Genomic DNA, 189120 nt, shown 5'->3' with positions numbered 1-189120 from the left:
GGCTTTGTTGCACAAATCGGTTGAGGGATTCACTGTGTGAATCCAGCGTGATAGCTGTGCGTCATGAGCAGTTGGGCCCCCACGAAATACAAGACCAGGAATTGGTCATCTTACAATGAGGCGTTGAGACGGCGCGGGTCGCTGTCGATTTGGTTTGACCCTGATATGGTCTGGGTTCCGCCACCGAGCGGCAAGCGCGGTCGGCGACACAGCTTTAGTGATGCTGCGATCCAAACCTGCCTGACGATCAAGGTGCTGTTTGGCCTTCCGCTCCGACAGACGACAGGCTTTGTGGAAAGCTTGTTGCAGTTGGTCGGGCTGGACTGGGCAGTTCCCGATTTCAGCACGCTGTGCCGCCGCCAGAGGACGCTGAACGTGGACCTGTCGTATCGTGGCAGTACCGGCCCGCTGAACCTTCTGGTTGATAGCACAGGCATCAAAGCTGAAGGTGAAGGCGAATGGAACGCACGCAAGCATGGCGGTCCCAAACGACGCATTTGGCGCAAGATACACATAGGGATCGACGAGGAAACGTTGGAGGTTCGAGCGGTCGAGGTTACCAGCAGCAACATCGGTGACGCGCCCATGTTGCCTGAGTTGCTGAACCAGATCCCCAACGACCAGGACATCGGATCAGTAACCGGCGACGGGGCCTATGATACGCGCAAATGCCATGACGCGATTGCCGCCCGGAATGCCCACGCTGTCATTCCGCCGCGTAAGAACGCCAAGCCGTGGAAACCCAGCAGCGCCGGAGCCATCGCCCGGAACGAAGCGGTTAACGCCTCACGATACTTGGGCCGCGCCATTTGGCGACAATGGAGCGGATACCACCGAAGAAGCCGTGTCGAGACCAAGATGCACTGTGTGAAGCTGATGGGGCAAAGTCTCATGGCGAGAGACTTTGATCGGCAGGTCGCAGAGATCCAAATCCGTGTCGCAGTCCTCAACCGCTATACCGCTCTTGGCATTCCCGTCACAGAAGCCGTAGGCTAAATCCGTCCGGGGAAAGGGGAAGTCCCATCCTCACAGGATTTGTGCAACAAAGCCCCTCAAAACCGAAACTGGCCTCCACCTCCCAACCATCTATCAACTCAGGGAACCTTTTGCGCCCGTAAATCCGGTTCGAGTTGTAGACGATCTTGTCCAACCCGATGGGAACCGCAAGATACATACGACCACCAGGCTTGATCAGATTTCGCCAACGCCTCATCGCGTTCAGATCGGCATCTGCGGACAACGGATCTCCGTATCGTCCAAGACCATCGTGTTCGAAAGATGAAATTGAGAACGCCGCATCAAATTTTTCATCCAATTCATTGACCTGTTCCGCGTGAACAAAGGTGAAACGCGTATCATTGAAATCAATCGGATTATACTCCACGGTAATCGGCTGCGCACCTAATTGAATGCAAATGCATTCGTACCATGGCCCGAAACCCTGATCCGCCGAGCCAATTACAGCCACACGCATTCCATTGATCGGGAACTGCTCCAGAGCCTCGTATAGCCACTTGTCTATACCTCCATAGACACCACATTCGCGGCGCTGAACCATCTGAAGCGGCTGCTCTATCCGCTCAGATGTGTATACTGTTTGTTCGCTTTTGGTCAGATCGAGATATGCACGGAAAAACGGACTTTCCCCGGCCCATCGTGTAACCTTCTCGAAGATCAGGAGATATCCAATACGGAGGAATTCGTTTAATACCCAGAAATCCCAACGAGTTGTCCACGAAGAATTTTGGATACTCGAACATGAACTTAGCTATTCGAAAGGCTCTCAGAATCGAATTCTTCATCACAAATCCAAACTACTTTTTTCGGCGCTTCAACCTCAAAGCGCCAACTTAATCAAAACAACTTCGCACGGTAGGTTGAGGTCTCAGTGAATGCAAGCTGTGCAATGAACACGCAAGAGTAATCAACCGCCGGTTTTGCAGGCCGCAGTTCGTCTTCACTCAGCTTGACCCCGATGAAAAAGTAGCGGTTATTTGTCGAGTTGGTGTTTCGGTCCGGACTATCCTGTTCGGGTATTAGCAGATCTGGAGTGTTACGATGGGTATTTTCGATTTCCTGACAGGTGAGTTTATTGATGTCATTCACTGGGTGGACGACACGCGCGATACGATGGTCTGGCGGTTCGAACGCGAGGGGCACGAGATCAAGTATGGGGCGAAACTGACAGTGCGCGAAGGTCAGGCAGCGGTCTTTGTCCATGAGGGGCAACTGGCGGATGTATTCACGCCGGGGCTCTACATGCTGGAAACCAACAACATGCCGATCATGACGACACTCCAGCATTGGGATCATGGGTTCAAGTCGCCGTTCAAGTCCGAGATCTATTTCGTCAATACGACGCGTTTCAACGACCTCAAATGGGGGACGAAGAACCCGATCATGCTGCGTGATCCCGAATTCGGACCAACCCGGATCCGAGCCTATGGCACCTACACGATACGGGTCAGCGATCCGGCCCGCTTTCTCGTGGAAATCGTCGGAACCGATGGCGAGTTCACGATGGACGAAATCTCGTTCCAGATCCGCAACATCATCGTGCAGGAATTCTCTCGCGTGATTGCCGGGTCCGGTATCCCGGTGCTGGACATGGCCGCGAACACCGCTGATCTGGGTAAACTGATTGCGGCGGAGGTCTCGCCGGTTCTTGATGGATACGGCCTTGAAATGCCCGAATTCTACATTGAAAACATCTCCTTGCCGCCGGCAGTTGAAGCCGCGCTGGACAAACGGACGTCCATGGGACTGGCCGGAGATCTGGGCAAGTTCACGCAATACTCTGCAGCCGAAGCGATGACGGCAGCCGCCACAAACCCCGCCGGCGGAGGCATGGCGGCAGGGCTTGGCGCTGGCATGGGAATGGCGATGGCGCAACAGATGGGCACTATGGCAGCGGGTCAGCACCCGGGGCCTTGGGGGCGTCCCGCGCCCGCTGCCCCGCAACCGTCGGCGCCCCCCGCACCGCCGCCGCCGGTGGAGCATGTCTGGCATGTCGCAGAAAACGGCCAGACCAAAGGTCCGTTCTCCAAGGCCCGGTTGGGCCGCATGGCCGCCGAGGGAGATCTGACCCGCGACAGCTTCGTCTGGACCGCCGGACAGGACGGCTGGAAGAAAGCCGAAGACGTTCAGGAACTGGCTCAACTTTTTACCATCCTGCCCCCACCGCCGCCCGGAGGTTGACGACGTGGCCCAGGCGGAGCACCGGTTTCCCTGCGAGCAATGTGGAGCCGACTACCGGTTCAATCCCGGTGACGGCACGCTGACATGCGATCATTGCGGACATTCCGAGCCCATAACGGCAGGTCCTTGGCAGGGCGGAAAACTGCGAGAGCTGGATTTCCGCTCGGCTGTGACCGAGAGCTTGCCCGAATCCGAAATGGAGGAAACACGGGTTCTAAGCTGCCCCAACTGTGCGGCGCAGGTTGAGTTCGACCCGGCCACGCATGCTGCAGAATGCCCGTTCTGCGCCACGCCCGTCGTGACCGACACCGGCACCCACCGTCACATCAAGCCCAAGGGCGTTCTGCCATTTGCCATGTCGGAAAGGCAGGCGCACAAGGCCATGAGCGACTGGCTGGGCCGGCTTTGGTTTGCGCCGAACGGACTGAAGGACTATGCCCGCAAGGGTCGCAAGATGCAGGGGATCTATGTCCCCTACTGGACGTTCGACGCCGACACCCAATCCCGCTATGCGGGCGAGCGCGGAATTGTCTATTACGAGACCCGAACCGTGATGCGGGACGGCAAGCGCGTTCAGGAACAGGTCGCCAAAGTTCGCTGGACACCGGTGCGCGGCCGGGTTGCGCGGTTTTTCGACGACGTTCTGGTGCTGGCATCGCGCAGCTTGCCGAAAGCCTATACCGACGCGCTGGAACCCTGGGATCTGCCGGCGCTGGAACCCTACCAGCCGCAATATCTCGCCGGTTTCCGGGCCGAAGGCTATACCGTCGATCTGGACGAAGGGTTTGCCGAGGCGCGTGGCTACATGGCCCGCGTAATCGAACGGGATGTGAGGTTCGACATCGGCGGAGACCGACAGCGCATACATGACATCGATACCGACGTGTCAGCAGTGACATTCAAGCATGTTCTGCTGCCGGTCTGGCTTGCAGCCTACAAGTATCGCGGCCAGACATTCCGCTTTGTAGTGAACGGGCGCACCGGGAAAGTTCAGGGCGAACGCCCGTGGTCAGCGATCAAAATCACGGTTGCGGTTGTTCTAGGACTTTTGGTGGCGGCCGGTCTTGGCTACATGGTGGCAACGAACCAATAGTCTCGTCGCAAGCACAAGTCGGGTCACCGGCCGCCATTCCCGCTGGGGCGATTCATGGGGGAATCAGGTGCGGGAAATCTTGATCTTCTTGGCTGCCTCGGGCTCTGCCAGCGCCTTGCGCGGCACGGTCACATGAAGGACACCATCCTTCATCCGCGCGCTGGCTTTTTCGCCATCCGCGTCTTCCGGCAATCGGAAAGAGCGGCGGAAGGCGCCATACTGACGTTCCGAGAAATACCAGGTGTCACCCTTTTTTTCTTCGTGGGTTTTCTTTTCCCCACGGACAGTTACGACACCCTCCTCAACTGTCAGATCGATATCTTCGTCTGACACACCCGGCAGCTCCATTGAAATGTCATAAGCGGCATCATTGCCAGATGCCTCGGTTGCCGGGCTCAACCAGTCAGACAACTTGTTGCCCAAGTTGCGGAACGGGTCGTAAAGCGAAGGCCAAAGGCTGCCGTGTTCAGATTTTTCAACCATTTCGGATCCTCCTTCATTGCTCCAAGTTTATTCTGTTTGGCTGGATATTGCCTTGATCCGCCGCAAGTTTCGCCCCCTTGCGCCTGTTGGCCCTCGCCGCCATTCTGCAACCCGAAACAACAAAGTGCCAAAACAGAATCGGCAAAGGGGAGATCCACAATGTCTGCTTCACTGGATCAACTCGATGCGTTGATGTCTGCGCGTCATTCCTGCCGGGCTTTTCACCCCGACCAAGTTCCGCAAGACGTAATCGAGAGGATCGTGACGACTGCTGGACGGGTGCCGTCTTGGTGCAACGCACAACCGTGGGCAGTGACCATCACAAGCGGCGCGGAAACCGATCGCTTTCGCACCGCCCTGCAGGACGAGGCGAGCACGGGCCGCCCGGAACCTGACTTGCCCTTTCCCACGGGTTACTCCGGGGAATATCAGCAACGCCGTCGAAGCTGCGGATGGGCGCTTTATCAGGCGGTTGGAGTGGAAAAAGGCGACCGTGCCGGATCAGCCAGGCAGATGGCGGAAAACTTCTCGCTATTCGGCGCACCTCATTGCGCAATTCTCCATAGCCCGGTCGAGCTTGGACCCTACGGCGCTTTGGATTGCGGCGGTTTTGTTACTGCGTTCTGTCTCGCGGCACAGGCGCTTGGTGTCGGGACAATCCCGCAGGCGGCCGTGGCGGCTTTTAGCCCGTTTCTGCATCGCTACTTTGAGATTGGCGACGACAGGCAAATCCTCTGCGCCATCTCCTTCGGTTACAGCGACTCCGACCACCCGGCCAACAGCTTTCGCACCGAACGGGCCGCGTTGAATGACATCGTGAGCTGGAGAACGTGACAACGCCGGTGATCCTGTGTTGCGGCGAAGCGGTTCTGGATCTGGTGCCGGCACCGCTTGCCGATGGAAGCAATGGGCTGAGCCCGGTTCCGGGCGGCGCAGCTGTTAACACATCCGTAGCGCTGGCGCGCCAGAACGTGCCCAGTGGATTTCTCGGGGCGCTCTCTCGCGACACGGCCGGTGACCTCATGGCCGGGTACATGCGGCAAGAAGGTGTCGACCTGACATTGACCCCACGATTGACAGAACCATCAACGATTTCGTTTGCCCGCCCCATTCCCGGTGGAACGCACTTCGATCTGCATGACTTCGGGTCCGCAGGTCAGGCCTTGCGGCGCTCGCATCTTCCGGAACTGTCCGATACCACCCGAACGCTGGTTCTGGGCGGCATCAGCCTGATCCCGGACTTGTCCGGCGCAGCATTCGAAACACTGGCAGCGCAGGCCGGTCCGCGGCTGGTCTGGCTGGATCTGAACATCCGCCCCGGTCTGGTGACAGACCCCGACAGCTACCGCGCCCGCCTGAACCGGATGATGTCATGGGCTGACGTGATCAAGGTATCGGACGAGGATCTCGACTGGCTGGGCTGTTCGAGCGAAACTCTGAGAGATCACCATCCGAACGCAATGCTGCTGCACAGCAGGGGGGCCGACGGAGCCGAAATCTGGAGCGGCGAGATGCATGCCGCCCTGCCCTGCCGCACTGTGCCTGTCGTGGACACTGTGGGTGCCGGCGATATCCTGAATGCCGGCATGCTTGCCTGGCTCTATCATGCCGGATTGTTGCACCGCCCACTGACACCGGATCACCGCCAACTCACCGAAGCCCTTGCCGCCGGGATCGAGGCGGCGACCTTTTCGGTTTCGCGCCCCGGCAGCTGTTCTCCTAACCGCGAGGAAGTCTCATGCGCGCCCTGATCCAACGTGTTTCCAAAGCCAAGGTGTCGGTTGATGGAGAGCTGATTGGCGAGATCGGCTCCGGACTGCTGATCCTGATCTGCGCTATGCAGGGCGATGGCGAGCCACAGGCCGACCAGCTGGCCGCCAAAATCTCAAAACTGCGCATTTTTAAGGATGAGGCAGGCAAGATGAACCGGTCCCTTCTGGACACCGGCGGGGCCACGTTGATCGTCAGCCAGTTCACGCTTGCAGCCGACACCAAGCGCGGCAACCGACCGGGCTTTTCCGAGGCGGCTCCTCCGGCCGAGGGCGAGCGTTTGTACGAGTACTTCGCCGAACAGGTTGCAGCACTGGGCATCGAGGTGGCAACGGGCCGTTTCGGGGCGGATATGCAGGTGGAGCTGACCAATGACGGACCGGTGACGATCTGGATGGAGACTTAATGCAACTGTTGAAAGAACTGTGGCAGGCCGGTGTCGATGCGGTCGGCGGTTATCGGGCGACGCAAACAGCGCTCAGGGGAATAGACCGCCCTGACAGGGTCCTCGCAGTCGGCAAGGCGGCGGCCGCAATGGCCCGCGCTGCCAGCGAACAATTTGACGGTGTCCCGACGCTTGTTGTTACCAAAGATGGCCACGGTGATGAATTGGGTAAGGTTCTGCCCGACCAATTGCATCTGATCGAGGCCTCTCACCCGGTTCCGGATGCGCGATCTCTGGCCGCCGGAAAGGCGCTCAGACAGGCTGTATCTGAGATGCCGGGCGGGTCGGATCTGTTGTTGCTGGTCTCTGGCGGCGCCTCCTCGCTGGCCGAAGATCTTGTCGACGGGTTTGACCTACCCGATCTTGCAGCGCTCAACCGGCGTCTTCTCTCACAAGGGCTAGACATCGCGGCGATGAATGCCGAACGACGCCGTATCTCCCATATCAAGGGCGGAGGATTGCTGGCGGCGTTTCACGGGCGCCGGGTTCGGGTTTTGGCCATTTCTGACGTTCCCGGAGATGACATCGGGGTCATAGGATCGGGGATCGGACTATGTCCGCCCGAGGCCAGGTTCGAATGCAAGTCATCTGTCATCGCCAGCAACGAAATCGCGCGCGCTGCGGTTGCCAAGGCGGCCCGAGCCCACGGTCTTGCCGTGTTGGACAACGAAGAATCCCTCCATGCGTCGCTGCCGGATCTGACCAGATCGCTGGGCTCCCGCCTGCGCGATATGCCCAGGGGCGTGATGATCCTGGGCGGAGAGCCAACCGTGACCCTGCCTGCCAATCCCGGGCGTGGCGGTCGAAATCAGGCGCTTGCCCTTGCGCTGGCCGGCGAGATCGCCGGGCGACCGGATCTGCACCTTATTGTTGGCGGTACGGACGGCACGGATGGCCCGACGGACGCGGCCGGCGGTGTTGTGGATGGCACCACGTGGGGACCCGGCGCCCGCGAAGCGTTGCAGCGTGCAGACAGCGGAACCTACCTTGCGCAAGGCGGCGCGCTGCTTGAAACAGGCCCGACAGGAACCAACGTCATGGATCTCGCGATCGCCCTGCGGCGATAGCCCCGATCTGACCCCGCTCTGGGGTGCATTGATTCACTCCAACAGAAAGAACCGGAGGAAATCCCTTGATCCTGCACGCAATCCGGAGCGCTGGTTCGCCAGCGGACCAAAAAAATTTGCCAAGTTACTTCAGAACAAGCCCTGCCTCGCCAGCGGTGGAAAAGCCAGAATCCGACAGTCTCTTGGGAGTTCGCGACATTGCGCAGGCATTTATGCGAACAAGCCTTCGCAACGGCAACTTGCTGCCGCAAAGGATAATGCTTGCCCGACAAAAGGAAATGCGCAAACCTTGACCCGCCAATCAACAAAAATACCGTGCCAAAGGCGCGAACAACCAACCGGGAGAAATTCATGAAAGATCAAATTGACTATATGGCCGGCCGTGTGACGGCAGGCAAAATGACACGACGCGAGTTCATGGGCAAAGCGGCTGCATTGGGGATTTCAGCCGTTGTCGCATCGAACCTGTATGCCACAGCGGCCAAAGCCGCAGGCCCGGTCAAGGGTGGCACCATCCGGATGGGGATCCAGGGCGGCGAATCCACCAACTCACTTGATCCGGCCCTTGCAGCCTCGACCGTACCGACCGTGAACCTGCGGAACTATGGTGAAACGCTTGTCAACGTCGGGCCGGACGGAAGCATCGAAAACCGGATTGCCGAAGAAGTCGAAGCGTCAGCCGACGCCAAGACCTGGTCGTTTAAGATCCGCAAGGGTATCGAATTCCACAACGGCAAGACGGTTACAGCGCAGGACGTGCTGCGCACGCTGGAACGCCACTCGAACGAAGACGCCACATCGGGTGCGCTGGGTATCGTTCAGGGCATTGAAAGCATGAAGGCCGATGGCGACAATTTCGTGGTTACGCTGGCCAGCCCGAGCGCCGACCTTCCCTATCTGTTGGCGGACTATCACCTGGTGATCCAGCCCGACGGCGGCTTTGACAATCCCGGCGCCGGGATCGGCTCGGGCCCGTACACGGTCGCGGTTGACGAGCCGGGCGTTCGTCACGGTTTCAAGAAATTCGCGAACTACTGGGACGACTCGATCGGCCATGCCGACGAGATTGAGGTCATCGCGCTGAACGACGCCACCGCCCGTACCGCCGCGCTGCAGTCAGGCCAGGTGCACATGATCGACAGGGTTGAGCCCAAGATCGCACAACTTCTGAGCCGCGCGCCCAACATCGACGTGAAAACCGTGTCCGGCCCCGGCCATTATGTCTTTATTATGCATTGCGACACGGCACCGTTCGACAACAACGAGCTGCGAATGGCGCTGAAGCTTGCGATCAACCGCGAAGAAATGGTGGACAAGATCCTGCGCGGATACGGCACGGCGGGCAATGATTTTCCGATCAACAAGGCCTATCCCCTGTTCGACGACAGCATTCCTCAGCGCGCGTATGACGCGGCCAAGGCGGCAGAGCATTACAAGGCTTCAGGCCATGACGGTTCGCCGATCATCCTGCGCGTGGCCGATGGTGCCTTCCCCGGGGCTGTGGACGCTGCGGCGCTGTTCCAGCAGTCGGCACAGGCCGCAGGAATCCCGCTCGAGATTCAGCGCGAGCCCAATGACGGATACTGGTCGGAAGTCTGGAACAAGCAGCCTTTCTGCGCATCCTACTGGTCGGGTCGCCCGGTGCAGGATCAGATGTACACAACCGCGTATCTGTCCACCGCAGACTGGAACGACACCCGCTTCAAGAACGCTCAGTTCGACGAAATGCTGATCTCAGCCCGTAGCGAACTGGATGATGCAAAGCGCAAGGACATCTATTCCAAGATGGCCACTCTGCTGCGTGACGAAGGTGGTCTGATCTGTCCGATGTTCAACGATCAGGTCGAAGGTGTATCCACCGATATTGGCGGCTGGGTCGAAGATCCCAACCTGTCGATGATGAACTGTATGGCCGGTATCAAATGTTGGCTGAACGCCTAAAGGCGAGAGGCTGATATGCACCCCGTACTGAAACTTTTTGTCCAGCGCCTTGCGCTGGGCATTCTCCTGCTTTTTGCCTCGTCAGCTCTGATTTTCGGCCTGACCGAAATCCTTCCGGGAGACGCCGCTCAGGCGGTGCTTGGGCAAACAGCTACACCTGAAAACCTCGCCAACCTCCGCAAAGAGATGGGGCTCGACCGGCCTGCCACGACCCGATACTTCGAATGGTTGGGTGGCATTATGACCGGCGATATGGGCACGGCCCTTACAAACAAGCTGGACATTGCAACGTCGATCAAGAGCCGATTGGGCAACACCTTGTTCCTTGCCTTCTGGGCCGCTCTCATCTCTGTCCCGCTGGCAATCATTCTGGGGCTGATCGCTGTGCGCTATCAGAACCGTTGGCCGGACAAGGTGATCTCGGGGGTCACTCTGGCTTCGATCTCTCTGCCGGAGTTCATGATCGCCTATATCCTGATCTACTATTTTGCCGTGAAATTGTTCTGGGCGCCCTCGTTCGCCAACCTGTCTCCGTCGATGACGCTGGGGGAACAATTGCACGCCATTTCGCTGCCGGTAGCCGTGCTGACGCTTGTGGTTCTGGCTCATATGATGCGTATGACCCGCGCCGCGATCCTGAATGTCATGCAATCGGCCTATATCGAAACGGCAGAACTGAAGGGTTTGACCGGCTTTCAGGTCATTTATCGTCACGCCTTTCCAAACGCGATTGCCCCGATCGTCAACGTGGTGATGATCAACCTCGCCTACCTTGTCGTAGGCGTGGTCGTGGTCGAAGTGGTCTTTGCCTATCCGGGTATGGGACAGTATCTGGTGGATGCGGTGGTAAAACGTGACGTTCCCGTCGTTCTCGCCTGCGGTGTGATCTTTGCGGCGGTCTACATCATTCTGAACATGGTTGCCGATCTCGTATCGATCCTGGCCAACCCGCGCCTGAGGCATCCGAAATGAAGAACATACCCATTTCCGCGCTGATCGGGCTGTTCCTGACGTCCCTGTACTTTCTTGCGGCGCTGTTTGCCCCGATGATCGCTCCCTACGGTATGGCCGAAGTTGTGGGAGATGTCTGGGAACCCCGGTCAAGTGAGTTTCTTCTCGGCACCGACCAGATTGGACGCGATCTGCTGAGCCGTATGATCTATGGCGGCCGCACGACGATTTTCATCGCTACGGCGGCAACAATTCTCAGCTTTACCACCGGATCGGTGCTGGGCTTTTTCGCCGCCGTGATGGGGGGCTGGGTCGATCAGGTTCTTTCGCGCTTTGTCGACCTGATGATGTCTATCCCGTCCCTGATCCTTGCGCTGGTGATCCTGTCCTCTATCGAGGCAACGGTCGGCACATTGATCGTTCTGATGGGACTCCTGGATTCCACCCGGGTCTATCGTCTTGCTCGGGCCGTCGCCGTAGACATCTCAGTGATGGACTATGTGGAATCCGCGCGCCTTCGCGGTGAGAAGCTGGGCTGGATCATCTTCCGGGAAATCCTGCCGAATGCGCTGTCTCCACTGGTTGCCGAAATGGGGTTGCGCTTCATCTTTATGGTGCTGTTCATCTCGACCCTCAGCTTCCTTGGCATCGGTGTTCAACCGCCGCTGGCCGATTGGGGCGGGATCGTGAAAGAGAACAAGGAGGGCATCAACTTTGGCATCGGTGCGGCCCTGTGGCCTGCTGTCGCCATCGCCACGCTGGCGATCTCGGTGAACCTTGTTGCGGACTGGATCCTCAACCGAACCACCTCGCTGAAAGGAGGCCGGGGATGAGCGAAGACACATTGCTGAAAGTCCGCGACCTGAAGATCGGCGCCACGGTCTACCCGCCCGGCGAAAAACCTCACGACATCGAGATCGTGCACGGGGTCAGCTTTGACCTCGAGCGCGGCAAGGTGCTTGGCCTGATCGGGGAATCCGGCGCCGGCAAATCCACGATCGGGTTAGCTTCGATGGCTTATGGCCGCGGCGGTGTCAAAATCACCGGCGGCGAGGTTTGGGTAAATGGGCGGGACATTCTGAAAACCTCGATCAAGGATGTTCGCAACCTGCGCGGCGGCGAAGTGACATATGTTTCGCAATCTGCGGCTGCGTCGTTCAATCCGGCAAAGAAAATCATGGACCAGGTGATCGAGGCCGCAGTTGAACAGAAAAAGTTCTCGCGTAAGGAAGCAGAAGAGCGCGCCCGCGTTCTGTTTGCAAAACTGGGCCTTCCGGATCCGGACAATATCGGCGAACGCTATCCGCATCAGGTATCGGGCGGCCAGTTGCAACGCTGTATGACCGCGCTTGCCCTTTGCCCCGAACCCGATCTGGTGGTGTTCGACGAACCCACCACGGCGCTTGACGTGACCACCCAGATCGATGTGCTGATGGCCATCAAGGAAGCAATCCGCGACACTGGGGTAGCCGCATTATATATCACCCACGATCTGGCCGTGGTCGCGCAGGTCAGCGATGACATCATGGTGCTTCGGATGGGGGACACGGTGGAATATGGATCCACCGATCAGATCATCAACGCACCAAAGGAAGACTATACAAAGGCACTGGTCTCGGTCCGCTCTATCGAACATGAAGAGAAGTCACCGACGCCGGAACCAGTTCTGCGCGTTGAAAATGTCACCGCACGATACAAGGGCACCCCAATCGACGTCCTGCATGACGTGACTGTGGATCTTCATCCCGGGCAGACCCTTGCCGTCGTCGGAGAGTCTGGATCCGGGAAATCCACGCTGGCGCGGGTTATCACCGGGCTGCTGCCTCCGCGCTCCGGATCCATACAGTTTGCCGGGCGCTCACTTTCGTCGGACCTTGCCGGACGAAGCCGGGAGGATCTGCGCGAACTTCAGATGATCTACCAGATGGCTGATGTCGCCATGAATCCCCGCCAGACGGTCGGGACCATCATCGGACGGCCGCTGGAGTTCTACTTTGGCCTGAAGGGTTCCGAAAAACGCAAACGCGTGGTGGAACTGCTGGACGAAATCGAGATGGGCGAGTCGTTCATCGACAGGTATCCTGCGGAACTGTCGGGCGGTCAGAAGCAGCGTGTGTGCATTGCACGCTCGCTTGCAGCCAAGCCCAAGATGATCATTTGCGACGAAGTCACCAGTGCCCTTGATCCATTGGTTGCAGACGGGATCCTCAAGTTGCTTCTTGACCTTCAGAAGATCGAGGACGTGGCCTATTTGTTCATCACGCACGACCTCGCGACGGTCAAGGCGATCTCGGACACCATTGCCGTCATGTATCAGGGCAAGGTGCAGCGATACGGATCCAAGACCGATGTTCTGACACCGCCATTCGATGACTACACCGACCTGCTTCTGAGTTCGGTGCCCGAGATGCGTCTGGGATGGCTGGAAGAAGTCGTCGAGCACCGCAAGATGGAGAGCGCAGGGAACTGACGCGAAACTGATGAAATTGCCTGATCCCGGCGCGATCTACGTGTCGGGATCTTTTCATTTTCGGCGCAGCCAGACATTCCGAAAGCGCCATGGAGGCTAGGCTCGACGAAAACCCGGGACGCAACAGGGGATGCCCCATGACTCAGAAACTTCTTCTCATCATTCTTGACGGAGTTCCCTACCGAAACTTTCGCCGTCTGTTCGGCAATCTCGAAGGGTGGGTCGAAAGCGGAGAGGCCCGTGTCTGGAAGCACAGGGCCGTGCTGCCATCCATCTCAGCCAGTTGCTATGCGTCGATCCATACCGGTGTCAGCCCGCAGGTGCATGGTTGTACCGGCAACGACAACGTGTTCCGGCTTTCCCAACCCGATATTTTCTCGCAGCTGCGAAACGCGGGCGGCGTGACTGGCGCCGTTGGCCACAGTTTCTGGTCGGAGTTCTTCCACCGCCACCCTTTTGATCCGTTGCAGGATCTCGAGTTCGACGACCCTGACAGCAAAACCATCAACCACGGCAGATTCCACACCATGACCGGCTATGGGCGGGACAATCAGATGACCCCTTCGGATGTGGATCTGTTTGCCACTCTGACCAGCCTGTGCCTGCGGAATGAACTGAACTATGGACTTTTGCACACCTGCACGCTGGACAGCATGGGGCACCGGTTCTTCCATGACTGCATCGAGATGGACCATGCCTGTGCGGTGATGGACGAGATGCTGGCCCCGTTCATCCCAAAATGGTTGCAGATGGGGTACGAAGTGATCGTGACAGCCGACCACGGGCAGGATGAGCGTGGACACCACGGCGGGCGCAGCGCGTTGCAGCAGGACACGGCTCTTTATTACTTTGGAGCGGCCGAGGGGCCCGACGCAGATACCTGTATTGAACAGCTTCAGATTGCGCCGACCATCTTGAAGCGCTTGGGGGCGGAAATCCCTGAAACGATGCAGGCCGACCCTTTCCTGCGCTAACGGTCTATGGCACTTTGGCTGAAAAGCAGACCCCGAATAGCAGGCCAATCCATGATCAGACAGCTTCAGACAGCAGCGCTTTCGGCGCTGATTCTACTTCCTTTTACTGGCGAGCCTGCGGTCGCCACAGATGCCTGCGAAGACCTGTGGTATACCCGCAACCTGATCATGCACAGGGCCGGCTACTGCTTTGGCAGCAAGTTGGGGCAAGCCATGTTCGACACTTCGGATTGCAGCGAAAGCTCAATCGCTCTGGGGCGGCTTGAACAGCTTCAGGTGGAAGAAATTCGGGATACGGAGCGTGAGCTGGGCTGCGAGAAGAACACGAACAGGGATTGGCTGAACATTCAGGACCGGCTGACCCGTCAGTTGCTGGAGGTTCTGCCCATCAACCAGGGATACGGCAGCACATGTATTGGTTGGGCCGGCGAGGAAGTGCCGCTGCGAAGCGCCCCGGACAACCGCTCCCCAAAGCTCGGCGTGATCCGCCCCGGTGATGACGTCGGATATGAACATGTTTCGATGGGCGACTGGAGCTTTGTCTCAACCTACTCAGAGGGTTGGAACCTGACCGGTGGGGGGTGGTATGACACTGCCCAATACGAGGAAGTCTGCCAGCGATATACTGACTGAACCCGCAGCTCAGTCATCATAGGGCCAAATGCCCTGCCCCAGCGCCTCGATCGCCACCACGATCCGCTCGAAACTGGCGCGGGCACGCTCCACTGTGGTTCTGGCGCGCAGGTAACCGTGCACGAGGCCCGGCTCATTGATCCAGTGCGCCTTTCCACCGGCTTCGAGGATGCGGTCGCGATAGGCCGGGCTGTCATCGCGCAACGGATCGCAATCGGCGGTCACCAGAACAGTCGGCGGCAAATCGGAAAAATCGGTGTCTTTCAAAGGTTCTATTGTGGGGTCCGCTTCTGGCGGTTCACCTTCGTGCCGCGCAGCCTTATAGAACTTCATGTCATCCCGGCTCAGCAGAGGTGCCTGTGCGTGTTCCAGATAGGATCCGGCGTCATCCTCCCCCCCGAGGCTGGGATAGACCAGAACCTGCCCCAGAATCATATCCAGCCGACCCCGCGCGTAGTGCGACACGGCTGCCGCGAGATTTCCGCCAGCACTGTCCCCGGCCAGAACCAAAGGGTCTTCAAAAGTCTCGGCCGCCCAGAGGGCGGCCGTCCAGGCGTCTGCGAACTGTGCCGGGTGCTTGTGCTCGGGCGCGAGCCGGTAGTCGACCGACACGACGCGATATCCGGTTTCCAAGCAAATCTCGGCACATAAATCGTCATGGCTCTCCAGCCCGCCCAGGACAAACCCGCCACCGTGGAAGTAAACCACCGTTCGGGTCGGATGCCCGGCCGAGTAAACGCGGACTGGCACGCCCGCTGCCGACCGGTCGGCAACCTCGACGCCATCAGGGTATCCCTGATGGAATGCGTGGCACATCTCATCGTAGACCCTGCGCTGATCTTCGATGCTGAGCGCCACCGCATCTTCGGGGTAGCTCTCACCCGTCTTGCGGATGAAAGCCCAGGTTTCAGCGTCGATCAGGCGCTCATAGTCCATTACACGGCCCATTCCCACGGACGGGTGAAGCTTCCCAATACCTTCGCCACTTCCGCTTCATCGGCCCCTGCCCGGCTGAGTTGAGCGACCAGACCCCGTTTTTTGTCGTCGATTACCGTGTCTACCCGTGCTGGAGATCCGGCCGCCTCGAGCGCTTCGTTATAGATGCGTGTAATCGCGTTCTTGCGAAGATCCGGCTTGAACACCTTGCCCACGGCGGTCTTGGGAAGCTCGTCCAAAATAGTCATGTGCTTGGGTTGAGCGGCCCGCTCGTGCACGTGAACCTTGCAGTATTCCATGAGCTCATCGGGCGTGACCGACGCCCCTTCGACCAGTTCCACAAAGGCACAGGGCACCTCTCCGGCATGTGCGTCAGGCTGGCCAATGGCGCCGGCAAAAGCGACGGCTTCATGTCCCAGTAATGCCTCTTCGATCTCAGCCGGATCGATGTTGTGGCCACCGCGAATGATCAGATCCTTGGCCCGGCCGGTGATCCAGAGGTATCCGTCCTCGTCGATCCGACCCAGATCCCCCGTGCGCAAGTGTGTTCCGTAATGATAAAGGTCGGCGTTCTTGTCAGCCTCGGTATAGGTGTTGCCCGCAAAGACCCCCGGGTTCGAGATGCAAATCTCGCCAATCTCGTCAACACCGCAATCCGCCGGACCGTCCGTAGTGTCCCGCAAGATCTTGACGTCGGTGTAGGGGAACGGAATTCCGACAGAACCGACTTTCTTTTCCCCGTCGGTCGGGTTGCAGGAAACAAGGCAGGTTGCCTCGGTCAGGCCATAGCCCTCGACGATCGTGACGCCGGTGGCCTCTTCGAACCGGCGGAACAGTTCCAGCGGCAGGGGCGCCGAACCGGAAAACGCTGTTTTGACCGAGGAGATATCGGCATTCACCGGGCGCTGCATTTTTGCGGAAATCGCCGTAGGAACGGTGATGATGAACGTGATTTTCCAGCGTTCGATCAACTTCCAGAAGTTGTCGAACACACCGTCACCACGATACCCGGCTGGCGTCGGAAAGACGACGTGCGATCCGGAGCGGATCGCCGCCATCATGATCACATGCACGGCAAAGACATGGAACAGCGGCAACGGGCACATGATGTTGTCTTCTTCGGAGAACAGCAATGTGCTGCCCAGCCACGCGTTATAGGCCATGCCGGAATATTTATGCTGTGCCACCTTGGGCATGCCCGTCGTACCGCCGGTGTGGAAATAGAAGGCAACGCGGTCTCCGGTGCTGTCGGCAAATGTCAGTTCGGTTGGTTGCGCGGCCAGTGCCTTGTTGAAGTTCTTGTAGTCGGCATGAGCCCTGTGCTGCTTATTTTCGTGCTTCGGACGAACAAGCGGGATGAGCCAGGACTTTGGTGGGGTCAGATAACGACCGAGGTCGATCTCCAGAACGGTATCGACACCCGGCGCGTGACGCACGGCCTCTGCAACCTTCTGCGCAACATCCGTCTTGGGAAAAGACTTGAGCGTCACAACCACCTTTGCGTTGGTTTCCCGCAGAATCGACGCAATCTGTTCGGGCTCAAGCAACGGGTTGATCGGGTTGACGATGCCGGCAACGGCCCCGCCAAGCAGGGTCAACAAGGTCTCGTTGCAGTTGGGCAGTACCATCGCCACAACGTCGTTTTCACCGACACCTAGAGACCGGAACAGGTTTGCCGCTTGATTAACCTTGGCCAGAAGCTGAGACCATGTAAGCGATTCTGCCTTGTCGGTCGCGCCGGACAGCAACTGGTAGCTTGCGGCCTTATGGTTCGGGAACTTCGACGCCGTCTGTGACAGCATCTGATGCAGCGTCACCGGAACGTCCCGCTGCTCCCACGACATTTCATTTTCAATTGCTGCACGATCTTCATAACCAACGAAGCCCATGTCAGGTCTCCTCCCCAAAGCACATTGATACCGTCGCTCCCCCGGCGACAGCTTTGCATCGAACATGCGGAGAAACAGGCCCATTATCAAGCATGACAGCAACGTCACCCTAACCGTTACAGGTGGCGTGACGTTGCGCCATTTGGTGATTGGCGCCAGTTTGGAGCTATTCGGCCGCCATCCCGTCGGTGAATTGCAGGCGGGCAAGGCGTGCATACAGCCCCCCCCCGGCCACCAATTGGTCATGGGTGCCGGTATCCACGATCCGTCCCTGATCCATAACCACGATACGATCTGCCTTTTTCACCGTGGCCAGACGATGAGCAACGATCAGTGTCGTGCGATCCCGGCTGAGCGTATCCACGGCGTCCTGAACCGCCCGCTCGCTTTCGGCATCCAGCGCAGATGTTGCCTCGTCCAGCAGAAGCACGGGGGCATCGCGCAGGATCGCCCGGGCGATTGCGATACGCTGCTTCTGACCGCCAGACAGCATCACCCCCCGTTCGCCGACAAAACTGCCGTAGCCCTCTGGCAGAGCCGAGATGAATTGGTCGGCCGCAGCAGCGCGAGCGGCGGCCCTGACCTCTTCGTCGGTGGCATCGGGACGGCCAAAGCGGATGTTTTCCATTGCTGAGGCTGCAAAGATGACCGGTTCCTGCGGGACAAGCGCGATATGCCGGCGGAACGCATCGCGGTCCATTTGTGTCAGGGCGACGCCATCCAGCGTAACACGCCCTTCGTCGGGGTCATAAAACCGCTGGATCATCTGGATCACAGTCGTCTTGCCGGCACCAGAGGGGCCGACGAACGCCACTGTTTCGCCCGGCTGTACGGTTAGATCGAAACCATCCAGTGCCAGTTGGTCGGGCCGCGACGGGTAGCGGAAGGTGACATCTTCGAAAGAGATCGCACCCTGCGCCGGCTCCGGCAACGCGACCGGGCGGTCGGGGTCCTGAACCGGATCCTGCGCGTTCAGCAACTCAACCAACCGTTCGGTGGCTCCTGCTGCGCGCTGCAATTCGCTCCAGATTTCAGAAAGCGCGGCGACCGACCCAGCCATGATGACCGAATAAATGACGAATTGGATCAGCGTGCCCTCGGTCATCAGGCCGGCGCGAACATCGTTTGCCCCCATCCACAACACGCCCACTATACCAGTGAACACAAGGAAAATCACGATGACCGTCAGCAGCGCTCTTGTACGGATACGACGGCGCGAAACGACATAAGACATCTCGGTCATTTCGGCGAATTGGGCCCGGCTAGCAGATTCGTGCGTATATGACTGCACTGTCTGAACGGCGCTCAGGGCCTCGCCGGCGTTTCCGGACGAGGCAGCAATCCAGTCCTGATTTTCGCGGCTGATGACCCGTAGTCTGCGCCCGAGAACAAGAATCGGGACCACGACAAGCGGAACGATCAGCAAAACCATTCCAGTCAGCTTGGCCGACGTCAGCAACATCAAGACCAGCCCGCCAATGAACATCAGGAGGTTGCGCAGCGCGATTGATACGGACGAGCCCAAAACGGACTGGATCAACGTAGTGTCAGTGGTGATCCGGCTCAGCACTTCGCCAGTCATGATCTTTTCATAGAACTCTGGGCTCATCCCGATCACGCGATCGAAAACCGCCATTCGGATATCGGCCACGACGCGTTCGCCGAGCCGGGTGACCAGCGCATAGCGAATTCCTGTCCCGACCGCGAGAACTGCAGCGATGCCCAACGCGGCAAGGAAGTATCGGTCCAGCAGAGCGCCATCTTCGATCCGAAAATGGTCCACCACCCGGCGCACGGCCAGCGGCAGGGTCAGAGACATTGATGCGGTCAGCACCAAGGCCACCGTTGCCCCGAACATCAACAGTTTATATGGAACCATGAACGGCCAGAGCGAGGACAGGATCCCGAGTTTGCGGGACCCTGCCCGCTCCTCGCTTGCGCCCGGAGCCTGCGGCTGTGCCGATGCCTGAGAAGCGGAAGTCTGCGATCTTGCCATTTTGGGCCTTTGCGAATTACTCGTGAGGATAGTCCAGCCAGCCGGATTGCCGGCGTCTCCGATCCATCCCGCTTCTTGGCCTCGCTTGACCGATTGGTCAAGCGATCAGCGCATTCGAAAAGGCCGGCACGGGCGGATATGACGCATTTTCGTTGCTTCATCGATCCGTTGAGCCTTTTTCCAAAGCAACCAATCAAACAGGATCCCGGGACGGCGGGAATCGAACCCGCGTCATCAGCTTAGAAGAGCTACTGCCTGAGTCTGATAAACATATTAAAAACAGAAACTTAGAGAATTTTGAATTCAAGTTTTGCAGGAAATCTTCGGGAGGAAAATATCTTGGAGCGGGTAGCGGGAATCGAACCCGCACCTTAAGCTTGGAAGGCTCTTATGATACCATTTCACCATACCCGCTCGAAGTTTGGGTTAGGTAATTCAGCAGGGAAATAAGGTCAACAGCTTACTTAGAAAAGTGGCCGGGAAATTGGAACAAATGCACCGCATCAGACACAGATGATCATGTCCTCTGAACATTTGGAGCATTTCCTCGCACACACCAAAGTCGTTCAAAGCCGCCGGCATTCCAAGAAAATCGGACCAGAGGTTACATCGCTTCACTCTCCGAAATTCGGATTGGAAACTTCCTAACGCAGGCTCGAATGGTCTGCCGGGCGGCTTCCGCGCAGAGGGCCAATTCCAACATCGCAGGGAGGAATACATGCGATAGTAGTACCTGACTACTAATTCCGCGGCCGCGCTGAAATCGGCTGGTGTGGCGCAGGCTGAGCCGCTGAAAGTAGGTTGCCTAGCCACGCTTGAGGGCACTTATTCTGTACTGGGCGAAGATGGCCTGCGCGGCTTAAAAGTTGCTCTGGATGAACTCAACAACATGGTGGGGGCCGGGAAACCGAAGTGATGATCGCGGCAACCGACGCCAGCCCGGAAGAGCGCTAGATCACGAAGTTTGCCCGCGCGTTCAAGCCGCGCACGTATTGCCCATACTTGCTTTGGCAGCAGCGGACGTTTCTGGCCGCTCAGGCAACCCTTGTTCGAGGCATTGCGCCTAGGCTTCTGGCTTCTGGGCATATCTGTATCTCTATCCGTCCCTCCGGTCCCAGACATAAACACCGCGACGACCATTGATTGTAAGGCCAAGCGTCAACATCCGGTTTCGGGGTCGGGTTATGGGCAACCGATGGCGCACCGCCATATGGCGGCTACGAGCCCATACCACTGGTTGATGAATCGCGCAGCATCCGTCGTGAAAGGCAGATAGCGGCCAAAGGCTCAGGCCGAGTTCAACGACCGAATTTCATTGTCTACAAGAAGATTTTTCCGGTCCGCTCGATTACCCAAAACATTGAGATTGCGCCGATACTGTAGACGATGGCGAGGCGCAGAAGGTTCGACCGCTTGCCCTGTAAAACGGCGCGAGAGATCACCCAGCCTACAGCCAGCGCCGCAGCCACGAATAGCAACTGTCCGATTTCCACACCGACGTTGAAGAAAAGCAGGGCAACAGGGATCTCCGCCGGTGGCAGGCCGATTTCGGACAGCGCCCCGGCAAAGCCCAACCCGTGTAAAAGGCCGAAAGCGAAAGCCACGACCCAGGGAGCCTCAAAGGTCAGAGATGTGCGACCGCGCGATTTCCAAACGATTTCCGAGGCCAGAAAGACGATCGACAAGGCGATGGCGGCCTCCACCGGGGCCGTGGGCAGGGATACGTATCCCAGCGTCGCCAATCCCAGCGTGATTGAATGGGCGACGGTAAAGGCGGTAACGGTTTTAACGAGCTTCCAGCGGCCGTTGACAACAAAGAGCAGTGCCAACACAAAGAGCAGGTGGTCGATCCCTGCTAGGATATGTTCGATCCCCAGCACGGTGTAACGCTTGGCTGCACGCAGGGTCGACCCCGACCCGGCCATCCATTCCGCCAGATCCGCCGTTATAGCCTCTCCTTCGCGCTTGGCCAGTCTCGAGACCGGTTCCTGTCCCGCCCAGCGAACGGTGAGCAGGCTCCCTTCGCGCTTCCACGGCAGGGTGAGCCGGTCTTCGGCGGTCAGGCCCGGGTCACAGTTGAACTGGAAGGTTACGGAATAGCCCCCGCGATTGCCGGTTGGATTACCGGTGAAGTGGCAACGCTCAGGCAAAATCGGAGTCAGGATTGCCGGTTGAATCCGGCGTGGAACCTTGGCAGTCAAGCGATAGGCTCCGGGTTCGATCTCGACCATTTCGGCACGGTCGACACCAAGGGAATGCGCCAAGGCGCCACCTGTTTGCATGACCAGACCAACAAGGATCGCCAACAGAGCACAGCAGATCCGGTCAAGCACCGCCCTTGTCTCCCTGCAGAGGTTCTATTTCGATCCGGTAATCAGGCTCCAAAGACCGTAACTCCCGATCCATCAAAGCTCGCGAGGTATCGGCCATCCAATGCGTCGATATCCAGTCTTTCGCAACCTCGAAATCGGGCAGTCTTGGCTCGTTTTTTCCGATCACCTTCAGAAAGTGGACCGAACCCGTGGGAGTGGTGAATGGCCCATGCCAGCCATCACCCTCGTTCAGTTTCTCAAACACTTGTTGGGCCGTTTCACTGCCAAAAGACTGTACAAGCCGGGTTTGGTCCATGAAACGCAGCGTTTTCCCGTAATTTAAGGCGCTATCGCCCAGGATTGCGGGATCGGTGCCGGAGTTCAGTTGCTCCAGCACGTCCAGCGGAACCTCGCTGTCCGCATCATACATCACGTGTTTCAGGTCGAGGCTGGGCGGGCTTCGGAAGGTTTCGGGATTGGCCTCGAAATAGGCGCGCAAGTCCTTGTCCGAGGGTTCGGGCAGATCCCCGGCGATGAAGAAGCGCATATTCTGCAGCAAGAGCGCTCGGATGCGGGAACTGTCGGAAAACCCGCGCTTGACCGCCTCTCGGACAAGGATTTCTTCTTCGACGAAACTTTGGATGATGTTCTGCTTGTCGTCATCAGTCAGTTGGCGCAAAAGCAGTTCTTCCTCACGGTTGAAAAGAAATTCCTGCGTCGCGGCATCGACCACGATCAGATCCCGACTGTCACGGGCGAACAAAGCCTGAATGGCAAAGAGTAGCCCGGCGAGAACGAGAAAATGAACAACGGGTTCGCGGATCAGGCGACCAAGGAGACCACGGACGCCTGCGGTATTGGGGGCGGGATCGCTTGCGGACATGGTTTTCCCAAACTGATCAGAGGAAATGGCGCCCCGATGAAAGGCGCCTTTTTAGGGGAAAGCAAGGGGCTGTGAGACGGCTTTACTTGCTGTTGTCCTTTAGCATGGCCGGATGCACATAGTCGGGATCGGTAATGCCCTCTTTGCGGGCCGCCATTGCTGCCAGAACGTGGCGCTGCAACCGGTTGATTACATTCGCCGTTGAGCGGCGGCGATCATCGAGAAGCGGCGAGTATTCAACCCAGTCGATCAGCAGAACCTCGTTCTGAAGCACCAGCTTGCGCAGGATTTGCTGCAATTCCAGGGTGGTCATGCCGCCGATCTCAGGGTTCGACACTCCCGGTGCAAGCGATCCGTCGAGCACGTCCATGTCGATCGAGATATAGATCCGTCGGCCTTTCAGTTCGGCGACCAGTTCATCGGTGGTCTCATCGAACCCGTTCCGCTCGAAACGCGGCATGAAATAGTAGTTGGTTTCGTTGTTCCACATCCAGTCCATGCGCTCGACGCTCTCATAAACGCCGCGCAGCCCGACATGAAAGATCTGGTCGCCTTTGATCCAGCCGTTCTCGTGCGCAAAGCGCAGCGACCGCCCGCCATGGTGAAAAAGTCCAAGTGCGCCATCGGGTGGGGCAAGGTCGGTATGGGCATCGAAATGCACGACCGTGAAGGTCTGCGGTCCATAGTGATCCACCAGCGCCATCATCGATGCAACCTGGGTTCCGTGTTCGCCGCCAATCACCATCGGGATGGCGTCAGCCGCCAAAATCTCTTTGATGACCAGCGCTTGGTCGGCGAAGTTTTGAACCATCAGCGACGGATGTGCATTGGTGTTGCCGTAGTCCACCGCGTTCAGGATGTCGAAGGGTTGGTTGTTGAACCACATATCATGGCTGGTCTGGGCAAAGTCATAGTTGTGGTTGATCCGCATGTAGTTTGCCGCCCATCCGGTCCCGGCGGCCGGGTTGAAGCTGGACGGTGCGCCCAGAAAAGCCACGTCGACGTCGCCGGCGATCAGATCCTCGGTGGTCATCGCGTAGGGCAGACCGAAATAGGTGGGCATGGCATGCTTGGTCGGCAGCACCTTGTAACGCTGCAGGTCGATCGGCCCCGGCTCACGCTTCGGGTTGTCTCCGACCATGTCCTTGCGCAAGAAATACTTGTTCCAGCCGGGATCGAGGATCTGCACATTTGGATTGTCCGGGTCGCGCCATGGCAGCATACCGGCAGGCAGGCCGTCAATCCGCTCGTCATTTGTGAAATCCGGAGGTGGCAGATCTTCGGCTATCGCCGATCCTGCGATCAATGACGTCACAGTAGCGGCGGACGTCAAAAGGGATATCCAGCGTTGCATGGTGATCTAACCCTCTCAAGATAAAGAAAATGCTCCGATCACAGGAAGTCTAACAACGCGCAGGTTGACGTGATATGCAATTAGTGCAAGCTGGATACTTGTTTGAAGCTGCACGAACACTATGGCTGTCAGCAGGTTGCGGCGGTGCACTGTCAGGCTGGCTCCGAAACAAGTGAGCATGCAAGAGAATGTCCAATTTCAACCAGTACGTGATTGATCTGGCTGATGCCGACACGCTCGAGAGCTTTTATTTGTCTCAAACCAGCACCGAAACAGGTTTTGTCCAATTGTCGGCCGGACCGGCAGTGCTGAGTGCGCGCAGCCTCGACCTTGGGCCGTTACGGGTACTGCAGGTGTCCGGAGATGGTCGCCATCTCTGGATTGACAACATGGTCGGCGAGGAATGGCGTTTTGCACTAATGGTGTCGGCTGAGGGGCCGTCAAAAATTGGGCATTCCGCCATTGAAAAGACAACAGGTCATCTGCTGCGGCCGGGTGAAACGGCGGAACTGAGCACGCACGGTCGCTATACCACTCTTGAATTTTCGTTTGATGAAACTGTTCCGATGCAACTTGGCTGGAACTGCGCTGCGGGGCAAACAGCTCGAATTGAACACAACGTTGCAACGGCATTGAGACAGAGCGCTGGCACGGCGTTCTCGCAAGCCGTGCGGGATGCCGACGAAACCGGTGTTATGAATTCGAAGGCGCATTGGTTGGAGATCTTCCTCGATCTGATCGAAAGGGCGCTTGAACCGTGGCTTGCCCCCGATGGCGTAGCCGACCCCGAACACTCGCCCAGCGGCAGCGCAATTGTCGTGCGCAAGGCGCATACACTTCTGATTGATCCGGATTATGCCATCAACGCAAATGCGGACTTGCTTGCCAGCAAGGTTGGGGTTTCACGACGCAGCCTGTTTTTGGCCTTCCAAAAGGAATACGGCATCGGCCCAAGGAAATTCCGGGAACTCGTACGGTTGAATGCTCTGCGTGCCGGTCTTTTCCGGTCCACGCCCGATGTCACCTCTGTCACGGTGCTGGCCCATGAGCACGGCTTTTCCGAGCTTGGCCGCATGGCGGCACGCTACCAGAATCTGTTCGGTGAACTGCCCAGCGAAACCCTGAAGCGGAAACCGCGCCAAAGGGCGACTTAACTCCTCAGAGTCGCACTGGGGTATTCTCCGAATTGTGCACGGTACTTACCGGCCATCCGGCCGAGGTCGCCAAATCCCAGATCGGTTGCCAGTTGGGTAACCGAGCTGGTGTCGGCGCTGGCGGCTTTCAGTTTGCACCGCAATTCGTTCAGGCGCAGGACTTCGAAGTATCGCCGCGGCGTTAGGCCAAGCGATTGCCGGAGGGCGTAAAAAAGCGTTCGGCGCCCCACGCCAAGCTCACTACAAAGCGTCTCGATCCCGAAAACTCCGCCCTGCCCCCCCTTCATGTAACGATCCACGTCCCGCAAGACCCTGTGGCTGCGTGGGATCTCAGTCACCAATGCCGCGGAACTGTTGTTGTGTGGCAACCACGGGGCAAGTGCATGTTCAAGAGCATCGAGGACCCTCAATCGCAATTCAGTCAAATGCGCCGGTGGTGCGTTGTAGTTCCTGCCAGCAACAACCCGTGCCGCGTCTTTGCAGACTTGCGCCAAATGTCGCAGAACCGGTTCCGGCAACCTGGCAAGGGGGGAACCGGTGAAGGACCATCCGAGCGCTTCGACAATGTCACTGGACACAGCGATCTCAAGCGTCAGGACGGGTCCCAGAAAGACGTAATCCATGTCCTGCCCGGGAAGAAACAGCATCGCTTCGCTCGGGCTCAGGTCGTGACCCATCGACAGCGCGCCGCGTTCGGCTTCGAGTGCAAAACCGAAATGTACCCGGCCATCATCCGACATCTGGTCCTGCCACCGGCAATGCGCCCGGCCCCGGGCCCAGAGCAGGCTGACACCCTCCAGGTCCACCACGTCGTATTCCAGGTCCGCGTTTCCGGCGGAAAACTGGGTATAGCCGGGTATCATTCCCGTCGCATCCAACAGGAACTCTGATATGTCCTCGGCGTCTCTAAGGCGTATCTGTTGTAAGTTCATGCCATTAGACTGCACGTACCATGCCCTGCCAGCAAGCCCGGGTAGACAAACATGCAATTGGTTTGCACAAATTACGTAGCAAAGACAAAGCGTCTGCGTCAGACTTGAAGACAACAACAATGGGCGCCAAACCCAAGACTGAATCGGAAGGACCGTCTGATGAAACCCCGGACTGCGATCGCTACTGCTGCGTTGCTCTCATCTTTCTCGCTGATCTCCGCTTCGGCCGAAGCCCAGATGCTAAAGAATATCGTCGAAGCAGCGCCGCAAGAAGAACGCGCCCCGATGCCGCATATCGATCAGGACAACCCCGGCAAGATGAACATCAAGCAGGACAAGTCCACGAATATCTGGCGCGATCTGCGCGACGGGACCGGCGGGCGTGAACCCGGACCAATCGACATCCAACGCTACAATTTGCAAATGGAACCGGTAGGCATTCAAACCTTTTTCAAGCTGCCTGTGGCGCTGAGACCAGAAGATCTGGTGGCCGGTGAAGTCGACGTGGCTATTTTCGGGGCCCCAACCGGCGCATTGCCACATTCTGCGGGCAACATGTGGGCACCTGCCGAAGTGCGCACGACAAGGGATTATGGTGGATACGGCGACCCGAAATTTCCACTCAGCTGGGTGGAATATGAAACCCTGATACCGCCCTTTACGATCCTTAATGCGGTCGATTACGGCGACGCCGGAATGAATGCATACAACCAGTCACATACTTTAGAAGAAATCCGACGGATGACACGGGAAGTAGCCTCGGTTGGGGCCATTCCCTTCATTGTCGGGGGCGACCACTCGGTTCCAAACGGCACCTTCCGGGGAATCGTCGATGTTTACGGGCGCAACAACGTGGCCTTTGTCCATTTCGATGTGCATCTAGATCGCGGTCAGGGAAAGTTCGGCGCCTACTACCACTCGGGCAGCTTTATGACGATGGCCGTCGAAGAGGGGCTGGTCGATGGCAGCAACGTTATCCAGTACGGAATGGCTACACCCGTTTTCGGTGAAAGTGATTGGGATCAGGTTCTTGCTGAAGGCGGCAAGGTCTATCATATTCATGAAATTCGACGGGATGGCGTTGAAGCGACGTTCGAGAAGATCTACAGGGATCTGGAAGGTATCGACCTCGTATACGTGTCCTTTGACATCGACACGTTTGACATGAGCTACGCTCCCGGCACCGGGTCATCCTCGCCCATCGGTTCGCACCCTGAGGATCTGTTTCCGATGCTCCGCGAATTTGCCGCCACCAAGACCATCGTCGGCATCGATTTCGTCGAGTTCAACCCCTTCTACGACAACAAGGGCCAGCAGACAGCGCGCTTAGTGCGGCGCACCATGTTCCAGTTCCTAACCGGAATTGCGATGAAAAAAGACGGAATCGCACCTGACTACATCCATCCCCGAATCTCAGGCGAGCCATAGGCCAGCGAGTAGGTAGAGGATCTGCAATAAATTCCAATTGCAGAGCTCGATGCCAATGAATGGTTGCGCGGCACTGGAACCGGAAATGCAATTCGTACCGGCACGAGGGTTGGATTGGATCAGTCAGAGTGACCATCCTACAAAAACTCGTTTTGTGCCTGATGAATAACCTCAAACGGATTTCCTCGCTGGTTCGCATAGCAGACCCGCACACGATCGAACCCATGAGGCCGGTTTGGGTCGAAAGCACCAGTTGGCATGCATCGAGTATACGTCTGAACAGTCCGCGCCCCCGTCTTTGCCGATCTTCGCATCGCTGCATTCTGCGTGAACGTCTGCATTTCTTTCTTTCATGTAGAGGCTGGTTTTCGACGGCGCAGCACGCCGCCCCACTGCGAACGAGCGCAGAGAAAATTCGTCACTTCTGAATCGGGCTCAACACTTTCGTCTGAACATCTTTTCGAACGACCGCTACGTTGCGTTTACCGGTCGCTTTGGAACCGACGAAACCGCGGAAAAATCCGCCTTCGGGCTTGAAAGATCGCTTCAGCCAGAAGCGGGAAAGGGGGCGAGGCAGGGCCTGTGACTGAGTTGCGGACGAAGTTGCCTGTTGCAGATGCAGGGACACCCACGTCGGCTACGCAACCGTGACACGAAATGACACGCGTCAGAGAAGCACGATTTCCCGCAAGCAGGCATTCAAAGTACTCTAGATGACGAATAGAACTGTTCCGCTCCGCGTCTGGGGTCCGAGCGGATCAAAACCTGAATACGGGACCAGAGCCGCTATCGACGGGTTCCCAAAAAACTGGCATGGGATGTAGCTGATCGCAGAGACAATATGCCGAGCAGACCGGAGCAGATCGACTCGAGTTTGTTGACGTTTCGGCGAAGGGCGCAATCCTGGGATCGGATCTGGCCCAGAGTGGCGCGCGCGCACGATTTCATGTGCGGCTGGCGGTTGGCCGACTGGAGTCGAGAGCACTGGCTCTTGCCACCATCCGGGATGCTTTGCCGGGATGGCGATGGGTAGAGCGGCTGTCACGCATGCCCGGCGTGACCACTTTGCTAGCGGTCACCAACCGGGTGTTGCTCCCGATCCGACCTTTCGTGTCAATTGTCGCGCATTGGAAGCCGCCCCGATCGCCTCGAGCATCAATCACTGATAACCCGCGCGACCAGAGCGAGAATTGGGCGCTAGACTGCCCATTTGCTTCACCGGCAGTTGAACCGTCGTCAGACGCGGATGCCTCTTTCAGCAGCTGCATGTCAGACGACGGATGTCAAACCTTGACAGGCGCTCAAACCAGTGCCCGGATTGCGTGACGACGGATGCGTAAACTGAATGAAGAAGAGGAAGCGGGCGTGCCTGATCTTTATGTCGGAGATTTCGATCAGCGTATTCCGCGTGAAACTCTCGAGGCACGCGCGGCAAAAGGCGCCGGTGCCCTCGCCGCAATCGGGGCCGGAGAGGACGTTCCTGTCGCTATCATCATGCGCAACGATCTGACACAGCTTGAGATCATGAGCGCAGCAGCGCGGACCGGGACTGTCCTAGTGGCTTTGAACTGGCACGGCACGGCGGAGGAAGTCGGCGCGATTTGCGATGACAGTGATGCGCAGACGGTTATCATACATCGCGATCTGATCGACAAACTGCGTCCTGCGCTACACGGGCGGCAAGTAATCGGTGTTACTCCAGGCCCGGCGCTCAGGGGTGCCTACGGTATATCGGAAAGTGCAGCGCAGAGCGCGCCTGACTTACCTGAGTGGAAAACACTTATCGAAGCCGCTTTACCGCTTCCGACCCGCGCCATGATGCGGCCCCTGATGCGATACACGTCCGGCTCGACCGGCAGGCCAAAGGGCATTCGAAAAACGAGTTCCGGTCCACGCAAGGATTTCACTGAGGTTCTGCACCGGGTTGGGGCTGAAATGATGCGGTTCAAACCGGGATCGCGCTTTTTCACGGCTGCTCCCATCTACCATTCTGCCCCCTCGACCCTGACCGCCGCAGCACTGGCGACTGACGGTGTCTCAACTCTTGTCGCACCCAAGTTCGAACCCGAGGCATTCCTGGCTGCCATAGAGGCTGATAGAATTTCGCATATCTATCTTGTGCCGACGATGATGAACCGATTGCTCAAGCTGCCGCAGGCCGTAAAGGATTGCTACGATCTGTCCTCGGTCGAATTGTGCATCTCTACCGGCTCACCCTGGCCGCATGACCTGAAGGCGGCGATGATCGATTGGTGGGGGCCGGTCTTCTGGGAAAGCTATGGCGCTTCGGAAATCGGATTTATGACAATGGTATCCTCGCAAGAGGCTTTGGCCCGGCCGGGAACCGCCGGACGGATGCAAATGGGCGGAACCGTTCTAATCCTCGACGCCGATGGCAACAAACTTCCAACTGGTGAGGTAGGAGAAATCCATGCCCGAATGGAGGCGTTCGGAGATTTCGACTATTCCAACGATCCCGAGGGCCGGAGAACTGCGGAGAAGCATGGGCACATTTCGGTCGGCGATCTGGGTTGGATGGACGAAGACGGGTTTCTCTACATTACGGACCGCAAGAAGGACATGATCATTTCCGGTGGCGCGAATATCTTTCCGGCAGAGATCGAGGCAGTTCTGCTCCGCGCCCCGTTCATCCGCGACGTGGCCGTGTTTGGCGCACCTGATCCAGAATTTGGTGAAAGGATTGTGGCCGCGATTGAACCCGCCGAGAACTGGACGCCGAATGCCGAAGAGGTCGGGCAGTACCTCGACGGTAAACTTGCCCGGTTCAAACACCCCCGCGTCATCGATTTTCACGAAGCCCTGCCCCGCGAGGATAGCGGAAAAATCTTCAAACCCCGGCTTCGGGCACCCTATTGGAAAGAAGCCGGGCGCAAAGTTTAAGCGGACGTTCACAACCAATCTCCTGGCCGTCACTTGAGAAGGGCTGCCCAAAACGCACAGTTGTTACCCGACCAAAAATCCAAGGTGACGGCTAGGAATTCAAACGACCCATCGATAAATCCCGCGGCATCCTTTGCAAGCGGCAGCGCCACCGACATTCGCGACACATTGGATTGGTGACGCCTATACCGAACCAAACTGCCGTTTGGTCGCTAAACCATACGGACCTCAATAACGGAACCGCAATCCGAGACCGAAACCGGTGTCGAAGGGTCTGTCTGAGCCAATACCAACAAGAAGATCCCCGTAAAGGGCTGTGCCCTCATTGATGTTGTAGCCGATCTGTAGCTCTGCCGTAGCGGGCCACTTGCCTGCATTCCAATCATAGGGGAGTTTCAGGTCAAGTTTCGCCCAGTAATCTGTTGCAAAAGGTTGTAGCGCAATGAGCCGCGCCGCCGTTTGGCTCACATCCGTCTGGCCAGAGTAGGACGCAAAATGCTGAATTAGGGGGATCAAGCTCAACCCCGTTTTTGAGTTGGAAAGGGCAACGCCGGCAAACGGTCCCAACTGGTCTGCGCCAACTCCGATCCCATTATCGAAATTGTCGAACTCGACGATCCAATCGAGCCCGACGGCCAGACGGAAAGCCCAAGTCTCGTTAAGCCTACCTTCGCTGGGGAAATAGATTCCCTTCAGGATTGCCTTTTCAAAGCCACTTCCCGAGTTCCTGACGGATGATACGTCGTTGTAATGCAACTCGTATTTGATCTTCAGGTTATCAAGGGCCATAAACGCGCCCTCAAGGAAGTAGTCGGTTTTGTCGCCGCCTTCACCGCTGATCGACTGAATCCTCAGATCTGTGTTGCGACCCTTCGAAAGGGGATTTGACGCATTCTCTTGCTCGTTTGCCATGGCACTTCCCGCCAAAAGCAGAGCGCTCACGATCTGAAGAACCCTATTTCGAAGCATGCGTTTCGATCCAATTTCTGGTGCTCAGTTTTCTCAATACACACCCCCGGGAAAATGCAAAGGCCGCCCTTTCGACGCCCTTCGCATTTTTTTGTGTCTTGCCGCGATGGGTCCGCGTCACCGCAGGCCAAGACACATCACTCACCCCAGTCGAAGTCGTGCAATTCGAAGCTGGGTTGGCGCCGGACGATCCCCTGAACCGAAACCGGCAGGCCTTGCAGGTTCCGCTCAAGACGTTCGGCAATGGCCAATGTTTCGCGACGCGCATTTGACAGGCCAGTCAAAGGTACTCCCCGTGCATTCGGTTTGTCTGGATATTGCTCCTTGAGAAGCTCATGTCTCTTCCGCATGATATTGAATTGGCCCGAAATATGGATCAGCGGAACGAGGTGAGGGTTTTCCTCGTGTGGGTCCTGATAGAGATCATAGAACGAAGCCCCGATGCCGGACGCTGCTCCCGGATCTGAAGAAATCCAGTGCTGCTTGTAGCGGCCTTTAACCGTCGCAGCGAGCGTATGACCCTGATAGATGTGAACATAGTCGCGATGCGAGTGGGTATCCCCGTTTAGCAGAAGCGAGGATTGGTTGTTTCCATCAATGATGCGGTCCCGTGGAATGTGATCCGTCGCCCCCGCAAGTGTGACAAAGGTCGTGAACAGATCTGTCACATGCACAATGTCGCTGACAAGCTGCCCACCGCCGAACCTTCCCGGCCACCAGGCAAAGGCGGGCACCCGGACTCCGCCTTCGGTGATGTCACCTTTGCCGCCGGAGAACATGATCTGCGTCATTCCCCAACCCGGGGGCAGGTTGTGGACCATCGGGCCATTGTCCGCCATGGCAGCAAAGATCGTGTTTTTAGCGATACCGAGGCTCTCAAGCTCGTCCATGACCAGCCCGACAAAAGTGTCGAGACGATGATAGGCCTCCGCGACTTTACCGCCATTCAGCTTGTTTCTTTCTATGTCGGGCGCAAGGAAATCCAGCCAGTTCGGCCAATACTGAACATAGAATGGTTTTTCGGCTTCAGCGTTTTTACGGATGAACTTCATCATCCGGTCTTCGCTTTCCGGATCGACCTTGGCGTACCACTCATTGTTGGGTACACTCCACTCTTTTCCGGGTTCACCCTTGCGACCTTCGATCGTTTACACCCATCCCGCCGGAAGGAGACCGGGATCATCCAGCTTACAGGGGTCTTCAGGTCCAATGTCCGGCAATCCAAGGACCGCATTCGCTGCCGATCCCTGCGTGTCGTAGATCAACGTGATCAGGTTCATTGGCGTAAAGAGCGCCTTGTCGAATCCCTGATCGTGCAGATAGCTTTCTTCGATGTCGCCAAGATGACCCTTGCCATAATGGGCCGAGGCGTAGCCGGCTTCGGACAGGACCTCTGCCAGAGTGACTTCGTCTTCGCGAAGACCCGCATATTCGTGCGGCATGCCGACCACTCCCATGTCATGTCGAACCGGGATCCGTCCAGTCAGATAGGCCGCACGCGTGGGCGTGCACGATGGCTCAGTGTACATACGGGTGAAATTGATGCCTTCGTCGGCCATCTGGTTCAAATTGGGAGTTTCAAATCCCAGGGTTTGCTGGATCCCTGAGAACCCTACGATCCCACACGGCTGATCGTCCCAAAGAATGTAAATGATGTTGGGCGGTCTGCCATGCTCGGCGCGAAGTTACTCAAGCCGTTGCTGGATCTCGGCATCTTCAGTCGCCCACCTGTCACCATGCTGGGCATTGAGTACAAAGAACTCGGCATCGTGTATTATCGGCCCGCTGTTCTGTGCTGACGCCGCAGTCGACACCAGAACCGCGGCAGCCGCGAGTAGCTTAGTTTTCATTTTCCACCTTCCCCTTACCTTTTTCGTCCAATGGATCTTACTTGGTATCCGCGCGCTGAAGCCCTTTCAGAATGAGATCGCGGCACGTCGTCGATATCGATTGTTCCTGACGCGCCGACAGATTCAGCAGGCGCGCATGTTCTTCGGTGGTGACCATAACGACCACGCGCTCGCGACGGCGGCTGTCTGTTGGGAGGCAATGGCGTCCAATTTGCGAAGTACTCGGTGTGTCGGTCATGGCTCGGCCTGCAATCGGCTTGGCTGGCAAACCTCGTCCAAAATACCGGTTAGCCACGTCAAGAGATTGTTCAATCTTCGGAATTTCATGACGGCAAACGGAACACTATCAACCGAACTCTCCGACCCGAACGAGATTGGACGACCTACGTCCTGGGATCTAGATTTCCGCCAGATTTCTTGTGGTTCTGGATCCACAAAGGTTCATCTTCGCAGTGCGCAATTGATTTCGACTCTCCGACTTGAGATGCCTTGCCGCGTCCATCAATCCGGCGCGGCGCCCGGCGGTGTCATTACCTTCGGTCTGCCGAAACCTCGAACGATTTCAAAATGGTTGCGGTCCGAGTCACCGGATATGCCGCTTATCTGCCTTGGCAGCGGTCATGAATTCGACTGCGTGAGTGAGGCCGGGTTCGACGACTTGACAATCAGTGTCGCGAGAACCGACGCCGAGGCTAAGGCCCAGAATTTCGGATTGGAGTTGCCCAGCGGCGCCTCTGCACCCACGGTTATCGATCTCTCGCTTGGCGGTATGACCGCCGAACTGTTTGCACGAAAATCGGTGGCGTTTTCCGACAATGAGGCTGACACCGTCTCCCTTGAATACGAGGAAGAACTCCTCCTTGCACTCATGCTTGCCATTTCAAACGCGAAGCACCGATTGGATGACAACACAGACGGCAATCGGGATCGGGTTTATCGGCGGGCTCTCGAACTGATCGAGGCTCAGGCGGACGACCCGCCAAATACCCGGGACCTTTGTGTTATATGCGGAACATCATGGCCGACCCTGCATCGCGCTTTTGTCGATCGCGTCGGAATCTCTCCAAAACCGTATCTGACTGCTCTGCGCCTCAACAAAGCCCGTCAGGACTTGCTGTCTGGCAAAGTCCGCCGGGTGGCCGATGCAGCGAATGCCTGGGGTTTTTGGCACATGGCCAGTTTACCAAAGAAAACCAAGAATTTTTCGGGCGCCTGCCCTCTGAGGACTTTAGGCACTAGGAGCCCAGGCCATTCGGGTGCTTTCGCCGATCAGTGTGATTGTGGGAAAGCCAAAGTGCATCGTCCCTTTGGGCTGCCTTCCAAAATAACCCGGACGCTGTGTAGCGACGGGCGCCAAGAATGCAACTCGCCGCTCGTTTGTTAACGGCCGGTTCTGGTTCAATCGCGCTTGATAAGGGCGATCGACCGAATGGAGGTTTTGGCCCAGCCTATCCAGTAGTGAAATCTGAACAGTTGAGCGCTCTTCTCGCTTACTTGCGACCTCACTGGCAACGGACCGCATCTGGCCTGCATCCGACTTTGAGACCAATGGGCCCAGCCGAGACATCAGGCCGTTATGCTGCTGGCGGCCGCCGAACTGGCCATAGTTTTTGATTGCCTGACTTGGGAATCCGAAGCGCACTTTGAGTGCCTTGCAAGTTGTCTGCATCAGGCTCTGAGCTTTCGGTTAGCCCAAGCCTTTCGAGCGACGGCCTACGTGAACCGAATACCTTTTCACGCAGTTAGACCTCAACAAAATGATTCATGTTTGGGCAGTGGTGGCTTTCGGGATGCATCGCAGGCGCGACCCGTTGCATTACTGCAAGTCAGACCTGAGGCGAATAGCTGCCGTCTGGGCCGTGCACTTCACTGCCTGTCAGCGGCGGGTTAAACACGCAGACCAGCCGCAAATCGCCATCAATTGCCCGAACCTCATGGCGATCATTCTGATCAAGCGCATATAGTGTGAAAGGTTCCAGTGGGTGCCATTCCACGCCCATTACGCTCTTGATTTCCCCAGAGCCTTCAATGCAATAGCACGCTTCCAGATGGTGTTTGTATTCCAGTTCCAAGGTCGCGCCGCGCCGAATGATCGTATCCGTCATTGAAAATCCCATACCATCGGAAGCCAGCAACAACCGTCGGCTTTGCCAACCGGGGCCGGAAATGTCCCGTTCGGTTCCGACTATGTCTTTCAAGGCCGTTACGATCATTTCCTCTCTCCCCCTCGTTCAGCGCACTGCCCGGTTCATCCCGCCATCAGACAATATGCTTTGTCCGTTGATGTAGCGAGCACCGTCTGACGCGAGAAACACGCAAGCCTGCCCGATTTCCTCGAAGGTCGCCAGTCGCTGAGCCGGTATGGATTTGCGGGCGAAATCTGACAGGTTCACATTCTCGCAAAAGCCCGGCAGCAAGTTGTTCATGCGGATGTTGTGGCGGGCATAGCGGTCGCCATACAGCTTGGAAAAGCTGTGCAACGCGCCGCGCAGCATGCTCATCGGATAGGGCGCACGAGGTTCGATTGTATTCATTGACGAGATGTTCACGAATACACCGCCGCCCTGTTCGATCAGGATCGGGGTGACAATGCGGGCGATCTTGACAACATTCAGAACGTACATGTCCAGGCTTTCGTGCCAAAGCTCGTCACTCAGTTCGAGCAAGGGACCATCAAAATCAGGATCAAACCCAACGGTCTTGATCTCCTCCGGTACGGTTCCACCATGCCCCATATTGCTGACAATCGCGTCAATCCGACCATATCGGCTCATCGTGTCGTCAATCATGGACTGAAGATCATCCACATCCAGAACCGAACCACGCCTGCCTATTCCACCCAGTTCTTCGGCAAGTTCGACAGAACGATTGGAAGGCGACATGAGCGAAACCTTATAGCCAGCCTTGGCCATCTCGATGGCACATCCCCGGCCAATTCCCTGACCGGTACCGGTCATCAACGCGACTTTCACTTCGGGCACAATCGACTCCTTTGGCAGCTCTTGCCCACAGCGCATGAGCACTTCTCAGATTTCTTGGCGTGTGCTCAAGATAGTCCTGCCCATGATCAGAAACCTATCGAGTTTATCGAAGCTCAATGTTAGGTTTTCTCACATCATGGAAAACCTCAGACACCTTCGCGCCCTGCAAGCCTTTGATGAAACGGCAACTCAATCCAGCCTGAGCAAGGCCGCAGATGTATTGAATGTCACGCACGGTGCCGTGAGCCGCCAAATCAAACAACTGGAGCTGCATCTGGGGGTAACCCTGTTTCATCGCCGCCCGAACGGCGTCGAATTGACCAAGGCGGGTGAGCGGCTGCATCAATCTACTAGGCAAGCCTTTTCTGCACTGCAACTGGGAGTGATGGACGTAAAACGAGTGCATCACCGACAGTCGATCACGGTTTCTCTGTCGACCTCTCTGGCCCTCAAATGGTTGGTGCCCCGCCTGCCTTCGTTTCATCACGACCATCCCGGGATAAGTTTGCTTTTGGACACCAATGACGGATTTGCGGACTTTGACAGTTCCGAAGTCGATGTCGCTCTTCGATTTGGGGAGCCAGGCTGGGCTGGCTTGCACCATGAGCAAATTGCACAGGAAGAACTAATTGTCGTGGCTGCCCCTGCGCTTGTCGAAGACACGCCATTGCCGATGACGGCAGAAGCCATTTGCGGGCTGCCCTTGCTGCACGACGCTTTCAATGTTGGCTGGAACAATTGGGCTGAACAAGTTGGGCTGAACGCCGACCAGTTACAGTCGCAACAAACAAAGTACGTTGACAGCGCAGTCTTGATAGAAGCTGCTTTGGACCGTCAAGGCGTAGCGCTTACCCGGCATCTTCTGGCGGCCAGAGACCTAGAGCTTGGCCGGCTGGTTCGGCTGGACGAAAGCAGAGTAGCGCTGGATCGCGGGTTGTATTTTGTTTGCCGTCCCGGAGATCAAAACCGCGTCACAATCAGAATATTCAAGAAATGGCTGCAGTCCATTTGAATGCAACTCAGTGATCGACAGTAGGGTGTGGCCGAGATTTCGGCAAAAAAAAGCCCCCACTAGAACACCTGCCTCCAAACCCGCTCATTTAGGTGTCGCTGACTGCATGTACCGCAGCCAGAACCGCCGCTTCTGTCTCTTCCAGATCTGCATCCGAGAGCGCGAGCGAAGGGTAGAGTTTGCCGGGCGACTTGAAGACCCCCTGGCGTCGCAGTTCATCATTATAGATCACATTTCGGTTTGGGTCGTCATGGCGGGCAGAGCGATAATCACGGCAATCAGAATTTGCAAAATACACGTCGAACAGGGTCTCATCTCCGCAGATCCGGTGCGCGATACCGGCCTTGGAAAGCGCCTCAGACTGCATGTTCTGAAGCGATCGTCCCACGGCCCTTAGCCGATCATAGCTGCCTTCGCGGCGCAGGATTTCCATTGTCTTGAGGCCCGCCGTAGCGGCAATCGGATTGCCGGACAATGTCCCCAGCTGCATGAGCCATTTGTCGGGTGGAACAAGTGACCTGTCAAAGTGACCCATAATCTCGGCACTCGCCCCGACAGCTGCCAGCGGGAACCCACCCCCGATGATCTTTCCCAGCGTACAGATATCCGGGGTTACACCATAACGTTCCTGCGCACCGCCGTAAGCCAAACGAAACCCCGTTACGATTTCGTCAAAGATCAGCAAGACGTGATGAGCGTCGCAGAGGCTGCGCAACCCTTCCAGATACCCAGGTTCAGCCGGAATGATCCGCTGCAACGGTTCGACGATTATGGCGGCTATATCACGGTTTTCGTTCAACAGAGCCTCCACGGCCGCAAGATCATTGAAGGGGGCGATCAGCATCTGGTCGGCGACACATTGTGGAATCCCCCCACTATCCGGCACCGCTTGCGGAAAATTCACCCGAGTGGCCGGGGCAAGGCTCATCTGGGCTTCTGCGCTCATACCGTGATAACCGCCCTCGAATTTCAGAATTCGGTCGCGCCCGGTATAGGCGCGGGCAAGCCGGATGGCGTACATATCAGCCTCGCCGCCCGAAGCCACAAACCTGACCTGTTCGCAACAGGGAACGGCATCCACGATGGCCTCGGCCAGTTCGATTCCTTTGCTGTTGTTGGCGAAGAAGGTCATGCCCAATGGCAGTTGCTCCAGAACCGCGTCCAGCACTTCGGGGTGACCGTGCCCCAATAGCATGGGCCCCGATCCGATAAGGTAGTCGATATACTCCTTACCATCCTCATCCCAGACACGACTGCCCTGCCCCTTGGAGATCACGATATTCGGGTCAAAATTTCCAAATCCTCCGGCAGGCAGCACATTGCGGGCTCGGGAGATCCATTCGGACTGGGTCGATAGCTTATGCATTGTTCAGTTAAGCTCCAAAATCGGAGTTCCAAGCATGTCGGGGTTCGGTGAGACACCCAGACCCGGACCTTCGGGAGGCGCGATTCGACCGTTTGTGCGAACGGGTGCGTCCGGGCAAAGGCGCGGCGCCACATAGGATGACAGGTCGCATGTATTCAGCAGCATTCGGGGTGGTGTGGAAGCGGCAAAATGCAGGGCGGCAGCTGTTACGATGTCCGATCCCCACGTGCATTCGGCGCAGATCTCGGCCCCGAAATGAAGCGTCAGATCCCGCGCTCTGCGCATGGTCGAGATCCCGCCAAACTTGGATAGTTTCAGTGCGACTGCATCAAGACAACCAAGGTCGCGCGCACGCAGCAGTGACGCCAGATCAAATGCGCCTTCGTCGATTTTCATCGGCAGACCCGTAGCCTGCCGGACAGCGGCGCAGTCTTCCAGCGTGCTGCAAGGTTGCTCCAGCATAACATCCAGATGCGCAACCGTGCGCGCCGTTCGGGTGGCCTGCAGTTTAGTCGCGCCGCAATTCCAGTCGCCGTAAACAATCGGGCCACTTCCGACGGCCTCACGAACCTTTGTCAATCGCTCGGCGTCGGCCTGCCAATCTGCATCAACGCCCAACTTGACCTGAAACTGCCGGATACCTGTTGCATATGCCTCGGCGGCGATACGAGCCATGTCGTCGGGCTCGGTGCAGGTGATCGAATGATACAGCGGCATGTCCGCCTGCGTGCGCCCTCCCAACAGGGTAAAGAGCGGCTGCCCGGTTGCCTGGCCGAACAAATCCCACAAGGCCATGTCGACAATCGACTTGGCATAAGAATGTCCCTGCAGAACGTCATCGAGCCGGCGCATAATGGCATCGACACCGATTGGCGAAGCCCCCAGAAGCGCCGGGGCCATTTCGGTCACCGCACTCGGCACCCCATCTGCAAATGCCGGCAGATAGTGCGGAATGGGGCACACCTCGCCCCAACCCTTCATCCCGTTGTCGGTTTCCAGACACAGAACCTGCGATTTGACCGTATCGCAGGTTTTTCCACCGGCCATGTAGTAGGTGGCGTGGCTTGTCAGTTCTACAGACCACAGGATGAGTCCGCTGACCTTCATGGATACACCGCAACCGGATCGCCCAGCGCCTTCTCGTCAGGTTGCACACCCAGCCCCGGTGCCTCGGGGAGGTGCAGATAGCCATTGTCGTTGCGTGGACCTCTGCCCCCGGCAATATCCAATGTGAGCATATCCTGACAGGCCCAGACCGCATGGCAATTGGCATCGGGAATCGTTGCCGCAAGATGTAACGCCTCGGTATCCGCCAGCACCGAACCGCCTGTGGCCATAACAAACATGTCGATACCGTGCGCCAGAGCAACATCACGCATCCGGGCCGCCTTTGTAAGCCCTCCGACCCGGTTCAGCTTGATCCCGAATACTTCTGCAAGTCCGTCCCTTGCGACGCGGGATGCGTCCTGAAGGGTTACCAGAGATTCATCCACCGATACCGGGGCAGCGTGCTTTCCTGTCAGCGCAGCGATGTCATCAAGCGTTTCGCAGGGCTGTTCGAACATCACGTTAAGATCTTCGGTAGCCGACATCACCCGCAAGGCCTGCTGCCGCGTCCAGCCGCGGTTGACATCATAGAGTACAACCTCGTTCTCGCGCCGGATGCTCTCGACGTCCCGGATGCGCGCGATATCCCGTGCCACATCACCGCCAATCTTGACAGAATGTGCTACATACCCGCGACTGCGATAGCGATCGATGACAGCGCGGGTTTCCTCGATGGTCTTGGCCCCGACCGAAGACGCAATCGCGCGCGGAGTTCGGGATCCGCCTCCCATGAGATCCGCAATAGGCAGACCAGCAGCCTGACCGGCAATATCCCAGCAGGCCATATCAATTGGGCTCTTGGCATAGAGATGGCCGGGCAGCGCAAGATCCATGGCCCGCTCCACGGCCAAGACCCGGCGCGGATCCAGCCCGAGGATAAATGGGGCCATTGTCTCAATTCCGGCCCGTATCCCCGGGCCGTGGGCGGGCACATATGTATGCCCCCAAGGCGTGCCTTCCCCCCAGCCGATCAGCCCGGTGTCGGTTTCGATCTTGACCAAAGTAGCATCCAGAACCTCGAACCTAAGACGCCCACCGGACAGCCAGTAGGGGTGCTCCAACGGCAGGTCGATCTGATAGAGTGAAATCCGGGTGATCTTCATTCCAGCTTCTCCGCAGGTGTCAGCACGGGCGCGATTTCAAACTGATTGCGCCAGACCACATATGCGAGGAACGGCGACCCGGTGGTTTCGGTTGCGTGGGGCTGGTCGGACATATGAGTGCTGAGGGTGCCCTCGATCATGGTTTGATCTGGATGTCCCCGGACCAGGAAACGGGCGGTGCCCGCAAGCGTCAGATACATCTCTTCGGCGGGGTGGTGATGCCACGGATACCATAGTCGGGCCGGCATGTAGACGACCCAAGCCCGCATCCTGTCGCTATGGAACGGAGCGTTCGGCCCGATGATCCCATAGCAGCCAAAACGGTTCAAAAAGTCCTCGCCAATATCGGTGCCTTTGTACGTTTCCCGCCAATGCGCCTGGTCAGCGCAGTCGATCAGGGCCTGGCAACACGCCCGATAGCGCGTGCTTTCAAGCGCGGGATCCGCCTGCATCAGATCCGATGACGGAATGTGATGCGGCAAAACCTGCTGCTGCCGGATATCATCGGGAAACGGGCAGAAAGTCTGCAAGGCGGTCGTATTTTCATGAACGCTGCGAATTTCGGTCAGCAATCTGTCCCAACTCATCCTGTTCATGGGATCACCACGATGTTTCCGACGTGCTCTTTGGCGATAAAGGCTGCCTGCGCCTCTCGAAGCTGTTCCAACGGAAATGTTGCAGCAAGCGCCGGTTTGATTTCATCGTTTTCGATGTATCGGATCAGGTTTGACATGACCGCAGGGGGGATCACTGTCGAACCCGTGAATGTCAGGTCACGCAGGTAGAATGTCCGCAGATCGAAAGAGACAATTGGGCCGGCAATCGCTCCGGAGCATGTATAGCGGCCGCCTCGTACCAGAGCATCGATGAGTTTCGGCCAGTATGGCCCACCGACGACGTCGGCAACCACCGAGATCTTCTCTTGCCCCAACGCTGCACGCAGATCATCCGGTGTTCGGCGCAGGATCATGTCCGGGCCAAGCGCTGCAACCTGCGGGTGCTTGTCCTCGGAGGCCATTGCAACAACCCGCGCACCGCGCCGCTTCGACAATTGCACCAGCGCGCCACCAACCCCGCCAGAGGCGCCGGGAACCAGCACCGTGTCAGACGCCGAAACACCGGCGCGTGTCAGCATGCCTTCGGCCGTGGAATAGGAACAGGAAAACGTCGCGAGTTCGGCATCCGTCAACTGGGACCGTATGTTCAAGGCGTTTCGGGACGGAGTGGTGGTAAACTCGGCAAACCCGCCATCCCGTTCCGATCCGAAATAACCGGTCTTGTCCATGCTTTCGGGGTCATCTGTATCCCTCAACCAGCCATCGGTTATGACCCGCTCACCGATCCGGGCGGGATCGACTCCCTCGCCCACGGCGACGATCTTTCCACAGACATCGGCCCCCTGAATGCGCGGGAACTGAATTGGCGCACCGCCCCAGGTCGGATCATCTTCGCTCACCTCGGCAAAGGCATTACCGGTCGTGGCGTCGGTCACGGACTTTGAATACCAACCCGATCGCGTATTCACGTCCGTATTGTTCAATCCGCATGCCCCGACCTTTATGAGGACTTCACCGGCCGCTGGATCAGGGCGCGGCCAATTCTCGTGAAACACCATCTGATCAAGCCCGCCATGACCAATCGTCACCATCGCAGACATGGTTCTTGGCAGATTCATGCGATTTCCCTCGCCTCCGTGCGGGGGCGAATGCTGGCCGGGTCAAACGCCGGCTCACCCAGAACCTTTGCGGCGCGTCGAACCCCGTGAATGACGACCTCAAGAGCGGTCTCAGGCCTTGCGGCTGATGGCTGGAGATAAGCAAAGGCGAGGATCTTTCCGACGGTGGGGCTGTAGGCAACTGACGACGTCGAGCCGACAACACTGTCATCCAGAAGAACAGCCTCGCCGCCATGCCCGTCGGCCTTACCATCCGGTTCGATTTCCAGATAAGCGCAAACCCACCGCAGATCAGGGTTCAGGGTCTCGTCCCGCCCGAGATACGATTTGTCGGTGCGAGCCAACCGCAATACGTCCGCTTCGGCCAGCGTGACCTCGTTTGTCAATTCACTGGCGCCCTTGAATCCCTTTTCCATGCGCAACACGTTCATTGCAAAGGAACCATAGTCGATTATCCCGAACGCTTCACCGGCTGCCCAAAGCGCTTTGTAGACATCCAAGCAGGCTGCATTTGGCATGTGGAGTTCCCATCCCAATTCCCCAGCATAGGACATCCGCAAGGCCCAGACGCGGTGACCTGCGACAGAGATCTGCTGCCCGGAAAGCCAGCGAAAGTTTTCATTTCCTAGTTCGGCATCCGAACACCTCGCCAGAACGTCCCGCGAATGCGGCCCGTTAAGCGACAGGGCCGACCATTGGGACGAAACCGCAGTGATCGTCACCAATTCATCCGCGCGGTTCTGGTTCAGATGATCGAGCAAACGCTGTTCAAAAAACGCGGCACAAACAAGGTAAAACCGACCCTCTTCCATTCGCATGATCGTGGTTTCCAGCTCGATCCGCCCGGCCCGGTTCAACATGTGCGTGAGCGTAATCGCACCCACCTTTTGCGGCATCCGGTTCGCGGTCAGGCGATCCAGCAGGGCATAGGCGTCGGGCCCCTCAACCAGCACTTTTGTAAAGGCCGTCACATCCATGATCCCGACGGCATTGCGCACGGCGTTCACTTCCAGCGCAACCATGTCGTCTGCGACAGTGCGATTGAAGGAATAATGGTCTTCCTGCGCGACACCATTCCGGGAAAACCAACGGGGCCGCTCGAACCCGTAAACCTCTTCATGGACAGCCCCTTTGGACTTGAGGAGATCGTACAACGGGGACGGTTTGACCGGCCGCCCTGCCAAACGATTGAAATGCGGAAAGGGAACCTCGTGCCGAAGGCAATAGTCTTCCTCGGCCTTCACCACCTGCCACTCTTTTCGGGCATAGGAACCAAAGCGGCGCGGATCGAATTCCCGCATCGAGATATCCGCGGCGCCATGCACCATCCAGCGAGCCAGTTCGCGCGTCAGACCTGGCCCCCAGCCGATCCCGATCTGCGTTCCGCAACAGCACCAGTAGTTGTGCGCACCCGGCGCCGGGCCAATCAGCGGGTTGCCATCCGGCGGATGGCTGATCGCCCCGTGAACCTCGCGCTGAATGCCAAGTTGCGCAAAAATCGGCATGCGGTTCAGGCTTTCCTCAAGATACGGCATGACGCGGTCATAGTCGGCATCAAATAGCCAGTTTTCATAATCCCAGGGACAGTGATCATGCCAGACGGAGTTCGGATTTTCCTTCTCGTAGATCCCGATCAGCCCCCGCTTCTGCTCCATCCTGATGTAGCCCGACACCTTCTTGTCGTCGCGAATGACAGGAAGTTCATATTCGAGGGTCTCAAACTCGGGGACCGGCTCGGTCACAAAGTAATGATGGGTCATCGAGGTCATTGGCAATTGAAGACCGGACCACTCTCCCATTTGCCGGGCATAGGTTCCGCCGGCATTGACGACATGTTCGCAGATGATCGTGCCCATCTCGGTTTCGACGGCCCACTCTCCCGTGGCGGCCCTGGTGATGTTGGTAGCCCGACATTGCCGAATGATCCTGACCCCGTTTCTGCGCGCTCCCGCAGCCATTGCCATCGTCACATTTGTGGGATCCACATGGCCGTCGTCCGGTGTGTGCAGCCCCCCCAGAACCCCGTCGAGGTTATAGAAAGGATGCTTGTCTGCGATCCTGTCGACCTCAACAAGTTCGATGTTGAACCCCAGCGATTGCCCGACCGATAGCGTGTGGCGGAGCCAGTCCATCTCATCCTCGGTGTAGGCCAGACGAAATGATCCGCAGCCGTGCCAGGTTACGGGCTGGCCGGTTTCAGCCTCCAAATCCCCTGAATAAAGATCGATGTTGTAGCCGACACATTTGCCCAAGCCAAAACTGGAGGTCGAATGTGTGATCTGCCCGGCCGCATGCCATGTGCTCCCCGAGGTCAATTCCGCCTTTTCCAACAACAGGGTGTCCTGCCCCCAACCCTCGTGTCCGAGGTGATAGGCAAGACCCACCCCCATGATGCCCCCGCCCACGATTACGACCCGCGCGTGGCTCGGAAATGTGTTGGACACAGCTTGCACCTCTGTTTGGTTGGCTTTTCCTGTCGACACCGTAAGCAAACAAATCTACCATCGTCAATTATGATTGGGACAAATGTATCAAACTTGATTCTGGATCGGCTGGCTGGCGAGCTGTCAGACCTGACCCCCGAGGCACGCAAGGCTGCCACCTATGTGCTTGAAAACCCGCGCGACGTAGGTGTTTCAACCGTGAGAGAGATCGCCGAAGCGGCCAATGTGAAACCGAACACAGTGGTTCGGATGGCCCGGCAGGTCGGGTTCGAAGGCTACGAAGACTTTCGGGCCCCGTTCCGCGAAGCGATCCGGCGGGGGGCGGCAGATTTCCCCGATCGCGCCCGCTGGTTGCAGGACATACGCAAGTCTGGCGATCTAGGCGGGCTCTATGCGGATATGGTGCGCGACGTGTTGGCAAATGTCGAAGAGACTTTTGCCGGAATTTCCACGGACGAGTTAAAGTCCGCAGCCGAGGCTATCTGGAACGCCCGGCGCGTTTTCACTTTGGGCGTCGGGGTAAACAACTCGGTTGCGCGAAATTTCACATACCTGGCCTCGACCGGCATGACCGAGTTTCATGCCATACCGCGCCCCGGCTCGACGCCAGTGGATGATCTTGCGTGGGCAGACAAGCGGGATGTTCTGATTGCGGTGACTTGCAAACCCTTCAGAACAGAAGTTGTCGAGGCTGTCGAAATCGCACGAGAGCAGGGAATGACGATCATCGCATTGTCCGATAGCCGTGCCAGCCCGATTGTTCGCGTTTCCGATCACGGATTTGTGGTGTCAGTGGACACGCCGCAGTTCTTTCCCTCCTCCGTGAGTATCATCGCCCTGCTCGAGACTCTGCTTTCCTTCGTGATTGCTGTTGCAAGCGACGAAATCGTTGAGCGGGTCGAAACTTTTCACAAACGACGGCATCAACTTGGCCTCTATCACGAGGGGACGAAATGAACGAACCGGTGCGGTCGCTCGACGCCAGATACTACATCGACCCGCAAGTGTTCAGGCTCGAGATCGAAGGCTTATTGGCACGAACTTGGCAATTCGGATGCCATTCGTCCGACCTGCCGAAGCCGGGTGACTACCAGACCTTCGAGATTGCCGGAGAAAGCCTGTTTGCGATAAGGGGGCGGGACGACGAAATCCGCGTTTTCTACAATGTCTGTCAGCACCGAGCGCATCAGCTTGTCAGTGGTTCCGGCTCGGCCCGCGTGGTGGTTTGCCCCTACCATGCGTGGACATACGAGTTGACCGGTGAGCTCAGGGCCGGGCCGAACATCGGCGCGGTCGAGGGATTCGACAAGTCAGGCATCTGCCTTACCGAGGTTCGGGCCGAGGAGTTTCTGGGTTTCCTGTTCGTCAATCTGGATCCGGCTGCGCCACCGATGGAAGACTGGTTCCCGAACTGTCGAAAGGAACTGCAGGAATGGGTGCCAAACTGGGCTGAACTCAGGCCATTGGAGTGGGTCGAAATCCACGAAAAGTGCAATTGGAAGGTTTCCGTCGAAAACTACTCGGAATGCTACCACTGCTCACTTAACCACCCGACCTTTTCCAATGGTGTAGTCCGGCCGGAAACTTATGACATTCAACCGCAAGGCATGTGTCTGCGTCATACCACCGAATGCCAGAGCCTTGATGACATGAGCTATGACATTCATTCGGGGTTTGATCACCATGACCAGTATTCCAGCTGGTTCCTTTGGCCCATGTTCTCGTTTCAGGTGTACCCCGGCAATTTACTGAACACATACCATTGGCGCGCGGTTGACGCCGAGAACGTGATTGTCTGGCGCGGTTGGTACTCTGTTGGCGGCGCGGAGGACGAAAAAGTCAGGCAGCTGGCCCTTCAGGACCGCCACACGACGGTCGAGGAGGATATTCACTTGGTGGAGTCCGTCCAGCGCGGGCTCGGGTCGCGCGGTTACCGCCCTGGCCCCTTGGTGATTGATCCCTGCGGCGGCGTGAACTCCGAACATCCCGTCATGTACCTGCAACGCTGGATGCGGCAGGCCATCGACGCAGGTTAATCGAAAGCCCGCCTTTCAGGTTGCGGGGGTATCTCCTCTGGCCAGCCGCCAAACGGCAAGCCCACGATCTCAGGAGCATCGACCCAGAAATGTCAGCAAAGGCGCTTCGCTATCAGCCCGGCCCGTGGATTCCCGTTCAAGAAATTCGATGGCCGCCACTTCATGTTCAGTCAAGAGTTTCAACCGAGGTAGATCTTCCGGCGGGGCCATGGCCTCGAGCTTGAGGAATTCGTCAATGTATTCAGGAAACGTCGCAAGCATTTCATTCATCAGATCCTGCCATTGCTCAGGAGTTTCATCGGCCTGATCCCGCCCCGAAAGCAGCAATTCCTCACGGCTGCGGGTCGATATTCCATATTTGTCGATCAATGGACGGACAGCCTCTGCGGTAAAGATCTCAATTTCGGCAAGGCGCGTCATTTTGCGCCGCTCGTCAGGTGATGCCCTGCGGCAGCCAATGGCTTCGAAATAGGCTTCGCCTTCGACCTCTTCTTCGTAGTAGTTGCGCAGGGTGTCGAGATACTCCTTCGAAGGTTCAGCCTTGGTTGGTGCATCAGATGTTTCCCCGACATCGACACGGTCATGGCGCATCTGCTCAACATCGTATGGGTTTCCAAGCTCACGCGCATAGCGATGCCCGGCATAGGTGGCAGCCGCAATGATGGCAGGTGCATCGCAGTCACCGATTTTCTCTAAAGAAAAGGGCAAGCGATCCTTGTTGCCGTCTACCGCAACCAACAAATCCCGATACAGGCCATCATTCGGGGTGCGCTGCGTCACCATGACCAACGATGCCGCCGGAACCTCCCGTGAACTGCCGCTGTACTCGCATATCAGTTTTGCCGAAGAGCCGTCGAACCACTCCAACCCGTGAGACAGTTCGATACCAATTCCGAGTTTCATCAGATGCGTGCGGATCCGCCAGCGCTCCGACGTCTCCTCGGCCCAGGCTGAAACCGTGTCTGCAGGAGTGACAAGTACAACCTCTAGCCCGGATTTCTTGAGAGTTTCCGCAACAACGCCTCCCATGTAGTAGCCGTCTTCGTCATAAACGAGCACCGGCCCCTCGGTCGGCAAATTGCCATCCATGATATCATCGGGCGTAAATAGCTTCGCATCGCTGTCTTCGGTTGCAACAGACCGGTAACAGCTCCAGTCGAAGCGGGTGCGGTTCCATTTTGCGCCGGTGGCAATGACCACATGGTCGGCCTCCACCGCCATCACATCCTCCACACCAAGCGGGCTTTCACGAAACACTTGGACATTTGCCATCTCGAACATGCTCTGCTCGCGATAGTTCCGGACGCGTGCGTATTCGCCCATTCCCGGAAGGGCACTTTCGCGAGTGATCCGCCCTCCCAATTCCCGACCTGCTTCGGCCAGCATCACTTCATAGCCGCGCTGCCCCAACGCCCGGGCAGCCTCCAGGCCGGCCGGACCTGCGCCGACCACCAGCACCTTCTCCTCGGCGTGTTTGGGCGGGATCTTCTCGGGATGCCAGCCCTTGCGCCACTCCTCTCCCATGGTGGGGTTTTGGGTGCACCTGATCGGCGCGGCCAAACTGTCGCCAGCATAGCAGATATTGCAGCCAATGCATTCTCGGATCGAGTCGACCTCACCCTTCTGGATCTTGCGCGGCAGAAACGGGTCGGCGATCGACGGGCGCGCGGCGCCAACGAAGTCGGTAATGCCTCGTTTGATCTGGCTGGCCATGGCGTCCGGCGACGTGAAGCGGCCGACGGTCACCACGGGTTTGCTCGTGACCGATTTTACCCAGTTCATATAGGGCTCCAGTGCGGCCTCTTTCACATAGCGTGAAACGCCCATCTCAAGCGAATAGTCGGCGATATTAATGTCCCACAGGTCCGGCAAATCGGAAAGCAGTTCGAACATCTCTCGGCGGTCACCAAAGATCGGGTTGCCATCTTCGCCGATTTCCTCATCGGCAGAAAAGCGAACAGCCACGGCGCACCGATCACCAACGGCCTCCTTGGTTTCTTCGATCAATTCGCGCACAAAGCGGACGCGGTTTTCTAGCGAGCCGCCATATTCATCCCCGCGAGTATTGAGGCCGGGATTGAGAAAGTTCGAAATCATGTAGCCATGGGTGGCATAGACGTAAACGATGTCGAACTCGGCCTCCCGCGCACGCAGCGCGGCTTTGCGGTGCCAGTTCCGAAACATGCGGATATCGGACTTGTCCATCGCGCGGGTCTGGAACGGATGACCAACCGAGTTGGGAAAGCTCGCAAGGTCAATCGGCACTTCGCGCGTCGTGAGGTTCGTGGTGCGGATCCCGCCGTACCACAGCTCTGCCCCGGCCAGACTGCCATGTGCATGCACCTTGTCGGTCATCAGCCGATGCGCACGAATATCGCTGTCATTCCAAAGCGACGCACAGGGATGCGGCGTATCATCCGAGCTAGGGTGGATCGAGCAGTATTCGGTGTTGACGACGCCCCAGCCGCCTTCGGCCTTTACCGCGCGCATTTCAGCCAGTGTTCTCGGCCGCAACCATCCCATCCCGGTGCAGTGCGGCACCTGATAGAAGCGGTTCGGAGCAACAACCGGCCCGATCTTCATTGGCTGGAACAAGACATCATAGCGCGGGTCGCGGGTCATTGGGATCTCCGGTCTAGAGCTGTTTGTTCGTCACTTGAACGGGCGATCACGGCCAATTGACATTTCGCCAACATCTGACAGGAAGAGGTGAAATTCCAACGTGAACACCGCCAAAACTTGTTGAATAATCATTCAATGGGTGGGCTGATTTCCAGAATTAGTCAATAGCCATTTTGGTCAAAAACCGGCCGTCCCTCCGCCTCCCTCGCCAAACACATGTAGGCCCCCTCATGCCGAAAATGAGGGCGCGTTCTAATTGGTTCGGACTCGGAACGAAGTGTTAAAAAGCCCTGTCAGGCCTCAGGCAACAGATGAAATGATGTCTCAACGGCGTGCAGGAATGAACGCGCCGAAGACCCGGCCGCGATCAACCGAAATTCCGTTTCTGACACTCGATGTATCGTGGCGCCCATATGCTCCATGATCGTTCGGGCATTGGCGCCGACAGGAAAGGCGTTGTCGTGCAGATCCACCGGGCATAGCCGTTCCAGTGCCGCGCGGGTCAGCGGCCCGTCCAGATCAAGCACCATCAGGGCATCGCTCTGGTCGGTCGTGTACCCAGCCCCGCCGAGTTTTGACTTTACAAATCCTTCTGCGCTGAGGTCGGTTGCCGAGAAAACAAGCAGGATCTGATCCGGCGTCATCCGCAACGCAAACATGTCGTCGGATTGCGTGGATCCGGTTGCATCAGGCACATCCAGTCCGAAACCGGACTTAAGAGCCGCAGCCAGCTCGGTCTCGCTGCCGCGTGGCGTCGCGACCGAGACCATTGCCAGATCCGGGCGCGGCGTGATCCTATTGGCACCAATCTCGATCGGATCTGTGCCCAATACAGGTGTTGCGATCAGACTACCCACGTTGACGCTCTCCTTCAGGATCGATGTGATGGGCCGAAACGACAGTAACCAGCGTGTCCTTGCCACGGACGGGATCAAACGCGCGCACCACATCGCCCATGCGTTTCTTGCCTCGCTTCAGAAAGCCCAGACCAACGGAATGCCCAAGCTCCGGCGACCATGCGACAGAAGTCATCCAGCCTTGATCATGGGCCATGTCCTCGGGGTCGGCGCGGTTCAGGAAATGCGCGCCGGCGTTCAGCTGCACCGACCTGTCGACCGGATGAAAACCCACCAGACGCAGATCGTCTGCAGTGTTCATCCCCTCTCGCTCGGACAGCTTGGAGCCGATGGCATCCTTTTTCTTGGACACCATCATTCCCAACCCCAGCTGCGCCGCTGTGGTCTGGCCGTTCAGTTCGTTGCCTGCCGCATGACCCTTTTCAATCCGCATTACGCCAAGAGCTTCGGTCCCATATGGGGTAGCATCAAACTCTTCTCCGGCCTCCATCAAAGCGCGCACCAGCGCATCGCCATATCGGGTCGGAACCGCGATCTCATAGGCCAGCTCACCCGAAAACGAGATCCGGAACAGCCGCGCAGGCGTCCCGCCGCAGACGGTGATCTCGGCGCAGGCCATGAAGGGGAACGCATCATTGGAAAGGTCTGTATCGTCTATCACCTTCTGCAGCAGCGCACGCGAATTTGGCCCCGCCACCGCGAATTGCGCCCAGCCATCTGTGGTCGAAATCAGGTGCACGTCCAGGTCCGGCCACAAGCACTGACGTGCGAACTCCATGTTGCGGAACACCGTCACCGCATTGGCCGTTGTGGTCGTCATCACGAAATGCGTTTCCGAGAACCGCGCGGTCGTGCCGTCGTCATAACAGACGCCATCCTCACGCAGCATCAATCCATAACGGACCTTGCCCACTGGAAGCTTGGCAAAAGCGTTAGCGTAGATGCGGTTGAGGAACTCGGCCGCGTCGCGGCCCTGAATGTCGATCTTGCCCAGCGTGGTCACATCACAAATACCCACAGAATTGCGGGTCATCGTAACCTCGCGATCCACACTGTCCCGCCATCCCTTCTCGCCGGGACGTGCATACCATTGCGCCCGCAACCACATGCCGGTCTCAACGAAAGCGGCGCCATTCTCCTCGGCCCAACGATGCGACGGAGTCAGCCGATACGGGCGGAAGTCCTTGCCTCGCGCTCGACCTGCAAGGGCGCCCATCGGCACCGGAGAATAAGGCGGCCGGAAGATTGTGGTGCCGGTTTCGGGAATGGTCTTGCCGCTGGCTTCTGCCAAAATGGCCAGCCCCAGCACATTCGCAGTTTTCCCCTGATCCGTTGCCATGCCCAAGGTGGTGTAACGTTTCAGGTGTTCGACTGAGCGGAATCCTTCGGTATGTGACTGCTTCACGTCCTTGGTGGTCACATCATTTTGCAGGTCAACCCAAGCGCGGCGCCTGGAGGCCCCCACATGCCAGAACGGAGTGATGTCACTTGCCTCATCGCTCGCGCCCGGAGCCTCGGCCTTGGACGGGGTCGCGCCCAGTTCGGCTGCAATTTTTGCTGCGCTGTCATGTCCATCGCGCAAGGCCGCCCCAAGGGTCAGCGTTCCATTGGCCGCTCCCGCCACTGACATGCCCGGAGGCAGGTCTCCGCCGGGCACGAAGCCGACGATGTCATCTCGCCAAACCGGACGGCCGCGCTGGTGGCAAGTCAGGTGTACATTGGGCGACCAACCACCCGAAACAGCAAGACAATCGGCTTCGACCACTGTGCCATCGTCAAGAATTAGGGCGCCGATTTTGCTGCGACCGCGTGTGTCAACGATCTGCCTGCCGCGCAGGCTCCGCACCCCGTCCAGTGCAGGACAGGACTCCCGTGTGTCGATAACCCCGGCTATTTCGACCCCTGCGGCCTTCAGGTCATGCGCCGTTCGCCAACCGTCATCATTGTTGGTGAACACGGCCACACGGCGCCCCGGAGCTACACCCCAGCGGTTCACATAAGCGCGGACCGCACCCGCCAGCATCACCCCGGGGCGATCGTTGTTGCCAAATGCGATCGACCGTTCGGTTGCGCCGGCCGTTACCAAAGCGCGGCGGGTATAGATACGCCAGAGCACCTGCCGCGGTTTGCCATCCGAAACCGGCAGATGGTCTGTCATCCGTTCAAGCGCGCCATAGATGCCATGATCAAACGCGCCGTAAACCGTGGTGCGGGTCATAAGCCGAACATTGCCCATCGCCGCGAGTTCAGCAGCCGCCTGTTCTGCCCAGATATGTCCGGGCTGATCCGCTACTGCGTGCGTTTCGGCATTGAGTCGCCCGCCGGGCAGAAAATCCTCATCTGCGAGGATCACTCTCAGCCCCGCCCTGCCCGCTTCCAATGCCGCCGCCAACCCGGCAGGGCCAGCTCCGATCACAAGAAGATCGCAATGCAGGAAGCCATGATCGTAGACATCCGGGTCCGGCTCCATCGACAATCGGCCAAGTCCGGCAGACGCACGGATTACCGGCTCGTACAGCTTCTCCCAGAACGCTTTGGGCCACATGAAGGTTTTGTAATAAAAACCGGCTGACAGAAACGGTGACAGCCAGTCGTTAACAGCCAACAGATCGCGCTCCAGAGAGCCTCGATGGTTCTGACTGGTCGCCTCGAGCCCGTCGAACAATTCGGCAACCGTGGCGCGGGTGTTGGGCTCCTGAGATGCCCCGCGCCGCAACTGAACCAATGCCGAAGGCTCCTCGGATCCTGCGGAAAAGACACCGCGCGGCCGGTGATACTTGAAGGAACGGGCCACGAACCGCTCGCCATTTGCAAGCAGCGCCGAGGCGAGGGTATCGCCGGGATGCCCCTGCATGGGCTTTCCGTTCCAGGTGAACCCCAAGATCTTGCTGCGGTCGACCCGGGCTTCGGCGATCCGATTTGTCTGGGTCATCGCGACCTCCCCCGGCTGCGCGCGACGTCCCGCGCAAGCTCTACGTTGGTGATGTCATGGGTCAGGGTGTTCCGCGTGACCACGAGCCAGGACCGATCGCCTTGCTCGTGATACCAGAGTTCACGATGCTCACCTGCCGGGTTGTCCCTCAGGTAGAGATAGTCGTGAAACCTGTCGAGATCGTCTGTCATACCATCAGGCCGGTCGATCAGGCTGGCATCGCCCTTGTAGACGAATTCGGCTGCGTCCCTTGGACCAAGAAGGGGGTGGTTGATGATCATGTCGAACTCCCTTCAGTGCAGATTGGGTTGGGCACCCTGGCCCTTTTCGTCGATCGGAACGCCGCGCCGGAACCGGTCCAACCGGTATTCGGTTGCGGTCTCGTGCGGACGGTCGGTGGCCAGCAGATGGGCATAGCAATAGCCGCTGGCCGGTGTTGCCTTGAACCCGCCGTAGCACCAGCCACCATTGAAATAGAGCCCGCCGATATCGGTCTTGTCGATAAACGGGGATCCATCCATCGACATGTCCATCACCCCACCCCACATCCGCAAAAGCCGCGCCCGCCCGATCATGGGCATGATTGCCATGCCGCCTTCGCAGACATCCTCGACCACCGGGAGGTTCCCGCGCTGCGCGTAAGTGTTGTAGCCGTCGATATCACCGCCAAAGACCAGCCCGCCCTTGTCGGACTGGCTGACATAGAAATGGCCGGCCCCAAAGGTTATCACCCCCGGAATGACCGGCTTGAGCCCTTCGGAGACGAAAGCCTGAAGAACGTGACTTTCGATCGGCAGCCGCATCCCTGCCTGCGCCATCACCCTCGACGACGAACCCGCCACGCAGACAGCGATCTTTTTGGCGCGGATTGCACCACGGGAAGTCTCCACTCCCTTGCAGATGCCATTTTCCATTTCGAAACCGCTGACTTCGCAATTCTGAATAATGTCGACACCGCGACTGTCGGCGCCACGCGCATACCCCCAAGCCACCGCATCATGTCGGACCGTTCCCCCACGAGGCTGCCAGAGCGCACCCTGTATCGGAAAGCGGGCATTTTCATAGTCCAGAAACGGGCACATCTTGCGGATACCGTCGAGGTCCAGAAGCTCTGCGTCCGCCCCTGACAATCGCATTGCATTGGCGCGCCGGGCAAAGGCATCACGTTGCGGATCGTTGTGGATCAGGTTCAGGATCCCGCGCTGGCTCACCATTGCGTTGTAGTTGAAGTCCTGCTCCAGCCCCTCCCACAATTTCAGACTCAGTTCGTAGAACGGCTGATTGCCCTCCAGCAGGTAATTCGACCTGATGATCGTCGTATTGCGCCCCACATTGCCTGACCCTATCCAGCCCTTTTCCAGAACCGCAACGTTGGTGACGCCGAATTCCTTGGCGAGATAGTAGGCCGTGGCCAGCCCATGCCCGCCGCCACCCACGATGACGACGTCGTATTCCCGTTTCGGTTCGGGTTCCCGCCAAACCGGTTTCCACCCACGGTTTCCTGTCAGGCCCTGAGTCAGAACTTTTAGAGCTGAGTAACGCATCCGCTTTTCCACAGAGTTCGATGGCGCTTAGGATTTCAACCTTTTGCACGCTTGACTTCCCGTTTTTGGACTGTAGCGTTCCAAAAATGGACAAAATTGGTTCAGTTGCAAACAGCTTTCGGATCGGAATTGTCCCAGTTCCCGGCTTTGCTCTACTGTCTTATTCATGCACGGTAGAGCCATTCCGGGCCGCGAATCTGTTGGGACGCGGCGACCTCTATAAGGTCAGCCACTTCTCTCACGCCGGTACTGTTCAAAGTTCGGGCGCCGCCGAAATCTCGAAGGATATGCAGATCGGAGAAGAGCCTGATCTGGATCTGCTTCTGGTCATTGCCGGCGGCGATCCGATGTCGTTGCGCGACCCCGCGCTGTTTCGATGGCTGGGCCGGATGGCCCGGCGAGGCGTAACACTGGGGGGTGTGTCAGGCGGTCCAGCCATATTGGCTCGGGCCGGGCTGATGCAGGACCGCCGTATGACCGTACACTGGGAACATGCACCTGCGTTGACTGAGGTGGATCCGAACCTGATGATAGAACGCCGACTCTATGTCATCGACCGGGATCGGGTGACCTGTGGCGGCGGCACTGCCCCACTGGACCTCGCCCATGCACTGATAACCAAGCATCACGGGGCGTTGTTTGCCCGTCTGGTCAGCGATTGGTTCTTGCATACCGACGTGCGGCCAGCAGCAGACCCGCAGCGCGGCGGGCTGGTGGAACGGGTGGGTACAACGGCCCCTCCTGTTCTCAACGCAGTTGCCGCGATGGAGGACCATATCGCGGACCCGCTTTCGCTGGATGAGCTGGCTGATCTGGCCGGCGTCACGCCACGACAGCTCAATCGCGTTTTTCGAGAGAAAACCGGTGAAAGCACCATGCGTTACTATCGCCAACTCAGGCTGGAAACCGGTCACAACCTGCTTCGAAATTCGTCTTTGTCACTAACCAACATCGCGTTCGCAACTGGCTTTGCCAGTTCATCGAACTTCACACGTGCCTTTGCGGATCTCTACGGTGCACCGCCGTCCCGCTTCCGCAGATAGGTATTTCAAACGTCGGGGAGACTAATAATGAAAATTCTGGTCCTGCAGCATGCCGAAGTCGAACATCCCGGTATTTTTCGGGAATTTCTTGTCGAAGACGGTCATGAATGGGATGCTGTCGAACTGGACAAGGGACAGACACTTCCGTCGCTTGATGGCTACGAGGCGCTGTGGGTTATGGGCGGGCCAATGGATGTCTGGCAGGAGGCAGATCACCCTTGGCTGGCAAACGAAAAAGCATTTATCCGCAAAGCAGTAGAGGAGCAGGGCCTGCCGTTTCTGGGTCTTTGCCTGGGACACCAGCTCTTGGCTGAAGCACTTGGCGGAACCGTTGCCCCGTCGCAGCAACCCGAGATCGGCGTCATGGATGTTCAACTGACAGAAGCCGGCGCGACGGGTGTGTTCTTTGACGGGCTGCCCGAAGTGTTCCCCTGCCTGCAGTGGCACTCGGCAGAAGTGACCCGAATGCCAGCCGGGGCCCAATGTCTTGCGACCTCACCTGCTTGCGCTGTTCAGGCGATGAAATGGGGCACGCGGGCCTACTCGGCACAGTTTCATGTCGAAGTCGAGCCGGACACGGTCGCGAATTGGGCTGAGATTGAAGAATACCGGGCCGCCCTTGTAAATCAGCTCGGCACCGATGGCGTTGCTACCATGGAGGCAGCTGTCGCCGAACAATTAAGTGAATTCAACACTATGGCGGAACGGATCTACATCAACTGGCTACAAACCGCCGCGCAAGCATAACGTCAGCAAGCTGCTGCTCGCCCGCCCTCTTTTGCATTGCCACTCAGGTTTCGGCCGCTCGCGTCAGAGATAGCCGGGCAGTCTCAAGATGTTCCTTCATCATGTTTGCTGCGCGCTCGGGCTCTCTTAACCGGATCGCATTCAGGATCTGGCGGTGCTGAGCGTTGTATTTCGCGATGATCGCCTCATCGAGCGTCAAGCGCCGCATACGCGTCCATTCATCCAGTGACCGCACCTGATTGATCTGGTCGATCACCCAGATCAGCAGGCTGTTTCCCGTTGTTGCGGCCAGCGCCTTGTGAAAATTTGTGTCCGCTTCCGCAAATGCCACCGCATCATTCGCGGCGCGGTCCATCTGATCGCAAAGCGCCTCCAGTCGATCGAAATCCTGACGACTTCCGTGCAAAACACACAGACGACAAATGTGAGGCTCTAGGGCGAATCGCGCATCGATGAGCTCCAGCGGATTGGCTGATTCTAGTGGCGCAATGTCAGATTGATCTTCGTTGTAAGTTATGTAAGTTCCGCTGCCCGGGCGCGTTTCAAGATAACCTTCGGCTTCCAACTGAGCCAAAGCATCCCGCAACGTATTGCGTGCAACTCCATACCCGTCTGCAAGATTGCGCGAGGCAGGCAGCTTGTCGTGTAACCTATAGACACCTTTAGATATTTCGCGCCTCAGCTGCGCCGCAATGTCGGCCGAACCCATTCTCTTGCCGCTCATAAAAACCTCCGACCCATTAATCCAAAACTAAACCAAAACAAATCCATTTTCAAGATCTCACCAAATTGGTTCAGAAATAGGTTGATTTTTGGATCTCGGACGGCATGCTTTTGCATGCGAACAGAAGTAGCCGGTCCAAAACTGGCTCACGACAGGGAGTAGAAACGAATGGCCTTCCCCAATCACGTCGATTTCCTGATCATCGGCGCAGGCATCCATGGCATATCGACAGCTTGGAAACTGGCGGAGCAGCTGAGCGCGCGCGGCGAAGAGGTCGAAGGACGTATCGCGATCCTCGACAAGACAGGTATCGCCGCCGGCGCCTCGGGCATTGCCTGCGGCGTGGTTCGAAACAACTACTTTCAACCTGCTATGCGTCGATTGATGGCTCATTCTGTGGACGTCTGGGAAAGTGATCCGGAAGGGCTTTCCTATCATCCTGTTGGCTACATGCAAATTAGCTGCGAGGCGATGCGCGACGACGTGGCGCAGATCTTTAGCGAACAGCGCGAAATTGGCTATGAAAGCGTGTTCATCGAAGGCGCCAACGCATCCGCAAAGTACATGCGAGGGATTTTCGACGACTGGCAGGCCCAAAACATTACCAGCGTGCTGCACGAAAAGCGTGGCGGTTTTTCGAACCAGACAAAAACCATGTATGCGCTGGCCGACAAGATCGAGAAATTGGGGGTCCGCATCCTCACAGGCGTGACCGTGCAGGAGCTGGTGAGCGAAAACGGATCGAAATCCATTCAGGCCGTTGAAACCGACAAGGGACGGATCACCTGCGAACGGCTGATCATCGGCGCCGGCCCTTGGGTCCGCGATTTCTGGGACATGCTGGGTCTGCCCTCGCACATCACGGTCAAGGATCTGGCTGGCGACGTTCACGAAGACGTCGATATGTGGCGTTACTGGCAGCTTGAGGAAGGCGTTCTGCTTCTTGACCCGGAAATGGGCAAGGCAGACGACGGTTCCCTGCCTCCGGTCATTCATGTGGATACGGACGCCCCTTTGATGTCCACCGTGGACGGCAGTCTTGTGACTGATGAGATGTGGGGCATCTACTATAAACCCGACTGGCATTTCGGCGGTATTCAGGGGGGCGCATCGCCCTACAAAGTCGATACGCCGTTCGACAAGGTGCAAATTGACCCTTATGGCCCGTCGAGCCCCGAATTCGTGGCCTCTGACGAGTTCGCGCATATGTGGGTCTCGGCGCTGGCACATTGCCAGAAGCGCTATGAGGGCACCATGCCCAAATATCATCGCGAAGCTTCAGGCGGCATCGGTTGCTTTACCGCCGACAGCTTCCCGATCTTCGATCATTTCCACGACAACGCGACAGTGATTGCCGACAGCAATCATGGCTGGAAGATGCTTGGCGTTGGACACCTGATTGCCGACGAGGTTCTTGGCGAGCCTCAAGAGCTACTGGAACCGTTCCGCTTTGACCGCTTTGCAAAAGGCGAGCTGCATCCGGTTTCCAACAGCCCCTATCCGTGGAGCTGACAACCGCACGCCGAGGACGGGAAAACCCGCCGGGCATCTGAACAACTTGGGAGGACTAAGCGTGGCCGAAATGGACCTTGAAAGATTTGTGGAAGCGCCAGGGCGAGACGAGAAAATCCGCGAAGTTCGCGCGATGATCGACGAACTGGGTATTGAGTATCTCTACCTTCAGTTTGTCTCTGTCACCGGCAAAATCATGGGTAAGGGCATTCCGGCCGACCACTGGGAAAGCGTCGCCAAGAAGGGGTTTCAGCTAGTTTACGGCGCCACGGTCAACCTGTTCACCGATCGGGCCGGCAACTATCTGGGGTACGGCCCCGAGGCTGCCGAGCTTGTCGGCATTCCGGAACCCGAGACATTCATGCAACTGCCCTGGGCCCCTCAGATCGGCCGCTTTTTCTGCACGTTGTTTAGAAACCGTGAAGAAAAGGTGGATCCCGGCGCATATCTGACTGCCGATTGCCGCGGCAACCTGCGTCGCATGCATGAGGCCTTTGAGAAAAAGCATGGCCGCAAGTTACGGATCGGCACCGAACCGGAAATGATGTGGCTAAAGTTCGACGAGAACGGCAAACCGCGCGACGGGTTCTCCAAGCCCTATTGCTATCACATCGACCAGTTCGAAAGCCTGCGCCCGGTATCTATGCAGGTGATCCGATATGCCCGCAAAATGGGCCTCGACATGATCCAGGGCGATCACGAGGATGCACCGGGCCAACTCGAACTGAACTGGATGTTTGACGATGTTCTGCGCAACGCAGACCGGCTGACCACCTACCGTCAGATCTGTGCTCAGGTGGCACGCGAGCATGGTATCTTTGCCTGCTTCATGACCAAGCCATTCATGGGTGTGTCGGCCTCGGGCTGTCACCACAACATGAGCCTCTGGCGTGGCGGCGAGGACGAATTTGTTCGCACCGGAAACGATCCGGACAACCTGCCCGGCATGGCCGAGAACTACATGTACGTAAAGGGCGGCGAGAACACCTTCATGCCCGACGACGACGACCCGCAAATGCCCGGCAAAGAAGGGCTCGAAGCCATCGGCGGCGTGGTCCATCACCTGCAGGCGCTGACCGCGGTGGGATGCTCGACCGTGAACTCCTATCGCCGACTCTGGGACACGGGTTTCTGGGCGCCGGTCTTTGCCGACTGGGGTTTCCAGAACCGCACCACCGGCCTTCGAGTGTCGGCCCCCGGCCGGTTCGAATACCGCTCGGTCGACTCAATGGTGAACCCATATCTGATGGGCACCACTCTGCTGGCGGCCATGGATGACGGCATCGACAACAGCCTCGATCCCGGCGAACCGGAAGAGCGCAACATCTACGAGGCGATCGAAGCCGGTAAGGAAGTCAAGAAACTTCCGATGTCGCTTGGCGAGGCGCTGGATCACCTGGCGGGCAGCGAAGTTGTCAAGCGCGGGATGCCCGGCGAGATGTATCGGTTGTTCGATGAGTACAAGCGCGACGAGTTCGCGCGGTTCATGTCGACCGTCACCGAGTGGGACAACGACACCTACATGGAATGCCTGCCCTAACAGGCAGCGTGGCGGACAATCCCCGCCCAGTCAGAGATGCGCCGGGCGGGGCCTGCCCCCGCCCCGGCCAAACCAGAGGAGACATACCGCAATGTGCGGAATTGCAGGACTGATCCACAAGGGCAAGAGCAGCAATGTTGGCGGTGAAATGACTGCCATGCTGCAGGCGCTCAAGCATCGCGGGCCGGACAGCACCGGTTACGCGGTTTACGGCGAAGGTTCCGAAGGCGACTATATCATGCGTCTGAAGGTGGCGGAGGCCGAAGACATGAATTCGGGCAGCCGCATCCACGGCATCATCGAAGACCGTGTCGCGACCGTCGAAGGCATTCTGGCCGAGCACGGGGCTCAGGTGAAGGCCAAGCTGGCCCCGACTGAATACTCGCTGCGCTATGTCATCAGCCATGACGGCGACACCGCCAAGATGGCCAACCATATCGAGGAAACCGAGGGCGTCGAGATTCTCTCGATGGGCAATGGTCTGGAGCTGATCAAGGATCTGGGCGACGCCTCGGATGTGGCCGGTCTATATGGGCTGGATGATTTCACCGGCACCCATGGGATCGGCCACACCAGAATGGCCACGGAATCTGATGTCGATATCCGGTCTGCCCACCCCTATTGGGCGTTTCCTTACAACGATATCTCGGTGGTGCATAACGGCCAGATCACGAACTACTGGATCATGCGCCGCGAGATGGAGCGCAAGGGCCACCGCTTCATGTCGAATTGCGACAGCGAGCTTCTGGCTGTCTACACCGCACACAATCTGGCCAACGGCGTAAGCCTCGAGGAAAGCCTGCGCCGCTCGATCAGCGAAATCGACGGTGTGTTCACCTATTTGGTCGCCACCAAAGATCAACTGGGTATGGCCAAGGACACGATGGCGGCCAAACCATTGGTTCTCTACGAAAGCGACGACCTGATCGCGATGGCCTCGGAAGAGGTGGCGATCCGGGCGATCCTCCCCGAAGAGATCGACACTTACGACCCGTATGATGAGGAGGTCCGCGTATGGCAGGCGTGAGCGATGCCGAACTCAAGGCCATGACCCAGGAAGACCGGGTCAAGGCACTTGGCATGACAACCGAACAGTTGACCGGCAAGACGATGTATATCGAATTTGACCCGGACGCGACAGAACGGTTCGAGTATCCATGGGCCCCGTCGGTTGATTTCAACAAGCGTACCGAGATCAACTGCGATGACATGACCACAACCGAGGTCAACAGCCGCGTGCGCGAGCTGATGGACGAAGGTTACGGGACCATCGTTTTGCAGAACCCACGTGGTATGCATTCTCTGGGCGTGGGTATTCTCAGCAAGTTGAACCTGATCATCGACGGATCGACGGGGTACTTCTCGACCGGTCTGATCGACGGGCCGAACGTGCGTATCACCGGGCGTGTTGGCTGGTCCTGCGGCGAAAACATGATGGCCGGGACCGTGGTGGTCGAAAAAAACGCAGGCTCCACCTTCGGAGCAGCCATTCGCGGCGGCGATCTTGTGTGCCGCGGCTCGGTCGGCTCGCGCACCGGTATCGACATGAAAGGGGGCACAATCCTCGTCGGTGGTGATACCGGGGCGCTCTCGGGCTTCATGATGCAACGCGGCCGGATGGTGGTCTGCGGCAATGCCGGCAAGAACCTCGGAGACTCGATGTATGACGGGACAATTTTTGTCGGCGGTGAAATCCAGTCTCTGGGTGTTGATGCTGTCGAGGCGGAACTGACCGATCTCGACAAGGCTTGGCTGACCCGCAAACTCACCCAATACGGTCTGATGCCCGACAATGGCGTCGACCATTTCACCAAGATCGTCGCCGGCAAGCAGCTGTGGAACTACGACAATCTCGAGCCAAACGAAAAGAAACTGATCCTGTGACCTCGGGGAAACCCCTCATGCCACACCTCTCTGCGGCATGAGGGCCACCCGACACTGGATTGAAAAGGAATAGAAAATGCCTGACGGAAGCCCGACTAAAAAACCCGCGCTGCCCCGGGATGTGAACCGGATCGGCGACAGCTTCATCTTTCCACCCCAAGTCATGGATGACATCCACATCAAGTCCGAACTCGGACGCTACCGGATGCGGGGTTTTTCACTGTTCAAGAAGATTCCTCACTGGGATGATCTGACCTTCCTTCCCGGAACGCTGACCCGTTTCGTGATCGAAGGCTATCGCGAAAAATGCGAGACCAAGACGGTGATTGGCCCGCGAGCCGGTAGACCTTTGGAACTCGACATTCCAGTCTACATCACAGGAATGAGCTTTGGCGCTCTGTCATACGAGGCAAAAACGGCGCTGGCACGCGGAGCAACCATGGCCGGAACCGCCACATGCTCCGGCGAAGGCGGAATGATCCCGGATGAACGCCGGTATTCATCCAAGTGGTTCTATCAGTGCATTCAATCCCGTTATGGCTTTAACCCGAACCATCTTGTTCTGGCGGATGGGTGCGAGTTCTTTATCGGTCAGGGCTGCAAGGTTGGCCTCGGCGGTCACCTGATGGGCCAGAAGGTTACCGACCAGGTTGCCGAGATGCGCTCGCTGCCTGCCGGTATCGACCAGCGCTCCCCTGCCCGTCACCCCGACTGGCTGGGCCCGGATGACCTCGCACTCAAAATCCTCGAGATCCGCGAAGCGACCGGCGGTATGATTCCGATCCAGCTGAAGCTTGGCGCGTCGCGTGTCTATGACGATGTTCGGATGGCGGTAAAGTGCAACCCCGACTCGATCTACATCGACGGCATGGAAGGTGGAACGGGCGCTGGCCCGCATCTGGCAACCGAAGACACAGGCGTGCCCGGCATCGCCGCGATCCGTCAGGCCCGCAAGGCCATTGACGATTTGGGCAAGCGCGGCGAGATCACCCTGATCTATGCCGGCGGTATCCGCAACGGTGCCGACGTGGCCAAGGCCATCGCGCTGGGTGCAGACGCCATTGCAATCGGCCATTCGGCGATGATGGCGCTGAACTGTAACAAGGATATCCCCGAGGCCAACTATCCCGAGGAAATCGGGGCCGAGCCGGGCTACTGTTACCACTGCCACACAGGCCGCTGCCCGGTTGGTGTGGCGACGCAGGACCCGGTTCTGCGGCAGCGCCTTGATCCGGATGAGGCGGCGGAACGTGTCTACAACTTCCTGCATACGCTTACGATCGAAGCGCAGCTGTTTGCCCGCGCCTGCGGCAAGACACACTTGCATTCGCTGGAACCGGAAGATCTGGCCGCACTGACGATGGAAGCCAGTGCAATGGCAGGCGTTCCCCTCGCCGGCACCAACCATACGGTTGGCGTCGAAGACTATCACCACCTGTAAGGAGGACTGCACATGGCTGGAACACAGTATCGCGGGTCCGAAATCAAGGACGTCGACCAGTTTCTCAGAGACTCCGACGGGCTCGAATCCGAGCGAGAAAAGGAAATCGGCCAGCATATCGGTTATCGGTATGACGTGAATCTGGTGCCGGACTACGGCCGGCTCACCCCCTTTCTTAAAAAGTATATGGAAGTCATGGGATGGGACGACCTGAACTGGCTGGAAGACATCCATATGGGTTACGAAGAAGGTATGCCCGCCGTGTTTGACCGTAACATCAACGGTTGGGTGCGCATTCCCGACACGATTGACCTTCCGGACAACCAGCAGGACCGTGACATGATTGCGCGTGAACTCCTGCTGAAATTCCAGATGTCCGACCGGCATCCGCTGGTCTCGCTCAGGAAAGCCTACATGAAGTTCTGAAACGATGCCCCGCCCGCTTGACATCGCATGCCTACAAACCCGTCCGATGCCCTGTTTCGCTTCGGCTTTGGACGAGGTGATCCCCTTGGCGGAGGCTGCAGTTCAGGCGGGCGCGGACATGCTTTTCCTGCCTGAGTATTGCGGCGGGTTGAAATCGGACGGTCACAAGCTGAGACCACCCGCAGCGCCCGAAGAGGAACATCCGTTTCTGCAGGAAATATGTGAGTTCGCGCAGGCTCGCAAAATCTGGATCAATGTCGGATCAATTGCCGTCACCGGCCCCGATGGGCGTATCCTGAACCGTGGGCTGATGATCGACGATCAGGGGCGCATTCGTGGTCGCTACGACAAAATCCACCTTTTCGATGTAGCGCTGTCCGACTACGAAGTATATCGCGAGAGCGAGACAGTGGCGCCGGGCAATGCTGCTGTCGTTCACGATACGCCGTTTGCAGCGATCGGTCACACGATTTGCTACGACCTGAGATTTCCACAGTTGTTTCGGGATCTTGCCTGTGCCGGTGCGCAGATCATTACCTGCCCTGCGGCTTTCACCAAACGAACAGGTGAAGCACACTGGCACATCCTTAACCGTGCCCGCGCCATCGAAAACACCTGCTTTGTCGTTTCCTCCTGCGCGATCGGCCCGATCCCGGGCGGCGGCGAGAGTTATGGTCATTCCCTTGTGGTCAACCCTTGGGGCGAAGTGCTTGCCGACGGCGGCCATCTGCCAGGCGTTGTTAAAGCCCGGATCGACCTTGAACAGGTCACCAGAACTTCGGCCCGAATTCCCAGCCTCACCCACGGGCGATCATTTCACAGTGCAACCAAAAAAACGGACAGGAGCGTCGCATGAACGCTGTCGCAGCCAGCCTCGGTCAGAGTTATTCGGATCACCCACTCCGGCTTACTTTCCTAAAGTGGCAATGCCGGGTGCGCCAGATGGCAATGCGGGATGCAAGCGGAAGGCCCGACGACGCAATCACCCCTGCCGTGATCCCGTCAGGAGAAACCGAACCCGCAGGCCACATCATAACGGTTCTCAACAAGGCGCCCGGCTATTCGTTGACACCGGAACTTGAACATATGTCGGCCAGCACCAACGATCCGGCACAGCGCCGCGACAAGGCTATTCAGTTCCTGTCGTCGAGCTATTACCAGAAAGCGTCAGAATTCTCCGACCTTTTGACAGCCACCTTCCCCCCTGGATCGCCCGGGGCGGAAAAGCTCAAGGAGGCGGGTCGTGTAACCCTCGTGTTCGAAGCCTACTCCCAACGGTTTGAGCTCGACTGCAAAGTCTGGAGACTTTCTGCTCATAACCCGCTGAACCGCGCAACAATGGCGCACAACCGGTTGTTCAACCCGGACTTGCCGGGCGACAGTGTTGTTCTGGGATTTGAACCGGCTTGGGCCAAATCGAAATCGGGAACGCAGTGACATGGCCTTCGGTTACGTCATTGCTCAGATAAACGTGACCGATGCGGTGACATACCCCGATTATGTGAAAATGGTTCAGCCGATCGTCAAAAAGTTCGGTGGCGAGTTTCTTGTTCGTGGTGGGAAATCCGAGAGCTATGAAGGCACACCACCCGGAGACCGCACCGTAGTGATCCGGTTTCCAAACTATCAGCGGGCTCTGGATTGGTACCATTCGGATGACTATGCGCCTACCCGCGCGATGCGCATGTCCGCTTCGACCAGTGTTCAGACAATTGTGGAGGGAATTGAATGACCAAACGTATTTGCATTATCGGGGCCGGGCCTTCGGGGCTCGCCCAGCTTCGGGCCTTCCAATCCGCGGCGGACAAGGGTGCCGACGTGCCCGAGATCGTCTGCTATGAAAAACAACCGGATTGGGGCGGGCTCTGGCGCTATACATGGCGCACCGGTGTCGACGAACATGGCAACCCGTGCCACGGCTCGATGTATCGCTACCTGTGGTCAAACGGCCCAAAGGAGGGGCTGGAGTTTGCCGACTATACTTTTGATGAACATTTCGGAAAACCCATCGCGAGCTACCCTCCGCGCGCGGTGCTCTTTGACTATATCGAGGGCCGGGTGAAAAAAGCCGGGGTGCGCGACAAGATCCAGTTCAACACCATTGCCCGCGACGTTCGCGCCGTACCCGGCGGCTTCGAGGTAACCGCCCGCAACGAAGAAACCGACAGCGAAACATGCGAGAACTTTGATCATGTCATCGTCGCCTCGGGCCATTTCTCGGTGCCAAATGTCCCCCACTACCCGGGGTTCGAGAGCTTCAATGGCCGCATCCTGCATGCCCATGATTTCCGGGATGCCCGTGAGTTCACCGGAAAAGACATCCTCATTCTCGGCACCTCTTATTCGGCCGAGGACATCGGCTCGCAATGCTGGAAATACGGCTGCAATTCGGTGACCGTGTCGCACCGCACCGCTCCGATGGGCTTTGACTGGCCGGACAACTGGCAGGAAGTGCCCAAGCTCGATCGGGTGGAAGGCCGGACCGCGCATTTCATCGACGGAACCTCGAAAGAGGCGGATGCGATCATCTTGTGCACGGGATACAAGCACCATTTCCCATTCCTGCCCGATGATCTGCGTCTCAAGACTGCAAACCGTCTGGCGGCAAACGATCTCTACAAGGGCGTGGTTTACACCGGCAATCCGGACCTGTTCTATCTCGGCATGCAGGATCAGTGGTTCACATTCAACATGTTCGACGCTCAGGCCTGGTGGGTCCGCGACGCGATCATGGGTAAGATCGCCTTGCCAGACGCCGCCACGATGCAGGCCGACTGGCAAAGGCGGCAGGCAGACGAAGACGCCCTGCCCGACGATTATGCCTGCATTGCCTATCAAGGCGCCTATACTCAAGAGCTAATCGACGAAACCGACTATCCGAGCTTTGACATCGAAGCGGCCAATCAGGCGTTCTATGAATGGAAGAAGCATAAAAAGAAGGGCATCATGACATTCCGCGATCACGGCTATGTCAGCCCGATGACCGGCACCAAGGCACCGCCGCATCACACGGTTTGGAAAGACGCACTGGACGATAGCCTCGAAAGCTATCTTCAGACGTGACCCTCATTCGGCGCGTGGGGGTGTGAACCGCCTGCGCGCCTCGCTGGTCCGGATCAGCCAATCCTCGACAATTTCCTGCTCGGCAAATGTCTTCTTATGGCGGTTCCTAAGCAGGAAATACCCGCTTTCGGTACGCGCATAACTCTCCTGGACCGGGCGCACCAGCTCTCCGCTTTCGAGCAGATGATCGACAAGATGCCCCCACCCCAAAGCAACACCCAACCCGTCCACCGCTGCCTGTATCAACAACGGATAGGTGTTGAAAAACGCCGATCGCTCGGGCGTCACATCCTCTATTCCCTGATGTCCCAGCCATGTCCGCCAGTCCATCCATTCAGTGTGGCTGCTCGATACCTCGATCAGGTCCATTTCCGGAAGATTCCGAAGTTTTGAACATCCCGGATTTCGCTTCAGATAGCCCGGCGAACAGACCGGAAAGACCGTTTCACCGAACAAGAGCTGAGCATCAAATCCAGGCCAGTCCCCATCGCCGCGCAGGATTGATAGATCCATCTCGTCGCTCAGGCATTCTTCATCACTATCGCTGGCCATCAGCATAATCTTGACCCGCGTGTTGCTCCGCTGGAAGGTTCGCAATCGTGGCATCAGCCAGAGCGCGGCCACCGAATTCGTGGCGGCAAGAGTTACAGCGTTGTTCTTGTGCCGGGCAAATATCCCCTCTGATGCATTTCGCAGAATATCAAGAGATTGGTTCACCGAATTCAGCAGAGCAACGCCATGCGATGTGAGCGTTATCGACCGATGCCCGCGTACGAACAACGGCAGATCATAGTGCTGTTCAAGCAACCGAACTTTTCGGCTGATCGCAGTTTCAGAAATATTCAGCTGCTCGGAAGCACGCGCAAAACTGCCCAATTGGGCCGCTGCCTCGAATGCGAGCAGGTAGTCAAGCGGTGGCAAGAGCTTCCGCTTCTTCAACATTGGTGCGCTTCCTCTCCGCGCTGCCTTAAACTTGATTCGGCAACATTCTGATTTAACCATGAATTTCGGCATTTGGCTCTAAAAGATGCAGCCTGAGGCCATCAAATTTCTGTTCTGAGCGCACCGCGGAATTTGGCAAACTAATTGCGGGCGGGATCACCAGAATCCCGTTTTGGCGCAAGCCGCCAAACAGACAGGGAGCCACCATGAAACTGAAAACCACTCTACTTGCAGGTGCCATCACCTTGGCATCAGGAACGGCGTCGCTGGCCGCTGACAGCAGCGATCCGATTGTCATCCCGATTCACAACTGGTCCAGCCAGATCGTAATGAGTCACGTCGTCGGCCAAATCTTTGAATCTATGGGAAATAGCGTCGAGTTCGTGACCACCGACAGCCAAGCCGTCTATGAATCGGTTCGTCTTGGCGATGTGACCCTGGAACTTGAAGTCTGGGAAGGTGCATTCGGCGCATCCTTCCGCGCCGCCTTGGAAAAGGGCGGACTGCATGATGCAGGCGACCACGACGCGGTCACCCGTGAAGACTGGTGGTATCCGATGTGGACAAAGGATGCCTGCCCCGGACTTCCGGACTGGAAAGCACTTAACGAATGCGCACATCTCTTCGCGACGGCTGAAACCGGAGACAAGGGTCGTTACCTTGACGGTCCGGTGGACTGGCTCAAGCACGGCAAGGAACGGGTCGAAGCGCTCGACATGAACTTTACCGTTATCAACGCCGGATCGGCCGCAGCCCTCTGGGCCGAGATTGGCTCTGCCGAGAAGGACAAGCGCCCGGTTGTTGTCTTCAACTGGACACCGAACTTTGCCGAGGCCGTGTGGCCAGGTGAATTCGTCGAGTTTCCCGAATGGGTCGATGGCTGCGACAAGGATCCGGCAGTCGGGCCAAACCCGAACGCGCTGTATGACTGCGGCAACCCGGCCCAGGGTTACCTGAAGAAAGCCGCTTGGGACGGCATGCCCGACAAATGGCCGGGTGCTTATGACGTTCTGAAGAAGATTTCCTTCACCAACCCGCAAATCGCGGAAATGGCCAAGTTCGTCGACACTGACGAGATGGAGCCGGAAGAAGCCGCAGAGCGCTGGCTGGAGGAAAATGAAAGCGTCTGGAAAGTCTGGGTCGACGGCGGCACCTGATCTCTGTTTCCACAGACTGCAACGACGCCGATGCCACCCCCACCTCTCCGGTTGGGTGGCATCATCCATCAAGGGGAGTACCGTTTTGAATAGTCAGCCACCCGTCATTTCCTGCCGCAATGTCTGGAAGCTCTTCGGTGCCAATCCCGAACGCTATCTGGCGTCGATGGACGGCGAAAAAAGCTATGACGAGATACGGGCTGACGGCTACATCGCCGGGGTCAAGAATGTCTCGATCGAGGTCGCCCGCGGCGAGATGCTGGTGATAATGGGCCTCTCGGGGTCAGGAAAATCCACGCTGGTACGCTGCTTTTCCCGCCTTCATGAGATCACCGGCGGCACGATTGAAGTCGAAGGCCAGGATATCATGGCCTTGTCCGAAAGCGAATTGATCGACCTTCGCCGAAACAAGATGGGCATGGTTTTTCAGTCCTTTGGATTGTTGCCGCATCGAACCGTACTTGAAAACATCGCCTTTCCGCTGGAAATGCGCGGGCAGGATCGGCACGAACGACGCGACCGCGCACTGGAAGTTATCAAACTTGTGGGCTTGGAAGGGCGCGAGGAGTATTTCCCGCGCGAATTGTCCGGCGGCCAGCAGCAGCGCGTGGGCATTGCACGTTCGCTGGCCATCGAACCAGACATCTGGTTTCTGGACGAGCCCTTTTCTGCGCTCGATCCGCTCATCCGTCGCGAGATGCAGGACGAGTTTTTGCGCCTTCAAGCGATGCTGGGCAAGACGATTGTGTTCATCACCCATGACTTCGACGAAGCGCTGCGTCTGGCGGATCGCATCGCAATCATGAAGAACGGAGCGGTCGAACAATGCGACACGCCCGACAAAATCGTAATGAATCCAGCGACCGAGTATGTCGCCAAATTCACCGAAGAGATCGACAAGGCCCGCGTCGTGCATGCCGGCGTTCTGGCTCGGCCCATCAACGACCATGTACCCGCGGGTGATCCTGTATCTGCCGGCGCAACGATCCATGATCTTGCGCGAAGGCTGGTATCTGACAGTTCCGATGAGCTTGCCGTCGCTGACGAAGTTGGCGCGATTGTCGGAATTCTGGACCGAAAGGCCGCGCTCGATGTGCTGATGGGCGAAAGGTAATGGCCTCTGTGACGGACGATAGCGCCATCCGGGAAACCCGCAGCGGAGGCGGACACGTAACAGTATTGCGAGCGATCCTCGGAACTGCAGTGCTGCTAGTTGTGCTCAAGATCCTGGGGGTGCTTCCGGCGTGGTTGAACCGTGTTCCGGAAGCGATGATCCCGCCATATGCGCAGTGGATGGATGCCTTTTTCGAGTTCATCAAGGGCGATATGGAGTCAGGCCGGCCCGGCATCATCTATGTTACCCGATGGTTTGCCGAAGGCCCGCTGGAGTTCCTGTTGAACTCCACGGCCAACCTGCTGGAAGGCAAACGCAGATGGCCTAACCTGGGGCCGATTTCCTGGTCCGCGATTGCAGCTGTGGGAACCGTGATCGGATACTATCTGGGCGGCTGGCGATTGGCTGCGCTCGCAGGTGGGACGTTCATCTGGACCGCACTCATCGGCCAGTGGAAGCTGGCCATGCAAACCCTTTCCGTGATCAGTGTTGCAGCGCCCCTGGCCTTCATTTTTGGCCTGACACTCGGCATAATCGCTTGGAAATACAATTGGTTCGACAAGGCCATGCGGCCCGTGCTGTCGGTGCTGCAAACACTACCGTTCTTTACCTATCTCTTGCCGGCCGTGATTTTCTTCAAGGTGGGGCCAACAGCCGGCGCAGTCGCAACAATCGTCTACGCCATGCCGCCTATGATCCTGATGACAACGCTAGGATTGCAAAAGGTCAGCCCCGAAGTTGTCGAAGCCGGCAAGATGTCGGGCTGTTCGCGCTGGCAGATGCTGCGGCATGTTTACCTGCCCGCTGCGCGCACTGAAATCCTTGTTGGCGTCAATCAGGTCATCATGCTGTGCCTTGCGATGGTGGTTCTTACCGCCTTTATCGGGATGCCGGGCCTGGGCGCAAAACTGCTGGCCATGATGAATTCGTTCAAGCTGGGGCGGAGCTTCGAAATCGGTGTAACCATCGTGCTGTTGGCGGTGACGCTGGACCGTTTGTCCAAGGCCTGGGTGGTCAAGCAGCCGGAACATTTCGAAAAGGGAACACCCTGGTGGAAGCGAAACTTCTACCTGGTTCTCGGCTGCGCGTTGTTTGTGGGCTTTCTCTGCCTGTCCTACTTTGCCAACCGAGTGCCGAACTACACATTGACCGAGGGCGCCAATCAGGGGAACCTGCTGCAATACCTGTTTAGCGTTATCGGAGAAGTGCACCGGACACAGGATCTGTCGCAGGGCAAACAGGTCGATGCCGCGATCAAGCATTTCCTAGATATCGACGGCGTACAGGCAACCACCGAATGGTTGCGATGGTTTCTCAACGTCAAGGTCCTGATCCCGTTCCGCAACGCGCTTCTGTGGATCCCGACACCGGCCTTTATCCTTGTTATTGTTGGGTTTGCCTATTGGATGGCAGGACGGCGTGAAGCGATCATTGCCGGGCTGTTCTTTTCCATCGTTGCGTCAACGGGATGGTGGGACCGGTCGGTAATCACGCTTTATACGGTGGTCTCGGCAGTTGTGCTGGCCACGCTCATTGGACTGCCTCTGGCAATCTGGACAGCACGCGGTGCCGCGCAGCCACTAACATGGAGAAACGGACCAAAAGATTTCCTGATCGGGTTCGTCGCGCTCATCTTCAAGCGAATTCCGATCATTCTGGGTGCAATGCTGGTCGCTGGTTTCTACCATTTCTTTTCCGCGACCGAGACTTCGGCCGCGTTTCTTTCGCCGGCCTCTCCCTCGCTCTACATCTTTGCCGCCACGTTCTTCGTGCTTTGGCTGGCAGTCCGCGATTGGCCTCGTGACAAGGTCATGCTTACCATCGTGGACACCGCGCAAACCTTTCCGTCATTCATCTATCTGATCCCTGCAATCATGCTGTTTGGCGTGAACGACGTGGCCGTTGTCTTCTCGATCCTGATTTTCACATTGGTACCGCTGACCCGCTACACCGTCGAAGGGCTGCGCGAAGTCCCCCCCGAGATGACCGAAGCTGCGGACATGTCCGGTGCCTCGCGGATGCAGAAACTGAAATCGGTGCAGCTACCGCTTGCACTTCCGACCATGGCGGTCGGTTTCAATCAGGCAATCATGTTCGCCTTTTTCATGGTCATCATTGCTGCCTTCATCGGAACCCAGGATCTGGGTCAGGAATTGCAACGCACACTTGCCGGCACGGATCTGGGCAAGAATTTCGTACTGGGGATCTGCGTTTCGCTCATGGCTCTGACATTTGACATGGTGATCAACAAATGGGCCCGCGATCGCAAATCCGCCCTGGGGCTTGAGTGACATGCCCTCGTATCCGGAGACAGCATCATGAACGTCCAGCCGCTTTTCGAGGTGCCGTTCGAACGCCACGGGATAACAACACCCGGCCTGCCTATCCTGCCGCATGGCACAGAACGGCACCCTGTCCCCGGTGGCGGTAGTCGTTCTGTCAGGATCGACAAGGGGGATGAAATCCTCGTGCTCAACCCAGATGGCCTGCAACGGGGCGAGATGGTGTTTTTTACTCCGGACGGAAAGTCGGACGCCGGCATGTTGGGCGCGCAAGGCCACGGTCGCCCCGAGGGTGTGATCGACACGCTTGCCCTCGGCGCCCCATCCGGGCGGAAGGTGCTCAAGGCGCTCAGCGCTGCCGGGTTCCGGATTGGCGACGGAGACGCAATCATGTTGTTCCCGGAGACCGCCAGACCGGGAGACATGGAAACCTACGTCGCCCATTCCGATGGCCTGCTGATCCTCGCCGCACCCGGTGGGCCTATGGATCCCGCAAAGCATGATGCGCCTTCGGATCTGATCCTGTATGTTCGGCGAAATATCCCCGGCACGGCAAAGGGGGAGATTGGCCCTCCGGACCCGCTGGCCGATCCTCTGCAGGATTTTAACATCCTGCCGGGCAATGCCACGTCCTACGAGGTAAAGAAGGGTGAATTCATCCAGATCGTCGACGTAAAGGGCCGGGAATGTTCGGACTTTCAGGCCTTTTCTCTGCGCGCGCTCGACCGAGGCTTGGAACGCGAGATTGATCCCACCACGACGCGCAGCCTCATGGGCAGCCTATACCCTTCCCCCGGCATCTTTTCGAAATACTGGTCTGTCGATCAGGAACCGCTGGTGGAAATTGTTCAGGACACCTGCGGGCGCCACGATACGTTCGGGCTGGCTTGCACGGCGCGCTATTACGAGGATCTTGGATATCCCGGTCACATAAACTGCTCGGACAACATGAACACGGATCTGGCCAAGTTCGGCATCCGGCCGCGAGGCGGTTGGCCAGCCATCAACTTCTTTTTTAACACCATGCTGGACGAAACCAACGCGATCGGCATGGATGACCCGTGGTCGCGCCCGGGCGACTTCGTCCTGCTCAGGGCGCTCAGCGATCTGGTTTGCGTTAGCACCGCCTGCCCCTGTGACGTGGACCCGGCCAATGGGTGGAACCCGACGGACATTCAGGTCCGCACCTACAGACCGACCGAAGAATTCAGCCGCTCTGTCGGCTATCGCAAATCAGCGGAGGCCGATGTGGAAGAAACCAAGAAAACCGCGTTTCACGACTGTTTTGCCCGGCATACACAGGATTTCGTCGAATACAACGGCTACTGGTTGCCAAACACCTTCCCCAACATCGGCACGATTGCGGAGTATTGGGCCGTTCGTGAAAAAGCGGCGATCATGGATCTCAGCCCACTGCGCAAATACGAAGTCACCGGCCCCGACGCAGAGGAACTGATGCAGCTCTGCGTGACCCGCAACATGAAAAAGCTGAGCGTGGGCCAGGTGGTTTATACCGCCATGTGCTACGAACATGGCGGCATGATTGACGATGGCACCGTCTACCGCCTTGGTGATACCAATTTCCGCTGGATCGGCGGCAATGACACCTCCGGTTTGTGGCTCAAGGAACAGGCCCAGAAACGCGGGCTGAATGCATGGGTGCGCAATTCAACGGATCAGTTGCACAACATCGCCGTGCAGGGGCGGCATTCGCGTAACATCATGACAAAGGTGTTCTGGACGCCGCCGACCCAGCCTGCGATCCAAGAGCTGCCGTGGTTCCGACTGGCAATTGCACGGATCGGTGACGTGACCGGTACATCCGTGGTGATCTCCCGGACCGGCTATTCCGGTGAGCTTGGATACGAAATATTTTGTCACCCGAAGGACGCAACCGAAGTGTTCGATGCGGTCTGGGAAGCCGGACAGGATTATGGGTTAACCCCATTGGGACTGGCGGCGCTGGACCTGATGCGGATCGAGGCCGGTCTGATCTTTGCCGGGTCCGAATTCGACGACAGCACCGACCCATGGGAGGCCGGGATCGGCTTTACCGTTCCTCTCAAATCCAAGACCGACGACTTCATTGGCCGCGCGGCACTGGAAGAACGCAAGGCTCATCCCCACCGCAGGCTGGTCGGCTTCGAGATCGAGGGCGGAACGGTTCCCAGCCCCGGAGACTGCGTTCGCATCGGCAAAGCACAGGTGGGCGAGATCACTTCGGCGATGAAGTCCCCCTACCTCGGCAAGGTTATTGCCCTCGGGCGGGTCGCTGTCACCCATGCGGCCCCCGGCACAGAGATCGAAATCGGTCAGCTGGACGGCCAGCAGAAACGACTACGTGCCCAAGTGACGACCTTTCCGCACTTCGATCCAACCAAGGGACGGGTCAAGGGCGACTACTCAGGCGCCAGCTGATCCCATTCGACACTCAATGGTAGCCGGACAGGGCTGGTGTTGCCGCTGTCCGGCAGGAATTCCGGGCTTCCCGACCAGCTGAAATGCTGCCAGCGCCTCAGCATGACTGTCAAGGCTGCCGCCATGTCAGTCCGCGCCACAAACTGGCCGAGGCAATGATGTGCGCCACCACCAAAGCCGAAATGAACCCTGCGCCGCCTGCCAATGTCAAATTGCCGTTCACCCTGTCCCGCTTCGGGATCAAATGCCGTGGCATGAACAAGGATGTGCAGGGTTTCTCCCTTGCGAATGTTAACGCCACCAAAGGAAAAATTCTGTATGGCTTCTCGGGTGCTCCAGGTGGTCGTGGGACGCGTGCGGATGACTTCTTCTATGGCCTGATGCACGAGCTCAGGATGATTTCGCAGCTTTTGCCACTGACCGGGATGCTCAACAAAAAGTGCGATCGCAAAACCGAGTTGCGCCCTTGTGGTATCGACCCCGCCAAATATGGATATGACGATCAAATCCAACAGCGTCCGAAGATCCTCGCCCCCGTCCCTGTCAAAACCCGCAACAAGCCGCGCGATATAGCTTGAGCGATCCTGTCCCGCCCTCACCTGATCAACCAGATGACCGGCAAGCGCGTACAAGCGATCAAAGGCCCGATTGATCTTGGCCTCATGTGCGCTGGCACCGATCCCCATCGCGAGCCCCAAAGTGCTGGCATCCCGCGCCATCGCGGCGGCCTGTCCGGCATCCATTCCCAACAAATGGGCGATGGCCAGCCCGGCAAATGGTTCGCTGAACCGTGCCATGAACTCAAACTCGGAAGTGTCTGAAAGACCGTCCAAAAGGGATCTGGCTATCTTTTGGAATTCTGGTGCCAGATCTGCGACGAAGTCATCGGACAATGCGGCTCGCCCCAAGAGCTTGAGCTTTCGATGTCGGTCACCTTCTTGCGAGATGATACTGCGTCGCCAAAACTCGGCGAAACCGCCTGCCAAACCCACTGTTTCGGGCCAGGCGTGGCTGCCTTGTCGCAAACGCCGGTCGCGTAGCAACTGACCTGCCTCTTTATAGCGAAGAACGGCCAGTCCATAATTGGTACGGGCGCACCAATTCAGTTTCTGGACGCGGTGAATTTCGCCGCCCCGGGTCGAGAAATCGGGTGCGCTAAAATCGAGTTGTGGCAGATCTTGGTCCATCAACAACTTTTCCTCATGGGAGGAAAATCAATCGGGCCGCTCCGGGCGGCCCGATACATTCTTTTGATTCTAAGTCTTAGTGATACTCGGAATAGAGACTGTGCTCTTTCCTGTTTCCGGCCCAAAGCGCCCAGACACACGCGACAATTGACACCCACGTAAAGATAGAAGGCATGGATGACCCTGCCCCCATATACATGGCACCGGTCACGACATCCCATGTCGGTTCGCTAAATGGAAATCCCATGATTTGTTCCTTTCCTTGTCACGATTAGATGGCGGGAGGCGCTGAGATCGGGATGCCCTCGGGATAGGCGGACGAAGCCACCTTGACCGGATCCAACCCATGTTCTTCGGCATTTGCGGGTACACGCAACAGGCCCAGCACCTTCAGGATGAAGGAGCAGACATAGCCCGGGACGAAGCCCAACAGGAAGAAGACCACCGCCCCGACGATCTGCCCCATCAGCGAAATAGTCGGCGCTTCGCCTGCAGCACCCTGTAGCGAGGGGTAACCCGCTGCAAAAACGCCAAGTGCGATCAGGCCATACAAGCCAATGGTGCCATGCACTGTCACGGCCCCTACTGCATCATCGATGCCCATGCGTTCCAACATGTTGGCAGCAGGTGCCAGCAACAGCCCGGCCCCCATGGCAATCAGGAACGTCAGGCCCGGCCAATAGATATCGAGCCCGGACGCCACCGAGATGATCCCGGCAAGCATTCCTGACATCATCCAGAACGGATCGCGCGTCAGGATCCAGGCGCCGATGGTACCGCCAGCCATACCCATCAGGATGTTGAAGGCCAGGGACGACAGCGTGATCGGTGTCCCGTAGATCGTGGCCAGCTTGTCTCCGAACCAGGACCATCCCTCGCCTGGTATGATGACGCACGCCATGAGGAAACCCCAGAAACCCGCGATAATCAGCATCAGCCCCACACAGGTAAGCGGCATGTTGTGACCGGCAATATGGTTCGATGTCCCGTCACTGTTGAACTTGCCGATGCGCGGCCCGAGATTGATCAGAACGCCAAGTGCAAAGAACCCGGCAACGGCATGTACAAGGCCAGCAGCCCCAAAGTCATGCAGGCCCCAATTCTGGACCAGCCATCCGTCCGCGTGCCATCCCCAGGCCGCAGCTACAACCCAGGCAAAGGAACCAAGGACGATGGCAAGCAGAACGAAACCTACGGTCTGGATCCGCTCGATCACGGCACCCGACATGATCGACGCCGTGGTGGCAGCAAACATGGCAAAAGCCCCCCAGAACACACCTGACGCGTTGTCGGCGATGTTCGGCCCCATGTACTCCACCCATGGCAGGGCGATGGAATTTGCATACTCCACCCCGGAAATTCCGTTGGGTCCGGGTGCGCCCGGCAGTCCTGTCGGGAAACCCCAATAGACCCACCAGCCAAAATACCAGAATGTCGGTAGCATAAAGGCGAAAGCCAGAATGTTCTTAACCCCTGATGAAAGCACGTTTTTTGTACGCGAAGCCCCCATCTCGTAGGCCAGAAAGCCTGCGTGGATTAGTATCATCAAGGGGATCGTCAGATAGTAGTAAGCCTCGGCAAAGATCCTGTTGGTTACCGAGGCAGCGGTTTTCAGCTCCTCGAGCTGCGTCGTTAGCGCGGCCAGTTGCTCTTCCACTATTCCTCCTTAGCTTGCTGCACAAGCTTTTTGGTTCAGTTTTGGTCTGGCTCAGGTATAGTAGGATAATCCAGTTACAATCCAAAACGAAATCTTGCACCGGACAGTCATCTATTGAAATTCGTCAGATCAAGGATGTCCCGGCCCCGAAAGAAACCTGCACCGGTTAGATCGGCCAGCCTTGCCCCTACGACACATGGGGCGAAGACGAATTGCCCACCGGTGCCAATTGGGCACAGCTGAAACCTACCGCGTCAAACGAACCCAATTATGTTTGGGCAGAGATAGGCATTGGTGCAGGTTTTGAGCAAAGACCCACAACGACCATTGAGCATCAGAACCCAGTGATGGAGATCCAGATGAATGAACGTCGGCTTGCCAGGCTACTGGGCAACGCACCCTACAAGTTGAGCGTCTACCATGTGCTACGCGAACGCTCGATCATCGACTCTGCCGAGTATGCACAGGAAAATCTTGGAACGGCGATGATCTTCGAGACAGGCAAATCGCTCTGGAACTATGCTGCAGCCTCGGCAAATCTCGAAAACGGGTTGTTTCTTGAGTTTGGTGTTTTCAAAGGCAAGTCTATCAATCACTTCTCCAAGCTGTTCCCTGATCAAGAGCTGCACGGTTTCGACAGTTTCGAAGGGCTGGCGGAAGATTGGACGGGGTATCATCTGCCCAAAGGCGCATTTGATTTGGGTGGGCAAATGCCGAAAGTCAGTGAGAACGTGACCCTTCACAAAGGTTGGTTCGACAAGACTCTCCCACCGTTCCTCAAGAAGCACAGCGGTGACATTCGCCTTTGCCATGTTGATTGCGACACGTACGAAAGCGCGTTGTTCGTTCTTCAGAACATTGCGCCAAGACTGGTTTCCGGAAGCGTCGTGGTTTTCGATGAGTATTACGGATATCCGAACTGGAAAAACGGCGAGTATAAAGCCTGGCAGGAAGTCTGCAAGAAACACAAGATCACCTACAAATACATCGCCTTCTCAAATATGCAGGTCGCGGTCGAGATCCTGTAGATCGCCAAATAGCCGCAAATTGATAATGCCCGCCCCGTATCCGGAGCGGGCAATGTGATTGATCGAAAGCCGGAGCAACTCCGAATGGTCGGATCACCCCTGGGGCGTATACCAGATCGGAGAGGAATATGCGCGTTCCTGATGGATGAGTTGCGCTTCCGACGGAAGCTCAATCCCAAAGCGGACCTTGTCATAAACCACCCAGCGCGGGGTCGGGATTTCCAGAACACGAACATAGTAGAACGCCCGTTCAGCCGGGTCGAAATCCGGGTCGGTCCAAACCGCTGTCAGCTCTGAGGACCCGATCGTGTTCGACCAGCTGGCAGTTTCGAGATCGACCGTGTTTCCTACCTCGGGCACCTTGCCATTGGCATCCTGTTCGCGACCGTCCGACCATGCAACGTCGTAAACCTTCTCCTCCAGCAGACCGTCGGCTGTCATCCAGCCCTTCACGATCTGCATCCGATCCAGATTTGCGCCTATCGGGTCCCGCAGGGCGAACAACAGGAATGAGGGTGCCGCCTCCCCTTCGCGCGGGCGCATATCCCCGCCCATAGGGACACCCTTTTCATAGCCGGCAACCGCAGGCGACCGGGTGCGGAGGTCGTCATCGGTAAAGTTCCAGCCGCCAAAGAAGCGCAAACCGATGCGCGGTCCGGTGGTTGCATAAGTCTCGCGCCGTTTGAACGCGTCAAAGATCGCTGCACGAGTGTTTTCCGTTGCCCACACCGCGGTGTACCCCGATGCGACCAGCTTATGTCCGTCGATCTTGCCGAGCTTGCTTTCAATGAACGGATGCTCAATGCGTGTCGGCGATGGCTCTACACTGACGGACTTCGAAAAGAAGTTTTCTTCCTCCGCCGTGGTAAGGCCTGTATGGCTGTCGGTCGCCCCGCCGAGCCCGAACTTGTAAGGGTTCACGCCCAGCTTTGCCTCAAGCGCCAGCCCTTGTTTCAGAGCCTCGCGGGCATACTCCCCTGCCAGCATTTCGTCGGTCTTGAGTTCAGTCAGATCGAGATTGCCCACGTCCCAATTTTCGTAATCCGCGAACTCGTCGTTCGGACTCAACTTTGGATGGGCTTCGCCATCGCCCTTGATTTGGGTGATCTCGTAATGCGGCTCCCATTTCGCACGCAGGGTCACGTAATTCTCGTCAACCTGTCCGCCGTGGTAGGTTCCTTCGGTGGGAAACATCCAGCCGTTGGACATGTTGCCGTTATGCGAGAATGCGACGGCACGTCCCCCGGTTTTTTCCTGATAGTCCTCAAGCCACTTGTACAGCGTCAGCGGGTTGGTGTCCCCCAATGGCGGCTGGGTTACTGGCGGAACAACTTGCAAGGCCCGCATTGGGCCGTCGCGCAAAACGACATTTCTATGAAGATTGAACCCCTTTGGAACTGACGTCCACTCAAAGCCGATAAAGGCCGTAAAGGTGCCGGGATCATTGTGGCGTTCGGCGGCAAGAACGATTTCTTCCCAGACATAGGAAAACGCGTCCGCGCCCGGGCTATATGCATCCACGATCGCAGGCGGAAGCGTCATTTGCGCAAAATTCGTGATCAGGTCAAAGGCCGATTTTCCTGCGGCTTCACCACCGGCCGTGTATCCCTCATACCATTCCCGACCCTTCGGATCCGCGAGGATTTCCGGCTTACCTGCCTGAAGATCCGGGGCAAACCCCATGAGGTCGGTATGGTCAGTCAGAACCATCCAGTCGAGCGGTCGGCTCAGTTTCACCGGCTGACCTGTCGAAGAGGTGATCTGCTCACCCTTGGCAAATCGCCACGCGTCATCCGGCCGAAGGATATTGCCGAATGCTCCTGCATCCAGAGACAACCCGGTGTGCAGATGCGTTTCTCCCCAAAGAGGGCGCTCCGGGAACGTCCGGTTCGCATAGGGCGAAAACGGTTTATCCTTGAACGTGCCCTCGGCCGCTGCGGCACTGGGCGCGCCGTCAGCCGCGGCGAATTGAGCGGAAGCCAGAAGTATTGTTGTCGACAAGAGCAGGCGAAGCATCGAAACCTCCCAGAGCGATGAGCAGGAATTTGCTTTCATTCGAAAACATTTAGCGAGCAGTGGCACAACTTTTGCGGACTTTCGAGAAAAAATCCAATCTTTTCTGAGACAGCACCCCGGTGACAGCATGTTCCGACAACGATCGTGTCTAGGCCGCAGGTTCCCCGACAGCCTTCGGGCTGCAAATCAACCTTTGTCACTCGCGTTGCCGGATACCTGTCGTTCGTAATCCACCGCATCAAACCATCCGAGCGAGTTGGTGATCATGCAGTTTTCGTCCAATTCCCACTCTTCCCAGCCGCTTGCCCGGACCAGGTTGCCTGTTTCCGAATGATGGCCCTCGAGCGTCCAGCCAAAAATCGCACGGTCCCCCGCCAGTCTTATGAAATCTCTGTAAAGCTTCAGATCCGGAAACGACGCCATGAAGCCCCCGGCCATGTTGATCATTGCCGCGCGACCAAATTGGTTCTCACCACGGTTGATCGTGATCCCCTTTCCGGCCGCGTAGTGGTTTGCCACCGCCTCAGGGTTTCCCGAATTCCACGCTGCCGTATACGCTTCGGTCATCTTGTCGAACGTCGCTGCATCCAAACTCATCAAATGTTCCCTCTTCAACGAACCCGCCAACCTAGGGGGCAAAGTAGCGATCTGTCCACCCAAGGCCGCTTTCAACTGCTCCTGCTCTAATTGTCAGATTCCAATTACCGGGGAAATTCATTGCCCTATGGCGCGCGATCGGGAACACTGTGCGGGTTGGCCATAGGAAAGGACCCCGTCTCCTGATGTCCGATTTAGGTAAATGGCTGTCGCAACAGGGCCTCGGGAAACTCGAGGAACTGCTTACAGAAAATGACATTGATCTGGATGTCATCTTTGACCTGACCGACGAGGACATGCGCGAAATCGGCCTTTCGCTGGGGGCTCGCAAGCGGTTGCGTGCTGCCATCGAAGATAAGCAGCCTTCCGCGCCAACATCCGACGCGTCCGAAGCAGACAACACTGCGCGCGAGGCGGAACGTCGTCACATGACAACTCTGTTCGTCGATCTTGTCGGGTCGACTGCCATGTCCGCGCGGCTCGACCCCGAAGACATGAGCGACGTAATCAAACGATACCAGAACATAGTGGCTGGTATCGTGACCCGCTACGAAGGTCATGTTGCCAAATACATGGGCGACGGAGTTCTGTGTTACTTTGGCTGGCCAACCGCCCACGAGGACGACGCAAAACGCGCGGCCCGTTCCGGACTGGAGATCGTCAGGTCTGTTGCAGAGTTGCAGGCGCCCGACGGGCAACCCCTGTCGGCCCGCGCGGGTTCTGCCACGGGTATGGTCGTTGTCGGCGATCTGGTCGGAGAAGGTGCCGCCCGCGAAGAGGCTGTCGTCGGCGAGACCCCAAATCTGGCGGCCCGTTTACAGGCACTTGCGGAACCCGGTCAGGTTGTGGTGTCGAACGCCTCCCAGCAACTTATCCATGCTGACTTTGATCTGACCACTCTGGGAGAGCTGGACATTAAGGGTATGGATCAGCCGGTTCAGGCCTGGCTGGTAGATGCGGAACGCAGCCTCGAAAGCAGGTACGAGGCCGAAGATCTCGACCCGGTTCTGCCAATGATCGGACGCAACCACGAACTTGCGCTGATCATGGAGCGCTGGCACCGCGCGATGTCCGGCGAAGGGCAGGTCACTGTCCTGACCGGCGAAGCGGGCATTGGAAAATCCCGGCTGACACGGGCAGTCATTGACGAGATCCGGGCCTTTGACCACTACAGGATCAACTACTACTGTTCCCCATACCATACGGATTCCAGCTTTTATCCGGTAATCAGGCAGCTTTCGCATGCACTGGGGTTTCAGGAAACTGACAGTACTCAGCAAAAAACTGACAAGCTCGGGTCGCTGTTACGCGCCGCCGATCCACAGATCATTGCCGAGTTGCTGATGATCGAACCCGGTTCGGCCGGGCAGAAACTCAACTTGTCGCCTCAACAGCTCCGCACCCGGATCATGGAGGAAACCTCGGCCGAAGTGCGAGAGATATCGCGGGAAAAGCCGGTGCTTCTGCTCGTCGAGGATGCACATTGGAGCGATGCTTCGACCCTTGCGATGCTCGAAGCCTGTCTGGACAAGATCACGACAGAGCGCGTGATGATCCTGATTACAGCCCGTCCGACCTTTGAACATGGATTTGGTGGCCACCCGATCGTATCCAAACTGACTTTGAACCGGCTAGGATCGGAACAGACCTCAAATGTTCTGGCAAAGATCACTCGGGGAAAGAGCCTGCCAGACGCTTTGATCGCCGAGATCGTCGCCCGTACCGATGGAATCCCGCTGTTTATCGAAGAGTTCACCAAAACCATTTTGGAATCCGGCGACCTAATCGAAACCGGGGACAGTTACGAACTTGCCGGCCCTCTTGACCGGGTCACCATTCCGGCAACGCTACACGATTCCCTGATGGCCCGGATCGACCGGTTGCAGCCGGTCAAAGAAATCGCACAGATGGCGGCCTGCATTGGCCGCAGTTTCGAGCGTACGGCGCTGGCCAAGATCGCCCGCGTCGACGAGAAATCACTTGATGAGGCCCTTGGTCAACTGGAACGCAGCGAGCTTGTTTTCCGGCGCGGTGCTCCGCCCGAGGCCACCTATGTCTTCAAGCACGCCCTGCTTCGCGATGTCGCTTACGAAAGCCTTCTGAAAAGCCGCCGACTGAAGATCCACCATCGGCTGACGGACTTGTTCGAAGCCGATCCCAACGCTCCGGCCGAATTGGTCGCGCACCATGCCACCGAGGCCGGCCTGACGGAAAAGGCCATTCTGTTGTGGGAACAGGCTGCAAAAACCGCACAGACCCGCCCGGCGTTTATCGAAGCGGGCAACCACCTGCGCGCAGCCCTCAAACTGGTGTCTGGGTTGTTGGACACTCCGGATTGGCGAGAACGGGAACTTGAGCTTTTGGTTCAGCTTGCACAGATCCATATCGCCAAGGACGGCTATGCATCGGCCGAGGCCAGCGATACATTTTCGAAAGCGCTGGAACGGATTGATGCGACCCAAGATCCGGAACTGAAGGTCGCCATCTATTACGGAACTTGGATCGCGCCCTACATCCGCAATGATTTGCATCGGGCCTTTGAACTCGTGTCGCGGCTGGTCGATGAGATGGCAGATGAACCCGACCCCGTGCCGCGCCTGATCTCTCGAAGAATGCGGGCGGCAACGCTCATTGCCAAAGGCAACTCCGCCGAAGCACTCAAGGATCTTCAGGTTGCATTCGACCTGTATCAATCGGCAAACATTGTGGATTTTTCGGCAAAGTTCGCGCAAGATCCCGGAGTTCAGATCTGGTGCTATATGCTTCTGGCCCAATGGATGTGCGGTGACGAAGCCGGGGCAATGAAAACCGTCGAAAGGTCTCTGACCCGGGCCCGTGAACTCAGGCACGCCAACACGATCTGCTATGCGGATCTCCACGTGGTCACCTATTCGATCTGGACCGGCGACATCGAGAGAGTCCGGGAAATCAATGAAGAAATGCGAAGCCTGTCCGACAATCATGACATGGCGTTGTGGAAGAACTTCGTATCCATTCACGACGCAGTTCTTGCCTGCATGACCGACGAACCCAACGCGGCCGGCCAACTTGACATGGCCCTGTCGGGATATCGTGAAAAGGGATGCTGGCTCTGGGTCACGCTGTATCTCAGTGAGCAGGCCAAAGCCCTGCTCAGGGCAGGTGATCCACAAGCGGCGCAGCACGCGGTCGATCGCGCCTTTGAAGAACAGGGAAAGACCGGCGAGTACTGGGCAGAAGCCGAACTGCATCGGATCAACGGCAAAATTCGTGCTTTCCTTGGTGATAAGTCCGGCGCCAAGGCCGCCTTTGAAAAGGCGATCCAAATCGCAAACGCCCAGCATGCCCAAGCGCTTGCAAACCGGGCCATCCTTTCGCTTGAGGCACTTTAGAAAGCGCCGGCGTCTTCCGGTGCCGCCCCCGGCACGGTCCCGCCGGGATGGTCAACAGCGTTTCGGACCCTTGCTCACCAGCCGGCAATCGGCAATCTTTCCGCGAAAGGCATCAGGCCCAGCGCATCTACCGAAATGACACGACCAACTGCTCTTCAGCACGCATCAGAAAATGGAAACCCGTTATGAGATTGGCTGCTCCTCTGTTGGCCTTGTCGCTGCTGCTGCCGGATGTCGGCACCGCCCAAGACCGTCAGGCAATCGAGCAACAATACCAGGACTGGCTGGAACAATCGATCTGGCCACTTGCCAAAGCCAGGGGAGTGTCACGCAGAACATTCGACGCGTCAGTCTCGGGCGTTCGGCTGAACTGGAAACTGCCCGATCTGGTTCCGCCGGGCAGCACCGAACAGGTTCCGCGCCAGCAAAGACAAGCCGAATTCGGCTCACCCGGTAAATACTTCAACCGTGGCTCGATTCAGGGCGCCACCTCGGTCGGACGACAGATGGCGGCGCGGCACAAAGGAGCATTGTCGCGGACCGAACGCGAAACGGGTGTGCCCGGCCGGATCATCCTTGGAATTTGGGGTCGTGAAAGCGGTTACGGTCGGGTCGCCATTAAACATGACGCATTCGAGGTGCTGGGCACCAAGGCATTCATGTCTACCCGGGCCGACTACTTCACCGGCGAACTTGTCGCCGCACTGGAAATCGCCGACGCGGGGCATGCGCCCCAAGGCACCCTGAAAAGCAGCTGGGCGGGGGCATTGGGACAACCTCAGTTCATGCCCTCGAACTTTCTCAAATACGCCGCAGACGGTGACGCCGATGGCCGGGCCGACATCTGGAAGTCAGAAGCCGATACAATCGCGTCCATCGCCAATTACCTTGCGCAGCACGGCTGGGTTCCGGGTCGCGACTGGGGTTTTGAAGTAACAGTGCCGGCCAAGGTCTCATGCACGCTGGAGGGGCCAGATCAGGGTCGCACCATAAGCGATTGGGAAAAAATGGGAATCTCACGGGTTTCAGGCCGTCCATTTCCCGATCACGAACGCGGCGGGGTCGGCTTTCTGATGATGCCGGCGGGTCGGAATGGACCGGCCTTTATCGTCACGCCGAATTTCTATGTCTTGAAAGACTACAACACCAGCGATCTCTACGCCCTGTTTGTCGGCCATGTGGGTGACCGAATCCAGTACGGCTCTGGCGATTTCCGGGCCGGTTGGGGCAATGTAGGCGGGCTTTACCGGTCGGACGTTGCGGTCATGCAGCGGGCGCTGGAGGCAGAAGGCCATGACGTTGGCGGCGCCGATGGGTTGCCAGGTTTCAAAACCCGCCGCTCGATCGGGCGCTGGCAGGAAGCGAATGGAAAACCGGCCACCTGCTTTCCAAAAGCCAGCATGAAATCCGAACTCTCGGAATGACCCCGACGCACCGACCGACCAAAGCCGTTTGACTGCCGCTGCCCCAGCCGTTACCCAAAAGACAACCGAAAGCAGCACCAGACAGGTCTCACACCATTCATGCAAGTAATCTTTCATACCGGCGCCCACGCAACTGACGAGGACCGGCTGCAAAAGACCTTGCTGCGCAACAAAGAGGCGTTTGCGGCCTCGGGTATCGCAGTGCCGGGCCCCGGCAAATACCGGAAGCTTCTGAAAGACTGCTTCGAGGCCATGGAAAGCGCCCCGTTGAACGACGATGCGCGCGACGTTCTGATCGATGCAATTCTAGACGACGAACAGGCAGATCGCCTGATTCTGTCAAACCAGTTCTTTTTCGGAACACAGCGGGCTGCGCTGGAAGGCGACCAGTTGTATCCCGGCGCGGCAGAACGGGTTGCGCAGATGCAGTCTCTCTTTGCCTTTGATCAGGTTGAGATTTTCATGGCGATCCGCAACCCGGCGACCTTTCTTCCCGCCGCTTATCGGAATGCGTCTCCACGGCGATTGCAACAGATCCAAGAGACAACGGACCCGCGCGCGCTGCGGTGGTCCGAGATGATCGAACGAGTCCGGGCGCACTGCCCCGATGTTCCGCTTACCGTCTGGTGCAACGAGGATACGCCTTTGATCTGGGCCCAGATTATCCGCGAAATGGCAGGTCTGAATCCCGGCGAAAAGATCATCGGAGGCTTCGATCTGCTGTCTCAGATCATGTCCCCCGAAGGCATGAAGCGGTTCCGCGCCTACCTGAAAACCCATCGCGACATGAGCGAAATGCACAAGCGTCGGGTGATTGCGGCGTTTCTGGACAAATTTGCCTTGGAAGACGAGGTCGAAGAGGAACTCGACCTTCCCGGCTGGACCGAGGATCTCGTCGATGACATGACCGAGATCTACGACGAAGACGTGTTTCGAATTCAACGGATACCCGGCGTTCAGTTTATTGAGCCCTGAACACTGGCCCTTTGGCCCGGCCTGATATCGGACATACAGGGCCGAAAGAACCCGGCCCCGCCCATTCTTGCGAGATGGTTCTGATCACATGCCCAAGGCATTCATGTAAAGTTCCAGAACCGCTTCCTGTTCGGCAAGATCGTTGGGATCCTTTTTGCGCCGGCTTACAATCGTGCGGATTGCCTTAATGTCGAAACCGGTGCCTTTGCATTCGGCATAGACTTCTTTGATCTGCTCGGCGACTTCGCGCTTTTCTTCTTCGAGTCGCTCAATCCGCTCGACGAAAGACCGCAGCTGCTGCCCGGTAACACTGATTCCGCCGTTGTTCTGATCGTCCATTGTCTCTTTCTCCTTGCCTCTCTGGTGTCCGGGCCGGGTCAATTGCTGACCGCCGGTCTTTTCGCAATCCCGCATAACCGTCGGATCTGCGAAGAACCAGCGCTCACCGCACCTGCGGGTTCGGGATAGCGGGATAGCGCCGGGGCCGCGGACCTGCAAGTCGGGATTGAACCGCCGTCACGGATCCTGTACCGCCCAAAAAGCGGCTGAAGCCGCTGCAACAGCAGGAGACCAAGAATGTTCGATATGCTCGTCTGGGCAGGAGCCGCCCTATCGCTGGCCGGGTTGGTCGGTCTGATCTGGTGCATCCTGCGGGTCGCCCGCGCGCGTCGAGCCAATCTCGACGACGAAGCCTTGCGTGCGGTGGTACAATCGGTGCTGCCGTGGAATCTGGGCGCACTGCTGCTGTCCGTGTTCGGACTGATGATGGTCGTTGTTGGACTCGTAATGGGTTGAGCGACGGTCCGGATGCCTTTGCACACCGGATCCGATCGAAACCACTGTCTCGACCAACAGAACAGCCCGATAGACCACTTCGAACTGCCTGACTCAGCCGCCTGTTTTGCCGGCTACCGCTCGTTCAGACCGGCATATTGTCGAAGCGCGCTTCCACGGCCTCGTCGCTCAGGGATGCTTCCAACCGGCGCATGCGAACCGGAACGGCTTCACCTTCGGACAACATGCGCGCAATCAGGGCACTGAACTCGGGTTGTAGTTTCAGGCGGCTGTCGGTGTTTGCCGCCTCAATTTTGGCCTCGAGGTGCTTGGCAATATCGAGCAGGCTTTTTGAACTCATTTCGGATCCTCCCTATCCGCATGGAACGAAGCACGAGAATGTGACGTCTTTGCGACCGAACCCAGCGGCATCTGCAACCAACTGGCCTCTTTCCCGGCCGGAGCCTGTTTTTTGGGCAATGGTCAGGATCGACGTAGAATTCACTAGCACGATACCGGCAGCATTTTACTTGATTTGGGTCAAACCCCATCGTCAAATTCTGCCATTCAGCTCCAATCGAAACAGAAGTATTGAAACACATTCGCAAATCATTATATGATAGCCAGACAAACACCGGAGAGCAAACATGACCAGTCCAGCGCCAAACTCTGCGACCCCAAAGGTTAAGGCTTTTTTTGATGAAGGAACCTTCACGGCTTCGTTCGTGGTGCAGGATCCGAATGGAACGGCCTGCGCGATCATCGACAGCGTGCTGGACTTTGACCATGCCTCGGGACGGACCAATACTTCTTCGGCGGACAAGATCATCGAGTATGTGCGGGCGGAGGGGCTGAAACCCGAATGGATCATCGAAACCCATGTTCACGCCGATCACCTTTCGGCTGCCCCGTATCTGCAAGAACAACTGGGCGGCAAGATCGGCATCGGTTCGAATATCACGGTGGTGCAGGATACCTTCGGAAAGGTCTTCAACGAAGGCACCGAGTTCCAACGCGACGGCAGCCAGTTCGACCGGCTTTTTGAGGAAGGCGACAGCTTTCATATCGGTCAGTTGCGTGGCGACGTGCTGCACACGCCCGGACACACGCCGGCCTGTATGACCTATGTGATCGGAAACGCGGCATTCGTTGGCGATACTCTGTTCATGCCGGATTTCGGTACAGCACGCTGCGACTTTCCCGGCGGCTCATCCGAGGATCTGTTCAAGTCGATCCAGAAGATCCTCGCGCTGCCTGACGAAACCCGCATCTATGTCGGCCACGATTATAAGGCACCGGGCCGCGACGAATACGCATGGGAAACGACCGTCGGAGAGCAAAAGGCGCTGAACGTTCATATCGGTCAGGGCCGCAACATCGAGGAATTCGTCGAGATGCGCGATGCCCGTGATGCCACTCTGCCGATGCCGCGCCTCATCCTGCCCTCTTTGCAGGTGAACATGCGGGCGGGGCAGATGCCGCCCGAGGATGAACAGGGCGATGTGTTCCTCAAGATCCCGGTGAACAAGATCTGACCGGGATCAACCAACAAACGCGCGAACTACGAAGGACCAAGTAATCATGGAAACGGACTGGATTTGGGGTCTGATCGGCGGTGGTCTGATCGGGCTGGGCGGTGCAGTGTTCCTGCTCGGCAACGGCCGGGTGATGGGAGCCAGCGGTATACTCGGCGGCCTTGTCGATGGCTCGGGCAGGTCGAACATGTCGGAGCGGCTGGCCTTCATCGCCGGAGTCGTCTTGGCACCGCTGCTTCTGTGGCCCTTCTACAGCGTCAAGATCGACACCCATCTGACGGATAACTGGGCAGTAATCATCATCGCCGGCCTTCTGGTCGGGGTCGGGACCCGGATCGCGAACGGGTGCACCTCGGGACACGGGGTTTGCGGAATTTCACGGCTGTCGCTACGCGGGATCGTCGCCACCGTGTTCTACATTCTTGCCGGAGGACTGACGCTCGCAATCTTCCGCCACGTTCTGGGAGTGATCTGATGCGGCGGATTTTGTCTCTTGTCGCCGGTGGTTTGTTTGGTGCCGGTCTTTTCGTCTCGGGAATGACGGACACCACCAAGGTTCAAGGCTGGCTTGACGTATTTGGAAACTGGGATCCGACACTTGCCTTTGTAATGGGCGGAGCGATCATTCCGATGTTCATCGCATGGCGCCTGACCGAGGGTCGCCAACCGATCGCCGGCGGAACATTTCCGACCCCGCCCCGGCCGGAACTGGATCATCGGCTGATAACTGGCTCTGTGCTGTTCGGCGTGGGTTGGGGGCTTGCAGGTCTTTGCCCCGGCCCAGCAATGGCATCCCTGACCTTTAACGGCGTCGGAGGTGTTCTGTTTCTTGTTGCCATGATCGCAGGGATGCTTGCAGCTCCGAAAGTCGGAACGCAACTGGACCGTCTGGCCGAGGTCGCGTAAGAGCTGCATCATGGATTTACGCAAACTGACACCGACCCTTTCCGTTTCGCCTCAGATCTCGGCCGAGGACATCCCCGAGATCAAGGCGGCGGGTTTCACCACTATCATCTGCAACCGGCCCGATGCCGAAGTCCCGCCAAGCCACCAGAGCCCCGCGATCGGCGCGGTGGCGCAGGCGGCGGGCCTGCGGTTTGAAGTTCTCGAGATTGAGAACCGCAGCATGTCGATGGACCGGATCGAAAAGCAACGCGAGCTGATCGGGTCATCCAACGGTCCTGTTCTGGCCTATTGCGCCTCGGGCACCCGGTCCTCGATTGCCTGGGCATTGGGGAAGGCTGGAGAGATGAGCGCGGACGAGATCATCGGTGCGGCCAAGGCTGCGGGCTATGAACTGGAAGGGTTGCGCCCGACGCTGGAACAGATCGCCAGATCCGGATCCTGAGTTTTAACCGAACCTTTCGAACATGGCTGAGACCGGAACTGCGCCTGCATGAACCTGTTCCGGTCCAGGGACTCGAGCCGCGAGCACCTTTGAGCCTGTCTGACTGAGCCGCCGACCGGATACCGGCCCGGCGTTTCTGACTATGTTTCCGATCCGGAATTTATCACATCGGGAAGGTCGTTGCGCGACGGATCCGGGGGTGGCAGACCTGCCAGCTGCGCGATCTCGGCGACGGCTTCATCTTGGCCAAGCTCCAACAAGCTGTCTTCTGGCCCAGTATCCGAATGGTTGATTGGTCTGGCTTCTACCGCTGACGCGCTAGCGATTTTGGTTACTTCCGAATCCGGAAGAATTGAGGACCCTGACAGAGCTTCGGCATCAATGACATCGGTGTCCGGATCGTCCTCCTGCGCTGACAACAATGCAGTTTCAGAGAAACTCGCTTCTTGCTGCGACTCGGCTCGCGGCACTCGAGTTTCGTTGACGCGCAACGCACGAAGCCCGCCGATCTGTCCCAACCGACCCACGGTGACCAATTGCCCACCTATTGTCACCAGTTCAATCTGGTCAAGCCGCTCCTGAACCAGCGGCAGAAGATGTCCGACCTGCATCTCGTTCAGCTGTGACAGCGGTAGCTGCAATCGGGCAATGACCGCAGTCAGTTCTGCGCGAACAACCGGAAAACTCTGTTCCAGACCCGGTGCGATTTGTACCGCCTCATCCTCGATCACCACTTCGGTATCCGGCACCAGAACTGTGATCGAGCCCTTCCCGGCACCTCCGTTGATATCGACGATCAATTCGATGACCTGGAACTGTGTGGCTTCCAATGCCAACAGCAGGCTGCACCGGTCTGCCGCTCGCGCCCCAAATCGATAGCCGTCGATACAGGCCGCCTCCTGCGGGTTGTCCACTGTCTCGGACGCGCGACTTAACATTTCGTCAATCAAATGAGCGCTCATGGCCGCGTCTGTCGCAGTAAACGGCCTGTCAGCCGGAGGTGGGCCGAGAACCTTCCCCACAGTCTGCTGCTGAATCACAGCCGAAACACAAGCCCGGTCCAGACTGATCCCGCCACGCTCACCATCGGGCCCGTCTAACAGGATATGCAGCCGATCTTCTTCAAGAATTTCTGCCAGTCCATCGACGGCATGAGAGGCCTGTTTCGCGTCGATCACCGACAGAACCAATTCCATCTGCTCCTTAGCGCTCCGCGCCAGGGAGAGCCGCAATGCCCGTAGGAGAGATCGCGACGGTTGCGCACCCTCTTCACCGCCGGCGGCGAGTTTGCGCCGGAGTGCTGTTGCCCCGGCCGTCTTGGAAATATCCTGCGATGACATGTCTTCTGACCTGTTAAGCCGCGCCCTGCTTTCACCGGTCTAACAAAGATGTGGTTACCAAGCTCTTTACGACTCCGGGCGCCACCGCCTTACTGTGCAGCCATTTCACGCGGTGCCGGCAGTGTCACACGAAACGCTCCACCGCCTTGACCGTTCAGATACACAATATCGCCATCCAGTCGCTGCATGATCTCGCGGCAGATCGCCAACCCCAATCCGGCGCCTCCGGCACGCTCTGACCCCACCCGGTAAAATTTCTCGAACACCATTGGTCGAGCCTCTGGCGGGATGCCGCTGCCATTGTCGATGAAATCCACAACGATCTGCCCTCCTACATCGTGGGCGGAAATCGTCAGGGTCGGTTCAGCCGCATCACAGTATTTCTGTGCGTTTGCAATGAGGTTGATGAAGACCTGAGACAGCCTGTCCAGATCAGACGACAGCCGCAACCCCGAGCTTCCGAGAACCCGGACGGTCAGTTTGCGCTCTGACCCTGCCAATGCGGCAGCAATGGCACGGTCCAGAACCTCGCGCAGCCTCCCGTCACTGGTGTTCAGCGTCACCTGCCCGCTTTCCAGCACGCTCAGATCAAGCAGGTCGTTCAACAGGCGCGTCAGACGCAATGCCTCGTCATGAATGATCGTCGCATAGCGGGCCCGGGCCTCTTCTTCGAGGTTTCCCGGCTCTCGCAAGATCTCGGAAAACGCCCGTATCGACGTCATCGGCGTTCGCAACTCGTGACTGACCTGACTGAGGAAGACATCCTTCTGCAACGAGATCTGCGTCAGTTTCTCATTGGCTTCGCGCAGCTTGTGCGCGGTTCGTGTCAGCTCAGCCGATTTTTGCTCAAGTTGGCTGGAATATTCCATCAACTGCGCCGACTCGTCTGCTACGGCCAGCAGATCCTCGACCGAGACCGAAGACCCGCCGACAATCTGCCCGATCATCGCATGTGCCGCAGCGGCGCCGACCGAACCGCTCAACTCGCGTTCCAGCGCCTCCAGAAAGGCGGGCGTCGGCTCTGGCAGATAGCTTCGGGCGCCCTGCTTCTCGGCTTCGGCACTGAAAAACTCATGGGCCTGTCGCGCACCGAGGATCCGCTGCGACATGATCATCAGATCCTCGCTCTGGGCGACCGAGCCTGTCCAGCCGCGCGGGCCTGACGAATGTTCAAAGACATTGACGAACTGCGCGCCCTGCAAACGCTCCAGGGGGCTGGGAAACGTAACAACCGAAACAGCGCCAAACACCAAGGTGTTGAGGGCGAGGCTCCACATGACCGAATGCACCAGAGGATCCAGCCCCTCGATCCCGAACAGGGCCTGGGGTCTCAACCAACCCCATCCGAACGGGCCAATCGCCAGCAAACTGTCGGTCATCAACCCGCCGCCCATACCTGGCAGCAAGAGGGTATAGAGCCAGAGAATGAACCCGACACTAAGGCCTGCCAGCGCTCCGGTCCGCGTCGCGCCGCGCCAAAACAGCCCGCCGACCAACGCCGGCAAAATTTGTGCGATCCCGGCAAAGGCAATCAACCCGATCGCTGCCAGAGCGGCACCGCCTCCGGAAAGCTTGTAATAGAAATAGCCCAACGCCATGATCCCCGCGATCGCAACGCGCCGCGAGAAAAGAACCACATTGCGCACGTCGCCGGAAACCGATGCCCCTCCCCCTTTCGATCTGAGCCATATCGGCATCACGATATGGTTCGATACCATTGTCGAAAGCGCCATTGCCGCCACGATCACCATCGACGTGGCCGAAGAAAACCCGCCAAGGAACGACAGCACTGCCAACCCCTCGCGCCCCTGGCTGAGCGGCAAGGCCAGAACAAAAAGATCCGGGTTTGATCCCTCCGGGAGCAGGTCGAGCCCGACAACTGCGATCGGCACCACAAACAGGCTCATCAGCAACAGATAGAGCGGGAATGCCCAAGCGGCGGTGCGCAGATGGCGCTCGTCGTCATTCTCGACGACCATCACCTGAAACATTCGGGGCAGACAGACAAATGCTGCGGCCGCAAGAAACGTGATCGCGGTCCAGCGTCCGCCATCCACTTGCCACGTTCCGATTTCGGAAGCGTCTATTCTGGCCATCGTCGGGCCGATGCCCCCCGAAAGGCCCCAAACCACGAAGATTCCGACCGCCAGCAATGCGACAAGTTTGACCACCGCCTCGATTGCCACCGCGGTGACCACACCATGGTGGCGTTCGTTGGCGTCCAGATTTCGGGTGCCAAAAAGGATTGCAAAGACCGCCAGCCCTCCGGCGACCCAGAACGCAGACGTTCCACCGCTGTAGTATCCGTTCGGATCTGCCTCTGAGAAAATCGAGAAGGACAGCGTGATCGATTGCAGTTGAAGCGCGATATAGGGCGTCACCCCGATCACCGCGAGGATCGTCACGCAGATCGCCAGCGTGTTTGATTTGCCATAGCGGGATGAGATCAGGTCTGCGATCGATGTCACGCGCTGGCTACGGCCGACGCGGACAAGCTTACGCACACCCCACCACCAGCCAACCATGACAAGGGTGGGTCCCAGATAGATCGATACGAATTCCAACCCGGAGCGCGCAGCGTATCCGACCGCGCCATAGAACGTCCAGGCTGTGCAGTAAATCGAGAGGGACAAGGTGTAGACAAGCGGTGACCGCAGCCATGTCGAGCGCCCGGTCGCTGCCAGCCTGTCTGCGGCAAAGGCCACAGCAAACAGCAATACTACATATCCAAGACAGACCAGGATAAGCACGTTGAGCGATGCCATCAGCGCGCCTCCTTCTCCGGATCACCGGGCTGTGCCGCCCCGGCCCGAAGATCGTCCAGCCCGACCCGCGACCGGCCCCAGATTCGGCTGGCCCATGCGAACAGGATACTGGCAACGATCAGCCCGGCCCAGACCGCAAAGACGTACAGGACGGCGACGGACATACGCACCGGGTCTTTCACCTGACTGGTCCCGGGAACAGGCGTCTCGCCTGTTGGCCACAACAATGGAATTGCAAAGAGCACAGCGCCTAACAGCGGCAACAGCTTGGCCGCATCCATCAGCCTTCTGCGCCGGTAGCTGTGACGTTCCAGAAAGACCGGTGGCGGAACTGCCGCGTCGTCGGGACTTGCGCCCAACTCAAACCTGCCTTGCAAACCGGCTGCCCCGTCGCTCACCGCAGGATCGTAGACGGATTGTTGCGGTTCGGTATCCGGTTCGGACGGGTTCACGGGCGGCTGGCCTGCGCGTGCAGATCTCGCACGGCGGTCAGCACTTCCTGATTCGAGAATGGTTTCGTCATGAAGCGACTGACGCCTGCCTTTTCCGCCATGTCCCGGTCGCGAGACTGCCCACGCGCTGTCAGCATCAATACCGGCAAGTCCCGGGTGGTTTCGCCCGAGCGAAGATCTCGGAGTATTTCCATCCCGCTTCTGCCCGGCAGCATCACGTCAAGAATAACAAGATCCGGGGAAGCAGAACGAATGACCTCGACTGCATCGGTTCCATCGGCATGGGTATCCACCTGCCAGCCATCGCGGGTCAGAAGAAATCGGATCGCCTCGCTAATGTTCGGCTCGTCTTCAATCAGCAGAACATTTCGGCTCATATTGTGGCTCCCCTAAGTGTGATGCACAGTTGCGTCCGCGCATTCACTCTTCCCATCCCGACGTCAGATTAGACGGGCATTAACAGAACTGTCAAAACCCTTCGCTCAGGATCGACGGTTCCCGCCGCGCCGGGCACACGTCTCGCGGACAGACCCGGCAACTGCTGCCTACTGGGTCCGAAGGCTCGTCTTCGGCCTCGCTTCCGGGAATCGGCCGCATCAACATAGCGGAACGAAAAACCGGATCTTCTTCGAAATCGGCCATGACCTGCGGCCAGGCAACCGCAAAACACTCAAAAACGGCAGCGTTTCGCCCCTGTTGCGCCACCCGCCGGCGGATCGGAACGAGCGGTCGGTTGAGCGCCACGAACAGCGGCCAGAGCGGGCAGGATTCCCCATGCCTCGGCATATTGAACCCGGTAACCGGCTTGCGGAACAATATGGATCCAGAGGCATCGCAGATCACCAGCCCAAGCTCACCGCCGACAACTGTTTCCGGCATTGCAGCGAGCCGCCGGAATGTTGCGGCGGGATCGACACCGAATTCGCGGGCGAGTTCCAGCGGTGCGATCCCGAGCGTCGTCACAGCCTTGCTGAACGGCTCCAATGGCATGGCCGCAGCATCTTCGACGTAAACTGCAAGCTCTTCATTTGTCAAAATGCGTGCAGCCGGCGAGGTCAGGTGCGCAGCCGCCCGGGTCAGATCTTCGGGCGTTGTCGTACCCTGTTCAAGTTCCGGGAAATGATGCCCGTGGGCCGCAAAAAAGGCTTCGGCTTCTTCTTGTGGAACACCACGCCGTTCGGCGCTGGTTTCGCTTTCGTCAAGATAGGTCACCAACGCCTTGGAACTCTCGGCAAGACGGGCGCTGTCTTCGTTGAGATTGCGATGGAACCGGTCGCGCCATTCCGGCTCCAATTCCCCTGTTTCGGCAAGGATCGACGCGGTCGACCGGATTGCGGCAGCAGTTGACAGAACTTCGTGCAGCGACGCCCCAAGATGCGGGTCATGTGTCAGGCGATCCGAGAGTGTCTCGACCGTCCGCTCAAGCGATGCGATACGACGGTGCGCTGCGGCCATCACCTCGGCCCATCCTGGAAATCGTCCTGCAAATTCGTCGGCGCGATCAATCTCGGCCGACGCCACACCGCTGTCAGCAGCAGCCTCGCGCAGCGTCGCCAGAAGCGCAGCCTCGGCGCCCTCGGTGAGCATCGAGGGCTCAACCCCAAGTACCTGTGCGATATCGACCAGAAGTTTTCCGCCGATTCTGCGCCGGTTGTGTTCAATGAGATTCAGGTAAGAGGCGGAAATACCCACCTGTCGCGCAAGATCCGCCTGTCGCAAGCCCGATATCGTGCGCCGCTCGCGGATCCGGCTGCCAGTCAGGGTGTCACGAGCCATGTATCGCTCCGCTCTCTTTTCCGCGTGGTATCAAGGGCTTTCTGCAACGCAAAATAACACAATTTACAAACGCCCCCGCCCTTCTGTGTAATCATTTACAGAATTATTGATATTTTCAAGGGGTTTGTTGCGCAGTTTTCCGAAACGCCTCCATACTTGCTTTGCACGAATAGTGCCCAGTGCACGCGGGAAGAGGAGCCCGCGGCACGTATCACGAAACGGGAGGAATTCATGTCCAAGAATGATGTCACACGTCGTGGCGTACTAAGGACCGGCGCAATTGCCGGTGCCGGTCTGGCATTGCCGACAATCTTCACGGCCCAGTCCGCGCACGCGTTTACCAACGAGCCGACCGGCGGATCGGTCACGCTCGGCTTCAACGTACCGCAGACCGGCCCCTATGCCGACGAGGGCGCCGACGAACTGCGCGCATATGAACTGGCGGTCGAGCACCTGAACGGTGGCGGTGACGGCGGCATGCTGAACACCTTCTCGTCGAAGGCGCTGGACGGAACCGGCATTCTCGGCAAGAAGGTTGAGTATGTGACTGGCGACACCCAGACCAAGTCTGACGCGGCGCGCGCATCGGCAAAGTCGATGATCGAAAAAGATGGCGCCGTGATGATCACCGGCGGCTCGTCCTCGGGCGTGGCCATCGCCGTGCAGGGCCTTTGCCAAGAGGCTGGCGTTATCTTCATGGCCGGCCTGACACACTCGAACGACACAACCGGCAAGGACCGCAAGGCCAACGGGTTTCGTCATTTCTTCAACGGCTACATGTCGGGCGCTGCTCTGGCACCGGTGCTGAAAAACGCATATGGCGATGACCGCAAGGCCTATCACCTGACCGCGGACTACACCTGGGGCTGGACCCAGCAGGAGTCGATCCAGAACGCCACCGAGGCACTGGGTTGGGAAACCGTCAACAACGTGCTGACGCCGCTGGCGGCAACCGACTTCTCGTCCTACATCGCTCCGGTTCTGAACTCGGGCGCCGACGTTCTGGTTCTGAACCACTATGGCGGCAACATGGTGAACTCGCTGACCAACGCGGTTCAGTTCGGCCTGCGCGACAAGCTGGTGAACGGCAAGAACTTCGAGATCGTGGTTCCGCTCTACTCACGCCTGATGGCCCGTGGTGCCGGCGAGAACGTTAAGGGCATCTTCGGTTCGACCAACTGGCACTGGTCGCTGCCTGACGATGGCTCGAAAGCGTTCGTGAAGTCCTTTGGCACTAAATACGGCTTCCCGCCGAGCCAGGCCGCACACACTTGCTATGTGCAGACCCTGCTCTATGCAGATGCCGTGACCCGCGCCGGATCTTTTGCACCTTGCGCCGTCGCCGAAGCCCTCGAAGGCTTCGAATTCGACGGCCTTGGAAATGGTCCGACCCTGTATCGTGCCGAAGATCACCAGTGCTTCAAAGACGTGCTGGTCGTGAAGGGTAAGGACAACCCGACCTCCGAATTCGACCTTCTGGAGATCGTGGAAGTCACCCCGGCTTCGCAGGTTACCTACGCACCCGACCACCCGATGTTCGGCGGCGCCGATGCATCGCTCGGCCAGTGCAACAACGGCGCCTGATCCATTGACGCCAATTGCCGACCGCGCCGCGCGCGGTCGGCACCGCGCATGACAGCGGGACAACCCGGACATGCGCTCCAAACTTTGACAGGTGGGAATTATGGACGCGATCCTCCTTCAGATTCTGAATGGGCTCGACAAGGGCTCGGCCTATGCGCTCATCGCGCTGGGACTGACACTCATCTTCGGCACGCTGGGCATCGTGAACTTTGCCCACGGGGCGCTGTTCATGATCGGCGCCTTCTGCGCGGTCACCGTTCAGCGCCTGCTGAGCCTTTCATTCGAGACCGTCGACGAGACACAGACGGACTTTCTCGGCAACCCGCTGAAGGTCAAGACACCATATGTCGAAAGCTGGTTCGGCCCCGAAGTAGGAGCCTGGATGATCGACTGGGCCGTTCCGCTGGCGCTTGTCATTGCGATCCCGATCATGCTCGGGGTCGGCTATGTGATGGAGCGCGGCCTGATCAAGCATTTCTACAAGCGTGAGCATGCCGACCAGATCCTCGTGACCTTCGGTCTTGCCATCGTTCTGCAGGAAATCGTCAAGTATTTCTTCGGCGCCAACCCGATCCAGACACCGCCGCCCGACGTCCTGAACGGGGTTGCCAATGTCGGTGCCGCCTTTGGCATGGACATCGTGTACCCGGTCTGGCGGATCGTGTATTTCTGCTTTTCCGCGCTGATCATCGGAGGCATCTTTGCCTTCCTGCAATTCACCACCTTCGGCATGGTCGTACGGGCCGGTATGGCCGACCGCGAAACGGTTGGACTTCTGGGCATCAATATCGACCGCCGCTTTACCATCATGTTCGGCATCGCCGCCGGTGTGGCAGGGTTGGCCGGGGTCATGTACGGACCGATCAATCCGCCGAACTACCACATGGGCATGGACTTCCTCGTTCTCAGCTTTGTCGTGGTCGTCGTCGGCGGGATGGGATCACTTCCCGGGGCGGTTTTGGCTGGGTTCCTGCTGGGCATCCTTGAAAGCTTTGCCTCGACCACCTGGGCAACGACAACCATCCCCGGCATCAACCAAATCATTATCTACCTCGTTGCAATCATCGTCCTGCTCACCCGCCCACGCGGGCTGATGGGCCGCAAAGGCGTCATGGAGGACTAATCGGATGTTTGGACTGGACAAAAAAGACACCACTCTTCTCATCGTCGTGGCGATCCTGACCCTGTTGGCGCCCTTCATTCTCAATCCCTTTCCGACCGAGAGCGGACTTGCACAATTCAATGCGGGCTACCCGGACCTGATGCAGCGCTTTGTGATCTTCGGAATCTTCGCGGTCGGGTTCAACATCCTGTTTGGACTGACCGGCTATCTCAGCTTTGGTCACGCGGCTTTCCTCGGTGTCGGGTCTTACTCGGCGGTGTGGATCTTCAAACTGATGACCTACAACATCCTGCCCGCGATTGTGCTCGCCGTGGTCGTCGCCGGGCTGTTCTCGCTGCTCATCGGGTATGTCAGCCTGCGGCGTTCGGGTATCTACTTCTCGATCCTGACGCTGGCCTTTGCCCAGATGTCCTTTGCGCTGGCCTACTCGGTTCTGTCGAACCCGAAATTCAATCTGACCAACGGCGAAACCGGTTTGCAGGTTTATGCGGATGATCCCCAAATCTTCCACCGTGAAGGTCTGCCGGATCTGCCGCACCTGTTTGGCCTGTCGATGCGGTCGACCTATTCGATGGATGTCGGACCATGGTCGTTCGATTTCAATGCCGGATACTATGTCTGCGCCATCGTTATGATGCTCGCCTTCTACCTGTCGATCCGGATCTTCCGGTCGCCGTTCGGCATGATGCTGCGTGCCGTCAAATCGAACCAGCAGCGGATGAACTACACCGGTCTGAACACCCGCCCCTACACGCTGGCTGCCTTTGTCATCTCGGGCATGTATGCCGGTCTGGCCGGCGGCCTGATGGCGGCGATGGACCCGCTGGCCGGCGCCGAGCGCATGCAGTGGACCGCCTCGGGCGAAGTTGTTCTGATGACCATCCTTGGCGGTACCGGCACATTGATCGGGCCGGTGCTTGGTGCGGGCTTCATCAAGTATTTCGAGAACATCTTCTCGAAGATCAACGACAACGTCCTGCATAGCTGGTTCGCCTTCCTGCCGGATGGAATGGAAGACGCTCTGGTCTTTCTCGTCCACCCGTTCATTGGCAAAGGCTGGCACCTGACACTTGGCATCCTGTTTATGCTGGTGGTGATTTTCCTGCCTGGTGGACTGGTCGAAGGCGGTCAGCGTCTGGCCAAGTGGATCCGGGGTCGCGGTAAAGCCGACGACAAGACAACCGGTAAAACCGAGCCTGCGGAATAAGGAGACGGAACCATGGGTATCCTCGAAGTAAAAAACGTGGCCAAACGGTTCGGTGGCCTGCAGGCTCTGTCGAACGTGGATCTGAGCGTGAAAGAAAACTCGGTTCACGCCATCATTGGCCCGAACGGTGCCGGCAAGTCCACACTGCTCAACTGCCTTGTCGGCAAACTGATCCCCGATACCGGCTCAGTCATGTTCGACGGTCAATCAGTGCTGGGCCGGGCGCCCTACGAAATCAACCAGATGGGCATCAGCCGCGTGTTCCAAACCCCTGAGATCTTTGGCGAACTCACGGTCATGGAAAACATGATGATCCCGATCTTTGCCAGACGCGACGGTGCCTTCCGGATGCATGCCTATGAAACGGTCGCAAACGAGAAGGACGTGGTCGAAGCGGCCGAGAAGATGCTGGAAGAAATGAACATGGCGGACAAACGGCACATGCATGCCGCCGCCATGTCACGCGGAGACAAGCGACGTCTGGAAATCGGCATGTGCCTGTCCCAGACGCCCCGCCTGCTCCTGCTGGACGAACCCACTGCCGGCATGGCGCGGGCCGACACCAACAACACCATCGATTTGCTCAAGCAGATCAGCGACGAACGCGATATCACCATCGCGATCATCGAGCACGACATGCACGTCGTGTTCTCGCTGGCCGATCGGATCACGGTGCTGGCACAGGGGACACCGCTGGTCGAGGACGATCCGCAGAACATCCGCGGCAATCCGAAGGTGCGCGAAGCCTATCTGGGCGAGAGCGCTTAAGGGAGACACATCACTCACCCCGGGAAACGAGCCAGTTGCCCGGAACAAGGCGAGTGAGAAAGGATTTTTGAAATGAACGTCAAACCCGACTTCTCCAAGAACGCCAATATGGCGCAGACCGCACCGGCCTTCCTCTCGGTATGGGACATGCACTCCTACTATGGCGAGAGCTATATCGTGCAAGGCATCAGCTTTAATGTGCACGAAGGCGAAATCCTCGCGCTGCTGGGACGCAACGGGGCGGGCAAAACCTCGACCCTGCGTTCAATCGCCCGTGCCGGTAGCCCCGAGGTGCGCCATGGCGAGATCTGGCTGGATCACCAGCCCCTGCACAAGATGACCTCGTACGAGGCCGCTGCTGCCGGACTAGGATTGGTTCCCGAAGATCGCCGCATCATCCCTGGCCTGACGGTCGAAGAGAACCTGCAACTGGCCCAGATCGCGCCGCCAATCGGTTGGTCACTTGAGCGTATCTACGAATTGTTCCCGCGTCTGGGTGAACGCCGCAAACAGGAAGGCGTCACGCTCTCCGGGGGTGAGCAGCAGATGCTGGCCATTGCCCGAGCGCTTGCCCGGGACATCAAGGTGCTGTTGCTCGACGAACCCTATGAAGGACTGGCCCCCGTGATTGTCGACGAGATCGAAAAGACCCTCATCCACATTAAGGAGCAGGGTATGACCACGGTAATCGTTGAACAGAACGCCGTGCGCGCGCTGGAACTGGCTGACCGGGCCGTGATCCTCGACACCGGCGGTATCGTCTTTGACGGCGCTGCCGCCGAGGTTCTCGAAAACGAGGAACTGCGGGCCGAATATCTTGCCATCTGAACAAAAGTGGTCGGGGCAATGCGCCCCGGCCGCAATCCGAACACTCCCCGTCGCGCTGGGGCTGCCAGTGCGGACACCTTCTTGGGTTGGCTCCATCAGGAACCGGCCCATTTTTTTCCTGACAAGTTAGATTGGGGGCCTCGAAGATGACGGCTTTCACTGTCCGCTGGTTGTCTATATTCAATGTGCCGCCGGACCTTTGGCCCCGCTAAGACACACCGACACCCAAGGAACAGCTGGCTGTTCAGAACCGAACCCGGAAGGTCACCCCCGCCAGTGGCGCCGTTTCATACGACTGGCTGCTGATTTCCGTTCCGTTCACATCATCCAGTGTCAATCGCCCATTCAATTCGGCTCCTGCAAAGACATTGAGCGAGACGCCCGGATTGGGGCTGTAATCAAGAGACAGAACGACAGGGATACTCTTGTCCTCGCCTACCCCATTCGGGGCGAGCCCGTTTCCGTCCAGCCGAAATCTTACCCGTTCCGAACGCGCGACCAGCGACAGCTTGAGCGTGTCCGTCATGGCGTAACTAAGCGCTAGCCCCGGCCCACGCGTCGCACCGAGGCCCGTGCCTGTGTTCAGGTTCCATCTGTCATTGACATCCCAGTCGACCAGAAGTGCCGGGAACACCTCCAGACCGCTTTTTTCCAACTGCGTAAATGCCCCGAATGCCGGACCAATAACGAGGTTTTCATTCACCCGCCACGCAACGCCCGCAAACATGCCGTAAGTTTGCCCGTCGGGCGCGCTTACGCCGCGTTGATAGTCCCACCGAACCTGCGGAGAAAAGAACACGCTGGTTCTTTCCCCTACACCGAAGCGCACCGGGACCGATAACCGAATGTCCCGAATTCCGGTCCACGGCTGATTGACGGCCTGGCTGAATTCATAGTCGAACTGACCAAAACTGGCAGAGACACCGAACGAGGCCCCTTCTCCGGTGTTATAAAGCGAGCTGGCACGCAGAAACGTCCGGTTCGCCTTGAACTCGCCGCCACCGCTCAGGCCAGCACTTCCCTGAAAGGTCGCCAAACCGTCGATCTGGGTCAACCAGCCCACTGGCTGTTGTGCATTTGCCGGTGAGTTCCCCTGCAGCACGAGCGCAAAGCTCAGGGACAGGAACAGGACAAATGATTTCATTGTGTCGGCCTTTCGGATTCGTTGCGCCGGTTTCGGTTGCGCATCTTGGCGAAGTAACGCAAGCCGTTGCGCAGTCAAACTTTTTGAGATCATCTCGGGTATTTTTGGCAACGGATCGATCCAGGATCAAAGCATCGCTGGAACAAATTCCCCCAGCCGCTCCGGGGTCTGGCAGACGACCGTTTCATTTGCCACATCCCGCAGGACACAACGCCTGACGGATCAAGGGCTGTCCGGCCCTGCCCCGGGCCGGACCTGACAATCACTTGGTCACAGACGACTGCTTAAGAAGAAACGCCTCGACCGCTGCGGCTGTTTCCGGACGGATGTTCTCAATGCCCTCGTAAGGCACACCCATCGCCGGAGGAATATCCGGGTACATTTCCTTGCGGCCAAGGTGCCGCTTCAGGATGCGTTGAAACTCTTGCCCGCCCCATGCTCCGACTTCGGTTGAGACCGGGTATTTTTCATGGGTGTCCCGAAAGATGTCGAAGAAATTGGCGAGGATCGCGCTTTCACCTGCTCCGGGAAGGTTCAGCTTGAGCTTGTCCTTCACAATCGCCTTGGGTGTGGCGATGGAGTAGATGATGACGTGGTCACGGCGCCCCTTGGATTCATCCTCAAAGAGGATCGAAGCGGACTGGTCGACCCCATCAACGAGCCGATCGCGCGGGATATACTGGTCGGCACCCGCAAAACGGGCCAGAGTCGTATACAGATCCGAGACATGGATGATGTTGTTGATCATCGTATCCGCTCCGATCATGCCGGGCCAGCGGATGAAGCTGTCTACGCGCACGCCACCCTCGGTGGTGTCGCCCTTGCCACCGCGAAACACCATCGGGGTGTAGCCTGACTGCGGTGAGTATTTGGTGAAATGTCCGTTGTCCCCCATCAGAATGACAACGGTGTTGTCTGCAACACCGACCTCTTCCATCTTTTCAAAGAACGAACCCAGCCATCCATCAAGCATCTGCATCTTGTCGACATAAAGACCACCGTTCGGGCTTTCGGGCCCATCGCGCCCTGCCCGTGTATTGTCGAGCGGAACCATAGGCCAATACTGCAGGAAAAATGGTTCATCCGCGGCGGCGAGACGCTCCAGTTCCTCCATGGCCTTGTCTTGGAACGCCTGGTTCATTTCGTCATATTTGGCGGCCGTCCAGCGTTCGCCGGGTTCCATCCGGATCTCACGGATCGGCCCGCCAGCTTCGCCCTCAACAACGGTCATCATCGCAGAAGAATCCGGGCGGAACAGATCGTCAAGCGTATAGGCCGGGTCAAAATCCGAAATTCCAACACTGACTTGTTCGCGGATCGCATCCTCGTTGAAAATCGTCAGTTGGCCCTGCTGATGGATGGCATGCTGAGCGTAGTCAAACCCCTGGTTCGTTGCGAATGCTTCGGCGACATCGCCCATATGCCACTTGCCAACGTGACTGGTGTTGTAGCCGGCCTGTTTGAGAACCTCTGCCAGAGTGACTTCGCTGCCGGGAAGTCCGAACCCCGAGATATCGACCGATGTATCGCCCATGCCGGTCCGAACCGGAAGGCGCCCTGTCGATTGGGCGACGCGCGTCGGGGTGCAGGACGGCTCGGTATACATGCGCACCATGCGCATGGCTTCGTCCGAAAACTGGTTGATATGCGGTGTCTCATACCCACGAACGGCATTCAGCTCCGGAATTCCCAGATCTCCAAAACCGATGTCGTCGATCAGGATGTTGACGATGTTGGGCGACTTGCCTCCGTTCCCTTCGCGAAACCGGGCAAGAGCGGCGTCAACTGCGACATCATCTTCGGCCCATTGTGCTGCATGCTGTGCTTCGAGAATGTAGTATTCGGCATCATGGATGATCGGCGCGTCCTGAGCCCCCGCCGCCGTGGCGACTAGGATCAATCCGGCCCCTGCAAGAATTCTTCTCATAGGTTTCCCCTCATGTTCATTGACGTTCGGCGCCCGGCCGGGCCCGTTTCAGTTCAGATGCGTTCACGATCCCTCTTGCGGCGGCAAATTGTTGCGGAAGGCAAACCAGAACGGAAGCGCCACCAGCAGCGATCCTCCCAGAATGTTCCCGATGCCCGCTGGGATCACGTTCCAGACAAAGGCATCCGCCCATCCCGGCCCTCCTCCCGATGCCATCGACAAGGAGAAATACCCCATGTTCGCCGGGCTATGCTGCAAGTTCCCCGCAACAAACAGGGAAACAACAAGGAAAATCGGAACGAACTTTCCGAACAGCGTACTGCCCATTGTGGCAAAGAATGCAGCCATTCCGATCAGAGCATTTCCCAACATTCCAGACACAATAATCCGCATCCAAGCCGTTGGTGTTCCTTCCTCCATATAGGACATTTTTTTGGACACCACGTTGGCGAGCGACTCCTGCACATACGAAGGATAGCTCTGTGCAAAAGCGATCACCTCGCCGACCAACAACGCGCCCAACATGTTGCCAAACCAGGCCAGCGCCCAGAACTGAAAGGCCTTAGCCGTGATCTCGCCCCATGACATCTGAAGGAAACTTGCCGGAAGGATCACGTTCGCTTCCGTGAACAGGGCCGCCCGGGAAAGGACAATCATGAAGAACCCGGTTGAGAAGCCCAACCCCTGAAGCAACAACTGTGGCCCATAGGCCGAGACCCCGGTGCTCAGCAAAAGAGAAAACAGCGCACCAAGGGTCACAAAAGCCCCGCCCATCATCGCAAGAACAAAAATCTGCATCGGGCCGAGGCCAAGGTAGAAACCGGCTTCGTGTTTCATGGCCGGCAGGACTTCGTAGGCCGCCAGATGCTGACGCGCAGGCTTTCCCATCACGCGGCCTCACCTTGAGAGGCCGAAGGATCCCCAGTGCGGTTGATGTCCGTCTGCGGGAAAAACTCGGCCCAGACATGCCAAAACAGACCCGGACGAAGGGATTCAACCCGCTCCAGTTTGCCCTGATCGGTTTCACCCCAGAAGTTGCAGCGGGTAACTGGCTTTCCGCTGTCGTTGTAGAAGACGCCGAGGCTTTCGAACTTCTGGTCATAACTGACCACCAGATCACGCCCGCCGACTTTTACGTTGAGCAGATTGTCATTTTCGAACAGGAAGTCATCGGTCCAGCAGGTTGCATCGCCGTTGACGGTCACGCCCCAGACGTAGGTCTTTGTCGGCAAACGATCATCAATGCGGGTCATGTTGTCCATGACCGGTGCAGATTCCTGATGCTGTCGCTCGATCCCCCACCCGAATATCAATCCAACGGCCATATCGAACAGACGCAGGATCGGGTTCTTGGGCGGCATGTTGATAAATACCTCCCCATCCGGAAAGGCCTTCTGAAATGCCCGGAAGCTCATTCGGTAGGTGGGCCAGGGCTTCATCGACAGTTCAGGTTTCATCGGGCAGACCGGGCCTTCCGCCCCGGCTTCCATATCGGAATCCTTCGCCCCATAGATGTGCTGGATCGCTTCACCGGTGTTGTTGTCGCGCAGGATCAGGTTGTTTCCATGCTGGGCCATTACCGTCAGGTCGAGTTTCTGCCCTTCGATCGTCGGTGTGTAACCGACGCCCAGATTGGCCATCGCACAATAGGTCAGCACGACGTCTTCGCCACCCAATCCCTCTTCGTTGCCTGCCATATGTGGTCGAAGCATCTGAGCATCGGAATGAGCCCGGGCGTGGCCGTTGTTTTCAAGAACCATTACGCTGGCAGAGGGGTTAACGTAGTCTTTCGCTACTTCGATCGGGTAGTATTTTGCATTGTCTTTCTGATTGCGCAGGCCGACATGGACCCAGACCCATGTGAACAGAAAAAAGAAGGTAACTAGAACGAGTGCCGCCAAGAGCACCCATCCGTTTCCACCGCCCATCATATAGCCAACAAGGCTGAGCAGCGCAGAAACAACGCCAATCAGGATCAGCTTGCCCTCGTATTTCATGAAACGGACGGTGTTCTCACGTTTCACTTTCAGAAGCATCTGCGATACATCGCCGAGATCTCTGAAATAGACAAAGCCAATTCCAAGAGATACCGCCAATCCGAGGTAAAAAAGCAAGTTAGCAAGCATCGGTTCGATCCTGTCCGGGGTTACCTGTTTCTCTGATGAACGTCGGGGTGTTCCAAAATGAGCCTGATTTCTTCTTCCAGTGCGGACAGGCTTTCCTGAATATCCGGAACAGATGGATCATCCGCGTCTTTGGGCAATAGTCCGACCAGTAATTCATGGTCGCTGCAAATCTGCGCAAAGGTGGGGTTCAAACTGCAAAGAAGTGCGACCTTGGTTCTTTGATCAGGAAAAACCGTTTTGACACTACGCAAGGCGCGGCCCTCTCTAAGTGTGATAATCAGCGCGAAAGCAAGATGGTTACCCCAGCTTCGCGAAGCGATGACATGAGGATAGTCCTTTGCCGTTTGACTGAAAGGTTTCTTAAAGTATGTTACGGGGTAACACCGCCATTTACCCTGAAATTACAGCCGAGTAATTGAAAGGATCCCGTTGTTGGGACATGCCGACGAGATCACTGACAGCTCATCCCTAAACACGGCGACCCATCCTTCGGACAAGGAAATTGAGGGCGCTCTGAACCGGATTTTGGTGAGCTCCGAGTTCTCGGGCGCCGATCGCATACAGTCCTTTCTGGCCTATGTCGTTCGCGAAACGTTGCAGGGAAACGCAGACCGGATTCACGCCAAGTCCATTCTGTATGATGTCTACCAAAGGTCGCCAGAAGCCGGGCATGACACGATGGCTGTTGTCCGGGTCGATGCGGGGCGCCTGCGCCGCAAACTGGCGGAGTATTACCTTGGAACAGGCAAAGAGGAACACGTCCGCATCCAGATCAACCCGGGCGGATATGTTCCTCAATTCACGAGGCTATCCTTGCCCGGTGAGCCTACCCAGACGGGACGGAGTTCCGACGGAAAGCGCGTTTTTTCGCCCAAGACGATTGGTCTTGGTGTCGCGCTGGCAGTTTGCCTGCTGGCTTTCGTCATGCTTGCCCTACCGGGCTCGGACCGCGGATCCAGTATTGAAGGCGCAGATGTTGCGGTTTCGGACAACCCACGCCTGCGCGCCGTTCGCGACGCGCTGTTTGCGGCATCCCCGGCGAGGCTTCAGGCCGCGAACCTTGCCGGACAAGCGCGGGATCTCTTGTTTCCCGCGCTAGAGCCGCGATGGTTGCAGCTTGTACTTCAGATGTTCGAACTGACGATCGAAATGGATCCCGGGTACTATGGGGGCTTTGCCGGGGCCGCACAGGCCGAGGCCCTGGTCGCAGTAACGCAGCAAGATGGCGCGGCGCGGGCCGCCGGTCTGATGAGCGCAAAGGCACATTTGGCCCAAGCACAGGAGCGCGGGATTGACCAAAGCTGGACGCATTCGGCGGCCGCGCTGGTTGCGCTGGTGTCGCGCCAGTTCGATCAGGCGCGTACATCATCCGAGCATGCACTGGCACTGGATCCCACCGACGCGCATTCGGTAAACGTCGATGCTCTGATTGCATTGTTTTCGGGTGATTTCGAACGCGCAGCAGAGCAGGCTCGGAAAACTGTGAACCTCGGTCAATCGACCACCAGGTTCCCGAGCCTCAGTGTGAATGCCGCCGCGAACATTCACCTGCAACGGTTTGAGAAAGCCTTGCGTCTTCTCAACGAAGCCAAAACGCAGGGAGACCCGATCAGCCCAATTTCACTGGGCTATCTGATTGCCGCCAATGTCGGTCAGGGCAACATCGCAGAGGCGCGCGATCTGGTGAAATTGCTCAACGAAACCTGGCCAGGGTATCCGATGGAGAACCTTTACATTGCTCTCTATCGTGAGCCCGCACATGCCGAAGACATCGTCAGCGCTCTACGAACGTCCGGCTGGACCTCCAACTGAAATGCGCAGCCAAATTCATTCGATCACGGTATGACCGCTGCCCTGCTGCTCGGGGTCAAGACAGATGGAATTCACGCGGGTCCCACGGCCGGCCCGCTCAACAGCAGCAACTTTGGTGAGCGCCAGAACTGCAGATTTTGAAGCTGCATAAGTGCCAAGGCCGGACACACCCAAAACGGCGCTGGCCGATGCTATGTTCACAATGGCGCCACCGTCCTGCATCACACGGCTGGCATGCTTGATCGCAAACATGACGCCATTGGCATTGACAGACATGCACTTGTTCAGATCCGCCTCGGTCGCCTGTTCTAGCGTGTCATAGATGGTATGAATCCCGGCGTTGTTCACAAGGTAGTCGAGCCGTCCGGTCGCTGAAACCGCATGTTCGATCAGTGCAGACACATCCTCTTCGATGCTCACATCTGTTTTTTTCGCCAGAAGTTCATCTTCTCGAACGTTGAGATCACCTACGATTACGGTCGCTCCTGCCTTTCGCAACCGTAACGCTGTCGAAGCGCCTATACCCTGCGAACCACCTGTAACTATTGCAGTTTTTCCCTTCAGCGAGAAAAGATCCGACATCCTAGACCCCTACCCCTATTTCTTCATCTCAAGATTCTCTGGAATGAAGTGCGCCAGATATCCGATCATCATCAATTTCGCTTCTTCCACGATATCGTCGGTCAGGTTTCCGTGCTCACTGAAGTCCAGTTCGAAAATCGCATCGATCATCGTCAGAGCGTAGTTCAGTCTTTGGCGAAACTTCGGGATCGGGCGCGCGTCAAACATGTCATAAAAGCGCTCTTCCATCGCGGCGACATAGGCCTCGATATTCTCCTGATCAACGTGCTTGACTTCGTTGGGCATGGTCACCCCCAGCAGAATTTTGCGGGCAACTAAATCCGACCGATAGATTGCACAGGACCTGTCAATAATCCGGGCGAAAAACTCTTGCCAACTGCCGACGCTCCCCGGCTCGAAAGGTTCGGCGACGACCGTCACAAAGCTCTGCCCCAGTTCGGCGGCCAGAGAGCTGAACAGATCATATTTGTTGGCGAAAAAATGATAGGCAGAGCCCTCCGGAACCTCGGCATGCTTGGCAATTTCCTTGAACGAGATTTCCTGAGGGTCACGAGTTTCAAGAAAATGGCGTGCGGCCTCGACAAGCCGCTTCCGTCTTTGCACACCCCGTTCCTGCTTGGATGTCACTTCCCTGCGCAGACCGATAACCTGTCTGGTACTCAATTCAAATTCCCTTTCACGTTCGGAAAAGCTGCATCAAAGTGTTTTTGCCGATCATTTGAACGTTGCCATTGTCCCACTGGACGCAGTCAACCTCCCTATTTTGTTGAGCTGATAGTATCAGGCCTACCCCATAAATCAAGTTAACTCGAGTTTTTCCATGATTTGCATGACTGGTAGGATCACTTGCATGGAAACATGATGACGATGCCGCTGGCAATCAGTTCACTGATTGAACCTGCCACACTGCGCCAATGCGAAACGGGATTGTGCCGGTCGGATACGCGTGGAAGGCATGGCAACAAGAAATTGAAGACAGCTGATGACGGCGTAGGCCGACGATCGTGTAGATCTCGCCATGGGAGGCCAGAATTCCTTGAGCCTGCCTAAATGAATTCATTGGGGACATGAGAATCTTTGAGGCAAGGCATCTCGGCGGGGAACATAGCGCGTCGCCCGACTCACTCCAATCAAGTTGTCAATGCCGGTACAATTCCGGGGCGGAAAACAAACATGAAATGAGCTCTGGGTGGGTGGCGGGGAGACAGGGATTCGAACCCTGGGGACGCTCTCACGCCCAACGGTTTTCAAGACCGCCGCATTCGACCACTCTGCCACCTCCCCGTCGGTGCACGGATTTAGGCCCAGTTGCGCGCCGAAGCAAGCAGAAAGACGGGCAGGAAAACAGGGAAATCTTGCCGACCGCTTCGCCGCGCACTTTCCACATCGCCCGGCACACGCTAAGATGCGCGAAACCGGCGGTTGAAACCGCCGAAACGCGACCGGGAAACCCGGCAAGAACAATGGCGGACGTGACGGTTGAGGCACCACCGCTTCAGGCAAGGAAAACGACATGAAAAGAGCACGGAACACACTCAGTCGTCCTCTGACTCTGTCTGCAACCATCTGCGCCCTGATGGTTGTTGGCGCATGCGAGGACAGCGCAGGATTGCCCTTCCTCCAGCCCAAGGACGAAGAAACAGTTACCGCAGCAAGCACGTCGACCAAACTGGTCGAGCGTGACGTAGAAGCCCCCGAGGTCTTTCAAGTGACCGAGGCCGGCCTCTGGGACGGGCGACCCTCGCTTGGTGGGGTATGGGTGGCGCACCCGGATGCCAAAGACCCCGAAAGGGTCATCATCCGAAACGAATCCAACGGAAAATTCGTGATCGGGGCGCTGTTCCGACGCGAACGCGAGATCCCAGGCCCGCGTCTTCAGGCTTCGTCCGACGCCGCGGAAGCACTGGGCATGCTGGCCGGTGCGCCGGTTGAACTCAACGTCACCGTCCTGCGACGCGAAGCCGTCGATGAGGCCCCGGAGCCACAGGAAGAGGTTGCCGCCCTTGAGGATGGCGCGGAAATCACCGAATCCTCTCTGGATCCGATTGCAGGTGCCGCAGCCGCGGTCGAAGCCTCTGCACCGGCTGCCGAAGCAACCCCTGCCCCACAGAAAGCAGCAGCCGAACCAGCTCCGGTCACAAAGCCGAAATCGTCCTCGCTGTCCAAGCCATATATACAGATTGGCATCTTCAGCGTCGAAGCCAATGCGAAACGCACGGCGGACCAGATGCGCAATTCCGGCATGGTGCCCACGATCAAGAAGGAAGAGCTCAACAACAAGCCCTTCTGGCGCGTCGTGGTTGGCCCTGCACAGACCAAATCTGAACGCACGGCCTTGCTGAAATCGGTCAATGGGGCCGGTTTCTCGGACGCATACGCCGTTTCGAATTAACGAAAGGCCCGCTTTCATGCTGAACCGCCTTCGCCACGCCGCCATTGCCGCCAGCCTTGTCCTGAGCGCTGCCCTGCCCGTTCATGCCTTCGACACGAAGGCGCGGGCGGCCTATGTGCTGGATCAGGGAACCGGAACTGTGCTCTTGGCCAAGAACTCCGAAGAGCCGCTGCCGCCAGCGTCGATGTCCAAGTTGATGACGCTCTATGTAGCATTCGAAGCATTGCGCGACGGGCGGCTGACACTGGACGAAAAGCTGCCTGTGTCCGAACACGCCATGAGCTACAAGGGCTCCACCATGTTCCTGAACACGCAGGACCGAGTTCGGGTCGAGGATCTGTTGCGCGGCGTGATTGTATTGTCGGGCAACGATGCCTGCGTGGTCCTTGCCGAGGCGCTCAGCCCAGACGGATCCGAGGCCGGTTTTGCCCGCTACATGACCAAGCGCGCCCGCGAAATGGGCATGGAAAACGCCACTTTTGCCAATTCCAATGGCTGGCCGGCGGCGGGTCACCTGATGTCGGTTCAAGACCTTGCTATTCTGGCCAACCGCCTGATCGAGGATTTTCCGGAGTATTACCCCCTGTTCGCCGAACAGGAATTTGCCTTTGACGGGCGCGCTCCGTCGAACACACGAAATCGAAATCCGCTTCTGAAACTGGATATCGGCGCTGATGGCCTCAAAACCGGCCACACTGTGGAAGCAGGCTATGGTCTCGTCGGTTCTGCCCAGCAAGGGGACCGCCGGGTGATTTTTGTTTTGTCCGGCCTCGACAGCACCGGACAGCGCGCAGAGGAGGCTGAGGCCATCGTTAACTGGTCGTTTCGCCAATTTGCCGAAAAAACCATTGCGACGGCGGACAAACCAGTTGCGCAAGCACAAGTTTGGATGGGACGGGAGCAATCGGTAGGTCTGGTGCCTGCCGGCGATCTGGCCCTGCTGCTGCCGGTCCTTTCTGCAGGAAAGCTTGAGGCCGAAGTGGTCTATACCGGACCAGTAGAAGCCCCAATTACTCGGGGACAGGAATTGGCCCGTCTGGTGATCCGGCCCGAGGGTCTGCCGGAAATCAACCGCCCGCTGGTGGCCGACCGGGACGTTCCGACAGGCGGCTTTGTCATCCGGCTTAAAACCGCGGCACAGGTTCTCATTGATGAACTGATGTCCTCGGCTCCGGCGGAGGCATCGTGAACGGAAAGCCTGCGGCCCGAGGTTGCTTCATCACCTTCGAGGGTATCGACGGATCGGGCAAATCTACACAAGCGCGCCTTCTGGCGGAACACCTCAAGGCAAACGGTCGTGATGTGGTTCTGACCCGTGAGCCTGGCGGGTCCTCCGGTGCCGAAGAAATACGCAAACTCGTTCTGGAGGGCGACCCCGAACGCTGGTCTGCTGAGACCGAGATCCTGTTGTTCACCGCCGCCCGGCGTGATCATCTGGAGCGGACGATCCGTCCTGCGCTTGCTTCTGGGAAAGTGGTGATTTGCGACCGGTTTGCCGACAGCACGCGGATGTATCAAGGGCTTTCGCGCGGGGATCTGCGCCCGGTCGTCGACCAGTTGCACAGCCTTATGATTGGGCAGGAACCCGACCTGACCCTACTCATCGACATGGACCCTGACACCGGGCTGTCCCGCGCCAAGGCGCGACAGGGAACCGAGGAACGGTTCGAAGATTTCGGCCCTGATCTTCAGCGCCGGATGCGTGCTGGGTTTCTGGCCCTCGCCAAAGAGTTCCCTGATCGGTTCCGGGTCGTCGACGGCGGCCGCGACATCGAAACGGTGGCAAAAGACGTGGCAGACATAGTCACCCGAAGCCTGCTATGACGCCGGTATGAGCGACGAGTTTCAGTCACCGGATCAGGCCCCGGGCGCGCCACACCCGCGCGAAACCGTGCGGGTGTTCGGCCAGCAGGCGGCTGAGCAGGCGTTTCTTGATGCGTATAATTCCGATCGTCTGCATCATGGTTGGCTTTTGTCCGGTCCTCAGGGGATCGGCAAGGCCACTTTGGCATGGCGCATCGCGCGGTTTCTTCTGGCAACTCCACCGAACGAGGGCGACGGGTTGTTTGGTGCCCCGCCGCCTCCGGAAACGCTGGATATCGATCCGGAACATCCTGTCTCACATCGCATCCTTGCTGGCGCTGAGCCGGGTCTTGCATCTGTCACACGCTCTGCCAATGACAAGGGCATCTTGCGCAACGAAATCGTTGTCGACGATATCCGCAAGCTAGGCCGCTTTTTCGGCCTTTCTTCAGCGGACGGAGGTCGACGGGTCGTGATCGTGGACAGTGCCGACGAGATGAATGTCAGCGCCGCAAACGCTCTACTGAAAATGCTGGAAGAACCGCCGGCCCGCACAACAATCCTGCTTGTTTCGCACCAGCCTTCGCGCCTACTGCCAACGATCCGATCCCGATGCCGGACTTTGCGCCTTGCCCCCCTGTCAGCGGCCGATATGGAGGCCGCGTTGTCGCAGACCGGCACCGAACTGCCAGATCACCCCGAACGAGTCGCGGCTCTGGCTGCCGGTTCTGTCGGGGCGGCCCTGCGGCTTATCAATCTTGGCGGCCTGCAGATCTATGCCGAACTGATCGCCATTCTCTCTTCGCTTCCTAGACTGGACCGGCCCCGTGCCCTGGCCCTCGCCGAAGCCGCAGCCCAGCGTGGGGCCGCCGACCGTTTCGAACTGCTCCTGACGCTGATTGACGTGGCATTGGCCCGGTTGGCGCGCACCGGCGCAACCGGCCACCCCCCAACCCCCGAAGCCGCTCAAGGCGAGGCCGAAACCATAAGCCGGCTATCGGCGGACCCGGCGCAAGCCCGGGCCTGGGCCGAAACTGCCGCGACGATCACTGCGCGTGCGCGTCATGGACAGGCGGTGAACCTTGACCCCGCTGCATTGGTCCTAGATACGATCTTCAAGATGCAGGAAACCGTCAGTTCGAGCAGATGACCAAAGAGCCACAGATCACCGACAGCCATTGTCACCTTGATTTTCCAGATTTCGAAGGCCAGCTTGGTGCGGTTGTCGCCCGCGCCGCAGATGCAGGGGTCACCCGGATGGTCACGATTTGCACCCGCCTGCGCAATGAGCCAGCAGTGCGCGCCATCGCAGAGGCACACGCACCTGTATTCTACGCCGCAGGCACACATCCAATGAGTGCTGCGGAAGAGCCGATGACGTCGGTTGATGAATTGGTGCAGCTGTCGCAGCACCCGAAGTTCGTCGGCATCGGTGAAACCGGGCTGGACTATCACTACACCTCCGAAAGCGCCAAGTTACAAAAGCAATCCTTGCGTATCCATATCAAGGCAGCGCAGGCAACAGGCCTGCCCCTGATCATCCACGCAAGGGCCGCAGATGACGACATGGCGCGTATTCTGACCGAAGAGTTCCGCAACGCCCCCTATTCCTGCGTGATGCACTGCTTTTCTTCCTCGACCGCTCTTGCAAGGGCCGCATTGGATCTGGGTTTCTACCTGTCGATGTCCGGCATTGCAGCCTTTCCTAAGAGTATGGAATTGCGTGAAATCTTTGCCTCGGCCTCCGTCGACCGGATCCTTGTTGAAACGGATGCGCCATATCTTGCACCGCCTCCGCATCGCGGCAAACGCAACGAACCTGCCTATACGGCCTTTACCGCCCGTGTCGGTGCAGAGTTGTTCGGAATGGACTATGCAGATTTTGCCGCGCAGACGCAGACGAATTTCGAACGCCTGTTCTCCAAGGCTGCAGATTACAAGGCGGCCGCATGAGCGGAGAGTTTCGCTTTACCATTCTGGGCTGCGGGTCTTCCGGTGGAGTGCCACGGCTGGGCGGCCATTGGGGTGATTGCGACAGGGAAAACCCGCGTAATATCCGCCGTCGCTGTTCAATGCTGGTGGAACGTGACGGCCCTGACGGCACCACAGCCGTTCTGATCGACACGCCGCCGGATATGCGAGCGCAATTGCTGGACACGGATACCGGGCGACTGGATGGAGTGGTCTACACCCATGCCCACGCCGATCATGTGCACGGCATCGACGATCTGCGCATGATCGTATTCAACATGCGAGAGCGGATCCCTGTCTGGGCCGACGGCGACACGCAAAACGCGCTGCTTTCCCGATTTGGTTACGCTTTCATCCAGCCCGAAGGCTCTCCGTACCCGCCAATCCTTGATCTGAAAACGATCGACGGCAGTTTCGACGTGGACGGTCCCGGCGGCCCGATCCCGTTTCGACCGTTCAAGGTCAATCACGGCTCCATCGACTCGCTGGGTTTCCGTATCGGTGGTCTGGCCTACCTGCCGGACGTGGCCGAGATCGACAATGACGACGCTTGGACTGCTCTGGAAGATCTCGATGTCTGGGTGGTGGATGCCTTGCGCCGCAAACCGCACCCGACCCACGCGCATCTCGAGAAGTCGCTGGAATGGATCAGACAGGTGCAGCCGAAACGAGCGGTTCTGACCAACATGCATATCGACCTCGACTATGTGACCGTTGACGCCGAGACAGCCGACCACATTACGCCCGCCTATGACGGCATGGTTATCCGCCTGCCTATCGAGGCATAGTTTTGCGGTTTCGCCCTGACACCCGCACAGTTCAGGCACAGACCCTCTGCGTCGAACGGACCGGAAGATGTTTCAGAGCCTGATCGATGTAATTCTGCCGGTCTTTCTTGTGATCGGGGCCGGATATGCGGCAACGCGTTCGGGATACTTCAAGCTCAAGCATGTTGATGGGTTGATGATGTTCACGCAGGGATTTGCCATCCCCTGCCTTCTGTTCCGCGCCATTGCCCATCTGGACCTGTCGGCCAGCTTTGATCCGCGGCTGCTGGCCAGTTTCTATGCCGGAGCCGGCTTGTGTTTTCTGATTGGTCTCACGGGTGCCCGCTATATCTTTGACCGGGACTGGGAGGACTGTGTGGCCATCGGCTTTTGCTGCCTGTTTTCCAACTCGGTTCTGTTGGGGCTTCCAATCACTGAGCGTGCCTATGGACCCGATAACCTGACAGCCAACTACGCCATCGTCGCGTTCCATTCGCCCTTTTGCTACGGCATCGGCATCACGGTGATGGAGATTATCCGCAACCGCGGTCAGGGTGGGCGCAGAATGGCCGGGGCGGTACTGACCGCGATGTTCAAAAACGCCCTGATCATCGGGATCGGGCTTGGCTTCATCGTGAATGTCTCGGGTTTCACCCTACCGGCGGTGGTTGATCAGGCGCTTGGCCTGATCATTCAGGCCGCCCTGCCCGGCGCGCTTTTTGCGCTCGGTGGGGTGTTGGTTCAGTATCGGCCCGAAGGCGATATGCGAACGATCCTCTTTGTCTGCATGGTGTCGCTTTTGGTGCACCCGTCCTTGGTCTGGATCTTCGGGAAAACCCTGTCCCTGCCGCAGGATCTCTTCCGGTCCTCTGTGCTGACCGCAGCCATGGCGCCGGGGTTCAACGCCTATATCTTTGCCAATCTTTATGGCCGCGCCAAACGGGTGGCCGCATCATCAGTCTTAATTGCAACAGGTGTTTCCATTCTCTCGGTTTGGATGTGGCTGACATTGCTGGGCTGAAGCCCGAAAACCGGCCGCGTGTTGCGACGTATTCTGAGGAAGCTTAGGTCAAAGACACACCGTGCCGCCCTGCCAGATCCGTAAAGAACTGCCATGCGACGCGACCGGAACGAGCGCCTCGGGTTGCTTGCCATTCGATCGCATCGGCTCGCAGACTGTCGGGATCAGGCGCAATGCCATAGGCAGCGCAATACCGATCGATCATTGCCAGGTACTCGTCTTGAGAACAGGGGTGGAACCCCAACCATAGGCCGAACCTGTCGGACAGCGAGACCTTTTCCTCGACCGCCTCTGACGGGTTGATCGCGCTTGAGCGTTCATTTTCGATCATGTCCCGCGGCATCAGGTGCCGGCGGTTTGAGGTCGCATAGAAAACGACGTTTTCGGGACGGCCCTCAATACCGCCATCCAACACCGCCTTGAGCGACTTGTAGTGCTGATCGTCGTGGCTGAAAGACAGGTCGTCACAAAACAGGATGAACCGTTGCGGCGCTGCTCTGAGATGGTTCAGAAGCCGTCCGACCGATGGCAGATCCTCGCGCTGAAGCTCCACGAGTTTCAGCTCCGGATGATCCTTGGAGACGGTTGCATGCACCGCCTTCACGAGACTCGATTTCCCCATGCCGCGCGAACCCCAGAGCAGCGCGTTGTTGGCGGCGAAACCGGCGGCAAAGCGGCCAGTGTTTTCGAGCAGAGTATCCCGGGACCGATTGATGCCCACTAGCAAATCGAGATCCACCCGATTTACCTGTTCCACCGGCTCCAGCCTTTCCGGCGCAACATGCCAGACAAAAGCCGGGGCCGCCGTGAAATCCGGTGCGGCCAACGGGGCGGGCGACATCCGCTCCAGCGCCTCGGCGATGCGGTTCAGTACGGATTCGTCCATTCTTGCCTCCGGTCATCTTTGTCGGACGCGTCAAAGCACGATCTGCGACGAACGGCAAGTTGCCGGATCCGCCAGGACGCGAATGAAGAAAAGGCGCGCCAACGGAACGTGGCGCGCCATTGTTTAGGAACAGCGGCGGATAAGTTACTTGCCGTCCTCGTCTTCGAACTCTGCCATCATCGGATCGTCGAACTCTTCCTCTTCGTCGTCGTAGTAACCATCCGCCCGCAATTGCGCTTCACGCTTGTTTTCCACCCGTCGAACAAGGAAGATAGAAACCTCGTAGAGCCCGTAGACTACGACGAACAGGATCACTTGCGTAATCACGTCAGGCGGTGTCACGAGCGCCGCCAATACCAGAATGGCAACAACGGCGTATTTTCGGACCGAACCCAGCCCCTCGGCACTGACCAGTCCTGCCTTTCCCATGAGCGTCAACAGAACCGGCAGTTGAAAGCACAGACCAAAGGCGACTATGAATTTGATCGTGAGGTTCAGGTATTCCTGTGCCGACCCCTGAAACACAACGGAAAGCGGCGCAGCGTTCATTCCCTCTTGTGTCACGGCCTCCCCTTCGGCTCCAAATTGCTGAAATCCGAGGAAGAAGTCATAGGCCAGCGGCGTCACCACATAAAATGCAAAGCTCGCGCCAAGCAGGAACATGAAGGGCGACGCCAATAGGAAAGGCAGGAAGGCCCCCTTCTCGGATTTGTAGAGGCCCGGCGCCACAAACCGCCACATCTGCATCGCAATATAAGGAAAGGCGAGGATGAAACCGCCTAGCAGCGATACCTTGATGGCGACAAAGAAACCTTCCTGCGGCGAGATGAAAATCAATCCACAGTCCTGCCCGCGCTCGTTGAGCACTGCGCAAAGTGGTGCGGTCAGAAAGTTGAAGAGCGGCGTGGCCACCGTAAAGCAGATGACCATGCCGACAAGAAACGCCACCACACAGTGGATCAGCCGGTTTCGCAGCTCGGCCAGGTGCTCGATCAGCGGTGCTGAGGTATCTTCGATCTCTTCAGTATTGCTCATGACTTGTCGGTCTCGGATTTGATCTTGGCCTCGGCTTCCTGAGCCTTGGCCAGCACCTCCTCTGCTTCGCGCAGCTTGCGCTCGGCAGCGGCGCGGGCCGTGGCTGCATGGATCTTCTTCGCATCTTCGGCGCGTTCGGCGGCAAGTTTACCGGTTTCGCTGTCGGGATCATGCTTGGCAGGATCTATCTTGGTAGGGTCCATGCTGGCCCCCAGATCCCGCGCCGCTTCCTTGACCCCGTCCAATGCGGAACCAACTGGGTTGGCGGCTGCTTTCAGGCCCTTCTGAATATCGCTGACACCTGCCTCGTCTGCCGCATCGTTCATTGCCCGGCTGAACTCACGCGCCATCCCACGCGCCTTGCCGATCCAGCGGCCCACATTGCGAAAGAGGATCGGCAGGTCTTTTGGCCCCACCACGATCAGTGCAACGATGCCAATAACCAGCAGTTCGGTCCAACCCAGATCGAACATCGGGGCTTACACCTTGTCCTTGTCGTTTTCGACCTCGGGTGTGACGTCCTTGGCGGCTTCGGCCATATCCTGCTCCAGCTCTTCGGTGCCGTCCTTGACCCCTTTTTTGAAGGCGGTGATGCCCTTGCCAACTTCGCCCATCAGCGAGCTGATCTTGCCGCGTCCGAAAAGCACCAGCACGACAACGGCGATCAGCAGAAGGCCGGGAAGTCCGATATTGTTCAGCATGATTTTTGTCTCCTCTGTGTCCCGCACTCGGCGGCGCGGGGAAATTCCGATCTGCCCCGATCTACCGCAAGGCCGTCCTGAGGGAAATCGCAGCCGTCAAAGTGAAGCCAAGATTCATTGCGAATTCGGGTTGCGATTTGACACCACCGAACACTACTGACAGGTTTATGTCAGTAGTTGTGCGATACTTCCCCCCCCATTGCAGCAAGGATTCAAGAAGGAGACCCCAATGCCTGATGCAGTTGCCGAATTCGTAACCTTCCGTTTGGAGGAAGCTGTCTCAGCCCAGCAGTTCCTATCTCTGTCCCAAGCCAGTGAGGCGTTTTGCCGAGCGCAGCCGGGCTTTCTGAGGCGCGACCTGAGTGAAGGGCCAGACGGCAAATGGACCGATTGCGTGATCTGGTCCGACATGGATAGCGCCGCAGCCGCCGCAACCTTGTTCCCCAAGCAGGACTTTGCAGCAGCTATGTTGAACGCCATCGTACCCGACAGTGTTCAGATACGGCATGAGATCATTCACTGGTCGCTCGCCGCTTGACCTGGACAGGCTTGGCACGGCAAGGGTAGCACCATGCGCCGCACTGACCGCCTGTTTGACATCATCCAGATCCTGCGCGACGGGAAACTCCACCGTGCGCAGGACATCGCGGACAGGCTGGAAGTCTCGGTTCGAACGATCTATCGCGACATGGACACACTGACTGCCAGCGGAGTTCCCGTCGAAGGCGAGCGTGGTGTCGGTTACATGGTGCGGGACCAGATCACTCTGCCGCCCCTGAACTTGACTCCGCAAGAGCTTGAGGCGCTCAACCTTGGAATGGCAATCGTGGCCGAGGCAGCAGACCCTGATCTGAAATCCGCAGCCCTGTCGCTGGCCGACAAGATCGACGCGGTTCTACCCACAGAAACCATTGCCGCAGCGGATGCGTGGAAGTTCGCCGTCTACCCCTTTGCTGACGCAGCGCGGGGTTTCACGCACATGCCGCCGGTGCGGGCAGCTATCAAATCCCGTCAAAAACTGCGCATTTCATATCGCCGTATCGACGGCACGCTGACCGAGCGCACGATCCGCCCTTTGCACATGGAATACTGGGGCCGGGTCTGGACATTGACCGCATGGTGCGAGTTGCGATCGGGTTTCAGGGTTTTCAGAATTGACCTGATCGAAGATCTCACCGCACTCCCCGAGCTGTTCACCGATGAGCCCGGCAAACGCCTCGCCGATTTTGATCCGGCGACCTAGCATTTCCGTCGCTATGAGATCGCCGTCCTCAATACCGCAAGCATTCGTTGGGGCAGCAGCCTGATTGCCATCCCGTCAGCTTGGTTTATCCAGACGGAAACACGAAACACCGATCTCGTCGGATCGTCAGCCACATCACCCGGCCGGGCTCGGGCAGGAACACATTGGGAACCGTCGCCTTCAGCACAGATCCGTCGTGATCCATTCGAAATTCGACCAGGCTTTCATGGCCCAGAAATCTGGCACGCTGCACCAGCCCTCTTGCCGCCACCCCATCGCTTGGCGTTGGCAATGGCCCTTGTCCGCCACGGTCAAAGTCGATCTTCACATGCTGGGGACGGAACACGATATCCACATCGGTGCCATCGGGCACGCCCGGTGCAAGAAACTGGCCAAAGGGGGTATCTGCCAAAGCCCCGTTAACCTGCGCCTTCAGCACATTGGTATCGCTGAAAAAAGCGACCGCAGCCCGGTCGACCGGCCGGGTATACACGTTGTAAGGAGCGCCCTTCTGAACGATCTTTCCACCGCGCATCAACGCAATCTCATCCGCCATTCGCATCGCTTCTTCGGGCTCGTGCGTCACCAGAAGGACAGCGGTGTCCTCCTGTTTGAGGATACTCAGCGTATCATCCCGGATCCCATCTCTCAGACGATTGTCCAGACCCGAGAAAGGCTCGTCCATCAACATGATCCGCGGCTTGGGTGCCAGCGCACGGGCAAGCGCAACACGCTGCTGTTCGCCTCCGGAAAGCTGATGCGGATAGTCATCGATGTGGGAACGCAGATGAACTTTTTCCAGCAGTTCCTCGACCCGCGATCGGCGCTCTTCTTTACTGCCCTTGCGCAAACCAAAGGCCACATTGTCGGCCACTTTAAGATGCGGGAACAGGGCAAAATCCTGAAACATCAGCCCAATCTCGCGACGCTCTGGGGGCACACGGAAAATGGTGTCGCAAACCAGCTTGCCATCTACCCAGATTTCGCCCGAGTCCTGCATCTCGACCCCTGCGATCATACGCAAAGTGGTCGATTTTCCGCAACCGGACGGCCCCAGCAGGCACGTCACCTGCCCAGCGCCTATCTGCAGTGAAACTCCGTCCACGACCGTGCGCCCATCAAAGCGTCGCACGAGATTTCGGATTTCCAGTCTGGGGGGTTGTGGTTTCGGCGTCACCAAGGATCCTCATTCCCTTTCCCGAGAATTTCCATCGGGCTTGCAGCGGGATAGCAACCCCGCCGCAAAGGTGCAAGCGCCGAGGCCGGCATCCATAGCGGCCCGATTCAACTGTCCAAAGAGGCGCCTGCAAATTTTGTTGCCTCAGGGTGCCGCCAGCAAGTCGAAAGGCACCTCGGCTTGCACCACACCGTTGACCTGCACCTCGAGCCTGTGGGGTCCGGGCACCAGTCGAAACGTCGTGGCATCACCCTTGAGTTTGTGCCGCTTTGTCAGAACCAGCCCATCGGCCGTCAGCTCCGATTGGGACAGCTTGAACACCTTGGTGGAAACTTTTCCGCCGGGTCGCTGAAAATGCACGATGTAGTCGACCAGAACTCTGTCTCCTTCGCGGCCCGTCAGGTGGCAGGAAAACTCCAGAACGCTGCCGATCTGCACCTTGTCCCGCCCCAACTCGATACGAACCGTGACCTGCATATCCGGATCGTACCCTAGCGAACGCATCGCCTCGGGATGCCCTGCCTTTACCAAACCACGAAGCGCGTGCCGGGTCATCCAAGCCAGTTCTTCGGATGCCTGCAGATCCAGAGCCTGCCATCTGTCCAGCCGCTCCAGCGCCAGATCCGGCTGCTTTTTGGTGATATCATTCAGATGATTGGCAACGGATCGGGTGACGTACCGTGTCCGGTCTCCGTGCAACCGGTCAAGCAACGGCAAAGGATCGGTCATATCCAATCCGACCGCTTCCCCCCATGGTAGGCGGGGCCGGGTGCCTTCGCTGACAAGACGACGCACATGATAGCTTTCGTGCGCAACCCAGTCCTGCATCCGTTCGAGAACCAGCCCGGGGCAATGGTTCAGAAAAGGACGGATCGCCCATTCCATCGAGAACCGTTGCGTCAATTCCTGCAGCAGATCCAGAGACAGATTTGGATGTTCGAGCCCGAGATTGCTGACTACCTCTCCCAACGGGGCAAAGATGAAGTCACCAAAATCATCATCGCTCAGGCCGGGGTCCAGCGGCGGCGGCAAAGCCCGGCAGAGAACCGGAGCAATGTCCGGCAACGTGCCCGGCAGCACCTCCTGCACGGACTGCGCAATCCACGAAATCCGCTCCTTCAACTCCAGTTCTGACAGCCGCGACATGACGAGCGCCTCGAACCGGTCCGCATCGACCTGTGGGTCCGCCGCGGCCAGCAGGCCGCCCAGATAGGCGGCTTTTTCGCGGTTGAACAGTTGATCTTTCAGAGAGTAGCCGGAAGCCATATCACATGGTCAGGTTGGTCGCACCGCCGTCGATCAGAAGGTTCTGTCCGACAATGAAACCGACATGCTGCGAGCAGAGGAACGCGCAGGCTGCTCCGAATTCCTGTCGGGTTCCGTAACGGCCGGCGGGTATGGTGGCCGCGCGTTGCGCCCGCGCCTCGTCCAGAGTGATCCCCTGTTGCTTGACCACGCCCCCATCCAGCGCATCGGCCCTGTCAGTGGCGTGTATGCCCGGCAACAGATTGTTGATGATCACACCTTTTCCGGCGACCTGTCGCGCGGTGCCCGCCACGTATCCTGTCAATCCGGCCCGGGCCGAGTTCGACAGCCCGAGAACGGCGATCGGCGAGCGCACTGATTGTGAGGTGATGTTGACCACCCTGCCCCAGCCACGTTCGATCATCCCCGGCATCAGCGCCTTCATCAGCGCGATCGGAGCCAGCATGTTGGCGTCCAGCGCCTTGATAAAGTCGTCTCTCTCCCAGTCACTCCACATGCCGGGCGGCGGGCCGCCCGCATTGTTGACCAGAATATCAGCGCCCGTCGCGGCCTCGATTAGAACGGCCTGCCCCTCAGCCGTGGTCACGTCGCAGGCCACAGTTTGAACGTCTACACCATGTGCATCGCGGATCGCTTGCGCCGAGGCTTCCAAAGCATCCGAGCCGCGTGCGTTCATCACCAGATTTACACCTGCCCCGGCAAGCGCCTCGGCGCAGCCCAATCCAAGCCCTTTGCTGCTGGCACAGACCAGCGCCCGTTTTCCCGCAATTCCCAGATCCATTGAAACTCTCCCTGATTTTCCGTTTATCTTCCCCCCGATTAGCACCGGGTTTGTGGACAATGCCAGCTTTTCACCGGGCCGATGACCGATATCCGCCACAATCTGGCGGTAGACAGTCTTGCGCGAGGGGCAATCCGCCCCCACACTTATGCCCTGCTTCCAGAAAGGCCAGCCCCGCCCGTGTCATATCTGAACCCAGTCCAGTCGATCCCGGTTTACCGTGCCGACGTGTTCTGCGTGGTCAACGGGGCGAATCTCGGGGATGAGATCTCGCCCATGGATGATCTGGTCCTCGACGACATCTACATGCTGGATACTGCAGCCTCCCGCTATCGGTTGGCATTGCACGCAGACGGTGGTGGGCAATTCCACATTGCCGAAAACACGGAACTGGGCAATCCCGGCGGTCTGGTGCACATGGACAGCGCACTGAGCCTGATGTCGCCGGACGGTCAGACAACAGACGCCCTGATACTGGTCGAAGTTGACGACGCTGGGCACATCGCAGATGTCTACATGCTCCCGATGGCGCCACTCGCGCCGAAAGTCGAATACACGCTTGTTGGCATGGATCGCGATAGTGCGGCCCGAAAGTTTGCACAGGTGGCCTGCGTCTCGTTCACTCGTGGTACGCACATCACCATGGCATCCGGCAAACAGGTTCCAATCGAACAGTTGACAGTCGGTGACCGCGTCCTGACCCGCGACGACGGGGTGCAGGAGATCCGCTGGATCGGTCAGACCACCGTGCGTGCGACTGGCGATTTCGCCCCGATCCTGATCCGCTCGGGCGCATTGAACAATGCCAATGACCTGCTGGTCAGCCCTGATCACAGGTTGTTCGTCTACCAGCGCATAGACAAGCTCGGCACCGGCCGGGCAGAGCTTCTGGTCAAGGCCAGCCACCTGATCAACGGCGATACCGTCACCGTTCAGGACGGCGGCTTTGTCGATTATTTCCAGCTGCTCTTTGACCGTCATCACATCATCTATGCTGAGGGGATCGCGGCCGAATCGATGCTGATCGACCCGCGCACCAAACCCGCCCTGCCACCCGATCTGCTGCAAAAGCTGGGTGAGATCCTGCCCGGCCACGGCCAACGCGGCGATCATGGGCTGGACGTGCAAAAGACCCTTCTGGAACGCCCTGACGCAATCGACCTGCTGCGACGCGCCTCGACACGCTGAGATTTCTTGCGCCCGAGCCCTTCTGAGCCTATACGCCCGCTCATGCTGGATATGCCAACAAACCGTCCCGAACTGCCGCCGGAAATTTCCCGGCGTCGAACCTTTGCCATCATCTCGCACCCGGATGCGGGCAAAACCACGCTGACAGAAAAATTCCTTCTTTACGGTGGTGCGATCCAGATGGCCGGCCAGGTTCGGGCCAAGGGTGAAGCGCGTCGCACACGTTCAGATTTCATGCAAATGGAAAAAGATCGCGGCATTTCGGTTTCGGCTTCGGCAATGTCCTTCGACTACAAGAACTTCCGGTTTAATCTGGTGGATACACCCGGTCACAGCGATTTCTCCGAAGACACCTATCGCACCCTGACCGCCGTGGATGCCGCTGTCATGGTGATCGATGGTGCCAAGGGGGTCGAGAGCCAGACCCAGAAGCTGTTCGAGGTTTGCCGTCTTCGCGACCTTCCGATCCTGACCTTCTGCAACAAGATGGACCGGGAAAGCCGCGACACGTTTGAAATCATCGATGAAATTCAGGAAATGCTCGCCATAGACGTGACGCCGGCCTCGTGGCCGATTGGTCAGGGGCGCGATTTCATCGGATGTTACGACATTCTGCGCGACCGGCTGGAGCTGATGGACCGGGCAGATCGAAACAAGGTTGCCGAAAGCATCGAGATCGATGGTCTCGACGACCCGAGGCTGTCCGAACATGTGCCGGCGCATTTGCTGGAGACCTTTCTCGAAGAACTGGAAATGGCCCGCGAATTGCTGCCGGCGCTGGACCCACAGGCCGTGCTTGAAGGGCACATGACCCCGATTTGGTTCGGATCGGCAATCAACTCATTTGGTGTCAAGGAACTGATGGACGGGATCGCGGGCTATGGCCCGGAACCGCAGATCCAGACCGCTGAACCGCGCCAGATCTCTCCTGAAGAGAAAAAGGTCGCCGGGTTTGTGTTCAAGGTTCAGGCCAATATGGACCCCAAACATCGCGACCGGGTGGCCTTTGTCCGCATGGCCTCGGGTCATTTCAAACGCGGTATGAAGCTCACCCATGTGCGGTCAAAAAAACCGATGGCGATCTCTAACCCGGTGCTGTTTCTGGCCTCGGATCGAGAACTTGCAGAAGAAGCATGGGCCGGCGACATCATTGGCATCCCGAACCACGGCCAATTGCGGATTGGTGATACGCTGACCGAAGGCGAAGCGCTGCGGGTCACCGGAATCCCGTCCTTTGCGCCCGAACTCTTGCAAGGCGTACGCGCCGGCGATCCGTTGAAGGCCAAGCATCTGGAGAAGGCTCTGATGCAATTCGCCGAAGAAGGCGCGGCAAAGGTGTTCAAGCCCTCAATCGGGTCCGGTTTTATCGTCGGGGTCGTCGGTGCGCTGCAATTCGAGGTTCTGGCCAGCCGAATAGAGCTTGAATACGGACTTCCGGTCCGTTTCGAAGCGTCTCAGTTCACGTCCGCCCGATGGGTCAGCGGCGATCAGCAGGCCGTGGACAAATTCGTCAATGCGAACAAACAGCATATCGCGCACGACCATGACGGTGACATCGTGTACCTGACCCGCTTGCAATGGGACATTGACCGGATCGAACGTGACTACCCGGATGTGAAACTGACCGCCACCAAGGAGATGATGGTCTGACAACCGGCTCACGGGATAGCATGTCCCGCTGGGGAGTGGTGTCCACGATCCGGGCACCATTGGCCGATATCGCCCGGTTTGCAGCCCATCACCTCGATCTTGGTGCGGACAGCATCCGGATTTTTCTCGATGCTCCGGATCCTTTGGTCGAACAGTTCTTTCGTAGTCACCCCCGGGTGCGGATCACGGTCTGCGACGTTAATTACTGGAAGGGCAAGCCCGCCCGCGCGCAGGATAGTCACCAGATGCGGCAGGCGTTCAACGCTACCCGCGCCTACCGCCAAAGCGACCTGCCCTGGCTGGCGCATCTCGACGTTGACGAATTCCTGCTACCTGCTCGTCCGGTAACGGAAATTCTTGCGGATTGCCCGCCCGAGGCAGAATTCATGCAAATGCGCCCGGCCGAGCAATTGGCACAAGACAGGCCAAACGGCCTGACCCACTTCAAGCTGACCCGCCACACCGCAGGGCATCCGCCCGAAGTTCTGTCCCGGATTTATCCGACCTTCGGAGAGTTCGTGCCCGAGGGATTCTTCAGTTACAACTGCTTCAAGAACATCGCTCGAACCGGCCTGCAAGGGATCCGGTTCGGTATTCATGCAATGTGGCGCGAGGGCAAAAAACTGAGTACCGGTCAGATTTCCGAAGAGATCCGCGTGGGACACGCTCACGCTCCGAGCTGGGCCCAGTTTCGGCAGCATATGACGTTTCGTGTGACCAAAGGTGCCTATCGCCGAAGGCCGAATGAACCCATGCGGCTAGCGGACGTTCTGGCGACGATCCAGTCCGAAGAGGGCGAGCCGGGATTGCGTCGTTTCTACGAGGAAATGATGTGCGCCACGCCCGACTTGATTGAACAGTTGGCGAAACATGACATGTTGCTTGGCGTCGAGTTGGATCTTGATGAAACTGTCTCGAAATGGTTCGGCAAACTCCCGGAGGCCGCGGCGTGACAAAATGGGGTCTGGTCGCCACCGTCAAAGCCCCGGTGCAGGACATCCTGACTTTTGCCGCGCATCACATCGAGCTCGGCGCGCATCGTATCTACATCTATCTCGACGAGGATCATGCTGAGGCCCGTGCGGCCCTGACAGCGCATCCCAAGGTTCGGGTAACGCTCTGCGATGAAGCCTATTGGCAGAAACGCCGTGGCCAGCGCCCCAGAAAACACCAGTCACGTCAGGCGGCAAATGCGACGCATGCATACCGGCGAAAGGCAGAGATCGACTGGCTGATCCATCTGGACGTGGACGAGTTTCTCTGGCCTGACGCATCTGTCGCCGGCCAGCTGGCCTCCCTGCCCGACCATGCACGAGTTGCACGCGTCCGTCCGGTCGAAGCACTTGCCGGCGACGACCCCGCGTTCAAGGCGTTCATTCCTCCGGGGCCGGAGCGTGACCGGATCGTTTCACGGCTCTACCCACGTTTTGGCCATTTCGTGAAGGGTGGTTTCATGAGCCATGTTGCGGGCAAAATCTTTGTTCGTACCGGTCTCGATGCGATCCAGCTGCGAATTCACGATGCGTTCCAGAAGGGTGAAAGACTGCCGACAGACATGGAGTTGGGTTGGGCAAGGCTCTGCCATTTTCACGGCGATGACTGGGACCACTGGATTGCTGCCTATCGGTTTCGATTGGAACAGGGGGCATATCGCGATGGCCTGGCGGCGGCCCGCCCGGACGGGCCAACACTTTTCGCGGCCCTAACGCATATAGAGCAAACCGAGGGGGAAGCTGGGCTGCGGGCCTTCTTTGATGAGATCAACGCAACGTCTGAAATAGCCCGGAAGGCTTTGAAAAACGAGGGAATGCTTTTGCAGCATGACCTGCATCTCGAGAGAAGCTTACGGAGACAATTCCCTAATTTTCTGTGAACTGTTGCGATTTGGGCATCAATTATTGCTGAAATTCCAGGCAAATCCTCTTGTACCTTTCCACAATTTGACGCGCCTTTACCTTTTTGTTATGCCCCGCCCCGAGCCATCATGTGCAATCAGCACAGGACCGTACGGGTCCGGCTCCGAACAGACGTGCGGGCCAGGTCAGTGTCCGCAAAACGCGGAAACATATGACAAAATTCTCAGACCTGAACCTGAACCCGAAGGTTCTCAAAGCTATCGACGAAGCCGGGTATGAAACCCCTACCCCAATTCAGGCCGGGGCGATTCCCCCTGCGCTGGCAGGGCAGGATGTTCTGGGCATCGCCCAGACCGGAACCGGAAAGACAGCCAGTTTCACCCTGCCAATGATAACGCTGCTGGCCCGTGGCCGAGCGCGTGCTCGGATGCCACGCAGCCTTGTGCTGTGCCCGACACGGGAACTTGCCGCGCAGGTGGCGGAGAACTTCGATACCTATTCCAAGCATCTCAAGCTCACAAAGGCGCTACTGATTGGTGGCGTTTCCTTCAAGGAGCAAGAGGCGCTGATCGACCGTGGGGTTGACGTGCTGATCGCAACGCCTGGCCGGCTGCTTGATCATTTCGAGCGCGGTAAACTGCTGCTGACCGGTGTGCAGATCATGGTCGTCGATGAGGCGGACCGAATGCTCGATATGGGCTTTATACCGGATATCGAACGCATCTTCTCGCTGACCCCGTTTACGCGCCAGACGCTGTTCTTCTCGGCCACCATGGCACCCGAGATCGAACGGATCACAAACACATTCCTGTCGGCACCGGCTCGAATCGAGGTGGCCCGCCAGGCAACGGCCTCTGAAACGATCGAGCAAGCTGTGGTCAAGTTCAAGGGATCGCGCCGCGACCGAGAAGCGAGTGAAAAACGGAAGCTCTTGCGCGCTCTGATCGACGCCGAAGGTGACAAGTGCACCAATGCCATCATCTTTTGCAACCGCAAGTCCGACGTGGATATCTGCGCCAAATCGCTGAAGAAATATGGTTACAACGCCGCCGCCATTCACGGCGATCTCGAGCAATCGCAGCGCATGAAGACGCTTGATGGCTTCCGCGACGGCTCATTGCGGCTGTTAGTGGCATCCGACGTGGCTGCGCGCGGACTGGACATTCCCTCGGTAAGCCACGTGTTCAACTTCGATGTCCCCGGCCATGCCGAGGATTATGTTCACCGTATCGGCCGCACTGGCCGTGCCGGCCGCGAAGGCAAAGCGATCACAATCTGCATTCCGCGTGATGAGAAAGCTCTGGATGCGATCGAACGCCTGATCCAGAAAGAGATCCCCCGTCTGGACTCGCCTTTGAAAGCCGAACCAAAGGCTGAAAAAGCGCCAAAGGCCGAACGCGAAGCCGCTCCGAAGCCCGAAAAGGCACGCGCCGAAAAAAGCGAGCGCAAGGATTCGGGCCGTGGCCGCAAGGGAGCCGACAAGGGCTCCGACAAAGGCACTGGGCGAGGCCGCGGAAACCGGGAACCGGTTGTGGGTATGGGCGATCACATGCCCAGCTTTATCGCGCTGAGCTTTGACGAGCGCCGCGCAAGCTAAGCCAACTTCTACAGTTCACCAACCGCATGCGCCGCCCCAAAAGGGCGGCGCTTTGTCATGCATCAAACGCACAACCATTGCATTTTTTGCATGGCAGGATTTCCTGTTTTTTGGGTGCTCATTTTTTTTGGCGAGCCTTAATCAAACGGGAAATTGACCATTTGTTCAAGAAAGCCGAGACCCATGAACGAGACCGAAATCAAGATCCTGTCGCCGGAAGAAATCCGTGCGGTCTGCCGTGAAGCTGAAAGCCAGCGCGCCGTGTTTCTTGCCAAGGGTTTGAAATCTCTGGCGGCTGCGCTGATCAATCTGCCGAAAAAGCTGCACCTGGCGCCTGATTGCGCGCGTCCTCTGCGTCACTGACCGGAACTGCGCCGGTTCCGAAACAAATACGCCGCGCTTGCAACAAGCGCGGCGTATTGCGTTCTGAGACCGCCGCCAGATAGCGGGTTCAGCGCAAGCGGCTGATCACCACCGTGACCTCAGGCTTGCGGCCGATTTCCGACAAGGCAGTCTGCCGCACAATTCGCCGAAGCGCTTCTTCGAGCTTGTCGTCGTTGCGCAAGGTCTTGGCGTCTGCCCGCATCAGGAACTGGTGCAGATCCGCCTCGCAGATCTCGACAAGATCAGCCTTGGAACTCCCAGCCTCTGGCAAACCCTTGGTATCACACCACGGCTCACCCAGCGGTTCGTCTTCTTCATCAAGGATTACCGTTACAGTTACATGGCCGTTCAGCGCGAGGCGAATCCTGTCGCGAACCACCCCGTCGAGCGCACCAATCTGGACCGAACCATCCAAATATGTTCGGCCGGTGTCGACGTATTCCGACACGACAGGTGCCTCGCCTGACAGGTCCAGCATCATTCCGTTGACCGCAACAATCCCCTGTCTGCCCCGTTCCTTGGCCAGCTTTGCGTGTTCGCGCAAGTGGCGATGCTCTCCATGCATCGGAATGACCATCTGCGGGTTCACCAGATCATGCATCCGTTCAAGATCCGGTCGGTTGGCATGGCCCGAAACATGATAACGCCCCGAGCTGTCATCCACGACGTCAACGCCCATTTCGCTGAACTGGTTCATGATGCGGATAACGCCGCGCTCATTCCCGGGAATGGTCTTGGAGGAGAACAGGAACAGGTCACCTTCGGCCATAGTCATGCCACGGTATTTGCCGCGCGCCAGTTGCGCCGAGGCAGCGCGGCGTTCACCCTGACTTCCGGTTGCCAACAGCATAAGGCTTTGGCGCGGCAGGTCCTGCGCCTCTTCAGGGCTAATGACCCGTGGGAAATCGGTGAGCACCCCGGTCTCCACCGCCGCTTCGACCATCCGTCGCATCGCCCGCCCGAACAGCACCACAGAGCGACCGGCTCGCTGCCCCGCCTCCGCCAGCGTCTTGAGACGTGCAACGTTCGAGGCAAAGGTGGTTGCCACAACCATGCCCGGTTGAGCCGCGATTAGTGTTTCGATTTCGGAAGACAGCTCGGATTCCGACCGCCCTGGATGCGGTGAGAACACGTTCGTGCTGTCGCAGATCAGGGCTTTGACCCCGGTTTTTGCAATCGCTTCCCACAGACCGGGGTCAAAAGGCTCTCCGACCACCGGCTCCGGGTCGATCTTGAAATCACCTGAATGGACCAAACGGCCTGCCGGAGTGTCGATTACCAGCCCGGCGCTTTCCGGGATGGAATGCGACAGCGGCACGAAACCAACTTCGAACGGTCCAGCCTTGAGCGTTTCTGGCCAGGCTGACACGGTTTGGACGGAATCCTCGGGATGCCCGGCATCCGCCATCTTGCGTCGGGCAAGATTGGCGGTGAATGCTCGTGCATAGATCGGAGCCTTGAGCGCCGCATAGGTATGGGCGATCGCACCTATGTGGTCCTCGTGTGCATGGGTAACGAAAACACCGTCGATCCGGTCAGCACGCTCTTTCAGCCAGCTTATATCGGGCAGAATCAGGTCCACACCAGGGGTTGTGTCCATATCCGGAAACGCCACGCCGAGGTCCACCACAATCAGGCGTTCCTTGCCAGGTGCACCATAGCCATAGACATAGGCGTTCATGCCGATTTCGCCCGCTCCGCCGAGGGGCAGATATATCAATCTCTCGCTGCTCATTGTCAGCCGTTATCCTTGTTGTAGCGATGTATCACGGTAAGCCCGTGCATCGTCAGGTCTTCTTCAAATGCATCAAACAGATCCACAGCCTGCTGAAACAGGGGGGCGAGGCCGCCAGTGGAAATGACTTTCATCGGCACGCCGCGCTCTGCCTTGATCCGTTGGCAGACTTCGCGAACGAGACCCACATAACCCCAGAAAACGCCGGATTGAATGCATTCCACCGTATTTGTGCCAATCACCTTCTGGGGCTTTGAAATGTCGACATGAGGTAGAGCAGCTGCGGCCAGATGCAAGGCCTCGAGGCTCAGGTTCACGCCCGGAGCAATGACGCCTCCGACATAAGCTCCATCAAGGGCTACGACATCGAAAGTCGTCGCCGTTCCAAAATCCACCACAATCAGGTCACCGCCATGGCGGTCAAATGCCCCGGCCGTATTGACCAACCGGTCTGACCCGACCTGTGTGCCCTCGTCGACGCGCGGTGGTGCCGGCAGCAGTGTTTCGGGTTTGCCAACAACCAGAGGACGGCAGCCAAAGAACCGATCGGCAAAGACACGCAGGTTGAATACCACGCGGGGAACGGTCGACGAGATGATCACTTCGGTGATATCGGCTTCGATCCCATAGTGCTTCACCAGAGTAGAGTACCAGGTGAAATAGGCATCGGCCGTGCGGGCGTGATGAGTCGACGTCCGGAGCGTGCACAGGAACTTCTCGCCGTCCCAAATCGAGAACACCGTGTTGGTGTTGCCGCAATCAATTGCAAGAAGCATGTTCTTCCCCCTTTAGAAAAACACATCCGCCGCCGGAATGCTGACCCGGCCCTTGGCGGTGTTTAGGACAAGGTTGCCGGTGTCGTCCACCGTCTCAAACGTCCCGACGGTTTCGGATAACGCTGTGCGCGCTGTTATGGTTTCACCCAATCGCGCGGCACGGGAAAGCCAGGCCAGCCGGATCGGCTCGAACCCATAGGTAACGAATTGATCCTCATAATGGGCGTAGCTGGCCGCCAGTTCAGTCAGAAATGTTTCGGGGTCCACCTGAGCCCCTGTCTCAGACAGCAACGAAACCGGCCGAAGTGCCGTCCCTTCCAGAGATCCCCAAGACGGCGCCTCAGAGAGATTGACCCCGATGCCAATGGCAAGGTGAGACACCGTTGTGCCCTGCCCCGTACTCTCTAGTAGGATCCCGGCCAGTTTACCGCCGTTCAGCAAAACGTCGTTGGGCCATTTCAATGACAATCCGTCTGCACGGCCGGTCACGGCCACCGCTGCGTCAAACAGGGCCAGAGCCGCCACAAAACTCCGTAGGGCCGCCTGATCAGGCGTGCCCTGCGGGCGCATCACAAGCGTCGCTGACAGATTGCCCTGCGGGTCGCTCCAGGGTCGCCCGCGTCTTCCGCGCCCTGTGGTTTGCCGATGCGCCAATATCCATTCAGGACCCGACAGGCCCGGTGCAATTCGTGATGCCTCGTTGAGGGTGCTGTCCACCTCATCAAGCACACGTTTGCCATATCCCGAAGGCCAGTCGCTCATCAGCCTACTCCTTGAAAAAAGGCCCGGTCGCGGGACCGAGCCTTTTGGCAATTTCGCAGATCCCGGGATCAGTTGACAAGGGTGGCCGCGGCGGCCGCTGCGGCGTTTTCAACACCGAACTGGTAGAACAGCCCCACCACCATCAACCCGGCCGAGGCCATCAGTGCTCCGACAAGAACAGGCGAACCACGGGTTTCCAGCTCGTCACCCTGCTCTTCTCCGAAATACATGAAAAAGACGATCCGCAGGTAGTAGAAGGCTCCGATCACCGAGGCCACAGCCGAGGCGATGACCAGACCCAGCAACCCGGCCTGAACGCCCGCTTGCCAAACGCCCAGCTTGGCAAAGAATCCCAGCATCGGCGGAACGCCGGCAAGGCTGAACATAAGGACCAGAACCGCCAACGCCTTGGCCGGTTCGCGGCGGGAATACATGCGCAGCGCGTCGATGTCTGTCACTGGTTTCCCATCCCGTTCCAGCATCAGGATAAAGGCGAATGTTCCCACATTCATCGTCACGTAGATGGCAAGATAGATCAGCATCGATTTGACACCTGCCTCGGTTCCGGCGGCAAGCCCGATCAGCGCATATCCCATATGCGCGATCGACGAGAACGCCATCAGTCGCTTGATATCGCGTTGACCGATTGCAGCAACGGCCCCCAGAAACATCGACAGCACCGAAAGCAGGACAATCACCTGCTGCCAATCCTGCACCGCAGCCCCGAACGCGTCATGCATCAACCGAGCGAACAGCGCCATCGCCGCGACTTTCGGCGCCGTGGCAAAGAACGCGGTTACCGGTGTCGGAGAACCTTCGTAAACATCTGGTGTCCACATGTGGAACGGCACAGCCGAAACCTTGAATGCAAGCCCCGAAATCAGGAAGATCAAACCAAAGAGAAGACCCAGCGACAGTTCACCGTGCTGGGCAGTCTTGATGATGCCAGAGAACAAGGTGGTGCCGGAGAAGCCATAGACCAGTGACGCACCATAGAGCAGAAGCCCGGAACTGAGTGCGCCAAGCACAAAATACTTCAGCCCCGCCTCGGTGGATTTCACACTGTCGCGTCGCAGCGAAGCGACCACATAGAGCGCGAGGGACTGCAACTCCAGCCCCATGTAGAGCGACATCAGGTCACCGGCCGAGACCATCATCATCATACCGACAGCAGCCAACGCGACGAGAAGCGGGTACTCAAACCGCAGCAGATCGCGACGCGCCATGTATTCGCGGCTCATTAGCAGCACCGCAGCCGCCGACAGCAGGATCGCAACCTTGGCAAAGCGGGCAAAGCCGTCATCAATGAACATGCCATTGAACGCTACGTTGGTGCCACCCGACCGGGTGGCGATCCAGATCGCCAGCACCGCCATGACGCCACTGGTCACCCACACCAGCAGCGACCCCAGCGCATCCTTCGCAGTATACACCGCGAAGATCAGGGCAACCATGGCATACACAGCCAGTATGATTTCCGGCAGGATTACGGTCAGATCAGCCTGGATCATGTCCCCACGGCTCCCTTAGTGCGACGCGACCTGGACGGTTGCCGATTTTTCGGCAGCCGCCAGTCCGGTATCGATGTTCGAAACAAGCGCCTCGGTCGAGGGCCCGATGATGTCAGTGACCAGCGACGGGTAAACCCCCAGCAACAGCGTCATGGCAATCAGCGGCGCAAACACGGCCCGCTCCCGCAGGGTCATGTCGGTTATAGTCTTCAGACTTTCCTTGATCAGATCGCCAAACACCACCCGGCGATACAGCCACAACGCGTAGGCCGCCGAGAAGACAACACCGGTCGCAGCAACCGCTGTTACCCATGTGTTGACCTGAAACGCCCCCATCAGGGTCAGGAATTCGCCGATGAAACCGGACGTGCCCGGAAGGCCGACATTGGCCATGGTGAACAACATGAACACAAGCGCATAAGCCGGCATCCGGTTCACAAGCCCGCCATAGGCGTCAATGTCCCTTGTATGCATCCGGTCATAAATGACGCCTACACAAAGGAAGAGGGCAGCCGAGATGAAGCCATGGCTCAGCATCTGGAAAATCGCCCCATCCAGTCCCTGTTGGTTTGCCGCGAAAATCCCCATCGTCACGAACCCCATATGGGCAACGGACGAATAGGCGATCAGCTTCTTCATATCTTCCTGCACCAGCGCCACCAGCGAGGTGTAGACCACGGCGATTGCCGACATCCACAACACCAGCGGAGCCAGCAGGTCCGACCCCACTGGAAACATCGGCAGCGAGAACCGCAGGAAGCCGTAGCCGCCCATCTTCAGCAAGATCGCTGCCAGCACGACCGACCCGGCTGTGGGCGCCTGAACGTGCGCATCGGGCAACCATGTGTGGACAGGCCACATCGGCATCTTGACGGCAAAGGATGCGAAGAACGCGAGGAACATCAGCGTCTGCATGCCGCCGATAATCTGGAAGCCCAGAATATTCAGCGTCGCGGACGAGAAGCTGTGCGACAGGAGCGCCTCGATGTCAGTGGTGCCAGCATCTGCGTACATGGCGACCATCGCCACAAGCATCAACACCGAACCGAAGAACGTGTAGAGGAAGAACTTGAAGCTTGCATAGATCCGATCCTTGCCGCCCCAGATCCCGATGATCAGGAACATCGGGATCAGGCCTGCTTCGAAGAAAAGGTAGAACAGCACCAGATCCAGCGCCATGAACACGCCCAGCATAAGCGTTTCCAGCAGCAGGAAGGCGATCATGTATTCCTTGACCCGGTCTGTGACCTCCCAGCTAGCCAGAATGGTCAGCGGCATGATGAAAGTCGTCAGCAGGACAAAGAGAACGCTGATGCCGTCCACACCCATCTTGTATTTCAGACCAAGCAGCCATTCGCTTTCTTCTACGAACTGGAACCCGGTATTGGACGGGTCGAACCCGGTGTAGATCCCGATCGAAACGAGGAATGTCACGGTGGTTGCGGTCAAAGCCACCCATTTCGCATTGCGCTGCGCTGCTTCATCATCGCCGCGCAGGAACACGGCAAGTACCAGCGCCGCGAGGGCGGGAATGAAGGTGACAATGGAAAGGATATTGTCCATCAGTGCGCTCCTCCGCCGATCGACATCCAGGTGACAAGGGCCGCAATGCCCAGCACCATCCAGAAGGCGTAAGTAAAGATGTATCCGGACTGAGCCTTGCCAGCGAGCCGCGTGAAGAAGGGAACAACCCCCATCGCGAGCCCATTCAGGAAGCCGTCAATGGTGTTGCCATCGCCGCGCTTCCAGAGAAAGCGACCCAAAGCCATGGTCGGCTTCACGAAAATCGCGTCGTAGATCTCGTCGAAATACCATTTGTTCTTGAGGAACAGATACAGCGGGCGCTGGTTCTCTGCGAGACGAGCCGGGATTGCCGGATTGACGATGTAGAACCAGAAAGACAAACCCAGACCAAGCAGCATCGCGATAAACGGAGACACCTTTACCCATTTCGGCGCGGCATGTGCGTCTTCGAGGATGTGGTTGTCGGGTGCCATATAAAGCGCACCCTCGCCCGGTTTGCCGGCAAACACATAGTGGTGCTCACCCGGATCTTTGCCATGATCGCCTCCGTCGGCGGCGTGATCGTCGGAATGATCATCTGCCGTCTTGTTCTCAGAGACTTCATCGCCTCCAGACGCACCATGCGCTTCGCCGAGTCCGTCGGCAGCCGCCTCGGCCACGGGGATGCCATAGAACTTGCCGACCTGATCCGCATGGCCAAAGAACTGGCTGTACCAGATCATGCCCGCGAAAACGGCACCGGCACTTAGCACGCCCAGCGGAATGAGCATGGTCCTGGGACTTTCGTGCGCATGATCATGGGTATGTTTGTCGCCCCGGGCCTTTCCGTAGAACGTCAGGAAAATCAACCGCCACGAATAGAACGACGTCATTGCAGCCGCGATCACCAGAAGCCAGAAGCCATAGCCCGACCCGCCTGCATAGGCGCTTTCGATGATAGCGTCCTTCGAGAGGAAGCCGGCAAAGCCAATCGTGGTCAACGGAATGCCGACACCGGTGATGGCCAGCGTGCCTATCATCATCGCCCAGAATGTATACGGGATCTTCTTTCGCAACGCCCCGTAGTTCATCATGTCCTGCTCATGGTGCATCGCGTGGATGACCGAACCGGCACCAAGGAACAAAAGCGCCTTGAAGAACGCGTGTGTGAACAGGTGGAACATCGCCGCAGAATACATGCCGACACCGGCGGCAACGAACATGTAACCAAGCTGGGAACAGGTCGAGTAAGCAATCACCCGTTTGATGTCGGTCTGAACCAGTCCCACCGTAGCGGCGAAAAAGGCGGTGGTTGCACCCAGCACGGTGATGAAGGCCGTGGCCTGCGGTGCGAATTCATAGAGCGGCGACATCCGACAAACGAGGAACACACCCGCGGTCACCATGGTCGCGGCGTGGATCAGCGCCGAAACGGGGGTCGGGCCTTCCATAGCGTCCGGTAGCCAAGTGTGCAGGATCAGCTGTGCAGATTTGCCCATAGCGCCGATAAACAGAAGCACACCGATCAGGTTGGCAGCGTTCCATTCGCCCCAGAGGAAGGTCAGCTGTGTCTCGGCGATGGTCGGGGTTGCCGCGAAAACATCATCAAAGTTGATGCTGTCGACCAGAAAGAACAGCGCGAAGATGCCCAAGGCAAATCCAAAATCCCCCACGCGGTTTACCACGAAAGCCTTGATCGCCGCGGCATTGGCCGACGGTTTGCGATAGTAAAACCCGATTAACAGGTAGGAGGCGACGCCCACGCCTTCCCAGCCGAAGAACATCTGAACGAGGTTGTCCGAGGTCACCAGCATCAGCATCGCGAAGGTGAAGAAGCTGAGATAGGCAAAGAAACGTGGCTTGTAGCTTTCGCCCTCTTTCCACTGCGGATCATCGGCCATGTAGCCAAAGCTGTAGAGATGAACGAGCGCGGAAACTGTGGTCACAACGATCAGCATGATGGCAGTCAGCCGGTCGAGCCGGATCGCCCATTCGGTTGCCAGCGAGCCGCTCTCGATGAAGCGCAGAACCGGGATCTGCTGGGTCACGCCGTCGAAGGAAAAGAAGACGATCCAGCTCAGCAGGCAGGCGAGGAACAGCAGGCCCGTCGCCGTCCACATCCCGGCCTTCTCGCCGATATACTTGTATCCGAAGCCGCAGATCAGACTGCCGACCAGCGGGGCAAAGACGATGATAGTTTCCATCTGGTTACCCCTTCATCACGTTGATGTCTTCGACGTCGATCGTTCCGCGATTGCGGAAGAAACAGACCAGGATCGCAAGTCCGATGGCAGCCTCGGCTGCGGCGACGGTCAGCACGAAGAGAGTAAAGACCTGCCCCACCAGATCCCCGAGGAAAGACGAGAAGGCCACAAGATTGATGTTCACCGCCAACAGCATCAGTTCGATGCTCATCAGCAGGATGATCACGTTCTTGCGGTTCAGGAAGAGCCCGAAAATGCCGATGACGAACAGCGTCGCCGCGACCGTCAGATAATGTTCAAGTCCGATCATGCTCTTACAGCCCCTGCCCCGGTTTGACGTCCTTGAGTTCCATCGCCTGGGCAGGATCACGCATCATCTGGGCAATGATGTCCTGACGCTTGATGTCGGTGCGGTGGCGCAGGGTCAGCACGATGGCGCCAATCATGGCCACCAGCAGGATCAGGCCCGCCAGCTGGAACAAAAGGAAGTATTGATCGTATAGGATGACGCCGAGCGCCTCAGTGTTGTGCCGGTCTGTTGGGATCACTTGTGCCCGCAGCTCTTCGGCGGCATGGGCGCTTTCCCAAACCCCGAACGCCATGGTGAACTGCATCAGGATCACAAGGCCAATCAGAAGAGCCAGCGGCATGTAGCGCGCCATTTCAGCCTTCAACTCGGCGAAGTCCACATCGAGCATCATCACCACGAATAGAAACAGCACCATGACCGCGCCGACATAGACGATGATCAGCAGCATCGCGACGAACTCTGCTCCGAGCAGAACGAAAAGCCCGGCCGAAGAAATGAAGGCCAGGATCAGCCACAGCACCGAATGCACAGGCTGACGGCTGATAACGGTGAACAGCCCGCCGGTGATGGCACTGATGGCGAAGAGGTAGAAGGCAAATACGCTCATGTCTCGTCTTCCTCGTCTGAACCCATGACCTCCTGCGCCAGTTCCATGGCGCGGGTCATGGCCGGGATGCCGGCAAAGACCGACATCTGACCGATCGTCTCCACGATCTCCTGTTTCCGTGCGCCAGCTTCGATCGCGTGGCGCACTGTCTGGCGCACGGGCGTATCCGCCTGTGCGCCCTGCATTGTCAGGCCGGCCAGTGTCAGCAGCAGCCGGGTCTTGGCATCCAGCCCGTCCTTGTTGACCGTGTTGCCGAACATCATCTCCATGACCTCTTTCGGCATGGTCGGCCAAAGTGCCTCGAACCCTTTCATGGCCTCGGCGGGCGAAAAGGTTTCAAGCGCAGGGTTGAAGGCCTTGGCCATGTCCTGCGCCTGCTGCATCATCAGCTCGAACGGGTTTTTCGGGGCATCTGTCATCGGTACGGCGCATCCAGTTCGAGGTTGCGGGCAATCTCTGCCTCCCAACGTTCGCCGTTCGACAGGAGTTTTTCCTTGTCATAGAACAACTCTTCACGGGTTTCGGTGGCAAACTCGAAATTTGGCCCCTCGACAATCGCATCGACCGGGCAGGCTTCCTGACAGAAACCGCAATAGATGCACTTGGTCATGTCGATGTCATACCGCGTGGTGCGGCGGCTGCCATCTTCGCGCGGTTCGGCATCGATGGTGATCGCCTGCGCCGGACAGATCGCCTCGCAGAGCTTGCAGGCGATACAGCGTTCTTCGCCGTTAGGGTAGCGGCGGAGCGCATGCTCGCCTCGGAACCGTGGCGACAGAGGGCCCTTTTCATGCGGGTAGTTCAGGGTGGCCTTCGGCGCAAAGAAGTACTTCAGCCCCAGTTTCATCCCAGCCCAGAAATCCTGAAGCAGGAAGTATTTTGCCGCGCGGGTATAGTCGATGTTTGCCATGATCAGCCCCCCGTGCTCCAGCGTGCGAATGCACCCCAGAACCAGTCGAATTTTGCCGCAAAGGATACGAACACCACCCATCCCAGCGAGAAGGGCAGGAAGACTTTCCAGCCCAGCCGCATCAGTTGGTCATAGCGGTAACGCGGGGTGATCGCCTTGACCATTGCGAAGATGAAGAAGAAGAACGCCATCTTTCCGACCATCCAGAGCACGCCGTCGGGCAGGCCCGGGATCGGCGACAGCCAGCCGCCAAAAAACAGCAGCGACGTCAGCGCGCACATGAGGAAGATCGCGATATATTCACCGGCCATGAACAGCAGGAACGGTGTGGCGGAATACTCCACCTGATAACCTGCAACCAATTCGGATTCCGCTTCGGGCAGGTCAAACGGCGGCCGGTTGGTTTCGGCCAGCGCCGAGATGAAGAACAGGAACACCATCGGGAAATGCGGCAGCCAGTACCAGTTGAACAGCCCCAGATTGCCGTCCTGCGCGCGCACGATGTCACCGAAATTCATCGAGCCCGTCGAGATGATCACACCAATAATGATCAAACCGATCGAGACCTCGTAGGAGATCATCTGGGCTGCCGACCGCAAGGACCCGAGGAAAGGATATTTCGAGTTGGACGCCCAACCGCCCATGATCACACCATAGACCTCAAGCGAGGAGACCGCGAAGACATAGAGGATCGCCACGTTGATGTCGCTTAGAACCCAGCCGTCACTGAACGGGATCACCGCCCAGGCGATCATCGCCAGAACGAACGAAGTCAGCGGCGCGAGGATGAACACGGTCCGGTCGGACCCTGCGGGAATGACCACCTCTTTGACCACGTATTTCAGCGCATCAGCAACCGATTGCAGGATGCCATAGACACCCACCACGTTCGGACCCCGCCGCATCTGCACCGCGGCCCAGATCTTGCGATCACCATAGACCAGAAAAAGCAGTGAAATCATGACGAAGGCGACAACCGCCAAAACCTGCGCCAGGATGAGCACCGCGATGCCGCCGGGGGTGTTAAAGAAATCAGCCATAGGTCCTCACACCGTGGGTATTCCGTTTGCCGAGCAGTTCTGAACCACGACCTCGGCGTCGAGAGGTTCCAGTCCTGCCGGAAGGGATGGCGAGATGGTGTAGACAGCATCCGCACTCCAAACGCCACCCTTTTCCTTCACTTGCGTGCGCAAATGACGCGCGAAACCGTAGCCTCGGATCAACGCATATTGCGCAGCCGCACACTGGGCATAGGCATCTACGTCCTTGCCGTCGCGCGCGCCTTTCATTTTAACGTCGAATTGTACCAGATCCCCTTCGAGAAGCGCGGTTTCCACACCCATGTATTCAGGCAGGAAGGGCAAATCCTCTGTTTCCGTGCCGGTTTCGGCACAGGCTGCGATCAGCAGCGGGGTTATCAGGGCAAATCGGTTCATTCGGCGGCGATCTTCCCGTTGTCACGCGCCTTTGCCGCAGAAGAAAGCTCTGCCATCAACTCTGAGGCCCGGGCGATCGGGTTGCTCAGGTAGAAATCCCGGATCGCCGGACGAAAACTGGCCTTGCCAAGCGGACCAGCCTCGAGCAGGGTCACTGCGTTTTCCAAAACCTCATCGATACGGCCCAGGTGCGGGACGGCCTTGACCAGTGCCTGCCTCAGTTGCGCAAGCGAGTCATAGGGCAGAACGGCGTCCAGTTCGGACGACAAAGCCCGGAGGATTGCCCAGTTTTCCTTGGCTTCTCCCGGGGCGAATCCAGCGCGCTGCGCGAGTTGTGGGCGGCCTTCGGTGTTGACGAAAAGACCGCTTTCTTCCGTGTAGGCAGCGCCCGGCAGGATCACGTCCGCGCGATGAGCACCCCGGTCGCCGTGGCTACCTTGGTAGATCACAAAGGAACCGTCGCCGATCTCCACTTCGTCAGCGCCAAGGTTGTAGATGACGTCAGCCTCGCCGACCGAATCCATGCCGCCCTCATTGGTCGCATCCACGTCCATCGCTCCAACACGCGAAGCAGCGGTATGAAGCATCAGAAACCCGCTTTCTGTATTGGATGCAATGGCTTGCGCTGCTGCCAAAACAGCCGCACCGTCTGCTTCCTGCAAAGCACCCTGCCCGACGATGACCAGCGAACGTTTGCCCTTGATGTCTTCGGAGCCACCCAAATCGACAACCTTTTGCAGTGCGTCGCGGTCATCTCCCATGTGATGATAGTCGTAGGTAAGATCGACGGCCGGACCGACCAGCGCTACCTCGGCCCCTGCAATCCAAGCTTTGCGAATTCGGGCATTCAGAACCGGCGCCTCGTTTCTCGGATCCGTGCCGATCAAAAGGATCCGTTCGGCGCTGTCGATATCCTCAATACTGGCCGTTCCTGCATAGGCGCCCCGATTTCCCGCCGGCAGGCGTGCTCCGTCGGTTCGGCATTCGACGATACCGCCCTGCCCCTCAATCAACTGTTTCAACGCAAAAGCGGCCTCGACAGGTGCAAGGTCGCCCACCAGACCCGCAGGTCTTTTGGCGGTTTTCAACGCCTTGGCAGCAATGCCCAGCGCCTCGGCCCAGTTTGCCGGACGCAGCTTGCCGTTCTCGCGCACATAGGGTTGGTCGAGCCTCTGCCGGCGCAAACCATCCCAGATGAAACGGGTCTTGTCCGAGATCCACTCTTCGTTCACACCGTCATGATTGCGCGGCAGCACTCTCATCACTTCGCGCCCCTTGGTGTCCACGCGGATGTTTGAACCAAGGGCATCCATCACGTCGATGCTTTCGGTCTTGGTCAGTTCCCATGGACGCGCCGTGAAGGCATAAGGTTTGCTGGTCAGCGCACCAACCGGGCACAGGTCGATGATGTTGCCTTGCAGGTTCGAATCCAATGTCTGGTTCAGATAGGAGGTGATCTCGGCATCTTCGCCGCGCCCGGTCTGACCCATCTGGTTGATGCCCGCCACTTCGGTAGTGAAACGCACGCAGCGGGTGCAAGAGATACAGCGGGTCATCGCCGTCGAGACAAGCGGCCCGAGATCGAGATCGTCCACCGCCCGCTTTGCTTCCTTGAAACGGGTGCCAGACAGCCCGTAAGCCATCGCCTGATCCTGTAGATCGCACTCGCCACCCTGATCGCAGATCGGGCAATCCAGCGGATGGTTGATCAGCATGAACTCCATCACGCCCTCGCGCGCTTTTTTGACCATCGGCGAGTTGGTCTTGACCTCGGGGGCCTGCCCTTCCGGACCGGGGCGCAAATCCCGCACCTGCATGGCACAGGACGCGGCAGGCTTCGGAGGGCCGCCCACGACCTCGACAAGGCACATGCGGCAGTTGCCGGCAATCGAAAGCCGCTCATGATAGCAGAATCGCGGCACCTCAACACCTGCAACCTCGCAGGCCTGAATCAGGGTCATTGCCCCGTCCACTTCGATCTCGGTACCGTCGATATTGATCTTGCGAAGGTCAGACATGATCTATTTCGCCCTCAAAAGCGCGCCAATCGCGCTGTTATTCTGAATTTCCAGCCGGCCAAGCTTGCAGAGATCACCCGGCGTGTCGTAGTTCAGCCCCTTCTGGGCCATGTATTTCTTTCCGCGCTCGATCATCCGCGCCTTTTCCGCGTCAGAATCGAGCACCGCGCGAATTTCAGTGTCGGAATAGCCAAGCTCGTTGGCGCGCGCGCGCAGCCGGCGAATTTCGCCAATCCCCTTGAACAAGCGTCCGTCGATATCATCGCATTTGCGGCGGATCTGATTGGCAACCACGATCGTGAAAATACCGTCGGCAATCTCCGGTACATCGCGCATCGGTGTCTTGGCGGCAGCCCCTGTTGTGGCAAACGCCAGCGCCAAGGCCAAAACCGCCAATGCCGGCAATCGAAAACTGTTCTGAAACATGACATCCCTTTCCGTTCTGGCAACTCCAGAACGGCTGAACCGCCGGGCGCTATGCAATAACGCGCCTCGTGGTCTGTGGGCATATGTCATTGTTCCGCTCATACCGACTTGCATGTCCCCTGATAGGTCAGCGAGTCCTTCTCGATCCTCAATTGGGCAGGATCGGTGTCCGGACCGACGAGCCAGTCAATCCGTGAAGTGCCGTAGTTGACGATGCAGTAACGAATACCCTCATACTCCGCCGCTTTGCGCGCGGAGTCGAAAGACTGTGAGACCTTGTTCACTGTGGCGGTGAACTCGGCGCGCGAAACTTTCTTGTCCACGGCTTTCGATTTGCTCGGGAAATACAATCCGTCAAACAGAACGCGGTTCTCAGGGCGCGTGCATCCAAGCGTGCCCGCCAAGACCAGTGCCGCCGCAGCCAGTGTCAATTGGGTTTTCATGCTATTCCGCGGCCTCCACAGTGCATCCGTGATTGCGCCACCGACTTGCGGCCTCAAGATAAGCCCAGCCGAATGCATGCTCGCTGTCACCGCCAGATTTTCGGTGTTCCAGCCGTTCCAGGGCTTCATCCAGCGTTGGGTGATGTCCTTCCGGCACCCACCACATCACGAAATGCTGGTCGCCGAGCACTTCGAACCATTCCTGACGGCGCTCATAGAACTGCTTGTGGATGGTACCCCAGACAAAGTGTTCCAGACACTCTACGTTCTCCCAGACCGTAAGGTTGGCCACGAATTGCGGATCATCGCCAATGGCGTTCTCGGTATTGCCGGTCCCCGGCTCTCCCGATCCTTCCATCATCCAGACAAAACCCGGCATCCGCTTGCCCAAGCCATTCACCCGGTCGAGATTTTCCATGAACTCGGCCACGCGCGGATCTTCGGTCGACGCCAGCAGGCGGCCCACATTGAGCTCTGCGAGGTGATATCCGGCAGGCCCGCTCACAGGATTGCCACCAATGCCATTACGGAAAGGACGACCATGCAGAGCCAGCCCAGAACATAAAAGACTGAACGCGCTCCGCTGTGAGGTTTGCCAATTCCTTGTAGATGGACGACCAGCATCGCGATCCGCGACACCAGCACAGCCGAGGCCAGAAAGTTCACCCAGAACGGACTGGCGCCTGCGAGCATCGCCACAATCGTCGTAATAGCAAAGGCAGGAAGGGTTTCGGTTCCGTTCAAATGGGCCCGGTTAAGCCGGTATGCCTTGTCTGAATAGTCCTGCTCGGGTGTCGCACCCGGCGCGAGCCCCTTGTTTCCCTTGGCCAGCGCCGAAAACGGCGCCAGAGCCAGTATGATGAGGGTAAAGATCACCAGTGAGGCGAGCGCGTGGGAATATGCGGCAAAGGCTTCCATCATGCTTACTCCGCTGCCATCGCACCCATGCGGCCCGATTTCTGAGCCTTGATGCGATCTTCGATCTCCTCGCGGAAGTTGCGGATCAGGCCCTGGATCGGCCAGGCAGCTGCATCGCCCAGCGCACAGATCGTGTGACCTTCGACCTGCTTGGTCACGTCAAACAGCATGTCGATCTCTTCGATCTCGGCCTCGCCCTTCACCAGACGGTCCATCACCCGCATCATCCAGCCGGTGCCTTCGCGACAGGGCGTGCACTGGCCACAGCTTTCGTGCTTGTAGAACTTGCTGAGCCTCCAGATCGCCTTGATGATGTCGGTCTGCTTGTCCATCACGATCACCGCGGCAGTCCCCAGTGAAGAGCCAACGTCGCGCAACGCGTCAAAATCCATCACCGCATCGCGCATGTTCTCTCCGCGCACGCAGGGCACGGACGAACCACCGGGGATTACCGCCAACAGGTTGCCCCATCCACCACGAATGCCGCCGCAATGCTTTTCGATAAGTTCCTCGAACGGGATCGACATCGCTTCTTCGACAACGCAGGGGTTATTCACATGCCCGGAAATGCCATAGAGCTTGGTACCGGCATTGTTCGGGCGACCAAACCCGGCGAACCAGTCGGCCCCCCTTCGCAGGATCGTCGGCACGACCGCGATGGATTCCACGTTGTTGACCGTAGTCGGACAGCCATAAAGCCCGGCGCCTGCAGGGAAAGGCGGCTTCATGCGCGGCATGCCCTTCTTCCCTTCGAGACTTTCGATCAGCGCGGTTTCCTCGCCACAGATATAGGCCCCTGCGCCGTGATGCACGAACAGATCGAAATCCCAACCCGATCCGGCGGCATTCTTGCCCAGCAGCCCGGCGTCATACGCCTCGTCGATGGCGGCCTGAAGCGCCTCGCGCTCGCGGATGTATTCGCCCCGAATGTAGATGTAGCAGGTGTTCGCTCCCATCGCGAAGGAGGCGATCAGACAGCCTTCGATCAGCGTGTGCGGATCGTGGCGCATGATTTCCCGGTCTTTACAGGTGCCCGGTTCGGACTCGTCTGCATTCACCACCAGATAGGCGGGCCGGCCATCACTTTCCTTGGGCATGAACGACCATTTTAAACCGGTCGGAAAACCGGCGCCACCACGACCACGAAGGCCCGAATCCTTCATCGTCTGAATGATCCAGTCCCGTCCTTTTTCGATGATCCCGGAGGTGCCGTCCCAATGGCCGCGCGCCCGCGCACCTTTCAGCGTGCGATCATGCATCCCGTAGAGGTTGGTAAAGATCCGGTCCTGATCCTTCAGCATGTCTGCCTACCCTTGGCTGTTCTGGCGCAGACGCCAGAGTTGATAGATATTGACCAACGCATAGATCAGCGCGGCGAGAGCGGCGAAATCGAACAAAAGTGCATACCGTCCCGGCAGCCCCATTGCTCCACCCAGCCACTGGGCTCCAAGCCACAGGACCATTGCGCCGGCGATCACCAGCGATACATGGCGCCCCTTTCGGGCGATCATCGCATCACGATCCTGCGCGGCGACGTTCTGTTCCGGCTTGCTGCCCATGTGTTCCTAGCTTTCGGCCCAGCGTGAAACGCCGGACCCTATCCTTCGTACTTCCAGCTTCCCTTGCGCGCGGCCAGATCAGCTTGCCCCGGCAAAGGAGTTGAGGGTTTGACCAGCGAACTGGCAGAAATCGGTTGCGTCGCCTCAGCCGGCGTCGGTTCGGGAGCCGGATCGGCGGGCGTCTCGGCAGCCGCAGCTACGGTGTCACCTTCCGGAGCCGCAGGTTCTGCGGCGGGAGCTGCCGCCGGTTGGGGTTCAACTGAGGAAGCGCTTTCGTCCTGCCGGCGACCCAGCATGAAGCCAATCCCGCCGGTAACGGCGAGCCCCACCACAGCGGCAGTCCCAAGTCCGGACCCGATCAGAGTAGCAACCACTGCCGTTCCGGCACCGCCTAGAGCCGCCTTCTTCCAGACGCCTGAATTCTTCGGATTGTCACTCATGATCCCCTTGGCTCCCTATTCCCAGCTTCCGTTCAGTCCTCGTAAATACCGTCCTTCTTTGCACGCTTGGCGAACTCGGTCTCTTTGCCGGACGCCAGTTGCTTTGCTTGTTCAATCCATCCGTCGCGTTCGATCCGCCCCTTGAAGCGCAGTCGACTGTCAACCCAGGCCACCTGCTCCGGTGTCCAGGCTGCGATCTGATCAAAGTGGAAAAAGCCAAGTTCGTTCAGCTTTTCTTCCAGTTTGGGCCCAACGCCTTTCAAAAGCTTGAGGTCATCCGCCCCACCGTCGCGCGCAGCGCTAAGGGTTTCGGGTTCGGCTTCGGTCGCTGCCAGTGCAGCAGCTTTCTTTGCCTCTGCTGACTGTTTCACAGCAGGTTTCGGTGTGGCCGGGGCTGCCGGAGGCTTTTTGCCCGAAGCGCGGCTTGCCGACTTGCCCTTCTTGTCCAGCCAGGGTGTCAGCAAAGGCACTTCGTCCCCATCAATGCGCTTGACGGTATCGCCAATGTCGGTCGCAAGCTGCACCGAGGCGTTGAATTGGGTTTTGCCGCTTTCATAGTCGGTAAGCGTAGTCAGCCCCTTGAGGGGTTCTGCTCCATAGCGGCCATTCTGAGGGCCCGGAACAGGAACTCTTCCAGCTGAAAGTTCATCCAGAATACGTCCAAAGCTCTCGGCAGTCAGATCTTCGTAATAGTCCTTGCCGATCTGCGCCATCGGCGCGTTGGTGCAGGACCCAAGGCACTCGACCTCTTCCCAGCTCAGCTTGCCATCCGCCGACAGCGTGTGCGGCTTGGCAGCGATCTTTTCACGGCAGACCGCGATCAGATCCTCTGCCCCGCAGATCATGCAGGACGTGGTGCCGCAAATCTGGATATGTGCAATGGACCCAACCGGTTGCAGTTGAAACATGAAATAGAACGACGCCACTTCCAATGCCCGGATATAGGCCATGCCCAGCATGTCCGAGACATGCTCGATCGCAGGTTTGGTCAGCCAACCTTCCTGTTCCTGCGCGCGCCACAGCAGCGGAATGATGGCGCTTGCCTGTCGGCCGTCGGGGTACTTGGTGACCTGCGCTTCGGCCCAGGCCTGATTGGCCGGGGTAAAGGCAAAGCTGTCAGGTTGTTCGGGATGAAGACGACGCAACATCAGGCATTTCCTTCCGCAACCAGGCGGCAGCCGGTAAAAACCGAATACTGCGCACCCAGAAATTCACTCAACGTGGCCATCACCCCGTCGATTTCCTTGTCCATCTTGTCCTGTCCGATGCGGGTCGGGACAATATCCAGCAGCCGCTTGGAAAGCCCCTGCAATTGCTGCGCCAGATAGGCACGATGTTTGTCCAACGGCCCAAGGATCGAAGCTTTGGCCAGCCCGCTTTCCAGCTGGTTCAGGCGCGGCACGACATCGGCTTGGACCCGGGCTAGATGTGCAACATCCTCCACGACGATTTGTGGTGGCCACTCCTGATCCAGCGTCATGCCGGGGGCAACCTGACGCAACGCGGTGTCAAGCTCGGCCGCGGCATCGAAATTGTCGAAACAGATATCCAGCTTTTTCTCAAGCAGCCGGGTTTCGGCCGCTTCGACATACGCCACCCTCGCGTACCACGCCTGCGCCGCCACGAAAAATGCGGCGACCAGCGTCGAGCCGGCCAGAAGCACGTTCGACGTCAGACGGGGTTTCGGGGAGGAGGATCGTGTCACCGGTCGATTTCTCCAAACACGACATCCATTGTGCCGATGATCGCAGCGACATCTGCCAGCTGATGGCCCTTGGCGACATGATCCATCGCCTGCAGGTGAAGGTATCCCGGTGCACGGATCTTGGAGCGATAGGGTTTGTTGGAGCCATCGGCCACGAGATATACGCCGAACTCGCCCTTGGGGGCCTCGACTGCGGCATAAACCTCGCCTTCGGGAACGTGAAAACCCTCGGTATATAGCTTGAAGTGGTGGATCAAGCTCTCCATCGAGGTCTTCATGTCCGACCGTTTCGGCGGGGTGATCTTGCCGCGCGCCAGTACGTCGCCGGGCGTTTCGCGCAGCTTGGCGATGGCTTGACGGACGATCGACAGCGATTGGCGCATTTCCTCCATGCGGACAAGGTAGCGGTCATAGCAATCGCCATTCTTGCCCACGGGGATCTGGAACTCGAATTCGTCGTAGCACTCATAGGGCTGCGCGCGGCGCAGATCCCAGGCCAAGCCCGAGCCGCGCACCATCACCCCGGAGAAGCCGTAGAGCTGGACATCTTCCTCGGTCACGATGCCGATATCGGCGTTGCGCTGCTTGAAAATGCGGTTTTCGGTCAGCAGCCCGTCAATATCGTCCAGCACGTTGGGGAATTCGTGGCTCCACGCCTCGATATCGTCGAGCAGTTCTGGCGGCAGATCCTGGTGCACGCCACCGGGCCGGAAATAGGCTGCATGAAGACGAGCACCGCAGGCCCGTTCATAGAAGATCATCAGCTTTTCGCGTTCTTCGAACCCCCAAAGCGGCGGTGTCAGCGCGCCTACGTCCATTGCCTGCGTGGTGACGTTCAGCAGGTGGTTCAGGATGCGGCCGATCTCAGAATAGAGAACCCGGATCAGCGAGCCCCGACGGGGAACCTCGGTGCCAGTCAGCTTTTCGATGGCCAAACACCAGGCGTGTTCCTGGTTCATTGGCGCCACATAATCCAGCCGGTCAAAATACGGCAGGTTCTGAAGGTAGGTTCGGCTTTCCATCAGCTTTTCGGTGCCTCGGTGAAGCAAACCGATATGTGGATCGCAGCGTTCCACGATCTCGCCGTCAAGCTCCAGAACCAGACGCAACACACCGTGCGCCGCCGGGTGCTGCGGGCCGAAGTTGATGTTGAAATTTCGGATCTTCTGTTCGCCGGTCAGGGCGTCTTCGAAACCTTTGGAGCCGTCCATCATTTGCGACCTCCATGCCGGGCACTATGAACAACAGCACCGCTTGTTTTTGATGGGACCGACACTGCGCCGAGCAGCAAGGCGGCGGCCAGAAACCCCAAGAACTCCAACGGAAACGGAACCATTACAGCTTCTCCAGTTCTTGCAGTTTGATGCCCATCCACCAGAGCAAAACGATCGTACCGAAAGGCACGAGACAGGCAGCGGCCCAGTATTTGTTGATGCCAAAGAACGGCAACAGCTTGACCATCGGGATCGCCGTCAACGCGGACAGGATCAGCCACCAGATACCACCCATCACTTGGCCTCCTGCTTCTCGTCCCCTGGCAGGATGTATTCCGCACCTTCCCAAGGGCTCATGAAATCAAATTGCCGGTATTCCTGAACCAGAGAAACCGGTTCGTAGACCACACGTTTCTCGACCTCGTCATAGCGAACCTCGGTGTAGCCGGTGGTCGGGAAGTCCTTGCGCAGCGGGAAGCCGCGAAAGCCGTAGTCAGTCAAAATCCGGCGCAGGTCCGGATGACCCGAGAACAGGACGCCAAACATGTCGAACACTTCGCGTTCGAACCAGTTGGCCGAAGGGTGAACATCCACAATCGATGGCACCATCGCATCCTCGCGGATCGAGACACGCAACCGAATGCGCTGGTTCTGGTACATCGACAGGAAATGATAGACGACGTCAAACCGCTTGGCCCGTTCAGGGTAATCGACACCTGTGATATCGACGAGCGTCGAAAATTTGCAGGTTGGGTCGGATTTCAGAAACTCAACAAACCCGACGATGTTCGAGGGCGCCACGTCAACATTCAGTTCGTCATAGCTGACGTCCCAAGACAGGACGCAATCAGGGCGCTTCAGCTCGATATGGGTTCCAAGTTCCTTGAGTGCTTCGCTCATCTCAGGTCCCTCCTCAGCGCACGATGGTGCCGGTTCGGCGGATCTTGCGTTGCAATTGCATCAGTCCGTAAAGCAGCGCTTCGGCGGTCGGCGGGCAACCGGGGACATAGATATCCACCGGAACCACGCGGTCGCAGCCACGCACCACCGAGTAGGAATAGTGATAGTAGCCGCCACCATTGGCGCATGACCCCATGGACAGCACGTAACGCGGTTCGGGCATCTGGTCATAGACCTTGCGCAAGGCCGGAGCCATTTTGTTCGTCAGCGTTCCTGCCACGATCATCAGGTCGGATTGGCGCGGAGACGCGCGCGGTGCGATGCCAAATCGCTCGGCGTCATATCGCGGCATCGACGTATGCATCATTTCGACCGCACAGCATGCCAGACCAAAGGTCATCCAGTGCAGGCTGCCGGTTCGCGCCCAGTTGATAATGTCCTCGGTTGACGTCAGCAGGAATCCTTTGTCCTGCAATTCCGAGTTCAGCGCCTGTGTCGCGACTTCCTTGTCCACACCAGCAGCTTTGGCACCTGTCGTCACTCCCATTCCAGGGCCCCTTTCTTCCACTCGTAGGCAAATCCAATGGTCAGGACCGCGAGGAAAACCATCATCGACCAGAAGCCCACGTCACTGATGTCCTTGAAGCCAACGGCCCAAGGAAACAGGAAGGCGATTTCGAGATCGAAAATGATGAAGAGGATCGATACGAGGTAGAACCGCACATCGAACTTCATCCGTGCGTCATCAAATGCATTGAACCCGCATTCATACGCGCTGACTTTTTCGGGATCGGGATTGCGGACAGCCAGAACCACCGCCGCGAGAATCAGGACTATGCCGAGGCCGACGGCTACGGCCAGAAACACCAGGATCGGGAGATACTCCCGCAACAGCTCTTCCACGAGTGGCTCCTTTCCTGCGTGCCCGCGAGAGACACGCCGTCAATTGGCATGTTGGCTAGAGCTTTCTCTACTCCTGACACCCCATAGGGTCAACCGAGCGTAGCAGTCGAATCGTGCGTTAATCGACGCAGGCGGAGGTGTATTACATCTGCATCTTTTCCAATGCGTTGCCCTTTCCGCTGGGTCACCCGATCCAGCCCGGCTTGCGCTTGTCAAAGAACGCTGCGATCCCTTCGACAGCCTCTTCCGTTTCCCACCGGTCCACCAACGCGCGGATGGTATGATCTATCGCCTTATCGTCGATTTGCGGGCCCAGATCGTGAACCAGTTGCTTGGCCGACGCCACCGCACCGGGCGCGCAGGAAAGATAGGGCAGAACCTCAGCCTCGACCGCTTCGGCAAGATCACTTGCGGGCACGATCCGGGCTAGCAATCCCAGTTTCACTGCCTCTGCCGCGTCAAACAGCCGGGCCGACATGAACACGCGCCGCGCCCGGGCTTCGCCCATCCGGGCCACGACATAAGGGCCGATTGTCGCCGGGATCAGCCCCAGCCTTGTCTCGGTCAGCCCCATCTTCAGGTCATCGACCCCTATCGTTACATCGCACACGCTGGCCATGCCGACACCACCCCCAAAGGCATTTCCTTGAACTGCACCAATCAAGGGCTTGGGCAGCGTATTCAGCGCCTGCAGCATCTCCGCCAGCTTGCGGGCCTCCCGGAACCGGGTTTCGGGATCTGCGGCCATTTGTGCCTGCATCCAGCCCAGATCCCCACCTGCACAGAACGTCTTGCCCGCGCCAGTCAGCACCACGACCCGCACCGTGTCGTCCCCGGCCAGTCGCCCTGCCGCCTGCGTCAGGTCGTTCAGCATCTGCGCTGACATCGCATTGTGTTTTTCCGGCCGGTTCAGCGTTAGGGTTGCTACGCCACGCGCGTCGGTTTCAAGGATCACGGTTTCGAATGTCATTCTGACTTCCCCCATTTGACGCATTCAGTGTTCAGCAGATCATCTGACAGGAAACCCGTCAGGCAGAGCGCATGGCCCGCGCCATCCCAGCCGCTTCCTCCAGAACCGCCAGATCCAGCCCGGTCGGGTGCCCCAAACGCTCGAGATGTGCGGCAACGGCCTCGGTTGCTACATTTCCTGCCGCGCCGGGTGCATAGGGACAGCCCCCCAACCCGCCGACGGCAGCGTCGAACACCCGCATTCCCAGCGAAAGCGAAGCATCTATGTTCTCCAGCGCGTGCCCGGCGGTATCGTGATAATGACCGGCCAACCGCCCGATCGGAACAGCTTCGCGCACAGCAAGCAGCATCCGGGCAATGCTGTCGGGCGTTGCTTTGCCGATCGTGTCACCAAGAGAAATCTCATAACAGCCCAGCGCGAACAAACGGTCCGCAACCGCGGCGACCTGTGCCGGTGCGGTTGGCCCGTCATAAGGGCAGTCGGTCACGCAGGAGACATATCCCCGCACCGGAAGATCGATGTGGCGCGCCGCTTCGAGCACCGGCTCGAACCGTTCGATGGATTCAGCGATGGAGCAATTGATGTTGGCACGGGAAAAGCCTTCGCTGGCGGACGCGAAAATTGCGATCTCGTCCGCCCCGGCTGCAAGGGCGTCTTCGTATCCCCGCATGTTGGGGGCCAGAGCAGCATAGCGAACACCATCCGCGCGCGCGATACCCGACAGCACTTCGGCAGAGCCGGCCATTTGCGGCACCCACTTCGGAGAGACAAAGCTGGCGACCTCGATCCGCCCGAACCCGGCCCGGCTGAGACAATCGACAAGTGCAACCTTCTCCGAAACCGGGATCTCCCGCTTCTCATTCTGCAACCCGTCGCGTGGCCCTACCTCGAAAATTTCAACCCGATCGCCCATCATGCCTCTCCCACTTGCGGCGTCCCGCGCCAATTGCGCTTCTTTGCCGACCCCAGCCTGCGCCGAGGTCGAGCAATGGGCAAGCCTACTCCTCTTCCAATCGCACCAGCGCGGCACCGGCCTCGACCTGATCTCCAGCCGCAGCAAGGACTTCGGCCACGACACCATCCCGGGCTGCCAGCAGGGCGTGCTCCATCTTCATCGCTTCGAGAATGGCCAGCCTGTCGCCCTCAGCAACTGCCTGACCCGCCTCGGCAAAAACAGCCTTTACCAGACCCGGCATCGGTGCTTCGACAACATTGCTGTCACCGCCAGCAGACCCTGCCCGGTCAAGCGGATCAACCACTTCGAACATCAACCCATACAGGTCGAAAACGGAGATTTGAGAGCCTGATGTTGCAGTTTCCGGAATAACGACCCCGTCAATTCGCCAGTCACCCTGCGATTTTTCAGCTATGACTGACTGACCATCAACTGTCCAAGTCTGTCGGTTCTGGTCCTCCACCTGCACGTCGATCGCACAGATCTCATCTTGCCATTTCAGTTCGACGGCCCGGTGAAGCGGCGCCCACAGGGTAAACCCGGCGTCCGGAGCGACGTCAATCAGGTCCAGCGCCTGCATTGCCGCTGCCACCTTGTGTCGTGGCGCGGCAACGGGTTCGAGAACAAGGGTTTCGAGGTCCCGGCCGATTAGATCGGTATCGACCTCACCTTTGGCAAAACCCTCATGCGCGGCCAGAGCGCCCAGAAAGGCAAGGTTTGTCACGGTTCCGCCCACCTGCGTTTCAACGAGCGCCCGGGACAATCGAGACAAGGCCACCTCGCGCGTCGAGCCATGCACGATGACCTTGGAAATCATCGGATCATACCAGGGGCTGATGGTATCGCCGGCCCGCACACCGCTGTCAGCCCGTGCAATTTTTGGAAATTGGAGATGGGTCAGAGTGCCGGTTGCCGGCAGAAACCCCTTGGGAACGTCCTCGGCGTAGAGCCGGGCCTCGAATGCATGACCTGTGATCGACAGATCCTCTTGAGCGGCCGGCAAATTCTCACCTGCCGCAACGCGCAATTGCCATTCCACCAGATCGACGCCGGTAATCAACTCGGTGACCGGATGTTCGACCTGCAACCGGGTGTTCATTTCCATGAACCAGAAGCCGTCAGGGCGTAGCCCCTTGCTGCCGTCGACAATGAATTCGACCGTGCCTGCCCCCTTGTATCCGATGGCTTCGGCAGCCCGCACCCCGGCCTGTCCCATGGCTGCGCGCATTTCCTCGGTCATGCCCGGCGCGGGCGCCTCCTCGATCACCTTCTGGTGGCGCCGCTGCAGCGAGCAATCCCGTTCGAAGAGATGCACTGCCTGAGAGCCATCACCGAAAATCTGCACCTCGATATGGCGCGGTTTCTGTATGTATTTCTCGATCAGAACATCCGGGTTGCCGAATGCTGTCGTTGCCTCGCCCTGTGCACTCTTCAACGCTTCCATGAAATCATCAGGGCGTTCGACAAGGCGCATGCCCTTACCGCCGCCGCCTGCCACGGCCTTGATGAGCACCGGATAACCGATGGCATCGGCTGCCCCAAACAGATGTTCCGGGTCCTGATTGGCACCGTGATAGCCGGGCACCACCGGCACACCGGCCTCTTCCATCAGCACCTTGGCCGCATCCTTGAGACCCATCTTGCGTATGGCAGAGGCCGAGGGACCGATAAAGATCAGCCCGGCGGCTTCAACCGCCTCAACGAAATCAGGGTTCTCCGACAGAAAGCCATAACCGGGATGGATCGCCTGAGCTCCTGTTGACAGAGCTGCCCGGATAATCTCGTCACCCTTCAGGTAACTGTCGGCTGGAGCCGGGCCGCCGATACGAACCGCCTCATCGGCCAACGTAACATGTTTGGATTGTGCGTCCGCGCCGGAATACACCGCGACGGTTGCAACCCCCATCGATCCGGCGGTTTCCATTACCCGGCAGGCAATTTCACCACGGTTGGCTATCAGGATTTTGCTAAACATCTGCGGCCTCCAAATTGGTCAGCCGCACCACCCCTTCCGCTTTCCACCGGAGTAAGGTCTGCCGTGACCCGAATGTATCATGACTTGTGACAATGGTTTTCCGTCCACGTATACCGCAGCGAGACGCCGCTGGTAGCGGTCCGATCCCTGCAGAACCACAGATGTTTCTTCCGCTCGGATTAACTGATAGCGCAGGAACCATGTTGCGGCGGTACCCCGAACGAATTCCGACGGACATTCCGGGCTGAACACTTCCGGTGTATCGAACCCCAGCAAACGCGCTTTCATAGTACCGCGCGATGGACACCACAGGCGCACCGTGTCGCCGTCTGTCACGGATACAATGCGGCATCCGTCGGACTGGATCATTTGCCGGCCTGCTACCGCAAAGTCGGGCAGGAGTTGGACCAGAACCAAGGCGCTGGCTCCCAACACCATAACCGCCTGCAGGTAGAATGTGGGATCTCGTTGCCGTTGCGTTGGTGCCTTGGGTGGCAGCCCCATTCCCCATTTCGGTGTCTTGCGGTAGCCGCGGCTGAACCGAATGACCTTGCCTTTGCGCGCCATTTTCTTTGCCAGGTTCCGAGATTCGTAGTCTTGGCAAAGTCGCTGTCACAGAGCTTGCCCGCAAGAGTGAAGTTCGCATTGAATTGGAACGCATAATCGACCTCACATCCGGAACACGCCAAAGCGTGTGTCTTCGATTGGGGCGTTGAGTGCAGCACTAAGCGACAATGCCAGTACGTCGCGGGATTTTCGCGGGTCGATGATGCCGTCATCCCAGAGCCGGGCCGAGGCATAAAGCGGGTGCGACTGGTGCTCGAACATGTCGATGGTGGGCTGCTTGAAGGCGGCTTCGTCCTCGGCCGACCAGGTCTCGCCTGCCCGTTCGATGGCGTCGCGTTTCACCGTTGCCAGCACGCCTGCCGCCTGTTCGCCGCCCATCACCGAGATGCGGGAATTGGGCCAGGTCCACAGGAACCGGGGCTGATAGGCGCGCCCGGCCATGCCGTAATTGCCCGCCCCAAACGAGCCGCCCACCAGCATGGTGATCTTGGGCACGTTGGTGGAGGCAACCGCGGTGACCATCTTGGCGCCGTGGCGCGCGATGCCCTCGTTTTCGTATTTGCGGCCCACCATGAAGCCGGTGATGTTCTGCAGGAACAGGAGCGGGATCTTGCGCTGGGAGCAGAGCTCGACGAAATGTGCGCCTTTCTGGGCCGCTTCGGAGAACAACACGCCATTGTTGGCGATGATGCCGACAGGGCAGCCTTTGACATGGGCAAATCCAGTCACGAGCGTTTCGCCAAAGCGCGGCTTGAACTCGTCAAAGCGCGACCCGTCCACCAACCGCGCGATCACCTCTCGGATGTCATAGGGTGTGCGCAGGTCGCCCGGCACCACGCCGAGGATCTCCTCGGGGTCATAGGCCGGGTTTTCCGGGCTCTGCCAGTCCACCGTTTGGGGCTTGCGCTTGTTGAGCGATTCCACCGCACGCCGGGCCAGTGCCAGCGCATGGGTGTCATCCTCAGCCAGATAATCCGCCACTCCGGACAGGCGGGTGTGCACGTCGCCGCCGCCCAGATCCTCGGCGCTCACCACCTCGCCGGTGGCGGCCTTGACCAGCGGCGGGCCGGCCAGAAAGATCGTGCCCTGTTCCTTGACGATGATGGTCACGTCGGACATGGCCGGAACATAAGCGCCGCCAGCGGTACAGGAGCCCATCACCACCGCGATCTGCGGGATGCCTTTGGAGGACATCCGGGCCTGGTTGTAGAAGATACGCCCGAAATGGTCACGGTCGGGGAAGACCTCGTCCTGATTGGGCAGGTTGGCGCCACCGGAATCCACCAGATAGATACAGGGCAGATGGTTTTCCTCGGCAATCTCCTGCGCGCGCAGGTGCTTTTTGACCGTCATGGGATAGTACGTGCCGCCCTTCACCGTGGCGTCATTGCAGACCACCATGACCTCTTGCCCATGCACCCGGCCAATTCCCGCAACGACACCGGCGCAGGGGGCCGCGCCATCGTACATGTCATGTGCCGCCGTGGAACCGATTTCCAGGAACGGTGACCCGGGATCAAGCAAATTCGCCACCCGTCGGCGCGGCAACATCTTACCGCGCGCCTCGTGCCGGGCGCGCGATTTCTCTCCGCCACCCACCCGGGCGGCCTCGGCTGCTTGCGAGATCTGCGCCAGAGCCTCAAGATGGGCAGCCCGGTTGGCCTTGAACCCCTCGGATGAGGGCATGGCTTTGGACGTGAGTTTCACTGGTCAGCCTCCTGTTCCGCCGCTGCGCGGCGCTTGAGTTCCTTTCGGATCACCTTGCCGGTCACGGTCATCGGCAAAACATCCAGAAAATCGATTTCTCGCGGAAATGAATGATGTGCGAGCCTGCCCCGAACCCAATCTTGCAGGACCTTTTCAGACGTCGCCGCACCCGGTTTCAGCACCACATATGCTTTCACGATTTCCGTTCGCAGTTCGTCCGGCTTACCGACAACGCCCACGGTTGCGACATCCGGGTGCGTGAGCAGGCAATCTTCGATTTCAGAGGGTCCGATACGGTATCCCGCGCTGGTGATCACGTCATCCTCGCGGCCGACAAAGCGCAGGTAGTCGCCCTCCCAGATGCCGCGATCGCCGGTGATCAGCCAGTCACCGCGAAACTTGTCGGCGGTGGCGGATGGGTTGTTCCAGTATTCCAGCATCATCGAAGCGGATCCACGTCGCACCGCAACATCCCCTTCGTCTGCTGTGGGCTGACCATCTGCATCAAGAACGGCAATCTCGTGTCCGGGCACAGTCTTGCCGATGCAGCCGGGTCGCACAGGAAAGTCTGTGGCACAGGACGAAGCGATCATGTTGCACTCTGTTTGGCCATAGAATTCGTTGATCTCCAGCCCGAAGGCGCTGCGGCCCCATTCCAGCATCTCGGCACCCAATGGCTCACCGCCCGAGGCAACCGAGCGCAGATCGGGAATCGACATGCCGTCGGTTTTCAACATGCGCAGCGCAGTGGGTGGAAAGAAGACATTGCGCACGCCGGCTCGTGCAACCAAAGCGGCGCAGGCATTCGCGCTGAACTTGTCAAGCCGCCCGGCGACGACCGGAATTCCCAGTGCCAGCCCGGGCATCAGAACATCGAACAGACCACCGATCCAAGCCCAGTCGGCTGGGGTCCAGAGGCAATCACCATCTCGGAGATGATTGTGGCTTATCGAAACACCAGGGAGGTGCCCGGTCAGAACCCGGTGACCGTGCAAGGCCCCTTTGGGGCTGCCGGTCGTTCCCGAAGTATAGATCAACACGGCCGGATCCTCAGGCCCCGTATCGGCAAAGGAAACAGGATCGCCCCCGATACCGATCTCCGCGGCCATGAGAGGGGTCGCCAGATCGCTGAGCTGCGCTGCGCCTTCGGCATCTGTCAGCACGTATTCCACACCTGCATCGCCAAGCCGGGAGGCCAGCGCATCATGCTGAAACAGTTTGAACAGCGGAACAGAAATCGCGCCGATCTTCCAGATCGCCAGATGGGCTGCTGCGCACCAAGGCGACTGGCTGAGCAGCACCCCGACACGATCACCCGGGGAAACTTCGCGCACCAAACGGCGGGCGATGCCATCGGTCATCTCCGACAATTCGGCAAAGCTCACTTCGCGGCAAAAGCCGCCCGAGAGTTCTTTAATCGCAATCGCATCAGAAGATTGGGACAGGCACTGCCGCGCCATGTTGAGACGGGCGGGAATGTCCCAGCCCCCCTCTGGCTTCAAGCCCGGTATCGTCCCGACATCCCGCATCGCCATTGTCCGCAGCCGCCGGTCAGAGCATCTTGCTCATCATTTCACGACCGATCAGCATGCGGCGGATCTCGCTGGTCCCTGCCCCGATCTCCATCAGCTTGGCATCCCGGAAAATGCGGCCAACAGGGTTGTCCGACAGATAGCCCGCGCCACCAAATGCCTGTACGGCCTGATGGGCCTGCACCATTGCCTGCTCAGAGGCATACAGACAGCAGGCGGCGGCATCCTGTCGGGTGACCTCACCACGATCGCAGGCTTTTGCGACCTCGTAGATATAGGCCCGGGCCGAGTTCATCGCCGTATACATGTCGGCCATCTTGCCCTGCATCAGTTGGAACGAACCGATCGGTTTGCCGAACTGCTTACGCTCGGCCATGTAAGGCATGACCTCATCGAGACAGGCGGCCATGATACCCGTGCCGATGCCAGCAAGAACCACCCGCTCATAGTCCAGACCGGACATCAGCACCGCAACGCCCCGGCCCTCTTCGCCAAGCACGTTTTCGAACGGGACTTCACAATCCTCGAAAATCAGTTCGGCTGTGTTCGAACCACGCATACCCAGCTTGTCGAAATGGGGTGATGTCGAAAATCCCTTCATCTCCTTTTCGATCAGGAAAGCGGTAATGCCCTTCGATCCGGCCTCAGGATCAGTCTTTGCATAGACCACCAGCGTATCCGCATCCGGCCCGTTGGTGATCCAGTATTTGTTGCCGTTCAGTCGATAGTGGTCGTTTCGTTTTTCGGCGCGCAGCTTCATTGAGACAACATCGGAACCGGCAGAAGGTTCCGACATGGCCAGTGCGCCGACATTTTCACCGGAAACAAGCCTTGGCAGGTATTTCTGCTTTTGCTCGGCAGTTCCGTTGAGCTTGATCTGATTCACACAGAGGTTGGAATGTGCGCCATAGGACAGTGAAACCGAGGCACTGGCCCGCGCGACCTCTTCGACCGCAATGGTATGGGCAAGATAACCCATATCGGCGCCACCGAATTCTTCGGGAACAGTAATGCCCAGCAGACCCAGTTCGCCCATCTCTTGCCAGAGCTCGGCCGGAAACTCGTTGGTCTGGTCGATATCAGCCGCCATCGGTTTAACGCGCTCTTGCGCCCAGCGATGCACCATTTCGCGAAGCGCGTTTACGTCCTCGCCGAGATCGAATTGCATGGTTGCGTTGAACATCGCACCCTCCCCTCGCATTAATGAACAACCGTTCAATAACGGCATAACAGGGAATCAGGGCACCGGTCAATCATTTAGCTGCAGGCGGAAAACCACGGCGGAATCAGGCTGCGGCCAGCCACTGCCATTTCGGGAACTGACGGGTTGTGAGCATACCCGGCTGAATCAGGCGTCCGATTGATAGACTGCGCCAACCTCGGACCGGATAATCCGCGCGATCAGATCACAATCATCAAGACTGAAGGTCAGCGGCACTCGCATGTCGAGGATACCCGCCAGAATCCGGTCACTACTGGGCATGGGCGTGCTGTTCGCATAGCGCCAACTGTCATATCTGGAAGTGAACGCCGACGGTTCGGCGGCACCAAACCACTTCAACTCAACGCCTCGTTCGGAACATCTGCGCATGACGTCGAGCAATTTGCTCTCTTGCCAGTCCAAAAGCAGAAACTGGATCGAGGAGCCAACATACTGCTCCATTTCCGGGCGCTCTATCACCGTCAGCCCCGGAATGTTCCGCAATCCTGCTTCGAGACGGCGGTAGCGGTCATTCCACCGTGCCACCTGCTGTTTCAGATCGCGCAATTGCGGACGCAGGATCGCCGCACGCAGATTGTCCATCCGCCCGGAGATATTCGGCGTGTGATACTTGATCCGCTCAAAAACTTCTGGTCCGGGTGCCGCAAGGTGGCGCTCGTACAACATGTAGGATCCCGACATCACGATGGACCGGGCCGCGAATTCCTCGTCGTCGGTGACCAGCAAACCACCTTCCCCGGAATTCACATGTTTATAGGTCTGGCAGGAGTAACAACCCGCCAAACCATGCCGCCCGGACGGAACGCCGTTCCATTCGGCACCCATTGTGTGTGCGCAATCTTCGATCACCCTGAGCCCGGAGGCGCTGCAGATCTCCATCAGCCGATCCATGTCGCATACATGCCCACGCATATGGCTTAACAACAGGACCGAAGCCTGGTCGGCCTTGGCGACCAGATCCTCAAGATCGATAGTCAGGTTCCGCGTCACTCCGACAAACACGGGCTTGGCACCGACCGAGGCGATTGCTCCGGGCACCGGCGCGAGCGTAAATGCATTGGTCAAAACTGAATCGCCAGGCTGCACCCCTGCTGAGCGAAGCGCCAATGCCATGGCGTAACCACCAGATGCGACGGCAACGCAATATCGCGCTCCGGTCAGGGCTGCGAACTCCTGTTCCAGCAATGCCGTTTCGCTCAACTCGGCCTCGACGACGTTGTAGCGGTGCAGCCGACCATGGCGCAAAACCGCCAAAGCCGCTTCGATTGCCTCATCGGGAATCGGTTCCTGCTGGGTGAAACTGCCTGTGAACTTTTCGGTCATGGCATAGGTTTTGCGGCCAAGCTCACAGCCGGTCAAGCCTGTAACCTGTCGATTTCAGAAGCCGAAACGCCAGTTTCCAACCCGCGCTTGCGTTAACCGATCAGGCGCGAAACCATTTCCGGCAATGCATCGAAATGATCGAGCAACCCTTCTGGCTCCAATGCAGCCATGTCCGCCCCGGACGGACCAAAGGTAACAAGCACGGACGGCACCCCTGCATTTCGCGCCGTGTTTCGGTCGGTATCTGAATCGCCGATCAACACGCACAGATCGGGATTGCCTCCGGCCCTGCGGGCGGCCTCTCGCAACGGCTCGGGATCAGGCTTGCGCACCGGCAGGGTATCGGCGCCGATCAGCGATGCGAATTCATCGCGCACACCCAGCCGCCTCAACAGAAGATCAGCCAAGGCTTCGGGTTTGTTCGTGCAGATGCCCACGCCGTATCCAAGCGTTTTCAAATTGCCCACCGCTTGTAACGCACCAGGGTAGAATTCGGTATGTAGGTCGATCGCTTCGCGATAGGCATCCAGCAGGATCGGATAAAACCGGTCGACGGTATCCGCATCATAGGCGCCGATGCGCTCCAACCCGCGGGTCAGCATCATCCGCCCGCCACGCAGGGCAATGCCTGCATCGGCTCCAGGTTGCAGAACATCACCATGACCCATCTGCCGGAAACACGCGTTGGCCGCCGCCAGCAGGTCACCGGACGTGTCCGCGAGTGTTCCGTCCAGATCGAATATGACTGTGCGCATCAACTGAATCCTGCATTTTGCCCAATCGGCGTGTTTCCGCCCCTCCTGTGCACCAGCTTGTTGCAGTTCGCAACCGAGTTTGATCGCCCGCCACCTTGCGCCGCCCGGTTCAACAGCTAAAACAGGCCGCAAATAACAAAGAGTAATTGATTTATGAGCACTGCCCTTATCGTTCTGGCCGCCGGCAAAGGCACACGGATGAAATCCGACCTGCCCAAAGTTCTGCACCCGATTGCCCAGGTTCCGATGCTAATACACGCCATGCGCGCCGGAGCCGGGCTCGAGGCTGCCCGCACGGTCATCGTGACAGGGCATGGATCGGATGCGGTGGAAATAGTCGCCCGGACCGAGGACCCCGATGCCATCATCGTGAAACAGGAAGAGCAACTCGGGACGGCCCATGCCGTAGATCAGGCCCGTGTGGCGCTGGAAGGTTTCGACGGGGATGTCGTGGTTCTTTACGGAGATACACCGTTCATCCAGCCCGAGACGCTGGAGCGTATGATCGAGGCCCGCAGCCGGCACGATCTTGTCATTCTGGGTTTTGACGCCGCCGACCCGGCCCGCTACGGCCGGTTGGTCATGCAGGGCGAAACACTGGAACGAATTGTTGAGTTCAAGGACGCCACGGCGCGGGAACGTGCAATAACTTTCTGCAACAGCGGGTTGATGGCCTGCCGGTCTCAACTTTTGTTTCAACTCATCAGCGAAGTCGGAAATAGCAATGCCTCTGGTGAATACTATCTGACCGATGTGGTAGAGCTTGCTCGTAAACGCGGACTGGGTGTCACTGCAATTGCCTGTGACGAAAGCGAAACACTTGGCATCAACTCGCGGGCTGAACTCGCCAACGCCGATGCCGTTTTCCAGACCCGCGCCCGGGCCGAACTGCTCGAGCTCGGGGTCACGCTGATGGCTCCGGAAACTGTGTATCTCGCACAGGACACCGCGATCGGGCGCGATACGGTTATCGAACCCAACGTGGTTTTCGGCCCCGGTGTCACCGTGGAAAGCGGCGCCCACATCCGTGCCTTTTCCCACCTTGAAGGCTGTCACGTCAGTCGTGGCGCAGTGGTCGGGCCATATGCTCGGTTACGGCCCGGCGCGGAACTGGCAGAGAACACGAAGATCGGCAATTTCGTGGAAATCAAGAATGCCAATCTGGGCGAAGGTGCCAAGGTCAACCATCTGAGCTATGTCGGCGATGCCTCGGTTGGCAGCGGTTCCAACATCGGAGCAGGCACCATTACCTGCAACTATGACGGCGTTATGAAACACCGGACCGAGATCGGAGAGAATGTTTTTATCGGCTCCAACACGATGCTCGTCGCGCCGGTCAAGGTCGGATCGGGGGCCATGACGGCCAGCGGATCGGTCATCACGAAGAACGTCGAAGACAACGCGTTGGCCATGTCGCGCGCACCGCAGGAGAACAAACCAGGGCGTGCGCGAAAATTGTTCGATATCTTAAAGGCGAGAAAAGAAAAGCGCGCCAGAGGAGCGGAATAATGTGCGGTATTGTTGGGGTTCTAGGCAGCCACGAAGTTGCGCCCACACTGGTTGAGGCGCTGAAAAGACTTGAGTACAGAGGCTATGACAGCGCAGGAATCGCGACTGTGAACGACGGTGCTCTGGATCGCCGTCGGGCCGTCGGAAAACTGGTCAACTTGTCGGATCTTCTGGTGCACGAGCCGCTCGCGGGCAAGTCAGGCATCGGTCACACCCGCTGGGCCACCCATGGCGCGCCATCGGTTGGAAACGCGCATCCGCATCGCGCTGGATCGGTGGCCGTGGTGCATAATGGAATCGTCGAGAATTACCGTGAACTGCGCGCCGAACTGGCCGAAAGTGGCATTTCATTTCAAACCGAAACCGATACCGAAACCGTCGCCTTGATGACCGAGCGGCATCTGAAAGACGGGCTATCCCCGGTAGAAGCCGCCCACAAAACCATCGACATGCTTGAAGGGGCATTCGCGCTGGCCTTCCTTTTCGATGGAGAAGAAGACCTGATCGTGGCGGCTCGCAAGGGTTCACCTTTGGCAATCGGCCATGGCGACGGGGAAATGTATGTCGGGTCCGACGCCATTGCATTGGCCCCTATGACCGACCGTATCACCTATCTCGAGGAAGGTGACCGGGCTGTAGTCACCCGTTCAGGCGTTGAAATCCGGGATGAAAACGGCGAACTGGCCAACCGTGAAGTCCGCAGGATCCAGTTGGATCAGACGCGGGTGGACAAAGGCGGCCACAAGCATTTCATGGCCAAAGAAATTGCCGAACAGCCAACAGTGATCGGAGAGGCAATCAGCCACTACCTGCCAGCCGGTGCCGATGACATCGTGCTGCCGGGCGGCGACATTGATTTCTCCAAGATCGAACGGCTAACCATGGTGGCCTGTGGAACAGCCTACTATGCCTGCGTCACAGCGAAATACTGGTTCGAACAGTTGGCGCGAATTCCGGTCGAAGTCGATATCGCCTCGGAGTTCCGATATCGTGAACCACCGATCTCGAGCGGAACAGTCGCTTTGTTCGTCAGTCAGTCTGGTGAAACAGCCGATACCCTCGCTGCCCTGCGCTACTGCGAGGGAAAGGCTCAAAAGATTGTATCCGTCGTCAACGTACCTGAAAGTTCGATCGCCCGCGAGAGTGACCTTACGCTTCCGATTCACGCCGGGGTCGAAGTCGGCGTGGCTTCGACAAAGGCCTTTACCTGCCAGTTGACCGTTCTGCTGATGCTGGCGCTGAAAGCCGGGCGCGATCGCGGTCTGCTGGACGACGATACCCTTTCGGATCAGGTTGCGGCCCTGCGGGGTCTGCCCAATGTGCTCAACGTTGCGCTGGAGCAAAACAACACTTTGCAGGAAGCTGCCCAACGCCTGAGCGAGGCGCGAGACGTGCTGTTCCTGGGGCGCGGCCTGATGTATCCACTGGCTCTCGAGGGGGCTTTGAAGCTTAAGGAAATCAGCTATATACACGCCGAAGCTTATGCGTCAGGCGAACTCAAGCACGGCCCGATTGCTCTGATCGACAAACATATGCCCGTGGTCGTTCTGGCGCCGCGTGACGACATCTTTGATAAGACGGTCTCCAACATGCAGGAAGTGATGGCCCGCAAGGGCAAAGTGCTTCTGGTTTCCGACGAAGCGGGTCTCGCCGAGGCCGGAGAAGACGTCTGGCGGGCCATTCGAATGCCGGCGGTCAAGGATACACTTGCGCCGATCCTCTACGCGGTTCCGGCGCAGTTGCTGGCCTATCATACGGCTGTGGCCAAGGGCACCGACGTGGACCAGCCCCGAAATCTGGCCAAATCCGTAACCGTCGAGTAACGTCGCCCCATGGCCAAACAGTTCCCCTCACTTGATGCCGCGCATCAAAGCTTCATCAAAGAACAGCACATGTTCTTTTGCGGTTCTGCGGCGTCGGACGGGCGGGTGAACATCTCGCCCAAGGGAATGGACAGCCTCAGGGTCATGGACGCGAACCGTATTGTCTGGATGAACATCACCGGCAGCGGAAACGAAACCGCAGGGCATTTGCTGCAGACCCCAAGGATGACCCTGATGTGGTGCTCCTTTACCAAGCGGCCCATGATCCTCCGGACCTATGGCACCGCCCGCACCTTGCATCGCGACGACGAAGGGTGGGAAGACCTCGCCCCCCTGTTCCCGAACCATCGCAGCGCCCGACAGATCTATGACCTGACCATCGACTTGGTGCAGACCTCTTGCGGGTACGCCGTGCCCTTCATGGATTATGCCGGAGAACGGGACACCATGCAGAAATGGGTGGACCAGAAGTCAGACGACGACATCCGTACCTACTGGGTTGAAAAGAACACGCGCACCATCGACGACAAACCAACCGGTGTCCCGGACATGACCGTCGAATGAAAGACGCCTATCTCGATCAGATTCGTTCCTTTGTCGAAGATGGCCGCGCCACTGGAATGGCCGCCTATCACAAGGCCGACAGGGAGTATCTCGGCGTTCCGAACCCTGTTCTCAACGATTTGACCAAGACTTGGCGGCGCGCGTTGTCTGTCGAGGACCGCGTTCAGCTTGCAGATGAGTTGTGGGAGACAGATATCTTCGAAGCCCGTCTCGCGGCGGCAAAGCTGCTGACACAGGCCCGGATCCGCCCGGATGATGCTGTTTGGGAATTGCTGCAAAGCTGGCTGCCAGACTTTGACAGTTGGGCAATTGCGGACCATGTCTGCATGGCGATACAGAAACGCCTGACTGCGGAACCGGACAGGCTGAATCAGGTCGAGGTCTGGACAACTTCGGATCACATGTGGACCCGCCGTGCGGCGCTGGTTGCTACTTTACCGTGGACCAAACAGAACCATCCGAAACCCGAGGATCTGGCCCGCCGCGACCGAATTCTGGGTTGGGCTGCGGGGTATGTGCCAGACCGTAACTGGTTCATTCAAAAGGCAATCGCATGGTGGGTGCGGGATCTGTCGAAACATGACGCGCCTCGTGCAAGGGCCTTTTTGATGGCACATGGGGCGGATCTGAAAAGTTTTGCCCGCAAGGAAGCGTCACGCTATCTGAATGCCGCCGAAACCGGGAAACCAGCGGTTCAGCCAGAGTAGACGTCCACAGGCACAAGTTCGGTCAGCGGCGCGCCGAGCGTCTGCATGGCCTGCAGCGATAAGCGCCCGCTGCCTTCGGCGTCACCGGGTGACGGGATCAGCGTCAGGTTGACAGATACTCCGCTGGCCTTCACGACAACGCGCCCCGGCTGCTCTTGGCTCACCAATGGGGTTTCCAGCCACAGACCCGGACGCGCCGGATCACCAAGGCTGGCTATTGTTGCCTTCGCACCGACCCAGCCGGCACCCGAAATCTCAGTAGCAGCCTCTGCTTCTTGGCCCTCTTCGGCCTCGGCAGCCGAACCAGCATCAGTGCCACTAGCAGATTCTGCGGCATCTGTTTCCGGTTCCGTGTTGCCAAACCATTGACCGGACCCATCGCGAATGCGACCGCACCCGCTCGTAGCCACCAGAGCAAAGCTCAGAAAAATCGTCAGAAAATACCTCATACCCGCGACTCTAAAGTGTTTTTGACTGGAACTGAATCACCTTTGTGATCACAGACCACTCTACTACCGCCATGATCCTTTGCCCAAAAACACCGTCGCCATGACGGGCCGAAACCAGAGCCTGGTGCATCCGGGTTAGCACATTCTCCTTGCCCGCCCAGCCACCGCGCCTTACCTATGGCGCATGACCGCACCTCTGATCGATCCATTCGCCCGTGCAATCACATATCTGCGGGTATCCGTCACCGACCGCTGCGATTTTCGCTGTGTGTACTGCATGTCCGAGAACATGACCTTCCTTCCAAAGAAGGAACTGCTGACGTTGGAGGAGTTGGATCGCATGTGCACCACCTTCGTCAAACTCGGTGTTCAAAAGCTGAGGATTACCGGGGGCGAACCGCTGGTCCGGCGCGATATCATGACCTTTTTCCAGTCAATGGGCCGCCATCTTGACAGCGGAGCCCTGAAAGAGCTGACCCTGACCACCAACGGGTCCCAGCTCGGACGGTTCGCTGACGACCTATATGCGGCCGGGGTGCGGCGGGTGAATGTCTCGCTCGACACGCTCGACGAACAGAAATTCGCGGACGTAACCCGTTGGGGCCGTCTGCCACAGATTCTCAAAGGGATCGATGCCGCTCAAAAAGCGGGTCTGCGGGTCAAGATCAACGCCGTCGCGCTGAAAGGTTTCAACGAGGACGAACTACCCAGTATTACCGAATGGTGCGCGGAACGCGACATGGACCTGACATGGATCGAAGTCATGCCGATGGGCGACATTGGCAATGAAAACCGACTTGACCAGTATTGGTCACTCAAGGACGTGCGCGCGACCTATGCTGATCACTACACCGTTACGGATCTTGCCGAGCGCACCGGCGGACCGGCGCGCTATGTCCGGCTGGAAGAAACCAACCAGAAGATCGGCTTCATTACCCCGCTGTCACACAATTTCTGCGAAAGCTGCAATCGGGTGCGTTTGACCTGCACAGGTGAATTGTTCATGTGCCTGGGTCAGGAAGACATGGCAGACCTCCGCCCAGCCCTCCGCGAGCATCCAGACACAGAGGCACCGCTGGAAGAAGCCATTCGCGCCGCCATCAACCTTAAGCCCAAAGGCCATGATTTCGACTATTCCCGCCAGCGCGCGGACGGGACAATGTCGCGCCACATGAGCCATACAGGCGGTTAGATGACGGCCTCCGGCGGCAAGCCGACAGCCCTGTTCAAGATATACCGTGGCGCTACTGCGGTGATTGAACCTTTTGCCTGGCGAAAGGTTTCGCGCAAGCTGGCTTCGTTTGGGGTACCCGAAGCGCGACAACGAGAACGTCTGGGTCATGCCACGCAACCGCGCCCTGACGGAAAACTGATCTGGTTTCATGCCGCCTCGGTCGGCGAAAGCCTATCCGTTCTGACCCTCATTACTCGTCTCGGTGAGCGACTTTCCGATGCGCAGTTCCTGATTACTTCGGGTACGGCCACGTCGGCAGAACTGATCGCCAAACGCCTTCCACCCCGGACCCGGCACCAGTTTGCACCATTGGACAGTGCGGGACCGGTTGATCGTTTCCTGAGCCATTGGCAGCCCAATGCAGCGATCTTTGTCGAAAGCGAGTTGTGGCCGCAAATGCTCGTCAGCGCCCGAAACGCCGGTGCAAAACTGGTGTTGCTAAATGCCCGCCTGTCGCAGAAATCCGTCGACGGTTGGCGGAAATGGCCCGGAACAGCGCATTACATTCTGGACCAGTTCGATCTGTTTGTGACGCAAAACCAGCAAACCGCCGAAAATTTGCGCGCGATGGGAGCCGATCCCGAGCGAATACAGCCGGGCACTAACCTAAAGGCCATGTCTGCGCCCCTCCCGGTGGATGAGGACGCACTAAAACAAATCCGGGAAGCATTGGGTTCACGTCCGATCTGGATCGCCAGCTCCACGCATGACGGAGAGGAAGAAACGGTGCTCTCTGCCCACAAGGATCTGTTGGCGCGGCACAAGGATCTGTGTCTGCTGCTGATCCCGCGTCACCCAGAGCGCGGCGACAGGGTTGAAACACTGGTCAGCGACGCTGGGCTTTCCTGCGCGAGGCGCAGCCGAAGAGAGCTCCCAAATTCGAAAACGCAGGTTTATCTGGCCGATACACTCGGCGAAACCGGGACATGGTATGCCCTCTGCCCTTTGGTGTTTCTTGGCGGATCCCTGAAGGAAATCGGCGGACACAACCCGTTCGAACCCGCCCAATGTGGCGCGGCAGTCATCACCGGCCCCGGTTATTTCAACTTTGCCGAAACCTTCAAACCCCTAATCGCAACCGGTGGTGCCATTGAGGTTACGGACGCACCGGGGCTAGCCGCCGCCGTGGCCCGCTGGCTGGAAAATGCAGACACTTTCGACAAGGCCCGAAAAGCCGCCGGCGCCTGTGTCGCCGCTCAGCAATCGGCGCTGGACGGCGTCGTCGAAACACTGTGCACGCGACTGGATCTGGGGTGATGCCAGAGCTTTTCGTTTCGAATTTCAACAAGAACTTCACTGGCGTTTCAGCAACGGCGGCAAACGTCGTGCGACAGCAGGCACAGCATTATGACCTGAAACTGGTCGGTCACCCGCTACCCGGCTGCCCTGCCCCTATCGACAAGCGCGAGGCGCGGCTTCTCTCCCGCAAAAAGCCCCAAGACAGGCCATTCGCAATCTGGCACGTGCGCCGCAATCCCGAGATGCAGATGGCAATCTGGTTGCGCGACATCCAGCGCCTGCCGATCCGCATTGTCTTTACCTCTGCCGCTCAACGTCGGCACTCCGCATTCCCGCGCTGGCTGATCTCCAAGATGGACGCCGTGATTGCCACCACCGATGCCGCAGCTGATTTTGTTCCTAACGTGCAGGCGGTTGTGCCACACGGCGTGGACACAGACCTGTTCACTCCGGCCCCGGATCGGAAAACGGCTTGGACAGCGCTCGGCCATGGCGGAACGCAAGGAATTGCCACCATCGGGCGCATTAGGCCGGAAAAAGGGACGGATCTCTTTGTTGAGGCGATGCTGTGCCTGTTGCCGGGGCTGCCCGACACGCGTGCGCTTGTGATCGGCCGGGCCGCCCGCGAGCATCAGGGGTTTCTGCAGGGACTCAAGGACCGTATCGCAGCCGCCAACCTGTCTGACCGCATCCTGTTCCCCGGCGAGATTCCCGCCAAGGATCTTCCTTCAGTTCTGCAAGGCCTATCGCTGGTCATGCAACTGCCCCGATACGAAGGCTATGGCATGGCCCCGCTCGAAGGCATGGCCTGCGGCGTTCCGTTTGTGGCCAGTGACGCAGGCTACTACCGCACTTTTTCGGCACAGGGAAACACCGGAACCGTGGTGCCGCTTGAAGCGGCAGCCGAAGCCGCCGACGCAGCCAACATCCTTCTGACCGACTCGGACCGGCACGAGAAGATGGGTCGGAACGCCCGTGAGTCTGCACTGAACAGCTTCAGCTCGTCGGCCGAGGCCGCCGGGATCGGTATAGTTTACGACAAGCTCTGGGCCGGAATGCTCTCGAGGTGAGTGCTTTGGACCCGGGAGCGCGAGACGCTATAGCATCCCGCGTCAGGATCGGCCCCGGTTAGCTGGCTGGCATCCGTTGCTCAACAATTTCGGCCCACCACGAACACCCGGCCGGAATCGCCTCGTCGTTGAAGTTGTATTCCGGATGGTGGACCATGGCTGTATCGCCATTGCCGACGAGAATGTAGGCCCCGGGGCGTTCCTCCAGCATGAACGCAAAGTCTTCTCCGCCCATAACCAGCGGAGCATCATCACATCCTCCTGACACATCGCGCGCCACCTTTGCCGCAAAGTCGGTCTGCTCGTCCGAATTGACCATCACGGGATATCCCCGGTCATAGGTGACGTTCACCGTGCCCCCAAAAGTAGCGGCAATGCCGGTGCAGACCTCCTTGATCCGGGTTTCGGCCAAATCCCGCATTGCATGGCTCATGGTGCGGACAGTGCCCTTCAGGTGAACTTTCTGCGGGATCACGTTGAACGCATTCGACGAGGTTTCGAAAGACGTCACCGAAACGACCAGCTGATCCACCGGGTCTGCGTTTCGGCTGGCAATCGTCTGCAGGGCCAGTACGGCCTGTGCAGCCATCACCGTGGTATCAACGGTGTCCTGAGGTTTCGCAGCGTGCCCGCCCTTGCCTTCGAACTCGATATCAAACGTATCGGTGGCGGCAAAGAACGCGCCAGGCCGAATGGCAAACGACCCGACCGGGCGACCCGGCCAGTTATGCATGCCATACACTTCCTGAATGCCCCAGCGCTCCATCATTCCGTCGTCGCACATTTCCTTACCCCCTCCGCCGCCTTCTTCGGCAGGCTGGAAGATCACAACGACCTTGCCATCGAAATTGCGGGTCTCTGAGAGGTATTTCGCCGCCCCCAGCAGCATCGCCGTATGCCCGTCATGGCCACAGGCATGCATGGCACCCGGCGTCTTGGAGGCATACCCGAGCCCGGTCGCTTCGTGGATTGGCAGCGCATCCATGTCAGCACGCAGCCCAATTACTTTTCCGGAACTGTTCGATTTGCCGTTGATAACCCCGACGACGCCAGTACGGCCAATTCCCGTCACCACCTCGTCGCACCCAAACTCTTGCAATTTTTCCGCAACCAGCGCACTGGTTCGATGCGTTTCAAACAGGATTTCCGGGTTTTCGTGGATATCGCGGCGCCAAGTGGTGATCTCTCCCTGCAATTCTGCAAAGCGGTTCTTTACGGGCATGGTGACTCTCCTTTGGTTTCCTCCCCCAAGGGAAGCGTGTTCAGAAACCGAACAGCGCGGCAGGCGCAGCTCGGTAAATGGATTTGACTATCCGGTCAGCCAGCTGGCATGCGCCGTTCGACCAGTTCCGCGAACCAGCTGCATCCAACCGGAATGGCTTCGTCGTCGAAAACATATTGCGGGTGGTGGCACATGGCCGTGTCCCCGTTCCCAAGAAAGATATAGGCACCGGGCCGTTCTTCCAGCATGTAGGCGAAATCCTCGGACGGCATGATCGGATCGGTCGCGTCCTCCACACCGCCGGACACCGCACGCGCAGCTTCGGCCGCGTGTCGGGTCTCTTCTTCGGTGTTGACCGTGGCCGGATAACCGGCTGTCCATATCACCTCTGCCTGCGCACCAAATGCCGAAGCGGTGTCTGTCGCAACGCGGCGAACCCGTTCTTCGGCCAAAATGCGATATTCTGGATCCAGAGTTCTGACCGTTCCCCGCAAACGCGCTGTGTGGGCAATCACGTTCGAAGCAACGCTGTCGGTTTCAAATGTCCCGACGGTCAGGACCACACGTTTGATGGGGTCGACGTTGCGGGAAACAATTGTCTGCAACGAAATCAGAATCTGCGCTGCAACAAGCGTTGTATCCACAGCCTGATGCGGAGCGGCCGCATGGCCGCCCTTGCCGGTCACAATGATCTCGAATTCATCCGAAGATGCCAGAAGTGCACCTGGCCGGATTGCAAACTGGCCAACCGGCAGCCCGGGCATGTTGTGAAGACCATAGACCTCCTGAATACCCCAGCGATCCATCAAACCATCCTCGCACATGGCAAGACCGCCGGCCCCGCCCTCTTCGGCGGGCTGAAAGATCAGAACTACGGTGCCATCGAAGTTGCGTGTCTCGGACAGGTATTTCGCTGCGCCCAACAGTATCGAGGTGTGGCCGTCATGTCCGCAGGCATGCATCTTGCCCGGAACTGTCGACGCATAGTCCAGTCCGGTCGCCTCCTCGATCGGCAATGCATCCATGTCGGCCCTTAGTCCGACGACCCGACCTGAAGCATCAGATTTGCCTTTGATGGTGGCAACAACGCCGGTCCTGCCAATCCCCGTCGTGATATCATCAACACCGATCTCTTTCAGGCGCTCGACCACAAAGGCGGCAGTTTCCTCGACATCATAGAGCAATTCGGGATGGGCGTGCAGATGCCTGCGCCAGCCCGTCACCTCTTCGTGCAGTTCGGAAAATCGGTTCTTGATCGGCATGTCTGTTCCTCCCCTTTGCCCCGGACACCGGAAATCAGGCGTATTTGTCTCCGACCGCTTCTCTCAGCGGATGTGTATCGTAGTAGATCCTCATGGCTGAAAACCGACCGTCCGCAGCGAACGTGAAATGATCCACCCCCTCAAAGTCGATCACATTGCCGTCCTTGAGTGTCCAGTCATACTGGAACCGCGCGGCTCCGGTCTCCTCCCCATGTAGCACGTCGAGAACTGTCAGGTGGCTGCCGGCTGACGCGTCGCTGAGTTTGGCAAAAAAGGCATCCGCACGCATCACGCCCAGAAAAGGCGAATGCACCTCGCCATCGGGGGCAAACAGCGAAAGGATGGTTTCGGTATCCCCATCCGTGAGAGCCTGAAAGTATTGGCGAATTCGGTCGCTGCGGGTTTGGTCCATTTCAGTTGTCCAATCGTCGCAAAAGCTGGCGCATGAAGTCGTGGCCGGCGTTGAACTGGGCCACGGTGATGAATTCATTGGGCTGGTGCGCCTGCGCAATGTCGCCGGGGCCGCAAATCACCGCGGAATAGCCAGCCTCCTGAAACTGCCCCGCTTCGGTTCCGTAACTCACCACATGTGAGCCGTTGTCGCCAGTGATGGCGCGAACAAGCGCTTCGGCCTCGCCTTCTTCCTCGGGGCGCAGGGCAGGCACCCGGAACCGCTGCGACAGCTCGATCCGGGTGTCGGGATGAACCGCCTGCATCTGTGCCTCGACAGCGCGGACTTGCTCGAAATATGCATCCCTCCAGCGCGCCGGTTCCTCGCCGGGCACGACTCGGAAATCCATTGCGAAATGGCAGTCCTTCGCGGTGATGTTGTGAGCCGTGCCACCGTGGATCTGTCCTACATGACAGGTGGTCCAGGGCGGATCGAACATCGCTGCCATCGCGGTGGGCTCGGCCGCCTTGCTTTCGGTGTTGCGCTGGTTGGCCCAGTCGATCAACGGCGCCGAGGCCATGATCGCATTGACGCCGGTGTGCATGAGCGAGCTGTGCACCTCGAACCCGACGACATGGGTGTCATAGCCAAAACCGCCCTTGTGACCAGTCACTGCCTTCATCATCGAAGGCTCGCCCACAATCACCGCCGAGCCTTTGGGCAACAAGGGCTGCATCGCCTCGATCATCGGAGGGGCGCCGGTGCAGCCGATCTCTTCATCGAAGCTGAGCGCCAGTTGCAGGGGTCGTTTGACGCCCTGATGATGCGCCTCCACCAAGGCCCAGATCGCCAATGCGTCAAAGCCCTTCATGTCACAGGTGCCCCGGCCAAAATACTTGCCGTCCCGCTCGGTCACGGTGAAGGGATCACTGTCCCAAGGCTGACCATCCACCGGCACGACGTCAGTATGCCCCGACAGAACGACCGCCCCTTCCTCCCATGGTCCAACATGCGCAAAGAGAGCCGCCTTATGCGGCTGCTCCGGATCGGGCCATCGGTGGCTGTCGATGCCGTGCCCGTCCAGATATTCCGCAACCCAATCGATCAGCGGCAGGTTGCTATCCCGGCTCACGGTCGGAAAGGAGATCAGTTTGCTCATGATTTCCAGAGGCGACAAACGAGGCGGCATGGATCAGTATCCGCTATCCGTTGTCAGCACGAAATGCCCGGTTTCGACCTCCTTGTATTGCGAAGGTTCCGGCTTGTGCCCAACTGGATGAATCGGCGACGGGATCGGCTTGAAATTCAAATCTTTTTCGGATTTCCGCTGCTGTGGATCCGCGATGGGCACCGCTTTCATCAGGGCCTGAGTGTATGGGTGCTGCGGGTTTTCAAAAACGCGTGTGCGCGGCCCCATCTCAACGATTCGGCCAAGATACATCACCCCAACATGATGGCTCACACGCTCCACGACGGCCATATCATGCGAAATGAACAGGTAACTCAGCCCCAATTCTGATTGCAGTTCCATCATCAGGTTCAACACCTGGGCCTGAACCGACACATCCAGCGCCGAAACGGCCTCGTCAGCGACGATCAGCTTGGGGTTCAGAGCCAACGCCCGGGCAATCGCGATTCGCTGGCGCTGACCGCCCGACATCTCGTGCGGATAGCGGCGCATGAAGCTACGCGGCAGTTCCACCCGGTCGAACAGGTTAGCCACCCTGTCCATCATCTCGGACCCCTGATGCGTACCATAGTTGCGCATCGGTTCGGCGACCTGATCCTCCAGCTTCATTTTGGGGTTCAAAGACGCGAAGGGATCCTGAAAGATCATCTGCATGTCGAGCCGCGCCTTGCGAAGCCCGGACGGGTCCAGCTTGCGGATATCGACACCATCGAGGTCAATTTCGCCCACCAGCGGCTCCACCAGCCGCAGAATCGACCGCCCGGCTGAGGATTTACCGCAGCCGGATTCCCCAACAAGACTGAGAGTCTGACCCCGGTTCAGCGTAAAGGAAACATCCTCGACCGCATGCACATTGGCCACGGTGCGCCGGAAGAAGCCGCCCTTCACCGGGAACCGGGTGGTGAGGTTCTTGACCGTCAAAAGCGGGTCATCCGTGCCGGGGATCGGATCCAGATTTTGCCCCTCTACCCCCATCAGCTTCATCGGTTCGGGCGCAGCCTTGCCGCGCATCTCACCCAGTTTAGGCACCGCGGCCAGCAACGCCTTGGTATACTCGTGCTGCGGGTTCTCGAAGATCTCTTCGACTGTTCCTTCCTCAACCTTGTTCCCGCGGAACATCACGACCACTCGATCTGCCATTTGGGCAACGACGGCCATGTCGTGGGTGATGAACATCACCGCGGTTCCAGTTTCCCGCTTGAGCCGGTCCATCAGAGCAAGAATTTCGGCCTGAATTGTCACATCAAGAGCGGTAGTGGGTTCGTCCGCAATCAGCAGTCGTGGTTCGCAGGCCATTGCCATCGCGATCACAACCCGCTGGCGCATCCCCCCCGACAATTCATGTGGATATTGGTCAAGCCGGCGTTCGGGCTCCGGAATCCGGACCTGACGCAGAAGTTCGACAGCGCGCGCCGAGGCTTCGGATTTATTCAGCCCCTTGTGAACCCGTAATCCCTCTGTGAGTTGCCGACCCACGGTAAAGACCGGGTTGAGCGCCGTCATCGGTTCCTGAAAGATCATGCCGATCTCATTTCCACGGATCTGCTTCATCAGGTCCTGCTCGGTCTTGGCAAGATCCGTGACACCACCTTCCCGCCGGTCAAACAGAAGTTCACCAGAGGCGATGTCGCCGCCACCAAACTCCACCAGACGCATCAGGGACAGCGAGGAAACGGACTTTCCCGAACCGGATTCTCCGACAATGCAGACTGTTTCGCCGGGATTTACCTCGAACGAAACATTTTCGACGCCAACAACCGGTCCGTCCTTGGTCTGAAACTCGACCCTCAGACCTTTGATCTGTGCAATAGGCTGATCCAGCACCTGCGCTCTCCCCTTGGCGGCCCTGTTCCCTAGGTGCCAAACGCTAAGCCGGGCGACGGGCAAGGTAAACCCCGTGCGCTGTTTTCCCAACGGCAAGGCTTGCAATTTTCTGAACATCTGTTTCGATACGCCCGTATCCGATCTTGGGGAGAGGGCGGATCACCGTTTGGCTGGGGGCGCTTTTGTCGTTTTTCCTCAACCTCTTACCCCGGGTTGGCATATCATGAACCCGCCTGATCGGGCGGGAATAACGAGACGCATATGTGTCCAACATGGAGTGTAAAATGAAGATCAAAGCCCTTTTGCTTGGTGCGATCGCAAGCACGGCCTTTGCCCCAATGGCAATGGCCGAGCGCGGATCCGACGGCAATGTCAGCATCATCTATTGGCAGGCGCCATCGATCCTGAACCCGTTCCTGTCGGGCGGAACCAAGGATGTGGAATCGGCATCGCTGGTGATCGAACCGCTGGCCCGCTATGACCAGGACGGCAACATGGTGGCCTACTTGGCAGCAGAAATCCCGACCGTGGAAAATGGCGGTGTGGCAGAGGATCTGACCTCGATCACCTGGAAGATCGCCCCCGGCATCACCTGGTCGGACGGTAGCGCCTTCACTTCGGCAGACGTGAAATTCACCGCCGATTACTGCATGCATCCCGATGGGGGCTGTGCGCAGCTGACCAAATTCGAAGGCGTGACGTCGGTAGAGGCCATCGATGACCTGACCGTCAAGGTGACCTTTGACAAGCCGACCCCGTTCCCCTATGGCCCGTTCGTGGGTGGCGAAAGCCCGATCATCCAGAAAGCCCAGTTCGAGAACTGCATGGGCGCCAAGGCACCGGAATGCACAGCCGAGAATTTCGGCCCGATCGGCACCGGCCCGTTTGTCGTCACCGAGTTCAAGCCGAACGACGTGATCACCATGAAGGCCAACGAGAACTATCGTGACCCGGCCAAGCCTGCCTTTGCCACGCTGACCTTCAAGGGTGGCGGCGATGCAACCGCCGCGGGGCGCGCAGTGATGGAAACCGGCGAATTCGATTATGCTTGGAACTTGCAGCTGGCCCCGGAAGTGATTCAACAGATGCAGGAAGGTGGCAAGGGCACACCAGTTGCCGGCTTCGGCCCGCTGGTAGAACGCCTGATGCTGAACCAGACAAACGCGTCGTCCGACCTGCCGGAAGGTGAACGCTCGACAGCCAATCACCCGCATCCCTTCCTGAAGGATCCGGCTGTCTACAAAGCGATGTCGCTGGCGATAGACCGTCCGCTGCTGGTGGAAATCGGCTATGGTCAGGCCGGCAAGGTGACCTGCAACTGGGTTCCGGCACCTGCCGCATTCAGCTCGGACACCTTCATGTGCGACAAGCAGGACATCGCCATGGCCAACAAGCTGCTGGATGATGCGGGCTATGCCGACACCAATGGCGACGGCGTTCGTGAAACCCCGGACGGCGTGCCAATGAAGGTTCTGTACCAGACCTCGACCAACGCCGTGCGTCAGGACTTCCAGGCCCTGATCAAGCAGTGGTGGAGCGAGATTGGCATCGATACTGAGCTGCGCAACATCAATGCTTCGGTGTTCTTCGGCGGTGACCCGGGTTCGCCCGACACGTTCCAGAAGTTCTATGCCGACGTGCAGATGTACGCGAACACCTTCAACGGCACTGACCCACAGTCATATCTGGGCAACGGGCTGTGCGACAAGGCACCCAAGCCGGAAAGCCAGTGGCAGGGCGAAAACATCAGCCGCTTCTGCAACGAGGAGTTCGACAAGCTCCATGCCGAGCTGACCAAAACCGCCGGTATCGAGAACCGTGCCAAGATCGGCAAGCAGCTGAACGACATCATGGTGGGTAACGGCGGCATGATCCCGCTGGTGCACCGTGGTCGTCTGTCCGCTCACTCCAATACGCTGGGCGGCGTTGTCCTCAACGTGTGGGACAGCGAATTGTGGAACGCAGCCGACTGGTATCGCAAAGAAGGTTCCTGATCCAGAAACCAATCCGCCCCGGACCTGTTCCGGGGCGGCCCTTTCGGGCACAGGCACAAGACAAATAAGACTAATCTGCAAAGGCGTCCTGGATGCTTACCTTCACTATCCGTCGCTTGGTTCTTGCCGTTCCGACGCTTTTGTTCATCAGTCTGGTGATATTCCTGCTCCTTGAATTCGCGCCCGGGGATCCGATGGCGCAGGTGCCGCTAACGGTGCCTCCTGAGGTCAAGGAGAAGATGCGCGAGGCGCTTGGCCTCGGCCAGCCCATGCACATTCGCTTCTGGAAATGGATCGTGCAGTTCTTCTGGATCGAGCCGCAGGTGCTGATTGACTACTATTTCGGCACCAGCTTTTCTGAGGGCGATTTGCGCGTGATCTCCTGGCAGACCCGCTCACCGGTTATGGACATCGTCGTGCAGCGTATCCCGCAGACGCTTTGGGTTGTCGGCACTGCCTATGTGGTCGCCATCGTGATCGCCTTGCCAATCGGGATCTACTCGGCCTATCGGCAATATAGCTGGTTCGATCAGATGGGCACCTTCGTGTCGATGATCGGCTTTTCGGTCCCGCCCTTTTTCTCAGGCGTGCTGGTGATCGTCATTTTCTCGGTCAATCTGGGCTGGTTCCCGTCAATCTATGACACCACGCACAAGGTCACAGACTGGGACAGCTTCATGGTTCAGCTTCAGCAGATGATCATGCCGGTTATGGTTCTGGCATTACAGATCACCGCCCAGCTTAGCCGTTTCATGCGGGCCTCCATGCTCGATAATCTCAATCAAGACTACGTGCGCACCGCGCGGGCAAAGGGCCTGAGTGAGTATACAGTTGTGATGGTCCATGTGCTGCGAAACTCGATGATCCCGGTGGTCACGGTGATTGCGTTGGGCATTCCCGCGATCTTCGGCGGCGCCATCATCACCGAGCAGGTGTTCAAGGTGAACGGGATCGGACAGTTGCTGATCGGAGCCATCGAGGCAAACGACCTGCCAATGGTGCAAACCCTGACATTCATTTTTGCCGTTCTTATTGTGCTCTTCAACCTGGTGGCTGACGTGCTCTACGGCATTCTGGACCCGAGGATCCGCTATGACTAACAAGGATCAATCAGACACGTTCGTTCCCGATGAAGGCCTTGCACCGGCTTCGACAATACTGCCAGCCGCCGCTGGTCCTCTCGAAGAGTTATCAGCCCCGGCCCGCAGTCAGTGGCGCGATGTATGGGATCAGTTTAAGACCCACAAAGGCGCGCTGATCGGCGGCATCCTGTTCATCCTGATCGTCGTTTCGGTCTACCTCGGCCCGTTTGTCTGGGACATCGACCCGACCAAGATCGACATTCGGGCCCGAAATCAGGGACCGAACTGGGAACACCCGTTCGGCACCGACCAGTTGGGCCGCGACCTGCTGGCCCGTATGATGGCGGGCGGTGCAACGTCAGTCTCCGTTGGGATAACCGCGATGCTGCTGGCGTTGTTTCTCGGCTCCTTCGTTGGGGTTCTGGCCGGCTTCTTCAAGAGACTCGACGGCCCATTGATGCGCCTCACCGACCTGTTTCTTGCTTTGCCTCTGCTCCCCCTGCTGCTGGTCATGATGCTCCTGTTCCGCGAACCGCTGAGTGCGACCTTCGGGCTGGAGCAGGGCATCTTTATTCTCATCGTGGTCGCCATCGGCATTACCTCGTGGATGCCGACCGCCCGGATCGTGCGCGGCGACGTTCTGGCAATCAAGGAGCGCGAATTCGTGATGGCCGCCCGATCTATCGGAACTGGCAACAGCCAGATCATCACCCGGCACATCCTGCCAAATGTTCTGTCGCCTATCATGGTATCGGCAACGCTGGGGATCGCCACGGCCATTATCACCGAGTCTGCGCTGTCCTTCCTCGGCCTTGGGTTTCCGCCGGATTTCCCGACATGGGGGCGGCTTCTGTTCGACGGAACCGATTACCTTCAGCAGTATCCTGAACGGGTCTTCTGGCCGGGTCTGGCGATCTCTCTGACGGTGCTCAGCGTCAACTATCTGGGCGATGGGCTGCGTGATGCCTTGGACCCCCGCATTCGCGGCAGATAAGGTTGCAGTCCTTAAACCCGAAACAGCCGCCCACTCGGGCGGCTGTTTTCGTTGACGGTCCGATTCACCCCCCCTGCGCCGAGGCGCTTATTTGCAGGAGCTTCGATTACTCCAGCCGCCTGCGGATACGCCGAACCGCCCACCAGACCAAGGCTACGACCGGAATGGTGATCAACGCCGTGAGCATCCCCTTACTCATGTCGAGGGCTTTCGCCACCGGATACATTACGTAGCTGACCAGAGACACCGCATAGTAGCTGATCGCCACCACCGAAAGGCCTTCAACTGTGTGCTGTAGACGCAACTGCAGGTCCGCGCGTCGGTCCATGCTTGCCAGCAGCGATTGGTTCTGTGCGCTGCGCTCTACGTCGACCCGTGTGCGCAGTAGCTCACCGGCCCGGATCGCCCGATCCGCCAGAGAGGCCAACCGTGACTCGGTGCTTTTGACCGTCCGCATGGCAGGCTCGTAGCGCCGCATCATGAACTCTGCAAACGTTTGCCGCCCCTCGAACCGCTCTTCCCTAAGAACATTGATCCGCTGATTCACGATAGCTTCATAGGCTCCGGTTGCTCCGAAACGGAAAGCCAAGCGCGCTGCAAGAGATTCCAGTTCCGACGACACGGCCAGAAGATCCGTAAGAAGCTCATCGGCCGGGCGTTCACCTTCGGACATCTCGATCATCAGCTTGGTCAATTGCGTGTCCAGCCGACCGATCACAGGCGCAATATCGCGGGCGCGCGAAAACCCAAGCATCGACATTGCCTTGTAGGTTTCGATTTCACAAAGCCGCTGAACGATACGGCCAACTCTGCGGCTGCCGATATCCTCATTTACGAAAAGGGCAAATCGCATATGCCCGGCCGGGTCGATCCTGAAATCTCCGGACGCAACCGCGCTTTCATCAAGAACGCTCGCGGCAGCAAGGCTTTCCGGAACGAACCACGCATCCTGTGCTTCGACAATTTCTGCCCTGCCCGGCCGGGACAGAATACGCATGAGGATTGATGTCACCCTTTGCCCCGGCGCCTGTGCAAGCCATTCACCCGGAAACACAGAGAAGTCTACCGGGTCGAACGGACGCTCGCTGACGCCGTCAGAAAACAGTGTGTAGGTCACGAACTCGGTATGCTGTTCCCATTTAAGCCGATGCCGACCGATTTCGGCTGAATGATGGGTGGCCCCGGGCTTGGGATGTGGCGCTCCGAACCTGTCCAGCAGGGCAATCAGGTGGTTGCGGTCCTGTTCCCTGTCGCGTTGCACCGCATCGTTGGGCTGTTTGAACGCTACATAGGCTACCGTGGCCGGCCCGAGCAATGCGGGAAAGGGCCGTGCATGCAGCTCGTTCGCCAGCTGGTAGCGCAACGGATGATCCTGAATTGTCGGCATAATGGCCCCCTGATCGATTCCGCGCACTATACGCAACATCAAGAAAAGTTAAAGATCTCCATCATTTCAATAAGTTACACGAATACTATCGCATACCGAAACAACAGACTCCTGCACAACCCATTGTGCAGGCACAAAAAAAGGCCCCGCCGATTTCGGCAGGGCCCCTGTTTACGTGATTATGATTATTTTCATTCGATCATTGGGAGCAGTTTGTCGAGCGACGCTTTTGCGTCTCCGTAGAACATGCGGGTGTTTTCCTTGAAGAAGAGGGGGTTTTCGATGCCGGAATATCCGGTTCCCTGCCCGCGTTTCATCACGAAGACCTGCTTGGACTTCCAGCATTCCAGCACCGGCATGCCGGCGATGGGTGAGTTGGGGTCGTCCTGTGCGGCCGGGTTGACGATGTCGTTCGAGCCGATGACGATCGAGACATCCGTTTCCGGGAAGTCCTCGTTGATCTCGTCCATCTCCATCACGATGTCGTAGGGCACTTTTGCTTCGGCCAGCAGCACGTTCATGTGTCCGGGCAGGCGCCCGGCGACGGGGTGGATGGCAAAACGGACATTCTTGCCCTTGGCGCGCAGCTTCTTGGTCAGGTCGCTGACTGCAGCCTGCGCCTGTGCCACGGCCATGCCGTAACCGGGGATGATGATGACGCTGTCGGCCTCGTTGAGCGCGGCGGCCACGCCGTCGGTCTCGATCGCAACCTGCTCGCCCTCGACCTCCATCTGCGGCCCCTGCTCGCCGCCGAAGCCGCCGAGGATCACAGAAACGAAGGAGCGGTTCATCGCCTTGCACATGATGTAAGACAGGATCGCACCCGAAGAGCCCACCAGCGCACCGACCACGATCAGCAGGTCGTTGCCAAGCGAGAAGCCGATCGCTGCCGCGGCCCAGCCCGAGTACGAGTTGAGCATCGAGACAACCACCGGCATGTCGGCGCCACCGATGCCCATGATCAGGTGATAGCCGATGAACAGCGCCGCGATGGTCAGGATCAGCAGCGGAAAGAAGCTACCCGAGTTCAGGTACCAGATCAGGCACAGCAGCGACAGCGCGGCCGCACTGGCGTTCAGCACATGGCCGCCAGGCAGCTTGGTGGCCGCCGAGGTCACCTTGCCCGAGAGCTTGCCATAGGCAATCACCGAACCGGTGAAGGTCACGGCCCCGATCCAGATGCCCAGCGAGGCCTCGACCCGCAGGATGTTGATCTCAACGCTGTCCTTCTTGGCCAGCAGCGCGGCAAAGCCTTCCAGCGCTTTCTTTGCGGTCTCGTCCATCGCCATGACGTTGCCCAGTTCGAAATGGGCATTGAAGCCCACGAACACGGCAGCCAGACCGACCAGCGCGTGCATGCCGGCCACCAGTTCCGGCATCTGGGTCATCTCGACCCGCGACGCCAGCTGATAGCCGATCATGCCACCGGCCGCGATCAGGATGATCGACAGCCACCACAGGCCTGCACCGGGACCGATCAGAGTGGCAAACACCGCCAGCGCCATGCCGACAATTCCGTACCAGACAGCGCGCTTGGCGCTTTCCTGGCCCGAAAGGCCGCCCAGCGACAGGATGAAGAGAACAGCAGCGACAACATAGGCCGCAGTCGTAAATCCGAAGTCCATTGTCCTCTACTCCTTCAGGATTTCTGGAACATGGCGAGCATGCGCCGGGTCACGAGGAAGCCGCCAAAGATGTTGATCCCGGCCATGAAGACCGAAAGCGCGGCGAGGAGGATCACCAGGAACGAGCCCGATCCCATTTGCATGAGCGCACCCAGGATGATGATCGACGAGATCGCGTTGGTCACCGCCATCAGCGGCGTGTGCAGGCTGTGTGCCACGCCCCAGATCACCTGGAAGCCGACAAAGACCGCCAGCACGAACACGATGAAATGCTGCATGAAGCTGGCCGGGGCCACAAGGCCAACGCCCAGCATCAGCGCCCCGCCAATGGCCAGCAGGGTCACCTGCTGCTTGGTCTGCGCCTTGAACTCGGCAATCTCCTGCGCCCGCTTTTCTTCGGGCGTCAGTTCCTTGACCTCTTGCTTGGGCTGCGCCGCGATCGCCTGCACCTTGGGCGGCGGTGGCGGGAAGGTAATGTCGCCCTGATAGGTCACCGTGGCGCCGCGGATCACGTCATCTTCCATGTCGTGATTGATCTGACCGTCCTTCTCGGGCGTCAGATCGGCCATCATGTGGCGGATGTTGGTGGCGTAAAGCGACGAGGACTGTGCCGCCATCCGGCTCGGGAAGTCGGTATAGCCGATGATGGTTACGCCATTGTCGGTCACGATCTTCTCGTCAGCCACGGTCAGCTTGCAGTTGCCGCCCTTCTCCGCCGCCAGATCGACGATCACCGAACCCGGCTTCATCGCCTCGACCATGTCCTTGGTCCACAGCTCCGGCGCCTCGCGGTTGGGGATCAGCGCCGTAGTGATCACGATGTCCACTTCTGGCGCCAGCTCGCGGAACTTGGCCAGCTGCGCTTCGCGGAACTCGTCGGACTGCACCGAAGCATAGCCGCCGGTCGAGGCGCCGTCCTGCTGCTCTTCCTCGAAGTCGAGATAGACGAACTCGGCCCCCATCGACTCAACCTGCTCGGCCACTTCGGGGCGCACGTCGAACGCATAGGTGATCGCACCGAGACTGGTCGAGGTGCCGATCGCGGCAAGACCCGCAACCCCGGCGCCGACAACCAGAACCTTGGCCGGTGGGACCTTGCCCGCCGCCGTGATCTGGCCCGTGAAGAACCGGCCGAAATTGTTCCCGGCCTCGATCACCGCCCGGTAACCCGCAATGTTCGCCATCGACGACAGCGCGTCCATCTTCTGGGCCCGGCTGATCCGGGGAACCATCTCCATGGCGATCACGTTGGCCCCCTTCGCCTTCGCCGCCTCCATGCCAGGCTCGTTGCCAGCAGGGTTGAAGAACGAAATCAGCGTCTTTTCCTTCGTCAGACGCTTCAGCTCCGTCTCGTTCGGCTGACGCACCTTCGCAATGATGTCCGAAGCCTTCCAAAGACCCGCCGCCGTCTTGATGATCTCAACCCCGGCAGCCGTATAAGCCGCGTCCGAAAAACCCGCAGCAGCTCCGGCCCCAGCCTCAATCGCGCACTCATAGCCAAGCTTCTGCAACTGAATCGCAGACTCAGGCGTCATCGCAACGCGAGACTCGCCCGAAAATGTCTCTCTAGGTGTCCCTATCTTCAACCTTCTTGTCCCCCTTTG

At 58.3% G+C, this 189120-nt stretch carries 173 protein-coding genes and 2 tRNA genes; 76 read left to right on the top strand and 99 right to left on the bottom strand.

Annotated features, from left to right (window positions below):
• Positions 1-63 precede the first annotated feature (63 nt).
• The gene (locus tag ACP15U_RS16710) at positions 64-996 is read left to right on the top strand and encodes an IS5 family transposase (RefSeq protein WP_425043710.1); all 933 of its coding nucleotides are present in this window, start codon (positions 64-66) and stop codon (positions 994-996) included.
• On the opposite strand, the gene ACP15U_RS16705 is transcribed toward ACP15U_RS16710, so the two are convergent.
• Entirely contained in the window at positions 977-1558 is a 582-nt protein-coding gene (locus tag ACP15U_RS16705) for a DUF268 domain-containing protein (protein WP_425046292.1), read from the bottom strand. The two genes, ACP15U_RS16710 and ACP15U_RS16705, sit on opposite strands and share 20 nt — an antisense overlap.
• A gap of 500 nt (positions 1559-2058) precedes the next feature.
• Between ACP15U_RS16705 and ACP15U_RS16700 the strand changes: the two genes are divergently transcribed.
• Together ACP15U_RS16700 and ACP15U_RS16695 are read left to right on the top strand one after the other, a co-directional pair.
• Complete coding sequence (locus ACP15U_RS16700; protein ID WP_425046291.1) at positions 2059-3198, top strand: SPFH domain-containing protein; 1140 nt, start codon at positions 2059-2061, stop codon at positions 3196-3198.
• A 4-nt stretch (positions 3199-3202) separates the two neighbouring features.
• Positions 3203-4291, top strand: coding sequence for a TFIIB-type zinc finger domain-containing protein (locus ACP15U_RS16695; RefSeq protein WP_425046290.1), 1089 nt, complete (start codon positions 3203-3205; stop codon positions 4289-4291).
• A 63-nt stretch (positions 4292-4354) separates the two neighbouring features.
• On the opposite strand, the gene ACP15U_RS16690 is transcribed toward ACP15U_RS16695, so the two are convergent.
• Entirely contained in the window at positions 4355-4774 is a 420-nt protein-coding gene (locus tag ACP15U_RS16690) for an Hsp20/alpha crystallin family protein (RefSeq protein WP_425046289.1), read from the bottom strand.
• 159 nt (positions 4775-4933) lie between these two features.
• Here ACP15U_RS16690 and ACP15U_RS16685 point away from each other — a divergent pair, with 159 nt between their 5' ends.
• The 10 genes from ACP15U_RS16685 (at position 4934) to ACP15U_RS16640 (ending at position 15025) form a co-directional block, all read left to right on the top strand.
• Entirely contained in the window at positions 4934-5608 is a 675-nt protein-coding gene (locus ACP15U_RS16685) for a nitroreductase (protein ID WP_425046288.1), read from the top strand.
• Entirely contained in the window at positions 5605-6525 is a 921-nt protein-coding gene (locus tag ACP15U_RS16680; protein WP_425046287.1) for a PfkB family carbohydrate kinase, read from the top strand. Before ACP15U_RS16685 ends, ACP15U_RS16680 begins: the two co-directional genes overlap by 4 nt.
• The gene (gene dtd / locus ACP15U_RS16675) at positions 6513-6950 is read left to right on the top strand and encodes a D-aminoacyl-tRNA deacylase (protein ID WP_425046286.1); all 438 of its coding nucleotides are present in this window, start codon (positions 6513-6515) and stop codon (positions 6948-6950) included. Before ACP15U_RS16680 ends, dtd begins: the two co-directional genes overlap by 13 nt.
• On the top strand, positions 6950-8056 hold the full coding sequence (locus ACP15U_RS16670) for a DUF4147 domain-containing protein (protein ID WP_425046285.1): 1107 nt from the start codon (positions 6950-6952) through the stop codon (positions 8054-8056). The genes dtd and ACP15U_RS16670 overlap by 1 nt, the downstream gene beginning before the upstream one ends.
• A 351-nt stretch (positions 8057-8407) precedes the next feature.
• The gene (locus ACP15U_RS16665; protein WP_425046284.1) at positions 8408-9997 is read left to right on the top strand and encodes an ABC transporter substrate-binding protein; all 1590 of its coding nucleotides are present in this window, start codon (positions 8408-8410) and stop codon (positions 9995-9997) included.
• 15 nt (positions 9998-10012) lie between these two features.
• Positions 10013-10969 carry an ABC transporter permease gene (locus ACP15U_RS16660; protein ID WP_425046283.1) on the top strand — a complete coding sequence of 319 codons (957 nt, stop codon included), beginning with the start codon at positions 10013-10015 and terminating at the stop codon, positions 10967-10969.
• The gene (locus tag ACP15U_RS16655) at positions 10966-11781 is read left to right on the top strand and encodes an ABC transporter permease (RefSeq protein ID WP_425046282.1); all 816 of its coding nucleotides are present in this window, start codon (positions 10966-10968) and stop codon (positions 11779-11781) included. Before ACP15U_RS16660 ends, ACP15U_RS16655 begins: the two co-directional genes overlap by 4 nt.
• Positions 11778-13418 carry an ABC transporter ATP-binding protein gene (locus ACP15U_RS16650; RefSeq protein ID WP_425046281.1) on the top strand — a complete coding sequence of 547 codons (1641 nt, stop codon included), beginning with the start codon at positions 11778-11780 and terminating at the stop codon, positions 13416-13418. The genes ACP15U_RS16655 and ACP15U_RS16650 overlap by 4 nt, the downstream gene beginning before the upstream one ends.
• Positions 13419-13555: 137 nt before the next feature.
• Entirely contained in the window at positions 13556-14392 is an 837-nt protein-coding gene (locus ACP15U_RS16645) for an alkaline phosphatase family protein (RefSeq protein ID WP_425046280.1), read from the top strand.
• Positions 14393-14443: 51 nt separating this feature from the next.
• A complete protein-coding gene (locus tag ACP15U_RS16640; RefSeq protein WP_425046279.1) occupies positions 14444-15025 on the top strand; it encodes a DUF4453 domain-containing protein in 582 nt (193 codons plus the stop codon).
• Between the two features lie 9 nt (positions 15026-15034).
• On the opposite strand, the gene ACP15U_RS16635 is transcribed toward ACP15U_RS16640, so the two are convergent.
• The 7 genes from ACP15U_RS16635 to ACP15U_RS16605 all read right to left on the bottom strand — a co-directional run bounded on the left by ACP15U_RS16635 (position 15035) and on the right by ACP15U_RS16605 (position 24395).
• The gene (locus tag ACP15U_RS16635) at positions 15035-15961 is read right to left on the bottom strand and encodes an alpha/beta hydrolase (RefSeq protein ID WP_425046278.1); all 927 of its coding nucleotides are present in this window, start codon (positions 15959-15961) and stop codon (positions 15035-15037) included.
• Complete coding sequence (locus tag ACP15U_RS16630; protein WP_425046277.1) at positions 15961-17850, bottom strand: acyl-CoA synthetase; 1890 nt, start codon at positions 17848-17850, stop codon at positions 15961-15963. Before ACP15U_RS16630 ends, ACP15U_RS16635 begins: the two co-directional genes overlap by 1 nt.
• 166 nt (positions 17851-18016) lie before the next feature.
• Positions 18017-19846, bottom strand: a complete 1830-nt coding sequence (locus ACP15U_RS16625) for an ABC transporter transmembrane domain-containing protein (RefSeq protein ID WP_425046276.1) — start codon at positions 19844-19846, stop codon at positions 18017-18019.
• Between the two features lie 340 nt (positions 19847-20186).
• Positions 20187-20260 (bottom strand) — tRNA-Gly (locus ACP15U_RS16620).
• Between the two features lie 905 nt (positions 20261-21165).
• On the bottom strand, positions 21166-22179 hold the full coding sequence (locus tag ACP15U_RS16615) for a HupE/UreJ family protein (protein WP_425046275.1): 1014 nt from the start codon (positions 22177-22179) through the stop codon (positions 21166-21168).
• Positions 22172-23041 carry a peptidyl-prolyl cis-trans isomerase gene (locus ACP15U_RS16610; RefSeq protein WP_425046274.1) on the bottom strand — a complete coding sequence of 290 codons (870 nt, stop codon included), beginning with the start codon at positions 23039-23041 and terminating at the stop codon, positions 22172-22174. Before ACP15U_RS16610 ends, ACP15U_RS16615 begins: the two co-directional genes overlap by 8 nt.
• A gap of 82 nt (positions 23042-23123) precedes the next feature.
• On the bottom strand, positions 23124-24395 hold the full coding sequence (locus tag ACP15U_RS16605) for an arginase family protein (RefSeq protein WP_425046273.1): 1272 nt from the start codon (positions 24393-24395) through the stop codon (positions 23124-23126).
• A gap of 188 nt (positions 24396-24583) precedes the next feature.
• On the opposite strand from ACP15U_RS16605, the gene ACP15U_RS16600 reads away from it, so the two are divergent.
• Positions 24584-25549 carry a helix-turn-helix domain-containing protein gene (locus ACP15U_RS16600; protein WP_425046272.1) on the top strand — a complete coding sequence of 322 codons (966 nt, stop codon included), beginning with the start codon at positions 24584-24586 and terminating at the stop codon, positions 25547-25549.
• Here the strand turns inward: ACP15U_RS16600 and ACP15U_RS16595 are convergent.
• On the bottom strand, positions 25546-26481 hold the full coding sequence (locus ACP15U_RS16595; protein WP_425046271.1) for a helix-turn-helix domain-containing protein: 936 nt from the start codon (positions 26479-26481) through the stop codon (positions 25546-25548). The two genes, ACP15U_RS16600 and ACP15U_RS16595, sit on opposite strands and share 4 nt — an antisense overlap.
• Before the next feature lie 159 nt (positions 26482-26640).
• Here ACP15U_RS16595 and ACP15U_RS16590 point away from each other — a divergent pair, with 159 nt between their 5' ends.
• Both ACP15U_RS16590 and ACP15U_RS16585 read left to right on the top strand, forming a co-directional pair.
• Positions 26641-27909, top strand: coding sequence for an arginase family protein (locus ACP15U_RS16590; RefSeq protein ID WP_425046270.1), 1269 nt, complete (start codon positions 26641-26643; stop codon positions 27907-27909).
• Positions 27910-29241: 1332 nt separating this feature from the next.
• A complete protein-coding gene (locus ACP15U_RS16585) occupies positions 29242-30810 on the top strand; it encodes an AMP-binding protein (RefSeq protein WP_425046269.1) in 1569 nt (522 codons plus the stop codon).
• A 228-nt stretch (positions 30811-31038) separates the two neighbouring features.
• On the opposite strand, the gene ACP15U_RS16580 is transcribed toward ACP15U_RS16585, so the two are convergent.
• From ACP15U_RS16580 to ACP15U_RS16570, 3 genes are all read right to left on the bottom strand, one after another.
• Positions 31039-31722 carry a hypothetical protein gene (locus ACP15U_RS16580; protein ID WP_425046268.1) on the bottom strand — a complete coding sequence of 228 codons (684 nt, stop codon included), beginning with the start codon at positions 31720-31722 and terminating at the stop codon, positions 31039-31041.
• Between the two features lie 194 nt (positions 31723-31916).
• Positions 31917-32831 carry a sulfatase-like hydrolase/transferase gene (locus ACP15U_RS16575; RefSeq protein WP_425046267.1) on the bottom strand — a complete coding sequence of 305 codons (915 nt, stop codon included), beginning with the start codon at positions 32829-32831 and terminating at the stop codon, positions 31917-31919.
• Between the two features lie 96 nt (positions 32832-32927).
• The gene (locus tag ACP15U_RS16570) at positions 32928-33431 is read right to left on the bottom strand and encodes a sulfatase-like hydrolase/transferase (RefSeq protein WP_425046297.1); all 504 of its coding nucleotides are present in this window, start codon (positions 33429-33431) and stop codon (positions 32928-32930) included.
• A 94-nt stretch (positions 33432-33525) separates the two neighbouring features.
• Here ACP15U_RS16570 and ACP15U_RS16565 point away from each other — a divergent pair, with 94 nt between their 5' ends.
• Positions 33526-35013, top strand: a complete 1488-nt coding sequence (locus ACP15U_RS16565) for a helix-turn-helix domain-containing protein (RefSeq protein WP_425046266.1) — start codon at positions 33526-33528, stop codon at positions 35011-35013.
• A 442-nt stretch (positions 35014-35455) separates the two neighbouring features.
• Here ACP15U_RS16565 and ACP15U_RS16560 read toward each other — a convergent pair whose 3' ends face one another.
• Both ACP15U_RS16560 and ACP15U_RS16555 read right to left on the bottom strand, forming a co-directional pair.
• The gene (locus tag ACP15U_RS16560; protein WP_425046265.1) at positions 35456-35842 is read right to left on the bottom strand and encodes an ectoine synthase; all 387 of its coding nucleotides are present in this window, start codon (positions 35840-35842) and stop codon (positions 35456-35458) included.
• 18 nt (positions 35843-35860) lie between these two features.
• Positions 35861-36610, bottom strand: coding sequence for an SDR family oxidoreductase (locus tag ACP15U_RS16555; RefSeq protein ID WP_425046264.1), 750 nt, complete (start codon positions 36608-36610; stop codon positions 35861-35863).
• A gap of 136 nt (positions 36611-36746) precedes the next feature.
• On the opposite strand from ACP15U_RS16555, the gene ACP15U_RS16550 reads away from it, so the two are divergent.
• Positions 36747-37622: a LysR substrate-binding domain-containing protein gene (locus tag ACP15U_RS16550; RefSeq protein ID WP_425046263.1), complete on the top strand. Its 876-nt coding sequence runs from the start codon at positions 36747-36749 to the stop codon at positions 37620-37622.
• Positions 37623-37710: 88 nt separating this feature from the next.
• Here ACP15U_RS16550 and ACP15U_RS16545 read toward each other — a convergent pair whose 3' ends face one another.
• From ACP15U_RS16545 to ACP15U_RS16520, 6 genes are read right to left on the bottom strand one after another with little or no spacing between them, the layout of a single operon-like run.
• The gene (locus tag ACP15U_RS16545; RefSeq protein ID WP_425046262.1) at positions 37711-38988 is read right to left on the bottom strand and encodes an aspartate aminotransferase family protein; all 1278 of its coding nucleotides are present in this window, start codon (positions 38986-38988) and stop codon (positions 37711-37713) included.
• A gap of 3 nt (positions 38989-38991) precedes the next feature.
• Complete coding sequence (locus tag ACP15U_RS16540; RefSeq protein WP_425046261.1) at positions 38992-40095, bottom strand: mandelate racemase/muconate lactonizing enzyme family protein; 1104 nt, start codon at positions 40093-40095, stop codon at positions 38992-38994.
• The gene (locus tag ACP15U_RS16535) at positions 40092-41198 is read right to left on the bottom strand and encodes a mandelate racemase/muconate lactonizing enzyme family protein (protein WP_425046260.1); all 1107 of its coding nucleotides are present in this window, start codon (positions 41196-41198) and stop codon (positions 40092-40094) included. The genes ACP15U_RS16540 and ACP15U_RS16535 overlap by 4 nt, the downstream gene beginning before the upstream one ends.
• Positions 41195-41794 (bottom strand): dimethylsulfonioproprionate lyase family protein, encoded by a 600-nt coding sequence (locus ACP15U_RS16530; RefSeq protein ID WP_425046259.1) that lies wholly within the window; start codon positions 41792-41794, stop codon positions 41195-41197. Before ACP15U_RS16530 ends, ACP15U_RS16535 begins: the two co-directional genes overlap by 4 nt.
• Positions 41791-42873, bottom strand: a complete 1083-nt coding sequence (locus ACP15U_RS16525) for an alcohol dehydrogenase family protein (RefSeq protein ID WP_425046258.1) — start codon at positions 42871-42873, stop codon at positions 41791-41793. Before ACP15U_RS16525 ends, ACP15U_RS16530 begins: the two co-directional genes overlap by 4 nt.
• Positions 42870-45317 carry an FAD-dependent oxidoreductase gene (locus ACP15U_RS16520; protein WP_425046257.1) on the bottom strand — a complete coding sequence of 816 codons (2448 nt, stop codon included), beginning with the start codon at positions 45315-45317 and terminating at the stop codon, positions 42870-42872. The genes ACP15U_RS16525 and ACP15U_RS16520 overlap by 4 nt, the downstream gene beginning before the upstream one ends.
• A gap of 69 nt (positions 45318-45386) precedes the next feature.
• Between ACP15U_RS16520 and ACP15U_RS16515 the strand changes: the two genes are divergently transcribed.
• The gene (locus ACP15U_RS16515; RefSeq protein ID WP_425046256.1) at positions 45387-46274 is read left to right on the top strand and encodes a MurR/RpiR family transcriptional regulator; all 888 of its coding nucleotides are present in this window, start codon (positions 45387-45389) and stop codon (positions 46272-46274) included.
• Complete coding sequence (locus ACP15U_RS16510) at positions 46271-47353, top strand: aromatic ring-hydroxylating oxygenase subunit alpha (protein ID WP_425046255.1); 1083 nt, start codon at positions 46271-46273, stop codon at positions 47351-47353. The genes ACP15U_RS16515 and ACP15U_RS16510 overlap by 4 nt, the downstream gene beginning before the upstream one ends.
• A gap of 69 nt (positions 47354-47422) precedes the next feature.
• Here ACP15U_RS16510 and ACP15U_RS16505 read toward each other — a convergent pair whose 3' ends face one another.
• The 5 genes from ACP15U_RS16505 to ACP15U_RS16485 all read right to left on the bottom strand — a co-directional run bounded on the left by ACP15U_RS16505 (position 47423) and on the right by ACP15U_RS16485 (position 55308).
• Positions 47423-49975, bottom strand: a complete 2553-nt coding sequence (locus ACP15U_RS16505) for an FAD-dependent oxidoreductase (protein WP_425046254.1) — start codon at positions 49973-49975, stop codon at positions 47423-47425.
• Between the two features lie 293 nt (positions 49976-50268).
• Entirely contained in the window at positions 50269-50832 is a 564-nt protein-coding gene (locus ACP15U_RS16500; protein ID WP_425046253.1) for a sarcosine oxidase subunit gamma, read from the bottom strand.
• A complete protein-coding gene (locus ACP15U_RS16495) occupies positions 50825-53764 on the bottom strand; it encodes a sarcosine oxidase subunit alpha family protein (RefSeq protein WP_425046252.1) in 2940 nt (979 codons plus the stop codon). The genes ACP15U_RS16500 and ACP15U_RS16495 overlap by 8 nt, the downstream gene beginning before the upstream one ends.
• Positions 53761-54045, bottom strand: coding sequence for a sarcosine oxidase subunit delta (locus tag ACP15U_RS16490; RefSeq protein WP_425046251.1), 285 nt, complete (start codon positions 54043-54045; stop codon positions 53761-53763). Before ACP15U_RS16490 ends, ACP15U_RS16495 begins: the two co-directional genes overlap by 4 nt.
• Before the next feature lie 12 nt (positions 54046-54057).
• On the bottom strand, positions 54058-55308 hold the full coding sequence (locus ACP15U_RS16485; RefSeq protein WP_425046250.1) for a sarcosine oxidase subunit beta family protein: 1251 nt from the start codon (positions 55306-55308) through the stop codon (positions 54058-54060).
• 86 nt (positions 55309-55394) lie between these two features.
• On the opposite strand from ACP15U_RS16485, the gene ACP15U_RS16480 reads away from it, so the two are divergent.
• Positions 55395-56351: a GlxA family transcriptional regulator gene (locus tag ACP15U_RS16480; protein ID WP_425046249.1), complete on the top strand. Its 957-nt coding sequence runs from the start codon at positions 55395-55397 to the stop codon at positions 56349-56351.
• 27 nt (positions 56352-56378) lie between these two features.
• Positions 56379-57098 (top strand): type 1 glutamine amidotransferase, encoded by a 720-nt coding sequence (locus ACP15U_RS16475; RefSeq protein ID WP_425046248.1) that lies wholly within the window; start codon positions 56379-56381, stop codon positions 57096-57098.
• Positions 57099-57141: 43 nt separating this feature from the next.
• On the opposite strand, the gene ACP15U_RS16470 is transcribed toward ACP15U_RS16475, so the two are convergent.
• Positions 57142-57822: a FadR/GntR family transcriptional regulator gene (locus ACP15U_RS16470; RefSeq protein ID WP_425046247.1), complete on the bottom strand. Its 681-nt coding sequence runs from the start codon at positions 57820-57822 to the stop codon at positions 57142-57144.
• A gap of 168 nt (positions 57823-57990) precedes the next feature.
• Between ACP15U_RS16470 and ACP15U_RS16465 the strand changes: the two genes are divergently transcribed.
• The 10 genes from ACP15U_RS16465 to ACP15U_RS16420 all read left to right on the top strand — a co-directional run bounded on the left by ACP15U_RS16465 (position 57991) and on the right by ACP15U_RS16420 (position 67688).
• On the top strand, positions 57991-59334 hold the full coding sequence (locus ACP15U_RS16465) for an NAD(P)/FAD-dependent oxidoreductase (RefSeq protein WP_425046246.1): 1344 nt from the start codon (positions 57991-57993) through the stop codon (positions 59332-59334).
• A 70-nt stretch (positions 59335-59404) separates the two neighbouring features.
• On the top strand, positions 59405-60874 hold the full coding sequence (locus ACP15U_RS16460; protein WP_425046296.1) for a glutamine synthetase family protein: 1470 nt from the start codon (positions 59405-59407) through the stop codon (positions 60872-60874).
• Positions 60875-60965: 91 nt separating this feature from the next.
• Entirely contained in the window at positions 60966-61901 is a 936-nt protein-coding gene (locus tag ACP15U_RS16455; RefSeq protein WP_425046245.1) for a glutamine amidotransferase, read from the top strand.
• A complete protein-coding gene (locus ACP15U_RS16450) occupies positions 61889-62758 on the top strand; it encodes a GXGXG motif-containing protein (protein WP_425046244.1) in 870 nt (289 codons plus the stop codon). The genes ACP15U_RS16455 and ACP15U_RS16450 overlap by 13 nt, the downstream gene beginning before the upstream one ends.
• Before the next feature lie 76 nt (positions 62759-62834).
• Positions 62835-64199 (top strand): FMN-binding glutamate synthase family protein, encoded by a 1365-nt coding sequence (locus tag ACP15U_RS16445; RefSeq protein ID WP_425046243.1) that lies wholly within the window; start codon positions 62835-62837, stop codon positions 64197-64199.
• Positions 64200-64211: 12 nt separating this feature from the next.
• Complete coding sequence (locus tag ACP15U_RS16440) at positions 64212-64625, top strand: hypothetical protein (RefSeq protein WP_425046242.1); 414 nt, start codon at positions 64212-64214, stop codon at positions 64623-64625.
• Positions 64626-64629: 4 nt separating this feature from the next.
• On the top strand, positions 64630-65481 hold the full coding sequence (locus tag ACP15U_RS16435) for a carbon-nitrogen hydrolase family protein (RefSeq protein ID WP_425046241.1): 852 nt from the start codon (positions 64630-64632) through the stop codon (positions 65479-65481).
• Positions 65478-66062 carry a hypothetical protein gene (locus ACP15U_RS16430; protein WP_425046240.1) on the top strand — a complete coding sequence of 195 codons (585 nt, stop codon included), beginning with the start codon at positions 65478-65480 and terminating at the stop codon, positions 66060-66062. The genes ACP15U_RS16435 and ACP15U_RS16430 overlap by 4 nt, the downstream gene beginning before the upstream one ends.
• 1 nt (position 66063) lies before the next feature.
• Positions 66064-66357 (top strand): DUF1330 domain-containing protein, encoded by a 294-nt coding sequence (locus tag ACP15U_RS16425; protein WP_425046239.1) that lies wholly within the window; start codon positions 66064-66066, stop codon positions 66355-66357.
• Positions 66354-67688 carry an NAD(P)-binding domain-containing protein gene (locus ACP15U_RS16420; protein ID WP_425046238.1) on the top strand — a complete coding sequence of 445 codons (1335 nt, stop codon included), beginning with the start codon at positions 66354-66356 and terminating at the stop codon, positions 67686-67688. Before ACP15U_RS16425 ends, ACP15U_RS16420 begins: the two co-directional genes overlap by 4 nt.
• Before the next feature lie 3 nt (positions 67689-67691).
• Here the strand turns inward: ACP15U_RS16420 and ACP15U_RS16415 are convergent, their stop codons facing one another.
• The gene (locus tag ACP15U_RS16415; protein WP_425046237.1) at positions 67692-68630 is read right to left on the bottom strand and encodes a LysR substrate-binding domain-containing protein; all 939 of its coding nucleotides are present in this window, start codon (positions 68628-68630) and stop codon (positions 67692-67694) included.
• Positions 68631-68836: 206 nt separating this feature from the next.
• On the opposite strand from ACP15U_RS16415, the gene ACP15U_RS16410 reads away from it, so the two are divergent.
• The 4 genes from ACP15U_RS16410 to ACP15U_RS16395 all read left to right on the top strand — a co-directional run bounded on the left by ACP15U_RS16410 (position 68837) and on the right by ACP15U_RS16395 (position 75601).
• Complete coding sequence (locus ACP15U_RS16410) at positions 68837-69787, top strand: ABC transporter substrate-binding protein (protein WP_425046236.1); 951 nt, start codon at positions 68837-68839, stop codon at positions 69785-69787.
• Positions 69788-69872: 85 nt separating this feature from the next.
• Entirely contained in the window at positions 69873-70901 is a 1029-nt protein-coding gene (locus tag ACP15U_RS16405) for a quaternary amine ABC transporter ATP-binding protein (RefSeq protein WP_425046235.1), read from the top strand.
• Entirely contained in the window at positions 70901-73192 is a 2292-nt protein-coding gene (locus ACP15U_RS16400; RefSeq protein WP_425046234.1) for an ABC transporter permease, read from the top strand. Before ACP15U_RS16405 ends, ACP15U_RS16400 begins: the two co-directional genes overlap by 1 nt.
• Positions 73193-73219: 27 nt before the next feature.
• Complete coding sequence (locus tag ACP15U_RS16395; protein ID WP_425046233.1) at positions 73220-75601, top strand: DUF1989 domain-containing protein; 2382 nt, start codon at positions 73220-73222, stop codon at positions 75599-75601.
• On the opposite strand, the gene ACP15U_RS16390 is transcribed toward ACP15U_RS16395, so the two are convergent.
• From ACP15U_RS16390 to ACP15U_RS16380, 3 genes are all read right to left on the bottom strand, one after another.
• Entirely contained in the window at positions 75583-76788 is a 1206-nt protein-coding gene (locus ACP15U_RS16390; protein ID WP_425046232.1) for a cytochrome P450, read from the bottom strand. The two genes, ACP15U_RS16395 and ACP15U_RS16390, sit on opposite strands and share 19 nt — an antisense overlap.
• Before the next feature lie 76 nt (positions 76789-76864).
• Positions 76865-77035, bottom strand: a complete 171-nt coding sequence (locus tag ACP15U_RS16385) for a hypothetical protein (RefSeq protein ID WP_425046231.1) — start codon at positions 77033-77035, stop codon at positions 76865-76867.
• 24 nt (positions 77036-77059) lie between these two features.
• Positions 77060-78445, bottom strand: coding sequence for an ammonium transporter (locus ACP15U_RS16380; protein WP_425046230.1), 1386 nt, complete (start codon positions 78443-78445; stop codon positions 77060-77062).
• A 359-nt stretch (positions 78446-78804) separates the two neighbouring features.
• Here ACP15U_RS16380 and ACP15U_RS16375 point away from each other — a divergent pair, with 359 nt between their 5' ends.
• On the top strand, positions 78805-79473 hold the full coding sequence (locus tag ACP15U_RS16375; protein WP_425046229.1) for a class I SAM-dependent methyltransferase: 669 nt from the start codon (positions 78805-78807) through the stop codon (positions 79471-79473).
• A 93-nt stretch (positions 79474-79566) separates the two neighbouring features.
• On the opposite strand, the gene ACP15U_RS16370 is transcribed toward ACP15U_RS16375, so the two are convergent.
• Positions 79567-81489 carry a DUF3604 domain-containing protein gene (locus ACP15U_RS16370; RefSeq protein ID WP_425046228.1) on the bottom strand — a complete coding sequence of 641 codons (1923 nt, stop codon included), beginning with the start codon at positions 81487-81489 and terminating at the stop codon, positions 79567-79569.
• Positions 81490-81675: 186 nt separating this feature from the next.
• Positions 81676-82086: a DUF1348 family protein gene (locus ACP15U_RS16365; protein WP_425046227.1), complete on the bottom strand. Its 411-nt coding sequence runs from the start codon at positions 82084-82086 to the stop codon at positions 81676-81678.
• Between the two features lie 185 nt (positions 82087-82271).
• On the opposite strand from ACP15U_RS16365, the gene ACP15U_RS16360 reads away from it, so the two are divergent.
• The 3 genes from ACP15U_RS16360 to ACP15U_RS16350 all read left to right on the top strand — a co-directional run bounded on the left by ACP15U_RS16360 (position 82272) and on the right by ACP15U_RS16350 (position 87856).
• Positions 82272-85457 carry an adenylate/guanylate cyclase domain-containing protein gene (locus ACP15U_RS16360; protein WP_425046226.1) on the top strand — a complete coding sequence of 1062 codons (3186 nt, stop codon included), beginning with the start codon at positions 82272-82274 and terminating at the stop codon, positions 85455-85457.
• A 185-nt stretch (positions 85458-85642) separates the two neighbouring features.
• Positions 85643-86881, top strand: a complete 1239-nt coding sequence (locus ACP15U_RS16355; protein WP_425046225.1) for a lytic murein transglycosylase — start codon at positions 85643-85645, stop codon at positions 86879-86881.
• A 99-nt stretch (positions 86882-86980) separates the two neighbouring features.
• Complete coding sequence (locus ACP15U_RS16350) at positions 86981-87856, top strand: hypothetical protein (protein WP_425046224.1); 876 nt, start codon at positions 86981-86983, stop codon at positions 87854-87856.
• Between the two features lie 84 nt (positions 87857-87940).
• On the opposite strand, the gene ACP15U_RS16345 is transcribed toward ACP15U_RS16350, so the two are convergent.
• The gene (locus tag ACP15U_RS16345) at positions 87941-88195 is read right to left on the bottom strand and encodes a DUF2312 domain-containing protein (RefSeq protein WP_425046223.1); all 255 of its coding nucleotides are present in this window, start codon (positions 88193-88195) and stop codon (positions 87941-87943) included.
• 237 nt (positions 88196-88432) lie between these two features.
• Between ACP15U_RS16345 and ACP15U_RS16340 the strand changes: the two genes are divergently transcribed.
• The gene (locus ACP15U_RS16340; protein WP_425046222.1) at positions 88433-88651 is read left to right on the top strand and encodes a hypothetical protein; all 219 of its coding nucleotides are present in this window, start codon (positions 88433-88435) and stop codon (positions 88649-88651) included.
• Between the two features lie 124 nt (positions 88652-88775).
• Here ACP15U_RS16340 and ACP15U_RS16335 read toward each other — a convergent pair whose 3' ends face one another.
• On the bottom strand, positions 88776-88991 hold the full coding sequence (locus ACP15U_RS16335) for a hypothetical protein (protein ID WP_425046221.1): 216 nt from the start codon (positions 88989-88991) through the stop codon (positions 88776-88778).
• 286 nt (positions 88992-89277) lie between these two features.
• On the opposite strand from ACP15U_RS16335, the gene ACP15U_RS16330 reads away from it, so the two are divergent.
• From ACP15U_RS16330 to ACP15U_RS16315, 4 genes are read left to right on the top strand one after another with little or no spacing between them, the layout of a single operon-like run.
• Positions 89278-90165, top strand: a complete 888-nt coding sequence (locus ACP15U_RS16330) for an MBL fold metallo-hydrolase (RefSeq protein WP_425046220.1) — start codon at positions 89278-89280, stop codon at positions 90163-90165.
• Between the two features lie 46 nt (positions 90166-90211).
• On the top strand, positions 90212-90640 hold the full coding sequence (locus ACP15U_RS16325; protein ID WP_425046219.1) for a YeeE/YedE family protein: 429 nt from the start codon (positions 90212-90214) through the stop codon (positions 90638-90640).
• Positions 90640-91071, top strand: coding sequence for a DUF6691 family protein (locus tag ACP15U_RS16320; protein ID WP_425046218.1), 432 nt, complete (start codon positions 90640-90642; stop codon positions 91069-91071). The genes ACP15U_RS16325 and ACP15U_RS16320 overlap by 1 nt, the downstream gene beginning before the upstream one ends.
• Positions 91072-91081: 10 nt before the next feature.
• Positions 91082-91513, top strand: a complete 432-nt coding sequence (locus tag ACP15U_RS16315; RefSeq protein ID WP_425046217.1) for a TIGR01244 family sulfur transferase — start codon at positions 91082-91084, stop codon at positions 91511-91513.
• Positions 91514-91653: 140 nt separating this feature from the next.
• Here ACP15U_RS16315 and ACP15U_RS16310 read toward each other — a convergent pair whose 3' ends face one another.
• From ACP15U_RS16310 to ACP15U_RS16290, 5 genes are all read right to left on the bottom strand, one after another.
• Positions 91654-92853 carry a FliM/FliN family flagellar motor C-terminal domain-containing protein gene (locus ACP15U_RS16310; protein WP_425046216.1) on the bottom strand — a complete coding sequence of 400 codons (1200 nt, stop codon included), beginning with the start codon at positions 92851-92853 and terminating at the stop codon, positions 91654-91656.
• A gap of 89 nt (positions 92854-92942) precedes the next feature.
• Entirely contained in the window at positions 92943-95618 is a 2676-nt protein-coding gene (locus ACP15U_RS16305; RefSeq protein ID WP_425046215.1) for an ATP-binding protein, read from the bottom strand.
• Positions 95618-96070 carry a hypothetical protein gene (locus ACP15U_RS16300; protein WP_425046214.1) on the bottom strand — a complete coding sequence of 151 codons (453 nt, stop codon included), beginning with the start codon at positions 96068-96070 and terminating at the stop codon, positions 95618-95620. The genes ACP15U_RS16305 and ACP15U_RS16300 overlap by 1 nt, the downstream gene beginning before the upstream one ends.
• Positions 96067-96447 carry a response regulator transcription factor gene (locus tag ACP15U_RS16295; protein ID WP_425046213.1) on the bottom strand — a complete coding sequence of 127 codons (381 nt, stop codon included), beginning with the start codon at positions 96445-96447 and terminating at the stop codon, positions 96067-96069. The genes ACP15U_RS16300 and ACP15U_RS16295 overlap by 4 nt, the downstream gene beginning before the upstream one ends.
• Positions 96448-96538: 91 nt before the next feature.
• Complete coding sequence (locus ACP15U_RS16290) at positions 96539-97846, bottom strand: helix-turn-helix domain-containing protein (protein WP_425046212.1); 1308 nt, start codon at positions 97844-97846, stop codon at positions 96539-96541.
• Positions 97847-98077: 231 nt separating this feature from the next.
• Between ACP15U_RS16290 and ACP15U_RS16285 the strand changes: the two genes are divergently transcribed.
• From ACP15U_RS16285 to ACP15U_RS16265, 5 genes are all read left to right on the top strand, one after another.
• Positions 98078-99430, top strand: a complete 1353-nt coding sequence (locus tag ACP15U_RS16285; RefSeq protein WP_425046211.1) for a substrate-binding protein — start codon at positions 98078-98080, stop codon at positions 99428-99430.
• Positions 99431-99530: 100 nt separating this feature from the next.
• Positions 99531-100553 carry a branched-chain amino acid ABC transporter permease gene (locus ACP15U_RS16280; RefSeq protein WP_425046210.1) on the top strand — a complete coding sequence of 341 codons (1023 nt, stop codon included), beginning with the start codon at positions 99531-99533 and terminating at the stop codon, positions 100551-100553.
• 4 nt (positions 100554-100557) lie between these two features.
• Entirely contained in the window at positions 100558-101760 is a 1203-nt protein-coding gene (locus ACP15U_RS16275) for a branched-chain amino acid ABC transporter permease (RefSeq protein ID WP_425046209.1), read from the top strand.
• Between the two features lie 12 nt (positions 101761-101772).
• Positions 101773-102528 carry an ABC transporter ATP-binding protein gene (locus tag ACP15U_RS16270; protein ID WP_425046208.1) on the top strand — a complete coding sequence of 252 codons (756 nt, stop codon included), beginning with the start codon at positions 101773-101775 and terminating at the stop codon, positions 102526-102528.
• A gap of 72 nt (positions 102529-102600) precedes the next feature.
• Positions 102601-103356, top strand: a complete 756-nt coding sequence (locus ACP15U_RS16265) for an ABC transporter ATP-binding protein (protein ID WP_425046207.1) — start codon at positions 102601-102603, stop codon at positions 103354-103356.
• A gap of 244 nt (positions 103357-103600) precedes the next feature.
• Here the strand turns inward: ACP15U_RS16265 and ACP15U_RS16260 are convergent, their stop codons facing one another.
• From ACP15U_RS16260 to ACP15U_RS16245, 4 genes are all read right to left on the bottom strand, one after another.
• Positions 103601-104500 (bottom strand): hypothetical protein, encoded by a 900-nt coding sequence (locus tag ACP15U_RS16260; RefSeq protein WP_425046206.1) that lies wholly within the window; start codon positions 104498-104500, stop codon positions 103601-103603.
• A gap of 262 nt (positions 104501-104762) precedes the next feature.
• Complete coding sequence (locus ACP15U_RS16255; RefSeq protein WP_425046205.1) at positions 104763-106427, bottom strand: sulfatase-like hydrolase/transferase; 1665 nt, start codon at positions 106425-106427, stop codon at positions 104763-104765.
• Between the two features lie 63 nt (positions 106428-106490).
• Positions 106491-107315, bottom strand: a complete 825-nt coding sequence (locus ACP15U_RS16250) for a formate/nitrite transporter family protein (protein WP_425046295.1) — start codon at positions 107313-107315, stop codon at positions 106491-106493.
• The gene (locus ACP15U_RS16245) at positions 107315-108553 is read right to left on the bottom strand and encodes a DUF3179 domain-containing (seleno)protein (RefSeq protein WP_425046204.1); all 1239 of its coding nucleotides are present in this window, start codon (positions 108551-108553) and stop codon (positions 107315-107317) included. The genes ACP15U_RS16250 and ACP15U_RS16245 overlap by 1 nt, the downstream gene beginning before the upstream one ends.
• 432 nt (positions 108554-108985) lie before the next feature.
• Here ACP15U_RS16245 and ACP15U_RS16240 point away from each other — a divergent pair, with 432 nt between their 5' ends.
• Complete coding sequence (locus tag ACP15U_RS16240) at positions 108986-110365, top strand: hypothetical protein (RefSeq protein ID WP_425046203.1); 1380 nt, start codon at positions 108986-108988, stop codon at positions 110363-110365.
• 15 nt (positions 110366-110380) lie between these two features.
• On the opposite strand, the gene ACP15U_RS16235 is transcribed toward ACP15U_RS16240, so the two are convergent.
• The 3 genes from ACP15U_RS16235 to ACP15U_RS16225 all read right to left on the bottom strand — a co-directional run bounded on the left by ACP15U_RS16235 (position 110381) and on the right by ACP15U_RS16225 (position 112231).
• The gene (locus ACP15U_RS16235) at positions 110381-110947 is read right to left on the bottom strand and encodes an SDR family NAD(P)-dependent oxidoreductase (protein ID WP_425046202.1); all 567 of its coding nucleotides are present in this window, start codon (positions 110945-110947) and stop codon (positions 110381-110383) included.
• Positions 110948-110962: 15 nt separating this feature from the next.
• Entirely contained in the window at positions 110963-111610 is a 648-nt protein-coding gene (locus tag ACP15U_RS16230; RefSeq protein ID WP_425046201.1) for a TetR/AcrR family transcriptional regulator, read from the bottom strand.
• A 531-nt stretch (positions 111611-112141) separates the two neighbouring features.
• A tRNA-Ser gene (locus ACP15U_RS16225) sits at positions 112142-112231 on the bottom strand.
• Between the two features lie 229 nt (positions 112232-112460).
• On the opposite strand from ACP15U_RS16225, the gene ACP15U_RS16220 reads away from it, so the two are divergent.
• The 7 genes from ACP15U_RS16220 (at position 112461) to ACP15U_RS16190 (ending at position 118901) form a co-directional block, all read left to right on the top strand.
• On the top strand, positions 112461-113339 hold the full coding sequence (locus tag ACP15U_RS16220) for an SPOR domain-containing protein (RefSeq protein ID WP_425046200.1): 879 nt from the start codon (positions 112461-112463) through the stop codon (positions 113337-113339).
• A 16-nt stretch (positions 113340-113355) separates the two neighbouring features.
• Positions 113356-114528 carry a D-alanyl-D-alanine carboxypeptidase family protein gene (locus ACP15U_RS16215; protein WP_425046199.1) on the top strand — a complete coding sequence of 391 codons (1173 nt, stop codon included), beginning with the start codon at positions 113356-113358 and terminating at the stop codon, positions 114526-114528.
• The gene (tmk, locus tag ACP15U_RS16210; protein ID WP_425046198.1) at positions 114525-115163 is read left to right on the top strand and encodes a dTMP kinase; all 639 of its coding nucleotides are present in this window, start codon (positions 114525-114527) and stop codon (positions 115161-115163) included. Before ACP15U_RS16215 ends, tmk begins: the two co-directional genes overlap by 4 nt.
• Positions 115164-115170: 7 nt before the next feature.
• Entirely contained in the window at positions 115171-116292 is a 1122-nt protein-coding gene (locus ACP15U_RS16205) for a DNA polymerase III subunit delta' (protein WP_425046197.1), read from the top strand.
• The gene (locus tag ACP15U_RS16200; RefSeq protein WP_425046196.1) at positions 116289-117095 is read left to right on the top strand and encodes a TatD family hydrolase; all 807 of its coding nucleotides are present in this window, start codon (positions 116289-116291) and stop codon (positions 117093-117095) included. The genes ACP15U_RS16205 and ACP15U_RS16200 overlap by 4 nt, the downstream gene beginning before the upstream one ends.
• Positions 117092-117901, top strand: coding sequence for an MBL fold metallo-hydrolase (locus ACP15U_RS16195; protein WP_425046195.1), 810 nt, complete (start codon positions 117092-117094; stop codon positions 117899-117901). The genes ACP15U_RS16200 and ACP15U_RS16195 overlap by 4 nt, the downstream gene beginning before the upstream one ends.
• 67 nt (positions 117902-117968) lie before the next feature.
• Positions 117969-118901, top strand: coding sequence for an AEC family transporter (locus ACP15U_RS16190; protein WP_425046194.1), 933 nt, complete (start codon positions 117969-117971; stop codon positions 118899-118901).
• Positions 118902-118944: 43 nt separating this feature from the next.
• Here ACP15U_RS16190 and ACP15U_RS16185 read toward each other — a convergent pair whose 3' ends face one another.
• From ACP15U_RS16185 to ACP15U_RS16170, 4 genes are all read right to left on the bottom strand, one after another.
• Positions 118945-119787 carry an ATP-binding protein gene (locus ACP15U_RS16185; RefSeq protein ID WP_425046193.1) on the bottom strand — a complete coding sequence of 281 codons (843 nt, stop codon included), beginning with the start codon at positions 119785-119787 and terminating at the stop codon, positions 118945-118947.
• A gap of 144 nt (positions 119788-119931) precedes the next feature.
• On the bottom strand, positions 119932-120822 hold the full coding sequence (tatC, locus tag ACP15U_RS16180) for a twin-arginine translocase subunit TatC (protein WP_425046192.1): 891 nt from the start codon (positions 120820-120822) through the stop codon (positions 119932-119934).
• Positions 120819-121295 (bottom strand): Sec-independent protein translocase protein TatB, encoded by a 477-nt coding sequence (tatB, locus tag ACP15U_RS16175; protein ID WP_425046191.1) that lies wholly within the window; start codon positions 121293-121295, stop codon positions 120819-120821. The genes tatC and tatB overlap by 4 nt, the downstream gene beginning before the upstream one ends.
• Positions 121296-121301: 6 nt before the next feature.
• Positions 121302-121523 carry a twin-arginine translocase TatA/TatE family subunit gene (locus ACP15U_RS16170; protein ID WP_425046190.1) on the bottom strand — a complete coding sequence of 74 codons (222 nt, stop codon included), beginning with the start codon at positions 121521-121523 and terminating at the stop codon, positions 121302-121304.
• Between the two features lie 229 nt (positions 121524-121752).
• Here ACP15U_RS16170 and ACP15U_RS16165 point away from each other — a divergent pair, with 229 nt between their 5' ends.
• Positions 121753-122061 carry a hypothetical protein gene (locus tag ACP15U_RS16165; protein ID WP_425046189.1) on the top strand — a complete coding sequence of 103 codons (309 nt, stop codon included), beginning with the start codon at positions 121753-121755 and terminating at the stop codon, positions 122059-122061.
• A gap of 33 nt (positions 122062-122094) precedes the next feature.
• Entirely contained in the window at positions 122095-122766 is a 672-nt protein-coding gene (locus tag ACP15U_RS16160) for a helix-turn-helix transcriptional regulator (protein ID WP_425046188.1), read from the top strand.
• An 85-nt stretch (positions 122767-122851) separates the two neighbouring features.
• Here the strand turns inward: ACP15U_RS16160 and ACP15U_RS16155 are convergent, their stop codons facing one another.
• From ACP15U_RS16155 to ACP15U_RS16145, 3 genes are all read right to left on the bottom strand, one after another.
• Positions 122852-123943 carry an ABC transporter ATP-binding protein gene (locus ACP15U_RS16155; RefSeq protein ID WP_425046187.1) on the bottom strand — a complete coding sequence of 364 codons (1092 nt, stop codon included), beginning with the start codon at positions 123941-123943 and terminating at the stop codon, positions 122852-122854.
• A gap of 144 nt (positions 123944-124087) precedes the next feature.
• Positions 124088-125209 (bottom strand): hypothetical protein, encoded by a 1122-nt coding sequence (locus ACP15U_RS16150; RefSeq protein WP_425046186.1) that lies wholly within the window; start codon positions 125207-125209, stop codon positions 124088-124090.
• Position 125210: 1 nt separating this feature from the next.
• Positions 125211-125990, bottom strand: coding sequence for an SDR family oxidoreductase (locus tag ACP15U_RS16145; protein WP_425046185.1), 780 nt, complete (start codon positions 125988-125990; stop codon positions 125211-125213).
• A 180-nt stretch (positions 125991-126170) separates the two neighbouring features.
• Between ACP15U_RS16145 and ACP15U_RS16140 the strand changes: the two genes are divergently transcribed.
• From ACP15U_RS16140 to ACP15U_RS16115, 6 genes are all read left to right on the top strand, one after another.
• Positions 126171-127178, top strand: a complete 1008-nt coding sequence (locus tag ACP15U_RS16140) for a Hint domain-containing protein (protein ID WP_425046184.1) — start codon at positions 126171-126173, stop codon at positions 127176-127178.
• Between the two features lie 42 nt (positions 127179-127220).
• Positions 127221-128828, top strand: coding sequence for a peptide chain release factor 3 (locus tag ACP15U_RS16135; protein WP_425046183.1), 1608 nt, complete (start codon positions 127221-127223; stop codon positions 128826-128828).
• Between the two features lie 20 nt (positions 128829-128848).
• The gene (locus ACP15U_RS16130; RefSeq protein WP_425046182.1) at positions 128849-129781 is read left to right on the top strand and encodes a glycosyltransferase family 2 protein; all 933 of its coding nucleotides are present in this window, start codon (positions 128849-128851) and stop codon (positions 129779-129781) included.
• On the top strand, positions 129778-130701 hold the full coding sequence (locus ACP15U_RS16125) for a glycosyltransferase family 2 protein (protein ID WP_425046181.1): 924 nt from the start codon (positions 129778-129780) through the stop codon (positions 130699-130701). Before ACP15U_RS16130 ends, ACP15U_RS16125 begins: the two co-directional genes overlap by 4 nt.
• A gap of 194 nt (positions 130702-130895) precedes the next feature.
• Positions 130896-132281: a DEAD/DEAH box helicase gene (locus ACP15U_RS16120; RefSeq protein WP_425046180.1), complete on the top strand. Its 1386-nt coding sequence runs from the start codon at positions 130896-130898 to the stop codon at positions 132279-132281.
• Positions 132282-132464: 183 nt separating this feature from the next.
• On the top strand, positions 132465-132644 hold the full coding sequence (locus tag ACP15U_RS16115; protein ID WP_425046179.1) for a hypothetical protein: 180 nt from the start codon (positions 132465-132467) through the stop codon (positions 132642-132644).
• 88 nt (positions 132645-132732) lie between these two features.
• On the opposite strand, the gene ACP15U_RS16110 is transcribed toward ACP15U_RS16115, so the two are convergent.
• The 36 genes from ACP15U_RS16110 to ACP15U_RS15935 all read right to left on the bottom strand — a co-directional run bounded on the left by ACP15U_RS16110 (position 132733) and on the right by ACP15U_RS15935 (position 165951).
• Positions 132733-134400 (bottom strand): ribonuclease J, encoded by a 1668-nt coding sequence (locus tag ACP15U_RS16110; protein WP_425046178.1) that lies wholly within the window; start codon positions 134398-134400, stop codon positions 132733-132735.
• A 2-nt stretch (positions 134401-134402) separates the two neighbouring features.
• Positions 134403-135176, bottom strand: coding sequence for a type III pantothenate kinase (locus ACP15U_RS16105; protein ID WP_425046177.1), 774 nt, complete (start codon positions 135174-135176; stop codon positions 134403-134405).
• Positions 135177-135188: 12 nt separating this feature from the next.
• A complete protein-coding gene (locus ACP15U_RS16100) occupies positions 135189-135938 on the bottom strand; it encodes a biotin--[acetyl-CoA-carboxylase] ligase (RefSeq protein ID WP_425046176.1) in 750 nt (249 codons plus the stop codon).
• Positions 135939-136006: 68 nt separating this feature from the next.
• On the bottom strand, positions 136007-137449 hold the full coding sequence (gene nuoN, locus ACP15U_RS16095) for an NADH-quinone oxidoreductase subunit NuoN (protein ID WP_425046175.1): 1443 nt from the start codon (positions 137447-137449) through the stop codon (positions 136007-136009).
• Between the two features lie 15 nt (positions 137450-137464).
• On the bottom strand, positions 137465-139012 hold the full coding sequence (locus tag ACP15U_RS16090) for an NADH-quinone oxidoreductase subunit M (protein WP_425046174.1): 1548 nt from the start codon (positions 139010-139012) through the stop codon (positions 137465-137467).
• Positions 139012-141156, bottom strand: a complete 2145-nt coding sequence (nuoL, locus tag ACP15U_RS16085) for an NADH-quinone oxidoreductase subunit L (RefSeq protein ID WP_425046173.1) — start codon at positions 141154-141156, stop codon at positions 139012-139014. The genes ACP15U_RS16090 and nuoL overlap by 1 nt, the downstream gene beginning before the upstream one ends.
• A gap of 4 nt (positions 141157-141160) precedes the next feature.
• Entirely contained in the window at positions 141161-141466 is a 306-nt protein-coding gene (gene nuoK / locus ACP15U_RS16080) for an NADH-quinone oxidoreductase subunit NuoK (protein ID WP_425046172.1), read from the bottom strand.
• A gap of 4 nt (positions 141467-141470) precedes the next feature.
• Positions 141471-142073 carry an NADH-quinone oxidoreductase subunit J gene (locus ACP15U_RS16075; RefSeq protein WP_425046171.1) on the bottom strand — a complete coding sequence of 201 codons (603 nt, stop codon included), beginning with the start codon at positions 142071-142073 and terminating at the stop codon, positions 141471-141473.
• On the bottom strand, positions 142070-142492 hold the full coding sequence (locus tag ACP15U_RS16070) for a carboxymuconolactone decarboxylase family protein (protein ID WP_425046170.1): 423 nt from the start codon (positions 142490-142492) through the stop codon (positions 142070-142072). Before ACP15U_RS16070 ends, ACP15U_RS16075 begins: the two co-directional genes overlap by 4 nt.
• Entirely contained in the window at positions 142489-142983 is a 495-nt protein-coding gene (gene nuoI, locus ACP15U_RS16065; RefSeq protein ID WP_425046169.1) for an NADH-quinone oxidoreductase subunit NuoI, read from the bottom strand. Before nuoI ends, ACP15U_RS16070 begins: the two co-directional genes overlap by 4 nt.
• Positions 142984-142985: 2 nt before the next feature.
• On the bottom strand, positions 142986-144023 hold the full coding sequence (nuoH, locus tag ACP15U_RS16060) for an NADH-quinone oxidoreductase subunit NuoH (protein ID WP_425046168.1): 1038 nt from the start codon (positions 144021-144023) through the stop codon (positions 142986-142988).
• Positions 144024-144029: 6 nt separating this feature from the next.
• Positions 144030-144419 (bottom strand): hypothetical protein, encoded by a 390-nt coding sequence (locus ACP15U_RS16055; RefSeq protein ID WP_425046167.1) that lies wholly within the window; start codon positions 144417-144419, stop codon positions 144030-144032.
• A complete protein-coding gene (gene nuoG / locus ACP15U_RS16050; protein WP_425046166.1) occupies positions 144416-146437 on the bottom strand; it encodes an NADH-quinone oxidoreductase subunit NuoG in 2022 nt (673 codons plus the stop codon). The genes ACP15U_RS16055 and nuoG overlap by 4 nt, the downstream gene beginning before the upstream one ends.
• 3 nt (positions 146438-146440) lie before the next feature.
• Positions 146441-146863 carry a DUF5333 domain-containing protein gene (locus ACP15U_RS16045; protein WP_425046165.1) on the bottom strand — a complete coding sequence of 141 codons (423 nt, stop codon included), beginning with the start codon at positions 146861-146863 and terminating at the stop codon, positions 146441-146443.
• A gap of 98 nt (positions 146864-146961) precedes the next feature.
• A complete protein-coding gene (locus ACP15U_RS16040) occupies positions 146962-147306 on the bottom strand; it encodes a hypothetical protein (protein ID WP_425046164.1) in 345 nt (114 codons plus the stop codon).
• Position 147307: 1 nt separating this feature from the next.
• Positions 147308-147811 carry a DUF3291 domain-containing protein gene (locus tag ACP15U_RS16035; protein ID WP_425046163.1) on the bottom strand — a complete coding sequence of 168 codons (504 nt, stop codon included), beginning with the start codon at positions 147809-147811 and terminating at the stop codon, positions 147308-147310.
• Positions 147808-148227: an MAPEG family protein gene (locus ACP15U_RS16030; RefSeq protein ID WP_425046162.1), complete on the bottom strand. Its 420-nt coding sequence runs from the start codon at positions 148225-148227 to the stop codon at positions 147808-147810. The genes ACP15U_RS16035 and ACP15U_RS16030 overlap by 4 nt, the downstream gene beginning before the upstream one ends.
• Before the next feature lie 2 nt (positions 148228-148229).
• Entirely contained in the window at positions 148230-149525 is a 1296-nt protein-coding gene (gene nuoF, locus ACP15U_RS16025) for an NADH-quinone oxidoreductase subunit NuoF (RefSeq protein ID WP_425046161.1), read from the bottom strand.
• 6 nt (positions 149526-149531) lie between these two features.
• On the bottom strand, positions 149532-149783 hold the full coding sequence (locus ACP15U_RS16020; RefSeq protein ID WP_425046160.1) for a DUF5337 domain-containing protein: 252 nt from the start codon (positions 149781-149783) through the stop codon (positions 149532-149534).
• Between the two features lie 38 nt (positions 149784-149821).
• Complete coding sequence (locus tag ACP15U_RS16015; RefSeq protein WP_425046159.1) at positions 149822-150223, bottom strand: hypothetical protein; 402 nt, start codon at positions 150221-150223, stop codon at positions 149822-149824.
• A 32-nt stretch (positions 150224-150255) separates the two neighbouring features.
• The gene (nuoE, locus tag ACP15U_RS16010) at positions 150256-151371 is read right to left on the bottom strand and encodes an NADH-quinone oxidoreductase subunit NuoE (RefSeq protein ID WP_425046158.1); all 1116 of its coding nucleotides are present in this window, start codon (positions 151369-151371) and stop codon (positions 150256-150258) included.
• Positions 151371-151928 carry a hypothetical protein gene (locus ACP15U_RS16005; protein ID WP_425046157.1) on the bottom strand — a complete coding sequence of 186 codons (558 nt, stop codon included), beginning with the start codon at positions 151926-151928 and terminating at the stop codon, positions 151371-151373. The genes nuoE and ACP15U_RS16005 overlap by 1 nt, the downstream gene beginning before the upstream one ends.
• Complete coding sequence (locus tag ACP15U_RS16000) at positions 151925-153139, bottom strand: NADH-quinone oxidoreductase subunit D (RefSeq protein ID WP_425046156.1); 1215 nt, start codon at positions 153137-153139, stop codon at positions 151925-151927. Before ACP15U_RS16000 ends, ACP15U_RS16005 begins: the two co-directional genes overlap by 4 nt.
• A 124-nt stretch (positions 153140-153263) precedes the next feature.
• Complete coding sequence (locus tag ACP15U_RS15995; protein WP_425046155.1) at positions 153264-153437, bottom strand: hypothetical protein; 174 nt, start codon at positions 153435-153437, stop codon at positions 153264-153266.
• Entirely contained in the window at positions 153437-154042 is a 606-nt protein-coding gene (locus ACP15U_RS15990) for an NADH-quinone oxidoreductase subunit C (RefSeq protein WP_425046154.1), read from the bottom strand. Before ACP15U_RS15990 ends, ACP15U_RS15995 begins: the two co-directional genes overlap by 1 nt.
• A 13-nt stretch (positions 154043-154055) precedes the next feature.
• A complete protein-coding gene (locus tag ACP15U_RS15985; protein ID WP_425046153.1) occupies positions 154056-154589 on the bottom strand; it encodes a NuoB/complex I 20 kDa subunit family protein in 534 nt (177 codons plus the stop codon).
• On the bottom strand, positions 154580-154945 hold the full coding sequence (locus ACP15U_RS15980; RefSeq protein WP_170451948.1) for an NADH-quinone oxidoreductase subunit A: 366 nt from the start codon (positions 154943-154945) through the stop codon (positions 154580-154582). The genes ACP15U_RS15985 and ACP15U_RS15980 overlap by 10 nt, the downstream gene beginning before the upstream one ends.
• 184 nt (positions 154946-155129) lie before the next feature.
• A complete protein-coding gene (locus tag ACP15U_RS15975; protein ID WP_425046152.1) occupies positions 155130-155915 on the bottom strand; it encodes a crotonase/enoyl-CoA hydratase family protein in 786 nt (261 codons plus the stop codon).
• Positions 155916-155973: 58 nt separating this feature from the next.
• Positions 155974-156828 (bottom strand): hydroxymethylglutaryl-CoA lyase, encoded by an 855-nt coding sequence (locus tag ACP15U_RS15970; RefSeq protein ID WP_425046151.1) that lies wholly within the window; start codon positions 156826-156828, stop codon positions 155974-155976.
• A gap of 85 nt (positions 156829-156913) precedes the next feature.
• On the bottom strand, positions 156914-158845 hold the full coding sequence (locus ACP15U_RS15965; RefSeq protein WP_425046150.1) for an acetyl/propionyl/methylcrotonyl-CoA carboxylase subunit alpha: 1932 nt from the start codon (positions 158843-158845) through the stop codon (positions 156914-156916).
• Positions 158846-158863: 18 nt separating this feature from the next.
• On the bottom strand, positions 158864-159412 hold the full coding sequence (locus ACP15U_RS15960) for a thermonuclease family protein (RefSeq protein ID WP_425046149.1): 549 nt from the start codon (positions 159410-159412) through the stop codon (positions 158864-158866).
• A 102-nt stretch (positions 159413-159514) separates the two neighbouring features.
• Positions 159515-161119 (bottom strand): carboxyl transferase domain-containing protein, encoded by a 1605-nt coding sequence (locus ACP15U_RS15955; RefSeq protein ID WP_425046148.1) that lies wholly within the window; start codon positions 161117-161119, stop codon positions 159515-159517.
• Positions 161116-162648: an AMP-binding protein gene (locus ACP15U_RS15950; protein WP_425046294.1), complete on the bottom strand. Its 1533-nt coding sequence runs from the start codon at positions 162646-162648 to the stop codon at positions 161116-161118. The genes ACP15U_RS15955 and ACP15U_RS15950 overlap by 4 nt, the downstream gene beginning before the upstream one ends.
• Before the next feature lie 22 nt (positions 162649-162670).
• Positions 162671-163834 carry an isovaleryl-CoA dehydrogenase gene (locus tag ACP15U_RS15945; protein ID WP_425046147.1) on the bottom strand — a complete coding sequence of 388 codons (1164 nt, stop codon included), beginning with the start codon at positions 163832-163834 and terminating at the stop codon, positions 162671-162673.
• 165 nt (positions 163835-163999) lie between these two features.
• The gene (locus ACP15U_RS15940) at positions 164000-165196 is read right to left on the bottom strand and encodes a DegT/DnrJ/EryC1/StrS family aminotransferase (protein ID WP_425046293.1); all 1197 of its coding nucleotides are present in this window, start codon (positions 165194-165196) and stop codon (positions 164000-164002) included.
• 92 nt (positions 165197-165288) lie between these two features.
• Positions 165289-165951: an HAD-IA family hydrolase gene (locus ACP15U_RS15935; RefSeq protein ID WP_425046146.1), complete on the bottom strand. Its 663-nt coding sequence runs from the start codon at positions 165949-165951 to the stop codon at positions 165289-165291.
• Between the two features lie 153 nt (positions 165952-166104).
• Here ACP15U_RS15935 and glmU point away from each other — a divergent pair, with 153 nt between their 5' ends.
• From glmU to ACP15U_RS15915, 4 genes are read left to right on the top strand one after another with little or no spacing between them, the layout of a single operon-like run.
• Positions 166105-167460 carry a bifunctional UDP-N-acetylglucosamine diphosphorylase/glucosamine-1-phosphate N-acetyltransferase GlmU gene (gene glmU / locus ACP15U_RS15930; RefSeq protein WP_425046145.1) on the top strand — a complete coding sequence of 452 codons (1356 nt, stop codon included), beginning with the start codon at positions 166105-166107 and terminating at the stop codon, positions 167458-167460.
• A complete protein-coding gene (gene glmS / locus ACP15U_RS15925) occupies positions 167460-169283 on the top strand; it encodes a glutamine--fructose-6-phosphate transaminase (isomerizing) (RefSeq protein ID WP_425046144.1) in 1824 nt (607 codons plus the stop codon). Before glmU ends, glmS begins: the two co-directional genes overlap by 1 nt.
• A 9-nt stretch (positions 169284-169292) precedes the next feature.
• Positions 169293-169847 (top strand): pyridoxamine 5'-phosphate oxidase family protein, encoded by a 555-nt coding sequence (locus ACP15U_RS15920; protein ID WP_425046143.1) that lies wholly within the window; start codon positions 169293-169295, stop codon positions 169845-169847.
• A complete protein-coding gene (locus ACP15U_RS15915; protein WP_425046142.1) occupies positions 169844-170554 on the top strand; it encodes a DNA alkylation repair protein in 711 nt (236 codons plus the stop codon). Before ACP15U_RS15920 ends, ACP15U_RS15915 begins: the two co-directional genes overlap by 4 nt.
• Here ACP15U_RS15915 and ACP15U_RS15910 read toward each other — a convergent pair.
• Positions 170542-171003 carry a hypothetical protein gene (locus ACP15U_RS15910; protein ID WP_425046141.1) on the bottom strand — a complete coding sequence of 154 codons (462 nt, stop codon included), beginning with the start codon at positions 171001-171003 and terminating at the stop codon, positions 170542-170544. The two genes, ACP15U_RS15915 and ACP15U_RS15910, sit on opposite strands and share 13 nt — an antisense overlap.
• 184 nt (positions 171004-171187) lie before the next feature.
• On the opposite strand from ACP15U_RS15910, the gene moaA reads away from it, so the two are divergent.
• Genes moaA through ACP15U_RS15895 form a run of 3 tightly spaced genes read left to right on the top strand, consistent with a single transcriptional unit; the run spans position 171188 to position 174546 of the window.
• Positions 171188-172195 (top strand): GTP 3',8-cyclase MoaA, encoded by a 1008-nt coding sequence (gene moaA / locus ACP15U_RS15905; RefSeq protein WP_425046140.1) that lies wholly within the window; start codon positions 171188-171190, stop codon positions 172193-172195.
• Positions 172196-173494 (top strand): 3-deoxy-D-manno-octulosonic acid transferase, encoded by a 1299-nt coding sequence (locus ACP15U_RS15900; protein ID WP_425046139.1) that lies wholly within the window; start codon positions 172196-172198, stop codon positions 173492-173494.
• On the top strand, positions 173494-174546 hold the full coding sequence (locus ACP15U_RS15895) for a glycosyltransferase family 4 protein (RefSeq protein WP_425046138.1): 1053 nt from the start codon (positions 173494-173496) through the stop codon (positions 174544-174546). Before ACP15U_RS15900 ends, ACP15U_RS15895 begins: the two co-directional genes overlap by 1 nt.
• Before the next feature lie 58 nt (positions 174547-174604).
• Here ACP15U_RS15895 and ACP15U_RS15890 read toward each other — a convergent pair whose 3' ends face one another.
• The 5 genes from ACP15U_RS15890 to ACP15U_RS15870 all read right to left on the bottom strand — a co-directional run bounded on the left by ACP15U_RS15890 (position 174605) and on the right by ACP15U_RS15870 (position 180434).
• Entirely contained in the window at positions 174605-175768 is a 1164-nt protein-coding gene (locus ACP15U_RS15890; protein ID WP_425046137.1) for a M20 aminoacylase family protein, read from the bottom strand.
• Between the two features lie 95 nt (positions 175769-175863).
• Positions 175864-177030 carry a M20 aminoacylase family protein gene (locus ACP15U_RS15885; RefSeq protein ID WP_425046136.1) on the bottom strand — a complete coding sequence of 389 codons (1167 nt, stop codon included), beginning with the start codon at positions 177028-177030 and terminating at the stop codon, positions 175864-175866.
• Between the two features lie 34 nt (positions 177031-177064).
• Positions 177065-177442 carry a nuclear transport factor 2 family protein gene (locus tag ACP15U_RS15880; protein WP_425046135.1) on the bottom strand — a complete coding sequence of 126 codons (378 nt, stop codon included), beginning with the start codon at positions 177440-177442 and terminating at the stop codon, positions 177065-177067.
• A 1-nt stretch (position 177443) separates the two neighbouring features.
• Positions 177444-178610 carry an acetylornithine deacetylase gene (argE, locus tag ACP15U_RS15875; RefSeq protein WP_425046134.1) on the bottom strand — a complete coding sequence of 389 codons (1167 nt, stop codon included), beginning with the start codon at positions 178608-178610 and terminating at the stop codon, positions 177444-177446.
• A 3-nt stretch (positions 178611-178613) separates the two neighbouring features.
• Positions 178614-180434 carry a dipeptide ABC transporter ATP-binding protein gene (locus tag ACP15U_RS15870; RefSeq protein WP_425046133.1) on the bottom strand — a complete coding sequence of 607 codons (1821 nt, stop codon included), beginning with the start codon at positions 180432-180434 and terminating at the stop codon, positions 178614-178616.
• Positions 180435-180718: 284 nt separating this feature from the next.
• Between ACP15U_RS15870 and ACP15U_RS15865 the strand changes: the two genes are divergently transcribed.
• The 3 genes from ACP15U_RS15865 to ACP15U_RS15855 all read left to right on the top strand — a co-directional run bounded on the left by ACP15U_RS15865 (position 180719) and on the right by ACP15U_RS15855 (position 184504).
• Positions 180719-182428, top strand: coding sequence for a peptide ABC transporter substrate-binding protein (locus tag ACP15U_RS15865; RefSeq protein WP_425046132.1), 1710 nt, complete (start codon positions 180719-180721; stop codon positions 182426-182428).
• 92 nt (positions 182429-182520) lie between these two features.
• Positions 182521-183528: an ABC transporter permease gene (locus ACP15U_RS15860; RefSeq protein ID WP_425046131.1), complete on the top strand. Its 1008-nt coding sequence runs from the start codon at positions 182521-182523 to the stop codon at positions 183526-183528.
• Positions 183521-184504, top strand: coding sequence for an ABC transporter permease (locus tag ACP15U_RS15855; protein ID WP_425046130.1), 984 nt, complete (start codon positions 183521-183523; stop codon positions 184502-184504). Before ACP15U_RS15860 ends, ACP15U_RS15855 begins: the two co-directional genes overlap by 8 nt.
• A 106-nt stretch (positions 184505-184610) precedes the next feature.
• Here ACP15U_RS15855 and ACP15U_RS15850 read toward each other — a convergent pair whose 3' ends face one another.
• The 3 genes from ACP15U_RS15850 to ACP15U_RS15840 all read right to left on the bottom strand — a co-directional run bounded on the left by ACP15U_RS15850 (position 184611) and on the right by ACP15U_RS15840 (position 189102).
• Positions 184611-185891 carry a DUF3422 family protein gene (locus tag ACP15U_RS15850; protein WP_425046129.1) on the bottom strand — a complete coding sequence of 427 codons (1281 nt, stop codon included), beginning with the start codon at positions 185889-185891 and terminating at the stop codon, positions 184611-184613.
• Positions 185892-186082: 191 nt separating this feature from the next.
• Positions 186083-187516, bottom strand: coding sequence for an NAD(P)(+) transhydrogenase (Re/Si-specific) subunit beta (locus ACP15U_RS15845; protein WP_425044675.1), 1434 nt, complete (start codon positions 187514-187516; stop codon positions 186083-186085).
• 14 nt (positions 187517-187530) lie between these two features.
• Positions 187531-189102, bottom strand: coding sequence for a Re/Si-specific NAD(P)(+) transhydrogenase subunit alpha (locus ACP15U_RS15840; protein ID WP_425044984.1), 1572 nt, complete (start codon positions 189100-189102; stop codon positions 187531-187533).
• Between the last annotated feature and the right edge of the window lie 18 nt (positions 189103-189120).

Origin of the sequence: Primorskyibacter sp. S87 (genome assembly GCF_049801055.1) — a bacterium.
Lineage (GTDB): Bacteria > Pseudomonadota > Alphaproteobacteria > Rhodobacterales > Rhodobacteraceae > JBNAGF01.
The sequence above is the reverse complement of the archived record's forward strand: the minus strand, read 5'-3'. Positions and strand labels throughout refer to the sequence as shown.

What these genes read in the sequence shown, in the direction of transcription:
- nuoK (WP_425046172.1), bottom strand. Translation starts at nt 141,466, where the DNA reads ATGATCGGACTTGAACATTATCTGACGGTCGCGGCGACGCTGTTCGTC.
- ACP15U_RS16655 (WP_425046282.1), top strand. Translation starts at nt 10,966, where the DNA reads ATGAAGAACATACCCATTTCCGCGCTGATCGGGCTGTTCCTGACGTCC.
- ACP15U_RS15900 (WP_425046139.1), top strand. Translation starts at nt 172,196, where the DNA reads ATGACGGCCTCCGGCGGCAAGCCGACAGCCCTGTTCAAGATATACCGT.
- ACP15U_RS16270 (WP_425046208.1), top strand. Translation starts at nt 101,773, where the DNA reads ATGGGTATCCTCGAAGTAAAAAACGTGGCCAAACGGTTCGGTGGCCTG.
- ACP15U_RS15965 (WP_425046150.1), bottom strand. Translation starts at nt 158,845, where the DNA reads ATGTTTAGCAAAATCCTGATAGCCAACCGTGGTGAAATTGCCTGCCGG.
- ACP15U_RS16525 (WP_425046258.1), bottom strand. Translation starts at nt 42,873, where the DNA reads ATGAATCTGCCAAGAACCATGTCTGCGATGGTGACGATTGGTCATGGC.
- ACP15U_RS16670 (WP_425046285.1), top strand. Translation starts at nt 6,950, where the DNA reads ATGCAACTGTTGAAAGAACTGTGGCAGGCCGGTGTCGATGCGGTCGGC.
- nuoH (WP_425046168.1), bottom strand. Translation starts at nt 144,023, where the DNA reads ATGGCTGATTTCTTTAACACCCCCGGCGGCATCGCGGTGCTCATCCTG.
- ACP15U_RS16580 (WP_425046268.1), bottom strand. Translation starts at nt 31,722, where the DNA reads ATGGCAAACGAGCAAGAGAATGCGTCAAATCCCCTTTCGAAGGGTCGC.
- ACP15U_RS15855 (WP_425046130.1), top strand. Translation starts at nt 183,521, where the DNA reads ATGACTAACAAGGATCAATCAGACACGTTCGTTCCCGATGAAGGCCTT.
- ACP15U_RS16365 (WP_425046227.1), bottom strand. Translation starts at nt 82,086, where the DNA reads ATGAGTTTGGATGCAGCGACGTTCGACAAGATGACCGAAGCGTATACG.
- ACP15U_RS16700 (WP_425046291.1), top strand. Translation starts at nt 2,059, where the DNA reads ATGGGTATTTTCGATTTCCTGACAGGTGAGTTTATTGATGTCATTCAC.
- ACP15U_RS16280 (WP_425046210.1), top strand. Translation starts at nt 99,531, where the DNA reads ATGGACGCGATCCTCCTTCAGATTCTGAATGGGCTCGACAAGGGCTCG.
- ACP15U_RS16595 (WP_425046271.1), bottom strand. Translation starts at nt 26,481, where the DNA reads ATGAACTTACAACAGATACGCCTTAGAGACGCCGAGGACATATCAGAG.
- ACP15U_RS16645 (WP_425046280.1), top strand. Translation starts at nt 13,556, where the DNA reads ATGACTCAGAAACTTCTTCTCATCATTCTTGACGGAGTTCCCTACCGA.
- ACP15U_RS16600 (WP_425046272.1), top strand. Translation starts at nt 24,584, where the DNA reads ATGTCCAATTTCAACCAGTACGTGATTGATCTGGCTGATGCCGACACG.
- ACP15U_RS16185 (WP_425046193.1), bottom strand. Translation starts at nt 119,787, where the DNA reads ATGGACGAATCCGTACTGAACCGCATCGCCGAGGCGCTGGAGCGGATG.
- ACP15U_RS16440 (WP_425046242.1), top strand. Translation starts at nt 64,212, where the DNA reads ATGGCTGGAACACAGTATCGCGGGTCCGAAATCAAGGACGTCGACCAG.
- ACP15U_RS16260 (WP_425046206.1), bottom strand. Translation starts at nt 104,500, where the DNA reads ATGAAATCATTTGTCCTGTTCCTGTCCCTGAGCTTTGCGCTCGTGCTG.
- ACP15U_RS16075 (WP_425046171.1), bottom strand. Translation starts at nt 142,073, where the DNA reads ATGAGCGTATTTGCCTTCTACCTCTTCGCCATCAGTGCCATCACCGGC.
- ACP15U_RS16205 (WP_425046197.1), top strand. Translation starts at nt 115,171, where the DNA reads ATGAGCGACGAGTTTCAGTCACCGGATCAGGCCCCGGGCGCGCCACAC.
- ACP15U_RS15975 (WP_425046152.1), bottom strand. Translation starts at nt 155,915, where the DNA reads ATGACATTCGAAACCGTGATCCTTGAAACCGACGCGCGTGGCGTAGCA.
- ACP15U_RS16220 (WP_425046200.1), top strand. Translation starts at nt 112,461, where the DNA reads ATGAAAAGAGCACGGAACACACTCAGTCGTCCTCTGACTCTGTCTGCA.
- ACP15U_RS16510 (WP_425046255.1), top strand. Translation starts at nt 46,271, where the DNA reads ATGAACGAACCGGTGCGGTCGCTCGACGCCAGATACTACATCGACCCG.
- ACP15U_RS16535 (WP_425046260.1), bottom strand. Translation starts at nt 41,198, where the DNA reads ATGAAGATCACCCGGATTTCACTCTATCAGATCGACCTGCCGTTGGAG.
- ACP15U_RS15985 (WP_425046153.1), bottom strand. Translation starts at nt 154,589, where the DNA reads ATGGGAGTGACGACAGGTGCCAAAGCTGCTGGTGTGGACAAGGAAGTC.
- ACP15U_RS16200 (WP_425046196.1), top strand. Translation starts at nt 116,289, where the DNA reads ATGACCAAAGAGCCACAGATCACCGACAGCCATTGTCACCTTGATTTT.
- ACP15U_RS16710 (WP_425043710.1), top strand. Translation starts at nt 64, where the DNA reads ATGAGCAGTTGGGCCCCCACGAAATACAAGACCAGGAATTGGTCATCT.
- ACP15U_RS15920 (WP_425046143.1), top strand. Translation starts at nt 169,293, where the DNA reads ATGGCCAAACAGTTCCCCTCACTTGATGCCGCGCATCAAAGCTTCATC.
- glmS (WP_425046144.1), top strand. Translation starts at nt 167,460, where the DNA reads ATGTGCGGTATTGTTGGGGTTCTAGGCAGCCACGAAGTTGCGCCCACA.
- ACP15U_RS16545 (WP_425046262.1), bottom strand. Translation starts at nt 38,988, where the DNA reads ATGCATAAGCTATCGACCCAGTCCGAATGGATCTCCCGAGCCCGCAAT.
- ACP15U_RS16330 (WP_425046220.1), top strand. Translation starts at nt 89,278, where the DNA reads ATGACCAGTCCAGCGCCAAACTCTGCGACCCCAAAGGTTAAGGCTTTT.
- ACP15U_RS15910 (WP_425046141.1), bottom strand. Translation starts at nt 171,003, where the DNA reads ATGAGGTATTTTCTGACGATTTTTCTGAGCTTTGCTCTGGTGGCTACG.
- ACP15U_RS16530 (WP_425046259.1), bottom strand. Translation starts at nt 41,794, where the DNA reads ATGAACAGGATGAGTTGGGACAGATTGCTGACCGAAATTCGCAGCGTT.
- moaA (WP_425046140.1), top strand. Translation starts at nt 171,188, where the DNA reads ATGACCGCACCTCTGATCGATCCATTCGCCCGTGCAATCACATATCTG.
- ACP15U_RS16335 (WP_425046221.1), bottom strand. Translation starts at nt 88,991, where the DNA reads ATGAGTTCAAAAAGCCTGCTCGATATTGCCAAGCACCTCGAGGCCAAA.
- ACP15U_RS16560 (WP_425046265.1), bottom strand. Translation starts at nt 35,842, where the DNA reads ATGATCGTAACGGCCTTGAAAGACATAGTCGGAACCGAACGGGACATT.
- ACP15U_RS16325 (WP_425046219.1), top strand. Translation starts at nt 90,212, where the DNA reads ATGGAAACGGACTGGATTTGGGGTCTGATCGGCGGTGGTCTGATCGGG.
- ACP15U_RS16055 (WP_425046167.1), bottom strand. Translation starts at nt 144,419, where the DNA reads ATGAACCGATTTGCCCTGATAACCCCGCTGCTGATCGCAGCCTGTGCC.
- ACP15U_RS16540 (WP_425046261.1), bottom strand. Translation starts at nt 40,095, where the DNA reads ATGAAGGTCAGCGGACTCATCCTGTGGTCTGTAGAACTGACAAGCCAC.
- glmU (WP_425046145.1), top strand. Translation starts at nt 166,105, where the DNA reads ATGAGCACTGCCCTTATCGTTCTGGCCGCCGGCAAAGGCACACGGATG.
- ACP15U_RS16455 (WP_425046245.1), top strand. Translation starts at nt 60,966, where the DNA reads ATGTGCGGAATTGCAGGACTGATCCACAAGGGCAAGAGCAGCAATGTT.
- ACP15U_RS16575 (WP_425046267.1), bottom strand. Translation starts at nt 32,831, where the DNA reads ATGAAGTTCATCCGTAAAAACGCTGAAGCCGAAAAACCATTCTATGTT.
- ACP15U_RS15970 (WP_425046151.1), bottom strand. Translation starts at nt 156,828, where the DNA reads ATGGGCGATCGGGTTGAAATTTTCGAGGTAGGGCCACGCGACGGGTTG.
- ACP15U_RS16040 (WP_425046164.1), bottom strand. Translation starts at nt 147,306, where the DNA reads ATGAAAACCCAATTGACACTGGCTGCGGCGGCACTGGTCTTGGCGGGC.
- ACP15U_RS15945 (WP_425046147.1), bottom strand. Translation starts at nt 163,834, where the DNA reads ATGTTCAACGCAACCATGCAATTCGATCTCGGCGAGGACGTAAACGCG.
- dtd (WP_425046286.1), top strand. Translation starts at nt 6,513, where the DNA reads ATGCGCGCCCTGATCCAACGTGTTTCCAAAGCCAAGGTGTCGGTTGAT.
- ACP15U_RS16665 (WP_425046284.1), top strand. Translation starts at nt 8,408, where the DNA reads ATGAAAGATCAAATTGACTATATGGCCGGCCGTGTGACGGCAGGCAAA.
- ACP15U_RS16605 (WP_425046273.1), bottom strand. Translation starts at nt 24,395, where the DNA reads ATGCAACGCTGGATATCCCTTTTGACGTCCGCCGCTACTGTGACGTCA.
- argE (WP_425046134.1), bottom strand. Translation starts at nt 178,610, where the DNA reads ATGCCGCCTCGTTTGTCGCCTCTGGAAATCATGAGCAAACTGATCTCC.
- ACP15U_RS16290 (WP_425046212.1), bottom strand. Translation starts at nt 97,846, where the DNA reads ATGGCTCGTGACACCCTGACTGGCAGCCGGATCCGCGAGCGGCGCACG.
- ACP15U_RS16430 (WP_425046240.1), top strand. Translation starts at nt 65,478, where the DNA reads ATGAACGCTGTCGCAGCCAGCCTCGGTCAGAGTTATTCGGATCACCCA.
- ACP15U_RS16395 (WP_425046233.1), top strand. Translation starts at nt 73,220, where the DNA reads ATGAACGTCCAGCCGCTTTTCGAGGTGCCGTTCGAACGCCACGGGATA.
- ACP15U_RS16190 (WP_425046194.1), top strand. Translation starts at nt 117,969, where the DNA reads ATGTTTCAGAGCCTGATCGATGTAATTCTGCCGGTCTTTCTTGTGATC.
- ACP15U_RS15995 (WP_425046155.1), bottom strand. Translation starts at nt 153,437, where the DNA reads ATGGGTGGTATCTGGTGGCTGATCCTGTCCGCGTTGACGGCGATCCCG.
- nuoI (WP_425046169.1), bottom strand. Translation starts at nt 142,983, where the DNA reads ATGGCAAACATCGACTATACCCGCGCGGCAAAATACTTCCTGCTTCAG.
- ACP15U_RS16550 (WP_425046263.1), top strand. Translation starts at nt 36,747, where the DNA reads ATGGAAAACCTCAGACACCTTCGCGCCCTGCAAGCCTTTGATGAAACG.
- ACP15U_RS16195 (WP_425046195.1), top strand. Translation starts at nt 117,092, where the DNA reads ATGAGCGGAGAGTTTCGCTTTACCATTCTGGGCTGCGGGTCTTCCGGT.
- ACP15U_RS16475 (WP_425046248.1), top strand. Translation starts at nt 56,379, where the DNA reads ATGAAAATTCTGGTCCTGCAGCATGCCGAAGTCGAACATCCCGGTATT.
- ACP15U_RS16690 (WP_425046289.1), bottom strand. Translation starts at nt 4,774, where the DNA reads ATGGTTGAAAAATCTGAACACGGCAGCCTTTGGCCTTCGCTTTACGAC.
- ACP15U_RS16215 (WP_425046199.1), top strand. Translation starts at nt 113,356, where the DNA reads ATGCTGAACCGCCTTCGCCACGCCGCCATTGCCGCCAGCCTTGTCCTG.
- ACP15U_RS16640 (WP_425046279.1), top strand. Translation starts at nt 14,444, where the DNA reads ATGATCAGACAGCTTCAGACAGCAGCGCTTTCGGCGCTGATTCTACTT.
- ACP15U_RS16585 (WP_425046269.1), top strand. Translation starts at nt 29,242, where the DNA reads ATGCGTAAACTGAATGAAGAAGAGGAAGCGGGCGTGCCTGATCTTTAT.
- nuoL (WP_425046173.1), bottom strand. Translation starts at nt 141,156, where the DNA reads ATGGAAACTATCATCGTCTTTGCCCCGCTGGTCGGCAGTCTGATCTGC.
- ACP15U_RS15895 (WP_425046138.1), top strand. Translation starts at nt 173,494, where the DNA reads ATGCCAGAGCTTTTCGTTTCGAATTTCAACAAGAACTTCACTGGCGTT.
- ACP15U_RS15940 (WP_425046293.1), bottom strand. Translation starts at nt 165,196, where the DNA reads ATGACCGAAAAGTTCACAGGCAGTTTCACCCAGCAGGAACCGATTCCC.
- ACP15U_RS16295 (WP_425046213.1), bottom strand. Translation starts at nt 96,447, where the DNA reads ATGAGCCGAAATGTTCTGCTGATTGAAGACGAGCCGAACATTAGCGAG.
- ACP15U_RS16490 (WP_425046251.1), bottom strand. Translation starts at nt 54,045, where the DNA reads ATGATCATCAACCACCCCCTTCTTGGTCCAAGGGACGCAGCCGAATTC.
- ACP15U_RS16445 (WP_425046243.1), top strand. Translation starts at nt 62,835, where the DNA reads ATGCCTGACGGAAGCCCGACTAAAAAACCCGCGCTGCCCCGGGATGTG.
- ACP15U_RS16400 (WP_425046234.1), top strand. Translation starts at nt 70,901, where the DNA reads ATGGCCTCTGTGACGGACGATAGCGCCATCCGGGAAACCCGCAGCGGA.
- ACP15U_RS15885 (WP_425046136.1), bottom strand. Translation starts at nt 177,030, where the DNA reads ATGCCGATCAAGAACCGATTTTCCGAACTGCACGAAGAGGTGACGGGC.
- ACP15U_RS16630 (WP_425046277.1), bottom strand. Translation starts at nt 17,850, where the DNA reads ATGGGCTTCGTTGGTTATGAAGATCGTGCAGCAATTGAAAATGAAATG.
- ACP15U_RS15850 (WP_425046129.1), bottom strand. Translation starts at nt 185,891, where the DNA reads ATGCCGACAATTCAGGATCATCCGTTGCGCTACCAGCTGGCGAACGAG.
- ACP15U_RS16160 (WP_425046188.1), top strand. Translation starts at nt 122,095, where the DNA reads ATGCGCCGCACTGACCGCCTGTTTGACATCATCCAGATCCTGCGCGAC.
- ACP15U_RS15990 (WP_425046154.1), bottom strand. Translation starts at nt 154,042, where the DNA reads ATGAGCGAAGCACTCAAGGAACTTGGAACCCATATCGAGCTGAAGCGC.
- ACP15U_RS16370 (WP_425046228.1), bottom strand. Translation starts at nt 81,489, where the DNA reads ATGCTTCGCCTGCTCTTGTCGACAACAATACTTCTGGCTTCCGCTCAA.
- ACP15U_RS16450 (WP_425046244.1), top strand. Translation starts at nt 61,889, where the DNA reads ATGGCAGGCGTGAGCGATGCCGAACTCAAGGCCATGACCCAGGAAGAC.
- ACP15U_RS16320 (WP_425046218.1), top strand. Translation starts at nt 90,640, where the DNA reads ATGCGGCGGATTTTGTCTCTTGTCGCCGGTGGTTTGTTTGGTGCCGGT.
- ACP15U_RS16435 (WP_425046241.1), top strand. Translation starts at nt 64,630, where the DNA reads ATGCCCCGCCCGCTTGACATCGCATGCCTACAAACCCGTCCGATGCCC.
- ACP15U_RS16030 (WP_425046162.1), bottom strand. Translation starts at nt 148,227, where the DNA reads ATGATGGAAGCCTTTGCCGCATATTCCCACGCGCTCGCCTCACTGGTG.
- ACP15U_RS15915 (WP_425046142.1), top strand. Translation starts at nt 169,844, where the DNA reads ATGAAAGACGCCTATCTCGATCAGATTCGTTCCTTTGTCGAAGATGGC.
- ACP15U_RS15890 (WP_425046137.1), bottom strand. Translation starts at nt 175,768, where the DNA reads ATGCCCGTAAAGAACCGCTTTGCAGAATTGCAGGGAGAGATCACCACT.
- ACP15U_RS16255 (WP_425046205.1), bottom strand. Translation starts at nt 106,427, where the DNA reads ATGAGAAGAATTCTTGCAGGGGCCGGATTGATCCTAGTCGCCACGGCG.
- ACP15U_RS16515 (WP_425046256.1), top strand. Translation starts at nt 45,387, where the DNA reads ATGATTGGGACAAATGTATCAAACTTGATTCTGGATCGGCTGGCTGGC.
- ACP15U_RS16275 (WP_425046209.1), top strand. Translation starts at nt 100,558, where the DNA reads ATGTTTGGACTGGACAAAAAAGACACCACTCTTCTCATCGTCGTGGCG.
- ACP15U_RS16340 (WP_425046222.1), top strand. Translation starts at nt 88,433, where the DNA reads ATGTTCGATATGCTCGTCTGGGCAGGAGCCGCCCTATCGCTGGCCGGG.
- ACP15U_RS16410 (WP_425046236.1), top strand. Translation starts at nt 68,837, where the DNA reads ATGAAACTGAAAACCACTCTACTTGCAGGTGCCATCACCTTGGCATCA.
- ACP15U_RS16360 (WP_425046226.1), top strand. Translation starts at nt 82,272, where the DNA reads ATGTCCGATTTAGGTAAATGGCTGTCGCAACAGGGCCTCGGGAAACTC.
- ACP15U_RS16485 (WP_425046250.1), bottom strand. Translation starts at nt 55,308, where the DNA reads ATGCGTTACTCAGCTCTAAAAGTTCTGACTCAGGGCCTGACAGGAAAC.
- ACP15U_RS15960 (WP_425046149.1), bottom strand. Translation starts at nt 159,412, where the DNA reads ATGGCGCGCAAAGGCAAGGTCATTCGGTTCAGCCGCGGCTACCGCAAG.
- ACP15U_RS16685 (WP_425046288.1), top strand. Translation starts at nt 4,934, where the DNA reads ATGTCTGCTTCACTGGATCAACTCGATGCGTTGATGTCTGCGCGTCAT.
- ACP15U_RS15950 (WP_425046294.1), bottom strand. Translation starts at nt 162,648, where the DNA reads ATGCGGGATGTCGGGACGATACCGGGCTTGAAGCCAGAGGGGGGCTGG.
- ACP15U_RS16250 (WP_425046295.1), bottom strand. Translation starts at nt 107,315, where the DNA reads ATGGGAAAGCCTGCGCGTCAGCATCTGGCGGCCTACGAAGTCCTGCCG.
- ACP15U_RS16505 (WP_425046254.1), bottom strand. Translation starts at nt 49,975, where the DNA reads ATGACCCGCGACCCGCGCTATGATGTCTTGTTCCAGCCAATGAAGATC.
- ACP15U_RS16145 (WP_425046185.1), bottom strand. Translation starts at nt 125,990, where the DNA reads ATGGATCTGGGAATTGCGGGAAAACGGGCGCTGGTCTGTGCCAGCAGC.
- ACP15U_RS16130 (WP_425046182.1), top strand. Translation starts at nt 128,849, where the DNA reads ATGTCCCGCTGGGGAGTGGTGTCCACGATCCGGGCACCATTGGCCGAT.
- ACP15U_RS16265 (WP_425046207.1), top strand. Translation starts at nt 102,601, where the DNA reads ATGAACGTCAAACCCGACTTCTCCAAGAACGCCAATATGGCGCAGACC.
- ACP15U_RS16120 (WP_425046180.1), top strand. Translation starts at nt 130,896, where the DNA reads ATGACAAAATTCTCAGACCTGAACCTGAACCCGAAGGTTCTCAAAGCT.
- ACP15U_RS16170 (WP_425046190.1), bottom strand. Translation starts at nt 121,523, where the DNA reads ATGCTGAACAATATCGGACTTCCCGGCCTTCTGCTGATCGCCGTTGTC.
- ACP15U_RS16650 (WP_425046281.1), top strand. Translation starts at nt 11,778, where the DNA reads ATGAGCGAAGACACATTGCTGAAAGTCCGCGACCTGAAGATCGGCGCC.
- ACP15U_RS16150 (WP_425046186.1), bottom strand. Translation starts at nt 125,209, where the DNA reads ATGGCTTCCGGCTACTCTCTGAAAGATCAACTGTTCAACCGCGAAAAA.
- ACP15U_RS16315 (WP_425046217.1), top strand. Translation starts at nt 91,082, where the DNA reads ATGGATTTACGCAAACTGACACCGACCCTTTCCGTTTCGCCTCAGATC.
- ACP15U_RS16105 (WP_425046177.1), bottom strand. Translation starts at nt 135,176, where the DNA reads ATGCTTCTTGCAATTGATTGCGGCAACACCAACACGGTGTTCTCGATT.
- ACP15U_RS16285 (WP_425046211.1), top strand. Translation starts at nt 98,078, where the DNA reads ATGTCCAAGAATGATGTCACACGTCGTGGCGTACTAAGGACCGGCGCA.
- ACP15U_RS16045 (WP_425046165.1), bottom strand. Translation starts at nt 146,863, where the DNA reads ATGTTTCAGAACAGTTTTCGATTGCCGGCATTGGCGGTTTTGGCCTTG.
- ACP15U_RS16345 (WP_425046223.1), bottom strand. Translation starts at nt 88,195, where the DNA reads ATGGACGATCAGAACAACGGCGGAATCAGTGTTACCGGGCAGCAGCTG.
- ACP15U_RS16625 (WP_425046276.1), bottom strand. Translation starts at nt 19,846, where the DNA reads ATGGCAAGATCGCAGACTTCCGCTTCTCAGGCATCGGCACAGCCGCAG.
- ACP15U_RS16070 (WP_425046170.1), bottom strand. Translation starts at nt 142,492, where the DNA reads ATGACAGATGCCCCGAAAAACCCGTTCGAGCTGATGATGCAGCAGGCG.
- ACP15U_RS15880 (WP_425046135.1), bottom strand. Translation starts at nt 177,442, where the DNA reads ATGGACCAAACCCGCAGCGACCGAATTCGCCAATACTTTCAGGCTCTC.
- tatC (WP_425046192.1), bottom strand. Translation starts at nt 120,822, where the DNA reads ATGAGCAATACTGAAGAGATCGAAGATACCTCAGCACCGCTGATCGAG.
- ACP15U_RS15865 (WP_425046132.1), top strand. Translation starts at nt 180,719, where the DNA reads ATGAAGATCAAAGCCCTTTTGCTTGGTGCGATCGCAAGCACGGCCTTT.
- ACP15U_RS16115 (WP_425046179.1), top strand. Translation starts at nt 132,465, where the DNA reads ATGAACGAGACCGAAATCAAGATCCTGTCGCCGGAAGAAATCCGTGCG.
- ACP15U_RS16305 (WP_425046215.1), bottom strand. Translation starts at nt 95,618, where the DNA reads ATGGCATCGCTCAACGTGCTTATCCTGGTCTGTCTTGGATATGTAGTA.
- ACP15U_RS15845 (WP_425044675.1), bottom strand. Translation starts at nt 187,516, where the DNA reads ATGGACTTCGGATTTACGACTGCGGCCTATGTTGTCGCTGCTGTTCTC.
- ACP15U_RS16590 (WP_425046270.1), top strand. Translation starts at nt 26,641, where the DNA reads ATGAAACCCCGGACTGCGATCGCTACTGCTGCGTTGCTCTCATCTTTC.
- ACP15U_RS15935 (WP_425046146.1), bottom strand. Translation starts at nt 165,951, where the DNA reads ATGCGCACAGTCATATTCGATCTGGACGGAACACTCGCGGACACGTCC.
- ACP15U_RS16415 (WP_425046237.1), bottom strand. Translation starts at nt 68,630, where the DNA reads ATGTTGAAGAAGCGGAAGCTCTTGCCACCGCTTGACTACCTGCTCGCA.
- ACP15U_RS16390 (WP_425046232.1), bottom strand. Translation starts at nt 76,788, where the DNA reads ATGGACCAAGATCTGCCACAACTCGATTTTAGCGCACCCGATTTCTCG.
- ACP15U_RS16020 (WP_425046160.1), bottom strand. Translation starts at nt 149,783, where the DNA reads ATGGGCAGCAAGCCGGAACAGAACGTCGCCGCGCAGGATCGTGATGCG.
- ACP15U_RS16090 (WP_425046174.1), bottom strand. Translation starts at nt 139,012, where the DNA reads ATGGACAATATCCTTTCCATTGTCACCTTCATTCCCGCCCTCGCGGCG.
- ACP15U_RS16015 (WP_425046159.1), bottom strand. Translation starts at nt 150,223, where the DNA reads ATGAGTGACAATCCGAAGAATTCAGGCGTCTGGAAGAAGGCGGCTCTA.
- ACP15U_RS16355 (WP_425046225.1), top strand. Translation starts at nt 85,643, where the DNA reads ATGAGATTGGCTGCTCCTCTGTTGGCCTTGTCGCTGCTGCTGCCGGAT.
- ACP15U_RS16660 (WP_425046283.1), top strand. Translation starts at nt 10,013, where the DNA reads ATGCACCCCGTACTGAAACTTTTTGTCCAGCGCCTTGCGCTGGGCATT.
- ACP15U_RS16375 (WP_425046229.1), top strand. Translation starts at nt 78,805, where the DNA reads ATGAATGAACGTCGGCTTGCCAGGCTACTGGGCAACGCACCCTACAAG.
- ACP15U_RS15860 (WP_425046131.1), top strand. Translation starts at nt 182,521, where the DNA reads ATGCTTACCTTCACTATCCGTCGCTTGGTTCTTGCCGTTCCGACGCTT.
- ACP15U_RS16165 (WP_425046189.1), top strand. Translation starts at nt 121,753, where the DNA reads ATGCCTGATGCAGTTGCCGAATTCGTAACCTTCCGTTTGGAGGAAGCT.
- ACP15U_RS16100 (WP_425046176.1), bottom strand. Translation starts at nt 135,938, where the DNA reads ATGAGCGACTGGCCTTCGGGATATGGCAAACGTGTGCTTGATGAGGTG.
- nuoE (WP_425046158.1), bottom strand. Translation starts at nt 151,371, where the DNA reads ATGTTGCGTCGTCTTCATCCCGAACAACCTGACAGCTTTGCCTTTACC.
- ACP15U_RS16310 (WP_425046216.1), bottom strand. Translation starts at nt 92,853, where the DNA reads ATGTCATCGCAGGATATTTCCAAGACGGCCGGGGCAACAGCACTCCGG.
- ACP15U_RS16480 (WP_425046249.1), top strand. Translation starts at nt 55,395, where the DNA reads ATGGACAAAATTGGTTCAGTTGCAAACAGCTTTCGGATCGGAATTGTC.
- ACP15U_RS16420 (WP_425046238.1), top strand. Translation starts at nt 66,354, where the DNA reads ATGACCAAACGTATTTGCATTATCGGGGCCGGGCCTTCGGGGCTCGCC.
- ACP15U_RS16495 (WP_425046252.1), bottom strand. Translation starts at nt 53,764, where the DNA reads ATGACCCAGACAAATCGGATCGCCGAAGCCCGGGTCGACCGCAGCAAG.
- ACP15U_RS16110 (WP_425046178.1), bottom strand. Translation starts at nt 134,400, where the DNA reads ATGAGCAGCGAGAGATTGATATATCTGCCCCTCGGCGGAGCGGGCGAA.
- ACP15U_RS16610 (WP_425046274.1), bottom strand. Translation starts at nt 23,041, where the DNA reads ATGTCCGCAAGCGATCCCGCCCCCAATACCGCAGGCGTCCGTGGTCTC.
- ACP15U_RS16385 (WP_425046231.1), bottom strand. Translation starts at nt 77,035, where the DNA reads ATGGGATTTCCATTTAGCGAACCGACATGGGATGTCGTGACCGGTGCC.
- ACP15U_RS16350 (WP_425046224.1), top strand. Translation starts at nt 86,981, where the DNA reads ATGCAAGTAATCTTTCATACCGGCGCCCACGCAACTGACGAGGACCGG.
- ACP15U_RS16235 (WP_425046202.1), bottom strand. Translation starts at nt 110,947, where the DNA reads ATGTCGGATCTTTTCTCGCTGAAGGGAAAAACTGCAATAGTTACAGGT.
- tatB (WP_425046191.1), bottom strand. Translation starts at nt 121,295, where the DNA reads ATGTTCGATCTGGGTTGGACCGAACTGCTGGTTATTGGCATCGTTGCA.
- ACP15U_RS16135 (WP_425046183.1), top strand. Translation starts at nt 127,221, where the DNA reads ATGCTGGATATGCCAACAAACCGTCCCGAACTGCCGCCGGAAATTTCC.
- ACP15U_RS16635 (WP_425046278.1), bottom strand. Translation starts at nt 15,961, where the DNA reads ATGGACTATGAGCGCCTGATCGACGCTGAAACCTGGGCTTTCATCCGC.
- ACP15U_RS16425 (WP_425046239.1), top strand. Translation starts at nt 66,064, where the DNA reads ATGGCCTTCGGTTACGTCATTGCTCAGATAAACGTGACCGATGCGGTG.
- ACP15U_RS16705 (WP_425046292.1), bottom strand. Translation starts at nt 1,558, where the DNA reads ATGGTTCAGCGCCGCGAATGTGGTGTCTATGGAGGTATAGACAAGTGG.
- ACP15U_RS16460 (WP_425046296.1), top strand. Translation starts at nt 59,405, where the DNA reads ATGGACCTTGAAAGATTTGTGGAAGCGCCAGGGCGAGACGAGAAAATC.
- nuoN (WP_425046175.1), bottom strand. Translation starts at nt 137,449, where the DNA reads ATGATCCAGGCTGATCTGACCGTAATCCTGCCGGAAATCATACTGGCT.
- ACP15U_RS16245 (WP_425046204.1), bottom strand. Translation starts at nt 108,553, where the DNA reads ATGCTTGCTAACTTGCTTTTTTACCTCGGATTGGCGGTATCTCTTGGA.
- ACP15U_RS16465 (WP_425046246.1), top strand. Translation starts at nt 57,991, where the DNA reads ATGGCCTTCCCCAATCACGTCGATTTCCTGATCATCGGCGCAGGCATC.
- nuoG (WP_425046166.1), bottom strand. Translation starts at nt 146,437, where the DNA reads ATGTCTGACCTTCGCAAGATCAATATCGACGGTACCGAGATCGAAGTG.
- nuoF (WP_425046161.1), bottom strand. Translation starts at nt 149,525, where the DNA reads ATGCTGAAGGATCAGGACCGGATCTTTACCAACCTCTACGGGATGCAT.
- ACP15U_RS16000 (WP_425046156.1), bottom strand. Translation starts at nt 153,139, where the DNA reads ATGGACGGCTCCAAAGGTTTCGAAGACGCCCTGACCGGCGAACAGAAG.
- ACP15U_RS16470 (WP_425046247.1), bottom strand. Translation starts at nt 57,822, where the DNA reads ATGAGCGGCAAGAGAATGGGTTCGGCCGACATTGCGGCGCAGCTGAGG.